Raw genomic sequence first — 230,686 nt, 5'->3', positions numbered from 1 at the left:
TACTGGAAAAAACCTTCGTCTACCGCGCCTTTTAGGATCGCCGTGCGCAACCATTCATCCAGCGCCGGGCTCAGCACTGCCGGTAAATATTTGGGGGTAAAACGACCATCGCCATCGACCATGCCGACCCGCAGGTCCATGTAGTCCTCCTGGCTATGGTCGAAATGCAGGCGAATCAGGAAATCCGCGGCGACCTTGCCTTCCTCGCCCAACACCTTGATATACGGCGCGATCAGGGTGAAGCCCTGCTTGTCCAACGTCCAGGTCAGGCGCGCATTGGCCTGAATGTATTGCCATGGCTTGGCGAAGATCGGGAACAGGTGCAGGGAGAAGTCCTTGCTGTCCATGCGCAATTCGCCATGGCCCAGGTCGCCGCTGATGCTGCCGGACACGTTGCGCGCAGCCGGCGCGCCGAAGTACGCGTCAAAACCGACACGCTCGAGGTTGGCGGCAAAACTGACTTTTTGATCGGTGGTGTCCTGGGGGCGAAAGTCCACCAGCACATTGCGCAACAAGCCGGTGGCTTTCAGGTGCTCGACAGCCTTAGCGAACCCTTCCGGCAGCGGCGCCAGGGCATTGAGTAATGGCGTAATGGGGGTCAGGTCGAGCCGATCGGCCTGAAGCTTCCACACTTCCTGGGCGTCATCGGTGGCCAGACTCTGCTGCAGTTGCATGCGCGATTCCCAACGGGTTTCGCCGATGTTCATCGCCAGCGAATCCAACAGCACCTTGAGGCCGCTGTCGCTGCGTTGCACATACGCGGTCAGGGCCAGGTTTTCGATATGCACCGGCTGGCGCTCGGCGTAGCTGCCCTTTACCTGCGGCGAATTGAGGCGCACCACCGCGCTTTGCACGGTGCCGTTGGCCCAGTTGAGCCAGAACTCACCGCCGGCCTTGAGCTGGGTGAGCTTCCATTGTTGGGTCAGCCGGGACGGAATCCACTTGGCCCAGTCGCTTTGAGGCAGGCTCAGGTAGGCCTCGACCTCGGCGTCTTTCCATTGGCTGGCGCGTACGCGGCTGCGCAGGCTCAGGGCGAGCGGTTGGCCGTCGGGTAACGTCAGGCGCGCGTCCAGGCGTTGCCGGGCCATACCGGTGTGCAGGCTCAGGCCCACATACGTCACGGTTACCGGCGCCCGGTCGAACGGTTGCAAGGTCACCTGGCTGTCGAGCACCGAGACGCGCTTGACCATTTGCATACGGGTGAGCAGTTGTTGCGGGTCCAGTGACGGGCTGTCCTGTAACGGCAAGCCCTGCAGCGTCCAGCGACCGTCCTGGTCTTCCTTGACGCTCAACTGCACGGCGCTGACTTGCAGATGGGCGATGCGCACTTCACGGGCCATCAGGCTGGCCCAGAGGTCGGGCACCACCTCGACCTGGTCCAGGCGCAACGCACTGCTGCCCTCGCCGACCATCACGTCGTGGGCCAGCAATACCGGCGCAAAGCCACTCCAACGGCCTTCGAGGCTACCGATATGTACCGGCATCTGCACCGCAGCCTGGGCCTTGGTTTCGACTTCAGCGCGGTATTCGGCCACCAGCGGGGTCAATTCACGCCCCAGGCTCACGTACACCGCAGCCAATACCAGCAGCAAGGCACACAGGCCCAGCCCCCAACGGGTCAAAGCGGCAAAAAAGCGTATCAGACGCTCCATGTCAGGCGACCCTCAAAGCGGTAGTCGGACGACAGATCATTGCCTGTCGGTCTCGGAAAAGAAAAACGAATGGGGATCAGAGCAGCACCACGTCGTATTGTTCCTGGGAATACATGGTTTCGACCTGAAAACGAATAGTGCGCCCGATAAACCCCTCCAGTTCGGCGACGTTGCCCGACTCTTCGTCGAGCAGGCGGTCGACCACTTTCTGGTTGGCGAGCACTCTATAACCTTCGGCCTGATAGGCGCGTGCCTCCCGTAGGATTTCACGGAAAATTTCGTAGCAGACCGTTTCCGGGGTTTTCAATTTACCCCGGCCCTGGCAACTGCTGCAGGGTTCGCACAGCACTTGCTCGAGGCTCTCGCGGGTGCGCTTGCGGGTCATCTGCACCAGGCCCAGCTCAGTGATGCCGATGATGTTGGTCTTGGCGTGGTCGCGTTCCAGCTGTTTTTCGAGGGTGCGCAGTACCTGGCGCTGGTGCTCTGCGTCTTCCATGTCGATGAAGTCGATGATGATGATGCCGCCCAGGTTACGCAGGCGCAGTTGGCGCGCAATCGCCGTGGCAGCTTCGAGGTTGGTCTTGAAGATGGTCTCTTCGAGGTTGCGGTGCCCCACGAACGCGCCCGTGTTGACGTCAATGGTGGTCATGGCTTCTGCCGGGTCCACCACCAGGTAGCCACCGGACTTGAGCGGGACCTTGCGCTCCAGGGCTTTCTGGATTTCGTCTTCGACGCCATACAGGTCGAAGATCGGCCGCTCGCCCGGATAGTGCTCGAGGCGGTCGGCAATTTCCGGCATCAGCTCGGCGACAAATTGCGTGGTGCGCTGGAAGGTTTCCCGCGAGTCGATGCGGATTTTCTCAATTTTCGGGCTGACCAGATCGCGCAAGGTACGCAACGCCAGGCCGAGGTCTTCATAGATGACGCTTGGCGCGCCAATGGTCTGAATCTGCGCCGCGATCTGGTCCCACAGACGCCGCAGGTAGCGGATATCCATCAGGATTTCATCGGCGCCCGCACCCTCGGCGGCGGTGCGCAGGATAAAACCACCGGCTTCCTTGATGCCCTCGGCGGCTACACAGTCGCTGACCACCTTCTTCAAGCGCTCGCGTTCGGCCTCATCCTCGATCTTGAGGGAAATACCGACATGGGCCGTGCGCGGCATATACACCAGGTACCGCGACGGAATCGACAGTTGGGTAGTCAGCCGGGCGCCCTTGGAACCGATGGGGTCCTTGGTGACCTGCACCACCAGGCTCTGCCCTTCGTGCACCAGAGCGCTGATGCTTTCCACCGCCGGGCCTTCACGCAGCGAGATTTCCGAAGCATGGATGAAGGCGGCGCGGTCCAGGCCGATGTCGACGAACGCCGCCTGCATGCCCGGCAATACGCGCACCACCTTGCCTTTATAGATGTTGCCGACGATCCCGCGCTTCTGGGTGCGCTCCACATGCACTTCTTGCAGAACACCGTTCTCTACCACCGCCACGCGCGATTCCATCGGCGTGATATTGATCAGAATCTCTTCACTCATGGCTGGGTCTCGTTCAGGCGTTTTCACAATAGTGACCGATCGCTTATGGCTTGGCGCGCAAGTAGAGGCGTTCAGCGCGCGGTAAGGTTTTGCCAACAGGGTATGCCGAATTGGCCGAGCAGTTGCGCGGTTTCGCACACCGGCAGGCCGACCACGGCGGAATAGCTGCCATTGAGTCCGCTCACGAACACCGAGCCCAGCCCCTGGATAGCATAGCCGCCGGCTTTGTCCTGGGGTTCGCCACTGTGCCAGTAGGTCGTAGCCTCCTGGGCGGAAATCTCACGAAACTCCACGCGGCTGCTTACACAGCGGGTTTCACAGCGCTGGCCGTCGGTAACGGCGATGGCCGTGAGGACTTCATGCTCACGCCCTGCCAACGCCATCAACATCGCCAAGGCATCGGCCTGATCCACCGGTTTGCCAAGAATCTTGCCATCCACGATCACAGCGGTATCGGCACCCAACACGCAGATGCCTGCGCTGTGCTCGAGCGCAGCCAGACCCGCCGCTGCCTTGCTTCGAGCCAGGCGCTCGACATAGGCGACGGGGGTTTCGTCAATAAGAGGCGTTTCATCGATGGCGGCGCTGACCACGGTGAAAGGCACACCGATCTGGGTCAACAACTCACGTCGCCGCGGGGAGCCCGAGGCCAGATAAAGCACATTCATTGCAGACTCTCCCTGTAGGGTTCGGTAACCAGGCAGAGCCTCGCAATCCGTCAATTGATTTTGTAGCGACGACGTAGCCCGCGCAGGCCAAAGCTGACCCAAGGCCACAGCAGTGCACTGACCAGGGCCGGCAATACCAGCGCGAGAGTAGGCTGGCGATTGCCGGTCAGGGCGCTCAGCCAGAGCTGAACCAACTGCGCCAGGCCGAAGATCACCAGGATCACCAGGCACTGCTGCCACATCGGGAACATGCGCAAGCGCTGCTGCAACGACAGCACCAGGAAGGTAATCAGGGTGAGGATCAACGCGTTCTGGCCGAGCAAGGTGCCATAGAGCACATCCTCCGCCAAGCCCAGGCACATCGCCGTGACCATGCCCACCTTGTGCGGCAGGTTCAACGACCAGAACGCCAGCAGCAGCGCCAGCCACAGCGGGCGCAGGATTTCCATGAATTGTGGCAGCGGTGAAACGCTGAGCAACAGGCCGATGGCGAAGGTCAGCCAGACAATCCAGCCGTTGCGCGAATGAGTACTGGCCATTATTCCTCCCTCTGCCGCGTGGTGGCCGGGGCGGTTGTCGCAGGCCTGGCGGCAGGCGCGGTGGTCGCCGCCGGTTTCGCCGGACGTGCGCTGTGTGCAGCCGGCTTGGCCGGTGTGGCAACAGGCGCTGCGGTTGCGGGTACGACCGCAGGCGCCGGTGGCCCCACGAACGCCGGTTTCGGCACGGTGGCGGGAATCACAGGCGCGGTGCCGTTCTGCTTGTCTTCCGCTTCCTGGGCCTGCGCGGCGTCATTGGCGCGCTCTTCCGGGGTGCGGTTATCGCTGAACACCAGCAGCAGATAGCGGCTGCGGTTCAGCGCGGCGGTCGGTACGGCACGCACAATGGCAAACGGCTGGCCGGAATCGTGGATGACCTCCTTGACCGTCGCCACCGGGTAGCCCGCCGGGAAACGCTGACCCAGGCCGGAGCTGACCAGCAGGTCGCCTTCCTTGATGTCGGCGGTATCGGCCACGTGCCGCAACTCCAGGCGTTCCGGGTTACCGGTGCCGCTGGCAATCGCGCGCAAACCGTTGCGATTGACCTGCACCGGAATGCTGTGAGTGGTGTCGGTCAGCAGCAAGACGCGCGAGGTGTAGGGCATCAATTCAACCACCTGGCCCATCAGGCCACGGGCATCGAGCACCGGCTGGCCGAGGACCACGCCGTCGCGCTCACCCTTGTTGATGATGATGCGATGGGTAAAGGGGTTGGGGTCCATGCCGATCAACTCGGCCACTTCGACCTTTTCGTTGACCAATGCCGAAGAGTTGAGCAACTCGCGCAGCCGCACGTTCTGCTCGGTAAGGGCCGCGAGCTTTTGCATGCGACCCTGCAACAGCAGGTTTTCGGTCTTGAGTTTTTCGTTCTCGGCAATCAGCTCGGTGCGACTGCCGAATTGGCTGGCCACGCCCTGGTAGAGACGTTGCGGCAGGTCGGTGATCCAGTAAGTCTGCATCAACACCAGCGACATCTGGCTACGCACAGGCTTGAGCAGCGCAAAACGGGCGTCGACCACCATCAGCGCGACCGAAAGCACGGTCAGCACCAACAAGCGCACGCCCAATGAGGGGCCTTTGGCGAAGAGCGGTTTAATAGGCCGCTCCTCCCAGGCAAATGTTCTCTTTATTCATACGGCATCAAACCGGCCTGGATGCAGATTGAAGAAGATAAACGCCAGCAGGCAGCACTGCAAAGTGCTGCCTGCCGGCCGAGCATGAACCATCCAGGCAAGCTTATTCGCTGGAGAGCAGGTCCATGGTGTGTTTATCCATCATTTCCAGTGCACGACCACCGCCACGCGCCACGCAGGTCAGCGGGTCTTCGGCGACGATCACCGGCAGGCCGGTTTCCTGGGCCAGCAACTTGTCGAGGTCGCGCAGCAAGGCGCCACCACCGGTCAGTACCAGGCCACGCTCGGCGATATCGGAAGCCAGCTCCGGCGGCGACTGCTCCAGGGCGCTCTTCACCGCCTGAACGATGGTGGCCAGGGACTCTTGCAGAGCCTCCAGCACTTCATTGGAGTTCAGGGTGAACGCACGTGGCACGCCTTCGGCCAGGTTGCGGCCGCGAACATCGACTTCGCGAACTTCGCCGCCCGGGTAAGCGGTGCCGATTTCCTGCTTGATGCGCTCGGCGGTGGATTCGCCGATCAGGCTGCCGTAGTTACGACGCACATAGGTGATGATCGCTTCGTCGAAGCGGTCGCCGCCGACACGCACGGATTCGGCATACACCACACCGTTCAGGGAAATCAGGGCGATCTCGGTGGTACCACCACCGATATCCACCACCATCGAACCGCGGGCTTCTTCAACCGGCAGGCCGGCGCCGATTGCGGCGGCCATCGGCTCTTCGATCAGGAACACCTCGCGGGCACCGGCACCCAGGGCCGATTCACGGATGGCACGACGCTCCACCTGGGTGGATTTGCACGGGACGCAGATCAGCACACGAGGGCTGGGCTGCAGGAAACTGTTTTCGTGAACCTTGTTGATGAAGTACTGCAGCATCTTCTCGCAGACACTGAAGTCGGCGATCACGCCGTCTTTCATCGGACGAATGGCAGCAATATTGCCTGGTGTTCGGCCGAGCATCCGCTTGGCCTCGGTGCCAACGGCAACGACACTTTTCTGATTACCATGGGTCCGAATGGCCACAACCGATGGCTCATTCAGGACGATACCGCGCTCGCGCACGTAAATAAGGGTGTTGGCAGTGCCCAGGTCAATGGAAAGATCGCTGGAAAACATGCCACGCAGTTTCTTGAACATGGGAAAGGGACCCTAGGCAACGCGTGGGTAAAAAAGTGCGGCAAACTCTAACAACGACAGGGATTTTGGGCAAGGCGCCAATGTGCTAAATTGGCCGACTTTCTGTGCACCAACCCCCACAATCGCGGCCTTATGACCGTAGAAATGCGGTAGTGTTCCGACAATCTAACACACGGACGCCTTCCGTTCTGTTTTCCACTGGAGAATCCCATGGCGCTTGAACGCTCCGACGTGGAAAAAATCGCGCATCTGGCCTCGCTTGGCCTCAATGACGCCGATCTTCCACAGACCACCGCAGCCCTGAACAGCATTCTCGGGCTGGTTGACCAAATGCAGGCCGTCGACACCGACGGCATCGAGCCCCTGGCTCACCCGCTGGAAGCCAGTCAGCGCCTGCGCGCAGACGTCGTGACCGAGCGCAATAACCGCGAGGCCTACCAGTCCATCGCGCCAGCGGTCGAAAACGGCCTGTACCTGGTTCCGAAAGTCATCGACTAAAGGGAAAGAGCCTTTCATGCATCACATGACTCTGGCCGAGATCGCCCGCGGTCTCGCCGACAAAACGTTTTCTTCCGAAGAGCTGACCAAGACCCTGCTGGCGCGCATCGCCGCGCTGGACCCCAAGGTCAACAGCTTCATCAGCCTCACCGAAGAGCTGGCCCTGAGCCAGGCCAAGGCCGCCGACGTGCGTCGCGCCAACGGTGAGAACGGCGCGCTGCTGGGCGCCCCGATCGCCCACAAGGACCTGTTCTGCACCCAGGGCATTCGCACCAGTTGCGGCTCGAAGATGCTCGACAACTTCAAGGCGCCCTACGACGCCACCGTAGTGTCCAAGCTGGCCGCCGCCGGGGCCGTGACCCTGGGCAAGACCAACATGGACGAATTCGCCATGGGTTCGGCCAACGAGTCGAGCTACTACGGCGCGGTGAAAAACCCGTGGAACCTGGACCACGTACCCGGCGGTTCGTCCGGTGGCTCGGCCGCCGCCGTTGCCGCGCGCTTCCTGCCGGCCGCCACGGCCACCGACACCGGCGGCTCGATCCGCCAACCGGCAGCCTTCACCAACCTCACCGGTTTGAAGCCGACGTACGGTCGCGTGTCCCGCTGGGGCATGATCGCCTACGCTTCAAGCCTGGATCAGGGCGGCCCTCTGGCCCGCACGGCTGAAGACTGCGCAATATTGTTACAAGGTATGGCCGGCTTCGATAAACAGGACTCCACCAGCATCGATGAGCCGGTGCCGGACTACAGCGCCAGCCTGAATACGTCGCTCAAGGGCCTGCGCATCGGCGTGCCGAAGGAATACTTCAGCGCCGGTCTCGACCCACGTATCGCCGACTTGGTGCACAACAGCATCAAGGAGCTGGAAAAGCTCGGCGCCGTGATCAAGGACATCAGCCTGCCGAACAACCAGCACGCGATTCCTGCCTACTACGTGATCGCCCCGGCTGAAGCGTCCTCCAACCTGTCGCGTTTCGACGGTGTGCGCTTCGGCTATCGCTGCGAAAACCCGAAAGACCTCACCGACCTGTACAAGCGCTCCCGTGGCGAAGGCTTCGGCGTGGAAGTACAACGCCGGATCATGGTCGGTGCCTACGCCCTGTCGGCTGGCTACTACGACGCGTACTACCTCAAGGCGCAGAAGATCCGCCGCCTGATCAAGAACGACTTCATGGCCGCCTTTGAAGAAGTCGACGTGATCCTCGGCCCAACCACGCCGAACCCGGCCTGGAAGATCGGCGCCAAGACCGGCGACCCGATCGCCGAGTACCTGGAAGACCTCTACACCATCACCGCCAACCTCGCGGGCTTGCCGGGCTTGTCCATGCCCGCCGGTTTCGTCGATGGCCTGCCGGTCGGCGTGCAATTGCTCGCCCCGTATTTCCAGGAAGGCCGCCTGCTCAATGTGGCGCACCAGTACCAGTTGAACACCGACTGGCACACCCGCACCCCTACCGGCTTCTGAGGAGAACACTATGCAATGGGAAGTTGTGATTGGGCTGGAGATTCATACCCAGCTCGCCACCCAATCGAAGATTTTCTCCGGTAGCGCCACCACGTTCGGCGCAGAGCCCAACACCCAGGCCAGCCTGGTCGACCTGGGCATGCCCGGCGTGCTGCCGGTGCTGAACCAGGAAGCGGTGCGCATGGCGGTGATGTTCGGCCTGGCGATTGACGCCGAGATCGGCCAGCACAACGTGTTCGCGCGCAAGAACTACTTCTACCCGGACCTGCCCAAGGGCTACCAGATCAGCCAGATGGAACTGCCGATCGTCGGCAAGGGCTACCTGGACATCCCGCTGGAAGACGGCACCATCAAACGTGTCGGCGTGACCCGTGCGCACCTTGAAGAAGACGCCGGCAAGAGCCTGCACGAAGAATTCCCCGGCGCCACCGGTATCGACCTGAACCGTGCCGGCACGCCGTTGCTGGAGATCGTCTCCGAGCCGGACATGCGCAGCGCCAAGGAAGCCGTGGCCTACGTCAAGACGATCCATGCGCTGGTGCGCTACCTGGGCATCTGCGACGGCAACATGGCTGAAGGTTCGCTGCGTTGCGACTGCAACGTGTCGATCCGCCCCAAGGGCCAGGTCGAGTTCGGCACCCGCTGCGAGATCAAGAACGTCAACTCGTTCCGCTTCATCGAGAAGGCGATCAACAGCGAAGTGCGTCGCCAGATCGAACTGATCGAGGACGGCGGCAAGGTGATCCAGCAAACGCGCCTGTACGACCCGAACAAAGACGAAACCCGCGCCATGCGCAGCAAGGAGGAAGCCAACGACTACCGTTACTTCCCCGATCCGGACCTGCTGCCGGTGGTGCTGGAGGACTCGTTCCTCAACGATATCCGCGCCACCCTGCCGGAACTGCCACAGCAAAAACGCGAACGTTTCCAGGCGCAGTTCGGCCTGTCGGTCTACGATGCCAGCGTCTTGGCGTCCAGCCGTGAGCAAGCCAACTACTTCGAAAAGGTCGTGAGCATTGCCGGCGACGCCAAGCTGGCGGCCAACTGGGTGATGGTCGAACTGGGCAGCCTGTTGAACAAACAGGGCCTGGAAATCGACGAAGCACCGGTGAGCGCCGAACAACTGGGCGGCATGCTGCTGCGCATCAAGGACAACACCATCTCCGGCAAAATCGCCAAGACCGTGTTCGAAGCGATGGCCGCCGGTGAAGGCAGCGCCGATGACATCATCGAGAAGCGTGGGCTCAAGCAAGTCACCGACAGCGGTGCCATTTCGGCCGTGCTCGATGAAATGCTCGCGGCGAACGCCGAGCAGGTCGAACAATATCGCGCGGCTGATGAAGCCAAGCGCGGCAAGATGTTCGGCTTCTTTGTTGGCCAGGCGATGAAAGCATCCAAAGGCAAAGCCAACCCGCAACAAGTCAACGAATTGCTCAAAAGCAAGCTTGAGGGCTGATAGCGGTGAAGGAGCCGAGTGAGTGTTCATGCTCGACTCGGACCTCCTGTGGGGGGGGCTTGCTCCCGATAGCGGTGATTCGGTCAACACACCAGTGACTGGCCCACCGCTATCGGGAGCGAGCCCCCTCCCACATTTGATACGGGAATACCTGGAATGAAGCGTCTACTCGGCCTCCTGGCTGTCTTTTCCCTGCTGACCGGTTGCGCCAGCGGCGTCATCGACCCCAACGGCTACGACGAGACCGGCACCGCGTCCTATTACGGCGCCAAGCACCATGGCAAACGCACCGCCAGCGGTGAAGCGTTCAACCAGAACGGCCTGACCGCCGCCCACCGGCGCTTGCCCTTCGGTACCCAGGTCAAGGTGACCAACCTCGACAACAACCGGTCTGTGGTGGTGCGTATCAATGATCGCGGCCCCCATACCCGTGGACGCCTGATCGACCTTTCACGCAAGGCCGCCGAGCAACTGCGTATGCTCGGCAGCGGCACCGCGCGGGTTCGCCTGCAAGCCCTGAACAACTGATCGAGGCAGCCTTGAGCATTTTTGGATTGAACGCCCTCTCACCCTGGAGCCTGCTCGAACTGGTCAGCGGCTTGCTGCTGTTGATCGTCGGTGCTGAAATCCTGGTGCGGGCCGCAGTGCGCCTGGCCGCCAGCCTCAAGGTGCGGCCGTTGATCATCGGCCTGAGCATCGTGGCCTTCGGCAGCAGCGCGCCACAGATGGCCATCAGCCTGCAGGCCACCCTGGCCGGCAACACCGATATTGCCGTGGGCAGCGTGATCGGCAGCAGCATCTTCAATATCCTCGTCACCCTGGGCCTGTCCGCGCTGATCATTCCGTTACGGGTGTCGCGCCATTTGGTGCGTCTGGATATTCCGGTGATGATCGTCGCCGGCCTGCTGGTGTTCGTCCTGGCCGCCAACGAGGCGCTGACGCCGTTCGACGGCCTGGTGCTGCTGGTTGCGCTGTTGGCCTACCTCGGCGTGCTGCACTACCAGACGCGCCACTCGCGTCGCCCACGCACGCTGGCCAGCATGACCAAGGCACCCTGGCTGAGCAGCGTGCTGTTGATGCTCGGCGGGTTGTTGGTGCTGGTGCTGGCCGGGCATTTGCTGCTGGGTGCGGCCGTGGAGGTGGCGGGCGATTTGGGCTTGTCGGAGCGCGTCATCGGCCTGACGCTGATCGGCGTTGGCACCTCATTGCCCTGCCTCGCCACCTCGTTGATTGCCGCCCTGCGTGGCGAGCGCGAGATTGCCGTGGGCAATGTGATCGGCAGCAACCTGTTCAACCTGCTGGGCGTGCTGGGCTTCACCGCCCTGGTGGCGCCTGCGCCGCTGTCGGTCTCGCCCAACGCGCTGGACTTCGACCTGCCGGTCATGCTCGGCGCCATCGTCCTGTGCCTGCCGGTGTTCTATACCGGCTACCGCGTCACGCGGGCAGAAGGCCTGGTGTTGCTGGGGCTGTACCTGGCGTATGGCCTGCATGTCATGGCGTTTACCACCGGCATGCCCTTGGCCACCAAGCTTGAACACTTGATGCTGTTTTACGTCTTGCCGGCGTTAGGGGTGGGGCTGTTGTTCACGTCGTTGCGCGCCTGGCACCGCCAACACAAGAGGGAATCGCAATAGCCGCTCAGAAAAGAGCTTAGATCCAGCCACCGGCCTGCAACACGAAGATCCCGATATTGGTGGTCACCGCCGCCATCAGCGTGGTGATCACGATAATCGCTGCCGCCAGTTCATGATTGCCCTCGGCCGCCCTGGCCATCACGAAGCTCGCGGCTGCCGTCGGCGCGCCAAAGTACAGGAACAAAATCCCCAGCTCCGGCCCCCGGAACCCCAGCAGCCACGCGCCGCCTGTGGCGATCACCGGCAGCCAGACCATCTTCATCAGGCTCGCGTTCAATGCCATCTTGCCGCTCTTGCGCAGCGCCGCCAGAGACAGGGTGCCGCCAATGCAGATCAACGCCAACGGCAAGGTGGTGTCGGCCAGGTACTGCAGGGATTTTTCCAGCCAGCCGGGCAGGCCGATCTGGAAATAGGCGAACGGCGCCGCGACGAACACGCTGATGATCAGCGGGTTGGCCACCACACTCTTGAAGATGCTCCATGGGTCGGACTTGATCACCGGGCTGTACACCGCCAGCACAATGGTCGACAGGGTGTTGTAGAACAGGATCACCAGTGCCGCGAGGATCGCCCCGAGGGAGATACCGTAGTCGCCGTACATGCTGGCAGCCAGCGCCAGGCCGATCACCCCGTTATTGCCACGAAACGCGCCCTGGGTGTAGATGCCCCGGTCTTCGCGCTTGCAGCGCAGAATCGCCCAGCCCCACGCCATGGCAAAGCTCACCAGCGTGGCCACGGCAAAGTAGATCAGCAAACCCGGCTTGAGCGCTGAATGCAGGTCGGCATGCAGGATGCCGAGAAACAACAGCGCCGGCATGGTGACGTTGAACACCAGGGACGAGGCGGTATGGATAAAGTTGTCGTTGATCCAGCGGATGCGCTTGAGCAGCACACCGAGGAAGAGCATGGCGAACACCGGCGCGGTGATGGTGAGCGTGGTGAGGAAGATTGCCAGCATGCCGGGGGAACCTTGGTGAGCGTCGTTAGTTGGCTAATGATAAGCCATACAGCTCGATGGTGCCTGGTAGACCGCTATCGGGGGCAAGCCCCTCCCACATTCGACCGCATTTCAACGTTAGAACGCGGTCAAGTGTGGGAGGGGCGGTGCGACGATTCGACTTGCCCCCGATGCAGGCGACCCGGTCTCAGGTTATTGGCGCCGGGTTGAACAACGTGATGTCGTTATGCAGCTTGTGCCGCTCCGCCCACGTCTGCTTCTTGCCGCTGGCCACATCCAGGTAGAAGTGAAACAACTCCCAGCCCAGCTCTTCGATGCTCGCACGCCCGGTGGCGATACGCCCGGCGTCGATATCGATCAGGTCTGGCCAGCGCTGCGCCAGCTCAGTGCGTGTCGACACCTTGACCACCGGCGCCATCGCCAGCCCGTAAGGCGTGCCACGCCCGGTGGTGAACACGTGCAGGTTCATGCCCGCCGCCAGTTGCAAGGTGCCGCACACAAAGTCACTGGCCGGGGTCGCGCAGAAAATCAGGCCCTTGCCCTTGACGCGCTCGCCAGGGCCAAGCACGCCGTTGATCGCGCTGCTGCCGGATTTGACGATGGAGCCCAACGACTTCTCGACGATATTCGACAGCCCGCCCTTCTTGTTGCCCGGCGTGGTATTGGCGCTGCGATCCGCCTCGCCCTTGGCCAGGTAACGGTCGTACCAGTCCATTTCCCTGACCAGCTCCTGGGCGACTTCCTTGCTCTGGGCCCGAGACGTCAGCAGGTAAATAGCGTCACGGACTTCCGTCACTTCGGAAAACATCACCGTGGCCCCGGCACGCAACAACAGGTCTGACGCATAACCCAGCGCCGGATTGGCGGTGATCCCGGAAAAGGCATCACTGCCGCCGCATTGCATGCCCAGGATCAGCTCGGACGCGGGCACCGTTTCGCGGCGGCGCTGGTCGAGCTTTTTCAAGCGCACTTCGGCCAGTGCCATGATCTGCTCGATCATCTCGGTAAAGCCGTGGCTGGAATCCTGCAACCGGTACAGCCAAGGCTCGCTCAGGTCGACGGAGCTGTCGTTGTCGTGCATCACTTGCCCGGCCTGCAATTTCTCGCAGCCCAGGCTGATCACCAGGGCTTCTCCGCCCAGGTTCGGGTTGCGCGCCAGGTTGCGCACGGTACGGATCGGGATGTAGGCATCCGTGGCCGTGATCGCCACGCCGCAGCCGTAGCTATGGGTCAGCGCCACGACGTCATCGACGTGCGGGTACTTGGGCAGCAATTCATCCTTGATGCGCTTGACGGCATGGTCCAGCACGCCGGTCACGCACTGCACCGTGGTGGTGATACCGAGGATATTGCGCGTGCCCACGGTGCCGTCGGCGTTGCGGTAGCCCTCGAAGGTAAAACCCTCCAGCGGTGCCTGGGTTTCAGGCACCTCGGTGGACAACGGCAGGCTGTCCAGCGGCGGCGCGGTGGGCATGCGCAACTGGTCTTCCTGCACCCAGCTGCCACGCGGGATCGGCGCCAGCGCGTAGCCAATGGTCTGGCCATAGCGAATGATCTGGCCGCCTTCGGGAATGTCTTCCAGGGTTACCTTGTGGCTCTGCGGGATGAACTCCACAGTGACCAGGCCGTCCGGAAACTCGGTGCCGGCCGGGACGCCCTGGTCGTTCACCACGATCACTACATTGTCGCGCTCGTGCAAACGAATCGAGCGCGGCGAGTCGGCATGTTCAATCAACTGCATCACACGAACCTCAGGAATGCGCTTCGGTTAGGTTGGTCAACTCAGGGCCCTTGGCTGGCGGCTCTTTGAGTACTACACGCTTGATCGGGCCGACGATGACCAGGTAGCTGAACACCGCCACCAGCGCGTTGGCGCCGACGAACACCAGCGCCCACTTGAACGAACCGGTGGTGGCGATGATGTAGCCGATGACAATCGGCGTGGTGATTGACGCCAGGTTACCGAAGGTGTTGAACAAGCCGCCACTGAGGCCGGCGATTTGTTTCGGCGAGGTGTCAGACACTACCGCCCAGCCCAGTGCGCCAACGCCCTTGCCGAAGAAGGCCAGTGCCATGAAGCCCACCACCATCCATTCAACGTCGACGTAGTTACACGCAATGATGCTGCTGGACACCAGCAGGCCGGCAATGATCGGCGCCTTGCGAGCGAAGGTCAGGGAATGGCCCTTGCGCAGCAGGTAGTCGGAAATCACCCCACCCAGTACGCCGCCGATAAACCCGCAGATGGCCGGAAGCGAGGCGATGAAACCCGCCTTGAGGATGGTCATGCCACGGTCTTGCACCAGGTACACGGGGAACCAGGTCAGGAAGAAGTAAGTGATGCCGTTGATGCAATACTGGCCCAGGTACACGCCAAGCATCATGCGGTTGGTCAGCAACTGGCGGATGTAATCCCACTTCGGGCCGTCGGTTTTCTTACCCTTGCCCTTGTCTTGGTCCATATCGACCATCGCGCCGTTGGCCGCGATGTAATCGAGCTCGGCTGTGTTGATCATCGGGTGCTGGCGCGGGCTGTGGATAACTTTCAGCCAGATCAGCGAGAACACAATGCCGATCACGCCCATCACGATAAACACGTGCTGCCAGCCGAAGCGGTAGACGATCCAGCCCATCAGCGGTGCAAACAACACCGTGGCGAAGTACTGCGCCGAGTTGAAGATCGCCGAGGCCGTACCGCGTTCGGCGGTCGGGAACCAGGCCGCCACAATCCGCGCGTTACCCGGGAAGGATGGCGCTTCGGCCAGGCCCACCATGAAGCGCAGCATGAACAGCGCAACCACGGCCGTGGAGATACCGAACTCACCGACGTAGCCTTGCAGCACGGTGAACAGTGACCAGGTGAAGATGCTCAGGGCATAGACTTTTTTCGAGCCGAACCGGTCGAGCAGCCAACCGCCGGGAATTTGCCCGGCGACATAGGCCCAACCGAATGCAGAGAAGATGAAACCGAGGGTGACCGCGTCGATGCCGAGGTCTTTTTGCAGGCTGGAGCCCGCGATGGCGATGGTGGCCCGGTCGGCGTAGTTGATCGTGGTCACCAGGAACAGCATGAGCAGGATCAAATAGCGGACGTGGGTCGGCTTGGTCGCTTGCATGTAGAAGTACTCCCACTAATTATTTTTTTTGCGGGTAATTGTCTTGTTGTGTGCCGCCCCCTGTAGGAGCGAGCTTGCTCGCGAAAAGCGTCAACGAATACGCGGGCATTCAGGATGCACGCGGTGCCCTTGAGTTTTTCGCGAGCAAGCTCGCTCCTACAGGGATGCGAGTCTGTGTTGCGTATTACGAACCGATGTAGCTGGTTTTCACCACGGTGTAGAACTCTTGCGCATAGCGACCCTGCTCACGCGAACCGTAGGACGAACCCTTACGGCCACCGAACGGAACATGGTAATCCACGCCAGCGGTGGGCAAATTGACCATGACCATGCCGGCCTGGGAATGACGCTTGAAGTGGTTGGCGTACTTCAACGACGTAGTGGCAATGCCCGCCGACAAACCGAACTCGGTGTCGTTGGCCATGGCCAGCGCCGCCTCGTAGTCGGCCACGCGCACCACGTTGGCCACTGGGCCGAAGATTTCTTCACGGCTGATGCGCATGGCGGCTTCGCTGTCGGCAAACAGCGTCGGCGCCAGGTAGTAGCCTTCGGTATCGCAGGTCACCAAACCGCCACCGCTGACCAGCCGCGCACCTTCGCTCTGGCCGATGTCGATGTACTTCATGTCCTGGTCCAACTGGGCCTGGGAGACCACCGGGCCAATGTCGGTACCGCTGCTGAGTGCGTGGCCGACCTTGATCGACTTCATGCGCTCGGCCATGGCCGCAACAAACTGGTCGTGGATGCCGGCGGTGACGATCAGGCGGCTGGATGCAGTGCAACGCTGGCCGGTGGAGTAGAACGCGCTCTGCACCGACAGCTCGACTGCCTGCTTGAGGTCGGCGTCGTCGAGAATGATCTGCGGATTCTTGCCGCCCATTTCCAACTGCACCTTGGCCTGGCGCGACACGCAACTGACGGCGATCTGACGGCCCACGCCCACCGAACCGGTGAAGCTGATGCCATCGACTTTCGGGCTGTTGACCAACACATCGCCCACTACGCGGCCGCTGCCCATCACCAGGTTGAACACCCCGGCAGGGAAACCGGCGCGGGAAATGATGTCGGCCAGGGCCCAGGCACAGCCGGGCACCAGTTCGGCCGGCTTGATCACCACACAGTTGCCATAGGCCAGGGCCGGGGCGATTTTCCACGCCGGGATGGCGATCGGGAAGTTCCAGGGGGTGATCAGGCCGACCACGCCAAGGGCTTCACGGGTAACTTCTACATTGACGCCCGGGCGCACCGACGGCACGTAGTCGCCAGACAGGCGCAGGCATTCACCGGCGAAGAATTTGAAGATGTTACCGGCGCGGGTCACCTCGCCGATGGCTTCGGGCAGGGTCTTGCCCTCTTCCCGGGCCAGCAGGGTGCCAAGCTCTTCACGGCGGGCGAGGATTTCGCTGCCGACTTTGTCCAGCGCATCATGGCGCGCCTGGATGCCGGAGGTGGACCAGGCCGGAAATGCGGCGCGAGCGGCCTCGATAGCGGCGTTGACTTGGGCGACATCGGCCTTGGCGTATTCGCCAATCACATCGGAAAGGTCCGACGGGTTGATATTGGTGCAGTAGTCGGTGCCGGTAACCCATTCACCGTTGATGTAGTTCTCGAAACGTTTTGCTTGGGACACGAATCTTCTCCTGACGCAAAAGGCCGCTGATTGCTCAGCGGCCTTGTTGATAAGTTATTGCGCGCCTTGCTTGTCGATCAGCGCGGCCAGGGCTTCGTATTCTTCCGGCAGCAGGTCGGTCAGCGGGGTGCGCACCGGGCCGGCGTCATAGCCGGCGATCTTCGCGCCCGCCTTGACGATGCTCACGGCGTAACCGGCCTTGCGGTTACGGATGTCCAGGTAGGGCAGGAAGAAATCGTCGATGATCCGGGAGACAGTGGTGTGATCATCCTTGGCAATCGCGTGGTAGAAATCCATCGCGGTTTTCGGGATGAAGTTGAACACCGCCGAGGAGTACACCGGCACGCCCAGGGCCTTGTAGGCAGCGGCATAAACCTCTGCGGTCGGCAGGCCGCCGAGGTAGCTGAAACGGTCGCCGAGACGACGGCGGATCGACACCATCAACTCGATGTCACCCAGGCCGTCCTTGTAGCCGATCAGGTTCGGGCAACGCTCGGCGAGGCGCTCGAGCAGCGGCGCGGTCAGGCGGCAGACATTGCGGTTGTACACCACCACGCCGATCTTGACCGATTTGCACACCGCTTCAACGTGGGCGGCAACCCCGTCCTGGCTGGCTTCAGTCAGGTAGTGCGGCAGCAGCAGCAAGCCCTTGGCACCCAGGCGCTCGGCCTCTTGAGCGTATTCGATGGCCTGGCGGGTCGCGCCCCCGACACCGGCAAGAATCGGCACGCTGGTGGCGCAGGTATCAACAGCGGTCTTCACCACTTGGGAATATTCGCTGGCGGCCAGGGAGAAAAACTCACCGGTGCCGCCCGCAGCGAACAGCGCGGTGGCGCCGTATGGGGCAAGCCATTCCAGACGCTTGATATAGCCCGCTTGGTGAAAGTCACCCTGGGCGTTGAAATCGGTCACCGGAAAAGACAGCAGACCGTGGGAGAGGATGGACTTCAGTTCTTGTGGATTCATTATTCGAACACCCTGGGTAAAGACTTTCTGTCGAAAGGTTATTGTTGGTTTTGGTGATGTCGTACGTCATCGTACAACTATAAAAAGATTCGTCAACTGCAAATCGTCAGTGTTCACTTAGGGAGGAGTTGAGTGGTGCCTGGTTGACGTGGGAAGTCAGTTGAGAGATCGAGCGGGCAATCCGTGACCTGTGAGCGCAGTACTCAAGGCAGCCCCAATTTTTTTTCAATGCCTCACACGGCATAAACCGTCTGTCGCCACTGTCAATTCTGACAGTAGTGCTCTACTCACTTTCAGTCATAACCTGGATTCGACTTCCCGATCGCCGTGTGAACGAGTCTAGAGACGGTGCGGTATTGGAGGCACGCTACTTCTCATAACGTTGGAGGTGACCCATGAGTAAGAATTTTAAAGTAAGCACCGCAGGTAAAACGCCACGCTCGCTGGATTACGAGCCCCAAATTGGCGACGAGGTCAACGATTCTATAGCTGGCTTACAAATTGTTACGCGCAAGGTTTTTGACGAGGTAAATAACCAAATTGTCATTTATCTGGAGCAGTCCCCTAATCCATTCCCGTAGCCCAACTTTACCCACGCTGCGCCTCTGCCTCTTCATGGGCATGGCGCAGCCGCTCCCGACTATTCGTCAAATGCAAGCGCATGGCCGCCCGCGCCGCATCCGAATCCTGGCGCGCGATAGCCTCATAAATCTCTTCGTGTTCGCGGCTCAAACGTCCCATGTAATGCTGCTGGTCATCATGGGCCAGACGCGCCGAATTCAGGCGGGTACGCGGAATGATGCTGGTGCCCAGGTGGGTCATGATGTCGGTGAAATAACGGTTGCCGGTGGACAGCGCTATTTCCAGGTGGAACGCAAAGTCTGATGCCACCGCATCACCCGCATGGGCCGCGCTTTCATTCAAGGCATCGAGGGCCGCACGCATCGCCGCCAGCTGCTCGTCACTGCGGCGCAAGGCAGCCAGGCCTGCCGATTCCACTTCCAGGCTGATACGCAACTCCAGAATCGCCAACACATCGCGCAACGTCACCACGGTGGCCGGATCGATCCGGAAACCGCTCGGGCTTGGCGTGTCCAATACAAACGTACCGATACCGTGACGCGTCTCCACCTGCCCCGCCGCCTGCAAGCGCGAGATGGCCTCGCGCACCACGGTACGACTCACACCATGGGCATCCATGATCGCCGACTCAGTGGGCAGCTTGTCGCCACGCTTGAGCTGGCCGTCGCGGATTTGTTCGGACAACACCGTGACCAATTCCTGGGCAAGGCTGCGGCGCTTGCGGGGCAGACGTGGGGCGGCGTTGGCGTTTTCCATGATGGATCATCTTTCTCGGCGAACTGAAGACGCATCATAGCCCATGGCGGTTGTACGATCACCGTTCCTGTCGAGACTTTCACTTCTGCGCGGCAGGCAAAAAAATGCCCCGGCAACCGCCGAGGCATTTTTCAGGCTCGCCCGAAGGCAACAGCCGCTTACTTCACCACTTTCAAGCTCGGCCGGCCCGTAGGGCGCGGTGGCTCGTTATCGGGTGGCGGCACATCATCGCCGCCTTCGCCTTCGATCGTTTCGTCATCCTCGAAAGGCGACTCCAGATCGAACACCATGCCTTGGCCATTCTCACGGGCATAAATCCCGAGGATGGCGCCAATCGGCACAAACAGCGTATGCGGCACGCCGCCGAAACGCCCTTCGAAGCTGACCGCTTCGTTGTCCATGTGCAGGTGGCGCACGGCACTGGGCGATACGTTCAATACAATCTGTCCGTCACTGGCAAAACCCTGCGGAACCTGCACCGCAGGAAATTCGGAATTGACCAGCATGTGCGGGGTGCAATCGTTGTCCACAATCCACTCATAGAGCGCGCGGACCAGGTAGGGTCGACTGGAGTTCATCAGCGGCTCCTTAAGCCTTAGCGCATATCGCGTTCGACACCAGACAGACTCGCCTGGAAAGCCTCACGCGCAAACTGGCGCTCCATGTAATCAAGCAGCGGCTTGGCAGGCCGCGGCAGTTCAATGCCCATAATCGGCAAGCGCCAGAGTATGGGTAATAGGCAGCAATCCACCAAGCTTTGTTCCTCACTGAGGAAAAAAGGCTTGTCGGCGAACAGCGGCGAAACGCCGGTCAGGCTTTCGCGCAATTCCTTGCGCGCCACGACACGGGCCGGCTCTTTGCTGCGTGAATCCAGAATCACATCCACCAGCCGGCACCAGTCACGCTGGATCCGATGGATCAGCAGGCGGCTGTTGGCGCGCGCCACCGGGTACACCGGCAGCAAGGGCGGATGCGGGTAACGCTCATCCAAGTATTCCATCACCACGGTTGACTCCCACAACGCCAGGTCACGATCGACCAGGGTGGGCAAGCTGCCGTAAGGGTTCACTTCGATCAGTTTCGGCGGCTGACGGCCCGCTTCCACACTGATGATCTCGGCGCTGACACCCTTCTCTGCGAGCACGATGCGTACTCGGTGGGAATAGTGGTCGGCGGGGTCGGAGTAACAGGCCAACCGGTTGGTCACGCCCATGGCGGTCCTCCTCGCTTGTTGAAATTATCGAAAGCTCAAAAACGAGCGCGCCCAGGGAGCATCTCTGTAACGTCCGGAACAACCGACGCTACGTGTTCAGAGATGCCGCTGGGCGCGCAAGATTAACAGCAATTGCTTACGGTTGGATCAATGCACATCCTTCCAGTACTCGCGTTTGAGCAGATAGGCGAATACGAAGAAGAAAGCCAGGTACAGCAAGACGTAGGTACCGATGCGCTGGTGCTGCAGTTTGACCGGGTTGGCCGAGTAGGCCAGGAAGGTCACCAGGTTCTTGACCTTCTCGTCGAACTGCTCTTCGTTCAGCGTACCGGTCTTGGGCACGATGGTCAGTTGATCGCACGCTTCATGGGTCAGCGGCGTGCCGGTCAACGGATCATATTGCTTCTTGCCGTCTTCAACGACCTGGACTTGCTTGCATCCTACCACTTGGCGCCCCTGCAGGCCGACCAGAACGTTAGGCATGCCGACGTTCGGGAACACTTTGTTGTTCACGCCCCAAGGGCGGGCGGGGTCTTCGTAGAAGGATTTAAGGTAGCCATAGAGCCAGTCGGTGCCACGCACGCGCGCCACCAGGGTCAGGTCGGGCGGTGCTGCGCCGAACCAGGCCTTGGCGTCTGCCGGTTTCATGCCGATGTTCATGTGGTCGCCGATCTTGGCTCCGGTGAACACCAGTTTCTCCAGCATCAACTCATGGGGGATGCCCAAGTCATCGGCAACCCGCTCGTAACGCTGGAACTTGGCGCTGTGGCAGCCCATGCAGTAGTTGGCAAAGGTACGTGCACCATCTTGCAAAGCGGCTTTATCGGCGACGTCGATGTCGACTTTTTCCAGTTCCGCGCCATGCTCGGCAGCCAAAGACAGAAGCGGCAGGGCCGCAAGCACTAATGCAACAAATAATTTTTTCATCAGCCAGTCACCCTTTCCGGAACCGGTTTGGTCTTCTCGAGCCGGGTGTAGAACGGCATCAGAATGAAGTAGGCGAAGTACAGGAAGGTGCAGACCTGCGACAGCAACGTGCGCTCAGGGGTCGGCGCCAATACGCCCAGCACGCCCAGGATCACGAATGCAATGCAGAACACCCACAGCCAGATCTTGCTCAGCCAGCCCTTGTAGCGCATGGACTTGACCGGGCTGCGATCCAGCCACGGCAGCACGAACAGCACCGCGATCGCCGCGCCCATGGCGATCACGCCCATGAGTTTGTCGGGGATCGCACGCAGGATTGCGTAGAACGGCGTGAAGTACCAGACCGGGGCAATGTGCTCGGGCGTCTTGAACGCGTTGGCTTGTTCGAAGTTAGGCTTCTCGAGGAAATAACCCCCCATCTCCGGGAAAAAGAACACGATCGAGCAGAACACGAACAGGAACACGACCACGCCGACAATGTCTTTCACGGTGTAATAAGGGTGGAATGGAATGCCATCGAGCGGGATGCCGTTCTCGTCCTTATGCTTCTTGATGTCCACGCCATCCGGGTTGTTGGAACCCACTTCATGCAGCGCCAGGATGTGCAGCACTACCAGGCCCAGGATCACGATCGGCAAGGCGACAACGTGCAAGGCAAAGAAGCGGTTCAGGGTAATACCGGAGATCAGGTAGTCACCACGGATCCACTGGGTCAGGTCGTTGCCGATCACCGGGATCGCCCCGAACAGAGAGATGATCACCTGGGCGCCCCAGTACGACATCTGGCCCCATGGCAGCAGATAGCCCATGAAAGCCTCGGCCATCAGCGCCAGGTAGATCAGCATGCCGAACACCCACACCAGTTCGCGCGGCTTCTGGTACGAGCCATAGAGCAAGCCACGGAACATGTGCAGGTAGACGACGATGAAGAACGCCGACGCGCCGGTGGAGTGCAGCAGGCGCAGGATCGAGCCGTACTCGACGTCACGCATGATGTATTCGACGGAGGCGAACGCCTCTTCCGCAGACGGCGTGTAGCTCATCGTCAACCACACACCGGTGACGATCTGGTTGACCAGCACCAGAAGTGCCAGGGAGCCGAAGAAGTAGAAGAAGTTGAAGTTTTTTGGCGCGTAATATTTGCTGAGATGGTCTTCCCACATTTTGGTGGCGGGGAAACGCGCATCCACCCAATCCATGAACTTGCTCATCACGCGTTCTCCTTATCGAGGCCAATGACAATGAGGTCGTCAGTTTCGTAGGTGTGCGGAGGAACCGGCAGGTTCAGGGGCGCGGGCTGAGACTTGTAGACACGGCCGGCAAGGTCGTAATGGGAACCGTGACACGGGCAGAAATAACCGCCGACCCAGTCCTTGCCCAAGTCGACAGGGGCGACTTCCGGGCGGAAGGTGGGTGAGCAACCCAGGTGGGTACACAGACCTACCAGCAACAGAATCTCTGGCTTGATCGAACGCACTTCGTTCTTGGCGTAGGCGGGCTGGTCGGAATTCTCGGATTTAGGGTCAGACAACTGGCCTTCGATCTTTTTCAGATTCCCTAGGATTTCCTCGGTACGACGAACAATGAATACCGGCTGGCCGCGCCATTCAGCAATCATCTGCTGCCCTGGCTCGATCTTGCTGACATTCACCTTCACCGGTGCACCTGCGGCTTTCGCCTTGGCACTGGGAAACCATGACCCCACGAACGGGACCGCAGCCCCCACCGCTCCTGCAGCACCCACCACGGATGTGGCTGCTACCAAGAAGCGACGCCGGCCTGCATTCACGCCGTCATTGCTCATTCAGTCCTCTCCCATCAGCTTTTTGGCCTGTTAAATCAGGCGTCTACTAAGTGTTGAATCTTTACTTATAAAAATTTTGACGGATGGTAATGAAAAGCCCCACGGATGACAAGGGAATTGCCCAGGCCACCACCCCCAGGCCTTGTAGTATAGGGGGTCTATGGATGTGGCAAGTTGTCACGGCGAAAAATGTGCATAAATCGCAGGCAATAAAAAACGCCCAGCTCCGTGAGGAGGCTGGGCGTTTTTGTGGAACGTAAAGCGAATTAACGCTTCGAGTACTGCGGACGCTTACGCGCTTTACGCAGACCGACTTTCTTACGTTCAACTTCACGAGCATCGCGAGTAACGAAGCCAGCTTTGCGCAGAGCGCCACGCAGGGTTTCGTCGTACTGCATCAGAGCGCGAGTGATACCGTGGCGGATTGCGCCAGCTTGACCACTTACACCGCCACCGATAACGGTGACGTAGATGTCGAACTTTTCAACTGTCTCGGTCAGTTCCAGCGGCTGACGAACTACCATGCGGGCAGTTTCGCGGCCGAAGAAGTTTTCCAGAGTGCGGTTGTTGATCGAGATGTTACCAGTGCCCGGACGCAGGAAAACGCGTGCGGTTGCGGTTTTGCGACGGCCAGTGCCGTAATTTTGAGTCGCCGACATAATGAACTATTCCGTTAAAACTTCAGTTCTTGGGGCTGCTGAGCAGCATGAGGGTGTACAGCGCCCGCATAGACTTTCAGCTTGCGAAACATATCGCGACCCAGTGGGCCCTTAGGCAGCATGCCTTTGACCGCGATTTCGATCGGGGCTTCAGGCTTCTTGGAGATCAGGCCTTCAAAGTTGGAAGACTTGATACCGCCTGGGAAACCGGAGTGACGGTAGTACATTTTGTCTTGCGCTTTGTTGCCGGTAACACGTACCTGCTCAGCGTTGATGATGACAATGTAGTCACCGGTATCAACGTGCGGGGTGTATTCAGGCTTGTGCTTGCCACGCAGACGGCTGGCGACTTCAGTGGCCAGACGACCCAGGGTCTGACCAGCGGCGTCGACGACAAACCAGTCGCGCTGAACTGTTTCCGGTTTTGCAGTAAAAGTTGTCATTCTTTAATAGCCTCAGGGGCCGCCCTGTAAATTAGACGGCGGATCTTACTGAATAGTGCGTACTTTGACAAGGTCAAAGGCAGCCGGATACAGACGCTATCGGGGGCTCGGGTCAGCGCGTCCGTTCAACGGCAAGATTCTTCGGCAGACGGCGCATCACTTCCACTGCAGAAAGAGGTGGGCAATTATGCAGATTGCGAAAAAAAATTCAACCTGCTTTTATGAATGTTTTCCCCTGAAGGAGTACCCGATGGATTATCGACAGCTGGGCCGGACCGATCTGAACGTGAGCGCGATTGCCTTGGGCACCATGACCTGGGGCGAGCAGAACAGCGAGCCAGAGGCCTTCGCACAGATCGAACGAGCCAAGGCCGCGGGCATCAACTTCCTCGACACGGCAGAAATGTACCCGGTACCGCCCAAGGCCGAGACCTACGCCACCACCGAGCGTTATATCGGTAATTACTTCAAGAGCCGTGGCGATCGCGCCGACTGGATCCTCGCCAGCAAGATCGCGGGCCCCGGCAACACCATCGACTATATCCGCGATGGCTACCTGCGCCACAACCGCAAGCATATCGTCGACGCCCTCGACGCCAGCCTCAAGCGCCTGCAGACCGACTGGATCGACCTCTACCAGCTGCACTGGCCGGAGCGCAGTACCAATTTCTTTGGCCAGTTGAGCTACAAACACAAGGACGAAGACGACCTCACCCCACTGGAGGAAACCCTTGAAGCGCTGGATGAGCAGGTCAAGGCCGGTAAGATCCGCCACATTGGCCTGTCCAACGAAACTCCGTGGGGCACCATGAAATTCCTGGCCCTTGCCGAAGCCCGTGGCTGGACCCGCGCGGTATCGATCCAGAACCCCTACAACCTGCTCAACCGCAGCTTTGAAGTGGGCCTGGCTGAAATTGCCATCCGCGAACAATGCGGTTTGCTGGCCTACTCGCCACTGGCATTCGGCATGCTCAGCGGCAAGTACGAAGGCGGTGCGCGCCCGGCCAAGGCGCGTCTGACGGAGTACAGCCGTTTCAGTCGTTATTTCAACCCACAGTCGGAAGCGGCGTGCAGCCGTTATGTGGCACTGGCGCGGGAGCATGGGCTGGACCCGGCGCAGATGGCGTTGGCGTTTGTGACGCAACAGCCGTTTGTGACCAGCAATATTATCGGGGCCACGAGCCTGGAGCAGTTGGACAGCAACATTGCCAGTGCCGACCTGAAGCTGTCCAAAGAGGTGCTGGAAGGGATTGAGGCGATTCAGAAGGATCATCCAAATCCGGCGCCTTGATTGATCGTTCCCACGCTCTGCGTGGGAATGCCGGCTTGGACGCTCCGCGTCCGCTGCAAGAGCCATGACGCGGAGCGTCATCTGAGGCATTCCCACGCGGAGCGTGGGAACGAGCATCACAGCGCCCGCGCAATGATCTCCTTCATGATCTCATTGGTCCCCGCATAAATCCGCTGCACCCGCGCGTCCGCCCAGGCCCGGGCAATCGGGTATTCCCACATGAAGCCGTAGCCGCCGTGCAGTTGCACGCACTCATCGAGCACCTTGCATTGCAGGTCCGTGGCCCAGTATTTGGCCATTGCAGCGGTGGGCACATCCAGCTTGCCTTCCAGGTGCAGCGCCAGGCATTTGTCCACGAACACGCGGCCGATCTGAATCTCGGTGGCCATTTCTGCCAGCTTGAAGCGGGTGTTTTGAAAGTCGGCTATCGCCTTGCCAAACGCCTTGCGCTCGCGGGTGTATTCCAGGGTCCATTGCAACGCCGCCTCGGCTGACGACAGTGCACCAATCGCCACCGTCAGCCGCTCCTGGGGCAACTCCTGCATCAAATATGCGAAGCCCATGCCGGCCTGGCCCAGCAGGTTTTCCTTGGGCACACGCACGTCCTGGAAGAAAAGCTCAGAGGTGTCCTGGGCCTTCATGCCGACCTTCTCCAGGCGCTTGCCCTTGTCGAAGCCCGGCGTGTCGGCCTCGACCAGGAACAGGCTGGTGCCCTTGGCGCCGGCCTTGGGGTCGGTCTTGGCCACCACAATGACCAGGTCGGCCAGGTAGCCGTTGGTGATGAACGTCTTGGAGCCGTTGATCACATAGTCATCACCGTCCAGCACCGCCGTGGTCTTGACCCCTTGCAGGTCGGAACCGGCCCCAGGCTCGGTCATGGCGATGGCCGTGACCATCTCGCCGGAGATCAACTTTGGCAGGTACTTGTGCTTCAACGCCTCACTGCCGTAATGCAGGATATACGGCGCAACAATGTCCGAATGCAGGGAAAAGCCAATGCCGGTCAGGCCCAGGCGGCTGATCTCTTCGATCACGACCGCGCTGTAAAGGAAATCCGCGCCCAGCCCACCGTATGCTTCCGGTACGTGCGAACACAGCATCCCCGCCTCCCCCGCCTTGTTCCAGAGGTTGCGGTCGATGTAACCCTGTTTCTCCCACTGCCCATGGAATGGCGCGGCGTCTTTGTCGAGGAAGGTACGCACGCTTTCGCGGAAGAGTTCGTGCTCCGGGCTGAACAAGGTTCTGGGAATCATGGGTCACCTGTGAGGATTGTCGGACAAGAACGAGCCCACAGAGCCTATGCCGCGAATGCGTCACGGGACACTGGACACATGCGACAAAAAATAAGACGATCCAGCCGTCTGGTGACCACTTTCCCCTATAAGAATAAATGAAATTATGTCTAACCAAATCTCCACGCCCTTGCGGCGCGTCAGCATCCTGGCCGTCGATCGGGTCTTCGCTTCAACCCTCATGCAAGCCAAGGATTTCTTCCATCTCGCCAGCCTGCGGTATGGCAAGCAACAGGGCCTGGGCCTGACGCCCGCATTCGAGACGCGCCTGGTCAGCCCCGACGGGCAATCGGTACGCAGCTTCAGCAATGTGATCATGCCGGTGGACGGCGGCCTGGAAGATGCCGACATCATCGTGCTGCCCGCCTTCTGGGACGACTTCGAGGCCTTGTGCACCCGCTATCCACAGGTACTGCCCTGGCTGCGCGAACAGCACGCACGCGGCGCCGTGCTGTGCGGGGAAGCCACCGGTGTGTTCTGGCTGGCCGAAGCCGGCCTGCTCGATGGCAAGGAAGCGACCACCTATTGGCGCTTCTTCACCGCCTTCAGCGAACGGTTCCCCAAGGTGCAGCTCAACCAGGACAAGCACCTGACCGACGCCGATAACCTGTATTGCGCCGGCGGCACCACCTCCGCCTGCGACCTCTACATTTATTTGATCGAACGCTTCTGCGGCGCCAACATCGCCCAGGCCGTGGCCCGCGACATCCTGTATGAAGTGCAGCGCAGCTACTCGCCAGGGCGTATCGGTTTTGGCGGGCAGAAGCTGCACCAGGATGTGATCATCCTGCAGATCCAGCATTGGCTCGAAGAACACTTTGCCGACAAGTTCCGCTTTGAAGACGTCGCCCGGGAGCACGGCATGAGCATCCGCAACTTCATGCGACGCTTCCAGACCGCCACCGGCGACAAGCCGCTGCATTATCTGCAACGCCTGCGCATCGAGACGGCCAAGGGCCTGCTGTCGGGCAGCCGCAAGAGCATCAAGACCATCAGCTATGAGGTGGGTTATGACGATGCGAGTTTCTTTGCGCGGTTGTTCAGGCAGCACACGGAGTTGTCGCCGAATCAGTATCGCCAGCAGTTTCAGCAGGCGGCATAAGCAGCGGCTTATACGGGACCAATGTGGGAGGGGGCTTGCCCCCGATAGCGGTCTGTCAGTAACAGATGTACTGACTGATCCACCGCAATCGGGGGCAAGCCCCCTCCCACACTTTGATCTACATCGGCCTTACGGTTTGTGGCCGCGCGAAAGGAATTCGTGGGACTGCATTTCCAGCAAACGACTCAAGGTGCGTTGGAATTCGAAGTTCAAGCGACCGCCCGTGTAGAGGTCCTTGAGCTCGACTTCCGCCGAGATGATCAGCTTGACGTTACGGTCATAGAACTCGTCGACCATGTTGATAAAACGCCGCGCGATGTCGTCGGTGGTCACGCCCATCTGTTCCACACCGCTCAAGATCACCGCATGGAAAATCTTGCCCAATTCGATGTAGTCATTCTGGCTACGCGGGCCGTCGCACAGCTGGCGGAATTCGAACCAGGCCACGTCATCGCAGGTACGTAAAGCGATGATTTCGCGGTTTTCGATCATCAACTTGTCGTTTTCCACGGCCTGGGTGCATTCCGGCGTCAACGCGCGGAAGCTTTTCTTCAGGCTGTCGTGGGCCGCCTCATTGAGCGGGAAGTGGAACAGCTCCGCTTGCTCGAGGTGACGCAAACGATAGTCGACGCCGCTGTCGACGTTGACGATATCGGTGTGCTGCTTGATCAACGCAATGGCCGGCAGGAAGCGTGCGCGCTGCAGGCCATCCTTGTAGAGACCATCGGGCACGATGTTCGAGGTGGCGACCAGGGTCACGCCGTTCTTGAACAGCTCCTCCATCAAGGTGCCGAGGATCATGGCATCGGTGATGTCGGAGACGAAGAACTCATCGAAGCAGATCACCCGCGCTTCGTCGGAGAAACGCTTGGCGATGATCGTCAGCGGGTTCTTCTCCCCCGGCAGGGTCTTCATCTCTTCGTGCACGCGCTTCATGAAGCGGTGGAAGTGGGTGCGGACCTTTTCCTTGAACGGCAGCGCTTCGAAGAAGGTGTCCACCAGGTAAGTCTTGCCCCGGCCGACGCCACCCCAGAAGTACAGGCCCTTGACCGGCGTGCGGTCTTTCTTGCCAAACAGCTTGCTGAGCATGCCCTGCTTGCTTTGCGAAGCCGCGACCAGGTCTTCGTACAGGCGCTGCAAATGACGCACCGCATTTTCCTGGGCCGCGTCATGGAAGAAGTCAGGGCGTTTCAGATCAGCTTGATATCGTTCTAGGGGCGTCATAATTTCGTTAGCAAGGCAACAAAAACGGGCCGTCACTGTAACGACGGCCCTGGATAATGGCAATCAACCCTTGGTCGGGTTAATCCTCGGAGGGGGTCAGCGCGACGCGCAAGGCGGCGATGGCGGCGTCACGGGACGCGCTGTCGGCGAACTCGGCGCTGTCGGCCACGGCCGCGTCGCCCAGCCATACGCTGAAGCCCAGGGCTTGGGTGCGTATGTCCAAGGTACCGCCGCTTTGCAATTGCTTGGTCACCGCGCCCGCCGCCTTGCCGTCGGCGAAGGTGCGCGACAGCAGCAGTTGCTCGCCGTCGGCGGCCAACAGGCGGAAGCGGAAGCTGCCGTCGTCTTCACGAAAGCTCAAGAAGCGCGCGGCCTTCGCCGCCTTTTTCTTGGTGGCAACCGGCGCCGCAGTCTGGTTGACGAACGAACGCAAGCCCACCGCTTCGCGCAGTTCGGCGAGGAACGGTGCCGCCACGGCACGGGCCTTCTTGGCGCCGACCAGCAGCAGATCTTCCATGTCTGACGGGCGCGACATCAGTTGGTGATAACGCTCGCGCGCTTCACCCAATTGACCGTCCAGCAACTGGAACAGACGATTCTTCGCCTCACCCCAGCCCAGGCCTTGCAGCAGTTCACTGCGCAGCTCTTGCTCCTGGGCCTTGCTCGCAAATGCCTGGTACAGCGTGAACAGGTGGGACGTGTCCGGGTCCTTCGCCTCGCCTGGCGCGCGCGAGTCGGTGACGATCCGCGAGATCGCCTCTTTCATGTCCTTGGCGCTGGTGAACAAGGGGATGGTGTTGTCATAGCTCTTGGACATCTTGCGGCCATCCAGGCCCGGCAAGGTGGCGACGCTTTCTTCGATCAACGCCTCGGGCATGGTGAAGAATTCTTTACCGTTGCCGAACAGATGGTTGAAACGCTGGCCGATATCACGGGCCATTTCCACGTGCTGGATCTGGTCACGGCCCACCGGCACCTTGTGCGCGTTGAACATCAGGATGTCCGCTGCCATCAGCACCGGGTAGCTGTACAAGCCCATGGTGATGCCCGCATCCGGGTCTTCGCCGCCCTCTACGTTCTTGTCCACCGAGGCCTTGTAGGCATGGGCACGGTTGAGCAGGCCCTTGGCGGCCACGCAGGTCAGCAGCCAGGTCAGCTCGGGAATCTCGGGGATGTCGGACTGGCGATAGAACGTCACCCGGTTCACATCCAGGCCACCGGCCAGCCAGGTCGCGGCGATTTCCATACGCGAGCGCTGGATGCGCTGCGGGTCATCGCATTTGATCAGGGCGTGGTAGTCGGCCAGGAAGTAGAAGGAATCGGCATTGGCGTCCTGGCTGGCAAGGATCGCCGGGCGGATCGCACCGGCGTAGTTGCCCAGGTGCGGCGTGCCGGTGGTGGTGATGCCGGTGAGGATACGGGTACGCGTCGTCATGGGTAATCGCTTATCAGACTGCTATCAATTCGAGAGGCGCGGCAGCACCAGATCCTTCAGATCGGTGAGCTTGCCGTGAAAAAAGTGTCCGCATTCTGCCACTTTCAGCAGCTCATGGGGGCGTTTCAGGGCGCCAGACCAGTCGTAGACGACTTGCGGGTCGACCACTTCGTCGGTTTCCGGCTGGATGAGCGTCAACGGACAATCATGTGGCAGCACATCCGTGTCACGCAGGCGCATCACTGCGGCAGCCACCATGAACAGGTGCGCCAGCTTCTCGCCCTTGGCTTCCAGGCGCCCGCCGAGGCTGGCGGCCACATAGCCACCGAAGGAAAAGCCCAGCAGGGTGAGCGGTAGATCAGGGTGTTTTTCCCGCAGCCAGGTGGCGGCCGCTTCGGCATCGTCAACTTCGCCGCTGGCCATGTCGTGGCTACCGGCACTCGCGCCGACGCCACGATAATTGAAACGCAACGTAATCAAGCCAGCATCACGGGCGGTGCGTTGCAGGGTCGATACCACTTTATTGAGCATGGTCCCGCCCTGCACCGGGTTAGGGTGGCAGATCAGCGCCAGGCCGCGTGGGGCGGGGTGATCCAGGTACAGGGCTTCCAATTGACCCACCGGGCCATCGATCAAAACGGGGGTTTCACGCATGAGCAAGGATGAACTCCGTGACCTCTCAAGGGGTCGACTCGTCTAGCTAAAAGTCTGTGCATGGCATCATTGCGAGCTTAATCGCGGTATACAGCGCAGGTTTGAGCCGTTAACGTAAAGCAAAGCCGTTTATAGAGGAAGGACTCGTGGAACACTCGCTCTTAGTTTGGTTGTTGCCGACTCTTGCCCTGGTTGCCGGTGTCGCCATTGGATTCCTGGTTGCTCGCCTGCTGCCGAATGCCGCGCCTAACCGCACGCAGCGTCAGCTGGATGACATTCAGGAACGTTTTGACAGTTATCAGAACGAGGTTGTTACCCACTTCAACAGCACCGCGACCCTGGTCAAGAAGCTCACCCAGAGCTACCAGGAAGTACAGGATCATCTCGCCGATGGCGCTAACCGTCTGGCCCTCGACGACATCACCCGCCAGCGCCTGCTGGCCGCGTTGCATTCCGATGCACCGCAGACCCCACGGGAACGCCTGACCCCGCCCCGGGAAAACCAGGAACCGCCACGGGACTACGCGCCAAAAACGCCGGACGCCCCAGGCATGCTGGATGAGCATTACGGCTTGAAGAAGTAAGTTAGCTTCCAGCAACACAAAGCCCGGCTGATCGATGATCAGCCGGGCTTTTTATTGGGCCGTTTCTGTTGCTCAGTGAAGATCCAATGTGGGAGCAAGCCCCCTCCCACACTTGAACCCACATGACCTTAGGCCGGTTGCTGTTCCTGCAACCGCCCACCCTCGATCCGCACATGCCGCCCATGGAAGCGCTTGAGGCTGCTGCGATGACCAACGCTGACGATGCTCAACCCCGGCAGTTCATCGATCAACGCCTGATACAGCGTCGCTTCATCCTCTTCATCCATGGCCGAGGTGGCTTCGTCCATGTACAGCCATTGCGGCGCGAACAACAAGGCGCGGGCGAAGGCCAGGCGCTGCTGCTCGCCCGGCGAGAGCATGCGCTGCCAGTGGTTGGCTTCATCCAGACGGCTGACCAGATGCGGCAGGCGGCAGGTTTCCAGTACCTGTGCATAACGTTGCGCAGGGTAGGCGCTGTCCTCTTGTGGATAACTCAACACTGCCTTCAACGTGCCAATCGGTAAATAAGGCTTCTGCGGCAAAAACAGATAACGCGTCGCCGGCAGGCGAATGCTGCCATGCCCTGCTGGCCACAAATGGCCCATTGCGCGCAGCAGCGTACTTTTACCGCTGCCGGAACGCCCACTGAGCATCACGCGCTGACCCGGTTCCACGGTCATGTCAGCGTCGGTAAGCAAGTGACGACCATCGGCCAGGTCCATGCCCAGATCCTTGATCACCAGGCGTTCGCCTTCAGGGCGCACATCAATGGCCGGGGCACGCTGCTCGTTGTCGCTCATGGCCTGCTGGAAACTCAGCAGACGGTCGCTGGTGGCGCGCCACGCCGCGAGTTCCGAGTAGGCGTTGATGAACCAACTGAAGTTTTCCTGCACATTGCCAAACGCCGAGTTGATTTGCATCAGCTCGCCCAGTTCGATCTTGCCGGTGAAGTAGCGCGGCGCGGCGACGATAAACGGGAAGATAATCGCTATCTGGCTGTAGCCGGCGGTGAAGAAGGTCAGGCGCTTGGACACTTTCATGATGTCCCAGAAGTTGTGCCAGACCTTGCCGAAGCGCGAGCTCAGGCGCTGCTTTTCATTCGGCTCGCCGTTATAGAGGGCGATGCTTTCAGCATTTTCACGCACCCGCACCATGGAGAAACGCAGGTCCGCTTCGAAGCGCTGTTGCTGGTTGTTCAAGCCGATCAAGCGTCGCCCGATCAGGTGCGTCAGCCAACTGCCCACGGCGGCATACAGCAGCGCACACCAGAACATGTAGCCGGGAATGGTGATGCCAAATACTTCGATGCTGCCCGACACGCCCCACAGGATGATCGAGAACGACACCAGGCTGACCACGTTGCGCAGCAGTCCCAGGCCCAGGCTCAAGGTGCTGGTGGTAAAGGTATTGAGGTCTTCGGAAATCCGCTGGTCCGGGTTATCGGTGTAGCCGCCCTGCTCCAGCTGGTAGTAGTTCTTGTGGGCAAGCCAGCGCGCGAAGTGCTTTTCGGTCAGCCAGGCACGCCAGCGGATGGTGAGCATCTGGGTCAGATACAAGCGATACACCGCGCCGAGGATCGCCACGGCCGCGATGCCGCCGAAGTAACCGATCAATTGCCAGAAGGCGGCCGTGTCCTTCTTTTCCAGGGCGTTGTAGAAATCCTTGTACCAGTGGTTGATCCACACCGAGATCGCCACGCTGAACAGCGACAAACCAATCACGGCAGCCAGCAGCAACCAGGCCCGGCCCTTCTCTTCACTGCGCCAATATGGCGTGATCATCGCCCAGGTTCGGCGGAAGAATTGCCCACGCACCGCATCATTGACCGCGGAGTATTCAGCGTTCTGATTCATCGTTCAGGCTCGGTAGGAAATTATGACAGGCGTTTGAACCGATCATAGGCGATCGGTTCACGGCTCCGTGCAGCCTGAGGCAGATTGTTCAGTCTTCGTTCAGCGCCGTACCGGGCGTTTCTGCAGTTTGCGCTGCAACGTACGCCGGTGCATGCCCAGGGCGCGGGCAGTGGCGGAGATGTTGCCTTCGTGCTCGGTCAGTACGCGCTGGATGTGTTCCCACTGCAGGCGGTCGACCGACATGGGGTTTTCCGGCACCAGGGTGTCGAGGTCGGCGTGCTCGGAAAGCAGCGCGGCGAGCACGTCATCGGCATCCGCCGGCTTGCACAGGTAATTGCACGCGCCACGCTTGATCGCTTCGACGGCGGTGGCGATGCTGGAATAACCGGTGAGGATCACCACGCGCATTTCCGGGTCGAGTTCGAGCAGCTTGGGCAACAGCACCAGGCCTGAGTCGCCGTCCATTTTCAGGTCGAGCGCGGCGTAGTCCGGCAGGTCGGCCTGGGCGATGGCCAGGCCTTCTTCGGCTGAGCCCGCAGTGCTGACGCGAAAACCGCGACGGCTCATGGCGCGGGCCATCACGCGGGTAAAGGTGGCGTCATCATCTACCAGCAACAGATGCGGCAGTTCTTCGCCTTCGACTTGGATCTCGTCACTCATCGATATCTCCTCGTGCGACACGGGGCAGGCGCAGCTCGGTGAGCGTGCCACCTTCCTCATGACTATAGAGCTTCACTGAGCCGCCCGCGCGGGTCACGCTGGCCTTGCTCAAAAACAGGCCGAGGCCGAAGCCTTTGCCCTTGGTGGTAAAGAACGGTTTGCCGATTTGCTCGGCAATGGCCAGCGGCACGCCCGCGCCGTGGTCACGAATGCTGATGGTGACGTTTTCCGCGTCCCAGTCCAACTGCACGCCCAGGCCTTCGGGGCAGGCGTCGGCCGCATTGTTCAGCAGGTTGAGCAAGGCCTGGGTGAGGTCCGGCGGCGGCGCCATGCGTGGCACGCTGCCCTGGCCCAACAGGCTGAACCGGTAACTGGCTTCGGGACGCATCAGGTGCCAACGGTTCAGCGCTTCGTCGAGCCACTGGGTGACATCCTGCATTTCTACCGCCAGGCGTCGATTGGCTTCGGCGGCGCGTACCAGCTGCTGCAGGGTCAATTTGCACTGCTTGACCTGTTCCTGCAGCACGCTGAGGTCATCCTGCAACGCCGGGTCGTGATGGTCCTGGGTCATCTCCTTGAGCAGCACGCTCATGGTCGCCAGCGGCGTCCCCAACTCGTGGGCGGCACCTGCGGCCTGCGTGGCGACGGCCAGCAATTGCTGGTCGCGCAGGCCTTCTTCACGGCGAATTGCGCGCAGTTCTTCCTGGCGGCGCAACTCTTCGGCCATGCGCGCGGCAAAAAAGGTGATCACGGCGGCAGACAGCGCAAAGCTCAGCCACATCCCGTAGATCTGCAGGTTTTCCCGGGCGATGGGAAACGTCTGCAAAGGATAGAACTGCGCCAGCAGCAAGGTGTACAACGTCAGCGCGATGCCCGACAGCACCACCGAATAGCGCCACGGCAACGTCACGGCGGCAATGGTCAGTGGCACCAGGTAATAAGAAACGAACGGGTTGGTGGAACCGCCGGAGAAATACAGCAACACACTGTGGATAAACAGGTCGCACGCCAATTGCAGGGCATATTCCAATTCGGTGACCGGCCATGTGGTGCGCAACCGAATCGCGGTAAACGCACACAACACGGTGGAGAAGCCGAGGGTCACCGCCAGTTGCAGCCAGGGCAGCGGCAACAGGTCGAACCAATAGGCGAGCCCGACGGAACCTGCCTGTGCGGCCAATACCAGGGTGCGAATGAACGTCAGGCGCCAGAGGTTCTGGCGGGTGGCGGAAGTCAGTTTTACGGCGGCGAGCATGAGCTCTCCCGATGAGCGCTGCAGGCGGATCGGCACGAGTATAAACGAAGCAGACCGCCTGGCACGGCGCGTGTGGCTCTTTGACGCAGGCGCGCAGATGACCGCTCGTCGGGGCTGCTGCAAGATGTAGGGAATGTGTAAACCCGAAGAACCCGATGCCACCGTCTACAGTCATACCGAACACGACAATCCCAAGGAGCTTTCATGTCTCGTTTCACTCGCAGTGCAGCGGTTCTCACCCTCGGCGCCAGCGCCCTGGCCAGCCTGCCGGCCATGGCCGCCGATGAACTGCATTACAACCAGATCTCCCTGCGCGCCGAGGTCAGCCAGGAAGTGGCGCGCGACAAGATGATCGTCACTCTTTACACCGAAGCGCAAAACGCCGACCCGGCCAAGCTGGCCGCTGAAATCACCACCACTATGAACCAGGCCCTGGGCCAGGCGCGTGAAGTCAAGGCCGTGACCCTGCGCCAAGGCAGCCGCAACAGCTACCCGATCTACGACAGCAAGAACCAAAAAATCACCGGCTGGCGCGAACGCGCCGAACTGCGCCTGGAAAGCGCGGACTTCCCGGCGCTGTCCAAACTCACCGGCGAGCTGTTGAACACCCTGAAAATGGACAACATGGACTTCGCCATCGCTGACAGCACGCGCAAGGCCAGCGAAGACGCGCTGCTCAAAGACGCGGTTGCCGCGTTCAAGGCTCGCGCGCAACTGGCCACCGATGCGCTGGGCGGCAAGGGCTACAAGATCGTCAACCTGAACTTCAACACCAATGGTTATCCACAGCCGTATGCGCGCGGCGGGATGATGATGAAAGCGGCCATGGCCGATTCAGCGCCCACGCCTGAAGTGGAGGCCGGCACCAGTCAGGTCAACATGAGCGCAGACGGTGTCATTGAAGTTTTGCAATAAGTTTTCGACATACCAACAAGGCGTAATCCTTTAAGGGTTACGCCTTTTTTATTGCCGCCTACGGAACACCAGGACCGTTACGACAAACTCAAAGGCTTTAGACTACAGTCACTTTCTCCAACTCCCCCGTTACACCCTAGAGACTTCTCGTTAAAAACCCTCGATATAAGCTCGGAACTTAAGCCGCCTAATTATCCACCCACTGTAGCGACCACAATTACTTTGAAACAGAGCATCGAACAACCATCCAACTAACACACATCCCACCCACAGGACATTGCGCATAACGATTCTTTTGTTTTTCGGTCAACGGCGATTATTAATCCAATCATTAATGTGAGTTGATTATGAATATAGCGGCGACTCTCGTTCCCACGCCTACCTCCTTCCCCACACCGCCCACGAACAATCGTCAGCAACGGGGAATAGATGACTCGCACACAATGCAAAAAAGGGCACTGGAAGAAAGGGTAGACCCACCCCCTGCTAAAAATTCGCTCGGACTGCATCCAGTTCCAGCACCGACACCCGAGCATGAGCTTGATACTTCCAAGACCGTCATCTACGGTTCAGTCAACGTTATTCCGCCAACGGCGAACTATACGCGGCACGAACGCGAGCAGCGTATCCAAGCCTACGCCGATCGTGTCGCCACACAAATCAAGCACATCGAAAGCGGCAGCGACGGTGAGCGCAATACTAAGTTCCAGCACACTCGCCCGTTCCTCGAACCTGCCGGTTACTTCAGCGGTGGGTTGTTGGCAGCTGGCTACGACCCCCACGAGAAAGTCACGGTCACCTTCTACTCCTATGTAGGAATGGGCACACCCCAGGAGGAAACCAATAGGGACGTACGCACCTACTTTGCCTGGGAAATTGCAGCCGGAGCATTTGCCCATGACAAGGTTCCAAGGGGTGGCCCGCTGAACTTCCAGGGTATGCAAATCAGTGCGCAAGACAAAAACAAAATCGACGAACTGGAAGTGCTGGGCAGCCATTTGCAAGATCATTGGGAACATGATGTCGCCGCCCCCCTGCGCGACGCTTCGGGAGCACTTGCAAAACGCTCGGGCGAAGCAGACGCCTATGTGTTGCAGGGAACATTGCAAAGTCTACGTAACGACAAACACAGTTATGAACGTTTGTCCCCTGCTGCTCAGGCTGCCATTACTCGCACACTGGAAATCCGTGGAAACGCCGTCATTCCAAACCTATACGGCTATCCATTGGCCGGGTATGCCTTTATTCCCTACATCAATTATCACGGTGATTACGACCACCGCCCCAACAAAGGCCTGATGATCGATTTGAAGAACGGCACCGTCAGTGAAATAGACGGAGATGACAATTTCGCAAACTGGGCTAAACATAACCATGCCCAATTACTCAACCGTTTCAACGCCCGCGATAGGCAAGGCGGTCACGACGCCCACTGGGTAAGCGCCGGCTACGTACTCACCGCTTTGATTCTAGACAAGCATTCCACGTTTCCGGGGAGAAAAGGGCCCCTCTCGGATAAGGCCGTGCCGGTCCGAGAATTATTCAATTACGCACAATCGCGCGACAGCGATTACTACCTGAAATTCGGTGACCTCAAAAACGGCATTGCCCCTCACTATCAGGCGATGAATGCGAAAAATGCATTGTGGGCAGACCAAACCGAGGTATTTGGCGCCTCTCAGCAACACTGGAAAGAGGCAAAAGAGTTTTGGGGCAACACCTTTGGTTACTTACCCATCGTTGGCAATGCAGGCAATATCGTTTTCGGCGTGCACGATGGCCTCTATGGCCAGACCGCAGAGGATCGGGTTGGCGGCAATGCCGCGGCAGTCATATCCGGCCTGCAACTGGCGCACGAACTTGCACCCATCGGAGTGCACGGGGCAGAAGAACCGCCGGTGAACTTCTCTAATGGCGCGTATTACAGGTGGCAGTCCGATGAGCAAACACATCAGTTGGAATTAGTGCGGGTGAGGCAGGCTTCAACCCAAACAGACCCCGTCGATGTCGGGCTAACGCCCTCGCCAGACAATGGCATCCCGCCCACACCCACGCTAACCGACGAAAAAATCGCCACCCTCAGACAACTGATTTCACGCCAGGGCTCGCCGAGCATTGATGAGTTATTCTCCGATAAAAACAATTTCAGCACGCTGGATGGAAAAATAAGCCAACTCAAGGAAATCGATGAGCAACTCTACACCTTTGTAGATAGCACCAAGCTGGGCAAGGACACTCGTTTGAACATACTGGTGCATGGCCTATCCGACCCCACCACAGGTATCGCTAAAGTTATATATGACGGGAAACTTAATACGCCACAAGATTTACTCGACACCTTACGTTTTCAAGGCATTAACCCAGAAGACTATGAGAAAATTCGCCTTCTATCATGTGGCTCTGCAGATGGCGGTACCGCATCCTTTGCCGCCGAGTTCCAGCGACTCATAGATCGCCCCGTAAAAGGTTATAAAGGCACGGTAACGGTGGGCGTGACGCCGGAAGCAATAAAGCGCTTCACCGACAGAATTGAAAACCACTATGTACACCAAGCCAAACAAAAAGACATCACGATGACGGACAGCCTCAGAAATGACATCAGACTTCTCGCCGAACGCGATGTTAATGAAGATGTAATGAAGCACTTCAGAACCTTGAAGAAAAACCCATACTGGAACCCCTGGAAGTGGTGGACCTTTGAATACAACCCCGTTCGCTTCGACCAACGTAGCGCATCACGATGAGGGTCGTGCCTCTTTCCATGTACACCCTTACATCGTCAAACTTTCGCTCTCCGTGCATTTTTTTATAAGCTGATCCTAAGCGCCCTGACCAAAACATGTGCGCTGCCTGAACCGTGCAGACGGCAATTTAACCTATCGTCACTCCCACACTGACGACAACCTCGGTTATCTTCGTTTGAGTTCGGGCAGCGCTTTATGTCTGTCATTTCAGGGGGCATCATGGAAAGAATCATCTTCAAACCGCTACTTCTCGCCGTCGGCATTCTGGCCTTCACGCCACTGGCCCAGGCGGCCACCACCCTGGTCTACTGCTCCGAAGCCAGCCCCGCCGGCTTCGACCCGAGCCAATACACCAGCGGCACCGAGTTCGACGCCTCCGCCGAAACTGTGTTCAACCGCCTTACCCAGTTCAAGCGCGGCGGTACCGAAGTCGAGCCCGGCCTCGCCACCCGCTGGGAGGTGTCCGAAGACGGTCTCACCTATACCTTCCACCTGCGGGACGGCGTCAAGTTCCACACCACCGATTTCTTCACCCCCACCCGCGACTTCAACGCCGATGACGTGGTGTTTACCTTCAACCGCCTGCTGGATGCCGAGAGCCCGTTTCGCAAGGCTTACCCCTCCGAATCGCCCTACTTCACCGACATGGGCTTGAACACCACGATCAAGAGTCTCGACAAACTCGACGAACACACCGTGCGCTTCAACCTGAACAACGTTGATGCATCGTTCGTGCAGAACCTGGCGATGAGTTTCGCTTCGGTGCAATCGGCCGAATATGCCGCCCAGCTCTTGGAACAGGGCAAGGCCGAGGACATCAATCAGAAACCGGTCGGCACCGGCCCGTTCGTGTTCAAGCGCTATCAGAAAGACTCCCAGATCCGCTACGTTGCCAATAAGCAGTACTGGAAACCCGAGGACGTGAAGCTCGACAACCTGGTATTCGCCATCACCCCTGACGCCGCCGCGCGCGTGCAGAAACTCAAGGCGGGTGAATGCCAGGTCAGCGGCTACCCGCGCCCGTCCGACATCGAGGTGATCAAGCAGGACCCAAACCTGCGCGTGCAGCAGCAGGCCGGCTTCAATTTGGGTTTCCTGGCGTATAACGTCACCCACCCGCCGCTGGACCAACTCAAGGTGCGCCAGGCGCTGGATATGGCCATCGACAAACCGGCCATCATCAAGGCCGTTTACCAAAGCGCCGGACAATTGGCGCAGAACGCTCTCCCTCCCGCGCAGTGGTCTTATGACCCGACGATCAAGGACGCCCCCTACGACCCGGCCAAGGCCCGGGCGCTACTAAAAGAAGCAGGGGTTGCACCAGGTACCACCATCAACCTGTGGGCAATGACCGTGCAACGCGCTTCCAACCCGAACGCGCGCATGTCGGCACAAATGATCCAGCAGGATTGGGCCAAGGTCGGCATCAAGGCCAACATCGTCAGCTATGAGTGGGGCGAATACATCAAGCGCGCCAAAAATGGCGAGCATGACGCCATGATCTACGGCTGGACCGGCGATAACGGCGACCCGGATAACTGGCTCGGCGTGCTCTACAGTTGTGCCGCGGTCAAAGGCAGCAATTACGCCAAATGGTGTAACCCGGCCTATGACAAGCTGGTGCAGCAGGCCAAGGTCAGCAACGACCGCGAGCAGCGCATCAAGTGGTATCAGCAGGCACAACAAATCCTTAAGGAACAAGTACCTATAACGCCTATTGCGAACTCGACGGTTTTCCAGCCGCTGCGCAAGGAAGTTCGCGATTTCAAGATCAGCCCCTTTGGGCTGACACCGTTCTATGGCGTGAGTCTAGATAAGTAACAACAACGCCCCAACCGAGTGCACTAGACACGTCGGTTGGGCCTTTTCGGTGCGCGCGGCGCACCGAAAAAACCCGCCAAATAGATGCATTTATGTCGAAACTTTCATAAATGCGACATTCTTGTACGCCCGTCCCACTGTTTGGCGCTTGCAACCGTTCAACATCTTGCAATGGGTATGGCGCCTGCATAAGTATCCGCAGGCCGACTCACGAGGTCGCCCTCACCACCAAAAATGACAACAAATCATGAGGCCAACATGCTTAAACACGCAGTCCTTCCGTTCTTAGTGAGCGCTGGCCTTATGGCCGCAGCCCCGTTTGCCCAAGCGGCAACTAACCTGGTGTTCTGCTCCGAAGGGAGCCCGGCCGGTTTTGACCCAGGCCAGTACACCACCGGAACAGACTTCGATGCCTCGGCCGAAACCATGTTCAACCGCCTGAGCCAGTTCGAACGTGGCGGCACCGCCGTGATTCCTGGCCTTGCTACCAGCTGGGACGTGTCCCCGGACGGCCTGACGTATACCTTCCACCTTCGGGAAGGCGTCAAGTTCCACACCACCCCGTATTTCAAGCCGACGCGTGAATTCAATGCCGATGACGTGCTCTTCACGTTCAACCGCATGATCAACAAGGACGACCCGTTCCGCAAAGCCTACCCCACTGAGTTCCCGTACTTCTCCGACATGGAGATGGACAAGAACATCAAGAACATCGAAAAAGTCGATGACCACACCGTCAAGTTCACCCTTGGCACCGTGGACGCCGCCTTCATCCAGAACCTGGCGATGAGCTTCGCCTCGATCCAGTCGGCCGAATACGCCGCCCAGCTGTTGAAGGAAGGCAAGGCCAGCGACATCAACCAGAAGCCAATCGGCACTGGCCCGTTCGTGTTCAAGAGCTACCAGAAAGACTCCAATATTCGCTTCACCGGCAACAAGGAATACTGGAAGCCTGAAGACGTCAAGATCGACAACCTGATCTTCGCAATCTCCACGGACCCATCGGTCCGCATCCAGAAACTGAAGAAAAACGAGTGCCAGATCACGGCCTATCCTCGCCCGGCGGACATCAAGCCACTGGAAGCGGACAAGGACATGAAGATGCCGCACCAGGCCGGTTTCAACCTGGGTTACATCGCCTACAACGTGATGCCTGTGCTTAAAGGCCAGACCACGCCGAACCCACTGGCTGACCTGCGGGTTCGCCAGGCGCTGGACATGGCGGTGAACAAGCAGCAGATCATCGACTCCGTGTACCAGGGCGCTGGCCAACTGGCCGTCAACGCCATGCCGCCAACCCAGTGGTCGTATGACACCACTATCAAGGATGCCAAGTACGACCCGGCAAAAGCCAGGGAACTGCTCAAGGAAGCCGGCATCAAGGAAGGCACCGAGATCACCCTGTGGGCCATGCCAGTACAGCGTCCGTACAACCCGAACGCCAAGCTGATGGCCGAGATGCTGCAGAGCGACTGGAAACAGATCGGTCTGAAGGTCAACATCGTCAGCTACGAGTGGGGCGAGTACATCAAGCGTTCCAAAGGTGGTGAGAACCAGGCCATGATCATTGGCTGGAGCGGTGACAACGGTGACCCGGACAACTGGCTGGGCACGCTGTTTTCATCCCCGGCATTGAACGGCAACAACTTCTCCAAATTCGTCAACAAAGACTACGACGCCCTGATCAGCCAGGCCAAGGCGACCACAGACGTTGCCAAGCGCACCGAACTGTACAAACAGGCGCAACAACTGCTTAAACGTGAACTGCCTTACACACCTATCGCGCACTCGACGGTGTATCAACCCATGCGCAACACCGTGCAGGACTTCAAGATCAGCCCGTTTGGCTTGAACTCCTTCTATGGCGTCAGCGTAAGCGGCAAGTAAGGATCGATAGCGGCGACGCTCATAACGTCGCCGTTATTACATCTGCCAGACCCGTAGGAAACAGACCACACCCGCAAGCGTTGCCGCCTTACAGCAATGAACTGCGCTTCGTGCCTCCGTTGCCTACAGGGTCAATCCAATTTGGCGCATTTACTGTGAAGTCCGCGACCCATAACGTCGTAGGACTACAGAGGTACCAATTTGGGAAAGGCACTTACCGCATGTGGGACCAGTGATGTCCCCTTGGCTACAGGCCTGAGGGATTGCTCGCTGTTGATAACTACACACAAGGATCGGAATCGTCATGCGCCATACCACCGTTCTATCCGCAATGTTTGCCGCCAGCCTGCTGGCTGTGGCCACCACGGCTCAGGCCGCCGAAAAGAAGAGCCTGGTGTTCTGCTCCGAGGGCAGCCCGGCGGGCTTTGACACGGCGCAATACACCACCGCCACCGACAACGATGCCGCTGAGCCGTTATACAACCGCCTGGTCGAATTCGAAAAAGGGGCGACTGACGTAGTGCCTGGGCTGGCAACCAAGTGGGATATTTCCGAAGACGGGCTGACCTACACCTTTCATCTGCGCGAAGGCGTGAAGTTCCACAGCAACAAGGAGTTCAAGCCGACGCGCGACTTCAATGCCGACGACGTGCTGTTCACGTTCAACCGCATGCTTGACCCCGACCACCCGTTCCGCAAGGCCTACCCTACCGAGTTTCCGTACTTCAACGGCATGAGCTTGAACAAGAACATTGCCAAGGTTGAAAAAATCGACCCGCACACCGTGGTGATCACCCTGAATACGGTGGATGCCGCGTTCGTGCAAAACATCGCCATGAGCTTCGCAGCAATCCTCTCGGCCGAGTATGCCGAGCAATTGCTCAAGGAAGGCAAACCCAGCGATATCAACCAGAAGCCCATCGGCACTGGCCCGTTCGTGTTCCAGCGTTACCAGAAAGACTCGCAGATTCGCTATGTGGCCAACAAACAGTATTGGGACCCCAGCAAGGTCAAGCTCGACCAGTTGATCTTCGCCATCAATACCGACGCCTCGGTGCGCGTGCAGAAGCTCAAGGCCGGCGAATGCCAGGTCACCCTGCACCCGCGTCCCGCCGACGTCGACGCGCTCAAGGCCGACCCGAACCTGCAACTGCTGACCAAGCCTGGCTTCAACCTTGGCTACATCGCCTACAACGTGCGCCACAAACCCTTCGACCAGCTCGAAGTGCGCCAGGCGCTGGACATGGCGGTGAACAAGCAGAGCATCCTCAATGCGGTGTACCAGGGCGCCGGGCAACTGGCGGTCAATGCCATGCCGCCGACCCAGTGGTCTTACGACGACAGCATCAAGGACGCCGCCTACAACCCGGAAAAAGCCAAGGAACTGCTCAAGGCCGCCGGCGTGAAGGAAGGCACTGAGATCACCCTGTGGGCGATGCCGGTGCAACGGCCGTACAACCCCAACGCCAAGCTGATGGCGGAAATGCTGCAGAACGATTGGGCCAAAATCGGCCTCAAAGTAAAAATCGTCAGCTACGAATGGGGCGAATACATCAAGCGCACCAAGAACGGCGAGCACGATGTCAGCCTGATCGGCTGGACCGGTGACAACGGTGACCCGGACAACTGGCTGGGCACCCTCTACAGTTGCGACGCCATCGGCGGGAACAACTACTCCATGTGGTGTGACCCGGCGTACGACAAGCTGATCAAGCAAGCCAAGGTCGTGACCGACCGCGAACAAAGGACTGTTCTGTACAAACAGGCGCAGCAACTGCTCAAGCAGCAGGTGCCGATCACGCCAGTCGCCCACTCGACGGTCAACCAGCCGTTGAGCGCCAAAGTCGAAGGTTTCAAGGTGAGCCCCTTCGGCCGCAACGTGTTCTCGGGCGTCAGTATCACCCCATAAGAAAAAATAACCGGATGGCGAAGGGCCAAGCGGCCCTTCGGCAAACGTGCAGCCTTTTGTTGGGATTTTTCCTACGCCAAACGTTTGCAATAGCTTGAACGAGTTACACACCCAATAGCCGGTTCACCTAAAAAGACCGGCATAAAAAGAGAACCAAAGGAGCTTCACCCATGAAACTGAGCAGCAAAGCGCTTCTGGCCTTGGCCATCAGCAGTATCACGGCCACCGCCTACGCTGAAACGCAGAGCCAGGACTTCGTTCCTACCACTCTGGCCGGCACCAGCGCGCAAAGCGAGGCCAAAGGCTTTATCGAAGATTTCAGCCTGGGCGGTACCACGCGTAACTGGTACTCCCATGAAAGCAAATACCGTGGGGGCACCTTCGCCTACCAGAAGCATGGCCAAACCCTGACCGACCGTAACCGTACCAACTGGGTACAGGGCACCATCCTCAACGCCAGCTCGGGTTTCACCCAGGGCACTGTTGGCGTCAAGACCGAAGTGGCGGTGTACAATGCGCTGGTGCTGGACCGCAGCAAGCGTGACATCAAAGGCGGCTCCAACCGCACCCTGGCCGATTCCAACGGCGACGCTGTAGATCAGTGGAGCAAACTGGGCCTGGCCAACGTGCAGTTCCGTGTGTCCAACACCACCTTGACCGCCGGTCGCCAGAACTTCAGCAGCGGCATCGTCGATACCATCGGCAACCGTGCGCTGCCTTCCAGCTTCCAGGGTGTGAGCTTCAACAGCGAAGAGTTCAGCAACCTGTCGTTCCAGGGCGGCGTTTTCGATCGCGTGTCACCGCGTAGCGAACAGAGCCTGTCGAAATTCCGCAGCGAATACGGCAATGGCGCAGAAACCGATAAAGTCTCCACCCTGGGTGTGAACTACCAGCCGTTGAAAAGCCTGAAGACCAGCTTCTTCGCCGCCAACGTGAAGGACTTCTGGAACCAGTACTACTTCGGTGCTACCCACGAATTGGGCGACGCCAAGCAACTGGGCCTGACCACCGGTTTCAACTACTACAAGACTGTCGATGAAGGCAAAAAAGAGATGGGGGAAATCGACAACGATACCTTCTCCCTGTCCCTGGGCCTGACTCACCAGGCACACAGCCTGACCTTCGGCTACCAGCAAGTGAACGGTAACGAGTACTTCGACTACCTGCACGAAACCAACGGCATTTACCTGGCCAACTCCCTGACCTCGGACTTCAACGGCCCGAACGAGAAGTCCTTCCAGATCGCCTACGCCATCAACATGGCCGAATACGGCGTGCCAGGCCTGAAGTTCAACGCCTACTCGGCGCGCGGCTGGGGCATCGACGGCACCCACTACACCGGCAACAACGGCCGGGCCAAGTTCGCCTACGACGGTATCCAGTCCCAGGACGGCGAGAAGCACCAGGAATACGGTGTAGGCGCTTCTTATGCCCTGCAGAGCGGCCCACTCAAAGCCACTACCGTGCGCGCAACCTATGTTGAGCACCGTGGCAGCGAGTTCCAGTCCGACGGCAGCATCAAGGAATTCCGTCTGGTCACCACCATTCCGTTCAACATTCTTTAATTAGCGCCAGGCAGGCGGCGGGCTCAGGACGAGCCCGCCGCCTACACGTTTCTGGCTCCATCGATTGCAGAGGGCTCTGAATGAAAATGCTCCCGTTACAAGCTGCCATGGCCGCTGCGCTGTTGAGCGTGGCGATCGGCGTATCGGCCAAACCGCTGGTGGTCTGCACCGAAGCCAGCCCGGAAGGTTTTGACCCGGTCCTGTACACCACCGCCGTGACCGCTGACGCCGCTGCGGAAACCATGTTCAACCGCCTGGTGGACTTCAAGCCCGGCACCACCGAAGTCGTTCCCGCGCTGGCCAAAGACCTGCCCGAGATCAGCGCCGATGGCCTGACCTACACCTTTCACCTGCGTGACGACATCAAGTTCCACACCACCGACTATTTCAAACCCACGCGCAACCTGAACGCCGACGACGTGCTTTGGAGTTTCCAGCGTCAGCTGGACCCGAATCACCCTTGGCATAAAAAGTCCCTCGTGGGCTATCCGTATTTCGAAAGTATGGGCTTCAAGGAACTGCTCAAGAGCGTAGAGAAGACCGACGACTACACCGTTGTCTTTACCCTGACGCGTCCTGAAGCCCCCTTCCTGGCCGACCTGGGCATGGCATTCTCTTCAATCCATTCGAAGGAATACGCCGACCAGTTGCTCAAATCCGGCAAGACCGAAGACCTCAACGCCAAGCCTATCGGCACGGGCCCGTTCATCTTCACCCGGTATCAGAAAGACGCCCAGGCGCGCTTCAAGGCCAACCCCGACTACTTCCGTGGCAAACCGGCAGTCGACCCGCTGATCCTGGCGATCAGCACCGATAACAACGTGCGCCTGCAGAAGCTCAAGGCCAACGAATGTCAGATCGCGCTGTTCCCCAAGCCGGATGACATTCCAAGCATCAAGAAAGACCCCAACCTGAAAGTCGATGAACTGGCGGCGATGACCACCAGTTACACCGCGTTGAACACGACCCACAAATACATGAGCGATGCGCGGGTGCGTCACGCGATCAACATCGCGTTCGACAAGGCCGGCTATACCGAAGCGCTGTTCGGCAAAGGCAATGCGGTGGTAGGCACCGGCCCTTATCCGCCGACCTTGCTGGGTTTCAGCGACAAACTGAAGAACCCGCCCCGTGACCTGGACAAGGCCCGCGCCCTGCTCAAGGAAGCCGGCGTGCCGGAAGGCACCGAATTCACCCTGTTCACGCGTAACGGCGGCGGCCCGACCAACCCCAACCCGATGCTCGGCGCCCAGCGCATGCAGGCGGATCTGGCGCAGATTGGCCTGAAGGTGAATATCAAAGTCATGGAATGGGGCGAGATGCTCAAGCGCGCTAAAAACGGCGAGCACGACATGGTTTCGGCCGGCTGGGTCGGTGACAACGGCGACCCTGACAACTTCCTGACGCCAAACCTGAGTTGCGATGCAGCGAAAAACGGCGAAAACTACGCGCGCTGGTGTAACAAAGAGTTTCAAGACTTGATCGACAAAGCGCGCGCCACCGCTGAACCCGCCCAGCGCGCTGCACTCTATGAACAAGCCCAGGACGTTTTCGACAAGGACCAACCATGGCTACCCATGGCTTATCCGAAACTGTTCACCGCCATGCGCAAGAACGTAGAAGGCTTCACCCAAAGCCCTCTGGGGACTAATAACTTCGCCACCACCCAGGTGAAGTAAATAAGAAAAACGCTCGGCGCCGTCGACCCTGACGGCGCCGAACCTGCCTAACCGGCTGATTGAGGTACACACCAAGATGTTTAGTTTTATTGCCCGCCGACTGGGGTTATTGATCCCCACGTTCTTCGGCATCACGTTGCTGACCTTTGCGTTGATTCGCATGATTCCAGGCGACCCCGTAGAAGTCATGATGGGCGAGCGGCGGGTTGACCCCGAAATGCATGCCCAGGCAATGGAGCGCCTTGGCCTTAACAAGCCGCTGTATGCGCAATACCTGGATTACGTCGGCAAGCTCGCCCAGGGCGATCTTGGCGAATCGCTGCGTACCCGCACCAGCGTGTGGACCGAGTTCACCGCACTCTTTCCGGCGACCTTGGAACTGTCCATCGCCGCCCTGTTGTTCGCCGGTATCCTGGGCCTGCTGGCCGGGGTGATCGCGGCCTTGAAACGAGGATCCCTGTTCGACCATGGGGTGATGGGCATCTCCCTGGCGGGATATTCGATGCCGATCTTCTGGTGGGGCCTGATCCTGATCATGTTCTTCTCGGTAAGCCTGGGCTGGACCCCGGTTTCCGGGCGTATCGACCTGCTCTACGACATCGAGCCGCGCACCGGCTTCATGCTCATCGACACCCTGCTGGCCGACGAGCCGGACGCGTTCTGGGACGCACTGCACCACCTGATCCTGCCGGCCATCGTGCTGGGCACCATCCCGCTGGCGGTGATTGCGCGGATGACCCGTTCGTCGATGCTCGAAGTGCTGCGCGAAGACTACATCCGTACCGCCAAGGCCAAGGGCCTGTCGCCGGCGCGCGTGGTGTTCGTACACGGTCTGCGCAACGCGCTGATCCCGGTATTGACCGTGGTCGGCCTGCAAGTCGGCACGTTGCTGGCCGGTGCGGTACTGACCGAAACCATCTTCTCGTGGCCCGGCATCGGCAAATGGCTGATCGAAGCCATTGGCGCGCGGGACTACCCGGTGGTGCAAAACGGCATTCTGTTGATCGCCTGCCTGGTGATCCTGGTGAACTTCGTGGTGGATATCCTCTACGGCTTCGCCAACCCACGCATCCGTCACCAGCGCTGAGATCATGACCATGACTACCTCTACTCCAGTGTCAGCAGTCGATCAGAGCCTGCTGTACCCGTCTCCGTACAAAGAATTCTGGCAAGCCTTCTCCAAGAACAAAGGCGCGGTTGCCGGCCTGCTGTTCATGTTGCTGATCGTGTTCTGCGCGATCTTCGCCCCTTGGGTTGCACCGCATAACCCGAGCGAGCAATACCGCGACTTCCTGCTCACTCCGCCGTCATGGCTGGAAGGCGGGCAGATCCAGTTCCTGCTGGGCACCGATGAACTCGGCCGGGATTTGCTCTCGCGCCTGATTCAGGGTTCGCGCCTGTCGCTGTTGATCGGCTTGTCCTCCGTGGTGATGTCGCTGATTCCGGGCATCCTGCTCGGCCTGTTCGCCGGGTTCTTCCCGCGCCTGCTGGGCCCGACCATCATGCGCTTGATGGATATCATGCTGGCCCTGCCGTCGCTGCTGCTGGCCGTGGCGATTGTCGCCATCCTCGGCCCTGGCCTGATCAACACCGTGATCGCCATCGCCATTGTGTCGCTGCCGTCCTACGTGCGTCTGACCCGCGCCGCGGTGATGGGCGAACTGAACCGCGACTACGTGACCGCCGCGCGCCTGGCCGGTGCCGGCCTGCCCCGCCTGATGTTCATCACCGTGCTGCCCAACTGCATGGCGCCGCTGATCGTGCAGGCCACGTTGAGTTTCTCGTCGGCGATCCTCGATGCCGCCGCCCTGGGCTTCCTCGGCCTTGGCGTACAACCGCCAACGCCGGAGTGGGGCACCATGCTGGCATCAGCCCGCGACTACATCGAACGCGCCTGGTGGGTCGTGAGCTTGCCGGGCTTGACCATTTTGCTCAGCGTGCTGGCAATCAACTTGATGGGTGACGGCCTGCGCGACGCGCTGGACCCGAAACTCAAGAACGCCGCCTGAGGAGATTCCCATGTCACTGTTAGAAATCAAGAATCTCAACGTTCGCTTCGGCGACGAGACCGCCGTGCCAGTGGTCGATGGCCTCGACATTACCGTCGACAAAGGCGAAGTCCTGGCAATCGTTGGCGAATCGGGCTCGGGTAAATCCGTGACCATGATGGCGCTGATGGGCCTGATCGAGCACCCCGGCATCGTCACCGCCGATGCCCTGAACTTCGACGGCAAGGACATGCTCAAGCTGAGCAACCGTCAGCGCCGCCAGATCGTCGGCAAAGACCTGGCGATGGTGTTCCAGGACCCGATGACCGCGCTGAACCCCAGCTACACCGTGGGTTTCCAGATTGAAGAAGTGCTGCGCCTGCACCTGAAAATGTCCGGCAAGCAAGCGCGCAAGCGGGCCATCGAACTGTTGGAAAAAGTCGAAATCCCTGGCGCTTCCAGCCGTATGGATGCCTACCCGCACCAGCTGTCCGGCGGTATGAGCCAGCGCGTGGCCATCGCCATGGCGATTGCCGGCGAGCCGAAACTGCTGATCGCCGACGAACCGACCACCGCGTTGGACGTCACGATTCAAGCGCAGATCATGGACCTGCTGCTGGCCCTGCAAAAAGAGCAGAACATGGGCCTGGTGCTGATCACTCACGACCTCGCGGTGGTGGCTGAAACCGCCCAGCGCGTGTGCGTGATGTATGCCGGCCAGGCCGTTGAAGTCGGCCAGGTCCCGCAACTGTTCGACATTCCAGCGCACCCTTACAGCGAAGCGCTGCTCAAGGCGATCCCCGAGCACAGCCTGGGCGCCACACGCCTGGCCACGCTGCCGGGTATCGTGCCCGGCCGTTACGACCGCCCGCAAGGTTGCCTGCTGTCGCCGCGCTGCCCGTATGTGCGTGAGAACTGCCGTACCGAGCGCCCTGCGCTTGACCCGAAAACCAACAGCCTTGCGCGCTGCTTCTACCCCTTGAACCAGGAGGTGGCGTAATGGCCGTCGTTCTTACCGCCCGCGACCTGACCCGTCACTACGAAGTGTCCCGTGGCCTGTTCAAGGGCCACGCTACGGTGCGTGCCCTCAATGGTGTGTCTTTCGAACTGGAAGCCGGCAAGACCCTTGCCGTCGTGGGCGAGTCGGGTTGCGGCAAGTCCACCCTGGCCCGCGCCCTCACGCTGATCGAAGAGCCGTCATCCGGCTCCCTTAAAATCGCCGGCCAGGAAGTGGCCGGCGCCGACAAGGCCCAGCGCAAGCAGTTGCGTAAAGACGTGCAGATGGTGTTCCAGAGCCCGTACGCCTCGTTGAACCCACGGCAGAAAGTCGGTGATCAGCTCGGCGAGCCGCTGCTGATCAACACCAACCTGTCCGCCGCCGAACGCCGCGAAAAAGTGCAGGCGATGATGAAGCAAGTGGGCCTGCGCCCTGAGCATTATCAGCGCTACCCGCACATGTTCTCCGGTGGCCAGCGCCAGCGTATCGCCCTGGCCCGGGCGATGATGCTGCAACCCAAAGTGCTGGTGGCGGATGAACCGACCTCGGCACTGGACGTGTCGATCCAGGCCCAGGTACTCAACCTGTTCATGGACCTGCAGCAGGAATTCAACACGGCCTACGTGTTCATCTCCCACAACCTGGCCGTGGTGCAGCACGTTGCCGATGACGTGATGGTGATGTACCTCGGCCGCCCGGTGGAAGTGGGCCCCAAGGAAGACATCTACGCCCGCCCCTTGCACCCGTACACCCAGGCGCTGCTGTCGGCCACGCCGACCATCCACCCAGACTCGAACAAGCCGAAGATCAAGATCGTCGGCGAGCTACCCAACCCGCTGAACCCGCCGTCGGGTTGCGCGTTCCACAAGCGTTGCCCGTACGCGACGGCGCGGTGCAGCACCGAGGAGCCGCTGTTGCGGCCGTTGGATAATCGCCAGGTGGCTTGCCACTATGCGGAGCAGTTCGTGGCCTGACGATCGTTCCCACGCTCCGCGTGGGAATGCCGCCTAGGACGCTCCGCGTCGCGCCGTTGAGGTGACGCGGAGCGTCAGGGATGCATTCCCACGCGGAGCGTGGGAACGATCAAAGTCTGAGTTCTACGGCCCTTCCCGCCAGGTTGCGCATCAGCCGAGCGGGAGGGGCTTCTTTTTGCTCACGATCTAAGTCTGGCTGTCGCCTTCATCGTCCGAATCGTCGCTGTCCGGCTCGTGGGTTGTGGCGTCATCGTCATCTTCGCTGCCGCCCTGGCCCTGATCGCCAGGCTCAGCTTCAGACTTGGCCAACTGCAAGTCCATGCTCTGGACGCCCTGCGCGACCGTTGCGCCCTGCACCGGGTTATGCGCCCAGGCTGTCGACATCCCCAAGGACAACAGCACCAGCACCTTGATCAACAACACCCCGCGTTGAAAAATACTCATGGTCGATCTCCGTCCAGTCAGTAGCGAAATCCCGCACGACAGCGGTTACCGTCGCCAGGATAAAAGCTAGCCCCAATGCCCGGTTCGTGCCAGGTATCAGGTTTCGCCGTCGTCGAAGGTCACACTGTCTTCCCCTTCGTTGATGGGGTTTTCCGGGTCTTTGACGTCTGTGGGCTGGGGCTGCGGTTTCCAACTGCCCGAGTTGACCTCGTTCTGCTTTTTCTTAGTGACCGGGCCGGTGTCTTTCCACTGGGGCGCCCCGGCGTCGGCCGATGCCGGAAGGCTCGTCAGACCCAGGGCGGCCAGCAATACCAGGGTGATGGCGCTTTGAGCATTTCGCACGGTCGTCTCCTTTGCAGTCGGTGGGTAAACGCTAGACCCGAAGCAGGATTCCCGCCAATTCATGGCGTTATGAAGATCAAATGCGGGAGGGGGCAAGCCCTCAATAATGTAGGAGCGAGCTTGCTCGCGAAGAACTCAGGGCCCCCGCGTTTATCCAGAATGAACGCGTTGCCTGGACGTTTTTCGCGAGCAAGCTCGCTCCTACAGTGAGCCCCCTCCCACATTTTGGCTTTGCAGCAGGCATAAAAAAGGGCGAAGCCATCACGGCTTCGCCCTGCTCTTTACCGCTCGCCCTTAATGGTGCTCGCGAGTCGCACGGAATTTCACATCCGGCCAGCGCTCTTCCATCAGCGCCAGGTTGACCCGGGTCGGCGCCAGGTAAGTCAGGTGACCACCGCCGTCGATGGCGAGGTTTTCAACGGCCTTGTTGGAGAATTCCTCCAGCTTCTTCTTGTCACTGCAATCGATCCAGCGCGCGGAGTACACGGTGATCGGCTCGTAGGAGCACTCGACCTTGTATTCCTCTTTCAGGCGGCTGGCGACCACGTCGAACTGCAGCACACCCACGGCGCCGAGGATGATGTCGTTGCTGCGCTCGGGGAAGAACACCTGGGTCGCGCCTTCTTCGGCGAGTTGCTGCAAACCTTGGCGCAGTTGCTTGGATTTCAGCGGATCGCGCAGGCGTACGCGGCGGAACAGTTCCGGGGCGAAGTGCGGGATGCCGGTGAAGCCCAGTGCTTCGCCCTCAGTGAAGGTGTCGCCGATCTGGATGGTGCCGTGGTTGTGCAGGCCGATGATGTCGCCGGCGTAGGCTTCTTCGAGCTGTTCACGCTCGGAGGAGAAGAACGTCAGGGCATCGCCGATGCGCACGTCCTTGCCGGTGCGCACGTGGCGCATCTTCATGCCTTTTTCGTAGCGGCCGGAGCAGATACGCATGAAGGCGATGCGGTCGCGGTGCTTGGGGTCCATGTTCGCCTGGATCTTGAACACGAAGCCGGTGAATTTCTCTTCGACCGGTTCCACGGTGCGCTCGTTGGCGACACGGGCAAGGGGCTTTGGCGCCCAGTTCACGACGGCGTCGAGTACGTGGTCGACGCCGAAGTTGCCCAAGGCCGTCCCGAAGAACACCGGGGTCAGTTGACCATCGAGGAACTCCTGCTGGTTGAACTCATGGCACGCGCCCTGTACCAGTTCGAGCTGGTCGACAAAGCGGTCGTACTCGTCGCCCAGGTGGGCGCGGGCTTCGTCGGAGTCGAGCTTTTCGATGATTTTCACATCGGTGCGCTCATGACCATGGCCGGCGGTGTAGACAATGATGTAGTCGTCGGCCAGGTGGTACACGCCCTTGAAGTCGCGGTAGCAACCGATCGGCCAGGTGATCGGCGCGGCCTTGATCTTCAGGACGGCTTCGATTTCATCCAGCAGCTCGATGGGGTCACGGATATCGCGGTCGAGTTTGTTGATGAAGCTGACAATCGGCGTGTCGCGCAAACGGCACACATCCATCAACGCGATGGTGCGTGGCTCGACGCCTTTACCGCCGTCGAGGACCATAAGCGCCGAGTCCACCGCAGTGAGGGTGCGGTAGGTGTCTTCGGAGAAGTCTTCGTGGCCCGGGGTGTCGAGCAGGTTGACCATGTGGTCGCGATACGGGAACTGCATGACCGACGTGGTAATGGAAATACCCCGTTGCTTCTCCATCTCCATCCAGTCGGATGTCGCATGGCGGTCGGATTTGCGGGATTTCACCGTGCCGGCCACCGCGATTGCCTTGCCCATCAGCAGGAGCTTTTCGGTGATGGTGGTTTTACCGGCATCGGGGTGGGAAATAATAGCGAAAGTGCGGCGTTTCGCGACTTCGGCGGCCTGGTGGGTCATGGGAAATCGCCTGGCAGGTGAGTCAAAAAAGGGCGGCGAGTATAGCGCAAACCCAGGGTTACAGACCACCGTTGAGCCCATTGGGGGTGGCTAAATGCTCCCAAGTGTGGAACCTTTTAAAAGGTAGAGACGTCCACTCCCCTGCTATCGCACTCGGAACAGGGGCTGAAAAATCAGCAAGTTAGCCTGACGAGGCTGCGCTCATGGCTCGATCGCATACTGCGTTGCCAGTATCGGCGAGCTGCTTTTCGCGAACTCATTCAGAGGCAGCCAGCCATGGCATTGCCACCGGAGAATGTGTTCGCCGACAAAAGAAAAAAAGGAGTCCGCCTGTGGCTATTCGCTATGGCAAAGGGCTGATAGGAGGCGCGGTTGTCGTCGCGCTCCTGGCCCTGCTGGTCCACTGGATCGGCATCAACACGATCGAACTGTACCGCGACGATTTGTTGTTTTACCTGCAAGCTCATCTGATTCTGGTTTTAGTTTCCATGCTGGCCGCCCTGATTGTGGGCCTCCCCGCCGGCATCCTGCTCAGCCGACCGAACATGGTCGGGCGTGCAGAGCGCTTCATGCAGATCTTCAACATCGGTAACACCGTCCCTCCCCTGGCCGTACTGGCCATCGCCCTCGGCGTCCTCGGCATCGGCAGCGGCCCGGCGATCTTCGCGCTGTTCCTCGCCTCCCTCCTGCCCATCGTGCGCAACACGTACGAAGGCCTCAAAAACGTTCAAGGCTCGCTGAAAGAAGCCGCCACCGGCATCGGCATGACGCCACGCCAGGTGCTGTTTCGCGTGGAGTTGCCCAACGCCGTGCCGATCATCATCGGTGGCGTGCGTGTGGCCCTGGCGATCAACGTCGGCACCGCACCGCTGGCGTTCCTGATCGGCGCCAACAGCCTGGGCAGTCTGATCTTCCCCGGCATCGCCCTGAACAACCAGCCGCAACTGCTGCTCGGTGCCGCATGCACCGCACTGCTGGCATTGCTGCTCGACGGCCTGGTGACCATGGCCAGCCGCCTCTGGCTGGAACGCGGGTTGCGTCCGTCTTAAGGCTTGGCAAAGGAAATCACATGAAAAAACTGACCTTGATATTGAGCTGCGCCCTGCTGTTTGCAGGTTTTGCGCAAGCCGCTGAAAAACCGGTAATCCGCATCGGCGCACGGGTGTTCACCGAACAGACCCTGCTCGCCGAAATCACCTCCCAGTACCTGCGCACCAAGGGCTACGACGCCCGCGTGACCGGTGGCCTGGGCAGTAACCTGGCGCGCAGCGCCCAGGAAAGCGGGCAACTGGACCTGATCTGGGAATACACCGGCGTGTCGCTGGTGGCGTACAACCACATCGACGAGAAACTCGACAGCGCGCAGTCCTACGCTCGCGTGAAGGAACTCGACGCGAAAAAAGGCCTGGTCTGGCTCTCGCCGTCGCGCTTCAGCAACACCTACGCCCTGGCGTTGCCGGAGAAAGTCGCCAAGGAACATCCTGAGATCAACAGCATCAGTGACCTCACCCACGCCATGGCTGCAGACACCAGGGAACACCGCCTGGTCGCCCTGGACACCGAGTTCGCCAACCGCTCCGACGGCCTGGCCGGCATGGTCAAGCTGTACGACATGAACCTCACGCGCAAAAACACCCGGCAGATGGACGCAGGCCTGGTCTACACCGCGCTACGCAATGGCCAGGTGTTTGCCGGCCTGGTCTACACCACCGACGGTCGCCTGAATGCCTTCAAACTCAAGCTGCTGGAAGACGACAAGCACTACTTCCCGGACTACACCGCCGCCCCGGTGATTCGCCAGGAATACCTCGACCAGCACCCGCAACTGGCGGCCGAGCTCAAGCCACTGGCCGCTCTGTTCGACGACGCAACCATGCGCCAGCTGAATGCGCGGGTCGACGTCGACCATGAAAGCCCGTCCGCTGTTGCCGCAGATTTCCTGCGCCAGCATCCGATCAATCAATAAGAGGAAAAGACATGGAGTTTCTCAACGCCTTTTCCCACCTTGATTGGGCCCAAGTCCTGCAACTGACCTGGCAGCACATCACCCTGGTCGGCGTCGCGGTTGTCCTCGCGATCTTGATCGGCGTGCCCCTGGGCATCCTGATGACGCGGTTCCCGACCCTGGCCGGCCCGCTGCAGGCCAGCGCCACGGTGCTGCTGACCGTACCGTCCATCGCGCTGTTCGGCCTGCTGCTGCCGTTCTACTCCAAGTTCGGCCAGGGCCTGGGGCCGATGCCGGCGATCACCGCCGTGTTTCTCTACTCCCTGTTGCCAATCATGCGTAACACCTACCTGGCGCTCACCGGTGTCGAACCGGGCATTCGCGAGGCCGCCAAAGGCATCGGCATGACCTTCGCCCAGCGCCTGCGCATGGTCGAGCTGCCGATTGCCGTGCCGGTGATCCTCGCCGGTGTGCGCACCGCCGTGGTGATGAACATCGGCGTGATGACCATCGCCGCCACCATCGGTGCCGGCGGCCTGGGTGTACTGATTCTGGCTTCCATCAGCCGCAGCGACATGTCGATGCTGATCGTCGGCGCCGTGCTGGTCAGTCTCCTGGCCATCTTCGCCGACCTGCTCTTGCAATGGCTGCAACGCTCGCTGACTCCAAAAGGATTGCTCAAATGATCGAACTTCAAAACCTGTCCAAGACTTTTCAAAGCAACGGCAAGACTGTCACCGCCGTCAACGATGTCAGCCTGACCGTCAACGAAGGCGAAATTTGTGTGTTCCTCGGCCCTTCGGGCTGTGGCAAGAGCACCACGCTGAAAATGATCAATCGCCTGATCAAGCCCACCTCGGGCAAGATCCTGATCAACGGCGAAGACACCACCGACCTCGATGAAGTGACCCTGCGGCGCAATATCGGCTATGTGATCCAGCAGATCGGCCTGTTCCCGAACATGACCATCGAAGAAAACATCGTGGTGGTGCCCAAGCTGCTCGGCTGGGACAAACAGAAATGCCACGACCGCGCCCGCGAGCTGATGAGCATGATCAAGCTGGAGCCCAAGCAGTACCTGCATCGCTATCCGCGTGAATTGTCGGGCGGGCAGCAACAGCGCATCGGCGTGATCCGCGCCCTGGCGGCGGATGCCCCGTTGCTGCTGATGGATGAACCGTTCGGCGCGGTCGACCCGATCAACCGGGAGATGATCCAGAACGAGTTCTTCGAGATGCAGCGTGCGCTGAACAAGACCGTGATCATGGTCAGCCACGACATCGACGAAGCCATCAAGCTGGGGGACAAGATTGCGATCTTCCGCGCCGGCAAGCTGCTGCAGATCGACCATCCCGATACGCTGCTGGCGCACCCGGCGGACGAGTTCGTGAGCAATTTCGTCGGCCAGGACAGTACCCTCAAGCGCCTGCTGCTGGTGAAGGCCGAAGATGCCGCGGACAACGCGCCGTCGGTGAGCCCGGAAACGCCGGTGGCCGATGCACTGGAGCTGATGGACGAGCACGACCGCCGCTATGTGGTGGTCACCTGCGCCGAGAATAAGGCGCTGGGCTATGTACGCCGTCGCGACTTGCACCGTCAGACCGGTACCTGCGGCCAGTACCTGCGCGAATTCAACGCCACCGCCGCGTATGACGAGCACTTGCGCATCCTGCTGTCGCGGATGTACGAGTTCAACCGTTCGTGGTTGCCGGTGATGGATGCGGAGCGGGTGTTTCTGGGCGAGGTGACGCAGGAGTCGATTGCCGAGTACCTGAGTTCCGGTAAGTCGCGTGGGGGCAAGACCAGCATTGTTTCCCCGGCCGAGACCGCACTGGCCTGACACAACGCGGTAAAAAATGTGGGAGGGGGCTTGCTCCCGATGAGGGTGGGTCAGTTGATAAATGTGTAACTGACACACCGCCATCGGGAGCAAGCCCCCTCCCACATTTGGCTCTGCAGGGTGTCAGGGAAATGCACTCAATTCGCCCATCCGGGGAACATCAATCCGTCACACCGGTCGGTTACATAGTAGCTGCACGGGGTCGCGCGACGAACGCGTGCAAAAACGCGACATTTTTAGTTGATCCCACGCCCATCAAGCCCTAAAGTTCGCGCCGAACGTCCATGCTGGAAACGATCCATCCGGCTCAAGTACTGACGACGAGACAGCAAGGCCAAGGGAAGCGTATCCCATGGCCTTTTTGCTTTCGGCGACATGCCTTGGGAAGTAGGCGAACCAAAGTGGGGATACGGAGGACGTTCAGTTGCACCCATTGATTACTACAGTTTGCCCTTAGGAGTTCCCAGCATGTCGATCAACGTCGAAGACTATTTCGCGCGCGCCACGTTTGACAAAATGAAGGCGTTCGCCGACAAGCAAGAAACCCCGTTCGTGGTGATCGACACCGCGATGATCAGCCAGGCCTACGATGACCTGCGCGCCGGTTTCGAATTCGCCAAGGTGTATTACGCGGTCAAGGCCAACCCGGCTGTCGAGATCATCGACCTGTTGAAAGACAAGGGTTCGAGCTTCGATATCGCGTCGATCTACGAGCTGGACAAGGTCATGGACCGCGGCGTCAGCGCCGACCGTATCAGCTACGGCAACACCATCAAGAAATCCAAGGACATTCGCTACTTCTATGAGAAAGGCGTGCGCCTGTTCTCCACCGACTCCGAAGCCGACCTGCGCAACATCGCCAAAGCCGCGCCGGGCTCGAAAGTCTATGTGCGTATCCTCACCGAAGGCTCCACCACGGCTGACTGGCCGTTGTCGCGCAAGTTCGGCTGCCAGACCGACATGGCCATGGACCTGCTGATCCTCGCCCGCGACCTGGGCCTGGTGCCTTACGGCATCTCGTTCCACGTCGGCTCGCAGCAGCGCGACATCAGCGTATGGGATGCGGCGATCGCCAAGGTCAAAGTGATCTTCGAACGCCTGAAGGAAGAAGACGGCATTCATCTGAAGCTGATCAACATGGGCGGCGGCTTCCCGGCCAACTACATCACCCGCACCAACAGCCTGGAAACCTACGCCGAGGAAATCATCCGTTTCCTCAAGGAAGACTTCGGTGATGAGCTGCCGGAAATCATCCTCGAGCCCGGCCGCTCGTTGATCGCCAACGCCGGCATCCTGGTCAGCGAAGTGGTGCTGGTGGCGCGTAAATCGCGCACCGCCGTCGAGCGTTGGGTGTACACGGACGTGGGCAAATTCTCCGGCCTGATCGAAACCATGGACGAAGCCATCAAGTTCCCGATCTGGACCGAGAAGAAAGACGAGATGGAAGAAGTGGTCATCGCCGGCCCGACCTGCGACAGCGCCGACATCATGTACGAAAACTACAAGTACGGCCTGCCGCTGAACCTGGCCATTGGTGACCGCATGTACTGGCTGTCGACCGGTGCCTATACCACCAGCTACAGCGCGGTTGAGTTCAATGGGTTTCCGCCGTTGAAGTCGTTTTACGTGTAAGAAAGCGCCAACTAAAAAGCCCATGACGTTTCATGGGCTTTTTTTTATGGCTGTCAGGTGCAATTTCGCGCATTTCGTCAGGCTGATAGCTCACGCAGCGCTGCCGTCGCCAGAAAACCGGCCCGCGAGGCATACCGATGATCCTTCAGCACCCGCTTTTTGTGCCCCGGTCTGGCTCAGATGAACTAAGAGAGATTGGCAGCGCGTTGTCGAAAGGCTTCAGCCATCGCGCGAATCTGCGGATGGTTGGCCACTGCCAGCGTCTGGTGTGCTATCCGTAAGAACTTGAGATTCCCGCCTGCCAGCGCCTTGTGCAACCACTCCAGTGCCGCTTCGATTTGGCCACCGTCTGCCAACACTGCCGCATAACTGAACTGCCCACGAAAATCCCCGGCTTCGGCTGAACGCCGGTACCACTCAACGGCCGCTTCAAAATCCCTCGGGCAATACTGTCCGTCTTCCAGATAACGCCCCACCAGGTTCATCGACTTGGCATGGCCCTGCTCTGCCGCCTGGCGATAAAGCGTCAGCGCTTGGGCCTGATCTTGCACAACGCCACGGCCGGTCGCCAATAGGTTGGCATAGTTGTACTGCCCCCAATCCAACCCGGCCTCTGCTGCCAACCGGTATTCACGCGCAGCCGCCGCCTCATCCACCGTGCAACCCCAACCATGCTCCAGACACCGCCCAATCATATTGCGCGCCATCAAATGCCCGCCCTGGGCGGCAATTCGGAACCAGCGCAACGCCAGTGCTTCATCGCGTGCGATGCCGCGTCCTTCCAGCAGGATCTGCCCGAGCAAGGCCTGGGCATCGACCACGCCTTCCCTGGCCGCGATCAGGATCGCCTGGGCCGCGCGCACCGGGGAATCATCGAGCATCGATTGCAACTGCTCGACGTTGAGCACTTCCTGGCGACGCAATAAAAAGCCCATCTCAGACCTCGACCCAGCGACGCAGCAGGTTGTGATAGGTGCCGGTGAGCTGGATCAGCGCCGGGTGATCGGGCACGTCGCGGCTCAGTTGCTGGATGGCGCCGTCCATTTCGAACAGCAGGGTGCGCTGGCTGTCTTCGCGCACCAGGCTCTGGGTCCAGAAAAACGAGGCGTAGCGCGCGCCGCGTGTCACCGCGTTGACCTTGTGCAGGCTGGAGCCGGGGTACAGCACCATATCGCCGGCGGGAAGCTTGACGCGCTGCAGGCCGAAGGTGTCCTGGATTTCCAGTTCGCCGCCGTCGTATTCGTCGGGGTCGCTGAAAAACAGCGTGGACGACAGATCGGTGCGCACGCGCTCGTGGCTGCCTTTGGGTTGGCGCACGGCGTTGTCGATATGAAAGTCGAAGCTGCCACCCGCGGTGTAACAGTTGAGCAACGGTGGAAACACCTTGTGCGGTAACGCCGCTGACATAAACAGCGGGTTGCTCCACAAGCGCTCCAGCATCGCCGCGCCGATTTCCTTGGTCAACGGGTGGCCTTCGGGCAATTGCAGGTTGTGCTTGGCCTTGGCCGATTGATGGCCGGCAGTGGCTTTGCCGTCGGCCCATTCGGCCGCTTCCAGGGCTTGGCGAATGCGCTGCACTTCCTCGCGCGAGAACAGGCCGGGAATATGCAGCAACATGGGGCAATACCTGCGATCAGAGGGGTGCCAATGATATTGATTCTTATCCTTTGTGTAAAACGTCGAGACGAACGAGACTGTAAAAACCGTAAGCAAAAAGTGTAAAGAATGTAAATTCGATGCGAATAGCAATGTATCGCAATTGATAGAAAGTCTTGTTAGCCCTATATTCCGCGACCTCACATCCTTGGGGAAAGGACACGTCATGTCGCGCATCACACCAACAACCACCGCCAGTTCACCACGCATGCTGGCTTCGGCCATCGGCGTTGCCCTCAGCGCCAGCTCTGCCGCCCACTTGGCGCAGGCGGCTGAGAACACCGAACAACAAGGCGAGCGCAACCCTATCTCCCTCGGCGCCACCAACATTACCGGTCAGGAGCAGGTCACCCCTTCCTATCAGGTAGAAAAAGCCGCTTCGCAGAAATACACCGCACCGCTGGTAGACACACCGCGCTCGGTCACCGTGGTCCCGCAGCAAGTGCTCAAAGACACCGCCGCCACCTCGCTGCAGGATGCCCTGCGCACCGTACCGGGGATTACCTTCGGCGCCGGTGAAGGCGGCAACCCCCAGGGCGACCGTCCGTTCATCCGTGGTTTCGACGCCCAAGGCGACACCTACCTGGACGGCGTGCGCGATACCGGCGGCCAGAGCCGGGAGATCTTCGACATTGAATCGATCGAAATCAGCAAAGGCCCCAACTCGTCCTTCGGCGGTCGCGGCTCAGCCGGGGGCAGCCTCAACCTGGTGAGCAAAACCCCACAAGCGCGGGACTTCACTAACGGCGGCTTCACCTACGGTTCCGACCAGACCCGCCGCTACGTGCTCGACGTGAACCGCCAGTTCCTCGACGACAGCGCGGCATTCCGCCTGAACCTGATGAGCCACGAACAAAACGTGGCCGGTCGCGACGCGATCAATTACGACCGCTGGGGTGTGGCGCCGTCGCTGACCTTTGGCCTGGGCACACCGACCCGCGTCACCCTCAGCTACTACCACATGGAAAGCGACGACCTGCCGGATTCGGGAATGCCGTATGGCTACGGCTCGTCGACCGCCACCGCCCACGGGCATGACAAACCCGACGACGGTGGCGACAGCAACAATTTCTATGGCTTGAAGAGCCGTGACTTCCGCAAGACCCGCGCCGACATCAGCACGTTCTCCATCGAGCATGACCTGAACGACAACATGACGCTGAAGAACACCCTGCGCCACGGCAGCACCGGCCAGGACTATGTGCTCACCCAGCCGGATGACAGCAAGCTCAACGTCAACAAGTTCGGCACTGTGTGGCGTCGGGCCAACAGCCGCGTGTCCACCACCACCACGACCACCAACCAGACCGACCTGTTCGGCAGCTTCCAGGCGCTGGGCTTCAAGAACACCTACTCCACCGGCCTGGAATTCACCGGTGAAGAAACCCGTGTCAGCGGCTACACCGTCAGCCCCAACGCCAACCCGGTGTGCACCGTGGCCAAGGGCAGCCTGGGCGGCCAGTGCACCTCGCTGAGCAATCCGAACCCGGACGATGCCTGGAACGGCAGCGTCGCGCGCAACTACAACGGCACCAACACCAAGGCCACCAGCCGCGCCGCCTACGTGTTCGACACCATCGAGCTGGATCCGAAATGGCTGCTGAACGTGGGCCTGCGCTACGACACCTTCGACACCGAAGCCAACACCAACGCCACCACCGGGCGCAGCAAGATCAAGGATGACAGCCAGTTCTTCAACTGGCAGGCGGGCCTGGTGTGGAAGCCGCTGGACAATGGCAGTATCTACGCCTCCTACGCGACGTCGGCCACGCCGGCCGGTGGCCTGGTGGGTGAAGGCGCCGATGGCAACCCGCTGTCAGCCGGTGCCGCCATCAGCGACCTGCAGCCGGAAGAGACGGTCAACTACGAGCTGGGCACCAAGTGGGACCTGTTCCACGACCGCCTGTCCCTGACCGCCGCCGTGTTCCGTACCGAGAAGAAAAACACCCGCGTGCTGGTTGATGCCCTCACCTACGAGAACGCCGGCGAATCCCGGGTCGACGGCGTCGAGTTGTCCGCCAGCGGCAAGCTGACCGAGCACTGGCAAGTGTTCGCCGGGTACACCTACCTGGACAGCGAACTGGTCAAATCCGGCCTCAACGGGCGTAACGGCGTGGTGAGCGCCGGTTCCAACACCGGCAACCAGATGCCCAACACGCCGAAGAACTCGTTCAGCCTGTGGACCACCTACGACATCACGCCCAAGCTGACCATCGGCGGCGGCGCCTTCTACGTCGACGAGGTTTACGGCGATGCGGGCAACACCGTGTACGTGCCGTCTTACACCCGCTACGACGCCATGGCCAGCTACAAGCTGACTAAAAACGTCGACCTGCAATTGAACGTGCAGAACCTGACCGACAAAACCTACTACGACAAGGCTTACGCCTCGCACTTCGCCAACCAGGCGGCCGGTCGTACGGCGTTGCTGACCACCAGCTTCCATTTCTAAGCGCAAGCACGCCAGCACTTGAGCCCCACGCATCGGATGCGCGGGGCTTTTGCATGCTAAACAGAATATTTCTCGATAAGCCACGGCATAATGCGCGCCGTGGCATTCATAACCAGTTGAGCGAGGCGGTCCGACGTGTTGAAGAAAACCCTGTTCCAGTTGCACTGGTTCTTCGGCATCACTGCCGGGCTGGTGCTGGCCTTGATGGGGATCACCGGGGCTGCGTACTCCTTCCAGGATGAAATACTGCGGGCGCTGAACCCGCACGTCTTGCATGTCGAAAAACGCGAAGCCGGGGTACTGCCGCCCGCCGAACTGGTGCGCAAACTGGAAGCCACCGAAGGTAACACCGTGGCGATGCTCTGGGTGGAACGCGACAGCGGCAATGCCGGGCGCGTGTCCTTCACCCCGCCGCCGGGCGAGCGCCGGGGCCCGCTACGCTACTTCGACCCATATACCGGCGACTACCTGGGCGACGCCGTCGGCCAGGATGTATTCGGCTTCATCCTGCAGTTGCACCGCTTCCTGGCGATGGGCGACACCGGGCGCACGATCACCGGCGCCTGCACCCTGATCCTGCTGTTCTTCTGCCTCTCCGGCCTGTACCTGCGCTGGCCGCGCCAGGTAAAGAACTGGCGCGTGTGGTTGACCCTGGACTGGCGTAAAAAGGGCCGCAGCTTCAATTGGGACCTGCACTCGGTGTTCGGCACCTGGTGCCTGCTGTTTTATCTGCTGGCGGCACTGACCGGGCTGTATTGGTCGTACGACTGGTACAACCGTGGCGTGACCCAACTGCTGTCCGATGCGCCGCAGAACGAGCGCACGCTCAAGCGCGGCCCGCCACCGGCTGGCCCTGCGCCCGTGGCCAACTACGTGACCAACTATGAGGCCATCTGGAGCAGCATCTACAGCAACGCGGGGCCTGGCTTGAGCGCCTACAACATCCGCCTGCCGGCCGTCGCCGGGCAACCGGCCACCGTGTATTACCTGCTGGAAGACTCACCCCATGACCGTGCACTGAACCAGATCAACCTGGACCCGGCCACCGGCGAGGTCAAATCCCATGAGCGCTACGCCAGCAAAAGTTATAAGTCGCAGTTGTTGACCAGCGTCTATGCCCTGCACACCGGCAGCTATTGGGGCCTGGCAGGACGGATCGTGCTCACCCTGAGCGCGTTATGCATGCCGCTGTTCTTCATTACCGGCTGGTTGCTGTACCTCGACCGGCGCCGCAAAAAACGCCAGGTAAGGAACGCACGCAAGGGTCTTGACGCCTACTCCAGCGATGCCCCGGCCTGGTTGATCGGCTTCGCCAGCCAGAGCGGTTTCGCCGAACAATTGGCCTGGCAGACGGCCGGGCAATTGCAGGCAGCAGGTCTGCCGGTCAAGGTGCAGCCCTTGGGCACGCTTAGCCAGCACGACCTGAGCCAGTCGGAAAATGCCTTGTTCGTGGTCAGCACGTTCGGCGACGGCGAAGCCCCCGACAGCGCCCGTGGCTTCGAACGCAGCGTGCTCGGCCAGGACGTGTCCCTCAAGGGCTTGAACTACTCGGTACTGGCCCTGGGTGACCGGCAGTACGAGCACTTTTGCGGCTTTGCCCGGCGCCTGCATTTCTGGCTGACCCACCAAGGCGGCAACCCGCTGTTTGCGCCGGTGGAAGTCGACAGCGGCGATACCGAGGCCTTGCTGACCTGGCAACAGCAGCTCGGCCAGCTCACCGGCCACACGCCGGCAGCGGCCTGGCAGACGGCCCAGTTCGAACACTGGACCCTGCGCCAACGCACCCTGCTCAACCCTGGCAGCGTCGGCGCGCCCGTGTACCTGCTCGGCCTCACACCGCCCTCGCCCCTCAGTTGGCAGGCCGGTGACCTGGTGGAAATCCTGCCGCGCAATGGCCCGCAAGCCGTCGAGCACTTCCTGGCAGGGCTGGGCCTGGCCGGCAGTGATGGCGTGCTGATTGAAGGCCTGGCGCAAACGCTCAACCAGGCCCTGGCCACGCGCCAATTGCCGGACAACCGCACCCACTTGGTCGGCCTGCATGCCCAGGCACTGGTCGATGCGCTGATACCGCTGGGCCTGCGTGAATATTCGATCGCCTCGATTGCCAGCGACGGTGTGCTGGAGCTGATCGTGCGCCAGGAACGCCACCCGGATGGCAGCCTGGGCCTGGGTTCCGGCTGGCTGACTGAACACGCCGCCCTCGGCGCGGGCATCAGCCTGCGCCTGCGCCGCAACAGCGGTTTCCATCTGCCCGCAGCAGCGGTGCCGCTGATCCTGCTGGGCAACGGCACGGGCCTGGCCGGCCTGCGCAGCTTGCTCAAGGCGCGCATTGCCGACGGTCAGCAGCGTAACTGGCTGCTGTTCGGCGAACGCCATATCGCGCATGACTACCTGTGCCAGGCAGAACTGCAAGGCTGGCTGGCCAGTGGTGACCTGGCTCTGCTGGACCTGGCGTTCTCGCGGGACCAGGAGGAGAAAATCTACGTGCAGGATCGCCTGCGTGAATCGGCGGACGTGTTGCGCAAATGGCTGGCCGAGGGCGCAGCGATTTATGTGTGCGGCAGCTTGCAGGGGATGGCGACGGGGGTGGATCAGGCGCTGGTGGATATCCTCGGCAGTGAAACGGTAGAGCGCTTGATCGAGCAAGGCCGCTATCGCCGGGATGTGTACTGATCCCTCACAGGCACTGAAGATCAAATGTGGGAGGGGGAAGGCTTTTTGTAGGAGCGAGCTTGCTCGCGAAAAACTCACAGGCACCGTGTTCATTCAGAAAACACGCGTTATCGTTGACGTTTTTCGCGAGCAAGCTCGCTCCTACAGATTGGCATTAAGGCAAGCCCCCTCCCACAGTTTTCAGACGGGTTGCAGCTTTTGCTCAAACACCGAGACGCCATCGAGATCGCGCAAAATCACCGTCAACTCCGCCGTCTGCCCATCAATCTGCACCTCGCCAAAAAACTGAAACCCGGCAAACGGCGAGGTGTTTTGCGCAGGCGGTGCCTTTTCGAACACCACCTCTGGCCCAAAGGTCTTATCCAACGGATTTGGCCCGAAGCTGCCTGCATTCAACGGCCCCGCGACAAACTCCCAGAACGGTTCAAAATCCTGGAACGCCGCCCGATCCGGGTGGTAGTGATGCGCGGCGCAATAGTGCACATCAGCGGTCAGCCACACGTGGTTGCGCACCTGGTGTGCGCGCAGGAAGCCCAGCAGCTCGGCAATTTCCAGCTCACGCCCCTGGGCCGGGCCGGGATCACCGTTGGCGATCGCTTCCCAGCGCGGCACGCCAGGGCTGACTTCACCATCCGGCACACCGAGGCCGATGGGCATGTCAGCCGCGACCACTTTCCACTGCGCCTGGGAGGCCTTGAGTTCGCGCTTGAGCCAGTCCAACTGTTCGCGCCCCAGGAAGGGTTTTGCGCCGCCCAGGTTGTCGTCGTTGGGGCCGCGATAGCTGCGCATGTCCAGCACGAACACATCCAGCAGCGGCCCATAGCTGAGCTTGCGATAAATCCGCCCGCCGCCGTCGGCGCTTTGCCGGCGCATGGGTGAATATTCCAGCCAGGCCTGGCGCGCACGGCCGACCAGGGTATTGATGTCGCGGGTCTGGTAGCGCTCGTCCAACTGTTTGCTCGATGACCAGTTGTTGATCACCTCGTGGTCGTCCCACTGCCAGATCTGCGGCACCTCGGCATTGAAGCGCCGCACGTTTTCATCCAGCAGGTTGTAGCGGTAATTGCCGCGATATTCTTCGAGGGTTTCGGCGACCTTGCTCTTGGCTTCGGTGGTGATATTGCGCCAGATGCGCCCGCCCTCAGTGGCCAGTTGCGCCGGCACCGGGCCGTCGGCGTAGATGGTGTCACCGCTGTGGATAAAGAAGTCCGGCAGGCGCAGGCGCATGGCTTCGTAGATGCGCATGCCGCCGATGTCCGGGTTGATACCGAAACCCTGGCCGACGGTGTCGCCGCTCCACACAAAGCGGATGTCGCGACGCTGTTGCGGCACGCTGCGCAAGTGGCCGAACCACGGCTCGCTGGCGATGCCGGTCTGGGCGTCTTCGAAATGCACGCGGTAGAAAATCGCCTGGTCGGCGGGCAGCCCGGTGAGTTCGACGCGGGCCGTAAAATCGCTGCGGTTATCGGCCAGGGGCGAGACGAACCGGCGTGGGTTGCTGAACACACTGCGGGTGTCCCACTCCACCACCATCCGCGCCGGGCGGTCGCTGCGGCTCCAGATCATCGCGCGGTCGCCCAGCAGGTCGCCGGACTGCACGCCATCGGTGAGCAGCGGACGGTCCTTTACCGACGCAATCACCGCCGGCGCCAGTCCCGGCAACAACAGGCCGGCGCCGACAGCTTGCATCACGCGGCGACGGCCGAGATCGAAGTGGCTCATGCAGTGCCCTCTTGAGTATCAAAAGGCCAACTTAAGCATGATGGGATGAAGCAGATATGACACCGCCCTCACAGACACTGAAGATCCAAATGTGGGAGGGGGCTTGCTCCCGATGGCGGCCTGACAGCCGACCGAGATGCTGGATCAGAGCGAGTACATATCCGTTGCTGCGGTAACGGCTGCTATGGGTTCCGCCCTTACGGCGTCTCACTTTTGAAAAGCGCAAAAGTAAGCAAAACGCTCTTGCCCCACCACTCGGCACCTCGCCTAGGCTCGGTGTGCCCGTAATCCGACATTGATTTGGGGGGCCGCCGCCACGCGCCATCCATGGCGCGGGGCGGCTAAACCGGCATCCCTGCCGGTTTACCCCCCAAATCACTATCGGATTACGGCCAGCGTGGTTTAACGGGGCGCCTAGATCAAGAGCAAGATCAAGAGCGGCTCGCTTCGCATCGTGGTTACCGTGGCGGCTACAAAGTTGTGTAGATACCTATGGCTATCGGGGGCAAGCCCTAATGCCAGTCAGTTAAGCGTACACCGCCGTCTGTAGGAGCGAGCTTGCTCGCGAAAAACGTCAACGATAACGCGTGCTTTCTGAATGAACGCGGTGCCTGTGAGTTTTTCGCGAGCAAGGGCTAGCCGCCCGCCTCGTTCCTACAAAAAGCCTTAACTGACTGGCATTAGGGCTTGCCCCCTCCCACATTTTTAGCCCGCCGCCAACTCCGCCGCTTCCGGCCGCTTGATCAGCGCATACACCAACCCGGTCAGCACACTGCCGGCCACAATCGCCAGCAGGTACAGCAGCGCATGATTCATCGCGTTCGGAATCACCAGCACAAACAAGCCGCCGTGGGGCGCGGCCAGTTTGCACCCGAAGTACATCGACAGCGCCCCCGTCAGCGCGCCGCCGGCAATGCTGGCCGGGATCACCCGCAACGGGTCTTTGGCCGCAAACGGGATGGCCCCTTCGGAGATAAAACACAGGCCGAGAATCATCGCAGCCTTGCCGGCTTCGCGTTCGGTCTGGGCGAACTTGCGCCGGGCCAGGAAGGTCGCGATGCCCATACCAATCGGTGGCACCATGCCGGCCGCCATGGTCGCGGCCATCGGCGCGCCGCTCGACGCCGCCAGCAGGCCGACGGAAAACGCATACGCCGCCTTGTTGATCGGCCCGCCCAGATCCACACACATCATGCCGCCCAACAGGATGCCCAACAGCACCGCGTTGGTGGTGCCCATGGTGCTGAGAAAATCCGTCAGCCCGGTCAGCAAGCGTGCCACCGGAGGGCCGACCAGATAGATCATCGCAAGGCCGGTGAACAAACTTGCCAGCAACGGGATGATCAGAATCGGCTTGAGGGCCTCCAGGCTTTGCGGCAAGCGCACCGCGCGTGAGATCAGCTTGACGCTGTAGCCGGCGAGGAAACCGGCGAAGATCCCGCCAATGAAACCAGCGCCCAGGGTGCCCGCGAGCAACCCGCCGATCATGCCCGGCGCCAGGCCGGGGCGATCGGCGATCGAGTAGGCGATGTAGCCCGCCAGCAACGGCACCATCAGCATGAATGCCTGGTCGCCGACGGTTTTCAGCGCCGCCGCCAGGGTGCCCTTCTCCTCAAAGGCATGAATGCCGAACACGAAGGACAAGGCGATCAACAGGCCGCCCGCCACCACCATAGGCAACATGAACGACACCCCGGTGAGCAGGTGTTTGTACACGCCGGTTTTTTCCGACTTGGCCACCGCACCGCTGGCCGCGCTTTCCACCGCGCCCTCGGCCAGCGCCTTGTTGAGCGTGGCTTCCGATTGCTTGAGGGCAATGCCGGTGCCACAGCGGTAGATCTTCTTGCCGGCGAAGCGCTCGGTGGCGACTTCGATATCCGCCGCCAGCAGCACCACGTCGGCGTTGGCGATGGCCTCAGGCGTCAATGGCGTGCGCGCACCGACCGAGCCCTGGGTCTCGACCTGCAAGTCGTAGCCCAGGCGCTTGGCGGTCTGCTGCAAGGCCTCGGCGGCCATGAACGTATGGGCCACGCCGGTGGGGCAAGCGGTAATCGCGACAATGCGCGGGACATTCCCGACCGGCGCCTCGGTCGCCACATACACCTGCGCCTCCTCGGCGCCCCGGCGCAGCACTGCGTCGACATCCGCCAACGCCTGGGCCGGCGTGCTCTGGAACACGCGCTTGCCGACAAAACGGTGCATATCCACGGGCGTGCTGCTGACCAGCAACACCCATTCGGCGTCATCAAGGGTCGCCTGGGACAGCTGGCTGTCCGGGCGTTGCACGTCCACCACTTCGACACTGGTGCTCCAGCCCTGGCGCTGTGCGGCGGCGTCCAGCAAGCGGGCGCACAGCACACTGGTAACCATGCCGTTCGGGCAGGCGGTAACAATGGCTAACTTCATCACAAACCCTCTTATTGTTCTGTCAGCGCGTGTACATCGACACCGCTTTCAAGGCGCGCCAACTGCGCGTCATCGCTGATGCCGAAACCGATTTGCGTCACCGCCATCGCGGCAATCGCCGTGGCGCGGCGCAGGGTCTGCTCAGGCGCTTCGTCGCGCAGCAGGCCGTGGAGCATGCCGGCCAGCAGCGAATCGCCGGCGCCTACGGTGCTGGCAACCGTCACCTTGGGCGGCGTGGCATGCAGGTTTGCGCCCGCGCTGTACCAGTTCACGCCGGCAGCACCGTCCGAGACCACCACATGCTCGACGCCCTGTTGATGCAGCTGGCTGATGGCATCGGTGGCGTTGTCCAGCGCTTCGGCGAGCTCTTCAGTATTGGGTTTGACCATCCACGGGCCCGCCCTCAAACCGGCGCGCAAGGCTTCGCCGCTGGTGTCCAAGGCGACTTTCAAACCGAGGCCTTTCAATTGCTCGAGCATGTGCTGAAACCATTGCGCGGTGACGCCACGCGGCAAGCTGCCGGCGACCACCACCGCGTCGAAGCCTGGCGCGATCCGCGCCAGTTTTTCGAGCAGCGCGTTCTGCGCCTGCACTGACACCTCAGGCCCCGGTGCGTTGATATCGGTGACGCGGCCATCGTGCTCGGCAATCTTGATGTTGCTGCGGGTGTCACCGGGCACGCGAACAAACGCGTCGGTAAAGCCACGTTGTGCAATCAGCGCCTCGAAGGCCTGCGGGTTGCCCTCACCCAGGAAGCCGCTCACGGTCAGCTCATGGCCCAGATCGGCCAGCACCTGCGCCACGTTCACGCCCTTGCCGGCGGCATGGGTGAGCAGGGTTTCACTGCGGTTGACTGCGCCGGGCGCCAGGTGCGCCAAGCGCACCGTCAGGTCCAACGCCGGGTTCAGCGTCAGGGTCAGAATCTTTGCCATCTACACGGCCTCCACAAGGGCACGCACTTCGGCGGGCGAACCCACCGCCAGTGCTTTTTGCGCCAGGCCCTGGGCCTCGCTCAAGCTGAATTCGCGCACGCGCGCCTTCACTTCGGGAATGCTGCGCGCCGACACGCTCAACTCATCCACCCCCAAGCCGACCAACACCGGCACCGCCAGCGGGTCGGCCGCCAACTCGCCGCACACGCCGACCCATTTGCCATGGGCATGGGCGGCGCGCACGGTGATGTCGATCAATTGCAGGACGGCCGGGTGCAAGCCGTCGGCCTGGGCCGACAAGGTCGGATGGCCACGGTCGATGGCCAGGGTGTATTGGGTCAGGTCGTTGGTGCCGACGCTGAAAAAGTCGACTTCCTTGGCGAGTACCGGTGCCAGCAGCGCGGCCGAAGGGACTTCGATCATGATCCCCAGTTGCAGGTCGGCCACCGGGATTTCCAGGCGCAGGCGCTCGGTCATATCCCGGGCGGCGCGCCATTCATCCACGCTGCCGACCATGGGAAACATGATGCGCAACGGCCGGTTGTCCGCCGAGCGTAACAACGCACGCAATTGCGCTTCCATGATCTGCGGGCGCTGCAAGGTCAGGCGAATACCGCGCACACCGAGGAAGGGATTTTCTTCTTCGGCGATCGGCCAGTACGGCAGCGGTTTATCGCCGCCCACGTCGAGGGTGCGCACCACCAGCGGACGCCCGTCGAGGCCGTCGAGCACGCGACGGTATTCGGCTTCCTGGGTGGCCTCGTCCGGCGCTTGCGGGTGGGCCATGAAAATCAGTTCAGTGCGCAACAGCCCGATGCCCTCGGCGCCCTGTTCCACCGCAGCGGCAACCCCGGCGCTTTCGCCGATATTGGCGAACACTTCCACCGCGTGGCCGTCGCGGGTCAGCGCCGGTTCATGGCGTTGCGCCGAGGCGGCTTGCAGGCGTTGTTCGCGGGTGTCGCGCTCCACCGTCGCGCGCTGCAGGGTGGCGGTGTCGGGGTCGACGTGCAGGCGGCCGCGCTGGCCGTCGAGCAATAAAGGCGTGCCGGCGTTGAGCAGCAACACCGCCGCCCCGGCGCCGACCAGCGCAGGAATGCCCAGGGCACGGGCGACGATGGCGCTGTGGGCCGTGGCGCCACCACGGGCAGTGAGGATGCCGGCGACACGGGTCGGGTCCAGGCGCGCGACGTCCGAAGGGCCGACTTCGTCCATTACCAGGATGTAGGGCTCATTAGGTTCCCGAGCGGTGTCGACGCCACACAGTTGCGCCAATACGCGGCGACCGATATCGCGCAGGTCAGCGGCGCGTTCGGCGAGCAAGGCGTCCTGCAACGATTCCTGCTGCTTGGCGGCGGCTTCGATCACGCTCATCCACGCGGCTTCGGCGCTTTCGCCTTGCTTGAGACGGGTGTCGACTTCGTCGGTGAGTTCCGGGTCGTCGAGCATTTCCTGATGGGTGATGAAGATCTCGCGGATGGCCTTGGATTGGCTGCGCTCGATCAGGCCTTCGATATCGCGACGCACATCACTCAGCGCGGTGTGCAGACGCTGGCGCTCAACGGCGCAGGTCTCACCGCGCAACGGGTAGTCGAACACCTGTTGCACCTGGATATGCGCGGGGCCGATGGCGATACCGGGCGCGGCGGCAATTGCCTGGATCTGGCTGCCGGGCAGCGGCGCGCTGATGACCGGTTCGATATCGGCAGTGACGGGCTGGGCGCTGACCGTCGGCAACGGCTCGACTTCTTCGCCCAGGCCTTCTTCAATGGCAGCCAACAGCGCCGGCAGCGCATCGCCCGCGATCGTCGGCTCGGCGACGAATTCCAGCACCTGGCCACGCCGCGCGCCGAGGCTCAGCAACTTGCTCAGGCTTTTGACTGATACGGCGCCGACCGGGCCGTCGACGATACGCACGCGAATATCGCCGTCAAACTGCTTGGCCAGTTGCGCGAGGATCTTCGCCGGGCGCGCATGCAGGCCGTGGGCGTTGGCCAGGGTGACACGGGCGCTGGGCCAGTCGGGCGGCAGCTCGCCACCCAGCACTTCAAGCACGGCACGACTGCTGGTGGCGCGGCCCAATTCCTGGCCGCGTCCTTCGATCAGCAAGGCACACAGGCGCTCAAGCAGCGCCTGATGCGCTTCGCCCAGGCTGGCCAGGCAGAACAGGCCATTAAGTGGCTGGCCCAGGTAGCGCATGGGTTTGTCCGGCGTGACGAACGCCAGGCCCGGACGCTTGACCGTCTGTTCGCTGTGCAGCCACCACAGGCCATCCCCCAGGGGTAGCGCATCGACTTGCTGCAACACGGCGGCAAAGCCGTTGCTCACGCAGTCGGCCTGGCGCAACAGGCGCGCGCCGCGCCACACCAATTCCTCGAAATCATCGGCCGATACGCCCAGGCTGATCATCTGTGCATCCAGCGCCAGTTCCTGCGGCGCGCCTTGCAACAATTTCAGCAAGGCCTCGGCGGAGCCGGCACGGCGTAACGCTTGGCCGAGGTCGGTTTCACCCAGGGCGCGGGTCAGCAGTTGCAGCAGGCGCAGGTGTTCATCGGATTTGGCGGCGATGCCGATGGCCAGATAGACGACCTGGCCATCGCCCCAGTCCACGCCTTCGGGAAACTGCAACAGGCGCACGCCGGTGGAAAACACCTGATCGCGGGTTTCCGGGGTGCCGTGGGGAATGGCAATGCCTTGGCCGAGAAAGGTCGAGCCTTGGGCTTCACGGGCTTGTAAGCCGCTGAGATAACCTTCGGCGACCAGGCCATCGGCCACCAGTTTTTCAGCGAGCAGGTGCAAGGCAGCAGATTTATCCACCGCCACCTGGCCCATGGATATCTGCTCTACAGTGAGCTCGAGCATGCCGTTCTCCTAGTTAGTGCGAGGTGCGCACTAGGTATTGTTTTGAATAAATCAGCTTAGCGGTGTTCGGAAACAACTGACTGAGCAGTCAATTGGCAGTAGCTACTCAGTGGCGAACATCGTAAAAATACGCTTGCTGAAACGTTTAATCTAGAATTTATGGCAGATTACGCGTTAATTGCGCAAGCTTGAAGGGCCACTCGGCGCCTGCTGTGGGACATTGGTCGCAGGCTGGAATCGGTTAGGATTGAACAAAATGTCGGGGCACGCTCTAAAAAACAAGGAAATCCCGGTTTGAAACTCAGTGATATCGCACGTCTGGCCGGTGTGTCCGTGACCACAGCCAGCTATGTCATCAATGGCAAGGCCGAACAACAGCGCATCAGTCACGCGACTGTCGAGCGAGTGCGGGCCGTGGTCCAGGCCCATGGTTTTACGCCTAACCCACAAGCCGCCGGATTGCGCAGCCGGCACACACGCACCTTGGGCTTTATCCTGCCGGATCTGGAAAACCCCAGTTACGCACGCATTGCCAAGTTGCTTGAACAGGGTGCGCGGGCGCGCGGCTATCAATTGCTGATCGCCAGCTCCGATGACGAGGCCGACAGCGAGCGCCAACTGCTGCAACTGTTCCGCGCGCGGCGTTGCGATGCCTTGTTCGTCGCCAGTTGCTTGCCGGCCAGCGATGACAGCTATCGCGAGCTGCAGGCCAAAGGCTTGCCGGTGATCGCCATCGACCGGGTCATGGAGCCCAGCGAGTTCTGCTCGGTGGTCAGCGATGACCGCCAAGCCTGCCAGCAACTCACCAGCAGCCTGCTGCAACCGTTGCCCAAGCAAATCGCGCTGATCGGCGCGCGCCCGGAGCTGAGCATCAGCCAGGAGCGCGCCGCAGGCTTCCGTGAAGCCCTGCACGGCTTTACCGGAGAGGTGATCATCGAACAGGGCGAAGCCTTCAGCCGAGACTGCGGGCGACAGCTGATGGAGCAATTACTGCAACGCCTGGGGCACTTGCCTGACGCTTTGGTGACCACGTCCTACGTGCTGCTGCAAGGCGTGTTTGACGCGCTGCACGACTTCCCACTCAAGTCGCGGCCATTGCGCCTGGGCACCTTCGGCGACACTCAGTTGCTGGACTTCCTGCCGCTGCCGGTCAACGCCATGGCCCAGCAGCATCAACTGATCGCCGACACCGCCCTGCGCCTGGCGCTGGCCGCCATTGAAGAAGAACACTACCAGCCCGGCGTGCACGGGATCAGCCGCACCTTCAAGCAGCGCATTCACGAGGCCTGAGCGTGGAGCTGATCGACACCCACACCCACCTGGATTTTGCGGACTTCGATGGCGATCGCCACGAAGTCCTCGCCCGCAGCCGCGATCAGGGTGTGAGGCGCATGGTGCTGCTCGGTGTTTATCAGAAAAATTGGCAAAGGTTGTGGGATCTGGTGCTGGAGGATGAAGGCTTGTTCGCCGCCTTCGGCCTGCACCCGGTGTATCTCGATGAGCATCGCCCCGCCGACCTGTTGGAGTTGGGCGACTGGCTGACGCGACTGCAGGGCCATCGGCAGCTATGCGCCGTGGGTGAAATCGGCCTGGATTACTTTCTGGAGCACTTGGACCGCGAGCGCCAGCAAGCGCTGTTTGAGGCCCAGCTGCAACTGGCGGTGGACGTTCAACTGCCGGCCTTGCTGCATGTACGCCGCAGTCACGCGGCAGTGATCGCCACGCTCAAGCGCATCCGCCTGCCGCGTGGCGGCATCATTCATGCGTTCGCCGGCAGCCAGGAAGAAGCCCGCGAGTACATCAAGCTCGGCTTCAAGCTCGGCTTGGGCGGCGCCGCCACCTGGCCGCAGGCCCTGCGCATGCACAAGGTGCTGGCCCAATTGCCCCTGGAAGCCGTGGTGCTGGAGACCGACGCCCCGGATATGGCCCCGGCCATGTACCCGGGCCAGCGCAACAGCCCCGCGCACTTGCCGGCTATCTGCCACGCCCTGGCCGAACGGATGGGTATCAGCGCTTCACGGCTGGCTGAGGCGAGCACACGCAACGCGTGCGAGGTGTTCAATTGGTAGCGGGCTGACGGCTTGCAGGTTCAAGGTCATCCTTTGTCGATGACGGGCGTAGCGCAGCACCAGGCAATGGATCAACAGCGTCGTCAGGGAAATATTGAACTGCCCGATCACCGTGAGTAACCCCAGCCATTCAGCAAACAGTGCCGCCAGCAAGGTCACGCATGTCAGCATGATCATGCTCGGCCGCACCCGCGCCCATTGGTCCAGGGCGCGGAATTGGCGCAGCTGTTTCTGGCAACACAGCTGCAGGCACGCGTGGCAATACGTACAGATAAAGGGTTCGTCGATGGCAATGGCGTTCAGTCACGCCAGACAGCATCAAATCCGAACGAAAATTCCTACACGCGAAACGCGCCAATCAATTGCTTCAATTGCGTCACCTGCAGCGACAACTCGCGGCTGGCCGCTTCGGTCTGGTCGGCACCCTGCGCCGCGTGTTCGCCCGCACGATGAATGGCGACGATATTCTGGTCGATCTCATGGGCGACGGCCGTTTGCTGCTCCACGGCGGCGGCGATCTGCTGGTTCTGATCGACGATCATTCCTACCGCACCAAGGATGTTTTCCAAAGCCTGCTGGACTTTTTCCGACTGCCCCACCGTGCCACTGGCTGTGTCATGGCTGGCGCCCATGGCCTTGACCGCTGCGCCGACGCCGCTGTGCAGGCGCCCGATCATCTGCTCGATTTCTTCGGTGGACTGCTGGGTACGCTGGGCCAGCGTACGCACCTCATCGGCCACCACCGCAAAACCACGCCCCTGCTCACCTGCGCGCGCGGCCTCGATAGCCGCGTTGAGCGCCAGCAAGTTGGTTTGCGCGGCGATGCTTTTGATGACTTCCAGGACGCTGCTGATGGCCTGGCTGTCGGCCGCCAACTGGTTAATCACCCGCACCGACTCATCGATCTCCGTGGCCAGGCGCGCGATGCTGCCTTGCTGGGATTGCACCAGCCCACGGCCGCTGACGGTTTCATCGTTGACACTGCGGGCGCTGCCGACGGCGGCTGCGGCGCTGCGCGCGACCTCCTGCGCAGTGGACGACATCTGGTTCATCGCGGTTGCCACTTGCTCGATCTGGCTGCGTTGGCCGGCCACTGCCTGGTTGCTCTGCGCCGACACCGTTTGTACCTGCCCGGCTTGCAGCTCGACCTGGGCGACCGTGTGCCCGACGCGTTCGATCAAGTCGTGGATCTTGGCCACGGTGCCATTGAATACCTGGCCCAGGTCCCCCAGCTCATCGCGACTGTCGGCAACGAAGGTGACTGTCATATCGCCCGCCGCCACCTTGTCCATCATCGCCCCGAGGCTGCGCAAGGTCATGCGCGTGGACGCATAGAAGCCCGCGTATAAATAGAAAATCAGCGCAAACACCGCCGCCAGCGCCGTGACCAGCAGCAGCATGTGCAGGCGCTTTTGTGCCAGGCGTTGCTCCAGTTGCTGCTTGAGGAATGCCAGGGTGGCGTCATCCAGTTGATAGGTCTTGGCCATCAGTTGGCTGACGCCGTCGTAAAAGCCCTGCCACGGTGTGTCGAGGGTTTCAGCCACCACCACCTGTTCTTCGAACAACTCCGCACCCTGCTTGAGGCTGGCCCGGCTGGCCTGCGCCGCAGTATCGAGTGCTGCCTGCGCGGCATGACTGGCGCCAAGCGCATCCTGCAGCTTCAAGGCATATTCGCCCTGGAGTTTTTCCAGCTGCTGCAGCAGTTCGTCGAAGCGTGTGCTGGAGGATGAATTGATAAAACCCTGTCCGAGGGAATACGCGCCCATCGCCCGGCCCTCCCCCAGCAGCTGAGTGACTTGTGGGGTGACGGCGGTGATCAGGTCGCTGAGCTGACGCAGATCGCTCTGGGGATCACGGCTCAAGCCGGATTGACTGGCGATGATCTGGCTGAGTATCTGGGCCTGGTTGAGCAATTTGCCGATCAACGCACTTTTGTTGAGCAGTGAGGTTTCCTGTTGCTGAGCTTTGAAAGCGGCAATCAGTTCGTCACGCTTGGTGTCGAAGGCCGCAACCTGCTCGGGCTGGGTAGCCATCGCGCTGAGCCCCTGCACACGGCTGAGCACGCTCTGCTCCACGGCAGCGATCCTGGCTTCCAGGTCGCCGGCCTTGCCGGACTGGCCGAGGGTCGTATTGATCTGTACCTGGTTATTGAGCGCCTCCAGCTCGCGACGCACTATCAGGCTGCTGCCGAGTAGATCGAGGCTTTGCAGTTCGATGCGGGTGCCCTGGAATTCAGCCCAGGCGTCACGCACCAGAAAGTAATTGGTCGCCAGCATCGGCAGCAGGAACAGCACGCTGATCAGACTGAATTTCATGCCGAAACTCAGGCGATTCATCAATGCGACGGCGGGATAGAGCAAGCGCTTCACGGGTGATCCCCCTTTCTTTTATTTTTATTGAGGCGCAGGGCGGCGGCAGATAGCCACTATTTGGCGCTCTGTCTGTATAGCTCAATTTGAAAGGGAGTTTTGTAACGTAAGGTTAACGGCAGGGGGTTAACCCCTGCCGAGTGGCTCAGGGCAACACGGTCCAGATGGCAAACCCGGCATACCAAAGCACCGCCGCACGCAGCAGCAGTTCCCACAGGCGATCAAGGCTGTTGATGCCCTCGGCGCCCACCACTGGCGGCGGTATTTCTGCGGCGGCCAGGCCGACTTTTTCCACCAACTGTGCTGCGCTGATATCCCAGTTCAGTAGTTCGTGGAGCATCACCCGACTGACCCCGACGAAATTGCCCACCAGGGCAAAGCTCGCCGCCAGCAGGCGCACCGGCAGCCAGTCGAAGGCATGACGCAATTGCGTGGCGCGCTCGGCCACCAGCGGGTTCCGGCTGTGCTCACTGGCCAGCGCCAGCAGGCGGTAGGCCAGAGCGGCCACCGGGCCCAGCAGGAAATACCAGAAAATCACCGCGAAAAAGCTCTGGTAGGCCTGCCACAGCAAATAGCCCTGAACCCGCTCGAGCAACTGCTCGCCGTTGTCGGCACCCAGCGTCAGGTCACGTTCGGCCACATGCTCGGCGGCTTGCAGATCGCCCCGCCGCCAGGCATCACGAAACGGCCCCAGCGCGGCCAGCAGATCGCCACGGCCCAGGCTGTAGATCACCACCAGGACGTGCACCGGCAACGCCAACAAGCCATAGGCCACGGGTTCCAGCACCAACAGCAGCAAGCCCAGCAAGGCCACGGGCAGCACCACCAGCACCAGCAGGATCAGCCACGGCCGCGTCCCTATGCGCGGGCTCGATTCAAGCTTGGCCAGCTCACGCAGCCAGCCGCCGTCGCGCTGCAACCGCTGGCGCAAGGCCGAGAACTTCTCGATCCACACCGCCAACACCAGCACCAGGAAACTCATTGTTTATGTCCTCCATCCTGCAGCGCGCCGCGAAAGCGCATCCAATCAAAAGCCGGGCCCGGGTCGGTTTTGCGGCCGGGGGCGATGTCGCTGTGACCGCAGATACGCTGGGCAGTGATCCCAGGGTAGGCTGCGAGCAACTGGCGCGTCAGGTCAATCAGCGCCGCGTATTGGGCATCGGTGAATGGCAGCTCGTCGGTGCCTTCCAGCTCGATCCCCAGGGAGAAGTCATTACACACCTCACGCCCATCAAAGCTGGACACGCCTGCATGCCAGGCCCGGTCGCGGCACGCGACAAATTGCGTGACCGTGCCGTCGCGCTCAATCAGAAAATGCGCAGACACCCGTAGGCTGGCAATGCCTTCAAAGTAGGGGTGTTCCGAGACATCCAGGCGGTTCTGGAAAAACTCCTGCACTTTGCCCGTGGCGAACTGAGCCGGGGGCAGGCTGATGTTATGTATCACCAACAGCGATATCTCGCCGGCCGGGCGCTCGTTGAAGTTGGGCGAAGGGCAATGGCGAATGCCCTCGAACCAACCGCTGACGGGGTCCAACTGCATACAGGCTCCTTGAATGAGACGAAGTGTTACCAGTATGCCGCGTTCCGCCCTGCCGTTGCGATCACTTGCCGCGATTGAGTTGACGCAGGTTGCCAACCACCGCATCCAGCGCGCGCTCGAACAGCAAACCCTCGTCCAGGCTGCGCAGGGCGCCCTGCTTGAACGCCATGGCCAATTGGCCGGCGGTTTGCTCCAGCACCTTGAGCCCCGCGCGACTGACGAAAATATAACGATTAGTTGGCGCCATGATCGCGGTGAGCTTGCACCGCAGCGCGGTGTCCGGGCCCTGCTGGAACTCTACCCAACCGCCGATCCGTAACTGGTGAACCTTGAGCAGGTCCGGGTCATCGTCGGGCGGGTCTTCCAAGGCGTCCGACAACTGGCTGCCGAGAACCAAGGGCTCGCGGACTTCAATCAGCCTGTCGTCGCCCTCGCCTTCGCAGGTTTGAACGTGAAAGGCCTGCAAGCGCAAAAAGAATTCACGCGTACTGAAAGGATCGAACGCCGCACTGGCCAACCCGTCGCGCAATGCCTTGAGCAACCCTGGCAATTGCTCGAGCAAATGCCGGCCGGCCTCGGTGTCTTCGCGCAGGCCGACGCTCCAGATCAAGTCGTCCATGGTGCGCAGTTCGGTCTGCCATTGCACCGATTGTTCGCCATGCTTGAGAGTGGCCAGCAACAGTACCTGGCTCCAGGTTTGTTGCAGGAATTGCACCACGAACGGCGGCAAGGCCTTGCCCAACAACCGCCGGTTGAGCGCCTGGGCCACACGCTGGCGGGCCACCTCGGTACGCAGGCGCCCTTGCTCGACGTCACGGGTGTGCTGTTCGAGCAACTCGCTGCGCTGACGCTCTTCTTCAATGAATGCGCTCAGTTGCGTCAACAACTGCGAAAAAATCGCCGGGTCTTCAACGAACTCAGTCAACAGGCGCTGGATGACCTGTTCGATACGCAGGTACAGGCTGTCGTTCTGATCGCCATTCTGCGGGCTGTAACCCAGGGCGGCACTGGCGATCTCGTTGAGCAAGCGGCGTGCCGGATGCCCGGGGCAACTGAACAGGCTCTTGTCCAGCACGGCGACTTTCAATATCGGGATCTGCAGGCGCGCGATCAGGGCCTTGAAAGCGTGGGGCAGACTGCGGTCATTGAGGATGAACTCAAACAGCAGGGCGACGAGGTTGATCACATCCTCGTCCGCCGTCTCCACCACCCGCGACTTGCCGCTCTTGACGCTGACCCGGGTCAGCAACTGTTCGAGCTGGTTGCGCAGGTCGAAGTCGTCCTCCGCCGCAGGCTCCGGTACATATTGTTGCAAATGCGAAAGCAGACGCAGCAGGTCTCGGGTGGCGATGGGTTGCGGTTGTGCAGTGGCTTCAAGCGTCGGCGCTACGCTACCGCGCACCGCGACCAGCAGGGCTTGCAACGCGGCAAAGGCTTGTTGGCCGCTTTCATCGCACGGCGGTTCGGCAGCTGGCGCACGGGCCTGGTATTGAAGCTCACGCGCCGCACGCCCACCGGCACGACGGGACGGCACGCTCTTGAGTTCAGGCAGCACCCCGGTAGCGACCAGCAGTTGATTGGCGTCGCCATAGAGCTGGTCGGCATCGCTGAGTACATATTTCTCGAACAGCTTGAGCATGATCAGCTTGACCCGGATCTCCACCCCAAGGCTGCGGCCCGCCTGCAGAAAAAACTGACAAAGCCGTGCCGGGCCCAGTGGGTTCTCCTGATCGCTCATGCACCTGCCCAACACCTCACTCAACCGCGCGCTCAATTGCCCGAGCGCCAAGCCGTCACGGTGTTGCACGCGACCGAGCATCGCCTCCAGCGCCACGGCCTTTTCCCGCGCATCCGCCCGCGTACCGCTGGTCACCTCGTAGGACACCACCGGCACCGGATGCAACCCGACGCTATCGGCCTGGCCCAGGTTGGCGAAGGCCGCAAACAGCTGCTCCATGAACACGCGCTCGAAGTTCTTGCGCTTGAGGCGCAGGTCGCGCATGGCCTCGAAGAAAATATGCTGGTCGACGGTGCTACGGGCCTTGTCGGCCATTTCGAACAACGTGTCGTCGGCGTTATCGAACAGTTCCTGCAACCCCTGCTGCAGGTGTTGCGCGGCTTTGTCACGCACCTGCAACACCACCACCGGCAGGCGTGCGAGCGGCGATGGCGTGGCTTGAGCCTGCTTGATCGGCACCACCTTCCCGTCATTGTGCATCCTGGCCTCCTGAAGCGGCGGGTGTTGAGATGGGCAAGGAACGCAGGCAAGCCCTCTGGGCGCTGCCAATACCTGGTCACCATCAGGACGTCAAAGCTATGACGCCAATTGCAAGGCGCGAGATTATCTGGCAAATGAGGGCGGTTGCGCCAGCAAACTCTGCCCCTGCGCGCTAAATGACTGACCAGCCTGGGTTCCAATCCACACAACCCCTATAATCGCGACACTTTGTTTGTGGAGCCTGTTATGCCGAATCTGCGTCTTGCTGACCTCACCGCCGAAATCGAAGCCAACGTGCGCCGCGCACTGCTGGAAGACATCGGCAGTGGCGATATCACCGCACAGCTGATCCCGGCCGAACGGCTGGCCAAGGCCACGATCATTACCCGCGATGCCGCCGTTATCGCCGGTACCGCCTGGGTGGATACGGTATTCCGCCAACTGGACCCGCGCGTCGCAGTGCATTGGCAGGTCGCCGATGGTGAGCGTGTCAGTCCCGACCAGCCGCTGTTTCACCTTGAAGGCCCGGCGCGTTCGCTGCTCACCGGTGAACGCAGTGCGCTGAATTTCCTGCAGATGCTGTCCGGCGTCGCCACCCGTGCCCAATACCTGGCGGATTTCGTCGCCAGCACCCAGGTCAAGCTGCTGGACACCCGCAAGACCCTGCCGGGCCTGCGCCTGGCACAGAAATACGCCGTCACCTGCGGCGGCTGCCACAATCATCGCATCGGGTTGTATGACGCTTTCCTGATCAAGGAAAACCATATCGCCGCCTGCGGAGGCATTGCCCAGGCAATTGGCGCCGCCCACACGATTGCGCCGGGCAAACCGGTGGAAATCGAAGTGGAGAGTCTTGAGGAGTTGCGCGAAGCCTTGGCGGCGGGCGCCGACATCATCATGCTGGATGAGCTGAGCCTGGACGACATGCGCGAAGCCGTGCGGCTGAATGCGGGCAAGGCCAAGCTGGAAGCCAGCGGCGGGATCAATGAAAGCACCCTGCTGCCCATCGCCGAGACCGGCGTGGACTACATCTCCATTGGCGCGATGACCAAGGATGTGAAGGCGGTGGATTTGTCGATGCGGTTGAGTATCTAAAGCGCCCTGACTGTAGGAGCGAGCTTGCTCGCGAAAAACTCAAAGGCACCGCGTGCATTCAGAGTTCACGCGGTATCGTTAACGTTTTTCGCGAGCAAGCTCGCTCCTACAGGCTGCCTTCAAACTACGAGGTTGTTCATCTCGCAGTACTCTTCCCATTCGACGCCCAGCACTTCGGCGGCCTCCTTGTGCAAGACAAGGCGTGTGGCTTCGAACTCTTCCGGTGTAGAGGTGTATTTGAGGGTCAGTTCCCAAGGCTGGAGGCCCTGGCTTTCTGCCTCGTCCTCGAATGCCCACTGGACCTGATCACGCTGGTCATCCGCGCTCAGGTCCTTGATCTCTTCTTTAAGCTGCGGCGTTGCCTCGAGGTATTTGTCGAGTGCTGCTTGGTGCCGAACTTCCTGGGTCATCTCAGTCGTGGTCATGTCGTTCTCTTAGATCGAGGAATGGGGATGCATCTGGGTCATCAAGGTTGCGCAGATACAAAAGAGTGGGCGCGAATACCCGCTCGTCTGGCCTTCAGAACCATTCTGGGATCATCTGAAAACATTGCCTTTGAAACAGGCCTTTGAAACAGGCCCTTGAAACAGTGCTGCCTTGGTGCCCGAGACAGGAATCGAACCTGCGACCTTCGCGTTACGAGTGCGCTGCTCTACCGGCTGAGCTACACGGGCGGTGGGCTAAAGCTAGCACCGCATTGAACATGCGGCAACCGGCTCGCTCACCGCCCGGTCGCCGTCATGCTCCGTTGGCGCCACAGCCCTTGGCGACGTATTGCGCATCGGCAGTGGTTACACAGGTCCAGCCGGTGTTGGCGCTGCGCGTCAAGGTGATGGTCTTGCCCAGCACGGGCGCAGGCGCATCAAGGATTTCACAGCTGATGGAGCCGCTACCCGTCGCAACATCGCCTGTCACGTCGATCTTGCAATTGGCGGTGGGACTGTTGCCGCCGATCAGATCAAGCTTGGGCACCGTGCCTTGGTTGATGACATCCTCGTAGCCGGCCTTCAACGCGCTGATTTCCGCCAACCCTGCCGTGAACTTGGCCTTGGCCTGGTGCTTGGTGTACATGGGCAAGCCAATCGTGGCCAAAATGCCGATGATCGCCACGACGATCAACAATTCGATCAAGGTAAAGCCTTTCTGACGCATCACTTTCACTCTCCAGAATAGAACCATGACAAGGCGCGTCCTGCGCCCCGTATTGTGCAGCGGCGCCAGTGTACTCATCCCTGCGTGGCCCATCGCGTACCAGACGCACAATCTGACATTTTATCGGCCAACGCCAGCCTGGCCTGCATCCGCCCTCTGACTAAGCTGTAAATTCTCAACCTGCATGTGCGAAGGCGACATGAACGACACCTCAACGATCTACACCTGGCAAGGCATCAACCGCAAAGGCCGCCGGGTGTGCGGGCAAACCACGGGGCATGACCTGGCGCTGATCAAGGCGCAACTGCGCCAGCAAGGCATCTGCCCCGAGCGTGTGCGCAGGAAATCGTCGGGCCTGCCAAGCCTGGCTCCGCCGATTCAGTCCGCCGACATCGCCCTGTTCACCCGCCAGCTGGCGACGCTGTTGAAGGCTGGCATCCCCTTGTTGCAAGCTTTCGACATCATCCGCGAGGGCGTCGAGAACCGAGCGCTGCGCGAGTTGGTCGAGGGTTTGAAACAACACGTCGCCGCCGGTAACAGCCTGGCCAGCACGCTGCGCCAATACCCCCGTTATTTCGATGAGCTGTACTGCCATTTGATTGCCGCCGGTGAACAGGCAGGTGCCCTGGAAACGCTGCTGGAGCGAGTGGCCATTCATCTGGAAAAAAGCCAACGGCTCAAGACCAGAATCAAGAAAGCCATGACCTATCCTCTCGCCGTATTGGTGGTGGCCAGCCTGGTCAGCGCAGTGTTGCTGATGCAGGTGGTGCCGCAATTCCAGAACCTGTTCGCCGGGGTCGACAGCCCATTGCCCGGTTTTACCCTGGGGGTCATCGCCCTCTCCGACTTTCTGCGACAGGCCTGGTGGATGCTGGCGCTGGGCCTGGGCGCGGCAATAGGCGCGCTGCGCCACGCCTACCGGCTTTCGCCGGGTTTTCGCCACGGGCTGGAGGCGGGTTTGTTGAAAGTCCCCCTGGCAGGCAAACTGTTGAACAAAGCGGCCGTCGCCCGCTACGCCCGCACGCTTTCAACCACCTTTGCGGCAGGTGTTCCCCTGGTGCAGGCACTGGGCTCAGTGGCCGGCGCCGTCGGTAACGGCCCTTTCAAACAGGCAATCGAACATATGCGCCACGATGTATCAACGGGTATGCAGTTGAATCAATCCATGGCCGCCAGCGGGCTGTTTCCCGGCATGGCGATCCAGATGACAGCAATCGGCGAAGAGTCCGGCACGCTGGACCGCATGCTGGACAAGGTCGCGAGCCATTACGAGGCCGACGTAGAAACCCTCGTCGATAACCTTACCAGCCTGATGGAACCGCTGATCATGGTCGTGCTGGGGAGCATTGTCGGTGCATTGGTGATTGCGATGTACCTGCCGGTGTTTCAATTAGGGTCGGCATTTTGAGTGCGTTGCTGGGCGAGCAGCCCTGGGTGTTTGTGGGCGTGGCGCTGCTGCTGGGCCTGATCGTTGGCAGTTTCCTCAATGTGCTGGTCTGGCGCCTGCCCAAAATGCTCGAGCGGGAATGGCGCGCCCAGGCCCATGAAATTCTCGGCCTGCCCGTCGTACCGGCGGGGCCGGTCTATAACCTCATGCACCCCGGCTCGTGCTGCCCGCGCTGCGACCAGCGGATTCGCCCCTGGGAAAACATCCCCGTGCTCAGCTACCTGATGCTCAAGGGGCGTTGCAGCCATTGCCATGCAACCATCGGCGCGCGTTACCCCCTCACCGAACTGGCATGCGCGCTGATCAGCGCGAATGTCGCTTGGCATTTCGGTTTCAGCTGGCAGGCGGGCGCGGTGCTGCTGCTGAGTTGGGGGCTGCTGGGCATGAGCCTGATCGATGTGGATCACCAGTTGCTGCCGGATGCATTGGTGCTGCCACTGCTATGGCTGGGGCTTATGGTCAACAGCGCGGGCCTGCTGGCGACATTGCCCGATGCGTTATGGGGCGCGGTGTTTGGCTACATGAGCCTGTGGAGCGTGTTCTGGCTGTTCAAGCTGGTCACCGGCAAGGATGGCATGGGCCATGGTGACTTCAAGCTACTCGCATTGTTGGGAGCCTGGGGTGGCTGGCAAATCCTGCCGATGACGCTGTTGATGGCGTCACTGCTCGGCGTGTTCGTCGGCGTGCTGCTGATGCGCTGGCGCAAGACCGGAGCGTCGGTGCCGATGCCATTTGGCCCCTGCCTGGCAATTGCCGGCTGGATTGCATTGCTCTGGGGTGGTCAAATAACCGACTTCTATTTGCAGTCTGTCGGTTTCAGATGACCACTCCTGTTGCAACACCCTGGATTCTCGGCCTTACGGGCGGGATCGGCAGCGGTAAAAGCGCTGCGGCCCAGCACTTCACCAAGTTGGGTGTCGACCTGATCGACGCCGATCATGCAGCCCGCTGGGTGGTAGAGCCCGGCCGGCCGGCACTGGCGCGCATTGCCGAACATTTCGGCAGCGGCGTGCTGCAACCGGACGGCCAGCTGGACCGCGCCGCGTTGCGAAAATTGATTTTTGACGTACCCGCCGAACGTCTCTGGCTGGAAGGCTTGTTGCATCCGCTGATCGCCGAAGAGATTCGCGACCATCTGGCGCGCGCCCGATCACCCTACGCGATTCTGGTGTCACCGCTGCTGATCGAATCCGGTCAATACAGCATGACCCAACGGATCCTGGTGATCGACGTGCCGCAATCACTGCAGATTCAGCGTACCCTGCAGCGCGACGGCATCAGCGAGCAACAGGTGCAGGCCATTCTCAAGGCCCAGTCGAGCCGCGAAGACCGCCTGAACCATGCCGATGACGTATTGGTCAATGACCAGGACCTTGCCTGGCTGCACGGCGAGGTCGAGCGACTGCACCACTTTTATCTCACTTTGCGTGGAGGCCGATCATGAGCCAACCCTTGACCGTCGATTGCCCAACCTGCGGCGCCCCCGTGGAATGGAAACCCGACAACCTCAACCGGCCGTTCTGCTCGGACCGTTGCAAACTCATCGACCTGGGCGCCTGGGCTGCTGAAGAACACAAGATCCCGGTGGCCCCTGACGCCGAAGACGAATTGTTTTCCGAAGACCTGCCGCCGCGCCACTAAGGCCGCATAAAGGCGTATTCCTGCTGGTCGTCGAGGTTTTCCGCAAGGTATTGCAACTCGTCGGCCAGGTCTTCAAAGCTGCGCACGCCCTTGCTCTGCTCCACCACCGCGCTGAGCATGGCGCGCAGGGTCAGGCCCGGATCAAACCCGATTTCCTGTGCGGCGTCCTGGCTCCTGCGCAACTCCTGCCGTGCCCATTCGTACACACTCATGATTCGTGCTCCTGAAATTTCGACGAGCATGGGCCCGTGCGGCCATCCGGTGTTTGATCTGGATCAATCCCGCGAATCGTCATCCTTCCACGGCGCCGAGAGATAGCGGGTGCGGTTGAACGTCTCCAGCCAGTCCGGACAGAACACCACCAGGGCACTGATCACCATGCCGTTGATAAACGCTTCGGGAAAGATGATCAGCCACAGGTAGCCTACAAAGTCTTCCAGCCATTCCGGCATCGCAAATCGTCCATCGAACCATAGCAGCCCCAGGCCGGCCAACAGGCACAGCAACGCCGACAAGGCGGCAGCCAAAAAGCCGGAACAGAAGATGTACACAAAAGGGTTTCGCGGTTGCGCCCGCTCTACCAGCGCCGCACAGGTTTCGGTCACCAGCACCGGTAGCCCAATCAACAGCAGGCCGTTCACACCGACTGCGGCGAAATCCTGACGCCCCAGCCAGACCAAACCCAACTGCGCGGCACACCCACCCACGATCGCCAACGGCCAGTCCAGCAGCAAGGTCACGGCGGTCATGCCGATAAAATGGTAAGACACCCCCGTATCGAAATCCCGCCGCACCAGCCATAACATGAACAGCGCGAACACCGTGCCGAACAGCAAATGCTGGCGCCGTCGGTCGGCAAACACCTCGACCCAAGGCGCACGCCAGATCGCCCAGACCACCAGCGGGGCATACAACAGCCAGCCGATGCCAAGGGTCTGCGGCATCAGTACCGCCGCGCCGATCACCGTTTCACCTGTCTAGCCGCCTCATAGCCCGTCATGGGCCTGGCCGCATTGATCCTGTACATGAACGCCTCGTTTCCAGAGTCGCTGCCGGATAGTCAGATTACATCGCCAGGTTACAGGGTAGCCAGCTGTAAGGCTGAGCAACGCTGGGCCCGCAACGAGTCTTCCTGCGGTCATCATTTGAACGCTAAGCTACGCCTATGGATGACTCAGATTATTTGCGCCTGCTCACCGTAGCAGCCGAACAAGCCAACGCGTTCCTGTCCAATGCCCGCAAATGGGAGCGTGAGCGTTGGGTCTGTCAGCGCCTGTTGCAAGGCTTGAACGTGCCCTATCGCGCCGAGGAGTTCCACGCCGCCGGCCAGGAGCCGCCGGACGTGCTGTTTCGCGACGCCAGTTTTGAGGTGTTCTTCGTATTGGACGAAGGCCGCCGGCTGAACGACGAATGGCGCGACGAATTGCTGCGCCGGCGCAGCGCCTTTTCCTTGAGCCAACTGGTGCGCCGCGAAGCCAAGCCAAGGCGCATCCCTGCCCACGAGTTCCTCCTGCGCCTGGCCCCGACCCTGCGCAAAAAAGCGCACAACTACAAAGAACGCGGAATGGACCTGGGGGAACTGGACCTCATTGCCTTCACCAGCCTCAAACGCGAAGTGCTGGACCTCAACAGCCACTTCCCACCGCCTACCGAATATCTGCGCCAGGGCTGGCGCTCGCTGTCGCTGGTGGGGCCAACCTTTGCGCGGGTACTGTTCGCGCATCCGGAAGCGCCGGATTTCTTGCGCAACAACCTGGGCCGCAGCATAGTGTTCGATGTGGGCATCAGCCTTTGATGCCCTGGCTGTAACGTGGCGCCCTTTTGCAACGTCTACCTGACGAGGCCTTTATGACCAGCCGCCTGAAACCCGATGACCAACAGCATGTCGAAGAGTACCTGCAACTCTCCCAGCACAGAGTCGAGCGCAAGCCTTTCAGGCCGTGGCTGCTCCTTGGTGTGGTGCTGGTGGTGGTGATCGGGCTCGGCTTGCTGAGCCGCCTTTTGAGTTACCTGACGCTATGAGCTGCCTGGCGCTCGCGGGGGTAACTGCTCCGATTTCTTTTAGCCTTGCGAGATATCCCCATGACCCATCGTATTATTGTCGTCGGCGGCGGTGCCGGCGGCCTGGAGCTAGCGACCCGCCTGGGTAAGACTCTGGGCAAACGCGGCAAAGCCAGCATCACGCTGGTGGACGCCAACCTGACGCATATCTGGAAACCGCTGCTGCATGAAGTCGCGGCCGGCTCGCTGAACTCTTCGGAAGACGAACTCAATTACGTCGCCCAGGCGAAATGGAACCACTTCGAGTTCCAGCTGGGGCGTATGAGCGGGCTTGACCGTGAACAGAAGAAAATCCAACTGGCCGCCACCCTCGACGAAGAGGGCCGGGAGCTGGTACCTGCGCGCGTACTGAGCTACGACAGCCTGGTGATTGCCGTGGGCAGCACCACCAACGATTTCGGCACCGAGGGCGCGGCGCAGCATTGCCTGTTCCTCGACACCCGCAAGCAGGCCGAGCGCTTCCATCAGCGGTTGCTCAACCATTACCTGCGCGCACACGCCGGGCAAACCGACACCATTGAACAGATCAGCGTCGCCATCGTCGGCGCCGGCGCCACCGGCGTCGAACTGGCCGCCGAACTGCATAACGCGGCCCATGAGCTGGCAGCGTACGGCCTGGACCGTATCAAGCCGGAAAACATGCACATCACCCTGATCGAAGCCGGCCCTCGGGTATTGCCCGCGCTGCCGGAGCGGATTGGCGGGCCTGTGCATAAAACCCTGGAAAAATTGGGGGTGACCGTGCTGACCAACTCGGCCGTCAGCGAAGTGACCGCCGACGCGCTGATCACCAGCAGCGGCCAGGTGATCCCGGCCAGCCTTAAAGTGTGGGCCGCCGGGATTCGCGCACCGGGTTTTCTCAAGGACCTCGATGGCCTGGAGACCAACCGCATCAACCAACTGCAGGTGCTGCCGACGCTGCAGACCACCCGCGACGAAAACATCTTCGCCTTTGGCGATTGCGCCGCCTGCCCGCAACCGGGCACCGACCGCAATGTTCCGCCACGCGCGCAAGCCGCTCACCAACAGGCTTCATTGCTCGCCAAATCGCTGAAGCTGCGGATTGAAGGCAAGGAGCTGCCGACCTACAAGTACACCGACTACGGCTCGCTGATCTCGCTGTCGCGATTCTCCGCCGTGGGCAACTTGATGGGCAACCTGACCGGCAGTGTGATGCTGGAGGGCTGGCTGGCGCGGATGTTCTACGTGTCGCTGTACCGTATGCACCAGATGGCGCTGTATGGCTTTTTCCGCACGGCGATGCTGATGCTGGGCAGCAAGATCGGTCGGGGGACTGAGCCGCGTCTGAAACTGCACTGAGACATGTGGGAGGGGGCTTGCTCCCGATAGCGGTGGGTCAGGTAAAAATACTTAACTGACCCACCGCTATCGGGAGCAAGCCCCCTCCCACATTGGTGCTGTGTTGAACTTGAGATAATTTTCAGACAAAAAAAATCCCCGTATCTTTCAATACGAGGATTTTTAATATGGTCGGGGTAGGGGGATTCGAACTCCCGACATCCTGCTCCCAAAGCAGGCGCGCTACCGGACTGCGCTATACCCCGGTAATAAAAAGGCGACCTTTCAGTCGCCTTCTTCGATCAGTGCTTTTGGCCTCTGATCTTAAGATCTGATTCCAGCGTTAACTGGTCTCAAAAATGGTGGGTCGTGTGGGATTCGAACCTACGACCAATTGGTTAAAAGCCAACTGCTCTACCAACTGAGCTAACGACCCAAATATGGTCGGGGTAGGGGGATTCGAACTCCCGACATCCTGCTCCCAAAGCAGGCGCGCTACCGGACTGCGCTATACCCCGGTTTGAAATTGGCTCCGTGACCAGGACTCGAACCTGGGACCCAATGATTAACAGTCATTTGCTCTACCGACTGAGCTATCACGGAACTACATATTTCAAAGTGCAACTTTTACTACGGTAAAACCTTCTCTTCGACCCTGTCCGTATCGCTACGTTAGCGTCTCTGAGGCGCGCTATTCTACAATCTTAAAAACCCCTGTCAACCCTTTAAATTGCTTTTAAGACAATGATTTGCGCTTCTTTCTGATTTCTTCTTGGGGAGAAGAAACCCGTGGGCTGACGTTGCTGCGGGGCGCACTTTACAAGCCTTTGCCTTACAGTTCAACGCCCTATCGAAAAAAAAGGCCCCGAATGCGGGGCCTCCTCTTACAGCACTGGCTGCCAGGCTTAATGGAAGACGATTTCGTCGTTCTCCACCGTCGCCTTGACGGGGGTGCCGGGCATAAAGCTGCCCGACAGGATCAGCTGTGCCAGCGGGTTTTCGATCCAGCGCTGGATCGCGCGCTTCAACGGCCGTGCGCCATACACCGGGTCGTAACCCACCGCGATCAGCTTGTCCAACGCCTCACTGCTCAGCTCCAGCGCCAGTTCGCGCTCGGCCAGGCGTGCCCGCAGGCGTCCCAACTGGATCTCGGTGATACCGGCAATCTGATCCCGGGCCAAAGGCTCGAAGATCACCACTTCATCCACCCGGTTGATAAATTCCGGGCGGAAGTGCGAGGTCAGCGCATCCATCACCGCTGCCCGCTGGGCCTCGCGATCGCCCACCAACTCCTGGATCTGCGCCGAGCCCAGGTTAGAGGTCATCACAATCACCGTGTTGCGGAAATCCACTGTACGGCCGTGGCTGTCGGTCAGGCGGCCGTCCTCGAGCACTTGCAACAGGATGTTGAACACATCCGGGTGCGCCTTCTCGACCTCGTCCAGCAAGATCACCGAGTAAGGCTTACGCCGCACGGCCTCGGTCAGGTAACCGCCCTCCTCGTAGCCCACATAGCCTGGTGGTGCGCCGATCAGGCGAGCCACCGAGTGTTTCTCCATGAACTCGGACATGTCGATGCGCACCATCGCCTCTTCAGTATCGAAGAGGAATTCGGCCAAGGCCTTGCACAGCTCGGTCTTACCCACTCCGGTCGGGCCGAGGAACATGAACGATCCACTCGGGCGATTCGGGTCGGACAACCCGGCGCGGGTACGCCGCACCGCATTGGACACCGCCACCACGGCCTCTTCCTGGCCAATGACGCGCTGGTGCAACAGGCTTTCCATCTTCAGCAGCTTGTCGCGTTCGCCCTCAAGCATTTTCGACACAGGAATGCCGGTCCACTTGGAGACCACCTCGGCTATTTCTTCCTCGGTCACCTTGCTGCGCAGTAACTGGTTCTCACTGTGCCCGTGCTGGTCGACCATCTGCAGGCTGCGTTCCAGGTCCGGGATCACCCCGTACTGCAACTCGGCCATGCGGTTCAGATCGCCCTTGCGGCGTGCGGCTTCCAGCTCCTGGCGCGACTGCTCGATTTTCTGCTGGATCTGCGCCGAACCCTGCACTTCGGCTTTTTCCGAGGTCCAGATTTCTTCGAGGTCCGAATACTCCCGCTCCAGGCGGACGATTTCTTCCTGGAGTTTTTCCAGACGTTTCTTCGCCGCCTCATCCTCTTCTTTCTTCAGCGCCTGGGATTCGACTTTCAGTTGAATCAGGCGGCGATCCAGGCGGTCGAGCACTTCCGGCTTGGAGTCGATCTCCATGCGAATCCGGCTGGCCGCTTCGTCGATCAAATCGATGGCCTTGTCGGGCAATTGACGATCGGTGATATAGCGATGGCTCAACTTGGCCGCCGCAATGATCGCGCCGTCAGTGATCGCGACTTTATGGTGGACCTCATAACGCTCTTTCAGGCCACGCAGGATGGCGATGGTGTCCTCTTCGCTGGGTTCTTCCACCAGCACTTTCTGGAAACGCCGCTCCAGAGCCGCGTCCTTTTCAATGTACTGACGGTATTCGTTGAGCGTGGTGGCACCGACGCAATGCAACTCGCCTCGCGCCAGGGCAGGCTTGAGCATATTGCCGGCATCCATGGAGCCCTCGCCTTTACCGGCACCGACCATGGTGTGCAGTTCGTCGATAAACAGAATGATCTGCCCTTCCTGCTTGGACAATTCATTGAGCAGGGATTTGAGGCGCTCTTCGAACTCGCCACGGAACTTGGCGCCGGCGATCAGCGAGCCCATGTCCAGGGACAGCAGGCGCTTGCCTTTAAGGCCGTCCGGCACTTCACCATTGATGATGCGCTGGGCCAAGCCCTCGGCGATGGCGGTTTTACCCACGCCAGGCTCACCGATCAGCACGGGGTTGTTCTTGGTACGGCGTTGCAGCACTTGGATGGTGCGACGAATTTCATCGTCACGGCCGATGACCGGGTCAAGCTTGCCCTCTTCGGCGCGCTTGGTCAGGTCAACGGTGTATTTATCCAGGGCTTGGCGCGACTCCTCGTGGTTGGGGTCATTCACCGCCTCGCCGCCGCGCAGATTGTTGATGGCGTTTTCCAGCGCTTTCTTGCTCACACCCTGGCCCAGCAACAATTTGCCGAGCTTGCTGTTGTCGTCCATGGCGGCGAGCAGCACGAGCTCGCTGGAGATGAACTGGTCACCTTTCTGTTGGGCCAGGCGGTCAGCCTGGTTCAGCAGGCGCGCCAGGTCCTGGGACATATTCACGTCGCCGGTAGGATTCTGGATTTTCGGCAGTTGGTCGAGCTCTTTGCTCAACTCCTTGCGCAGGCTGTTAATGTCAAAGCCCACCTGCATCAACAAGGGCTTGATAGAACCACCTTGTTGCTCCAGGAGCGCCTGCATCAAGTGCGCAGGTTCAATTGCCGGGTGGTCGAGACCGACCGCCAGGGATTGGGAGTCCGATAAGGCCAACTGCAATTTGCTGGTTAAACGATCAATACGCATAAGTCACCTTCCTTTTGAGCAGGCCGGAGCTGTAGAAACATCCTGAATGAAGAAACCTGCCAGATACCCCTATAGATGGGGTGGATTCTGGGGGATTCAAGCAGCGGATGGTTGATACAGATCAGGACAGTCTAGCGTTCGAGCCAGATAAGGGAGGCGAACCGGCCCGTGCGTGGGCTGCGGCGATAAGAAAAGAAGCGCGGGTCGGTTACGGTGCACAAACCGCCACCATACACAGCGCTAATGCCCCGCGCAGACAGGCGCAGACGGGCGAGCTGATAGATATCGGCCATGAACTTGCCGGGATTACAGCTGGGCACGAAGGCCTGGGCAGTCGCAGGTAGTTGTTGCATGAAGGCTTCACGCACCTCGGGTCCGACTTCAAAGGCCTGCGGACCAATGGCCGGGCCGAGCCAGACCAGCACGTCGGCGGGGTCGCACCCCAGGCTGTCGAAGGCTGCCTCCAGCACCCCGGCCGCGAGCCCACGCCAACCGGCATGAGCCGCCGCCACACGGGTGCCCGCTCGATTGCAGAACAATGCAGGCAGGCAATCAGCCGTCATCGCGGTGCAGGCGATACCAGGGGTGCTGGTCCAACTGCCATCCGCTTCGGCGATACGACCCGGGTCGGCCTCGACCACAGTGGTCCCGTGGACTTGGCGCAACCAGGCCGGCTGGATACCGAAGGCATCGGTAAGACGGCGACGATTTTCCAGGACCGCCTCAAGGCTGTCCTCGACGTGATCGCCCAGGTTGAGGCTGTCGAACGGCGCCACGCTGACGCCGCCCGCACGGGTGGTGACGCAGGCTTTGACCTGAGACGGCGCGGGCCAGTCAGGTATCAGCCAGTCACTCATCCGATAAACGCCTCGCGATCCTGCTTGAGCAGCGACAACAACCAGACCAGATCGTCTGGAAGCGGCGATTCCCAGCTCATGCGCTTACCGCTCGTCGGATGATCCAGTTCCAGGAAGCGTGCATGCAGCGCCTGGCGCGGGAACGTCTTGAGCGATTCAACCATGGTCTGGCTGGCCGCCGGCGGAATACGGAAGCGACCACCGTAGGCCGGATCGCCAACCAACGGGAAGTTGATGTGGGCCATGTGCACGCGGATCTGGTGGGTACGACCGGTTTCCAGCTTGACCCGCACGTGCGTGTGGGAACGGAAACGCTCCAGCACGCGATAGTGGCTGACGGCCTGCTTGCCGCCCTCCATCACCGCCATGCGCTGGCGCTGCTGGCCGTGGCGACCGATAGGGGCGTTGATCTTGCCCCCGGCCACCACGACGCCGATCACGATGCACTCGTAGATCCGGCTGACGCTGCGACTCTGCAATTGAGTAACCAGTTGCGTCTGCGCCTGAATGGTCTTGGCCACCACCATCAGGCCGGTGGTGTCCTTGTCCAGACGGTGCACGATGCCGCAGCGCGGCACATTGATGATGTCCGGCACGTGGTGCAACAGGGCATTGAGCAAGGTGCCATCAGCGTGCCCGGCAGCCGGGTGAACCACCAGGCCTGCGGGTTTGTTGATGACCAGGATGTCGTCGTCTTCATAGACGATATCCAGCTCGATGTCCTGGGCAACCCATTCTCCCTGGGCTTCCTGCTCGGCAGTCAGCTCAAGAATCGCACCGCCATGCACTATGTCTCGCGGGCGGATAACCGCTCCATCCACAGTCAGGCGGCCGTCTTTGATCCAGGCGGAAAGGCGCGAGCGCGAGTGCTCAGCGAATAATTGTGCGGCGACTTGATCGAGGCGTTGGCCGCCCAATTCGGACGGCACCTCTGCGCGAAGTTCAATTTTATCGGACATGCTCAGACTAGGCGTGGCACAGCCTTTGGTTTCGGCTGCGCGCTTGTGGTTAAATACGGCGTCTTTTGCCCCGAGGCTTTCAACGGGGCGCTCATCATAACAGGACGGCCCCGCCCAAGACAGCGGCCGTCATAGGGACGCAAGCCGCCATGCAAGTGAAACACCTGCTGCTGATCGCCATCCTCGCCATGACTGCTGCTTGCTCGTCAACCAAGGACGTCGTCGACGAAAACCTGAGCGAAGTCGAGCTATACCAGCAAGCTCAAACTGACTTGGACAATAATAGCTACACCAGCGCCACAGCGAAGCTGAAGGCCCTGGAGTCGCGCTATCCGTTCGGACGCTATGCCGACCAGGCCCAGCTTGAGCTGATCTACGCCAACTATAAAAACGCCGAACCGGAAGCTGCCAAGTCCGCTGCCGAGCGTTTTATCCGCCTGCACCCGCAGCATCCGAACGTGGACTACGCCTACTACATGAAGGGCCTGACCTCGTTCGACCAGGACGTCGGCCTGCTGGCGCGCTTCCTGCCGCTGGACATGACCAAGCGTGACCCGGGCGCTGCCCGCGACTCCTACAACGAGTTCGCCCAGCTGACCAGCCGCTACCCGAACAGCCGCTACGCGCCGGACGCCAAGCAGCGCATGATCTACCTGCGCAACCTGCTGGCTTCCTACGAGATCCACGTGGCCCACTACTACCTGACCCGTCAGGCGTACGTGGCCGCCGCCAACCGTGGCCGCTACGTGGTGGAGAACTTCCAGGAAACCCCTTCGGTGGGCGACGGCCTGGCCGTGATGACCGAGGCTTACCAGCGCCTGCACCTGGACGAACTGGCAAGCACCAGCCTGGAAACCCTGAAGCTCAACTATCCGGACCACCCAAGCCTGAAAGACGGCCAGTTCGTGCCTCAGGTTGACGAAGCCGACAACCGTTCGTGGCTGAGCAAATACACCCTGGGCCTGATCGAGTCCCGCCCACCGCTGCCGCCGGGCGAAACACGCGCCAACCAGGACGTGATCAAGCAGTACCAGGACGCCAAGGACGCGATTCCTTCGGATCTCAAGCCGCACGACGAGAACGGCGACGTGATCGAAGAGGAAGAGCCGCAAGCCCTGGGCAACAACCAGGACCGCTCGTGGTTCAGCTACATGACCTTCGGTGTGTTCGACTGACCGTTCGACGCAACGCAAAAGGGAGCTCTCAGGAGCTCCCTTTTTCATGGGCGAGTATTTATTGCGCTGTGCGCCCATGGCGACCTTGGCTAAACTGGCGCATTCCTCATCGAGAAACTGCCCATCATGCTTCGTCTATTGTTCTGGATCGCCGTCATTGCCGCTGCGGTATGGCTCTGGCGCAAATTTAAAAGCGCAGCGTCCGGCCAACCCCGTACCGGCGAACCCAATGCCGCACTGATGGTGCGTTGCGCCCATTGCGGCGTGCATGTGCCGCAGGATCGTGCCCTGAGCTCGGGCCAGCAATGGTATTGCACCCAGGCGCACCTGCAGCAAGGGCCGAAGTCTATCCAGCGTTAAGTCGACCGGCGGGCGCGTAAGGTGCCGGGTCGATGATCGGCGCATGCCCCAGCAACAAGTCGGCAAACAACTGGCAGGACGCCGGGGCAAGCACCAGGCCGTTGCGGTAGTGCCCGCAATTGAGCCACAGGCCTTTGAAGCCGGGCACCTCGCCGATATAAGGGATGCCTTCCGGCGAGCCGGGCCGCAACCCCGCCCAATGCCCCACCACCTCGGCGTCCGCCAGGGCGGGAAGCAGTTCCACCGCAGAAGCCTTGAGACTTTCCAGTGCGGTTTCGGTCGGCGTTTTATCGAACCCCTCATGCTCCAGGGTGCTGCCAATCAGAATGTGCCCATCCCGTCGCGGGATCGCATAGCGTCCTTTGGCCAGGACCATACTCGATAAAAAATCAGGCGCGCATTTGTAGAGGATCATCTGGCCCTTTACCGGCTCCACGGGCAGCGCCAAGCCCAGTTTTCCCAGCAACGCCCCGCTCCAGGCACCGGCCGCAAGCACCACCTGATCACCCGTGATGACGCCAGCAGACGTATTCACGCCCACCACAGTGCCGCCTTCCACAATAAATCCAGCGACCTCGCACTGCTCGTGAATCGTCACACCGGGCAGCGCCGACAACGCCGCCTTGAGTGATTTGACCAGGCGCGGATTGCGCACATTGGCCACGTCGGCCATGTAGATCGCCCGCGAATAACCGCCGCCCAGCACCGGGACCGCGTCATGGACGGCCGACACGTCCACTTTGCTCAAGGGCCGGCCTTCACGCGCAGCCCAGGCCAGAGCCTCGGCTTCGTCATCCAGATCGAGCCAATACAGGCCCGTGGTGTGAACCTCAGGATCAACCCCGGTCGCGGCGAACAGCCGTTGCGCCAGTTGCGGGTAGAAATCCTGGGACCAGTGGGCTAAAGCGGTCACCGCCGGACTATAGCGCCACGGATACAACGGCGAAACAATTCCGCCGCCGGCCCAGGATGATTCCTGCCCAAGCCCGGCGCGCTCCAGCAATATGACCGCCAGCCCCCGGTTCGCCAGGTTGTATGCCGTCAACAAGCCAATCACTCCGCCGCCGACAATCACTACTCGCTGTTGCTTAGCCATCATTTGATCCAGCCGATAAAAAGGTAAAAGCGCGCCCGGCGCCCATTCATCCAGCACTCTCATCACTGCCCCCAGCATGCCTTGAGCGGCATCTCTGGCGCCGCTCCCGGATTGCTCCGCATGCCGGTGCTGGTCAAGCTGAACCGGCCACAGGCGTCGTCCGCCATGACAGAGCCCGTGGCAGGCGTGGCCAGCAAGGCAAAGTCCTGAGGGTTCAAGACTGAGCTGATTCTATAGTGATCGTTGCCTGTACTGACGCCGCTTGCATCAATATAAGTGCCGTTGCGCGTGTAAAAACGCTCCAGGTACTGAGCTTGCTCGGCCAGCAGCGCGACGATCTGCACCCGGTGGACCTTTTTCACCTGGACGGTATATGCGGGGTAAGCGATTCCGCCCAGCAACGCAATGATCGCCACGGCGATCAATAATTCGATCAGGGTAAAGCCCTGGCTATCCATGCCCATTCGATTGCTCCTTATTGAAGTTGCCGCCATAAGACTCGCCGAAACCGTTCGCCGTCGCCCTCCTCCACCCGCGCATACACAGCCTCCAGCACGGTGCGCGATTGGCCACCCAGCCCGACGGCCGTCACGCGGAAGAGCGCGGCTGGGGCATACGGCGGCAAATGTGTCTGGCCCGAACCCACGCCCAGGGATTGAACGCCATACACCCCGTCCTTGAACGCCACCCACGTCACCGCCGAGACCGGATTGTGTCCGGCGCCCACCACCGATGAAGCTTCATCGGGCGGCGCGCAACTGATGATCGACTGGCAAACCGGCATCACCTGCCCGCCCCTGCGCACCGCCGACTCCCCCAGCCGCAGGCCACTTTCAGCCGTCTGGAACGATTGATTACGCTGCCACAGGCTATTAGCCGCCTTCTGCTGAGCGAGCGCGCCCTGCATCGACGACAACCCCACCAGTGACAACAACAGCAGAAATACCAGGCTGATCAGCAATACCATCCCCGCCTGCCGCACCTGGCTACACCGCATCATTGTCATCGCCCTAATCCAGCCGGTTGCGCAGTGCCGCCACGACGGCGTAGGCCTGGTCTTTCACCCGCCCGGTGGGGTCTTGCAGGGTCATGAGGATGCGCACGCTGCGTATCAACGATGCGTCGGCCGGGTGGCTGTCGTAACGCACCACGCCGGTCGATTCAGGCCTGGCCGCCACACCAAAACTGATCTCGAAGGCCCGTACGTTATCCATCAGTACGGCTTTGGCCGGAGCTGACGGGGTACTGATCTTCAACTGACCCGTCTCATAGGTGTAGGTGAGCTCGCGTATAGCGAAACGAATCTGCCCGGGCGCAATCCCAGACGGCGTCCCGGTATAGGCCTGGGCGGCCTCTTTGCAGTCGGATACCACCGTCCAGTCAGGCTTGCCTGTACTGTCGCTGGCATTGGCGGTCACCAGAGTCAGTGACTTTGCGCTTGTCGAAGTTTCCCAGCCAATCGGCCGATCAAAGGCCGCCGGGGCGTTGTCGATAAAAGCCGTGGCCAGACACCCCAGCATGCCCGTCTGGCGAATATCCTGAGTCATCTTGCTCAGGACGAACCGCGCATCGTCCTGCAGCACCATGGCGGCCTGCTGGCTGGCCTGGGTCAACCGCGAACCGATCAGCACCTGGCTCGCCCCGAGCACTACCACCAGCCCGACGGCCAGCGCCAGCAGCAACTCCACCAGCCCGAAACCTCGCGCAGGACGGATCATTGCAACCGCCCTTGCCCATTGGCGATCCGACTGGTCAGGGTGAAGGTTTGCCGCTCACCCAGTCTGCTCCTGACATCCTCCCAACTGATGCTGACAGTGACCTCATCGCCGCTGGCCGCTATCGCACCCTTGGCGTCCTTGCCGGCAAAACCAGTGATATTGGCCTCGAAGTCACGCAGGTCCAGGTCACGCACGCTGGTAGCCGAGGTGCTGCCGGTGCGAGCCTGGGAGTAATCGACAGCGGCGTTGGCGCGAATACGGTCGAGCATGTCGTAGGCAATAAAACTGGCTTGGCTGGTCATCCTTGCGCTGTCGGTGGTCTTGAGCGCGTTGAGCTGGATCGCTGCGGCCCCCAGCAGTCCGAGCGCCAGGACCAGCACCGCGACCAGCACCTCGATCAGCGTCATGCCGGATTGGTGCCGATAAAAAGCGCGTAGAGAAAATATATTCCGGCAGAAAGGCATACCGTCGTCATCCATGTCGAAGGCCTCAGGAAAACAGGAAAAACCTGCTGTGCGTCCCAAGACTAGCGTCGGTTTTCGACCGCTGCCGCTACCGGAACAAAGGGAAATACATTGGACGTAAAGGCCATCATTCAGCACCAGGGACCAAGCGCTATACCTATGCCTGCCACTTGACGATCACTCGCATCCACGGAGGGAGCACACATGACACAACGAGGTTTCACCCTGATCGAATTACTGCTGGGATTGATCTTGACGGGTGTTCTGGCGCAACTGGCCATACCCAACTTCAAAGGTTTGCTGGAATCGCAGCAGCGACAAAGCGTGGCCCAGGCACTGGCCGACGGGCTGCGTTACGCGCGCACCGAGGCGATTGCACGCAATCGTGCGGTGGTGATCCATGCGCGGGATGAGGACTGGAGCCAAGGATGGCGGGTGATACTGGATATCAGTGGGCGCGGCCACCTGGACGACGAGAATCCGGTGCTACTGGAGCGACAGGACAGCGGGCAAGTACCGGTTGCCGGCAACGGCCCGGTCAGCAGCCAGGTTCGTTTCAGCGGTTTGGGGGAGCCAGTGTTTGCGGGCGGGGGATTTCGTGCCGGCACCGTGCATGTGTGCGACACACAACCGGCCCAGAGTCTGTATCAGGTCGTGCTCGCTCCCAGCGGGCGTATCAGCCTGCGCAGTGACAAGACCGAGCAGGCGCTATGCCGAAGTTAAGGCAGCCTCCAGGGTTCAGAGCAGCGAGCGAACCCGTAACTCCTTGGGCATTGAAAACGTAATGTTTTCTTCCCGGCCCGCCAGCTCATCGGCGCCGGTGGCACCCCAGGCGTGCAATTGCTGGATCACGCCGCGCACCAAAACTTCCGGGGCCGAGGCGCCTGCCGTAATGCCGATGCGCTCTACGCCGTCGAACCAGCTACGCTGCATGTCCTCGGCACCGTCGATCAGGTACGCCGGCGTCGCCATGCGCTCAGCCAACTCACGCAAACGGTTGGAGTTGGAGCTGTTGGGGCTGCCGACCACCAGCACCACATCACACTCATCGGCCAGTTGCTTGACTGCATCCTGGCGGTTTTGCGTGGCGTAGCAGATGTCGTCCTTGCGCGGGCCGCCGATGGCCGGGAATCGCGTGCGCAGGGCGTCGATAACGCGGCTGGTATCGTCCATGGACAAGGTGGTCTGGGTGACGAAGGCCAAGCGTTCAGGGTTTTGCACCTGCAAGCTGGCAACGTCTTTTTCGTCTTCTACCAGGTAGATCGCGCCGCCATTACTGGAGTCATACTGGCCCATGGTGCCTTCGACCTCCGGATGGCCGGCGTGGCCGATCAGGATGCATTCGCGGCCATCACGGCTGTAGCGCGCCACTTCGATGTGCACCTTGGTCACCAGCGGGCACGTGGCGTCGAACACTTTCAGGCCACGGCCGGCCGCTTCGGTGCGTACGGCCTGGGACACACCATGGGCACTGAAGATAACGATGACATCATCGGGCACCTGGTCGAGCTCTTCGACGAAGATGGCTCCGCGAGCACGCAGGTCTTCGACCACGAACTTGTTGTGGACGACTTCATGCCGCACATAAATCGGCGGGCCGAAGACTTCCAGGGCGCGGTTGACGATTTCGATCGCCCGGTCCACGCCGGCGCAGAAGCCACGGGGGTTGGCGAGTTTGATTTGCATGCTGTGCCTCGTGTCTTGCAGCCACTTTGGGCCAGGTTTGTGCTGACCTAAAGGACAATGGGGATCAAAGGTGGGAGGGGGTAAGCCCTAATGCCAGTCAGTTAAGCGTACACCACCGTCTGTAGGAGCGAGCTTGCTCGCGAAAAACTCACAGGCACCGCGTTTATTCAGGAAGCACGCGTTATCGTTGACGTTTTTCGCGAGCAAGCTCGCTCCTACAAAAAGTCTTAACTGACTGGCATTAGGGCAAGCCCCCTCCCACATTTTAGACCAGCGCCTTGACGTTGATGATCTCGACGTCAAAGGTCAGTGTCTTGCCGGCCAGCGGGTGGTTGAAGTCGATGGTCACTTGCGCGTCATCGAAGGCTTTGACCACGCCGGGCAATTCCGTATTCGCCGCATCATTGAAGATCACCAGCAGGCCTTCCGACAGGTCCATGCCTTCGAACTGCGAACGCGGGATGATCTGCACGTTTTGCGGGTTGGGCTGGCCAAAGGCATTTTCCGGCGGGATCTGCAGGTTGCGCTTATCGCCAGCCTTGAATCCGAACAGCGCCGTTTCAAAACCCGGCAGCAGGTTGCCATCGCCGACTTTGAAGGTCGCCGGGGCTTTATCGAAAGTGCTGTCGACCGTGTCGCCATTCTCCAGGCGCAATGCAAAGTGCAAAGTGACTTCCGTGTTCTGGCCGATGCGTTGCTCAGCCAATACCTGATCAGTCATTGACGGTCTCTCCGGTTTTCTTGCTCTTGAACATATCCAGCGCCAGCATGATTGCACCAACGGTGATGGCGCTGTCGGCGAAGTTGAACGCCGGGAAATAGTGGCGGTTCTGCCAGTGCACCAGGATGAAGTCGATCACATGGCCCAGGGCAATGCGGTCGTACAGGTTGCCCAGCGCGCCGCCCAGCACCAGGGCGAGGGCAATGGCCAACCAGGTGTCATCACGGCCCAGACGCTTGAGCCAGACCACCAGCACCGCACTGACCACCACGGCGATCAGTGCGAACAGCCAGCGCTGCCAGCCGCCGCCATCGGCGAGGAAGCTGAAGGCCGCGCCAGTGTTGTAGGCCAGGGTCCAGCTGAAGTAATCCGGGATCACCACGATTTGCTGGAACATTTCCAGGGTGCCTTCGAAATGAGCCTTGCTGACCTGGTCGATGACCAGGACCAGCACGCTCAATACGAGCCAGCCAAGACGTCCGAAACGACTGGTTGCATCAGGCATAGTGGCGAACCTCGCCTTCACCGCTGATGTTATCCACGCAGCGACCGCAGATTTCCGGATGCTCCGGGTTCACGCCGACATCTTCACGGCAGTGCCAGCAACGGGCGCACTTAGGGAAGGCCGACTTGACCACTTTGAGCTTCAGGCCCGGCACTTCGGTCGCCACGGCGTCTGCCGGAGCCTGGGCGAATGGCGCCAGGCTGGCGGTGGAGGTGATCAACACAAAGCGCAGTTCGTTGCTCAGTTTGGCCAGGTCGGCGGTCAGGCCATCCTCGGCAAACAGGGTGACTTCGGCTTGCAGGTTGCCACCCACGGCCTTGGCCGCGCGCTGCACTTCCAGCTCCTTGTTCACCGCAACCTTCACGGCCATCACGCCTTCCCAGTACGCGCGCCCCAGTTCGAAGTCGGCCGGCAGTTCGGTCAGGCCTTCGTACCAGGTATTGAGCATGACGGACTCGTTACGCTCGCCCGGCAGGTACTCCCACAGCTCGTCGGCGGTGAACGCCAGGATCGGTGCGATCCAGCGCACCAGCGCTTCGCTGATGTGGTAGAGCGCGGTCTGCGCCGAACGGCGCGCCTTGCTGTTGGCGCCAGTGGTGTACTGGCGGTCCTTGATGATGTCGAGGTAGAACCCACCCAGCTCCTGCACGCAGAAGTTGTGGATCTTCGAATAGACGTTCCAGAAGCGGTACTCGCCATAGTGTTCCTGCAACTCGCGCTGCAACAACAGGGTACGGTCCACGGCCCAACGGTCGAGGGCGAGCATGTCCTCGGCCGGCAGCAGGTCGGTGGCCGGGTTGAAGCCGGTCAGGTTCGACAGCAGGAAGCGCGCGGTATTACGGATGCGACGGTAGGCATCGGCGCTGCGGGCCAGGATCTGGTCCGACACGGCGATTTCGCCCGAGTAATCGGTCGACGCTACCCACAAGCGCATGATGTCAGCGCCCAGGGTGTCGTTGATCTTTTTCGGCTCGATCACGTTCTTCAGCGACTTGGACATCTTGCGACCGTTTTCGTCGACGGTGAAACCGTGGGTCAGCAGTTCGCGGTACGGCGCATGGCCGTCGATGGCGCAGCCGGTCAGCAGCGAAGAGTGGAACCAGCCACGGTGCTGGTCGGAACCTTCCAGGTACAGGTCGGCACGCGGGCCGCTGTCGTGGCCCATCGGGTGCGAGCCGCGCAGTACGTGCCAGTGGGTGGTACCGGAGTCGAACCACACGTCGAGGGTGTCGCTGATCTTGTCGTACTGCGGCGCTTCATCGCCCAGCAGCTCGGCGGCGTCCAGCTTGAACCAAGCTTCGATGCCTTCCTGTTCAATGCGCTGGGCCACTTCTTCCATCAGTTCGACGGTGCGCGGGTGCAGTTCGCCGCTTTCCTTGTTAAGGAAGAACGGGATCGGCACGCCCCAGTTACGCTGGCGGGAGATGCACCAGTCCGGACGGTTGGCGATCATCGAGTGCAGGCGCGCCTGGCCCCAGGCCGGGACGAACTGAGTGTCTTCGATGGCTTTGAGCGAGCGTATGCGCAGGGTTTCGCCGCTGGCCGGCTCTTTGTCCATGCCGATAAACCACTGCGCGGTGGCGCGGTAGATCAACGGGGTCTTGTGGCGCCAGCAGTGCATGTAGCTGTGCTTGATGGTGTCGGCCTGCATCAGCGCGCCGACTTCACGCAGCTTGTCGATGATCGGCTGGTCGGCCTTGAAGACGAACTGCCCGCCGAAGAACTCCAGCGACGGCACATACACGCCGTTGCTTTGTACCGGGTTGATGATGTCGTCGTTGACCATGCCGTACTTCTTGCAGGTCACGAAGTCGTCCACGCCATAGGCAGGCGAGCAGTGAACGATGCCCGTGCCCGAACCCAGCTCGACGTAGTCAGCCATATATACCGGCGACAGGCGGTCATAGAACGGATGACGGAAGTTGATCAGTTCCAGCGCGGAGCCAGTGGTGGTGGCGATCACCGAACCTTGCAGCTCGTAGCGCGCCAGGCACGACTCAACCATTTCTTCGGCCAGCACCAACAGGCGATCGCCAACATCGACCAGCGCGTAGGTGAACTCCGGGTGCACATTCAGCGCCTGGTTGGCGGGGATGGTCCAGGGCGTGGTGGTCCAGATCACGATGGCAGCGGGCTTGGCCAGCGATGCCAGGCCAAAGGCCTCGGCCAGCTTGGCGTCGTCGGCGATCGGGAAGGCCACGTCGATGGTCGAAGATTTCTTTTCCTCGTACTCGACTTCCGCCTCGGCCAGGGCCGAGCCGCAGTCGAAGCACCAGTTCACGGGCTTGAGGCCCTTGAACACGAAACCGCCCTTGACGATTTCGGCCAAGGCGCGGATTTCACCGGCCTCGTTCTTGAAGTTCATGGTTTTGTACGGGTTGTCCCACTCGGCCAGCACACCCAGACGGATGAACTCGGACTTCTGCCCTTCGATCTGCTCGGTGGCGTAGGCACGGCACAGTTCGCGGGTTTTATCCGCGCCCAGGTTCTTGCCGTAGGTCACTTCGACTTTGTGTTCGATCGGCAGGCCGTGGCAGTCCCAACCCGGGACATACGGTGCGTCGAAGCCCGACAGGGTTTTCGAACGCAGGATCATGTCCTTGAGAATCTTGTTCAGCGCATGACCGATGTGAATCGTGCCGTTGGCATAAGGAGGGCCGTCGTGCAGGACGAATTTCGGACGATCCTTGCCAATTTCGCGCAACTTTCCGTACAGGCCAATACTGTCCCAGCGCTGCAGGATCTGCGGTTCGCGCTGTGGCAGGCCGGCCTTCATTGGGAAGGCGGTGTCCGGAAGGTTTAGCGTGGCTTTATAGTCGGTCATTTAAGGCTCTTCGGTTAGCGATGGGCGCTAGGTGCGGCTAGTGCACGGGCGGCGGCGACATCCGCATTGATCGCCGTTTTCAACGCCTCAAGGGAGGCGAAACGCTGCTCTTCACGCAGCTTCTGGTGGAAAACCACCGTTAAACGCCGGTCGTATAAATCACCGGCAAAATCCAGAAGGTGAACTTCCAGGTGGGCCTTGCCATCACCTGCAACCGTGGGCCTGACGCCTATGTTGGCGACTCCCGGCCACGATTGGCCATCGATGTCGACGCTCACCAGGTAAACCCCGGTCAGCGGCACACGACGGCGCTTGAGTTGCACGTTGGCGGTTGGCGTGCCCAGTTGGCGCGCCAGCTTCTGGCCGTGCAATACCCGCCCGGCGATGCGGAACGGGCGACCGAGCAAACGCTCGGCCAAGGCGAAGTCGGCAGCGGCCAGGGCGTTACGCACCTGGGTACTGCTCACGCGCAGGCCGTCCAGTTCGACGGTTTGCGCGGCTTCGACGGTAAACCCCTGGTTGACGCCGGCGTGTTGCAGGAAATCGAAATCTCCGACGCGGTCGCAACCAAAACGGAAGTCGTCGCCGACTTCCAAATGCTGCACGCCCAGGCCATCGACGAGGATGCGGTCGACGAACTCGGCGGCGCTCAGGCTTTGCAAGCGCTGGTTGAAGGCCAGGCAGAGCACGCGGTCGACGCCTTCTTCTGCCAGCAGTTGCAGCTTGTCGCGCAGGCGGGCCAGACGGGCCGGCGCGGTCTCGGGAGTGAAATATTCCCGCGGCTGCGGCTCGAAAATCACCACGCAGCTGGGCACGCCCAACTCGACCGCACGCTCGCGCAGCCTGGCCAGGATAGCCTGGTGGCCACGGTGAACACCGTCAAAGTTGCCAATAGTGGCGACGCAGCCCCGATGCTCGGGGCGCAGGTTGTGGAGACCTCGAACCAGCTGCATAACGCGCTTCTTGCTCATAAAGTGGTCGATTATAACCACACCCGGCCCCGGGCGACAGGCAACAGCACAGGCCAAATGGATCGATTCGATAAAACAGCCGTTTTATCGCGACAAACTCTCTACCCCAGGGACTTGCGATTGAAATCGCGCAGGCGGAAACCCTGCAGCAGCAACATCCCGAAGTACACCACCACGCCCGCCACCACCAGCACGCCAAGGCGCATGAAGCGCTCCAGCATATGGCCCTGGTCCCAGGCCGGCATGACATGCATCAGGCCCAGCAACACGGCGGACATCGCGGCGACCGCCACGAGCAGCTTGAGGGTGAACACCCCCCAGCCTAGCTGCGGCTGGTACATCTGTTGTTTGCGCAGTTGATAAAACAGCAGGCCGGCATTGATGCACGCACCGGCGCTGATTGCCAACGCCAGGCCGGCATGGGCCAGCGGGCCGATAAATACCAGGTTGAGCAGTTGCGTGACGATCAGCGTGAAAATCGCGATCTTTACCGGCGTGCGGATATTTTGCTGGGCATAGAAGCCCGGCGCCAGCACCTTGATCACGATAATGCCAAGCAAGCCGACGGAGTAAGCCACCAGCGCGTGCTGGGTCATCAACGCGTCATGGGCGTCGAACTGGCCGTATTGAAACAGCGAGACCGTCAAGGGCTCAGCCAGGATTCCCAAGGCCAAGGCGCATGGCAGCACCAGCAGGAAGCACAGGCGCAGGCCCCAGTCGAGAATGCGCGAGTACTCCTGGCGGTCCTTGCTTGCGTAGGTGCGCGCCAGCGTTGGCAGCAGAATTGTCCCCAAGGCCACCCCGAGCACGCCGGACGGCAATTCCATCAGGCGGTCGGCGTAGTACATCCACGACACCGAGCCGGATACCAGCAGCGAAGCGAACGCCGTATTGATGATCAGGGAAATCTGACTGACCGACACCCCGAGGATCGCTGGCAACATATTGCGCATCACACGCCAGACGCCGGTGTCCTTGAGGTTCAGGCGCGGCAGCACGAGCATGCCGATTTTTTTCAGATGCGGCAGTTGGTAGAGCAACTGCGCCAGGCCGCCGGCCAGGACTGCCCAGCCGAGGGCCATCACCGGTGGGTCGAAGTAAGGCGTGAGGAACAGCGCGAAGATAATCATGCTGACGTTGAGCAGCGTCGGCACGAAGGCCGGCACCGAGAAACGGTTCCAGGTATTGAGGATCGCCCCGGCGAGGGATGACAGCGAGATCAGCACTATATAAGGAAAGGTCACGCGCAGCAGGTCGGTGGTCAGCGCGAACTTTTCCGGGGTGTTGGCAAAGCCCGGCGCCGTGGCCCAGATCACCCAGGGCGCGGCGAGTATGCCGACCAGGGTCACCAGCATCAGCACCAGGGTCAGCAGGCCCGAAACGTAGGCAATGAACGTGCGGGTTGCCTCCTCGCCCTGCTGAGTCTTGTATTCGGCCAGGATCGGCACAAAGGCCTGGGAGAACGCGCCTTCGGCGAAGATTCTGCGCAGCAGGTTGGGCAATTTAAAGGCAATAAAGAAGGCATCCGTGGCCATACTGGCGCCAAAAATGCGCGCCAGCAGGGTGTCACGCACAAACCCCAAAACCCGGGAGATCATCGTGATAGAGCTGACGGCAGCCAACGATTTGAGCAGATTCATTGAAAGAGTTTGCGCCTATAGATAAAGAGCAGGCGAACAAAGCGCCTACTTATGCGATACTGCGCGCCTGCAACAGCACAGAGCCAAAGCTCGCGAGTTTACAGGTCAAGCGCCGGAAATAAATCACCCGCCTCTTCAGATCGACCACTCAGCAGCTCGCATCAGCCGCCCTTGACAACCCATCAAGTCATCGGCATGATTCGCGGCCTATTTTGTTTGCTATTTCCTAAAAAGTCTTTCGAGGAGCTCGACGGTGGCCAACACACCTTCCGCCAAAAAACGTGCAAAACAGGCTGAGAAGCGTCGCAGCCACAACGCCAGCCTGCGTTCCATGGTTCGTACCTACATCAAGAATGTAGTTAAGGCCATCGACACCAAAGACGCTGAAAAAGCTCAAGCTGCTTACGTTCTGGCCGTGCCAGTTATCGACCGTATGGCCGATAAAGGCATCATCCACAAGAACAAGGCCGCTCGTCATAAGAGCCGCCTGAATGGCCACATCAAGGCTCTGAGCGTTCCTGCTGCAGCCTAAGTGGTAACAACTGCTACGCAGCCCAGGTTGCGAATCAGTTAAGAAATGCCCCGTACCGAAAGGTGCGGGGCATTTTTGTTTTCTGGAGTGCATAAATCAAAATGTGGGAGGGGCTTGCTCCCGATGGCTGAGGGTCTGCCACTGCATCTAGTGACTGATCCACCGCTATCGGGAGCAAGCCCCCTCCCACATTTGAATAGTGGTGCATTTTCAACCGCGCAAAAAAAAACGCCCCGAACCAGTCGGGGCGTTTTTGCTACCGCTTGATCAAAACATCGATCAATGCTGATGACCGCCTTCACCGTGGACGTGACCGTGAGCCACTTCTTCCTGGGAAGCGTCGCGGATGGCAACGATCTTCACTTGGAAGTTCAGGCGCTGACCAGCCAGCGGGTGGTTGCCGTCAACGGTCACGTCGTCACCGTCCAGGTCGCGGATGGTCACGATCTGCATTTGGCCGTCCGGGGCGGAAGCGTGGAACTGCATACCCACTTCCAGCTCATCAACACCTTCGAACATGCTGCGGCTCAAGGTGCTGACCAGTTCGGCGGAGTATTCGCCGTAGGCCTCTTCAGGTTCTACGGCAACGGTCAGTTCATCACCAACTGCCTTGCCTTCCAGAGCCTTTTCCAGGCCTGGGATGATATTACCCGCGCCTTGCAGGTAGACCAGCGGCGCGCCGCCGGCGGAGCTGTCGATGACCTCACCAGCGTCGTTGGTCAGGGTATAGTCGATGGAGACAGCCTTGTTAGCGGCGATCGTCATGGGGCGAGACCTTTTGCATAAGAATGAAGAACGGACAAGTCTAAACAAGGATTTGCCCGAAAGCGAACAGAACCCGGACAGACGGGGCCGACCAACGGTCTCGACGATCAGCGGATTCCACCAGGACGACGACCTGCACTGGGTCGTCGAGCTGTCCTGCGGCCACACCCAGCATCTGCGCCACCAGCCGCCATGGCAGTCGCGCGCCTGGGTGCTCGACCCCGCGCAGCGCCTTGAAAAAATCGGCCAGCCCTTTGCGTGCGGCTGGTGTGCGCAACACCCCGAATAACGATAACCTTGGCGCCTGATTCGCGGTAGGCACTCACGCATAGAGTGCCACCCCAGCCATGCACCTCCAGAGAATTCGCATGCAGACTTTTTTTATCGCGCCCACCGATTTTGGTGTGGGTCTGACCTCCATCAGCCTTGGGCTGGTGCGTACCCTGGAACGGGCCGGGCTGAAAGTCGGTTTCTTCAAACCGATTGCCCAGCCACACCCTGGCGATACCGGCCCCGAGCGTTCTACCGAACTGGTGGCGCGCACCCACGGCCTGAAGCCGCCGCAACCCCTGGGCCTGGCCCATGTTGAGCGCATGCTCGGCGACGGCCAGCTCGATGAGTTGCTCGAAGAAATCATCACGCTGTACCAGCAAGCCGCGGTGGGCAAGGACGTGCTGATCGTCGAAGGCATGGTGCCGACCCGCAGCGCCAGCTATGCGGCACGGGTCAACCTGCACCTGGCCAAAAGCCTGGATGCCGAAGTGATCCTGGTCTCGGCCCCGGAAAATGAAGTGCTCACCGAACTGTCCGGCCGCGTGGAACTGCAGGCGCAACTGTTCGGCGGCCCGAAAGACCCGAAAGTGCTGGGCGTAATCCTCAACAAGGTGCGCACCGACGAAAGCATGGAGGCCTTCTCGGCGCGCCTCAAGGAGCACTCGCCGTTATTGCGCAGCGGTGATTTCCGCCTGCTCGGCTGCATTCCCTACCAGCCCGAACTCAACGCGCCGCGTACCCGCGACGTGGCCGACCTGATGGGCGCGCAGATCCTCAATGCCGGCGACTATGAAACCCGGCGCATGACCAAGATCATCATCTGCGCGCGCACCATGCGCAACACCGTGGAGCTGCTCAAGCCCGGCGTGCTGGTGGTGACGCCGGGCGATCGCGACGACATCATCCTCGCCGTCAGCCTGGCCGCGATCAACGGCGTACCGCTGGCCGGCCTGTTGCTGACCAGCGACACCCTGCCCGACCCGCGCATCATGGATTTGTGCCGTGGCGCGTTCCAGGCCGGGTTGCCGGTACTGTCGGTGAGCACCGGTTCCTACGACACCGCCAACCAGCTCAACAGCCTCAACAAGGAAATCCCCATCGATGACCGCGAGCGCGCGGAGATCATCACCGACTTCGTCGCCAGCCACCTCGATGCGCGCTGGCTGCACCAACGCTGCGGCACCCCACGGGAGATGCGCCTGTCACCGGCGGTCTTTCGCTACCAGTTGATCCAGCGCGCCCAGGCCGCCAACAAGCGCATCGTGCTGCCCGAAGGCAGCGAGCCGCTGACCGTGCAGGCCGCCGCAATCTGCCAGGCCCGCGGCATCGCCCGCTGTGTGCTGCTGGCCAAGCCGGCGGACGTGGAAGCGGTGGCGCGGGCCCAGGGTATCGAACTGCCGGAAGGCCTGGAGATACTTGACCCGGACCTGATCCGCCAGCGCTACGTCGAACCGATGGTCGCATTGCGCAAGAGCAAGAGCCTGAACGCGCCAATGGCCGAGCAGCAATTGGAAGACACCGTGGTGATCGCCACCATGATGCTCGCCCTCGACGAGGTGGACGGCCTGGTGTCCGGGGTGATCCACTCCACCGCCAACACCATCCGCCCGGCCCTGCAGCTGATCAAGACGGCGCCGGGCTGCACCTTGGTATCGTCGGTGTTCTTCATGCTGTTCCCCGAGCAGGTGCTGGTGTATGGCGACTGCGTGATGAACCCGCACCCAAGCGCTGCGGAGCTGGCGGAAATCGCTCTGCAGAGCGCCGACTCGGCCGCCGCGTTCGGCATCGTCCCGCGCGTGGCGATGATCAGCTATTCCAGCGGCGAGTCGGCCAGCGGTGAGGAAGTGGAAAAAGTCCGCGAAGCCACCCTGCTCGCCCACGAACAACAGAGCTCGTTGCTGATCGACGGCCCGCTGCAATACGACGCCGCCGCCAATGAAAGCGTGGCCCGGCAACTGGCGCCCAACAGCCAGGTCGCCGGCAAGGCCACGGTGTTCGTCTTCCCCGACCTGAATACCGGCAACACCACCTACAAAGCCGTGCAACGCAGCGCCGATTGCGTAAGCCTGGGGCCGATGCTCCAGGGCCTGCGCAAACCGGTCAACGACCTGCCGCGCGGCGCCCAGGTGGACGACATCGTGTACACCATCGCCCTGACCGCGATCCAAGCCGCCAACCGACCTATGGATATCTAAATGCTGGATTTTCTACCTGCCGCCGTACGCGGGGTGATCGCCTCGCTGCTGTTGGCGCTGAACACGATCCTGTTGTGCTCATTCCTGTTTATCGTGGCGCTGTTCAAAGCCCTGCCCTTCGCCAAGCGCTTGAGCGAAGGCTTGATGAACCACACGCACGAAGCCTGGGTCAGCAACAACAAGGGCTGGATGAACCTGGTACGGCGCACCCGCTGGCACTTGAGCGGCCTTGAAGGCCTGGACTATCAACACTCGTACCTGGTCACCAGCAACCACCAGAGCTGGGTGGACATCATGGTGCTGCAATACGTGCTCAATCGACGCATTCGCCCGCTGAAGTTCTTCCTCAAGCAGGAGCTGATCTGGGTGCCGGTGATTGGTTTGGCGTGGTGGGCGCTGGGCTTTCCGTTCATGAAGCGCTATAGCAAGGCGTACCTGGAAAAACATCCGGAAAAGAAAGGCAAGGACCTGGAAACCACCCGCAAGACCTGTGCGAAGTTTCGCGACAATCCGGTGGGGATTTTCAACTTTGCCGAGGGCACACGATTTACACCGGGCAAGCACGCACAGCAGAAGTCACCGTTTCGCTACTTGCTCAAACCCAAGGCCGGCGGGATTGCGTTTGTGCTGGATGCCATGGGTGAGCAGTTGAAGTCGCTGGTCAACGTGACCATTCACTACCCTGGCGGCCGTCCTGGTTATTGGGATTTGCTGTGCGGGAATGTGAAGGATGTGGTGGTGCAGTTTGAAGAGGTGCAGATTCCGGTCGAGTTTATCGGCAAGAATTATGAGCAGGACGGGGAATATCGGTTGGCGTTCCAGGGCTGGATCAACCGGTTGTGGGAAGAGAAGGATGTGTTGCTGGACAAGCTGCACACCGACTTCCCAGACAAGAGATGATCAAAATGTGGGAGGGGGCTTGCCCCCGATAGCGGTGGATCAGTGACAGATGTACTGACTGACACACCGCCATCGGGGGCAAGCCCCCTCCCACATTTGATTGCGGCGCGGTTTAGATCGCGCCACGCTGACGCAACAACTCAAGCACTTGCTTGACGCTGTCTTCCAGCGACAAAGTCTGGGTGTCGATCACCAAGTCGGCATTCAACGGCACGTCATACGGGAAGGATTCACCGGGGATGTTATCCCCGCCCGCCGCGTACAACCCTTGCGGATCACGCTCGGCACACACCTGCGGCGACGCCTGCACGTAGACCGTGAGCAAACGGTCGCTGCCGATCAGCACCTTGGCCTGTTCACGCCCTTCGGCATCCGGGGCGACGAACGCGGCCAGGGTCAGCAGGCCGGCTTCGTTGAACTGGCGCGCCACGTGAGCGGCACGGCGCCAGTTTTCGGTACGCCCGGCGCGGTCCTGCGGCAGACCTTTGTTGAGGTCGTGACGCAAGTTCTGGCCATCCAGCACAAACACCGCACGCCCCATGTCGAACAGCCTGCGCTCGACCGCATACGCCAAGGTGCTCTTGCCCGCGCCGGACAGGCCGCTGAACAGCACGGTGGCCGGTTGCTGGCCGAAACGCAGGGCGCGTTCTTCGGTGGCTACATGGGCCAACTTGCCATGCTGCGCCGCGCTGCCATGGGTGACTGGCGGGGCGATGATCATGCCCGCCGCGACGGTGCCATTGGTCAAGCGGTCGATGACGATAAACGCGCCAGTGGTGCGGTTGCTGTCGTAACCGTCCAACGCAATAGCCGCGTCAAGGCTGACCTTGACCCGGCCAATCTCGTTCAACTGCAGCGAACTCGCCGGGCCTTCGGCCAGGGTGTTAACGTCCACGCGGTGCACAATGCTGGTGATGGAGCCCGGCACATAGCTGGTGGCGCGCTTGATGTCGTACTTCTTGCCCGGCAGCATCGGTTCTTCGGCCATCCACACCAGCATGGCGTCGAAGGCGTCTGTCACTTGCGGCACGTTGTCGGCATGCACCAGCAGGTCGCCACGGGAGATGTCGATCTCGTCTTCCATGGTCAGGGTCACGGCCTGGCCCGGGCCCGCCTGTTCCAGCTCGCCCTCGAAGGTGACGATGGATTTGACGCGGCTGCTCTTGCCCGACGGCAGCACCACGACGTCGTCGCCCTTGTGCACGATGCCGCTGGCCAGGGTGCCGGCGAAACCACGGAAGTTCAGGTTCGGACGGTTGACGTACTGCACCGGAAAACGCAGGTCGGTGTAGTTGCGGTCGTTGGCGATCTCGACGGTCTCGAGAATCTCCATCAGCGACTGCCCGGTGTACCACGGCGAACGCTCGCTCTTGTTCACCACGTTGTCGCCCTTGAGCGCCGACATCGGCACGAAGGCCAGGGTGCTCGGCTTGAACGCGATACCGTCGGCAAACTTCAGGTAATCGGCCTTGATCGACTCGAATACGCTCTGGTCAAAGCCATTGATGTCCATCTTGTTGACGGCCACCACGATGTGTTTGATGCCCAGCAACGAGGCGATGAAGCTGTGGCGGCGGGTCTGGGTCTGCACGCCATAGCGCGCGTCGATCAGGATAATCGCCAGGTCACAGGTGGACGCACCGGTGGCCATGTTGCGAGTGTACTGCTCATGGCCTGGGGTATCGGCAATGATGAATTTACGCTTGGCGGTGGAGAAGTAGCGGTAGGCGACATCGATGGTGATGCCCTGCTCACGCTCGGCCTGCAGGCCGTCGACGAGCAGCGCCAGGTCGATGTCGTCACCGGTGGTGCCGGACTTCTTCGAATCGCGGGTTATGGCTTCCAAGTGATCTTCGTAGATCATCTTGGAGTCGTGCAGCAGTCGCCCGATCAGGGTGCTCTTGCCGTCATCGACGTTGCCGCAGGTCAGGAAGCGCAACATTTCCTTGCGCTCGTGCTGGCCCAGGTAGGCGAGGATGTCCTCGCTGATCAAATCAGATACGTGCGACATGACAACCCCTTAGAAATAACCCTGACGTTTTTTATCTTCCATGGAGCCGGCGCCATCATGGTCGATGACCCGGCCCTGGCGCTCGGAAGTTCGCGTCAGGAGCATTTCCTGAATGATGTCCGTCAGCGTTTCGGCTTCGGACTCCACCGCGCCCGTCAACGGGTAGCAGCCAAGGGTGCGGAAACGGACTTTCTTTTTGACGATACGGGCTTTGTCTTCGTCGGACAGGTGCTCGAGGATGCGGTCGTCGTCGATCATGATCAACGTGCCGTTCTTCTCGATCACGTCGCGCTCGGCGGCGAAGTACAGCGGCACGATCGGGATGCCTTCCAGGTAGATGTACTGCCAGATGTCCAGCTCGGTCCAGTTGGACAGCGGGAATACGCGGATCGATTCGCCCTTGTTGACGTTGCCGTTGTAGACGTTCCACAGCTCCGGGCGCTGGTTTTTCGGGTCCCAGCGGTGCTTGCTGTCGCGGAATGAGTACACGCGCTCTTTGGCGCGGGATTTCTCTTCATCGCGACGGGCGCCGCCGAAGGCTGCGTCGAAACCATGCTTGTCCAGGGCCTGCTTGAGGCCTTCGGTCTTCATGATGTCGGTGTGCTTGGCGCTACCGTGGGTAAACGGGTTGATGTTCTGCGCCACGCCATCGGGGTTGATGTGGGTGATCAGGTCCAGGCCCAGTTCCTCGACCATCTTGTCGCGGAACTTGTACATTTCCTGGAATTTCCAGCGGGTGTCGACGTGCATTACCGGAAACGGCAATTTGCCCGGGAAGAAGGCCTTGCGGGCCAGATGCAGCATCACGGCGGAGTCTTTACCGATCGAGTAGAGCATCACCGGGTTATCGAACTCGGCGGCGACCTCGCGGATAATGTGGATGCTTTCCGCCTCCAGCTGTTTCAGATGCGTCAGTTTGTCGACCATGGCTACTCACGGAAAAACGATCGTGTGGACGGCCAGCGGGCCGTGTTCGAGCGGGGCATGCTAGCACAGCACCTGCTTCTATTCAGGGCGCCAACTAGATCGAAACGGTATATGAATATACCGCTGAGTTTGGCCCCAAACGCGATCCAGTGTGACTCAGATCGGGTTCGGGCAATCGATGAAGATATGCTCCAAGGCAAAGCGTCGTGCCAGGTAATCCCCCAACGCCTGCACGCCATAGCGCTCGGTGGCGTGGTGGCCGGCGGCGATGAAACTGATGTCGTTTTCCCGCGCGCTGTGGAAGGTCTGCTCCGAGGCTTCGCCGCTCAGGTACAGGTCGACACCGGCAGCCACTGCCTGGTCGATATACCCCTGGCCGCCCCCGGTGCACCAGCCGACGCGGCGGATCATTTCACTGCCTTCGATCAGCAGCGGCTCTCGGCCCATCACGTCCTGCACGCGGCGGGCAAAGTCGCGCGGCGACAGCGGCTCGGCGAGCGAGCCGACCAGGCCGACGACCTTTGGGTTACCTGGGTCGAGCGGGCCTTCGACGGTGATGTCCAGTTGCTTGGCAAGCTGCACGTTGTTGCCGACATCGGGGTGCAGATCCAGTGGCAGGTGGTAGGCCAGCAGGCTGATGTCATGCTTGAGTAACGTTTTCAGGCGACGCTGCTTCATGCCGGTGATGCAGGGGTTTTCGCCCTTCCAGAAATACCCGTGGTGCACCAGGATCAGGTCGGCCCGCGCTTCGACGGCGGCGTCCAGCAGGGCTTGGCTGGCGGTGACGCCGCTGACGATGCGCATCACCTGCGGCCGGCCCTCCACTTGCAGGCCGTTGGGGCAATAATCGGCGATTTTCAAGCTGCCAAGGTAGCGGTCCGCTTCCTCGACGAGGGTGGTAAGGGGGACGGCCATAAAAGACTCCTAAATATCCCGTTCGCTGGCGTCGCAGCCTCGTATAATGCGCGTCATTATGGGCGCTCCCGCGCCCCCTGCAACCTGTCAGGACTTACTTGATGCTCAAGGCGCTGCGTTTTTTTGGATGGCCATTGCTGGCTGGCGTGCTGATCGCGATGCTGATCATTCAGCGTTATCCACAGTGGGTTGGCCTTCCCAGCCTTGATGTGAACCTGCAACAGGCCCCGCAAACCAGCACCGTGGTGCAAGGCCCGGTGACCTATGCGGACGCCGTGACCATCGCCGCCCCTGCGGTGGTCAACCTGTACACCACCAAGGTCATCAACAAGCCGGCGCATCCGTTGTTCGAAGACCCGCAGTTTCGCCGCTACTTCGGTGACAACGGGCCCAAGCAACGCCGCATGGAATCGAGCCTCGGTTCCGGGGTGATCATGAGCCCCGAAGGCTACATCCTCACCAACAATCACGTGACCACCGGCGCCGACCAGATCGTGGTGGCCCTGCGTGATGGCCGCGAGACCCTGGCCCGCGTGGTGGGCAGCGATCCGGAAACCGATCTTGCGGTACTGAAAATCGACCTGACGAACCTGCCCTCGATCACCCTCGGCCGCTCCGATGGCCTGCGCGTAGGCGACGTGGCGCTGGCCATCGGCAACCCGTTCGGCGTTGGCCAGACGGTGACCATGGGCATCATCAGCGCCACCGGGCGTAACCAGTTGGGCCTTAACAGCTACGAAGACTTCATCCAGACCGACGCGGCGATCAACCCCGGCAACTCCGGCGGCGCGCTGGTGGATGCCAATGGCAACCTCACGGGTATCAACACGGCGATTTTCTCCAAGTCCGGCGGCTCCCAGGGCATCGGTTTTGCGATCCCGGTGAAGCTGGCGATGGAGGTGATGAAGTCGATCATCGAGCACGGCCAGGTGATTCGCGGCTGGCTGGGCATTGAAGTGCAACCCTTGACCAAGGAACTGGCCGAGTCGTTCGGCCTGACCGGGCGCCCTGGCATCGTAGTCGCGGGGATCTTCCGCGACGGCCCGGCGCAGAAAGCCGGCCTGCAATTGGGCGATGTGATCCTCAGCATCGACGGCGCTCCGGCCGGTGATGGCCGCAAGTCGATGAACCAGGTAGCGCGGATCAAGCCGACCGATAAGGTGGCGATCCAGGTGATGCGCAACGGCAAAGAGATCAAGCTGTCGGCGGAAATCGGCCTGCGCCCACCGCCAGCCACAGCGCCGGTAAAAGAAGAGGAATAAGCGGCATTGCCCAGGTGCCTGCTTGAGGGCACCTGCAAGATGATATTACATAACAATTCATCTCATTAGACATGTTATATTGTTTCAATACCGACATTGGAACGCTCTATCATGCCGTCTCGAAAGTTTGCGCCCCTGGCCGGCCTGGCCCTGGGCTTGCTGCTCGACCCCGCCTACGCCGAAGAAAACACCCTGGAACTGGACACCATCAGCGTCACCACCGACGCTTATGAGTCGGCGACCAGCCCGGTGCAGGGCTACCGCGCGACCCGCTCCGCCAGTGCCACCAAGACCGACACCGCCCTGCGCGACATCCCGCAATCGATCAGCGTGATTCCCGCCACGGTGCTCAAGGACCTGGGCAGTACCAGCGTGGAACGCGCTTTAGAGTTTGCGGGCGGCGTCTCCAAACAGAACAACTTCGGCGGCCTGACCCTCTACGAATACAGCGTACGCGGCTTCACCACTTCTGAGTTCTATCAAGATGGCTTCAGTGCCAACCGGGGCTACCCGAGCACGCCGGATGCCGCGAATATCGAACGCATCGAAGTACTCAAGGGGCCTGCCGCCAGTTTGTATGGGCGTGGCGATCCGGGCGGCACGGTAAATATCGTCACCAAGAAGCCCCAGCCGGAAGCCTTCACGACCCTGCAAACCAGTGCTGGCAGTTGGGACCGCTATCGCACAGCCCTCGACGTCAACACACCGCTGGACGCCGAGGGCAATGTGCTGTCACGGGTCAATCTGGCAGTGGAAGACAACCACAGCTTCCGTGATCACGTCGAGAGTAAGCGCGTGTTCGTCGCGCCTTCGTTCAGCTGGCAGCTGAACCCGGACACCAGCCTGTTGGTGGAAAGCGAATTCGTGCGCCACAGCTCGACCTTCGATCGCGGCATCGTCGACGCCCCTGGGGTATCACGCTCCACCTTCCTCGGCGAACCCAACGACGGCGACATCGACAACCACAACAATCGCATCCAGGCCACCCTGGAACATCACCTCAACGACGCCTGGACACTGCGCCTGGCCAGCCACTACAAACAGGGCAGCCTGTGGGGCGACGCGTCGGAAAACCGTGCACTGAATGCAGACGGCCACACCCTCAACCGCCGCTATCGCGAACGCTCCACCGGCTGGCACGACAGCATCACCCAGCTGGAACTGCGCGGCCTGTTCGACGTGGGCAGTTGGCAGCATGAACTGCTGATCGGCACGGAATACGAGGACTACCGCAAGAAGGAGCGCGTGACGACCATCGGCGGCAGCACCTACCCCATCGACCTCTACAAGCCGGTCTACGGCCAACCAAAACCCAATGGCACGCGCTCCGGCACCGATATCTTCGAACAGACCCAAAGCCATGCGCTGAACCTGCAGGACCAGATCGTCTTCACCGACCGCCTGCGCGGCATGCTGGGCGCACGCTTCGAGCATTTCGAACAGAGCACCGACGATTTCGCCCGCAACCACGCCAAAAGCCGGCAGACCCACGACGCCCTTACCCAGCGTGCCGGCCTGCTCTATCAACTGACGCCGCAGGTGGGGGTATTCGCCAACGCCTCCACCTCGTTCAAGCCCAACAGCGGTGTGGATGCCGGCGGTCAGACCTTCAAACCCGAAGAAGGCGTGGGGTACGAAATGGGGATCAAGACCGAGCTGTTCGACGACCGCCTCAGCGCCACCCTCGCCGCCTTTCATATCGAAAAGGAAAACGTGCTGACCCTGGACCCGTCGACCAACACCAACCGCGCCATGGGCAAGGCGCGCAGCCAGGGGTTCGATCTGCAACTGACCGGGCAAGTCACCGACGCCATCCGCGTGATCGGCGCTTTCGCCTACATCGACGCCGAAGTGACCAAGGGTGATAACACCATTCCGGCAGGCAGCCGCATCCTCGGCGTGGCCAAGCGCAGCGGCAGTCTGTTGGGGGTGTATGAGTTCCAGGACGGCGCGTTACGTGGTTCGGACCTGGGGGCGGCGTTTACTTATGTCGGTGATCGCTCCGGTGAAGCGGGCACAGGCTTCGAACTGCCCGCCTACCACACCGTCGATCTGCTCGCGCATTACAAGGCAACGGAGAACGTCACCGTGGGCCTGAACCTCAATAACCTGTTTGATGAAAAGTATTACGAGCGCTCCTACAGCAGCTACTGGGTCAGCCCTGGTGAGCCACGCAACCTCACGCTCAGCCTGACCCTCAATCTCTAAGCAAACGCCATACTAAATGTGGGAGGGGGCTTGCTCTCGATAGCGGTGTATCAATCAGCAATACTGAGACTGACACCCTGCTATCGGGAGCAAGCCCCCTCCCACATTTGGTTATTCGCACGGCTTAATTACAGCGACACAGGCGCGCGTTCACACAAGGTATTAAGCGCCGCCGCCCACTGCGGGTCATCATTCAGGCAAGGCACCAACACCAACTCCTCGCCCCCCGCCTCACGGAACTGCTCCAGCCCGCGATCACCGATTTCCTCCAGGGTCTCGATGCAATCGGCGACAAACGCCGGGCACATCACCAGCAGTTTTTTCACGCCTTGTTGAGCCAACGCTTCGAGACGCGCCTCAGTGTAGGGTTCGATCCACTTGGCGCGGCCCAGGCGGGACTGGAACGCCACCGACCACTGGCCGTCCGGCAACCCCAGCCGCGCGGCCACATCCCGGGCGACGCTGAAACACTGCGCGCGGTAGCAGGTGGCAAGCACCTCCGGGGACGCGTTCCTGCAGCAATCAGCGTCTTTGAAGCAATGCTGGCCCGTGGGGTCGAGCTTGGTCAGGTGACGCTCAGGCAAACCGTGGAAACTCAACAGCAGGTGGTCGTAATCCTGTTCTACATACGGCCGCACACTCGCCGCCAAGGCATCGAGGTACTCAGGCTGATCGTAGAACGGCTGCAGGATCGAGAATTGCACCTTGAGTTTCTTGTCGCGCACCACGCGCCTGGCTTCCTCGATCACCGTGGTCACGGTGCTGTCGGCAAACTGCGGGTACAGCGGCGCCAGGGTCACTTTCTGGATGCCTTGGGCGGCCAGGCGTGTCAGCACCGTTTCAAGCGAAGGCTCGCCATAACGCATCGCCAGTTCCACCGGGCCCTGGGTCCATTGCGTGGTCATCTGCTGCTGCAGGCGACGGCTGAGGACCACCAGCGGCGAGCCCTCCTCCCACCAGATGGACGCATAGGCATGCGCCGACTGCTCGGGGCGCTTGATCAGGATCAGCGACACCAGCAGGCGGCGCACCGGCCACGGCAGGTCGATCACATAAGGGTCCATCAGGAACTGATTGAGGTAGCTGCGCACATCGGCCACCGAAGTGGAGGCCGGTGAGCCCAGGTTGACCAGTAACAACGCGTGATCCGTCATGCAACATCCTATCTCTAGAGGCGGCTGGACAAGTCGTCCAGGGCCGCACGCAACTCAGTGAACTGGAAAGTGAAACCCGTCGCCAGCAGCCGCTCAGGCAGGGCCTTTTGCCCGCCCAGCAACAAGCCGGACAATTCGCCCAAGCCGACCTTCAGCGCAAAGGCCGGCATCGGCATGAACGCCGGCCGATGCAGCACCTGGCCCAACGTCTGGGCAAATTCGCGGTTACGCACCGGGTGTGGCGCGCAGGCATTATAAGGACCGCTGGCGTCAGCCTTGTGCAGAAGAAAATCAATCAGGGCGATTTGATCCTGGATATGCACCCACGGCATCCATTGCCGACCATTGCCGATCGGCCCGCCCAGCGCCAGTTTGAACGGCAGCAGCAGGCGCGACAAAAAGCCGCCCTCGGCCGCCAGCACCAGGCCGGTACGCACCAGCACCACACGAATGCCCAGGGCCTCGGCCCGCACGGCGGTTTCTTCCCAGGCGATACACAACTGGCTGGGGAAATCGTCTTGCACCGGGCCGCACGCTTCAGTCAGTTCGCGCTCGCCGCCGTCGCCATACCAACCCACGGCAGACCCGGAGATCAGCACCGCCGGTTTTTGCTCGAGGCCTTCCAGCCATGCCAGCAGGCTTTCGGTCAGGCTGATGCGGCTGCTCCACAGCAAAGCCTTGCGTTTGTGGGTCCAGGGACGGTCGGCGATGGGCGCACCGGCGAGGTTGACTACCGCATCGACGCCGCCGATCACGTCCTGCAAGCGCCCGACACCCGCCACTTGCGCGCCGCAGACCCGCGCAACGGCATCGGGTTTGCGGCTCAACACGGTCAAGCGATGGCCCTGGGCAAGCCAGTGCCGGCACAGTTGACGGCCGATCAAACCGGTACCGCCGGTCAGCAAAATATGCATGGGACGCTCCTCATGTAACGTTCGCCGCCGCTCACTGGTCTATTTTATAAGCAGGGATCAATTTAATAATCGAGCGTGGCGGCCATTCAGCCCTTAGCTTAACCATAGGTCACGCCACACAATCAGGCACGCCAAAACTTATACCAAAAAACAATATTGTACAGCTATTGGTGTCGGCGTAGTCTGTACCCAACGGTAAAACGAGGCCTCCCATGACTGTCCCCATTGCGATCATCGGTACCGGCATTGCCGGTCTCTCCGCCGCCCGAGCGTTACGAGACGCGGGGCACGTTGTACAACTCTTCGATAAAAGCCGCGGCAGCGGCGGCCGTATGTCCAGCAAGCGCAGCGATGCCGGTGCCCTGGACATGGGCGCACAGTACTTCACCGCGCGCGATCGGCGCTTCGTCAACGAAGTGCAGCGCTGGCAAAGCCATGGCTGGGCGCAACAGTGGAAACCCCAGCTGTACAACTTCAAGTCCGGCCAACTGACGCCCTCCCCCGATGAACAGATCCGCTGGGTCGGTACACCGCGCATGAGCGCCATTACCCGCGCCCTGCTAGATGACCTGCCGGTGGAATTCGGTTGCCGCATCACCGAGGTGTTCCAGGGCACCCAGCACTGGAACCTGCTCGACGCCGATGGCGGCCATCACGGCCCGTTCAGCCATGTGATCATCGCCACGCCGGCGCCCCAGGCTACCACCCTGCTGGCCGCCGCACCGAAACTGGCGAGCGTCGTGGCCGGGGTGAAAATGGACCCCACCTGGGCCATCGCCCTGGCCTTCGACACGCCTCTGGATACACCGATGGAAGGCTGCTTCGTGCAAGACAGCGCCCTCGACTGGCTGGCGCGCAACCGCAGCAAACCGGGGCGTGACGTCACCGTCGACACCTGGGTGCTACATGCCACCAGCACCTGGAGCAAGGCGCACCTGGACCTGCCCAAAGAGGCCGTGATCGAACACTTGCACGGCGCCTTCGCCGAGTTGCTGCATTGCACCATGCCCGCGCCTTCATTCAGCCTGGCACACCGCTGGCTCTACGCCCGACCGTCCAGCAGTCATGAATTCGGCGTGCTGGCCGATGCCGACCTGGGCCTGTTCGTCTGCGGCGACTGGTGTTTGTCGGGGCGTGTCGAAGGTGCCTGGCTCAGCGGCCAGGAGGCGGCGCGACGGTTGATCGAGCACCTGCAATGAATCGCATCAACCCGGCCAAATTGCTATTGTCGAAATGGACAGCCACCTTGCCTAAAAACAAGGAAAAACACTTCCTCGTCACCGAACTGTTTCGTGACGAGGAAGGCACCGTGCTGGAGATCGAGCTGCAAGCGGTGATGACCCGACGAACCGAGCGCGTTGGCTGGCAAACATTGCAGAATACGGATAGCTGGAAAATGGGATGGCAGTAAGCCCTGCGAAAAAACCTGTACAAAATAATTGACTTGTACAAGATCAAATCTATGATGAGATTAGTTGTACAGTAATTCGCACCTGTACAGGAATTTCACAGAGGTTTGCCCATGCCCCATTCCGTGAAACCCAAGATCGGCATCAGTGCCTGCCTGCTGGGCGAGAACGTGCGTTTCAACGGCGGGCATAAACAATCCCTGTTGTGCAGCCAGACCCTGGCCGACTACTTCGACTACGTGCCGCTGTGCCCTGAAGTCGCAATCGGCCTGGGCATCCCCCGCGAAACCATTCGCCTGGTCGGCGACGCGAACAATCCCCAGGCCGTGGGCACCGTGCACCGCGAACTCAACGTGACCCAGCCGCTGGATGAATACGGGCAGGCGATGGCGCGTGAACATACCGACCTGTGCGGCTACATCTTTATGCAGAAATCGCCGTCCTGTGGCCTGGAGCGGGTCAAGGTTTACCGTGAAAATGGCGCACCGGTGGATGGCGGGGGGCGCGGTGTCTACGCCCAGGCATTCTGCGCGCGCCACCCCAACTTGCCGGTGGAAGAAGACGGCCGTCTGAATGACCCGGTATTGCGAGAAAATTTCCTCACCCGCGTGTTCGTCTACGCCAGTTGGCAGCAACTGCTCGCCGATGGCCTGACGCGTCATCGCCTGCTGGCCTTTCACTCGCGCTACAAATACTTGCTGATGGCCCACAGCCCGGCGCACTACAAAAGCCTCGGTCAGTTGCTCGGCACCATGGGCAAGGATGACAAACTCGACGAGTGGGCCACCTGCTACTTCTGCGAACTGATGACGGGCCTTAAGAGGTGCGCCACCCGCGGTACCCACACCAATGTGCTGCAACACATCAGCGGCTACCTCAAGGCGTCGATCAGCGCCGACGACAAGCAGGAAATGCAAACCGTCATCGGCCAATACCGCCAAGGCATCGTGCCTCTGGTGGTACCGCTTACCCTGCTCAAGCACCACTTTCGTCAACACCCGGACCGCTACATTGCGCAGCAGGCCTACCTGCAACCGCACCCGGAAAATCTCAGCCTGCGTAATGCGATCTAAGCCATGACCGTTGCCCTGCAAGACGAAACCGGCGAAGACATCGCCCAAGCCCTGAAAAATGGCTGGCTACCGATCCGCGAGGTGGCGCGCCAGACCGGCGTCAACGCCGTGACCCTGCGCGCCTGGGAGCGCCGTTATGGCCTGATCGTGCCCCAGCGCACGCCCAAAGGGCACCGGTTGTTCAGCGCCGAACATGTGCAACGCATCCACGCCATCCTCACCTGGCTCAATCGGGGCGTGCCGGTCAGCCAGGTAAAAGGCCTGATCGACTCCGCCCAGGCCAACCCCGAGCCGATGGAAAACGAATGGCACGCCCTGCGTCAAAACTTGGTCAATGCCATCGGCGAATTGGCCGAGCGCCGGGTCGACGATGCCTTCAACCAAGCCATGGCGCTCTACCCGCCACGCACCTTGTGCGAGCAGTTGATGCTGCCGCTGCTCAGCGAGCTTGAACAGAAATGGCAGGGTCAATTCGGCGCGCAGATGGAGCGGGTGTTTTTCCTGTCCTGGCTGCGCAGCAAGTTTGGCGCGCGGATTTACCACAACAATCGTCAACTCCACGGCGCCCCGTTGCTGCTGGTCAACCACTCCGACTTACCCCTGGAACCGCACTTGTGGCTCAGCGCCTGGCTGGCCAGCAGCGCCGACTGCCCGGTGGAAGTGTTCGATTGGCCGCTGCCCGCCGGCGAACTGGCCCTGGCGGTAGAACACCTGCAACCGCGCGCGGTGCTGCTGTATTCAAGCAAAGCGCTACAGGTAGCGGCACTCACCAAACTGCTGGCCGGCGTTGGTTGCCCGATACTGATTGCCGGCCCCACGGTGTGCATCCACCACGCCGAGTTGGCCGCACTCACCCATGACCTCCCCGACGTGTTCGTCGCCGAAGACCCGTTGTCGGCCCATCAGATATTGCTCCAGCGTGGAATTGTCTAAATGCACTTGATCTGGCTGCGCACCGACCTGCGCCTTCACGACAACACCGCCCTGGCTGCCGCAAGCCAGCGAGGCCCGGTCGCGGCGGTTTACCTGATCACGCCGCAACAATGGCTGGCCCACGATGACGCGCCCTGCAAGGTCGACTTCTGGCTGCGCAACCTGCAAGCGCTGAGCCAGGCGCTGGCAGCCCTGAACATCCCGCTGTTGATCCGGTACGCCGGCACCTGGGACCAGGCGCCCGGCGTATTGAGCCAGCTGTGTCGGGAACTCAAGGTGCAATCGGTGCATGTCAACGACGAATACGGTATCCACGAGAGCCGCCGCGACGCCGCCGTGGCCCAGGCGTTGGAAGCCCAGGGCGTGACCTTCCAGCGTTACCTGGACCAGCTGTTTTTCCAGCCGGGCAGCGTGTTGACCCAGTCCGGCACCTACTTCCAGGTATTCAGCCAGTTCCGCAAGGTGTGTTACACCCGCCTGCACAGTGCCTTGCCGCGCCTGGTGGTGAGCCCCAAGGCCCAGGCCAGGCTCGACGTGAAAAGCGACGTCATCCCCACCCGCGTTGAAGGGTTCGCGCCCCCCAGTGAAACCTTGCGCGCCCTGTGGCCCGCCGGTGAAGACGAAGCGCGCCGCCGCCTCGACGCCTTTGCAGACGAGCAGATCAGCTATTACAAAGACGAGCGCGACTTCCCCGCCAAGCCAGGCACCAGCCAGCTGTCCGCCTACCTGGCCGCCGGAGTCGTGTCGCCACGCCAGTGCCTGCACGCGGCGTTGCAGTCCAACCAGGGCGAGTTCGAAAGCGGCGACATCGGCACGATTACCTGGATCAACGAACTGCTGTGGCGTGAGTTCTACAAACACATCCTGGTGGGTTACCCACGGGTCTCGCGCCATCGCGCGTTCCGCCCCGAAACCGAAGCCGTGGCCTGGCGCAACGCGCCCGAGGACCTGGCCGCCTGGCAGCAAGCGCGCACCGGTTTGCCGATTATCGACGCGGCCATGCGCCAACTGCTGGAAACCGGCTGGATGCACAACCGCCTGCGCATGGTGGTGGCGATGTTCCTGACCAAGAACCTGCTGATCGACTGGCGCGAGGGTGAGCGCTTCTTCATGCGGCACTTGATCGACGGCGACTTGGCGGCCAACAACGGCGGCTGGCAGTGGAGTTCATCGACGGGCACCGATTCGGCGCCGTATTTCCGGATTTTCAGCCCGTTGAGCCAGTCGGAAAAATTCGACAGCGAAGGCCTGTTCATCAAGCACTGGCTGCCAGAACTGGCCGCGCTGAACAAGAAGGACGTGCACAACCCGCAAGCCGCCGGCGGTTTGTTCGGCATCGCCGATTACCCGCGCGCCATTGTCGACCTGAAACACTCCCGCGAGCGCGCCCTTGCCGCCTTTCGCAGCCTGCCCACGCGTCCAGAGAGGAGAATCGGATGAGCCTGACACCGCCCCGTCGTTATTGGTTGACCGGCGCCAGCAGTGGCATCGGCGCCGCGCTGGCCGTGGAGCTGCTCAACAGCGGCGCCCATGTGGCGCTCAGCTCGCGCACCAAAGGCCCATTGGCAGCACTCGCCCAGCGTTATCCGGGGCAGGTGCTGGTGGTGGCCGGTGACTTGACCAACAGCCAGACCGTACGCGAGATCGGTGAACGAATCGGCGAAGCCTGGGGCTCGCTGGATACGGTGATCCTCAACGCCGGCACCTGTGAGTACGTCGACGCCCGGCAGTTCGATGCGTCGATCATCGAACACGTGGTGCGCACCAACCTGCTGGCCAGCAGTTATTGCATCGAAGCCGCACTGCCGCTGTTGCGTGCCGGGCGTACGCCGCACCTGGTGGGCGTGGCCAGCGCCGTGACCTACCTGCCCATGCCACGTGCCGAAGCCTACGGTGCCTCGAAAGCGGGGCTGCGCTACTTGTTCGAATCCCTGCGCATCAGCCTGTCGCCCGAGAACATCGACGTCACGGTGATCAGCCCGGGGTTTGTCGACACGCCCCTGACCGAACGCAATGATTTCCCCATGCCGTTGAGCTGGTCGGCCAACAAGGCGGCGAAGCATATCTTCGCCAAACTGGAAAAGCGCCCGCTGGAGATCGCCTTTCCGGCCATGTTCATCGCCACCTTGTGGCCGCTGTCGAAGCTGCCTAACCGGGCCCAATTGATCATCGGCAAACGCATGTTGCGCAGCCCGCCGCCGCACAAGGACGACCTGTGAAGATCGCCATTATCGGCAGCGGTATCGCCGGGCTGACCAGCGCCTACCTGCTCAGCCGGCGCCACGACATCACGCTGTTCGAAGCAGGTGCGTGCCTTGGCGGGCATACCCATACGGCCGACGTGACGGTCGAGGGCCAACGCTATGCGGTGGACACCGGCTTTATTGTGTTCAACGACTGGACCTATCCCAATTTTATCCGCCTGCTGGGGCAGATCGGCGTCAGGTTCAAACCCACCGAGATGAGCTTCTCGGTGTGCGACCCGAGCGCGGGGTTCGAATACAACGGCAATAACCTCAACAGCCTGTTTGCCCAGCGTAGCAACATGCTGTCGCCAGGCTTCTGGGGCATGCTGCGCGATATTCTGCGCTTCAATCGCCAGGCGCCGCAGGACCTGCAAGCGCAGCGCATCAGCGCCGACATGACCCTGGGTGATTATCTCGACGCCGGCGGTTATGGCCCGCGCTTTATCCGCCACTACATCGTGCCGATGGGCGCGGCGATCTGGTCGATGTCTCTGGCCGACATGCTCAAGTTCCCCTTGCAGTTCTTCGTGCGTTTCTTCAAGAACCACGGTTTGCTGTCGGTGAGCAATCGCCCGCAGTGGTGCGTGATCGAAGGCGGCTCCAGCTGTTATATCGAACCGCTGGCCCGCAGTTTCCGCGATCACGTGCGCCTCAACTGCCCTGTGCAGAACGTGCAACGCACCGACGACGGTGTGGTTATCCACAGCGCGGCTGGCAGCGAGACGTTCGATCGCGTGGTCTTCGCCTGCCACAGCGACCAGGCCCTGGCATTGCTCGCCGACCCCAGCCTGGCCGAACAGCAAATCCTTGGCGCCCTGCCCTATGCCGACAATGACGTGGTGCTGCACACCGACACGCGACTGCTGCCCGACCGCAAGCTGGCCTGGGCCAGTTGGAACTACCGGCTGAGCGGCAGTCAGCAGCATCAGGCCGCTGTCACCTACGACATGAACATCCTGCAAGGCATCGACAGCGCCACCACCTTTTGCGTGAGCCTCAACCAGACGCCGATGATCGACCCGCTGAAGATCCTGGCGCGCTACACCTATGCCCATCCGCAATACAGCCTGGCAGCGGTGGCCGCGCAGGCGCGCTGGGAAGAATTGCATGGCGTGCGCTACACGTTCTACTGCGGCGCCTACTGGGCCAACGGTTTCCACGAAGATGGCGTGGTCAGCGCCCTGCGCGTGGCCCAGGCCTTTGGGGAAACCCTGTGAACAGCGCCCTGTACAGCGGCTGGATCGCCCATCGTCGGTTTACGCCCAAGGCCCATGCCTTTCGCTACCGCATCGGCCTGCTGTACCTGGACCTCAGCGAAGAGAACGCGGTGCTTGCGCTCTCCCCCCTGGCCGGCGTGAGCCGCCTGGCGCCGTTCGGCTTTCGCCAACAGGACTACCTGCGCCCATTCACGCGCCACGGTATGAGCTTGAGCGACGCGGTGCGCCAGGAAGTCGGCAAGGCCCTGGGGCGCACCCCGCAGGGCGCTATCTGCCTGCTGACCCAGGCCCGCAGTTGGGGCCTGGCGTTCAATCCGGTGAGTTTCTTCTATTGCTTCGAGGCCGACGGGCAGCTGGCGGCGATCCTGTGCGAAGTCACCAATACACCGTGGCGCGAGCGCTATCACTACGTGTTGCCGACTCAGGCAATGGGCGCCGATGAGCATCAGCACTTCGCCGTGGCCAAGGCGTTCCATGTATCGCCCTTCCTGCCGCGCGACCTGGAATACCGCATGAGCTTCAGCCCGCCGGCCGCCCGGCTCGGCGTGCACATGGCCGATTGGCAAGGCGCGCATAAAGTCTTCGACGCCACCTTGAGCCTGCAAAAAGAGACCTTGAACCGCGCCAGCCTGCATCGCTATCTATGGCGCTTTCCCTGGATGACCGCCAAAACTTGCCTCGCGATCTACTGGCAGGCCCTGCGCCTGCTGCTCAAACGCACACCGATTTTCCCCCACCGAGCCGCCGATGGCGTCTCCAGCACCGCAGTCGGGTATACCAAGGACCGCCGCCATGAAATCCCCTAGCTTATCGGTCAAGACCAATCGCCTGAACGTCAACGGCATCAGCGCTGCGCTATTGCGCAAAGGCGTGTTGCGCCAACTCAGCCAATTGCGCCATGGGCAATTGGTGATCGTCGAGGACGGCGAGCGACAAGTGTTCGGCGCACGGGAAGCGCACCTGCTGGGGGAAATCCAGATCCTGGATTCGGCGGCGTGGGGCCTGGTGGCCGCCAACGGCTCTATCGGCGCCGGCGAGGCATTCATCCACGGTTATTGGAGCAGCCCGGACCTGACCGCCGTGGTGCGGGTGATGGTCAGCAACCTCGACGTGCTTGATGCGATGGAAGGTGGCCTGGCCCGCCTGGCGCGGCCGTTCACCCAGGGCCTGCACTGGCTCAACCGCAACACGCGCAAGGGCTCGCAGAAAAACATCGCGGCCCATTACGACCTGGGCAACGACCTGTTCGAGGCGTTTCTCGACCCGACCATGATGTATTCGGCAGCGCAATTTCTCAGCGCCGACGACACCCTGGAACAAGCGCAACTGAACAAGCTGGAACGCATCTGCCAGAAACTGTCGCTCAAGCCCACTGACCACCTGCTGGAAATCGGCACCGGCTGGGGCAGCATGGCGCTGTACGCGGCGCAGCATTATGGTTGCAAGGTCACCACGACCACCTTGTCCAAAGAGCAGTTTGCCTACACCGCGCAGCGCATCGCGGCGGCGGGCCTGCACAGTCAGGTGACGGTGCTGCTGCAGGACTACCGCGACCTCACGGGTGAGTACGACAAGCTGGTGTCCATCGAAATGATCGAAGCGGTAGGCCATCGCTTCCTGCCCACGTATTTCAAGCAATGTGCGCATTTGCTCAAACCCGACGGCCTGATGCTGCTGCAAGCCATCACCATCCGCGAACAACGCTTTGAGCAGGCCAAGCACAGCGTCGATTTCATCCAACGCTACATCTTTCCCGGCGGCGCCCTGCCCAGTGTGCAGAACATGCTGCAGATCGTCTGCCGCGACACCGACATGAACCTGCTGCACATGGAAGATTTCGGCCTGCACTACGCACGAACCCTGCGCCTGTGGCATGAGAACTTTCGCCGCGCCCATGGCCGCCTCGCGGAGCTTGGCTACGACGAGTACTTCCTGCGCTTGTGGGAGTTCTACCTGTGCTACTGCGAGGGCGGCTTCATGGAGCGCACGATTGGCACCGCGCAGTTACTGCTGGCTAAGCCTGCGGCAATCAACCCGCCGTTGCTCGGGCGCTTCAGTGCTTAAATCCCTGGCGAATGCCGCGTTGTTCCAGTGCGGCTGGTTTGCCTGTGTGCTCGGCGGCGACAGCCTCTGGCTGCTGGTGGGGTTGGCGGTACTGGTGATCAACCTGCTGTGGATAAGTCCGCTGGCGGATGACGGGGTGCTGATCATCGGCGTGACGCTCGCCGGCACGCTGCTCGACACGCTGTTGCGCACACTTGGGGTTTTCCACTTCAGCGAACCAGGGCCGTTGATTCCGTTCTGGTTGATGCTGCTGTGGGCATTGCTGGCCACCACCCTGCGCCATTGCCTGGCCTGGAGCGCACGGCCCTGGTGGCGTGCCGCCCTGTTGGGCGCGGTGGGTGGGCCGTTGTCGTATTACGCCGGCAGCCAATTGGCTGGCGTGCAGTTTGGCTATGGACTGGGGCCGACGATGGCCGGCCTGGCGGTACTTTGGGCCGCAGTGTTTGTCGGCATGCAGCGGTTGGCTCACTGACGTCCGTCGCGCATTCCTACACCCATGGCCTGCTTGGCTTACACTGCGCGCCTATGACCAACATCCCTCACATTCAAATCACCGAACCCGCCGTCACCTGCTCGACGTGTGCGGCCTGCTGTTGCCAGTTGGAAGTCATGCTGATCACCGACACCGGCGTGCCGCAGCGCTATATCGATACCGACGACTGGGGCGGCGAAGTGATGCTGCGCCTGGATGACGGCTGGTGTGCGGCGCTGGACCGGAACACGATGATGTGCACGATCTATGAGCTTCGGCCGTTGATATGCCGGGAATTCGAGATGGGGGCGCCGGAGTGCCTGGAAGAGCGTGCAGGTATTGCTACGGTCTATCGCTGATACTGAAATGCGTAGGGATCCAAATGTGGGAGGGGGCTTGCTCCCGATAGCGGCCTGTCAGTCAAATTAAGAGTGACTGACATGACGCTATCGGGAGCAAGCCCCCTCCCACATGGATTTGCTGTGTCTTTACAACGGCATGGTGTAGTGCAGCGCGTAGCTCTCTACCCCATCGTTGTTGCTGCTGATCCCGGCGTTGGAATAGTGCGTGGCGCGAATGCCTACTTCATGCCCGCCGGCAAACCGCAGGCCGAAACCCAGGCGGTCTTCGAACTGGAAGGACTGGCCGATGTTGTTGTCTTCCAGTTTGGTGCGGGAGAACAACGCCACGCCGATCCCGGCTTCGATATAAGGTTTGACCGACTCGCCGGCAAACTCATACACAAACACCGGCGAGAACGACAGGCTGCTGGCGCCTGCACGGTCATCACCTTCCCAATACGTATAAGCGCCGCTCCAGTAGCCTGTCAGGCGACCGACATTGCTCTGCATCCAGCTTTTGTCCCAATCCGAGGTCAGGCCCAGACGGTAGGTCAGCGTTGAATCGCTGGTGCTGCCCAGCCCGAACTCCAGGCCGGCGGCCTGGGTGGTAATAGAGTGTCCCACCATCACAGCCGCAATAGCAGCCATACAGAACAAGCGCTTCATAGAAACTACCTTTGCGAACGAAGTTGTTGGTTATTTACAGGCCATCTCGCTATAGAAGCTGACGTAGAGCCAGAAGTTCAGCGAGATTTCACGAAATTTTCACGAGGCGAAGCTTCGCACAACTCCAGGATGTTTCCAAAGTGTCGGTAGGATATTTCTTAGGTGATACACATCGCCGCTGGTCCAGAACTGCGCAGGCAGCGGTGAAGAGGCCGATGCGCCGCTGGCCAGCAAGCCGCGTTCGCCCAGTAAGCGCTTGAGCTGGCGCGCGACGGCGGCGCCGGTGTCGATCAGGATGATGCTCGGGGGCAGCATCTGCGCCAGCAGTGGCTTGAGGAAAGGGTAGTGGGTACAGCCGAGGATGATGGTGTCGCAGCCAGCGCTGAGCAGCGGTTCGAGGTAGCCCTGCAATAACTGGCGCAGCGCCGGGCTGTTCAGATCGCCGGTTTCAATCAGCTCTACCAGGCCCGGACAGGGTTGGGTAATTACCCGCACGTCGGTGGCGAAGCGGTCGAGCAAGGCGGCGAACTTGGCGCTTTGCAGGGTGCCGGTGGTGGCCAGCACGCCGACCACCCCGCTGCGCGTCGCGGCAGCCGCCGGTTTTACCGCAGGCTCCATGCCGACCAGGGGCCAGTCGGGGTAGTCCTGGCGCAAATCGGCAACAGCGGCGACCGTCGCGGTGTTACAGGCAATCACAAACGCCTTGGCCCCCTGCCCGCGAAAAAACTCGGCGACCCGGCGCGAGCGTTCGCGGATGAAGGCCGGGGTTTTCTCGCCATAGGGGATGTGCCCGCAATCGGCCACGTACAACAGTGACTCCTGGGGTAACAACTGCTGGATTTCCTCCAGTACCGACAAGCCGCCGACCCCGGAATCGAACACACCGATGGGCGCGTCGTTAACCATGTTGCGTCCCGCACACGCTGCAACCAGGGTCGCGTTTGACGCGCAACTCACGAAAGCGCGTGGTCAACGCGTCGATCAGCAACAAGCGCCCCACCAACGGTTCGCCGAACCCGGCCAGCAGCTTCAGGGCTTCCAACGCTTGCAGGCTGCCGACCAGCCCCACCAGAGGGCCGACCACGCCGGCTTCACTGCAGGTCAGTTCGGTGTCGCTGCCATGCCCGTATAAGCAGTGGTAGCACGGGCTTTCGGGGCGACGTGGGTCGAAGACCGACAACTGCCCTTCAAGGCGAATCGCCGCGCCACTGATCAAGGGTTTGCCGGCCATCACACAGGCCGCGTTAACCGCCTCGCGAGTGGAAAAGTTGTCGCTGCAATCAAGCACCACGTCGACGGCAGCGACGGCTGCCGCCAACGAATCGGCATCCAGCGCGGAACGGTGGGCGAGCAGCGCGACCTCGGGGTTGAGGGCGCTCAGCCGCCCCATGGCCGAATCGACCTTGGCCTGCCCCACGCTGTCGGTATCGTGGATGATCTGGCGCTGCAGGTTGGTCAGGTCGACCGTGTCGAAATCCGCCAGATGCAACTCACCTACGCCAGCGGCGGCCAGGTACAGCGCGACCGGCGCACCCAGCCCGCCCAGGCCGACGATCAACGCGCGGCTGTTTTTCAAGCGCAACTGGCCGTCGATGTCCACATGCTGCAACAGAATCTGTCGGCTGTAGCGCAACAGCTCCTGGTCGCTCAGCACGGGCGGCGTCCCAAGGTGATGCGCTCATGGCCGCCAAGGTCGATGCGGCTGTGCACCTCTTCAAAGCCTTCACTGAGCAACAGCTCGCGCACGGCCGAAGCCTGGTCGTAACCATGCTCCAGCAACAGGCGGCCACCGGCATTCAAGTGAGCCGGGGCCTGTTTGATGATCAGGCGCAGGTCGTCCAGCCCGTCATCGCCGGCCACCAGCGCACTGGCCGGCTCGAAGCGCACATCGCCGGCTGCCAGGTGTGGATCGTTGGCGGCGATATACGGCGGGTTGCTGATGATCAGGTCATAGGTGTGGCCTTGCAACGCGCCGAACCAATGGCTAGTGAGCACCACGGCGTTATTGAGGTGCAACCGCTGGCGATTGCGCTCGGCCAAAGCCACCGCTTCAAGCACGCGGTCGACGGCGGTGACCTGCCACATCGGCCGTTCGCTGGCCAGGGCCAGGGCGATGGCGCCGCTGCCGGTGCCCAAATCCAGGACCTGCGCGGGCGTGGCCGGCAACAATTCCAGGGCGGTTTCCACCAGCAGTTCAGTATCCGGACGCGGAATCAGCGTGTGAGGGGCGACCTCCAGGTCCAGCTTCCAGAAGCCTTGCTGGCCGAGGATATAGGCCACCGGCTCACCGCCGCGACGGCGTTGCAGGTAGCCGGCAAAGGTCAGGGCGTGCTCGCTGCTGACGATCTTTTCCGGCCAAGTGTGCAGGTAGCCGCGGGACTTGCCCAACGCAGCGGCCAGCAGCAATTCGGCATCCAGGCGCGCGGTGGGCGAGTCGGGCAGGTCGGCGGCGCGCAACAGGCTGGCGATGATGGTCATTTATTCACCTATCGCCGCCAATTGATCGGCTTGGTATTCGGCGAGCAGCGGCTCGATCACGGCATCGACGCCACCGGCGAGAATTTCATCCAGGGAATACAGGGTGAGGTTGACCCGGTGGTCGGTGACCCGGCCCTGGGCAAAGTTGTAGGTGCGGATGCGCTCGGAACGGTCGCCCGACCCCACCAGCAACTTGCGCTCGCTGGCAATCGCGTTGGCGGCGGCGCTGGTCTGCTGGTCATTGAGCTTGGCCGACAGCCAGGACATCGCCCGCGCACGGTTCTTGTGCTGGGAACGTTCTTCCTGGCATTCCACCACAATGCCGGACGGCAAGTGAGTGATGCGGATCGCCGAGTCGGTCTTGTTGACGTGCTGGCCGCCCGCGCCCGACGAGCGGTAGGTGTCGACGCGCAAGTCCGCCGGGTTGATCTCGATCGCTTCCTGCTCGTCCGGCTCGGGCAACACGGCCACGGTGCACGCCGAGGTATGGATACGGCCCTGGGACTCGGTCGCCGGAACACGCTGCACACGGTGCACGCCGGATTCGAACTTCAACTTGCCGTAGACGTTATCGCCCTCGACCCGCGCGATGACTTCTTTATAGCCGCCGTGCTCACCTTCGTTCTCGGACAGGATTTCCACGCGCCAGCCGCGACGCTCGGCGTAACGCGAGTACATGCGGAAAAGGTCGCCGGAGAAGATCGCCGCCTCGTCACCACCGGTGCCGGCGCGGATTTCGAGGAACACGTTGCGCCCGTCGTTAGGGTCTTTGGGCAGCAACATGCGTTGCAGGTCGCCTTCCAGCTCGACGAGCTTTTCCTTGGCCTCGCGCACTTCTTCCACGGCCATTTCGCGCATGTCCGGGTCGCTGTCCTTGAGCAGCGCCTGGGCGCCCTCGAGGTCGGCCTGCACCTTGAGCAGGTTTTTGTAGGTGGCCACGATGGGCTCGACTTCGGCGTATTCCTTGGAATAGGCACGGAACTTGGTTTGATCGGCAATGATCTCGCCATCGCCGAGCAAGGCGGTCAGTTCTTCGAAACGGTCCTGGAGCACATCCAGTTTATTGAGCAGTGACGCTTTCATTGCGGTTTTTTATCCGAAGAGCTGTCTGACGCGCCCTCACCGAGGGCAAAGAGTTCCTGGGCCATGGCCAGCGCATCGAGGCGGCCTTCGGCAGTCAATTTTTTAAGCTGTACGCTGGGGGCGTGGAGCAGCTTGTTGGTCAGGCCACGGGCCAGCTGCATCAATACGTCTTCGGCGCTGCTGCCATTGGCCAACAAGCGCTGGGCCTTGATCAGCTCCTCGTCGCGCAGGCGTTCGCCCTGCTGACGATACGCCTTGAGCACATCCACCGCCGCCAGTTCACGCAGGCGCACCATGAAATCTTCAGCGCCGGTGCTGACCATTTCCTCAGCGGCCTGGGCGGCGCCCTGGCGACTCTTGAGGTTTTCGGCGACCACTTCGTGCAGATCATCGACGCTGTAGAGGTAAACGTCGTCCAACTCGCCGACTTCTGGTTCGATATCCCGGGGAACGGCGATATCCACCATAAAGATCGGTTTGTGCTTGCGCAGCTTCAACGCGCTCTCGACCGCACCCTTGCCCAGGATCGGCAACTGACTGGCGGTGGAGCTGATGACGATGTCACTGCGCACCAGCTCAGCCGGGATGTCCGACAGCAGCACGGCATGCGCACCGAACTGCTCGGCGAGGATGCTGGCGCGCTCAAGGGTACGGTTGGCCACCACAATGCGCTTCACACCCAGTTCGTGCAGGTGACGCGCGACCAGGGTAATGGTTTCGCCGGCACCGATCAGCAACGCCTGGCTGCGCTGCAAGTCGCTGAAAATCTGCTTGGCCAGGCTGACGGCGGCAAACGCCACGGAGACCGGGTTCTCGCCGATGGCGGTGTCGGTGCGCACCTGTTTGGCGGAATTGAAAGTGGCCTGGAACAGGCGGCCCAGCAGCGGGCCGACCGTGCCGGCCTCGCGGGCCACGGCATACGCTGACTTCATCTGGCCAAGAATCTGCGGTTCGCCCAACACCAGCGAATCGAGACCGGCCGCCACGCGCATCATGTGACGAACGGCCGCATCGTCTTCGTGCACGTAGGCACTGGCGCGCAGGTCATCGAGGCTCAAATGGTGGTAATCGGCCAGCCAGCGCAGCACAACATCGGCAGACAGGTGTTCCTGCTCTATATAAAGCTCACTGCGATTGCAGGTCGAAAGGATTGCAGCTTCGCGGCTGTCGGTAAGCCGGCAGAGCTGCTGCAAGGCCTCAACCAACTGCTCTGGCGTAAACGCTACGCGCTCGCGCACGTCTACCGAGGCAGTCTTGTGGTTAATACCGAGTGCGAGAAAGGCCATTCACTATCGCTGATGATGTCGGGAAGCCGACAATTGTCCTACTTCGAAAGATCCAGAACAACCACCGTCGTCTATTGTCCCTATACGTTGTGCCTATAAAGGCATCCATTGAGACTCGGTTATGTTTGGCCGAAGGCTTGTGTCATGATGATCCGACCGCAGGTTAGTCGTCCTCTTCCTATATGAATAGATCTTCCGCGTTGCTCCTTGCTTTTGTCTTCCTCAGCGGCTGCCAGGCCATGGCACCCGTGTCGCCGGACGCTACAGCGCCGGTGGAAGACAGCACCCCCGCCCCTGAAAAGCCCAAGGTTTATTCCTCGTTCAGCGAAGAAACGGTCTACAGCCTGTTGACCGCAGAACTGGCCGGCCAGCGTAATCGCTTCGATATTGCCCTGGATAACTACGTGACCCAGGCCATCAATACCCAGGACCCCGGTATCTCGGAACGCGCGTTTCGCATCGCCGAGTACCTGGGCGCCGACCAGGCTGCGCTGGACGCCTCGCTGATCTGGGCAAAAAACGCCCCGGACGACCTGGAAGCCCAACGGGCGGCAGCTGTGCAGCTGGCACGCGCCGGGCGCTATGACGATTCCATGGTCTACATGGAAAAAGTCTTGCAGGGCAAGGGCGACACGCATTTTGACTTTCTTGCGCTGTCAGCCGCCGATACCGATCAGGACACGCGCAATGGCCTGATGAAGAGCTTCGACCGCCTGCTGCAAAAACACCCGAAGAACAGCCAGCTGATTTTTGGCAAAGCCTTGCTGCTGCAGCAGGACGATGAAGCCGACGCCGCCCTCAAGCTGCTGGAGCAGAACCCGCCGGAAGACGGTGAGATTGCACCGATCCTGCTACGCGCCCGCCTGCTGCAGAACCTCAACCGCGGCAAGGAAGCGATTCCACTGCTGGAAAAAAGCATCAAGAAATATCCGGACGACAAGCGCCTGCGCCTGACTTACGCGCGGATGCTGGTTGAGCAGGACCGCATGGAAGACGCCAAGGTGCAGTTCGCCAATCTGGTCCAGCAATACCCGGACGATGACGAACTGCGTTATTCCCTCGCGCTGGTGTGCCTGGAAGCCAAGGCCTGGGATGAGGCCAAGGGTTATCTTGAAGAGCTGGTCGCGCGCGAAAGCCATGTGGACTCGGCGCACCTGAACCTGGGCCGCATCGCTGAAGAACGCAACGACCCGCAAGCGGCCTTGCTTGAGTACGCCCAGGTCGGCCCGGGCAATGATTACCTGCCGGCCCAGTTGCGCCAGGCCGATATTCTGATGAGCAACGGTCGTACCGACGAAGCGGAGAAACGCCTGGCCGCGGCTCGCGATGCCGAACCGGACTACGCGATCCAGTTGTATCTGATCCAAGCCGAGACTTTGTCGGCCAATAACCAGGGCGAACGCGCCTGGAAATTGTTGCAACAAGCGTTGCTGCAATATCCCGACGACCTCAACCTGCTCTACACCCGCGCCATGCAGGCAGAAAAACGCAACGACCTGGCGCAGATGGAGAAAGACCTGCGCCTGATCATCAAGCGCGACCCGGACAACGCCATGGCCCTCAACGCCCTGGGTTACACCTTGTCCGACCGCACAACGCGCTACGCCGAAGCCAAGGTGCTGATCGAACAGGCCCACAAGCTCAACCCGGAAGACCCGGCCGTGCTCGACAGCCTGGGCTGGGTCAACTATCGCCTGGGCAACCTCGACGAGGCCGAGCGCCTGCTGCGCCAGGCGCTGGAGCGCTTCCCCGACCAGGAGGTAGCCGCCCACCTGGGCGAAGTGCTGTGGGCCAACGGCAAGCAACGCGAAGCGCGACAAATCTGGGAAAAATTCCTCAAGGAACAACCCGAAAGCCCCATCCTGCGCGGCACCATCAAGCGCCTGACCGGATCCGAGACCCTATAAGCTTATGTTCTTGCGCCACGTTATCGTTTTCAGTTTCATCGCCCTGCTCGCCGGTTGCGCGGGCGTAGGCAACCGCGAATCCGTTGAAGGCCAGGGCAACCCGGCACAATGGCAACAGCACAAGGACCAGCTCAGCAGCATTGACGGCTGGCAGATCGAAGGCAAGGTCGGGGTGCGCGCACCGAAAGATTCCGGCAGCGGCACCTTGTTCTGGCTGCAACGCCAGGATTACTACGATATTCGTCTTTCAGGCCCGCTGGGTCGCGGTGCCGCGCGCCTGACCGGTCGACCGGGGCAAGTCAGCCTTGAAGTGGCCAACCAGGGCCGCTACGAAGCGACCTCGCCGGAAGAACTACTGGAGCAGCAGATCGGTTGGAAGCTGCCCGTTTCACACCTGGTCTGGTGGGTGCGCGGCCTGCCCGCGCCGGACAGCAAAAGCCGCTTGAGCCTCAATGGTGACAGTCGCCTGGCCTCCCTTGAGCAGGACGGTTGGCAGGTCGAGTACCTGAGCTACGTGCAACAGAACGGCTACTGGCTGCCCGAGCGCATCAAACTGCACGGCACCGACCTTGACGTCACGCTGGTGATCAAGGACTGGCAACCGCGTAAATTGGGGCAATAACGTGACTGTCGCAAAACTCACGCTGCCCTCTCCCGCCAAACTCAACCTGATGCTGCACATCCTGGGCCGTCGTGAAGACGGCTACCACGAGTTGCAGACGCTGTTTCAATTTCTCGACTACGGCGATGAGCTGACCTTCGCCGTGCGTGACGATGGCGTGATCAAGCTGCACACCGCGTTCGAAGGCGTACCCCACGACAGCAACCTGATCGTGAAGGCCGCGAAGAAACTTCAGCAGCAATCCGGCTGCCCGCTCGGCATTGATATCTGGATCGATAAGATCCTGCCCATGGGCGGCGGTATCGGTGGTGGCAGTTCAAATGCCGCGACCACCCTGCTCGGCCTCAACCACTTGTGGCAACTGGGCTGGGGCCTTGATCGCCTGGCCGTACTGGGCCTCACACTCGGCGCCGACGTCCCGGTTTTCGTGCATGGGCATGCCGCATTTGCCGAAGGCGTGGGGGAGAAACTGACCCCCGTGGAGCCCGAAGAGCCGTGGTATCTCGTGCTGGTGCCGCAAGTATCTGTAAGTACAGCAGAAATTTTTTCAGATCCGTTGTTGACACGTAACTCTTCTCCCATTAAAGTGCGCCCCGTTCCCAAGGGAAACAGTCGAAATGACTGCTTACCGGTTGTAGCAAGGCGTTATCCAGAGGTACGTAACGCTTTGAATTTGTTAGGTAAATTTACCGAAGCAAAATTAACCGGAACTGGAAGTTGTGTGTTTGGGGGCTTCCCAAGCAAAGCTGAAGCTGATAAAGTCTCGGCCCTTCTTACAGAGACCCTTACAGGGTTTGTAGCAAAAGGAAGCAACGTTTCGATGTTGCATCGCAAGCTGCAAAATCTGCTCTAAAAGGAATCGAGTGTTAGGCACTCGTTGCAACAGATACAGGGGCGTCGCCAAGCGGTAAGGCAGCAGGTTTTGATCCTGCCATGCGTTGGTTCGAATCCAGCCGCCCCTGCCATTTTCTAATACTCATCCAGGTTACCCTCAGCCTCTAGGTACTGCGCGTGTCCAAGATGATGGTCTTTACGGGGAATGCCAACCCCGATCTGGCTCGACGTGTCGTACGTCAGCTGCATATCCCTCTCGGTGACATCTCTGTCGGTAAATTCTCCGACGGCGAAATTACTGCCGAGATCAATGAAAACGTTCGCGGTAAAGACGTCTTCATTATTCAGCCGACCTGCGCTCCGACCAACGATAACCTGATGGAACTCGTCGTGATGGCTGATGCCTTCCGCCGCTCCTCAGCGACTCGAATCACAGCTGTAATCCCTTATTTTGGTTATGCCCGTCAGGATCGCCGTCCGCGCTCCGCACGTGTGGCCATCAGCGCGAAAGTCGTTGCTGACATGCTGACCGTGGTAGGTATCGACCGTGTTCTCACGGTTGACCTGCACGCTGACCAAATCCAGGGGTTCTTCGATATTCCAGTAGATAACATCTACGGCTCCCCCGTCCTGGTGGATGACATCGAAGACCAACGCTTTGAAAACCTGATGATCGTGTCCCCGGACATTGGTGGTGTCGTGCGTGCACGGGCTGTCGCCAAATCCCTGGGCGTGGACCTCGGTATCATCGACAAACGCCGCGAGAAAGCCAATCACTCTGAAGTGATGCATATCATCGGTGATGTCGAAGGGCGTACCTGTATTCTGGTTGATGACATGGTCGACACCGCCGGCACCCTGTGCCACGCGGCGAAAGCCTTGAAAGAGCACGGTGCCGCAAAAGTCTTCGCCTACTGCACACACCCTGTGCTGTCGGGCCGAGCGATCGAGAACATCGAGAACTCCATGCTGGACGAACTGGTGGTGACCAACACCATCCCGTTGTCCGCTGCAGCTCAAGCCTGTTCGCGTATCCGTCAACTGGATATCGCACCGGTAGTTGCCGAAGCGGTTCGCCGCATCAGCAACGAAGAATCGATCAGCGCGATGTTCCGCTAAGGGTCAAACCTGCGGACCATTTCACTGACGAAAAGCGCCCCGCCCCAGCATTCCGCTGGGGCGGGGCTTTTTTGCCCATATCGCCTTTAGCGCTGGTCGCAAACGCTGGGGCGAATGTGGTTATTTTGGAGATACAACATGAACGATTTTACTCTGAATGCTGAAGTGCGTTCCGACCTGGGGAAAGGTGCGAGCCGCCGCCTGCGTCGTCTCGCAAGCCTGGTTCCAGCTGTAGTTTACGGTGGCGACAAAGCCCCTGAATCCATCAGCATGCTGGCTAAAGAAGTTGCCAAACTGCTCGAAAACGATGCTGCCTACAGCCACGTTATCGAACTGAACGTTGGCGGCACCAAGCAGAACGTGATCATCAAAGCCCTGCAACGTCACCCGGCCAAAGGCCACGTGCTGCATGCTGACTTTGTACGCGTTATTGCCGGCCAGAAACTGACCGCCATCGTTCCAGTGCACTTTGTTGGTGAAGAAGCTCCGGTCAAGAAAGGTGGCGTTGTTTCCCACACTACTACCGAGCTGGAAGTAAGCTGCCTGCCGAAAGACCTGCCTGAGTTCATCGAAGTCGACCTGTCGGCTGCTGAAATCGGCACCATCATTCACCTGTCCGACCTCAAGGCCCCTAAAGGCGTTGAGTTCGTTGCACTGGCTCACAACGACGACAAGGCTGTTGCCAACGTCCACGCGCCACGTGTTGTAGCAGAAGATGAAGCAGGCGAAACCGCTGCCGAGTAATGCTCTGTGCAGCGTCGGAGCTTGAGGAAACATCGCGGACCGAAACGTAGCGAGAAAGCGGGCGATAACGCGAAGTTTATCTCTGGATAAGTGAGCTCCTGTCGTCCACTTTCGCCGCACGTTGGTTGCGGCGATGTTATCCACAACTCCAAAGGAAGGGCCCCTGTCGTGACCGCCATTAAACTGATCGTTGGCCTGGGAAATCCAGGCGCCGAATACGAACAGACCCGGCATAACGCGGGGGCCCTTTTTGTTGAGCGCATCGCCCACGCCCAAGGCATCAATCTTGTGGCCGATCGCAAATATTTTGGCCTGACCGGGCGCTTCTCGCATCAGGGTCAGGATGTTCGTCTGCTGATTCCCACCACCTACATGAACCGCAGCGGCCAGGCTGTCGCGGCGCTTGCGGGGTTCTTCCGGATCAAACCCGAGGAAATCCTGGTGGCCCATGACGAACTGGACCTGCCACCCGGCGTTGCCAAGCTCAAGCTGGGCGGCGGGCATGGCGGGCACAATGGCTTGCGCGACATCATCGCGCAGTTGGGGAATCAGAATAATTTCTACCGTCTGCGGCTCGGCATTGGCCACCCAGGCGTTGCCAGTATGGTTTCAAATTTCGTCCTGGGTCGTGCGCCACGCGCCGAACAGGAAAAACTCGATGCCAGCATCGACTTTGCCCTCGGCGTGCTGCCGGATATCTTCGCCGGTGAATGGAACCGTGCGATGAAAAACCTGCACAGCCAGAAGGCCTGACTTTTACCGAGGGGAAACACCATGGGATTCAATTGCGGCATCGTCGGCCTGCCCAACGTCGGCAAATCCACCCTGTTCAACGCCCTGACCAAGTCCGGTATTGCAGCGGAGAACTTCCCCTTCTGTACCATCGAGCCCAACAGCGGCATCGTGGCCATGCCCGACCCACGCCTGGCTGCACTGGCGGCCATCGTCAATCCCAAGCGCATCCTGCCGACTACCATGGAATTCGTCGACATCGCCGGCCTGGTAGCGGGCGCCTCGAAAGGTGAAGGCCTGGGCAACAAGTTCCTGGCCAACATCCGTGAGACCGATGCCATCGCCCACGTGGTCCGCTGCTTTGAAGACGAGAACGTGATTCACGTCTCCAACAGCGTTGACCCCAAGCGTGACATCGAGATCATTGACCTGGAACTGATCTTCGCCGACCTAGACAGCTGCGAGAAACAACTGCAGAAAGTCGCGCGCAACGCCAAGGGCGGTGACAAGGACGCAGTAGTCCAGAAAGGCCTGCTGGAGCAGTTGATCGCTCACTTCACCGAAGGCAAGCCGGCGCGCAGCCTCATGAAGAACATGAGCACCGACGAAAAAGCCGTGATCAAGGGTTTCCACCTGCTCACCACCAAGCCTGTGATGTACATCGCCAACGTCGCTGAAGACGGCTTTGAGAACAACCCGCTGCTGGACGTGGTCAAGGCCATCGCCGACGAAGAAGGCGCGATCGTGGTCCCCGTGTGCAACAAGATCGAAGCGGAAATCGCAGAGCTGGATGACGGCGAAGAAAAAGACATGTTCCTCGAGGCCCTGGGCCTGGAAGAGCCTGGTCTGAACCGCGTGATCCGCGCCGGCTACGAAATGCTGCACCTGCAGACCTACTTCACCGCCGGTGTCGAAGAAGTCCGCGCCTGGACCGTCAAGGTTGGCGCCACCGCGCCACAGGCCGCCGGCGTGATCCACACCGACTTCGAAAAAGGCTTTATCCGCGCTGAAGTGATCGCCTACAACGACTTCATCCAGTACAAGGGCGAAGCGGGTGCAAAGGAAGCCGGTAAATGGCGTCTTGAAGGTAAGGAATACATCGTCAAGGATGGTGATGTGATGCACTTCCGTTTCAACGTGTAAGAATTGCCTGCGGTTTTTGACGCCGCAAAAATGAGCCGATGCATTGCATCGGCTTTTTTGTGGGCGTTAGAGCGCCGCGCAAATAAAATACTTCCTATGAAGAAACAAACTTTGCAAGCATGACATCTGCTGATACGTTTTTAACTTCAAACGCTCGCCGCACATTAACCGTTATCCCTCGTTAAAAAACTCGCCATTTAAAATTAATCGCTATTAATTCAGGATTTCTCTTACACCCAACTTGCCTGACACTTCTAATCTTCACTTGAAATCCTTTATCGCTTGAGCATTCATACTTTTCATTTTGCCTGCTGCTTTAACAGGATCATGACAAGCCAAAAAAATCCTGTTTAACTAACGCTAATGGAGACAGCCCTTATCGAGTGGCTACCGCAATGGACCAAAGCATTTATGTCGACGCTCAGTCAGAATAAACCTATAACAGATATAACTTTTTCTGATTGCCCGAACATCGAAACGACTGTTAACAGCACAGCCGCTCTCGATATAGATATTCTGCTGATGGGAGAAACAGGTACCGGTAAAGATACACTGGCACAACGTATTCACCACCTGTCACGCCGCAAAGGAAACTTCGTTGCGGTCAACTGTGCGGCCATCCCGGAAAGCCTTGCCGAAAGCCAGTTGTTCGGCGTCAACAGCGGCGCCTACACGGGCGCCATGCAATCTCGAGCCGGATTCGTTGAAGCGGCCCACTTGGGCACCTTATACCTCGATGAAATCGACAGCATGCCACTGACGTTGCAAGCCAAGCTGCTACGGGTATTGGAGTCTCGCGGGGTTGAGCGTTTGGGCTCGACCCGATTCATACCAGTGGACATGCGAGTGATCGCCTCTGCTCAGCACGCGCTGCACGACATGGTCGAGCAAGGTACCTTCCGGCGAGACCTGTACTTTCGCTTGAATGTTGTCAGCATTCATCTTCCGGCTTTACGGGAGCGGCGAGAGCGAATTATACCGATGTTCCTCGACATGATTGAGCATGAGGCTGAGCACTTCAAACTCCCTGCTCCGCCCCGTCCCGGCAAGTGGTTGTTACAACAGTTGCTGTGTCATTCCTGGAAGGGCAATGTGCGCGAGTTACGTTCTACGGCGAAGCGTTTTGTACTGGGCCTGCCACCGCTCTCAGCAACGGTGATAACGCGCCAGGAACGGGAAATGAGCCTGAAGGCCCGCTTGCATCAGATGGAGAAATCGCTGATTGAGGAGTCTCTTCGTCAAAACGACCGCTGTGTCGACAGTGTGGCGATAGAACTAGGAGTAGCCAAAAGAACGCTCTACCACCGGATGAAGCATCTGGGCGTTTCGCTGAGCTGAGAATCTCCACGACCTATACCGCTATCAACTTACATTTTTTGAAACATTCCGCTCGGAACCCCATGGAACGCAAAAATCTCTTGAACCACTTAAATGATGGAAAGGCACTACGGTTATACAAACATTTTTTAGCGTATTGCTGACCCCAGTAAAAATAACGTTATCTACGGAGAAAATGATATGACTATTCCTAGTGGATCTTCCTATTCACCTTATGCGGGCGGTTTTGGCGGTGGCAGTGGCGGTATGTCTGCGCAGGATGCCGACGCTGGCTTGGAAGCCTCTGAACGAAAGAAACGCGCAGACGGTGTAAAAAACGCGTTCAAAGCGGCAGAGAACGCCAATACCAGTGGTATCAAATCGGCTGTCGACGCCCTGCGTTTGTAACCGCCTGAACGTATCTGGCCTTTCCGGCAGCCTCTGCCGGGAGGGCCATTTAAGTGCAGACTCCATTACCGACTATCAACACCGCATTGGCAACTACTCAACCACGGGGCTGCATGATGATAGAAGTTATAAAGCCTGCTGACGCCAGACTGCCGGGCGCCTACAGAACAGAAGAAGTGTTCGCCTCAAGCACAGATGTGAACTTTTTCAATTCGGCCATGACGCCATCTGCCTATACGAGCCCGACAGTTGATCAGCCAACGCCAAAAAACCTGTTGACCGACACCGCAGGCAAGCTAACCGGTGTAACTGAACGCATGTCCAAAAGTTTGCGTGCACTCGGCAGCACAGACAAACTTGACGAGGCCCGAAAATACCCAGGCCAACTCTCCGACGCATTATTGCTTCAGCTAATGTTGACGAAGTGTGTTGGTAAAACCGCGCAGTGCATTGATAAAATCAGCAACCTCCAGTAGGTCAACATGACGCGCACGTTGTTTACTGCATTAACCCTGTCTTTCACACTCATGCTAAGTGGCTGCAGTGAACGTGTCGAACTCCACCGGCAATTAACGGAACAAGAGGCCAACGAAGTTGTAGCAGAACTGGCGGACAAACATATTCGTGCGAGTAAGGTTCCCGCCAAAGACGGCGTTGTCGTAGTAGTCAATGCCATCGATATTGCAAGGGCCGTACGAACGCTGGAGGCCGTTGGACTACCTCGGGCAGCACGCGCTACGTTGGGCAACACTTTTCGTAAAGAAGGCGTCATCTCGACGCCGCTGGAAGAACGAGCACGCTACATCTACGCCCTGTCCCAGGAGTTGGAAACCACCTTATCGAACATTGATGGGGTCATCGTGGCCAGGGTCCATGTGGTACTGCCTGAGCGAGTGGCGCCGGGCGAGCCTGTCCAACCGGCCTCCGCGTCGGTGTTTATCAAACATGATCCGCGGCTTGACCCCGACAATATCAGGGCCCGTGTGCGCAGGCTGGTTGCCAGTAGCATACCCGGCATGGCCACGGCGCTCGATAATCCGCAGAAACTGACCGTGGTATTCGTGCCAGCGACAGCTTATACGGAACAACAAAGCCTGGTTTACTTCGGGCCGTTTCTGGTCCCAGGCGACGACCTTGGTTTTTGGCGAGCCAGCATGACGGTCTCGCTATTGGTCCTGGCGCTTATGGTGTCGGCCACCCTGTTCTGGCAGAAGCGAAAACAGCGAGCCACGCCCGAACCTGTCTTGCACGCTCAAACGCACGCGCGGTCCCCTGACATGCCCGCTCATTCAAACAATGAGTAACCTCGCATGGGCCCGATGGTGGGCAGCCCCCTGGTTGTATGCGCACGCAGACTGGAAAAGCACGCATACCCATGCGGCGCTTGTAGACATTCATCGCCGCGGGCTAGTCGCAACGGGTACACATTACGGTATTACTCCCTGCCTGCCGACAATGCCTGACCCCGCCTTACTCCAATTGGCAATTGCCTCATGCGAGCAACTTGAGCTGGGGCTGGCACTGATCGACGGTATCTGCCGGCCCAGCTACGCAGCAGCATTGGATGAGCACCATCTTCTGTGGTGTAACAGCCTGTCCAAGGCGCTATGCCTGGATATTGTGCAACCGGATAAGGATCCGTTGCAGTTGTTGCGCACTTGGATCCCACCTGCCGCCTGGCAACGGATAAGGCTACGCTTTGCACGCCGACGCGTGCTTGATCTGGAAGAAATGCCACTGGCGCTCAATGGATCGCACAGTCGGCTCGATACCCTCTGGCACGCCGTGGTGTGGCGTATAGGCACGCTGAACCTTAACAGCAGTGCTTGCGAGTCATGGCCGCAGCCGCAAGGAGATTAACGATGCTATGTCGACGTACGATCAACTCGCCTGGCGCTACGCCGCCTCTCCCGGGAAGCCTGATTTCCGGTGAAACCCTGGCCAGTTATACCCAGGCCAGTGATGTGATAGAGCAGGCAAAGGCTGGTGCCAGACAATTGCTGAGGGAAGCACACGAACAACGGGAACACTTGCTTGAACAAGCAGGGTTTGAAATATGGCAGCGTGCCGATGCCCAACTCAAACGCTGGGAAGCAGAGCGTCAGGTCCTCTGTGAAAACCTCGAACGATGCGCCACTTCAATTGCCAACCAGGCTATTCACCTTTTGCTTGAGCAAACGTCCCCACCTCAACGTATCGGAGCCCTGATCAAGCAGTTGCTGGCGTGCCAAATCCCTGCAATCAAGGCGACATTACTTTGTAATCCACATGACCTCGAGACGGTGAGGCGATGCCTAGACAGCAGCGGTAGTCATCACTGGTCGCTGCGCGCAGCAAACTCGATCGAGCCTCAAACGCTGTTATTGAATACCGATGAGGGAGATTTCCGGATTGACTGGATCTCTATGGTCAAGGCCGTCATGAGCAACGATGAAAGCCCTTCGACAACGGACGACGGGGACATATTTCTTAACATATAAGACGCAACACATGGAACCATTTCGAAATAAAAGCCATAAAGGGTTACACACCCAGAAAGGCACCTCACATGAACTTTTTCGACAGCCTTAGAGATAGACTTGTCAGAGACGCAAAACACGTTAAACGTGAGGTCGACTCTGCAGTAAACAATTACTCCGGGTCAGAGCAGGACGCGGACTTGTTTTATGACCTTGTGGTAAAACACCGCAAGTCTGAATACCTCATCAATGAACAGACCCGCGTAAAGTTCATGCTAATGAAGTCTGCTCTGGACAGCGCCCAGTAACATGAAAGAGCTACTTGCCGAGTGTTTGAGAAGTGGCGGCGCAGAGTTGAGGTTATTCGAAAACGACGACGAAATCGTCTTGCGTCACTGTCCGGACACTCTTCTGCTAAGTGTCCAACTGACCCAACAACTCCCGAATAAATCAGTGCTGATGACGTGGATGCGACTGGGCGCAATAAGCCTGCATCACTTCCAGGGTGCTCTCGCTCAGCACCCAACCAGCGGTGAACTCTGGCTGGTTCATTGCCTGCATAAGCCCTACGGCGAACAGCCTCTGCAACGCTGTATAGAGTCCCTGCTCAACCAACGCGATACCTGGCGGGCAACCTTTGCACGCCTGAACAAGCCGACCCATCCGCTCAGCCCCACCTCGCTACGTTCGTTGTCGCACTAATCAGGGAAACAGCTATGTATAAGAACCTCTTCAAGCGCAACAGCTTGCGCGTTAACCCGCCTGAGACTTCGTCCAGACGTGCCCACTTCAGGTGCCTGATCGCGCTCGCCGGTTTGCTCGCTCCGGTGCTCAGCGCCTTTGCTGCCATCCCTCCCGAGTGGAAAAACACCGCCTACGCCTATGAGGCCGAACACAAGCCTCTACGCGAAGTGCTCGAGGACTTCGCCCAGACCTTCGGCACGCAACTGCAAATCGAGGGCCTGCTGGAGGGCGACGTCAATGGCAAGATCCGAGCGAACACACCGCAGTCGCTGCTGGACAGACTGGGCGTCGAACACCGCTTCCAGTGGTACATGTACAACAACACACTGTTTATCAGCACACTGGACCAACAAGAGTCCGCGCGCCTGGAAGTCTCTTCCGAGACGGTTTCCGACCTCAAGCAGGCGCTAACTGATATCGGTCTGCTCGACAGTCGCTTCGGCTGGGGCGAGTTGCCGGAAGACGGCATCGTTCTGGTATCCGGCCCCAAAAGCTACATCGAACAGATCAAGCAATTCAGCAGCCAGCGTCGCTCTGCGGATGAAAAACAGAGCGTGCTGACGTTCCCGCTGAAATTCGCCAATGCCGCAGACCGCCAGATAGAGTATCGCAGCGAAAAAATCGTTATCCCTGGCGTTGCCAGCATGCTGCGCGGGCTATTGGAGCCGCGCTCTGGCACGACGCTTTCCGGGCTGGCCCAACGTTCCCCGTCCCAGTCCCAGCCCGCACCTGTCACGCCCAGCTTTGCGCGCCTGGGCAACCCGCTGCTGGGGCAAATGCTCAGTGCACCTGCTTCCCCGGATGCCGGCATGTCGATTACGCCTCGGGCGCCAGTGGGCACCAGCCGGATCCGCGTCGAGGCGGATGTGCGTAACAACGCCATCCTGATTTATGACTTGCCGGAGCGACAAGCGATGTATCGCGAGTTGATCAGCCAACTGGATGTCGCGCGCAAGCTGGTGGAAATCGATGCAATCATCCTCGACATCGAGCGCACGCAATTAAATGAATTCGGTATCAAGTGGGGCTTTCAGAACAGTCGCTTCCGTGGCGGCGTCAACATGGCGCCCGGTACCGCTTCCCAACTATCGATCGGACGCCTTGATCGCTTCTATGCCGATATCCGCGCGCTGGAATCCCGCGGGCTGGCAACCATGGTCTCCAATCCCTCGGTGCTGACCCTGGAAAACCAACCGGCGATCATTGACTTCAACCGTACTCAATACCTGACTGCCGGCACCAGAAACGCGACGATCCTGCCCATCACCGTGGGCACCAGCTTCCAGGTGGTTCCCCGGGTGATCACCAGCCGGGGCGGTCATCAGATCCATCTGGCAATAGACATCGAAGACGGTAACTTTGACGAGTCCAACCCCGAACGTATTGGCCCGGATGTACGCCGAGGCAAGGTCAGCACCCAAGCCGTGATGGCAGAAAAGCGCTCGTTGGTGGTGGGCGGGTTCCACGTTACCGAAAGCACCGATAAACAAAACAAGGTCCCCGTGCTGGGGAACATACCGTTACTGGGCAAGGCGCTGTTCTCCTCGACCGAACGGCAGAATAACCGGCGTGAGCGGCTGTTCATCCTGACCCCGCGAGTGATCGGCGATCAGTCTGACCCTTCGCGCTATTTGCCTCAGGACGATCAGGTCGAACTGCAAGCTGCGCTCAAGCCATTGGCGCGGCGCTACGCCCCCCATCAGCCGGTGATTAACCGCAGCGATATCACCAGCACCCTGGCGCATCTGGTCAGCGGCGAAGTGCCCAAGGCGTTCAAGGCCGAACCTATGCCGCTGGGGCTGAACACGTTGTGCAGCACCCGCGACTTGCTGGCGCTGAATACTGAGCGCAGCCAATGGTATGCAGGCCCGCACTACAACGTGGCGGTGGTGGTGCTGCGCAATCAGTTCAAACGCAATGTGCGCATCGATGAGAAGGAATGCAGCAATTCGCAAACGCTGGCGGTCACCGTCTGGCCGCGTGCCTGGCTCAGGCCTGGTGAAGAAGCCGAAGTGTTTATCGCCATACGCCCTGTCATCAAGGATGAACATCTGAGTGTGCCACGCCCTTCCCTGATCGCCCCACTCCCAACCCGGACACCTACACCATGAACCACAAACTGATGCATGCCGCGCTAATGGCTGCCGTACTGCTTGTTACCAGTTGCACACCGACCTGCAAAGGCGACTCCTGCTCACGTCCGCAATCGAGCAAAGACAAGATGGTGGTCTGGTGGCCCCCGCAGATGCGCGTCGAACCTGGCCCGGCCGGGGAGCGCTCGGACTATCAGACCGTGTCCTTGGAGCGATGAGCGTGGAGGCAGGCGCCCCTGTGAACCGCCAGAGGCTCATTGACGACCTGGTGAGCGGCCGTCCCGCTCATCAGCAGTTGTGCAGGGGGATTACATTGCGCTCGTGCGATGCGGGCACACGCAAGGGCGTAGCCTTACACATTGCAGGCATGGCCCTGCAAGCAGGGCAGTTGGAACAGGTATTGGAGCGTCGTTTCCAACAGGCGCTGGCGTTTGACGGCTGTTACCTCTATGTGGACAAACAGGGCGCGCTGGTTATCTGGCACGCCCTGCCCGCACAACCCCAGGCGCTGGACAAAATCCTCAGCCGGATGCTGTCTCTGGCCAACTTGCACGCTCTGGACCTTTCGGTCATACGCTGATCAGCGCTGCTCGAGCTCCGGCAATGTAAGGGTTTCACGCTTGGCCTCATCGTCAAGCTCACGCAAGGTACGGTAGATCAACGCCACGGCCTGCAACGTCTCTCGAGGAATCGGCGCTCCGAGCTTTTTCTCGTAAATCGTGCGGGCCAGCCATACGCATTGAATGACCGGAACATCAGCTGCCTTGGCGCGATCAATCAGTTTGCGCGCCTGCGCATCCGTGCCCTTGGCCACCAACTGCGGCAACGGCGTCTTGCCGCGACGGTAATACAGGGCGACGGCATAGTGGGTCGGGTTGACGACCAACATGTCCGACTCTTCCAGCTTGGGCAACTTGACCTTGGGTTCCTCCTGCGCCAACTGATACGCCAATGAGCGGCGCTGCCCCTTGACGTGCGGGTCACCCTCCATGTCCTTGTATTCCTTGACCACTTCGACCTGGGTCATGCGCATGCGCTTGGCGAAGAAGTACTTTTGCAGGGTCAGGTCGGTCAGTGCCAACACCAACAGCAATCCGAGACAGGCATGGAGCAGATAGCGGAACAGCGCAATCAGCGCCAGCAGGTAGCTTTGCAGATCGCTGTTGGCCAGATTAATCAGCGTGCCCAAAGAGGGCCAGACCACCAGATACACAATCAGGCCCAGGAGAAACGCTTTGGCCACGCTCATCAGCAGGTTCATTACCGACTGGGCGGAGAACATTTGCTTGAGTTGGCTCATGGGATTGACCCGATTGAAATCGAGCTTGAGTGCTTCCGGGGCGAACAGAAACCCGACTTGCAACCAACTGCTGATCAGCTTCGTGGCAATCGCCACCCCAACCATCAATAAGGCGAACGAGAGAAACACCACCACCCCATCGAACAGCACTTCTTCCAGCGCTCGCACGAAGGGCTGATTCATGCGTGAAATCGGTAGCACCATCAATTGTTCGAAACGTTGCAAACTGCTTTGGGCGGAATACAGCGCGATTTCGCTGATGGCGGTCAGCGCCAGCAACTTGCCTACATCCTGGCTCTGGGAGACTTGGCCTTTCTTGCGCTGGTCACGCAGCTTTTTAGCGGAGGCGGGGTGTTTTTTCTCTCCCGAGTCGCTCATGGCATCGCCACCTTGAACAGCAGCCCAAGGGAATGCTTGAGGTCACCCAGCAAACTCATACGCCCGACGATCAGATCCTGCAATAACGCAAAATACAGCAAGAGGATGCCGATACCCGCGAGGCTCTTGAGTGGCGGAGCCAGTGTGCTCACCTGCAACTGCTGACTGTAAACACCCAGCAGCGCGATGCCGAACTCCAGCAACAGCAGCACGGCGATAAAGGGCGCCGCGTAGAGCATCATATGGGTGAACGTATCCCCGAGCAGCGCGATGAATACGCTGAACCCATTGGGCCCCGGCAGCGGGAACCACACCGTCGGCGGCCAGATCAGGTAGCTGTCCCAGATTACCTGGGTCAGTGCGCCAAGCCCCAGGGTGACCATCAACAGAAAAATCGCCAACTGCTTGAGCATATGCCCGATGGGCGTTGCGTCCGGGCCCAGCGACGGGTTGAGCTGGCCCCCGGCCAACGCGCCTCGCTGGTTGTCCAGCAGCGCGCCCACCGACTCGAACATCCAGAACGGCATCGACAGCAACACGCCCAGCACTACCCCAAGGGCCAACTCCTTGAGCGCCAAGGCGGCGAGCATGAGGCCCGAGTAATCCAGCCCCTCCAGCGCTGCATGGATACCCGGCGCGGGGATCAATGCCATGACCATCACGATCGTGTGCCGGGGCATGCCACGAATATGTTGAAAACAGAATGCAGCGACCAGAAAGGCACAGGGATAAATGCGCGCCATGGCAATCACCAGGCTTGGCAGGTATTCAAGATACAGCAGCACAGAAGCAACCTCAGTGGAGGGCCGAACGGCCGATCATGTCGAACGTCAGGTTGATCAGTTGGATCAACTCCACGCCGATCCAGCGTCCGGTCATGATCAGGGTGACACCCACCGCCACCAGCTTGATGCCAAACGGCAGCGTCTGATCCTGCACCTGCATCAGCGCCTGAACCAGCGAGGTCAGCACGCCTACCACCACAGCCACGATCAGCGGCGGTGCGGTCAATACCACCACCAGTAACATGCCCTGCTTGAACAGTACGATCGGTTCCATATTCAGCTCAGAGATAAGAAAGGAACAGGCTGTCGAGCAGCCGCGACCAGCCGGACACCATTACAAACAGCAGCAATTTGAGCGGCAGGGAAATGGTCATGGGTGAAACCATTTGCATGCCCAGCGCCAACAAGAGGTTGGAGACAATCAGGTCAATCACGATAAAGGGGATGTAGATCAGAAACCCGATCTCGAACCCCGCCTGCAGTTGCGACAATACATAGGCGGGAATCAGCAGGATCAGGTCTTCACGCTGCACCTCCTGCGCCATCTGCGCGGGCCAGAGGCGGTGGGTATTCTCCAACAGGTGGGTGAGCACGTCGGGGTCGAGATTGCGCAGCATGAATGCACGCAACGGCTTGATGGCCTCTGCGCCTGTCTGCAGCACCCCCTGCACGCTGCTCGTGTCCAGCGGAGAAATCTTGAGGCTTTCTGCGATCTGGTAACCCACCGGCGCCATGATAAACAGCGTCGCGGCCAATGCGATGCCGTTGATAGCCATGCTCGGCGGCACTTGCTGCACGCCGATGGCATTGCGGGTAATCATCAGCACAATCACGATTTTCAAAAACGATGTGCAGATAATCAACAGCATCGGCATCAGCGTCAGCGTGGCAATAAACAGTGCGAGAACGAGGGGGTCCAGCCCCTGAACTGTCATCGACCGAAAAGCACGCGGGACAGCTGCAACCCCAAGCGGCCATCGACTTCCACCAGTTGGCCCTGCCCAATGGGACGGTCGCCGTAATACAGGCCTGCCAGGCCAGGCGCGTAACCGGTAATGCCCAGCACCGAGCCAGGCCCCAGATTGCGCAACTCGCCCAGCGTGAGGTTCAGCGTGCCGCAGCGAACATTCAGCGCCATGTCCAACTCATCGAATGGCTCGTGGCCAAAGATATCCACCACAGGTTCATCCTGCGCATCCTCGGAGTAGGCGTGCGCCGCAAAATTCTCGTCCACAGACGTGTCCTCGATAGAAGAAAGGGTCAGGCACAGAGTCCCGTTTTCATCGTCAATACTGCCCCGCAGCCGATGCCTGCCAACCTGCACATAACCGCTGCCCTGCGCCTGGAACAGCGCGAGCTCGGGGACCAGCACATCACCGGCGCGCAGGCCGCGTACCTGTGCAATGGTCAGGCGCATGCGTCCCAGGGTGACGGCAATCGCCAGTTGAAACTGCCCCGGCAGCGGTGCAGCGACAGAGCGCCATGGGGCGGCCTCGCACAACGCGAGGAAGCTTCCAGCGCTCAGCCACAGGTAGCCCATGACCCGTGAGGCGCCCAGGGACACGCTGAGCCGGCAACCGAACCCCTCGGGCCGATCCGTCTCCAGCAGCCGCATATAGCCGAACAGGTCACGTATCTGGGGGCTCAAGTAGTGCTGAAACAATGCCCAGAACCAGGAGTCCGGATCGTTGCCGGCCTGGGCCAACGTCACCGGGCACTCACCCATCAAGCTCAATTGCGGCCCCGGTTCGCTGAACGCCAATACCCCACTGGTGGTTTCAAAGCACAGCGACTGAGCGCCAACCGGCTCAGTGCCAGGCTCCAGGCGTAATTCACCGCGCTGTTCGGCCACCTGGAACGGCATGTGCAACCCACGCCCCAGCCGTCGCCGGGCAGCCACTGCATCAGCCCTCACAGTGCGCAAGGCCAGAGAGGGCAACATCATGCCGGCGCCGAATTCGCCACGCACAGCGCCACCGGTAACGCCAGGCTCGCGGCGAGCCTGTGCTCACATTGGTGCCGTACGCCGTAGAGCCAGCGCGCTGTTGCGTCCTGCTGCGCCTCAAGCTCGATATTCCACGCCGCCCCTTCTCGACGAATACGGGCATTGATCCGCCCCAGGCGTGGCAAGTACATGGCCACTGTCAGCGGCCACGTCGAGCCGCTTTGCAGCCGAGGTATCAACTGCTCCGACAACGCCTCGACCATGGCGACATCACCGCCGGCCCGGGTTCCGGGCTGAGACGCGCTACGGCCCGAATCCTGTTCGTCATCACCGAACAATTGGGTAAAGAGCTGCCGTTGCTCCCAAGGCACTGGGGCGCCCACCTCGTGGACACGGTCCTCGCGAGGGTCGCGTCGGCGTTGGCGTTCAGGCGTGTTGGCTGAAATAGCGTTCATAGCGGTTCCTGCGTGAGTAAATTGGCCAATTCCTGCAGTTTTTCTACTTGGCGAAGGCACTGGGAGACGTGCTTCTGCGCGATACCTACCTCCACCTCACGCTGTTCCTGCTGCCCTTGCAGCTGTTGCACCTGGCCTTCTTCACGCCGGGTACCGGCAGACAGGCTTTGTTCCTTGCGATTCCACGACTTCAGCGCCTGAACGCTCACAACCTGCCCCTGGTGCTCGCTCAACAGTTGTGCACATTGGCGTTCCTCTTCCTGACGGGTTTTCTCCAGCAGGTCTTGGGCCTGCTGGATGTGCGCCACCAATGCCTGCTGTGATCGTTTGGCCTCGCGCAGCGCACGTTCGGCACGATCGGCCCGGTACCGACGCAAGCGCCGCAGGGTTTCGATCTCACCGGGCAACGTTTCAGAATGGGACATAGGCAGTCAGCTCCGTCAGTTGGTCCATCGTCGTGTCGATCGCAGAAGGCTCACGCAAGTCTTGGCGCAGGAAGCTATCCACCGCCTGGCGGCTGCTTACCGCCATGTCGGTCAGGGCATCATTGCCTGCCTGGTACTCACCCAGCTTGAGCATCAGCTCGATCTGCTGGTAGGCCGACAACAGGCGTCGCAAAGCCGTACCGGCCTGGATATGCCTGGGCTCGCAGACATTGGTCAAAATCCGCGACAGGCTGGCCAGCACGTCCACGGCCGGATAATGGCCGCGCTCGGCCAACTTGCGTGACAGCACGATATGGCCGTCCAGCAGCGAGCGAACTTCGTCGGCCACCGGGTCATTCATCGAGTCCTGCTCGATCAACACCGTGTAGATGGCCGTGATCACGCCGTCACGCGTCAACCCCGCCCGTTCCACCAGGCGCGGCAACAGGCTGTACACCGAAGGCGGCAGACCGCCCCGCCCCAGCGGCTCGCCGGCAGCCAGGCCGATTTCACGCTGGGCTCGCGCAAAACGCGTCAAGGAATCGATCAACAAAAGCACCCGCTGGCCCTTGCGCCGGAAACCTTCGGCGAGCGCCGTCGCGGTGAAGGCGGCGCGGGCGCGCTCCATGCTGGAACGGTCAGAGGTGGAGCACACCAGCACCGCCTTGGCCCGCAGTTGGTCATCCAATTCATGGTCAAGAAACTCGCGCAACTCTCGGCCCCGTTCGCCGATCAAACCGAACACGATCACATCGCAGTCCACGTTACGGGCGATCTCGGCCAACAAGGTAGTCTTGCCACAGCCTGCCCCCGCGAACAGCCCGACGCGCTGGCCTTCTCCCAGCGTCATCAGGCCGTCGATCGATCGCACCCCCGTGGCCAATGCGCGGTTGATGCGCGGCCGCTCCGTGGGTAACGGCGCCTCGCACAACACCGGGGTTGCGTCGGGCGTATCCGCTTCGGCGAACGCACTGGGACCGTTGCCGGCAATCGGCCGGCCGAAACCGTCCAGCACCTGGCCCAGCAGGTCATCACCCACCCGTACCCTGTGCGGCACACCAAGACGCTCCACGCTGGCGCCCACACTCACGCCTTCCAGATTCCCCAGGGCACTGAGCACCGCATCCTGCTGATCGAAGCCAATGATCTCGGCGAGCATGTAATCGCCCGGTTGCTTTTCAACCTGGCACAGGTCGCCGATGCGCGCCTGGGGCAGCCGACACTGCATCAGCATGCCGTTGACGCGCTGTATGCGACCGCGCATCGTGACCGGCGCAAAGCTGTCCAACGCCGCCGACTGACTGCGTTGCCAAGCCTGGAGACGCTCTTGCCACGCGCCGCTCACCAACGCACCTCATAGCGCTGCGCACCGTCGAACACCACCTTGCTGTTATCGATCAGCACCAGGCGCAGGCCATTGACTTCGTCGCCCACAAACAACCGGGTGCCCTCTTCCAGCACAACGTGGCCGTTCGGTCCGCTGATGATCTGCACGATCTTGAACGGCAGTGCTCCGTCACGCGTGCGTACGCGGCTGATCACCGGCACAGCGGTTTCGAACTGCCCGGCAAAGCGGTCGAGCATGCGCGCGACCAAGTCCGCCTCTTCCTGGGAAACATCACCGCTCAGGGAAATCTGCCCATTGATGACTTGCAAGCTGACCCGTGAAGTCAGTTCCCGCTCGCTGAGCATCTTCAGCAATTGCTGGCGCACCTCAAAGGGCGAGCCCAGTTCGGGCTTCTGAACCACTACCGGCATCAGCGATGCCTGGGCCTTGCGCTCGCCGCTAAAGATGATGCCGGCTGCCGCAATGAGCACGGCGAACGCAAGTACCAGGCTAAGCAAACGCTTTTGTTGGGACGATGGAATTGATGACAGTTTCAACGCGAGCGGCGCCTGCTCCGCAGGCTCAGGCGCCGCAGGCGCGGGTGCCTGTGGCCAGGGCTGATCGGCAGGGCTGACGCACAAGCGAACGGGGCCGATCAAAAAGACCGTGTTCAGCGCAAGCTCGCCGATCTGCGCCAGCACTTGCCCATCGCTGTTTTTAAGCAGCCCCGCCTCGGCCTGCACCGACCACCGGCCATCGGCCAAGCGCAAACGTGCGTGATGCTTGGCAACCCCGGGATCGTTCAACAGAAGATCAGCGTCCGAATTGGCACCCACGCCCCACTGCTCACCAAACAACGGCAGCGCGGCGCCTTGATGCATACCATCCAGCACCCGCAGCTCGAACATCATGGGGCCACCCTCGATCCGGATAAAAATAACGCGCTCATGCCGCCGCCCCACGCATTGGTTCGTCCTGGCCCAGGTCGAAACGGCCCAATACCTTGACCTTGGAGTTGCTCCCCAGCTCGGCAAAAGACATCACCGGCACATGGTTGAACTCATCCAGCAAAAGCGCCCGTAACGGGCTGCGCAGATCCTGGGCAACCAACAGCACGCTCTTGGTTTTCGGCCTTAGCACAAAGGCCTGGTTGAGCAGCCCGACCAAGGCCGCACTGCTGTCGTTATCGAGGGCGAAAAACACCCCGCTCTGGGTTTGGCGCAACGCTTCGCGCAGGATGTTCTCGGTCTGTGGCGACAGGAGCCACGCATGCAGGCCATCGGCTTCGCTGTACTGGTGAAAAATCTGCGACTTGAGGGCGATCCGTGCGTAATCGGCCAGGGCATCCGGTTCACGCTCATGCTGGCCGTACTCGATCAATGACTCGACGATCAAACGTACGGCGCGCAATGGCACACCCTCACTCGCCAGGCGCTGCAGCACCGACGAAAAGCGCGAAAGCGGCATGATGCGCTGCAGCTCCTGCACCAGCTCCGGCTGGTTGTGTTCAAGCCAACTGAGGATTGACTTGCATTCCTGAATGCCGAGAAACCGCGGTCCGCTAAGCAACATCGCCCGCTTCATCCGTTCGATGATCAGGCTCTGGGCGCTGAAACGCTCAATCTGGGGGTCATCGAGCAATGGATCATCAGGGCCGAGCCACAACCAGTCCGCCTCGTCCCGCTCAGCCAGGCCTCTATCGCCCCTGTCCGGGGGCTGCGCCAAGGAGGCGTATTCAACCGCAACACGGTCGCTGAGGGTTGCCGTCACGGTCGGAACTTCATGCACGCAAAAGCGCATCTCGTCGACGGCCAGCGCCTCACTGAACTCGGCTTCGAACGGGGGGAGCGTCAGCCCGATATTGGCGACCAGCGCATTTCGGGCCTGACGAATTTTTTGCACGATGTCGATGACCTCGGGGGCCCCGTACATCTGGCTGTTGAATTGCAGCAGATACGGCCGTGACGGGTCGAAGCCACGCAGGTCTTCACTGCCGTTCTCTTCCGGACGGACCGCTTTTTCGTCTGACGCCGCCGGGGAGTCCTCGCGCTGACGCTGGCGCATGAGGTAGTACCCCAGGGAGCCGGTCATCAGCGAAATCAGAATGAACACCACGGTAGGCATGCCGGGAAGCGTGGCGAAGGCCAACATGCCCACCGACGCGATCATCCAGCTTTTGGGTTCGCTGGTCATCTGCCGGGCAATTTCGGCGCCCATGTTGGTGACGCCCTTGCGTCCGTCCGGCGCCACTCGGGTAATGATCATGCCGGCCGTCAGGGAGATCAACAACGCGGGAATCTGTGCGATCAGGCCGTCGCCGATCGTCAGTACCGAATACAGCGCCATCGACTCGCCCGCGCTCATCCCGTGCTGGAACATGCCGGTAGAAAAGCCTCCCAGCAGGTTAATGACCACGATGATCAGACCGGCAACGGCATCGCCCTTGACGAACTTCATGGCCCCGTCCATCGCCCCGAAAAGCTGGCTTTCGCGGGATAACTGCTCGCGTTTGTCACGAGCCTGCATACCATCGATCAACCCGGCGCGCAGGTCACTGTCGATCGACATCTGCTTGCCCGGCATCGCATCCAGACTGAAGCGGGCAGCCACTTCGGCGACCCGCTCCGAACCTTTGGTGATCACCAGGAAGTTGACGATGGTCAGGATCATGAAGATCACCAGCCCCACCGCCAGGTTGCCGCCCACCACGAAATTACCGAACGCTTCCACAATGTCGCCCGCGTCCTGCTCCAGCAGAATCAAGCGTGTGGTGGCAATCGACAGGGCCAGGCGAAACATGGTGGTCAACAGCAGGATCGATGGAAACGACGAGAACGCCAACGGCCCCGGCAAGTACAGCGCCAGTACGATCAACAAGCAGGAAATACAGATGTTCAACGCGATCAGGATGTCCACCAGCCAAGTGGGCAGCGGCACGATAAAGATAAACACGATGGCCAGGACCACCACCGCGCCGAGCACTTCGGCACGCCGCGCCACCTTGAGCAGCACGCCATTGACCGATGACAGCAGTGTCACCCGGACGTCCTCGTCTCGCCGGGAAATGTCTGATGACCGCGCTCTTCGCGCGCCCACTCAACCATGACGTCCTTGAACGCTTTCACGGCAGATGCCTGGGATTGCGCATCAAGCCACCAGTCCTTGGGCAGACTTTTTACTTCCGTGGCCAATTCATTAAGCGAGCGCAGACGAGCGGCAAGCAGCGTCCCCCCAAACTCAGTGGCCAGCCTTTGCACCTCGGCCGCATCGATACCGGTACTGGCATAACCCAGAAAACGCTGCAATAAATCCACCGCCTCCAGATCGACGTTCAGGCGCCGGATCAACGCATCACAGTTGCCCAGCACCGAGCGCAATTGACGACACTGCGCCAACCCCTTAAGCAGCAGGTGCAATTTTTCCGTGGGCACCGACTGGGTGTGCGCCGCGATATCGCTGTTCAGCGCCTGAGTCATCAGGTCGACGCCTTTGGGAAACGCCGTTAAGCCGTACATCTTCAACAGCGTCTGCAGCATCAACGCCAAGGATTGGCGAACGACCACGGAGGCGTAATAAAGCGCACGTACGTCCTGACGCTCCTGCGGGTCAGCGCTGGCCTCCTTCAATGCCAAGGCGATATTCAGGCCTGCCTGGATGTGCCCGCCGAAATCCTGCCTCAGCGCTTTCAAGGCCCCGCGCGCCAGGCCCTCTTCTACTGTCAGCCCATTGGTTTGCGCTTCGTTGGCGATGAATTGAAGCACCACGAAGGCACGCGCGGGGTCACCACCGGCATGGCTTACCAATTTTTCGACAGTGGGCTTGCGCAGCAACTCGAACCGAAGCCGACGAACAACGGTTTCCAGCGTGGCCAGGCCGGGGTGACCCAGTTGTTCATAGAGCTGCACGAACTCTGCGACAGGCGAAACTTTTGCGCCAATGGATCGCCGGCCCAGGGCCTGTGCGTTGAGTGCCACTTCTTCGCTGAAAATCTGCGCGATGTCATCTAAGCCCTGCGAACGGATTGGCACATCGACAGTGCTCACACTGGGCTTGTCCGCAGGTTGGATCTGCTGCACATCGTTGAAGGATTCGACTTTCATGGGCGGGCCAGAATGGGAAGTTTGTGTCCCTATGTGGCAAGCCGCTGCGGTTCAGTTCCATCAAAACATTTCACGGCGAGGGGTATGAAAATACCCGCACACCCAGATCGTCTTCTTTGCAAGTTACGGCACAAAAAACCCCTAACAAAAAATATATATCTATATAAATCAATAAGTTGTGTGTTTTTCCTATTTGGCACAGCCGGTGCAAAAGGGGTCCCTATCGAAACCATTTCGATCGAGCCTTCCCGGAGGAAAAACAACATGAAAATACCTATTGGCGATCTAGTTCACCTCGTCGGCAATTCGCCTCAGTTCATGGTCCAGCTGACGGACGACCAGCAAAAAAAACTGCGACGCTTCATTCATAAACGCGTGCTCAACCCTGAAGATGCTGACGATCTGCTGCAATTGACTTACCTGGAAGCATGGCGCAACAGAGAGCGTTTCAGCGGGCAGGCCACACTCAGCACCTGGATGTGCGGAATTGCGCAGAATTTGATCCGCAACCACTTCAGGCGCATGTATGCCAAACCGGTGCATTGCGAGTTCGATGAATCGTTGTGGCATGGCCAGGAAGAACACAACAGCCTGGACTGGGAGTTTGAAGTCAACCGACGGCTTGAAAAGACCCTGAACGCCATCGACCACCTGCCGATAGAAATGCGCAAAACGCTTTACGCTTCGCTCGAGACCGATGGTAGCTATCAGGACACCGCCGATGCGTTGGACATCCCCATCGGCACGGTACGCTCACGTTTGTCGCGAGCGCGCGAACAGCTCAAACGCGTGACGCGCAACCCGTTGCCGTAAGTCTCGCCACAGCAACACCGTTGGGCGAAAGGGATATCTGCCCAACACGATTGACGCTTGATGGGCGCGACCGCCCGAGAATCGCAGCCTGAAGAGCCCCCCGCCGCTCGTCGCCAATCAGCCTGTTTTTCGTTAAACAGTTGAAAGCGTAGAAAAAACTTAACAAAACCTCTTGACGCATTCCCGTTCTACGCGAATAATGCGCGCCACTTGGCTACATAGCTCAGTTGGTTAGAGCATAGCATTCATAATGCTGGGGTCCGGGGTTCAAGTCCCTGTGTAGCCACCAAGTACTAAAAACGGCTTACCGAAAGGTAGGCCGTTTTTTTATGCCCGCTGTTTACCTTTCAGGCGGTGGAAGCCGGCGTCCTTATGCGCAGGTCCCCCAGGTCAATCGTCAGGTCATGGCCAGGCAGGCTGCTCAGCGTATCGTTCAAGTTCATCCGCAGCGGTTTATCCGCATCCACCCCGTACTCGAAGTCGACGTTGACCTGTTTTTGCGTATAGCTGACGGCCGCGCTGCTGGAAAAACTCAGATTCATCATGGCTGGCACCGACATGCCATGGGACTGGCTCGCGGTGTAGCTCATGCTCATGCTTTTGACGCGCAGGTTGTTCGAATTTCCCAGTGCCTGCTTGATCAGCGGCTCGGTATCTGCGCCCGCAAGCAGGCTGCGCTCGATGGTGCGTAGCGCCTCTGGCTTGAGCTCCATGCCAAGCCTCACTGAAGTCCCTTCACCCCGCTGCAGTTGACCGATCACCTGGGCAAACTGCGGGTCATCCTTGAGCCACTGTTCGATGGCGGCCTTGTTGGCCGGCGCGACATCGTCCAACCAGTCATGCCGCCCATTATCGCGTAACCCCACGCGCGTGACGGAAGACTCGACCGATGCCAACTGCTGCAGCCCCTTGTTCGTCAAGTCTTGTTGGGTCATCAACGTGTCCAGCGACTGACTGATGGCGTAATAAGCGTCCGGTTTTGTCGCCAACGCCGGATGAGTGGAAAGAAACTGCTGCAACTTGGCCAGTTGTTGTTTTGGGGAGCCCTGCGCGCCCAACGGGTCGGCGGCGGCCAAGTCCCGTTTGAACTGGGGGGAATACAGTGACAGGCTGCTGTGAATATCATCGACCTGAGATTGAGTCACTGGCTGCGGCGGCTTGAAAGAAAAGCTGAAGGCCTGTGACTGCCCCCGGTCAAATTTCACCATGACCGATACGTCCGCCGAGGCAGCAACCATCGTCGCCGGCCCGCTGGCCCCGGCACTGCCCGCCAACGCCAACGTACTGATCGGCGCAAAGTTGGCCCCCACGCCGCCCTGCCTCAGCCACTGCGCGCTGCTTGCCTGGTCCCGGCTGGTGCCCGTCGCAGAGCGCGTGGTGGCTTGGCTTTTATCCGTGTGCGCAAGGTTAAGGTTACCCATCACTCCAATCCCGGCGCGTATCACTGAGTCCAACTCGGCGATGTCTTCCTGCGGGCTGTACATCAAACGCAGTTGCGCGAGCCCATCCAGGTTAACGTCAGCACTGAGTTTCGAGCTTTCGCCAACTGCGCCTTTTTCTCCCAGCGCCAATAAGTCGTGGAAGCCCCCGGACTGCCCCATAAGTATCGACATCATCTTGCCGAAGTCCGACTCCTTCACATCGAAACTGATGTTCGATCCAGTGTTCTTCACAACGGCGGCCGTCAGCTCACCGGCAACTCTCAGGCCGGGCCCCAGTGCACCGTCCCCGCGACCTAACGTCGCCCCCGTGGCCACGGAGCCGGCCAGGCGCCGCATATCGTCGCGGCTGATCTGGACCCTGGCTCCCTTGTCGGTACGGGTGATACTCACACCATGCGTATGAGACTTGGAGGCTCCCAGAAAAAACTCTACGGCTGGCGCAGGTTTTATACCGGTCACCATCAGTCCCAGGCTTTCGCCCTGGGTTCGGCTGGGGTTAAGGGTTTGACCACTTTCCATCTGCTGCACTTGCTGTGTCATTGCCTGCGTAATGGACGCATCGGCGGGCAACCCCAGCAGGCGCGAAAGGTGCCAATGCAAGGCAGACCCCGGCGTGCCAAGGTCCTTGGCCAATAGCTTGAAATTGTCATACAGGGATTCCGCCTGGCTATAACTGGCGACTTTCTGGCTGGCCAGTTTATGGACAGGGCTGTCATCAAACCCTTTCATCACAGTGCCCATGGACGCTTCGATTCTTTTCAAGGCACTGGGGCTGTGGCCAGTAATGCTGTCGAGTTCCTTGGCCAGGTCGTTTAGTTGCTTGAGCGTATTGGCATGGTGAATAAGGTCGCCCTCGACGATGGCCGCAGGGTGGTCGAGATCGCGTTTACGCTCAGGTTTCCACTTGGGCAACGTCAAGCCTTGACCTTCGAAGTTGGCCAGCAGGCCTGCCGTTGAAGGCTCCGATGAAGGCGCAACCCGTTTGAATGCCTCATGCAGTTGGTGCAGCGTCGACTCAGGGCTCGTCAGCGCTCGGCTCAGCGTGGGCCGTGGGTCAAACGCCAGCCCGTGTACGTCTCCTAACAGGCGGGCGCTCGATTGGCTGCTTTCTGTTACCTGCGTCAACGCCTGGCTGATCCGTATGGCCAATGCCTGACGCGGCCCGGGCTCGCACAGGGCGGCGAGACGCGCATTCAGGTCAGCGGCAACCGGCTTGCTCTTGGAAAGAGATGCGAGCTGCTGGTGCAGTTGCTTATCGTCAGCGTAAACGTGCTCCAGCCCCCGGCGCCCGTTTACGTGATGTTGAATGGATTTGCCTTTCTCACTGATGGCTTCCAGAGGATGAAAGTGCGCATTGAGTCCCTGGAAAAAATTGCGCTGGAGCGGCACGCCTTCACGGGTTTGGCCCACGACAGTGCTTGTGGCCGTCAGCGCGCCTCCTGCCATCGGCTTGCGCATCTGCGCGGCCGATAACGTATCGGTCAATGAGGGCCCCTGCACCGCCATTGCCAACGGCCCCCACGCCATTGCGCCCAAGGCCGCCTTATCGAGTCGATGGAACTGTTTATCCCATCCGCCAACCAGATGCTTATCAGCCCCCATCCGCAAGGAGTCCAGCGATTGGCCCTGCGGTAATTCAACCTGGGTCCAGCTTGGCGCGGCACCGTCGCGGCCCTGCCAGGCGTGGTAATCCGCCTTGAACAATTCGCCCGCCTGGGTGTGCGCATAAAGACTTGCTTCATGATCGAGCGCCAGGGTTTGTATGGCGAGCGCGGGGGAAAGCCGTAACGGGTTGACCACCCCATCCACGCAGGCTTGAAGCTGATGGTTTTTATCGACGGTTACAAAGTTGCGACCGTCAGCGATAGCGAATCCGGTGACAGGGCGCTGAGGATCCCCCGCCAGCACCTCGTCAAGTGACACTTGAGGACGCGGCTTGGGCAGTGCGCTCAATTCATGGCTGGCCCCCTCGAAGACGGGGTCACGCACCTTTTGCAGGGTCACCGCTTTGAGCTGCCCTTCCTGCAGCACATAGGCACGTCCGTCCAACCCTCGCTCCAGCTGTGTGACGCCCTGCAGCCCCGAGTGATCCCAACGTTGCGCAGCCGCGTCCCAGCTCAACAACGCGCCTGCGTCAAACGCAACCTTGCCGCGAGGGCCCAGGTCGACTGCGGTCGTCAGCGCCTGCTGGCTGGGCAACGGCAGACCTTTCTCGATGCCCTTGACCCACACATCGCTCAGGTTCCACTGAGGGCGCAGCACGCTTGCGTTATCCACGGGGACACTGTGCAGTTGCTGCCGGGCATCGCGAACCTGGGCATTGAGCTGCCCGGCATCATCATGAAAGAAACCTTCGACACGCACAGCGCCCTTTAGCGCCTGCTCCAATGATTCGAGCGATTGCGCAGCCATAGGCAACACGCCGTCCCGAGCCATGCGCACGTCCGCGCGCAGCAGTTCGCCGTCGACCGTGGCGCCATACAGCGTACTGCCGGCCAAACCGATTCGGATAAGTTGTACAGGCGCGCCGGTCTCATCAACCGGACGTACATCCGCCGCCCCGGCACCTTGAATCTGCACCACCGGCGCACCCTGACCCTGACTCAATACAACCGAGCTGCGCCCCTGTGCACTGCTGTCCAGCGCCCCCTGGGGTGTCTTCGACAAGTGCCCCTCACCGGTCAGCCCAATACGGCTGCAGGCCTGGTTGTCGGGGTCGGGCAACCACGCCAGGGTGAGAGGTTCGAAGCGATACAGGCGCTGTTCGTCCAGACGAAACTGCTTGCCGTCGACCGTCGTCTGTACACCGCTGACGCTTGCCAAATGCCCGCGACCAGGGCTGTCAAAAGACGAAACGCCCCCATCGCCGCCGACAGGATCGGGCACGCTGCTTTTGAATACCGCCGCGACAGCGGGCGTAGACTGAATATGAAACAGGTAATCTCGCCCATCCCTGACACGCAAGGTGCCTGCGGCGCTGGCGCCATCGGCGACAAAGTGTCTGGTTGGCGCGTTGAGATGAAGAGCGATATCGCGTGCCACCCTGGTCGTGTCAGGTTCCAGCTGTCCGTCCTTGAGGCGGATATCGAACAGCATTGAGGCGGGGATCAACGATTGATAGCGAGGTGACTGTTGGGCGGGCACCGCAGCCTTGTCGGGCGTGGAGGAGTGGTCGATAACACTGAGCTGCGCGTGGGGAAAATTGTCTAGTCTTCTGTGCATAACTGGCTCCAGAAATAGCTTAATACCAGTAATGCTGTGAGCGTTTACGTTGCTTTGGTTCCAGCGTCCCGGAATAAAACCAGGCCTCGACGGGCTCAGCCAGAAAAAACAGCCCGCTCGCCCCTCCCCGTCTTTCGTGCGTTAAAGTCTGCCGACAGGAAGACCAGATCATTCTCAAGATGAACGGAGTTCAGCGCGTGCTTTTTATTTCCCGCCGTCAACTGGCAATAGTTGCCACCACCCTCGCCCTGGCCGGCTGCCACACCGCAATCAATAAACCACCGCCCGCCCCGGAGCTGGGTTCGGGCTATCGCACCGACCTCACCCCCCGCCACGCCGAACGTCATATGGCCGCCGCCGCCAACCCGCTGGCCGCCCAAGCCGGGCGCGAGATGTTGCGCCAGGGCGGCTCGGCAATCGATGCGGCGATCGCCATGCAAGCGGTGCTGACGCTGGTGGAACCGCAGTCCTCCGGCATCGGCGGAGGCGCCTTTATCATGCTGTGGGACGGCGTAAACGTGCACGCCTATGATGGCCGTGAAACCGCCCCGGCCGGGGCGACAGAGCGGCTATTCCTGAACGCCGACGGTACGCCGATGGCGTTCACCGATGCGCAGATTGGCGGGCGCTCGGTGGGCACGCCAGGGGTATTGCGGGCACTGGAAATGGCGCACAAGCAGCACGGCCATCTGCAATGGGCCAAGCTGTTCGAACCGGCGATTCGTTTGTCCGAACAGGGTTTCGCGATTTCCCCGCGCTTGCACAGCTTGATCGCGGCCGACCGCTTTATCGCGCAATCACCGGACATGGCCGCTTACTTTCTGAATACCGATGGGTCGCCCAAAGCCACCGGCACACTGCTGAAGAACCCGGCGCTGGCGAAGGTGTTCAAACGCATCGCCAAGGAAGGGCCGGATGCGCTGTATCACGGCCCGATTGCCGATGAGATCGCGCGCAAGGTGCAAGGCAATCGCAATGCTGGCAGCCTGACTCAGGCCGACCTTACGGGCTACGCCGCCAAGGAGCGCACACCGCTGTGTACCGACTACAAACACTGGAAGGTGTGTGGCATGCCGCCGCCATCGTCGGGTGGTATCGCCGTTGCGCAAATCCTCGGGACGTTGCAAGCGTTGGAGACCCGCGATCCACGCCTGGCCATCGCGCCGATGACGCCGATCCGGAGCACCTCGCCCGCCGGGCTTGAACCAACGCCCGACGCCGTGCACCTGATCGCTGAAGCCGGGCGCCTGGCCTTCGCTGACCGTGCACTTTACGTGGCCGATGCGGACTTTACGCCGGTGCCGGTCGCAGGTCTCATCGCCCCCGATTACCTGGCCCGGCGCGCCGCACTGATCGGTGAACGCAGCATGGGCGTGGCCAAGCCAGGCCAACCGGCGGGCATCCGGGTAGCCTACGCGCCAGACCGTTCGCCGCTGCGCATCTCCACCTCACAAGTGGTGGCCGTGGATGACCAGGGCGGCGCTGTTTCGATGACCACCACAGTGGAAGCAGCGTTCGGCTCCCATGTGATGGTGCAGGGCTTTTTGCTCAATAACCAGATGACCGACTTCTCGTTCATTGCCCAAGAAAACGGCCAGCCCGTCGCCAACCGCGTGCAGCCCGGCAAGCGTCCGCGTTCGGCCATGGCACCGACGCTGGTGTTCGATCGTCAGAGCGGTGAATTGCTGGCCACGGTGGGTTCGCCGGGCGGCTCGCAGATCATCGAGTACGTGAGCAAATCACTGGTGGCCATGCTCGATTGGAAACTCGACCCGCAAGCTGCGATCAGCCTGCCCAATTTCGGTAGCCGCAACGGCGCCACCGAACTGGAAGCCGGGTTGTTCAGCCCGGGCGTGAAGCAGGCATTGAAGAGCAAGGGCCATGCGCTGAGCGAGATCGATATGACCAGCGGCGTCCAGGCGATCATTCGCACACGGGATGCTCAGGGCAAGGTGTCACTCAGCGGCGGTGCAGACCCACGGCGCGAAGGCGAAGCACTGGGCGATTGACCCGCCCTGTGTGGCGCGGCGAGTTGAAAGCAAGGCTTCCTGCCAAGGCTCGCCAGCCTCTGCACGATCGTACAAGACCTCGGCAGACAAGGCATACAGACTGGGTTAACGTGTTTCCACCTCCTTTTGTGACAAGTCACCATGGGCAACCCTACCCACACCCTCGACTGGCTGCACCGCGCCCCGCACGCCAGCGGCCTGGACCGTATCGAGGCGTACTTTGCCGGTTTTGCGTTCGACCCCCATCGCCATGACACCTACGCCATCGGCCGCACGTTGTTCGGCGTGCAGAGTTTTCATTATCGCGGCGGCATGACCCACAGCTTGCCCGGCACCACCATGGTCATTCACCCCGATGAAGTCCATGACGGCCGCGCTGGCAGCACGGAAGGCTTCAAGTACCGGATGATTTATGTGCAGCCGGCGCTGATCCAGCAGATCCTCGGCGGTAAGCCGTTGCCCTTCATACCCGGCGGTGTGTCCACCGACCCTCGGCTGCATCGCGCCAGCGAGGTGTTGCTGCAAAGCCTGGATTGCCCGATCGACCCGATGCAGGAGCAGGACGCGATGTTCGACCTGGCCCAGGCGCTGAGCGAGGCTTGCGGCGCAATCGCCAACCGCAAATCCTTTGACTACATCGCCGCTGAGCGCGCCCGGGAATTTATCCACAGCGCCCTGGGCCGCAGCATCACCCTGGATGAAATGGCCGAGCATGCCGAGCGCGACCGCTGGGCATTGTCGCGGGATTTCCGCTTGCTGTTCGGCACCAGCCCCTACCGCTACCTGACCATGCGTCGCTTGGACCTGGTGCGCCAATTGTTGGCCCAGGGCCTGCCACTGGTGGATGCGGCAATGACCGCCGGCTTCACCGACCAAAGCCACATGACCCGGCAATTTCGCAGCGCCTACGGCATGCCGCCGTCGCGGTGGGTGAAGATGCTAGGGCGCTGATTGATCGTTCCCGCGCTCCGCGTGGGAATGCCTCCTGGGACGCTCCGCGTCCCGCCAGCGCACAGGTGACGCGGAGCGTCACGGGCTGCATTCCCACGCAGGAGCGTGGGAACGATCTTGACTTGGAATGCATTCAAAAATGTGGGAGGGGGCTTGCTCCCGATGGCGGTGTATCAGCGCCAGTTAGGCTGGCTGACGCACCGCTATCGGGAGCAAGCCCCCTCCCACACTTTGGATAAGGTGGCGTTGCTGGCATTTGGTCATGGTTTGTAAAGGGCCAGCAAGCCGTGTCCCTTTAAATTGCAGGACGTTTCCGAGACAATCCCCGCCGCCTTGTGCCTGTTGGAATCGATGGCTAGTCTTCGGTCCGTCACTGAATTTCAGTGATCGGGTTTAGCAGCCTGAGTTCAATAGGCACACGTTCACACTGCATTATGGCGGCTGTGCGTGGGGCACCTTCGGGTGCGCTGGTTTCCTATTGACCGGTCTGCTAACCCGCGTACAGCTGCCACCCTACGTTTAGCAGCGTTGGTGGTCGCTCCCTTGTTCAATAGGAGCCACACCATGACCAAAGCACTTCCCGATCCACCCATGGATTGCCTCGTCGTCAATGAAGAGCTCAGCTTCGAAGACGCCCAACTTTATATTTCCCATCTGATCCATAGCGCATCGGCAACCGTATGGGACTGTTGCGACCATCTGCAACCCCACGACCGAGCCAAGATCCACGCCGTGTGGCATTTGCTGGAGATCGCCAAGACCGTGCTAAATCGCACCATCGACTGCATGCCGCGTACCTGAAAACACCACGAACCGAATGTGGAGCTGGAGCGTGCTTTTGAGGGAGAAACCCTAATCAGTCAGTTCGTCAGTTGGTTGGCAAATTGCCCGACGGCGCTCACCACTTTTTGCGCGCCATCCTGAATCTCCACGATCACCGTGCCCGCTTCCGCCGCCAGCGCCAGGCCTTGTTCGGCTTGCTGGCGGCCGCCGACCATCAAGGCTACTGCGTCGCGGGCCATGTCCTGGTTCTGACGCACGACACCGACAATTTCTTCGGTGGCTTTGCTGGTCCGAGAAGCCAATTGCCGCACCTCATCGGCCACCACCGCAAAGCCACGTCCCTGCTCACCGGCCCGCGCAGCTTCAATGGCCGCGTTGAGCGCCAGCAGGTTGGTCTGCTCGGCGATGCCGCTGATGGTCTTGACGATGCTGCCGATCACCTGGGACTGGGCGTTCAACGCCTCGATACCTTCGCCGGCCCGCTGCATATGCTCGGCCAGGTCACGCATTACCTCCACCGCCTGGGTCACCACGGTGGTGCCGCGCTGGGCGCTGTCATCGGTTTGCCGGGAGGTGCTGTAGGCAATGTTGGCGGCCTCGGCCACCGCAAGCTCGCGGTTGACCTGGTCGGTGATCACCGTGGCGAACTTGACCACTTTGTACAGCCGCTCATTGGCGTCAACCACCGGGTTATAGGTGGCTTCCAACCACACCAGGCGGCCATGACTGTCCACGCGTTTGAAGCGCGCCGCGACGAACTCGCCGGCGTTCAGGCGCTTCCAGAATTGTTGATACTCGGGGCTGTTGTATTCCTGCGGCTCACAGAACATACGGTGATGTTTACCTTGGATCTGCGCCAGGCTGTACCCCATGGCGTTGAGGAAGCGGTCGTTGGCGGTGAGCACCTGCCCGTCCAGGTCGAACTCGATCAACGCGGTGGAACGCATCAGCGCGGTGATCAGGTTTTCATGTTCACGCGAACTCTCGATGGTGCGCGTGAGGTCGCTGGAATACATCGCAAAATGCAGAAGGCGCCCGTCCGAACTGCGCACCGGCTGTAGGATCGAGCGTAGCCACGCCTCTTTGCCGCTACCGCGCATCAAGCGCACGGCACCCGCGAAGTGTTCGCCACGCGCCAGCGCATGCTTGAAGCGCAACTGGAATTCGTTCTGGCGGATGTGGGCCGGCGTCAGGTCTTCGATCGGCCGCCCCACAATCTCGCCCAACGGGTAGGCCAGTTCCCGCAGGAAGTTGGCATTCGCCCACTCCACCCGCCCATCAGGACCGAGCGTCAGACACAGCATTTCGTTTTCCAGGCTCTCTTTAACCTGGAGCAAGCTCGACAATTCTTCGCGAAGAGCCGACAGCTCCTGCTTCAGGCGGGTATTGAACATGGGGCACCGATGGCAAGTGAGGTGGGGTGTCTAACCTGCATCGGCGCAGCTGGCCTTTTCTGAAGAGGGCTTGCGGCATTGGCCTAACTATATTCCGCTCTCGATGATGGTCGGCACGTTGTTGCTCTGGCACTTTCTGACCTGAACCTCAGCCCGCCAAGGTGTGGCGCTTGCCGAATAGCGCCACGCTCCCCACTCCCACCGCCCCCATCACCACGCAATAGCCCACGCAAATCCACGGACTAGTGGGCATCAACGCAATCAGCAGCAGCGGCGTAGTACTCGCCCACAGCGCATAGGCGATGTTGTAGGTGAAGGAAATTCCCGATACGCGCACATGCGCCGGAAACAGTCCGACCATCACCGACGGCACCGCGCCCACCACCCCGCAGCTCAAGCCGGCCACGGCATACGCCGCGCCCAGCCAGACGCCGCCGTTGATCAGGCTGGCATACAGGATAAACACCCCCACCGGCAACAGCAGGCTGTAGACCAGCACCGCGCGCCAGGCGCCAATGCGGTCGACCAGCAGGCCAGCCAGCACGCAGCCGATGTTGAGGAACACAATCCCCAACGCGCTCAAGGCGAAGGTGTGGCTGGGGCTCATGCCGAAGGTTTTCTGCATCATGGTCGGGGTGATGACCACCAGGACCACCACCGCCGACGTGAGCACACAGGTGAGGATCATCGCCGGCAGCAACACGGCGCGGTGGTCGCGCAATACGGTGCGCAGCGGCAGTTCGGCAGCCGCCTGGCGGCGGGCCTGCATTTCGAGGAACACCGGGGTTTCGCTGAGCCAGCGGCGCAGCCATACGCCGATCACGCCGAATACGCCGCCGAGCAGGAACGGTAAGCGCCAGGCGTAGTCGAGAATCTCGGCCGGGGTGAAGACCTGTGCAAGCAGGGTGGCGGTGAGTGCGCCGAGCAAGTAGCCGAACGTCAGGCCGGCTTGCAGAAAACCCAGGGCATAACCGCGATGGCTGCGCGGGGCGTGTTCAGCGACGAAGGTCCAGGCGCTGGGCACTTCACCGCCCACCGCGGCGCCTTGTAATACACGCAGCGCCAGCAGGATCAGCGGTGCGAAATAGCCGATTTGCGCGTAGGTCGGCATGATGCCGATCAGCAGGCAGGGCAAGGCCATCATCAGGATGCTCAGACTGAACACGCGCTTGCGTCCCAGGTGATCGGCAAAGTGCGCCATCAGAATGCCACCCAGCGGGCGCGCGAGATAGCCGGTGACGAAGATGCCAAAGCTTTGCAGCAGGCGTAGCCACTCGGGCATTTCCGGGGGGAAAAACAGTTGGCTGAGGGTGAGCGCGAAGAACACGAAGATAATGAAGTCGTAGATTTCCAAGGCGCCACCGAGGGCGGCCAGGCCCAGGGTTTTGTAGTCGGAGCGGGAAAAACGCTGCGCCTGTGACGAAAAGGTGGCAGTCATGTACGGGCTCGGCAGACAAACAAAATGGCGTGCAGGTTATGAGTTGAACCGGATGATGGCAATCGCGACGGATATATTTGTTTTACTCATTGATCAATGAAGATAACTACATTCCCAAATCAATGACCTTGGAGGAACATGCCGAAAAACTGCCATCCCCATAATAAATACAAGAGGAAAGACTCGTGGCCGATGCTATCGAAGAAAGCCGCTATGCCCGATTTGCCTTGCGTTGCTCCAACTTCGCCGAGCGCTGGTTCCCCGACTCCTGGGTGTTCGCCGCCCTCGCCGTGATCATCGTTGCCGTGGCGACCCTGGGCATGGGCGCTGCGCCCAGCGAAGCCGCCAAAGCCTTTGGTGACGGGTTCTGGAGCCTGATCCCGTTCACCATGCAGATGGCCTTTGTGGTGATCGGTGGTTATGTGGTCGCCAGTTCGCCGCCTGCGGTAAAGCTGATTGACCGCCTGGCGCGCATCCCGAAGAACGGCCGCTCGGCAGTGGCCTGGGTCGCGTTGATTTCCATGGTGGCCTCCTTGCTCAACTGGGGCCTGTCCCTGGTGTTCGGCGGTTTGCTGGTACGTGCGCTGGCCCGTCGCACGGACTTGCGCATGGACTACCGCGCCGCTGGCGCTGCGGCCTACTTGGGCCTGGGTGCCGTGTGGGCGCTGGGGTTGTCGTCGTCGGCCGCGCAGTTGCAGGCCAACCCGGGAAGCTTGCCGCCGTCAATCCTGGCGATCACCGGGATGATCCCGTTTACCGAGACCATCTTCCTGTGGCAATCCGGCGTGCTGTTGCTGGCGCTGATCATTGTGTCGCTGATCATCGCCTACGCCACCGCGCCAGGCCCGAACAGTGCGCGGGATGCCAAGGCCTGCGGTGTCGACCCGGCATTCAACCTGCCCAAGCCGCAGGCGCCGACCCGACCCGGCGAATGGCTGGAGCACAGCCCGTTGCTGACTATTCTGCTGGCGCTGCTGGCGGCCGGCTGGTTGTTCCACGAGTTCTCGACCAAACCGGCGATCAGCGCCATCTCGGGGCTCAACACCTATAACTTCCTGTTCATCATGGTCGGTGCGCTCCTGCACTGGCGCCCGCGCAGCTTCCTCGATGCCGTGGCCCGCGCCGTGCCGACCACCACGGGCGTGCTGATCCAGTTCCCGCTGTACGGCTCGATCGCGGCGCTGATGACCGTGGTCAAAGGCGGCGACGGCCAGACCCTGGCGCACCATATCTCGCTGTTCTTCACCTCCATCGCGTCCCACGACACCTACGCCCTGCTGATGGGCGTGTACTCCGCAGTGCTGGGCTTCTTCATCCCCTCCGGCGGCGGCAAGTGGATCATCGAAGCGCCTTACGTGATGCAAGTGGCCAATGACTTGCAGTATCACCTGGGCTGGGCGGTACAGATCTACAACGCGGCCGAAGCGCTGCCGAACTTGATCAACCCGTTCTATATGCTGCCGTTGCTGGGCGTGTTGGGGCTGAAGGCGCGGGATTTGATCGGGTTTTCGTTCGTGCAATTGCTGGTGCACACGCCGTTGGTGTTGTTCTTGCTGTGGGCGTTGGGGACGACGTTGACGTATTTGCCGCCGGTGATGCCGTAAATAGCGGCAGACCGTACCTGCTATTACAGTAGGTACGGTCATTCAGTGGGGGGAAGGCGCTCCAGCAAATCGGGCAATGCGCTTTGTATCGTGTCCCAAACGACATCGAAGTTGATATCGAAGTAACCGTGAGCAATTCGATTGCGCATCGCGCGTATATTGCGCCAGGGAATGTATGAATGTTCTGTAGCGAAGTCGGGGTGCCGGTCCATGATTTTCGTCGACGCCTCACCAATGATGATCAGGCTCATGACCACTGCTTGTTGCGTTCGCCTGTCCTCCAAGAACTCTTCTTTGCTTAACCCCTCAACAAAGGTAATCGCGTCAGTGCAAGCTTGCTTGATGTGTTCCAGATAATCCCCAAGGCGATTTTCCGTCATACCGGACGAGCCTCAGCCAACACCTTCGCGCGAAACTTCAAAGGCAAATCACCAGGGGTCAGCAGATCCACATTGACGCCCAGCAAGCTTTCAAGCTCTACCTGCAACCCACCGAGGTCAAAAAGCGTCGTTCCCGGCGGCGCGTCGACAAGCAAGTCCAGGTCACTGCCTTCGTGATCGGTCCCCAGTAATACAGACCCAAACACTCTCGGATTTGATATACGAAAACGCCCGACCACTTCTCTAACAGCGGCTCGTTGTAGATCAAGTGCAATTGAAGGTTTCACGGTTCACCTCGCGGCCTGCATCAAGAGGCCAGTCTAGCAGCGCTTATGCGGTGTAGACACGGCCCACTCATCATAGGCCTGTCTTTGTTCCGTCACATTCCATTGCTACCGTCCTGCGAAACATCTTGCAACACCTCCCCAAGGACTCCCGCGCAATGAGTGACGAGCACGTAGACCGCCCCTCCACCGATTCCGTAAGCCAACCGCCGGTCGACACCAGTCGTCGGCGCTTCCTGGGGGGCGCGGCGGTACTGGGGGTGGGCGCGACCTTGAGTGCGTGCGGTAATACCGGCGAAGCACCGGGAAAACCGATGCCGCGCCCACTCGCCTCGCAGGAGCTGGATAAAGCCTTGCGCGACAATGTGAAAACCGTCGTGGTGATTTACGCCGAGAACCGCAGCTTCAACAATCTGTTTGCAGACTTCCCCGGGCTGGAGAAACCGCTCTCGGCGCTTTCGGTGGCTGACGTTCAACAACGCGACCGCGATGGCAGCGTATTGACCACCCTCCCCCCGACCTGGGGCGGCGTGTTGCAGGTGGGCCCGCAAAGCGTGGATGGCGTGACCTACCCGAGCGCCGTGCAATTCCAGGAGAACCTGCCCAACGCCCCGTTCGCCCTCAAGGGCCCGGATGTGCAGGACTTGCCGCTGAGCCTGGTGACCCGTGACTTGTGGCATGTGTTCTACCAGAACCAGATGCAGATCAACGGCGGCAAGAATGACGGTTTCGTTGCCTGGGGCGATTCCGGCGGCCTGGTGATGGGCCATTACGCCCAGAGCCGCTATTCCCTGCGCCTGTGGGACGTGGCCAAGGAGTTTGTGCTGTGCGATAACTTTTTCCAGGGTGCGTTTGGTGGCTCGTTCCTCAACCATCAGTACCTGATCAGCGCCACGGCACCGATCTATCCGAATGCCGCGCAATCGGTGGCCAAGGCGCAGATCGCCACGCTGCAAAGCGATGACCCCGCCGACACGCGCCTCAAGCCCTTGGACACCTCGCCGGCCAGCGCCATGACCGGTCCGCCGCAGTTCGGCCCCAGCGCCTTGACGCCGGACGGTTACGCCGTCAACACGCTGGCTCCGCCCTACTGGCCGACCTGGATCCGCGACCCGCAGAACCCGGACTACGCCAAACCGGACCTGCCCAATGTGCTGGTGCCGCAAACCCATGAACACATTGGCGACAAGCTCTCGAAAAAGAACATCGACTGGGCCTGGTACGCCGGCGCCTGGCAAGCCACCCTGGAGCAATTCAAGGACTCGGGCGGTATCCCCAAGATTCCGAACTTCCAGTACCACCATCAGCCGTTCAATTACTTCAAGCAGCAGGGCCCCGAGAACCGTGCCGAGCGCGACAAACGCCTGCGCGACGGCGGGTTGGGCGATGAGTCAAGCACCAACAGGTTCTTCGCCGACGCCCAAGCGGGCAAGCTGCCCGCCGTGACCTTCTACAAGCCCCAGGGCAACCTGAACATGCACGCCGGTTATGCCGATGTGGCCTCGGGCGACCGCCATATCGTCCGCGCCTTGAAGCTGCTGCAGGAAAGCCCGCAGTGGAACAACATGGTGGTGGTCGTGACCGTCGATGAGAACGGCGGCTGGTGGGACCACGTGGCACCGCCCAAGGGCGACCGCTGGGGTCCGGGCACACGGGTTCCGGCCCTGGTGGTGTCGCCGTTCGCACGCAAAGGCACGGTTGACCACACGCTCTACGACACCGCGTCGATCCTGCGCTTGATCACCCGCGTGTTTCAGCTGGAGACCCTGGACGGCCTCAAGCAAAGGGATGCCGCGATGATCGCGCGCGGCCAGAAACCCATGGGGGATTTGAGCAATACCTTGCAGTTCAGCGTGTAGGTTCACTTATCCAATCGCGACACACGCGGCGATTTAGCACGCGGTTTTCCCGGTCAGCCGCTACTGTGTGAAGGTGGGCTTTCATCCCGCGCAGACGGGCTTTCGCTGACAAGGAACCAATTATGTTCAAACCGACCAGGCTGTGCTTGACCCTGGCCGCACTGCTGACCAGTGCGGTCGTACAGGCCGACATCGAAGTGCCGTTGGGCAGTACACAGCGTGTCACCCAGTTGTTCGCGTTTCCCAATAACTGCAACGTGATCTGTTTTCGGCCCTGGACGCTGGAACAGACCGCCGAGCACTATTTGAACCAGAGCCTGCAACGTGACGGCTACAGCCGCGCCAAGGTCAGCGTCAAGGTGCATGACGGCCAGGTCGCGGCAACCTTCAGCGGCGTGCCGGACGGTTACGGCCAGCCCCTGACCACGCTGCTCGATACCGCAGACCTGGCTTACCAAGGTGCCAGCCAGCTCAACAGCGACGGCAAGTGGGTCTATAACTGGTACTTGTTCCTGCCGCTGGGCATGGCCCTGGAAAACCGCAAAAGCATCGAGCTGCTGCACTTTCCGCCGGATTATTCGCTGACCCAGGCCCAGGATTACCTGGAATCGGCTACCACCGACCGCTGGGCGACCTTGCTCACCAGCAATGGCATTCCTGCCAGCGAAACGCCGGCCTATCAGACCATCATCGATATCGCCCCCATCGCCGCGCCGTCCAATGCGGGTAAGGACCTGGAAGCCGTCTACGGCTACTTCACCGACTACCAGACCCGCATGGTCAAGGAACTGAGCCTGCGCCCCAGCGATTCGTTGCCGATGGTGGCCTTCGGCGCGCCGGTGCGCAGTTGGATCAAGCAACAATACGGGCAAACGGTGGCGGTGCTGGGCCTGGCGCAGATCAACCCGGAGCCGGGCAGGCCGGTCTCGGTGCTCGGCGCCAACCACCCAAGCTACATCTGGTACGCCGCCAGCCCGGACACGTATGACGGCAATGAGCAGAAGGCCGATGAGGCCGGCTTGAAAGTGATGGGCCAGGATCTGAGCGCAGCCTGCTGGCAAGCCGGCATGGGCCAGAAACCCGCCAGCGACGCGAATGTATTGCTCAAGGCATGCATGAACACCTGGCAGGTCACGCGCAAGGAGCAGACCTGCGAACTGTTTTACACCTCGGTGCGCAACCTGAGCCCGGAGCAGGCCAACGCCAAATGCGCCACGCCCACCATCAAGGCCCAGCTGAAGCAGCTGCGCAGTGCAGCCCCGGCCCCCACCCTCGCGCCGCCCGCGCTATGAGGAGCACCCAGGATTTCTACTGTCAGATTTGACAGTAGAAATCGGCTCTGACTTCGGTGAGTCTTGCGCGGCGCCCATTTGCGCGAGCGTAAACGGACTTAGACTTCGCCCAACGGCCGCAGACGGTACTGCGGCGGCAGTTGCTCGAAGCCACTGATGGTGGTGTTCAAGCTCTTCCAGCGGCCATCCTTGATGCCATAGATGCAGCCATGGATCGACAGGCTCTGCCCGCGGTGCCAGGCGTTTTGCACTATGCTGGTATGGCCGACGTTGGCCACCTGCTGAATCACGTTCAACTCGCACATGCGGTCGACGCGCTCTTCTTCGGTAGGCAACTGGGCCAACACGTCGCGGTTTTCGTAGTAGAGATCACGAATGGTGCGCAGCCAGCCGTCGATCAGGCCGAACTGACGGTCCTGCATCGCGGCGCGCACGCCGCCGCAGCCATAGTGGCCGGTGACGAGGATATGTTTGACTTTGAGCACATCGACCGCGTACTGGATCACCGACAGGCAATTGAGGTCGGTGTGCAGCACCACGTTGGCCACGTTGCGGTGCACGAACAGATCACCGGGCAACATGCCGACGATCTCGTTGGCCGGTACACGCGCATCGGAGCAGCCGATCCACAGGTATTCCGGGGTTTGCTGGCGGGCGAGCTTGGCGAAGAATTCGGGATCTTCCTGTTTGATCGCATCCGCCCAGCGTTCGTTGTTGTCTAGCAGGTCTTGTAGTTCGTTCATCAGGGAAAGCCTCAGGAATGATGCGCAGTTTTGTGACTGACAAGCCTTCGTCCAGGTCACGCCTTGCGCAAATTAGCTTGAATCTTTGCGGCGCAAAGCCTGTCCACACACTATAAGCCCCACAGTATGAGGATTGGCCATGACTGAATCACGACGTCCCTACGGCGCTACGCAGCCCGAACCCATTGATGATAACGAAGACCGCATGGGTTCGATGCGCGAGCTGGATTTTGATGAAGAAGACCAGACCGCGGAAATCGGCGATGAACTTCCACCTGGCGAACGCGAGCACCTGATGCCCGACGAACGGGTGCGCGAGGTCGGGCTGACCGGGGCTTCGACGGATGACCATGAGTCGACCGATGATGACATGAGCCCCGAAACGCTGATCCATGAGGATGGCGCGCGGGATGCGCGGGAGGAAGGTGAAGATAGCCCGGCGGATTATGACCTGAGTGTCGTCGATGAAGATGAGATAGGCGGTGGGAATGGGTTGGATGAGGCCGAGCTGGCCGATCTGGACCCGCTCGACGGCAAACGCTGACCCAACTCGGGTCAAAATGTGGGAGGGGGCTTGCCCCCGATAGCAGTGTGTCAGTCAACTCATGTATTGGCTGAACCACTGCCATCGGGGGCAAGCCCTAATGCCAGTCAGTTAAGGCGACACCGAACCTGTGGCGAGGGAGCTTGCTCCCGCTGGACTGCGCAGCAGTCCTATTGTTTGCGGCCGCTTCGCGCCCCAGCGGGAGCAAGCTCCCTCGCCACAAGTTATTTCTCGCTCCTGCTACTTCTTAACTGACTGGCATTAGGGCAAGCCCCCTCCCACATGGATTTCGGTGTTTAGTCGACCAGGGTGCAGGCCATCACGACTGCGTCTTCGCGGCCGCCCACGGCTGGGTAGTAATCGCGACGACGGCCAATCTCGTTGAAGCCATAGCGCTCATACAGGCGGAACGCACCGGTATTGCTGTCACGCACTTCCAGGAAACACTCACGAGCATTGGCCGCATACGCGCGGGACATCAGATGCTCGAGCAGTGCCAAGCCCAAACCTCGGCCCTGATTCTCCGGCTTCACGGTGATATTGAGCAGATGCGCCTCATCGAGGATGATCTGCACCACGCCATGGCCCACCTGCTGCTCACCTTCGAACATCAGCCAGATCTGGTACTTGCCCAGCCCGTCGAGAAAGATGCCCCGGGTCCAGGGGTGGCTGAACGCTGCGTATTCGATCTTCAGCACGGCATCGAGGTCAGCCTCGGTCATCGGGCGGAAGGATAAAGCCTCACTCATCGGTTGTTTTCCAGCGCGCCATCAGCCGGCGCATGGCTTGCCAGATATCAGCCTTACGCTGTGGCTCTTCCATTAATAATTCCAGGCCCGGCAGGGCCCATACCGAACCCAGGCCTTCAACCTGCAGTTCGCGGTACCAGGCTTCGGCGTCCGCCTCACCGGCAAAGCGCACGGCGGGCAAGCCGATCAGCCACAGGCAGACGCACGGTTCGTCTTCCAGGCGTGCCGCAACAAAACTCTGTACAAAATCCCGCGCGGCGTCCGGGCCCTGGTCCATGGTGCCGCGCACCAGCAGTGGCCAGCGGACCGGGTCGCCGACAATTTGCGGACTGTCGGGCAGGCCGGCGGCGCGCAGCATGTCCTTGAGCAGCAGGTAGGCCGGGTCGCGCGACTGGAAACGTTCGCCGGTGGGCAATTCCACCAGCAGCAGGCAACGCCCGGCGCGCAGCAGTTGCAGGGCAAAGCGTGGCGGCGGCACGACCGGGGCCTTGGCCACCGGGGCAGTGTCTTCGGCGACCACTGCCTTGACCACCGGTGACGGGCGCGGCACCTCGATCTTCGTGCGCGCAACCGTCGGCCGCGTTTCGGGCACAGGCTTGATGACCGCCACCGGCGCCGCGGCTTCCTCGCCTGACGGCGCGAACGCCTCATAGGGCTCCGGCTCCGGCGCCTGCAACAGCTCGGGCCGCGACGGCGCGGCAAACGGCAGTTCGGTGCGGGGCAGCCAGTTGACCACCTGCATGGCGCTCAAGTAAGCGCGACGTCGGGACTCGGTAAGCACAGCTCAGCCACTTGTGGATAACTAAAGAGCGGGGATTCTACCGCTGTTCGGCAACAATCGCCCACTGCACACTGACCGGCTGTGGATAAATCCCGCGCCCGATGCAGTACAATCGCGACTTTTAATCGCCAACCAGCCGGCCTTTCCCATGATCGAACCCAAGCGCGTCCTGCGCGCCCTCGCCGAACACTGGGCCTTACTTGAGCCACTGTGCGAACACTTCGACCAAGGCACCCTGAGCCTGGGCGAACTGCGCGCGCAACTGGCCGCCCAACAATTGGACAGCACGCCCCAGGACATCACCAGCCTGCTGGACGTGTGGATCCGCCTGGATATCCTGGTGCCTGTGGCCAAGAGCCCGAACCGCTTCGAGCTCAACGCGCAGATCCACGACTTCCTGGCGTATCTTCGCAAGGAGCACCGGCTTGGCCTGTGCCTGGAAATCGAAGCCTACCTGCGTCATCTTGAGCGCCTGGCCGGTTATATCCAGGACGCTTTCGATATCCGCGATGGCCACGACCTGGCTCGCCAACTGCGCCTGCTGGATATGCGCGTGCGCGACGTGCTGAAAAAACTCGCCAACGACGAACAGGCCCTCGCTGCCGTGGCCGACCGCGCCAAGACCAGCGACCGGCAGATCCCGTTGCGCCAGCGCTACGCCGAGGTGTTGGCCACCTGGGACGAATACGTCGAACCGATGATCCAACTGGTGAACGCCGACGGCGCGTTCGAGCAAGGCGTGCGCAAGGTGGAAAACGTGCTGCTGCGTATGCTCACCGAGCAGCAGCGTCTCGGCCACCTGGTGGACGACGACATGCTGCTGCGCACCCACGCGCGCATCCTCGAGATGCAGACCAGCGCCCAACTGACCCTGCGCCATGCGCGCGAGCTGCTGTTGCCGCTGCGCGAAGAGGCACGCCGGCACAACGCGGTGACCCGTGGCGCGGCGCTGGCCCTGTCGGCCATTCGCCGCAAAGGCCTGGACGCAGTGCCGCAGGCCGCCATGCCGATGTTCAGCCGGCCGCAAAGCACCTTCCTGGGCAGTGCCAGCCAGGTCGAGGCGTATGTGTATGCCCTGGCGAATTTCGAGCCGAAACCGGCGCGTTTCCCCAAGGCGCACAAAACCCACAAGGGCGAAGCCCCGCGCGCACCGCGAACGGTCAAGGAAATGCTCGAGCGCTGCGAAGACGCGCTGCCGATGCCGGACCTGATGACCTGGCTGCTGGAGCAGGAACCGGACGGTGCCACCGACGAGTTGCTGTACTGGTTCTCGCGGCTCTCGCGGGAAAAACGCTTCAAGCGCGAGCGTCTAGAGCGCCGCGACTACCACACCCATGAGCACCAGGTCAGCCTGCGCTCCTTCGCCCTGCTCCCGGCCAGCTCTGACGCGGCCGAGCACTCTGCGAGCATCCCAAATGCATCTTGATCTATCCGAACTGTCCCAGCTGGCGCCGATCTTTCGCGAGCTGTTCAAGGGCTACCACGTCAGCCGCCGCGACCCGGAGCTGTACGCGCAACTGTCGAACTTCCAGGACCAGTACCGCACGCTATTCAAGGCCCTGGGCTTTGAGCTGGTCTGCGATACCCGTGGCTTCTACTACTTCGTGCCGGACTCCGCGATTGCCAGCGCGCAGGTAAACAAGACCGCCCAGCGCCTGGCGTTGTTCACCTTCATTCTCGTCGAACACCTGGCCGACCAGGGCCGCGACCCGGTTGCCGTGCTCGATGGCGGCAGCCTGGGCCGCGATGAACTGCCGTCGTTGCTGGAGAAATACCGCGACCTGTTTATCCAGGCCGAAGTGCAGACCCAGGAAGAACTCGAAGAAAAAATCATGCGCCGCATGACTCAGCTGGGTTTCGCCAGCGAAGACAACGGCATCTATCGCTTCCTGCCGCCGATGCATCGTTTCCTTGATGTGTGCCTGTCGGTCCAGCAGGACCGCGACCTCGCCGCCAGTGTGCACAGCGTCTTGCCGTTGCCGGCGCCGGTGATCATCGACGAAGACAGCGATGAAAAACTGCTGAAGACCGATGACCCGCTGGACTTGAGTGACTTCGCCGAAGACAGCGAAGAAGACGCCCTCGCCCGCGCCATTGCCGAAGAACAGGAGACCGACGCATGAGTAAGGAACGCTACGGCATACGCCGCTTCGCCCTGTTGAATACCGCCGGCTACAGCCTGGGTTTGTTCCCGCTGGAAGAACCGTTGTCGGTGTATGGCGCGAACAACCTGGGTAAATCCGCGTCGATCAACGCCTTGCAGTTCCCGATCCTGGCGCGCATGTCGGACATGAGTTTCGGCAAGTACACCCTGGAGCAATCGCGGCGCTTCTACTTTGCCACCGACACCAGCTACATCCTCGTGGAAGTCTCGCTGCCCCACGGCCCGCATGTGATTGGCGTGGTCGGGCGCGGCCCGGGCGGTGGTTTCGGTCATCAGTTCTTCGCCTATGCCGGCAAGCTGGACCTGGCCCACTATCAGAAAAACGACACCTGCCTGCGCCAGAAAGAGCTGTTCACCAACCTTGAGCGCGAAGGCCTGAAGGCCTATGAACTCAAGCCCGACGAACTGCGGCGCCTGTTGGTGGGCGGCCACACCTCGATCCCGCTGGACCTGACGCTGATCCCACTGCGCTCCACCAGCGAACAGAGCCTGAAGACATTCCGTGCGTTGTTCATCAACCTGCTGCACATGCGCGAAATCACCGCCGCCAAGCTCAAGCAATTGTTCCTCGATGCGTTTGAACACAGCCTGCGCTCCGGCAGCGTCGATTACATCGCCGCGTGCGAAGAAGCCTTCCGCGATGTACGGCGCATGGAGCAGGACTACAACTCCCTGGTGGCGGCCGGGCCGTTGGTCGAAGCACTCGCCAATGGCGTGAAACAGCGCGACATTTTGCGCGGCAAATTGCATCGCCTGTCGCCGTTGCTCGATTCGCTGTTGGGCACCTGGTCGGATTACGCCAGTGCGCGCAAGGAAGAGCTGACGATCCAGGCCGAACACTATCGCAACGAGCAGGATGCGCTGCAGAACGACCAGCGTGGCGGCACCCAGGAGCTGATGCGCCTGGAGCGCGAGATCAGTGGCATCCAACGCTGGCTGGGCGAGTTGTCGGTGCTCAAGCATCGCTTCGCGCTGGTCGATGATGTGCGGGTGCTGGAGCAGCAACTGCTCGCGGCCAAGGACGCCCACGACGAATTGGCGGGTGCGCTGGCGCAGTCGCGTCAGTTCAGCGCCGAGGACCTGGACGAGCGTCTGCGCGACCTGGAAAAACGCTTGAAGTCGGTCAAGCAGCAGCTCGATCACGCGGACAACAACAGCTACGCCAAGCTGCGCGAAGAATTCTCGCAGCAGGACGTCGAGCGCCTGATGCGCCTGTTCAACAGCGCTTTGTTCAGCCTGCCCCTGGGTGAACATGGCATCACGCTGGATGAGCAAGGCCAGTGGGTCAAATCCCTGGAACAGATCCTCGAGGGTTTCAAGGGCGAGCGTTTCGAAGTGCCGGGGCTGTCCATCGACCTCTCGCACATCGAACCACCGGCTTTGCAGGCCCTGGCGGATCGCGCGGCGTTGCGCGACCAGAAAGAGCGCCTGGAAAAAGAACTCAAGCAACTGAAAACCCAACATGCGGTCGCTTCCGACCGAGCGGCGAGCAAGACCCAGACCGAAGCGCTGTACCAGCAGGTATTGGACGCGCAGAAGGCGCTGGAAGATTTCCGCCGCACCCAGACCCTGAGCGCGGAGGAAGGCGAGAAGCTGGAAACCCTCGCGCAGATGGAAGCGGCACAGGACGAGTTGAAGCGCTCCAGCGATGCGTTCACCGAGCGCGTCCAGCAGCTGTCGGCCAAGCTGCAACTGGTCGGCCGCCAGATCGGCGACATGGAAGCCAAGCAACGTACGCTGGACGACGCCTTGCGCCGGCGCCAGCTATTGCCGGCCGACCTGCCGTTCGGCACGCCGTTCATGGACCCGGTCGACGACTCCATGGACAACCTGCTGCCGCTGCTCAACGACTATCAGGACAGCTGGCAAGGCTTGCTGCGTGCCGATGGCCAGATCGAAGCGCTGTATGCGCAGGTGCGCCTCAAGGGTGTGGCCAAGTTCGACAGCGAGGACGACATGGAGCGGCGTCTGCAACTGCTGATCAACGCCTATGCGCACCGTACCGATGAGGCGTTGACCCTGGGCAAGGCGCGCCGCGCGGCCGTCACCGATATTGCGCGGACCTTGCGCAATATCCGTAGCGACTACGACAGCCTGGAACACCAACTGGCGTTGTTCAACCGCGAAATCAACAAGCGCCAGGTCTCCAACCTGCAGAGCTTTCGCATCGTGCTGGCGCCGAACAAAGAAGCCCTCAAGCATATCGACCAGATCATCCACAGCGCCGGTCAGTATGAAGAAGGCGAGACGTTGTCGGTGTTCGACCTCAGCCAGAGCGCCGAGCAGGACAACAAGAACGAAGAAGCCAAGGAATACCTGGCCCGCCTCGTGGCGGCCAACCATAACCAACTGGGCCTCAAGGACCTGTTCGAGCTGGCGTTCGAGATCACCAAGGTGAACGGCCAACCGGTGATTCATACCGACATCGACGGCGCCGCGTCCAACGGCACCACCATGACCATCAAGGCGCTGACCAACATGTACTTGTTGCTGCACCTGATGGACCGCGACCAGGCCGGTCGCGTGCGCTTGCCGTACTACCTCGACGAGGCGGCGGATATCGATGAGAAGAACCAGGCAGCGTTGCTGGAAACCAGCCTGCAGTTGGGCTTCGTGCCGATCCTGGCCAGCGTGAAGCCGCAAGTGTCTGCCCAGGTAGCGATCGACCTGGAAGGCGGCAGCGGGCCGAACGGGATCTACATTGATGAGGCCGACTGGAAATATATCCGTCGTCACGATGCGGTGAAGGCCACCCTGAACGTGCAGGCGGACGAGCCGGAGTTGGATGCCGTCTGACGTGTAGCGCTGAAAGGCAAAAGGCCGCGATCGTTTGGATCGCGGCCTTTTTTGTGGGTTTTGCAGCGAGTTTAAGGGCCTCATCGGGGGCAAGCCCCCTCCCACCTTCTGATGTGTGAATACAGTCAAATGTGGGAGGGGGCTTGCCCCCGATAGCGGCGCCTCGGTCTATTTGCCGAGTGGAATCTTGGGCGCCCAGGTCAGCCATTCATCCTCGAACTTGTCGAACAGCGCAAAGGTCTGCTGCGGCCGTGCCGGGTTGCCCATGCGCTCGCCTTCAGGCGTGGCAAAGGCGATACCGCCGGCAACCAACGTCTCCAGGGACTCGGTACGCACCGTCGCGCCCTTGAACAAGCCGAAGTCGAGCCCGAAGCCGCTGGTGTTCCAGAAGCGACTGCCACTGCGTACCAACGGCGCGTATTTGGGCTCGATCAGGATGTGCACCAGGACACGGTCGGCGGTCTGTCCCAACTCATAGCCGGTAACTTTGCCCACGGTGACTTCACGGTAGGTGACGGGCACGCCTTCCTTGAGCGAACCGCGGCGTGCGGCGCTGAGTGTCAGGCTCAGGCCGGCCTCCTGATGCGCGACTTCTGGCGGCTGCGCAAGGGCGACAAAGCTCTTCTGCGGGCCGGCGTTTTTCGCGGCCGGTTGCACTTCGATGTATTGACCGGTGACCAGGGTTTCCAGATTTGCCGTCTTCATCAGGCCCAATTCGGGCTTGACCACCCAGAACTGGCTGCCAACCCGGGCAATACGGTCCGCAACCTGGGTGATACGCGCCTTGAGCAGCACCGATTGCATGTCGGCACTCAGGTCCACGCTCTCGAGCTTGCCCACTTCCAGGCCTTTGAAGCGCACCGGCGTGCCCGGGCTCAAGCCGTCGGCGCGATCGACCTTGATGGTGACCAGGGTGCCATGCTGATTGGCAGCGTCCCGATCAGCAAACAAGCGGAAACGGGGGATGCGTCGTTTCAGCGGCACATTCGGTTCCGGCGTTTCGAAGGCGATACCGCCGGCCATCAGACTGGCCAGGGATTCACTTTTCACCTGGATACCGCCGGTAAGCCCACCGGTGAGGGTGACACCGCTGGCATTCCAGAAACGTGTCGAACCGTTGACCAGGCTTTCATACTCTTTCTCGATATGAACGCCGATCACTAATTGCTTTTTTTTGCGTGAAAACTGGTAGCTCTGTACCGAACCAACCTTGACCTGCTTGTACAGAATCGGGCTGCCGACATCCAGCGAGCCGAGGTTGTCGGTGAGCAACACCATGTGCAGGCCTGGGGAGCGCAGGTCCAAAGGTGGCGCCTTGGCGCGCGCCACGTATTCACGTTGTGGCGCAGTGCCTTTGTCGCCGGGGCGGATGGCGATGTAGTTCCCTTTAACCAGGGCCTCCAGGCCGGTAATGCCGGCCAGGGAGATGGATGGCTTGACCACCCAGAATTGCGTGTCCTGAACCAGGTAGTCTTCGGCCAATGGGTCGAGGGTCAATTCAGCGCTGGCGCTGGACAGGTCCGGGTCGATCTTCAGGGTCTTCAGGCTGCCGACCTGGATACCTTTGTACATCACGGGAGTGCGTCCAGCCTGCAGGCCTTCGAAATCGGTGAGCTTGACCTTGACCTTGATGCCCGCGGCGGCGGCGTCGAAATCCTCGTACAAGCGGAAAGGCAGGCTCGGGTCGGTTGGCGGGCTGTCCTTGCGGTTTTCCGGGGTGGCAAAGGCAATACCACCGGCGACGATACTGGAGAGGGATTCACTGCGCACCTTCACACCGGACAGATTGGCGTCGATGCTTATGCCGCTGGCGTTCCAGAAACGGGTATGTTTGCGCACCAGGTTGGCGTAGGTTGGTTCGATATAGACCTTGATCTCAACCGTACTCTGGTCTTCAGACAGCAAGTAACTTTTGACCTGCCCCACCTGGATCTGCTTGTAGAACACCGGGCTGCCACGGTTCAGCGAACCCAGACGATCAGCCTTGAGGGTCAGGTGCAGGCCGGGCTTGGCGTCGGATAACGGCGGCTCCTCGGAAAGCGCCTTGAATTTGCGGGTGGGCTCACCATCCCCGGGGCTTGCGGCGATGTAGTTGCCCGAGACCAGGGTTTCCAGGCCAGTGATGCCGGCGAGGCTGACGCTCGGTTTGACCAGCCAGAAGCGGGTGTTGGTCTTGAGGTATTGTTCGACGTCCTTGTTCATCTCGATGGTGGCAATCACCCCGCGATTGCTGCCTTCGTCATCCAGCGCCAAGGCCTTGACCTTGCCCACCGTCATCCCTTTGTAGACCACTTCGGTCTTGTTGACTTGAATGCCTTCGCCGCTTTCAAAGCGGACCTGAATCTCGATACCTTGCTGGGAGTAGGCACGCCACCCCAGCCAGCCACCGATGATCAGGGCGATCAGGGGCAACACCCAGATGGCCGACCAGTTGGACGCAGGGCGGGTTTTAGCTTTAGGCAAATCACTCATGGTCGTCATCCGACTCCGTGTTATCCCAAATCAGTCGGGGATCGAAGGTTACTGCGGCAAACATCGTCAAGATCACCACACTGGCGAACGCTGCAGCGCCAAGATTGGCCTCGACACTGGCAAGCCGCCCAAAGTTTACGACCGCCACCAGGATGGCGATCACGAAGATATCCAGCATGGACCAGCGACCGATGAATTCGATAAAGCGGTACATGATAATGCGTTGTTGCGCAGACAGCGGTTGTCGGCGCTGCACCGAAAATAGCAGCAGGCCGATGCCCACAAGCTTGAACGTCGGCACCAGGATACTGGCGATGAACACCACGGCGGCAATCGGAAACATGCCGTGCTGTACCAGTTGGATCACGCCGGACATGATGGTGCTCGGGTCGCCTTGGCCGAGAGAGTTGACGGTCATGATCGGCAGCAGGTTGGCCGGGATGTACAGGATCGCCGCAGTCACCAGCAGTGCCCAGGTGCGTATGAGGCTATTGGGACGACGCGGGTGGATCAGCGCACCGCAACGGGTGCAGAGTTGCTCGTCGGCATCGGCTTGCTGCTTGTTCAATTCATGGCATTCGGTACAAATCAGAATGCCTGCATCAATTGCCCGCATGGTCATTCTCTCCTGACAGCGCTTGCCAGATCTGGTGGGGTGACATCACCACCTCGAGCAGAATCTGAACCATTAACAGACTGACGAAGCAGACCAGACCCAAGCCAAGCGTAATGGAGGCCATGTCAGCCAGCTTCACAAGTGCCACCAGTACGCCCATCAAGTAGACCTCCAGCATTCCCCAATCTTTCATATGGTGGTAGATGCGGTAGAACAGCAGTCCATAACTGCGACCGATGTTCCAGCGGATGCTGAGCAGCACAGCCAGCTGGCACAACAACTTGAGCAGGGGGATGCCCATGCTGCACAGGAAAACCACGACGGCAACGCCTTGCATTCCGGTGTTGAACAGGCCGACTACGCCGGTCCACACGGTGTCCTCCGAGGACTGCCCGAGTAGATTGAGCTGCATGATGGGTAGAAAATTCGCGGGGATATACAGCAGCAGTGCTGCCAGCACCAAGGCGAGGCTGCGCTCGACGACGTTGTGACGATGAGCGTAGAGCTCGTAACCGCAACGTGCGCATTCAGCCTTCTCACCGAGGGCGAGCGAGGGTTTGCGCATCAGCAAGTCGCACTCATGGCATGCCACCAAGTCGTCCAGGGGTAAATCCGACACCTCAAGGGCATCAACCGGATCGGGCATAAATAGGGCTCGGGCTCTAAAAAAGGTTAGGTGCCTATTCTAGTGGTCTGGTTCAGAAATAACTGTGCAAATTTGTCGGAGGTGGTGAGGGAGTGTTGGCACTTTTCGACCGACCAAAACAAAACCCCATCTGCTTTCGCAAATGGGGTTTCGGAATTTAATCTTGACGATGACCTACTCTCACATGGGGAAACCCCACACTACCATCGGCGATGCATCGTTTCACTACTGAGTTCGGGATGGGATCAGGTGGTTCCAATGCTCTATGGTCGTCAAGAAATTCGGGTACTGAGTCGTGACCATGTGGCCTCGCTTCAGCAAATTGGGTATGGGATAGAAGTCGGTGTTTTGTGAGTATCGAACTTTCGGTTCATTGCGTCTTCACACACCGCAATCTGGCCTCTTTCGTCTTTCAACTAGGAGCAACAAATTGCTTGGGTGTTATATGGTCAAGCCTCACGGGCAATTAGTATTGGTTAGCTCAACGCCTCACAGCGCTTACACACCCAACCTATCAACGTCGTAGTCTTCGACGGCCCTTCAGGGGACTCAAGGTCCCAGTGAGATCTCATCTTGAGGCTAGTTTCCCGCTTAGATGCTTTCAGCGGTTATCTATTCCGAACATAGCTACCCGGCAATGCCACTGGCGTGACAACCGGAACACCAGAGGTTCGTCCACTCCGGTCCTCTCGTACTAGGAGCAGCCCCTCTCAAATCTCAAACGTCCACGGCAGATAGGGACCGAACTGTCTCACGACGTTCTAAACCCAGCTCGCGTACCACTTTAAATGGCGAACAGCCATACCCTTGGGACCGGCTTCAGCCCCAGGATGTGATGAGCCGACATCGAGGTGCCAAACACCGCCGTCGATATGAACTCTTGGGCGGTATCAGCCTGTTATCCCCGGAGTACCTTTTATCCGTTGAGCGATGGCCCTTCCATACAGAACCACCGGATCACTAAGACCTACTTTCGTACCTGCTCGACGTGTCTGTCTCGCAGTCAAGCGCGCTTTTGCCTTTATACTCTACGACCGATTTCCGACCGGTCTGAGCGCACCTTCGTACTCCTCCGTTACTCTTTAGGAGGAGACCGCCCCAGTCAAACTACCCACCATACACTGTCCTCGATCCGGATAACGGACCTGAGTTAGAACCTCAAAGTTGCCAGGGTGGTATTTCAAGGTTGGCTCCACGCGAACTGGCGTCCACGCTTCAAAGCCTCCCACCTATCCTACACAAGCAAATTCAAAGTCCAGTGCAAAGCTATAGTAAAGGTTCACGGGGTCTTTCCGTCTAGCCGCGGATACACTGCATCTTCACAGCGATTTCAATTTCACTGAGTCTCGGGTGGAGACAGCGCCGCCATCGTTACGCCATTCGTGCAGGTCGGAACTTACCCGACAAGGAATTTCGCTACCTTAGGACCGTTATAGTTACGGCCGCCGTTTACCGGGGCTTCGATCAAGAGCTTCGCGTTAGCTAACCCCATCAATTAACCTTCCGGCACCGGGCAGGCGTCACACCCTATACGTCCACTTTCGTGTTTGCAGAGTGCTGTGTTTTTAATAAACAGTCGCAGCGGCCTGGTATCTTCGACCGGCATGAGCTTACGGAGCAAGTCCTTCACCCTCACCGGCGCACCTTCTCCCGAAGTTACGGTGCCATTTTGCCTAGTTCCTTCACCCGAGTTCTCTCAAGCGCCTTGGTATTCTCTACCCAACCACCTGTGTCGGTTTGGGGTACGGTTCCTGGTTACCTGAAGCTTAGAAGCTTTTCTTGGAAGCATGGCATCAACCACTTCGTCGTCTAAAAGACAACTCGTCATCAGCTCTCGGCCTTAGAATCCCGGATTTACCTAAGATTCCAGCCTACCACCTTAAACTTGGACAACCAACGCCAAGCTGGCCTAGCCTTCTCCGTCCCTCCATCGCAATAACCAGAAGTACAGGAATATTAACCTGTTTTCCATCGACTACGCTTTTCAGCCTCGCCTTAGGGACCGACTAACCCTGCGTCGATTAACGTTGCGCAGGAAACCTTGGTCTTTCGGCGTGGGTGTTTTTCACACCCATTGTCGTTACTCATGTCAGCATTCGCACTTCTGATACCTCCAGCAAGCTTCTCAACTCACCTTCACAGGCTTACAGAACGCTCCTCTACCGCATCACTTGCGTGATACCCGTAGCTTCGGTGTATGGTTTGAGCCCCGTTACATCTTCCGCGCAGGCCGACTCGACTAGTGAGCTATTACGCTTTCTTTAAAGGGTGGCTGCTTCTAAGCCAACCTCCTAGCTGTCTAAGCCTTCCCACATCGTTTCCCACTTAACCATAACTTTGGGACCTTAGCTGACGGTCTGGGTTGTTTCCCTTTTCACGACGGACGTTAGCACCCGCCGTGTGTCTCCCATGCTCGGCACTTGTAGGTATTCGGAGTTTGCATCGGTTTGGTAAGTCGGGATGACCCCCTAGCCGAAACAGTGCTCTACCCCCTACAGTGATACATGAGGCGCTACCTAAATAGCTTTCGAGGAGAACCAGCTATCTCCGAGCTTGATTAGCCTTTCACTCCGATCCACAGGTCATCCGCTAACTTTTCAACGGTAGTCGGTTCGGTCCTCCAGTTAGTGTTACCCAACCTTCAACCTGCCCATGGATAGATCGCCCGGTTTCGGGTCTATTCCCAGCGACTAGACGCCCTATTAAGACTCGCTTTCGCTACGCCTCCCCTATTCGGTTAAGCTCGCCACTGAAAATAAGTCGCTGACCCATTATACAAAAGGTACGCAGTCACCTAACAAAGTAGGCTCCCACTGCTTGTACGCATACGGTTTCAGGATCTATTTCACTCCCCTCTCCGGGGTTCTTTTCGCCTTTCCCTCACGGTACTAGTTCACTATCGGTCAGTCAGTAGTATTTAGCCTTGGAGGATGGTCCCCCATATTCAGACAAAGTTTCTCGTGCTCCGTCCTACTCGATTTCATGACTAAGAGATTTTCGCGTACAGGGCTATCACCCACTATGGCCGCACTTTCCAGAGCGTTCCGCTAATCTCAAAGCCACTTAAGGGCTAGTCCCCGTTCGCTCGCCACTACTAAGGGAATCTCGGTTGATTTCTTTTCCTCAGGGTACTTAGATGTTTCAGTTCCCCTGGTTCGCTCCATACACCTATGTATTCAGTGTAAGGTAACCATCTTATGATGGCTGGGTTCCCCCATTCAGACATCTCCGGATCAAAGTCTGTTTGCCGACTCCCCGAAGCTTTTCGCAGGCTACCACGTCTTTCATCGCCTCTGACTGCCAAGGCATCCACCGTATGCGCTTCTTCACTTGACCATATAACCCCAAGCAATCTGGTTATACTGTGAAGACAACATTCGCCGAAAATTCGATCATACTCAATTAAGAGCGACTCACAAATTTTACCTTAGCCTGAGCCGTTACCAGTGAAAGTAACGTTCAGTCTATCTTTCTATCACATACCCAAATTTTTAAAGAACGATCTAATCAAAGACTAGAAATCAATATTCACAGCGGAATACTCATTTCTAAACTCTAACAGCAGAAACAGTTAATGGTGGAGCCAAACGGGATCGAACCGTTGACCTCCTGCGTGCAAGGCAGGCGCTCTCCCAGCTGAGCTATGGCCCCATAACAAAATTGGTGGGTCTGGGCAGATTCGAACTGCCGACCTCACCCTTATCAGGGGTGCGCTCTAACCAACTGAGCTACAGACCCAATTTCGAGCGCAACTGATTAGCTAAGAGCTATCAGCTTGGAGCTTAAAGCTGCTTCTATCGTCTTCTTCAATGAATCAAGCAATTCGTGTGGGAGCTCATGGAGCAGCTGATGTCGTCGATTAAGGAGGTGATCCAGCCGCAGGTTCCCCTACGGCTACCTTGTTACGACTTCACCCCAGTCATGAATCACACCGTGGTAACCGTCCTCCCGAAGGTTAGACTAGCTACTTCTGGTGCAACCCACTCCCATGGTGTGACGGGCGGTGTGTACAAGGCCCGGGAACGTATTCACCGCGACATTCTGATTCGCGATTACTAGCGATTCCGACTTCACGCAGTCGAGTTGCAGACTGCGATCCGGACTACGATCGGTTTTCTGGGATTAGCTCCACCTCGCGGCTTGGCAACCCTCTGTACCGACCATTGTAGCACGTGTGTAGCCCAGGCCGTAAGGGCCATGATGACTTGACGTCATCCCCACCTTCCTCCGGTTTGTCACCGGCAGTCTCCTTAGAGTGCCCACCATAACGTGCTGGTAACTAAGGACAAGGGTTGCGCTCGTTACGGGACTTAACCCAACATCTCACGACACGAGCTGACGACAGCCATGCAGCACCTGTCTCAATGTTCCCGAAGGCACCAATCCATCTCTGGAAAGTTCATTGGATGTCAAGGCCTGGTAAGGTTCTTCGCGTTGCTTCGAATTAAACCACATGCTCCACCGCTTGTGCGGGCCCCCGTCAATTCATTTGAGTTTTAACCTTGCGGCCGTACTCCCCAGGCGGTCAACTTAATGCGTTAGCTGCGCCACTAAGAGCTCAAGGCTCCCAACGGCTAGTTGACATCGTTTACGGCGTGGACTACCAGGGTATCTAATCCTGTTTGCTCCCCACGCTTTCGCACCTCAGTGTCAGTGTTGGTCCAGGTGGTCGCCTTCGCCACTGGTGTTCCTTCCTATATCTACGCATTTCACCGCTACACAGGAAATTCCACCACCCTCTACCACACTCTAGTCAGTCAGTTTTGAATGCAGTTCCCAGGTTGAGCCCGGGGATTTCACATCCAACTTAACAAACCACCTACGCGCGCTTTACGCCCAGTAATTCCGATTAACGCTTGCACCCTCTGTATTACCGCGGCTGCTGGCACAGAGTTAGCCGGTGCTTATTCTGTCGGTAACGTCAAAACAATCACGTATTAGGTAACTGCCCTTCCTCCCAACTTAAAGTGCTTTACAATCCGAAGACCTTCTTCACACACGCGGCATGGCTGGATCAGGCTTTCGCCCATTGTCCAATATTCCCCACTGCTGCCTCCCGTAGGAGTCTGGACCGTGTCTCAGTTCCAGTGTGACTGATCATCCTCTCAGACCAGTTACGGATCGTCGCCTTGGTGAGCCATTACCTCACCAACTAGCTAATCCGACCTAGGCTCATCTGATAGCGCAAGGCCCGAAGGTCCCCTGCTTTCTCCCGTAGGACGTATGCGGTATTAGCGTCCGTTTCCGAACGTTATCCCCCACTACCAGGCAGATTCCTAGGCATTACTCACCCGTCCGCCGCTCTCAAGAGAAGCAAGCTTCTCTCTACCGCTCGACTTGCATGTGTTAGGCCTGCCGCCAGCGTTCAATCTGAGCCATGATCAAACTCTTCAGTTCAAACATCTTTGGGTTTTTAAGAAACCCTAAACTTGGCTCAGCAATCGTTGGTTACATCTTTGATTTCTCGCGGAGTAACTTGTGATGCTGATAATCTTGTTGACTATCAGTCTGACTCCACAAGCACCCACACGAATTGCTTGATTCAGTTGTTAAAGAGCGGTTGGTTAAGAGCTATTCGTCTCAACCGAGGCGCGCATTCTACAGCAGCCTCATTTGCTGTCAAGCGGTTATTTTCAGAAGTTTTCGAAGATTTCTTCAACAACTTCAACCACTTGCGCTTGCGATCTCTCGTAAGCGGGAGGCGAATTCTACAGCGTTACACGCTGCTGTCAACACCTCTTTTTCAACTTCCTTTTGGCTTCGATGGACTGAAGCAACCTGCTATCGAAACCTACTTAACTCATTGTTTACCAAGGAGTTTTCCGTTTCGACTGCGCCGGAAGTGGGGCGAATTATAGGCGCACAGAATCTGCCGTCAACCTTCTTTTTCACATTTCTGTCATATAGGTCAAAAAGCCCAGAAAACGCAAAGGCCGGCCCCAAGGGGCCGGCCTTCTATTCACCCAACCTTACAGGCTCGGGAAAGCGAACTGCGATGCCTCATGGCTGGCTCGCTGCGGCCAACGCTGAGTGATCGCTTTGCGACGGGTATAGAACCGCACCCCATCCGGCCCATAGGCGTGCAGGTCGCCAAACAGCGAACGCTTCCAGCCGCCGAAGCTGTGATAAGCCACCGGCACCGGCAGCGGAACGTTGACCCCCACCATGCCCACTTCTATTTCATCGCAGAACAGACGCGCCGCCTCACCGTCACGGGTGAAAATGCAGGTGCCGTTGCCGTATTCATGATCGTTGATCAGTTGCATCGCCGCTTCCAGGCTGTCCACCCGCACCACGCACAACACTGGCCCGAAGATCTCTTCTTTATAGATACGCATCTCGGGGGTCACGCGATCAAACAGGCTGCCACCGAGGAAGAACCCATGTTCATGCCCGGCAACGCTCAAGCCGCGACCATCGACGACTAACTCGGCCCCCGCCGACACACCGTCTTCTATATAGCCACTGACCTTAGCCCGCGCCTGCCCCGTCACCAGCGGCCCCATGTCCAAGCCACAGGTGGTGCCCGCGCCGATCTTCAACGCCTTGACCTGCGGCACCAGCTTGGCGATCAACGCATCCGCCACCTGGTCACCCACGCACACCGCCACCGAGATCGCCATGCAACGCTCGCCGCAGGAACCATACGCCGCGCCCATCAAGGCACTGACGGCGTTATCCAGATCCGCATCGGGCATCAGCACCGCGTGGTTCTTCGCCCCGCCCAGTGCCTGCACGCGCTTACCGCGTTTGGTCGCTTCGGCATAAATGTATTCGGCAATCGGCGTCGATCCTACAAAGCTAAGCGCCTTTACCTCGGGCGCCTCGATCAAAGCGTCCACTGCACCCTTGTCACCGTGTACCACACTGAGCACGCCTTTAGGCAGACCCGCTTCCTGCAACAATTGCGCGATCAACAACGTTGAACTCGGGTCACGCTCCGACGGTTTGAGAATGAAACAGTTACCGCACACAATCGCCAGCGGATACATCCACAACGGCACCATCGCCGGGAAGTTGAATGGCGTAATCCCCGCCACCACGCCCAGCGGTTGAAAATCCGACCAGGCATCAATGTTCGGCCCCACGTTACGGCTGTATTCACCCTTGAGAATTTCCGGCGCCGAGCACGCGTACTCCACATTCTCGATGCCACGCTTCAACTCACCGGCGGCATCCTCCAACGTCTTGCCGTGCTCTTCGCTGATCAACTGCGAAATACGCGCTTCGTTCTGCTCCAGCAACTGCTTGAAACGAAACATCACCTGCGCCCGTTTGGCCGGCGGCGTATTACGCCAGGCCGGGAACGCCGCCTTGGCCGCGTCGATCGCCTGTTGAATGGTTTCGCGGCTGGCCAACGGCACTTGGTGAATCACCTGGCCAGTAGACGGGTTGTACACGTCGGCACTGCGACCGCTGTCGTTGACCAATTCACCGTTGATCAAATGCTGGATAAGGCTCATGCAGGGCTCCTGAAAAGTTGTTCTATATAGAAGGAGAAATCAGTCGATCTTGTTCAACACTTCACCGACCGCATCGAACAGGCGATCCAAGTCCTGCGGCTTGCTGTTGAAGGTTGGCCCGAACTGCAGGGTGTCACCGCCGAAGCGCACATAGAAACCGGCTTTCCACAGCGCCATGCCGGCCTCGAACGGACGCACGATCGCATCTCCGTCGCGCGGGGCAATCTGGATGGCTCCGGCGAGGCCGTAGTTACGGATATCAACCACATTCTTGCTGCCCTTCAAGCCATGCAGTGCATTCTCAAAATGCGGTGCGACTTCGGCTACGCTCTGCACGAGGTTTTCCTTCTGCAGCAGGTCGAGTGCCGCGAGGCCGGCCGCGCAGGCCACCGGGTGCGCCGAATAGGTATAGCCGTGGGGGAATTCCACCGCGTACTCGGGCGTCGCCTGGTTCATGAAGGTCTGGTAGATCTCACTGCTGGCAATCACCGCGCCCATGGGAATCGCGCCGTTGGTGACTTGCTTGGCGATGCACATCAGGTCCGGGGTCACGCCAAAGCTGTCGGCGCCGAACATCGAACCGGTGCGGCCGAAACCGGTGATCACTTCGTCGAACACCAGCAGGATGTTGTGCTGATCGCAGATTTCACGCAGGCGCTTGAGATAACCCTGTGGCGGCACCAGCACGCCTGCGGAACCGGCCATTGGTTCGACGAACACCGCAGCGATGTTCGAAGCATCATGCAACTCGATCAGTTTGAGCAACTCATCGGCCAACGCGATACCGCCCAGCTCCGGCATGCCACGGGAGAACGCATTGCTCGCCAGCAAGGTATGCGGCAGATGGTCAACGTCCATCATCGACTGACCAAACAGCTTACGGTTGCCGTTGACGCCGCCAAGGCTGGTGCCGGCAATGTTCACACCGTGGTACCCACGGGCGCGGCCGATCATCTTGGTCTTGGTGGCCTGGCCCTTCAGGCGCCAGTAGGCACGCACCATCTTCACGGCGGTATCGGCGCACTCGGAGCCGGAGTCGGTGAAGAACACATGGTTGAGGTTGCCAGGGGTCAGGTCGGTAATCTTTTCCGCCAGTTGAAAGGACAGCGGATGACCGTATTGGAAGCCCGGTGAGTAGTCCAGGGTGCCCAACTGTTTGGCCACCGCTTCCTGGATTTCCTTGCGCGTATGCCCGGCGCCGCACGTCCACAGACCCGACAGCGAGTCGTATACCTTGCGCCCCTTGTCATCGGTCAACCAACTGCCCTCGGCGGCCACGATCAGGCGCGGATCACGCTGAAAGTTGCGGTTGGCGGTATAGGGCATCCAGTGAGCATCCAGCTTGAGTTGGCTGGCCAGGGACGATGGGGCGTTTTCCGGCATGTTCATCAGCAAAACCTCGCAAGGCAAAAGGCAGCGTCGGGATTGAAAAAGCGTTGTTGCAGCTAAATTGACACGGGGATAAAGTCGGTGAAATTCAACTCTTCTAACCTTCAGTCAGGACTTCACTAAACTATGAGCCGTCGTCCCGACCCCCTGGCCCAGGTCAGCGACTTTGATATCCGTCTGCTGCGCATCTTTCGCAGCGTGGTGGAGTGCGGCGGGTTTTCCGCAGCGGAAACCGTACTGGGGATTGGGCGTTCGGCCATCAGCCAGCAAATGAGCGACCTGGAACAGCGCCTCGGGCTGAGGCTCTGTCAACGCGGCCGCGCCGGCTTCTCACTGACTGAAGAAGGCCGCGAGGTCTATCAGTCGGCGTTGCAACTGTTGAGTGCCCTGGAAAGTTTTCGCACCGAGGTCAATGGCCTGCACCAGCACTTGCGTGGAGAGCTGATCATCGGCCTCACCGATAACCTCGTTACCCTGCCCCATATGCGCATTACCCACGCCTTGGCGCAGTTGAAGGAGCGCGGCCCGGACGTGCAGATCCAGATCCGCATGATCGCCCCCAATGAAGTGGAGCAAGGTGTGCTCGACGGCCGTCTGCATGTCGGCGTGGTGCCCCAGGCCAGCGCATTGTCGGGCCTGGAGTACCAACCGCTGTACAGCGAGCGCTCGCTGCTTTATTGCGCGGTCGGTCATCCACTGTTTTATGCCGACGACAAGCAACTGGACGACGCGCGCCTCGACAGCCAGGACGCCATCGCTCCCACCTTCCGCTTGCCCGCCGAGATCCAGGCCCACTACCAGGCGCTCACGTGCACCGCCAGCGCCTCGGACCGTGAGGGCATGGCGTTCCTGATCCTCACCGGGCGCTATATCGGCTACCTGCCCGACCATTACGCTAGCCTTTGGGTACAACAAGGCCGACTCCGCGCGCTGAAATCGGCCACACGGTTTTACGATTTAAGCCTGGCATCGGTCACGCGCAAGGGCCGCCGCCCCCATTTGGTGCTGGAGAGTTTTCTGGAAAGCCTGGCAGCAACGCGCTAGTTCGGGCCTCGCACAAAAAGCTGAGCAGGTGGACAGTTTTTTGCAAGGCATAGGCACCTTGAACCGTCCGCCCCGAGTTGACCCGCCATGCCACCAGAATCCTCCAGCCCCAACGACCTGATCTACGGCCTCGATGACCGTCCGAAACCACTGCCCGCCCTGCTGGCTGCCCTGCAACATGTGCTGGCGGCGTTCGTCGGCATTATCACCCCGCCACTGATCATCGGTTCCACCCTGGGCCTCACCGCGCACCTGCCCTACTTGATCAGCATGGCGCTGATGGTCTCCGGCGTCGGCACGTTCATCCAGGCGCGCAGGCCGTTCGGTATCGGCGCAGGGATGATTTGCCTGCAAGGCACCAGCTTCGCCTTTCTGGGTGCGGTGTTGTCCGCCGGTTTTCTGGTCAAGCAACGCGGCGGCAGCCCTGAGGACATCCTGGCAATGATCTTCGGCGTGTGCTTTTTCGGCGCCTTGGTGCAAATCGTGCTGAGCCGCTGTATCGGCCAACTGCGCCGGGTCATCACGCCCCTGGTGACCGGGATCGTGATTACACTGATCGGTATCAGCCTGATAAAAGTCGGCATCACCGATCTCGGCGGCGGGTTCAACGCTCCCGACTTCGGCGCCCCCACCAACCTGGCCCTGGGCCTGTTCGTGGTATTGACGATCATCCTGCTCAACCGCTCGAACACGCCCTGGGTACGCCTCTCGGCCATTATCATCGGCCTGGCCCTCGGCAGCCTGGCGGCCTGGTTCAGCGGCAAGCTGGTGCCCCACGCCTTGCCCGACTTACCTCTGATCAGCCTGCCTACACCGTTTCGCTTTGGTTTCAACTTCGACTGGAGCGCCTTCCTGCCAATCGCGCTGATTTATCTGATCAGCAGTATCGAAACCGTTGGTGACCTTACCGCCAACTGCATGATCGCCCGCCAGCCCATCAGCGGTGCGTCTTATATAAGCCGACTCAAAGGCGGCGTGCTGGGTGATGGGGTCAGTTGCATGATCGCCGCGACGTTCAGCGCTTTTCCCAATACCACCTTTGCCCAAAACAACGGGGTGATCCAACTCACCGGCGTGGCCAGCCGTTACGTCGGCTTGTACATCGGCGCGGTGTTGGTTTGTCTCGGGTTGTTTCCCATGATCGGCGCGGTGTTGCAGCAAATCCCCAAGCCGGTGCTGGGCGGCGCGACCCTGGTGATGTTCGGCAGCGTCGCTGCGGCCGGTGTGCGCATTCTTGCGCAGGCGCCGCTGGATCGACGCAGCATGTTGATCATCGCCACCTCGTTCGGGGTCGGCTTGGGCATCGCCGCCCAACCCAACTTGCTGCACTTGATGCCGACCCTGGTGCAGAACCTGTTCGACTCCGCCATCACCAGCGGCGGCCTGACCGCCATTGTGTTGTGCCTGCTATTGCCCGAGGCCAAAACCACCGGTGCCGTTGCAAACCACACGCCCGAAAGTGACTCCCTGGAATCGCTTTGACGGTTTTATTGCATCAACACTTGTCTGAGGCTTGAGGGTGGGTTATCTGTGCACACGTCGCCTCTATCGATCAGCACGGAAACCTCCATGAGCCTCGAAGTTCCTGCCCACAGCAACCACGCCGGTAAACCCGCCAGCCGCATTCGGCAAAAGAACGAACAAGCGATTCTCCAGGCTGCTGAAGATGAGTTCGCGCGCCACGGCTACAAGGGCACCAGCATGAACACCATCGCTGCCAGTGCCGGGTTGCCCAAAGCCAACTTGCATTATTACTTCACCAACAAGCTTGGCCTTTACATTGCGGTGCTCAGCAATATTCTCGAATTGTGGGACAGCACGTTCAACGCGCTGACTGCCGAGGACGACCCGGCCGTGGCCCTTTCCCGTTACATCCGCACCAAGATGGAATTCTCACGACGCCAGCCACAGGCCTCGCGAATCTTCGCCATGGAGATCATCAGCGGCGGCGAATGCCTTACCGAATATTTCAGCCAGGACTACCGGGCCTGGTTCAGCGGCCGTGCGGCCGTGTTCCAGGCCTGGATCGATGCTGGCAAGATGGACCCCATCGACCCGGTACACTTGATCTTCCTGCTGTGGGGCAGCACCCAGCACTACGCCGACTTCGCCACCCAGATCTGCCGCGTCACGGGGCGCACCAAGCTGACCAAGCAGGATATGGAAGACGCCGGCACCAACCTGATCCACATCATTCTCAAAGGCTGTGGCATCAAGCCGGCCCAATAAACGAAGCGACTTATGCCATTCACGCTGACAGGCCTTTGCGAATTTCGTGAAGAAATCCGCAAAAGCCGCTTTATCACCCTGGCGGCGCCCATTACCAGCCCGCATGACGCCCAGGCGTTTTTCGAGCAGCACAGCGACCTCAACGCAACACACAACTGCTGGGCCTGGAAACTGGCCGACCAATACCGCAGCAACGACGACGGCGAACCCGGTGGCACCGCCGGGCGGCCAATCCTCGCGGCCATCGAAGCCCAGGGTTTCGATCAGGTCGCGGTGCTGGTGATTCGCTGGTACGGCGGCATTCAACTGGGCACCGGCGGGCTGGCCCGGGCCTATGGCGGCGGCGCCAACAAGTGCCTGCAGAATGCCGAGCGCATCGAGCTGATCAGCCGCATACCCTTGCGCTGCGCCTGCGCATTCGCCGAGCTGAACCTGGTAAAACTGCGTGTTGCCGACCTCGGCGGGTTGGTTGTCGAAGAAACCTTCACCGCCAACGGTGTCGAACTGCAACTGGCCTTGAGCGAAGAGCAGGTGGATACCCTGCAGGCCCAACTGGCCGACCTGAGCCGTGGACGTATCCTGCTGCAACGCTGAAAACTGTTACTGTTATTTGCTGAACTCCCTGAACCGCGACTCTAAAGGAAGCTTTTCATGCCTACGCCAAAAACCGCACTGATCATCGGCGCCTCACGCGGGCTGGGCCTTGGCCTGGTCAAGCAACTGCTCCAGGACGGCTGGGACGTGACCGCCACCGTGCGCGACCCGAACAAGGCTGACGCCCTGAAAGCCGTGGGCCCGGTGCAGATCGAGAAACTCGACATGGACGATCAGCAAGCCGTGATCGCCCTGGCCCAGCGCCTGAAAGACCGCACCTTCGACCTGCTGTTCGTCAACGCCGGCGTCAAGGGCCCGGCGAACCAGGAACCTGGCCACGCGACCCTGGCGGAAGTCGGCCAACTGTTTTTCACTAACGCCGTGGCCCCGATCAACCTGGCCCAGCGTTTTGTCGGGCAGATCCGCAAGGACACTGGCGTGCTGGCCTTCATGAGTTCGGTGCTGGGCAGCGTCACCATTCCCGACGGTTCGGATCTGGCGTTGTACAAAGCCAGCAAGGCGGCGCTCAACTCCATGACCAACAGCTTTGTCACCCAACTGGGCGAACACAAGCCGACGGTGTTATCGCTGCACCCAGGCTGGGTGAAAACCGACATGGGCGGCGAAAATGCGCACATCGACGTCGAAACCAGCGTGCGCGGCCTGGTGGACCAGGTAAATGCCTACACCGGCAAAGGCGGTCATCACTTCGTGGACTACAAGGGCGACACCATCGCCTGGTAATGGCATAACTGTAGGAGCGAGCTTGCTCGCGAAGAACGCCCAGGCACCGCGTTAAACCAGACTGCCCGCGTTATCGTTGACGATTTTCGCGAGCAAGCTCGCTCCTACAGCGTTAGACTGCCACCTCGCCCTCCCCGGCGACCCTGGATCAGCAGACAGGGCAACACTGAGCTGGCAAACCTGAACCCATCATTCAGAGGAGCCGGCCAATGCCTGCGACCCGTATCTGGTTAAAAAACCCGCTCGCTATTTTCACTGCCAATGGCCTCGATGCCCGTGGCGGCCTGGTGCTGCAAGACGGTGTCATCACTGAAGTGCTGGCCCAGGGGCAAGAACCCGCGCAACCTTGTGCGCAGGTGTTCGATGCCCGTGAGCACGTGGTTCTGCCCGGGCTGATCAACACCCACCATCACTTCTATCAAACCCTGACCCGCGCCTGGGCGCCGGTGGTCAACCAGCCGCTGTTTCCCTGGCTGAAAACCCTGTATCCGGTCTGGGCCCGACTGACGCCGGAAAAACTCGCCCTGGCGTCGAAGGTGGCACTCGCCGAATTGCTGCTCTCCGGCTGCACCACAGCGGCAGACCACCACTACCTGTTCCCCGACGGTTTGGAAAACGCCATCGATGTGCAGGTCGACAGCGTGCGTGAACTGGGCATGCGCGCCATGCTCACCCGCGGTTCCATGAGCCTGGGCGAAGCCGAGGGTGGCCTGCCGCCGCAGCAGACCGTGCAACAAGGCCAAGTGATCCTCGACGACAGCCAGCGCCTGATCCGCCAATACCACGAGCGCGGCGACGGTGCGCACATCCAGATTGCCCTCGCACCCTGCTCGCCGTTTTCCGTCACCCCGGAGATCATGCAAGCCAGCGCCGAACTGGCCACCTCGCTCGACGTGCGCCTGCACACGCACTTGGCGGAAACCCTCGACGAGGAAGACTTCTGCCTGCAGCGCTTCGGCCTGCGCACCGTGGACTATCTCGACAGCGTAGGCTGGCTTGGCCCGCGCACTTGGCTGGCCCATGGCATTCATTTCAATCCGGATGAAATCGCCCGCCTGGGCGCTGCCGGCACGGGCATCTGCCACTGCCCAAGCTCGAATATGCGCCTGGCCTCCGGTATCTGCCCGACCCTCGACCTGCTCGCCGCCGGTGCCCCCATCGGCCTGGGCGTGGACGGTTCCGCTTCCAACGACGCCTCGAACATGATCCTCGAAACCCGCCAGGCCCTGTACATCCAGCGTCTGCGTTACGGGGCAGAAAAAATCACGCCCGAAGGTGTATTGGGCTGGGCGACCAAAGGCTCGGCGCAGCTACTGGGGCGTGCGGATATCGGTGAGCTGGCCGTAGGCAAACAGGCTGACTTGGCGTTGTTCAAACTTGATGAGCTGCGCTTCTCCGGCAGCCATGATCCTATTTCCGCACTGCTGCTGTGCGGCGCAGATCGGGCGGACCGGGTGATGATCGGCGGCAAGTGGCGGGTCATTGATGGGCAGGTGGAAGGCCTGGACCTGAAAGGCCTGATCGCCGATCACAGCCAGGCGGCGCGCCAGCTGATCGCCGGAAACTAAGCAAACGAAGTTCAACATGTGGGAGGGGGCAAGCCCCCTCCCACATTTGGTTCTATGGTGGCCTTGAAGCCGGGTTACAGCCCCAACAGCGACAACATGATAAACGTCGCAAACAACACGAAATGCGTCATCCCTTCAATGGCATTGGTTTCACCATCATTGAGGTTGATCGCACTGACGATCAGCGTAATAAACACCATCACCGTCTGTACCGGCGTCATTGCCATCTGGAACGGCTGGCCGCTGTAGAGCGCCATCGCTTCCATGACCGGCACCGTCAGAATCACCGTCGACAAAGAGGCACCCAGTGCGATGTTCACTACCGACTGCATGCGGTTGGCCAAGGCGGCGCGCAAGGCGGTGAGGATTTCCGGCGCGGCGGAAATAGCCGCCACTACAATCGCGGTGATCACCGGCGGCGCGCCCGTGCCTTCCAGGCCCAGGTCGAGGGTCTTTGACATCACCTCGGCCAACGCGCCAATCACAATCACGCCAAACACCAGCGTGCCGATCGAGAACGCGAGGTTCACGGGCGGCGCTTGCTCGTCTTCCGGCAATTTCTTGCGGCGTTTTTCCGGGTAGCTGTAGCTGAAGAAATAACTGTGGGGGCCGACCTGCATTCTCAGGAACAAGGTGTAGAGCACCACCATCGCGCCGATGGTGAAGGCCGAGTAAATTTTCCAGTCGGCCTCGGGGATAAATTCCGGCACCACCATCGACACGCCCATGGCGGTGAGGATCATCACGCTGTAGGTGCGCGCAGAATCATCGTTGTAGGACTGCTCGCCATGCTTGATGCCGCCCATCAGCGCGGCCAGGCCGAGGATGCCGTTGATATCGAGCATCACCGCCGAATAGATGGTGTCGCGCACCAGTGTGGGTGAAGGCTCGTTGCTCATCATGATGGCCAGGATCACCACCTCCACCAGCACGGCCGCCAAGGTCAGGATCATGGTGCCATAGGGGTCGCCGACCTTTTCCGCCAGTTGCTCGGCATGATGGGCCACACGCATCGATGCCATCACGATAAACGCGATTAGCCCGAGGCCCGCGAGCAACGCCACAATCTGCCCGCTGTGGAGCATCCAGTGTTCCAGCGGGTAGGCGGCAATGGCGGCAATCAGCGCCAGCAGCATGAATTTTTCTTGCTTGAGGGAAGTGAGCATGGGAGGCCTTTATGTGCAGCAAATCAGTCATCGTTGGGGTACAGACTGCGCCCAGCCGCTAACGTTTCGTTACACCTTAGTTCACGCCGCTCTTGCGCGAAAAAATCAAATACTCTCCTGCTGGTCAGGTTTTGCCGATTATTTCGGCCATGGCCTGTAGAATGCCGCCATTGCACCTGATGAGATTTTTAGACATGTACGATTGGCTCAACGCCCTGCCCAAGGCTGAACTGCACCTGCACCTGGAGGGCTCGCTGGAGCCCGAGCTGCTGTTCGCCCTGGCCGAACGCAACAAGATTGCCCTGCCGTGGAACGACGTCGAAACCCTGCGCAAGGCTTACGCGTTCAATAACCTGCAAGAGTTTCTCGACCTGTACTACAAAGGCGCCGATGTGCTGCGCACGTCCCAGGATTTCTACGACCTGACCTGGGCCTACCTGCTGCGCTGCAAAGCCCAGAACGTGATCCACACCGAACCCTTCTTCGACCCGCAAACCCACACCGACCGTGGCGTGCCGTTCGAAGTGGTGCTCAACGGCATCGCTGCCGCCCTCAAAGACGGCGAGCAGCAACTGGGCATCACCAGCGGCTTGATCTTAAGCTTCCTGCGCCACCTGAGCGAAGCCGAAGCCGAGAAAACCCTCGACCAGGCGCTGCCGTTCCGTGACGCGTTCGTCGCCGTGGGCCTGGACAGTTCAGAAATGGGGCATCCGCCGAGCAAGTTCCAGCGTGTGTTCGACCGCGCCCGTCACGAAGGCTTCCTCACCGTGGCCCACGCCGGCGAAGAAGGCCCGCCCGAGTACATCTGGGAAGCCATCGACCTGCTGAAAATCCAGCGCATCGACCATGGCGTGCGCGCCATCGAAGACGAGCGCCTGATGCAGCGCATCATCGACGAGCAGATCCCGCTGACCGTTTGCCCACTGTCCAACACCAAGCTGTGCGTATTCGACGACATGGCCCAGCACAACATCCTCGACATGCTCGAGCGTGGCGTGAAGGTCACCGTGAACTCGGACGATCCGGCCTACTTCGGCGGTTATGTCACCGAGAACTTCCACGCGCTGCACACCTCCCTGGGCATGACCCAGGACCAGGCCAAACGCCTGGCGCAGAACAGCCTGGATGCGCGACTGGTAAAGCCTTGACCGTTATTCACTGAATGAGCGAAGGCTGAATGTGGGAAGGGGCAAACCCTAATGCCAGTCAGTTAAGGCTTTTTGTAGGAGCGAGCTTGCTCGCGAAGAACTCAGGCCCCCCGCGTTTATTCAGAATGAACGCGTTGCCTGGGCGTCTTTCGCGAGCAAGCTCGCTCCTACAGTGGACCACGTTCGCTTGACGGCTGCACTAGGGCCTTCCCCCACATCGACCCCACCAGTCTCAAGCCTGAGTGAGTTCTTCCAACGTCTTGCCCTTGGTCTCCATCCCGAACACCCACACCACCAGCGCCGCCACCGCAAAACACAGCGCGCCCAAGGCAAACACCCCGCCCTGTCCGGTAACCGGAAACACCAACCCGGTCACCAGTGGCCCCAGCAACGACCCCACCCGCCCAATCGCCGAAGCAAAGCCGGACCCGGTTGCGCGCGCCGAGGTGGGATATAGCTCGGGCGTATAGGTGTACAACACCGCCCACATGCCAAATAGAAAGAACTGCATCAACAAGCCGGACGTAATCAGCAGCCCGACGTTGCCGCCAAACACCGCACTCTGCCCATACAAAAATGCCATCACCCCGCCACCCAGCAATGTCACCACGCACACCGGTTTACGCCCCCAACGCTCGACCAGCCACGCGGCCATGAGGAAACCCGGTATTCCGCCCAGGGAAATGATCACCGTGTAATACACCGATTGCGTCACGGCAAAGCCTGACTGCTGCAACAACGCACTCAACCACGAGGTGAGCCCGTAGAAGCCGAGCAGGGCAAAGAACCACACACTCCAGATCATCAAAGTGCGTTGACGGTACTGCGCCGACCACAATTGCTGGAAGGCCGAGAAGAACGTGCCTGGGGTACTCGCCACTCGCGGCAAGGCCACCGGCTCCGGCAAGTCGGCGCGCCCCAGGGAGTCGCGCACCTTGTGTTCGATGCCAAGCAATACCTTGTCCGCCGCCTCGTGGCGCCCGGCCTGTTCCAGCCAACGCGGCGATTCCGGAATAAAGAACCGGATGGCCAGCACAAATACCGCCGGCACCGCCAACACCAGAAAGATGTCGCGCCAGCCCACCACCGGCAGCAGGAAATACGACAACACCCCGGCGGCGACAAACCCCAGCGGCCAGAAACCATCCATCAACGCGATATACCGCCCGCGTCGCTTTGCCGGAATCAGCTCCGACAACATCGACTGTGCAATGGGAAATTCCATGCCCATGCCAATGCCCAGCAAGATGCGAAACAGCGTCAGCGTCTCGACCGTCTGCGCCGTGGAGCAGAGGTAGCTGGCGACGCCCCACAACACGATGCTCCACTGAAACACCGGCTTGCGCCCGAAGCGGTCCGCGAGCATCCCCGAGAGCGACGCACCGATCACCATGCCGAAAAAGCTCGAACTGGCGAGTAAGCCGGCCTGGGCCGTACTCAGGCCGAACTCGGCTTTGATCGAGCCCAATAGAAACGTCATCATTGCCAGGTCCATGGAGTCGAAGAAAAACGCCAGGGCAATGATGATGAAAATGATTCGGTGGTAACCACTGATGGGCAACCGTTCCAGCCGCTCCGCTGCGCTATAGCCTTGCATACCCATGCCGCCGCCCCCTGTCTGAAAAGTCCCCCAAAGAGTGTGCGGCATCGTCTGCCCTGGCGTTTGCTGGATGCGACCTGACCGAAACCAGGAGCGACGCGCCTACGCTGTGGCCAGCCGGTTGATCTCCGCAAGCCCGGCGTCGCTGACCGACAAGGCCCGGGATTCATCGATCGCACTGACCCAGTTCGACTGCAGGAACAGTTGCAACAACCCCGCGCCGAGCGCACCGCCCACATGCGGTTGCTGTTGGCTCCAGTCGAAACAGTCACAGACCGACGGCGACGAGAAGGCCTGGACAAAAATACCCAGGCTCGCCAAATGCTGGGTGCCCTTGACCGTGACTTCGGTACGTTGTTCGTAGCGCTGGATCCACCCAGCCTCCATCATCCGCTGGTACAGGCCGGCCGCCAGTTCACCGCCGAGGTGGTCCTGGCACACACGGGCGCGACGCAACAGCGACGGTACCCGCAACGCCGGTGGCTGAGTATCCGGCGTGCTGCGCCCGACACTGGCCATGGTCGTCGTCGCCAGGGCATCGATGGCGGCGCTGACGTCCGCAGCCGCCACACGAAACAGCCGCTTGCCCCGTCGCGCTTCGACCCGCAGCAGGCCGCTGCCGGTCAACCGCGCCAAATGGGCATTGGCCGACGCTGCAGACAACCCGGCGCACGTCGCCAACTCCTCTGAAGATTTTGCCGAACCGTCCATCAATGCCCACAGCATTGCGGTGCGCTTGGGCTCGGCAAGCAAGCTGGCGATATGACTGATGCATGGTGCCTGTTCCATCTCTCGACTCCCTGTTGACGCGTTTTTCTGCTGCGGTTGACGCCAAAGTATAGGGGCCAAAACAGCCGGTTCCATGGCGTCTTACAGCCTGGACAGGGACAGCACTTGAGCGAAATTTCCTGCTTTTCTGCCGGCCATTACTTAGCCGCGAATCGCTCCGACCGTTGCGCCGTCAATGTCGCACAACGGGATACGAGCATCTCCCGCAGCAAGTTGACGGGTTTGCTCAACTGCGCACGATGCGCGCACAGCAGGTTAAGCGGCGTGCGCTCACCGCGCAGCTCCGGCAGGATCAAGCGCAAACGCCCAGCCACGACGTCGGTACTCACATCCAGCCAGGATTTATAGGCAATGCCCACACCCGCTACCGCCCAGCGGCGCACCACGTCGGCGTCGTCGCTGACCCGATCCCCCGAGACGGTCAGGCTGACCTCGCGCTTGCCATCAAAAAAACGCCAGTGGTCATGCACGCGACCGGCGAGCATATAGAGCAAGCAATTATGCAGGGCCAGTTGTTCAAGGTGTCGCGGCTCGCCATAACGGGCCAGATAACTGGGTGCTGCGCACAGCACCCGTACATTCTCCGGGGCGATGGGCAGCGCCACCAGGCTTGAATCCTCGGGCTCGCCATAGCGCAAAGCGATGTCTACCGGTTGCCGGAACAGGTCGGCTATGCGATCACCCAGCAACAGGCGCACGCTCAGTTGCGGGTATTCACGCTGGAAATCATCCAGCCAGGGCAACAGCTGATTGCGTCCGAAATCCGAAGGCGCCGACAGTTGCAGCAGGCCGCTCACGTGGTCCTGCCCACTGGCCAATAAGCGCCGCCCTTCATCCAGTGAACTTAACGCGGCGCGGGCGTAAGTGAGAAAACCTTCGCCCTCGGCGGTCAAGCGCAAACTGCGGGTGGAGCGTGCCAGCAAGCGCGCGCCCAGTTGCTGCTCTATACGCTTCAACGCGGCACTGGCCACTGCTGGGGATAGGTCCATCACCCGCGCGGCTGCGGACAAACTGCCCAGGTCCGCCGCCCGCACAAATAACTGCAAATCATCAAAGCGAAGCATGCATTCCCGCCAATTATCAATTTTTTGTTGAAACAGAACGCTGTTTTATCGGCTTTTATCTGCATTGGAAATAGCCAATCATCTGGCTACGCCGTTCCTTTTCGACCAGGAGTTGAGTATGTCCACTGCTTTTAACGTCATCGCCACGCTGATCGCCAAGCCTGGCCAACAAGCCACTCTGGAAACCCTGCTACGCGGCCTGCTCGAACCGACCCGCCTGGAACCTGGCTGTGAGCAGTACGACCTGCACCAGGATCTGCAACATCCCGAGACGTTCTACATGCTCGAGCGCTGGAGCGACGAGGCGGCCCTGGCTGACCACGATCAGAGCGCGCATATCCAGAGCTTCCGGGCCCAGGCCGCCGAGGTGATTGAACACTTCGACCTCAAGCGCCTGAAGTTTCTCGCCTGACCACCAACCCTTTACCCGGAGAAATCATGAAAGCCATCGCCTACTACAGCTGCCTGCCCATCAGCGACACGAACGCCCTGCAAGACATCGAACTGCCCGAGCCCGTGGCCGGGCCGCGCGACCTGTTGGTGGAAGTCAAAGCCATCTCGGTCAACCCGGTGGACACCAAGGTGCGCCAGAACGTCGCCCCGGAACACGGTGCGGCCAAGGTGCTCGGCTGGGACGTAGCCGGTGTGGTCAAGGCGGTCGGCAGCGAAGTCACGCTCTTCAAGGCCGGGGACAAGGTGTTCTACGCCGGCTCACTGGTGCGCCCTGGCGGTAACAGCCAATTGCACACTGTGGATGAACGCATCGTCGGTCATATGCCACAGACCCTGGGTTTTGCCGAAGCCGCCGCGCTGCCGTTGACCGCCATCACGGCCTGGGAGCTGCTGTTCGAACGCCTGCAAGTCCCCGAGGGCAAGGCGGACCTGGGCCAGAGCCTGCTGATCGTCGGCGCAGCGGGCGGCGTGGGGTCGATCCTGACCCAGTTGGCCAGCCAGCTCACTGCACTGAAGGTCATCGGCACCGCCTCGCGCCCGGAGACTCAAGAATGGGCCCAGGCCCTCGGCGCCGACCTGGTGATCGACCATAGCCAGCCGCTGAGCGAAGCGCTGAAACACGCCGGCCACCCGCAAGTGACCCACGTCGCCAGCCTGACCCAGACCGACCATCACCTGGATCAACTGGTGGAAGCCCTGCAGCCCCAAGGCAAGCTGGCGCTGATCGACGACCCCAAGGCGTTGGACGTCAGCAAGCTCAAGCGCAAGAGCCTGTCGCTGCATTGGGAGTTCATGTACACCCGCTCGATGTTCGAGACACCGGACATGATCGAGCAGCATCACCTGCTCAACCGCGTGGCCGCGCTGATCGACGCCGGCACCCTGAAAACCACGGTAGGCGAGCACTTCGGCGTGATCAATGCGGCGAACCTGCGACGTGCGCACGCGCTGCTGGAAAGCGGCAAGGCCAAGGGCAAGATCGTTTTAGAAGGGTTCTAGAAAACGGCTGTCAGTGTCGTCTGTCACTGATGTAGGTAATGGGCGACACCATTAGTCCGAGAGTTGACGTTTGTCATATTTGTGCGCGCATACGGGTTTATATTGGCCGCCTTTGCCACGATTCTTTTACGTGAGGAAGTCAGCAATGAAGATCCTGATAAAAGCGTTAGCAAAATCGCAGTGGGAGGTCCGCCTGGACCAGAAGTCGATTATTTTCCACACCGAAGCCGAGGCCCGTGCTTTCGCCGACACCTTGCAAGCCCGCATCCAGGCTCCCCACCGTTTCCCACTCAGCCAGCAAAGCGCCGCCGCTGGCTGATCGGTCCTTCAGATCAGACCTGCGCCTGCGCGGCCCTGGCCCGTTGCAGGCGCTGGGTCGACATCGCAATCGTCACCGCCAGTACACCGCACAGGCTGATGACCATCGCCATCGGCATCGCCGTGCCGTCATGCAACACGCCCACCAACGATGCCGCCCCCGCCGCCACGCCGAACTGAATGCAACCGAGCAACGCCGACGCGCTGCCGGCACGGGCGCCTTGCCCGTTCATGGCGCACGCCGAGGTGTTAGGCAAAATGCAGCCCAGGCTGGCGATGCAGATGAACAGCGGCACCAGCAACGGCCAAAGGGCTTCGGTGCGCAGCGCTGCAATGCCCAGCAGGGCCAACGCCGCCGCTACGTAAACCCACACCGTACGCGAGAGCAAAAACGCCGGGCCGCGCTTGGCCAGTAGCCGCGCATTCAACTGCGCCACCAGGATAAACCCGGCGGCGTTGGAGCCAAACAGCCAGCCGTAATGCTCGGCGGGTACGCCATACAGCTTGATGAACACGAACGGCGAACCGGCAATGTAGGCAAACATCCCGGCAATCGAGATGCCGCCGGTCAAGGCGTAGCCGAGATAAACCCGGTCTGACAACAGCGCGCCGTAGCGGCGCAGCGAGCCGGACAACGGCTGGCGCGGCTGATGCGCCGGAAAGGTTTCCGGCAAGCCCACCGCCACCGCAACGGCGGCCATCACGCTGAACAGCGACAGCGCCAGAAAAATCGACTGCCAGCCCCACACGCCTACCATTATCCCGCCCGCCAGCGGTGCGAGAATCGGCGCCAGGCCAGTCACCAGCATCAGTTGCGAATACACCTTGGCCGAGCCCACGGCATCGCATTTGTCACTCACCACCGCCCGTGAGATCACCATGCCCGCACAACCGCCGAGGGCCTGCACGAAGCGCGCGCCGATCAGCCATTCCAGGGTGGGCGCGTACGCACAGGCGAAGGACGCAAGGGTAAACAGCGTGACGCCGCTGAGCAGCGGCACGCGCCGGCCAAAGCGGTCGGCCAAGGGGCCGTAGATCAATTGACCGATGGCCAGCCCACCGAAATACACCGCCAGAGTCAGCTGGATGTGTTTTTCATCGGTTGCAAAAGCGGCTGCCATCGCCGGGAAACCCGGCAGGTAAAAATCGATCGCCAACGGCGCGAAGGCGCTCAAGGCGCCCAGGATCAGAATTATGCGAAGGTTCATCAGACACCCAAGTGAGTCGGCAGCCCGACAGTCTAGCCGCGCTTGGGCGTCTTGAACATTAAGATAGCTCGCTAACTATCGAGAATCAGACGACTGTGTAGCCTTCTTCCTTGATCAGGCCCGCGATCGCTTCACGGTCCAGTTTGCTTTGGACACTGACTTGCTTGGCCGCAAGGTCCACCGTGACCTCGGCATCTGCATCCTGGCTGCGCACCGCCTGGGTCACCGCACGAACGCAATGGCCGCAGGTCATTCCTTGCACCTTGAATACTTGCATGACATGTCTCCTTTAATGAGGTTGAACGCAGTCTCAACCTTGGCATGATGGCAAGGTCAAGTTTCAGAAACGTCGGCCGGGCTGGTATTCGGTGGCGACGTCGGCCAAGCTTCACCTTCAATAGAAGTGAACCACGGAGCATTCGCCATGCGCTGGTCGATTTTTGCCCTTGCCGGCCTGATGAGTTTTTCTGCCGTTGCGCCCGCCGCTGAAGACTATGCGGTGCTGATCATTTCCCGCGAGCGCCTGGAAGTGCCGACCAACTGTGAGATCGGCCTCTACATTCAGGACCAACTGGCCGGGCGCCTGTTCCAGGAACAAGCCACCTCCTTCAATTTGCCGCCGGGCGATGTGTCATTGCGCCTCAAGCTGCTGCCGGGCCAGACACCGGGCTGCTTGCCGGGCATGCTGGCACCGCCGGCACAGAACATCACACTCAAGGCCGGCGATGTACGCAAACTGCGTATCGCCCAAGGCCCGGACGGTATGTACCTCAAAGCCGCCACGCTGGAATACTGAAGCCGCCGATCGTCCCCACGCTCCGCGTGGGGACGCCTCATGGGGATGCATTCCCACGCAGAGCGTGGGAACGATCGCGCTTGACCTTCCCCACAGGTCAAGGTTGATCCTAGGAGCATCGTCTTCTGGAGGACTGCCCCATGAATGGACCCACCACGTTTGACCTGCCCATCAGCGGTATGACCTGCGCCAGTTGCGCCGGCCGTGTGGAGCGTGCGCTGGGCAAGGTGCCGGGGGTGCAACGCGTCAGCGTCAACCTGGCCAACGAACGTGCCCACGTTGAAGGACTCCACCAACTGGATCCCGGCGTATTGATCGCCGCTGTCGAAAAAGCCGGCTACACCGCCACCCTGCCCCAGAGCGAAACCGCCACCCAGGCCAATCAAGCCCAACGCCTGCACCACGAGCGCTGGGCGCTGATGCTCGCGATCGTGCTGGCGTTGCCCCTGATACTGCCTATGCTGGTGGAACCCTTCGGCGTGCACTGGATGCTCCCCGCCTGGGTCCAGTTCGCCCTGGCGACGCCGGTGCAATTGATCCTCGGTGCGCGGTTCTACAGTGCCGCGTGGAAAGCCGTGCGCGCCGGTGCGGGGAATATGGACCTGTTGGTGGCGATCGGCACCAGCGCCGGTTACGGCTTGAGCGTCTATCAATGGCTCACCCAACCCGCGCCGCACTTGTACTTCGAAGCCTCGGCCGTGGTGATCGCCCTGGTGCTGCTGGGCAAATACCTGGAGAGCCGCGCCAAGCGCCAAACCGCCAGCGCCATACGCGCCCTCGAAGCCTTGCGCCCTGAGCGGGCGGTCCGCGTGTTGGAGGGGCGCGAGGAAGAGGTCGCCATCAACACGCTTACGCTCGGTGACCTGGTGCTGGTCAAGCCAGGCGAACGTTTTCCGGTGGATGGCGAAGTGGTCGACGGCCAAAGCCATGCCGACGAAGCACTGATCAGCGGCGAAAGCCTGCCGGTGCCGAAGCGGCCCGGCGATACGGTTACTGGCGGCGCGATCAACGGTGAAGGCCGCCTGTTGGTGCGTACCCGGGCCCTGGGAGCGGAAAGCGTGCTGGCACGGATCATCCGCCTGGTCGAAGACGCCCAGGCCGCCAAGGCACCGATCCAGAAATTGGTGGATAAAGTCAGCCAGGTATTCGTCCCGACCGTGCTGGTACTGGCATTGCTCACCCTGGCGGGCTGGTGGCTGTACGGCGCGCCGCTGGAGAGCGCAATCATCAATGCGGTCGCGGTACTGGTGATCGCCTGCCCATGTGCCTTGGGCCTGGCGACGCCGACGGCGATCATGGCCGGCACCGGCGTTGCCGCGCGCCACGGCATTCTGATCAAGGATGCCGAGGTCCTGGAGCATGCCCATGGGGTGAGCGCCGTAGTCTTCGATAAAACCGGCACCCTCACTTCGGGCACGCCGAAAATCACCCATTTGGCGGCGCTGGATGGCAACGAATCGTTACTGCTGCAACAGGCGGGGGCCTTGCAGCGCGGCAGCGAGCACCCGCTGGCCAAGGCCGTGCTGGACGCCTGTGACGAACGCGGGCTGAGCGTGGCCGATGTCAGCGCCAGCCAGTCCCTGACTGGGCGCGGCATCGCCGGTACCCTTGATGGCCGGCCATTGGCCCTGGGCAATCGGCGTCTGCTGGAAGAGGCCGGCCTCAGCGCGGGCCAGTTGAGTCAGCGCGCGACGGCATGGGAAGCCGAGGGGCGTACCTTGTCCTGGCTGATCGAGCAAGGCGCAAGCCCGCGCGTGCTGGGGCTGTTCGCATTCGGCGACACGCTCAAGCCCGGCGCGCAGCAGGCCGTGCAGCAACTCAAGGCGCAGCACATCAGCAGCCACCTGCTTACCGGCGACAATCGCGGCAGCGCGCGGGTGGTTGCAGAGGCGCTGGGCATCGACGATGTACACGCCGAAGTGCTGCCCGCCGACAAAGCCGCTACCGTGACCGCACTGAAAAAAACCGGCGTGGTGGCCATGGTCGGCGACGGCATCAACGACGCACCGGCCCTGGCCGCCGCCGATATCGGCATCGCCATGGGCGGCGGCACCGACGTGGCCATGCACGCCGCCGGCATCACCCTGATGCGCGGCGACCCGCGCCTGGTGCCGGCGGCCCTGGAGATCAGCCGCAAGACCTACGCGAAAATCCGCCAGAACCTGTTCTGGGCCTTTGTGTATAACGTGATCGGCATTCCCCTGGCCGCCTTCGGCCTGCTCAACCCGGTGCTGGCAGGCGCGGCGATGGCGTTGTCCAGCGTCAGTGTGGTGAGCAATGCGTTGCTGTTGAAAACCTGGAAACCCAAGGACTTGGAGGATCAACGCCCATGAATATCGGCCAAGCCGCTCGCCAGAGCGGGCTGAGCGCGAAGATGATTCGCTACTACGAATCCATCGGTCTGCTCAAGGCAGCCCACCGTACCGACAGCGGTTATCGCATCTATGGCGCAGACGACCTGCACACCCTGGCGTTCATCAAGCGCTCGCGCGACCTGGGGTTTTCACTGGAAGAGGTCGGCAAACTGCTGACCTTGTGGCAGGACCGACAACGGGCCAGCGCCGACGTGAAAGCCTTGGCGCGCCAGCATATCGATGAGCTGAATCAAAAAATCCGCGAGTTGGCGCAACTGCGCGACACGTTGCAAGACCTGGTGGAGCACTGCCAGGGCGACCACCGACCGGATTGCCCGATCCTCAAGGAATTGGCCTCCGGCAGTTGCTGCACCTGATATTCCAACTGACTCACCAAAAAACTAAATGTGGGAGGGGGCTTGCTCCCGATGGCGGTGTATCAGTCACTGTAAATATTGACTGAACCACCGCTATCGGGAGCAAGCCCCCTCCCACACTTCGATCTCCATGTGCCGGGAAATCACTGCATCCAAGGCGGCGGCGGTTCTTCGGCGGTCTTGGTGGGTGGGGCATCATCTGCCGCGCGATTCGCTTGCTTGCGCTCTTCATCCAGCCGCGCCGCTTCGATCTCGCGGATCACACCGCCCACATCCGCCAGTTCTTCCGGCTCGTCGAACTCACCGGTCAAGATGCTGGCCGGGTGCAGGATACCGGCTTCATACAGCGCCCACATTTCCTTGGCGTACTTGGTCTTCTTCAGCTCCGGGGCAAAGCGCCCGAAGTAGGAAGCCATGTTGCCCACATCCCGCTCCAGCATGCTGAATGCGTGGTTGTTGCCCGCTGCATCCACTGCCTGGGGCAGGTCGATGATCACCGGGCCCGTTGGCGTGAGCAGTACGTTGAACTCGGACAGGTCACCGTGCACCAGCCCGGTACACAGCATCAGCACGATCTGGGAAATCAGGAAGGCGTGGTATTCACGCGCCTGGTCCGGCTCCAAGGTCACGTCGTTCAGGCGTGGCGCCGCATCGCCATACTCGTCGGCGACCAGTTCCATCAACAGCACGCCTTCAAGAAAGTCGTACGGCTTGGGCACGCGAACGCCCGCACCGGCCAGGCGGAACAACGCCGCTACTTCGGCGTTCTGCCAGGCATCTTCGGTTTCTTTCTTGCCGAACTTGGAGCCCTTGGCCATGGCCCGGGCCTGACGGCTGTTACGGACCTTACGGCCTTCCTGGTATTCGGACGCCTGACGAAAGCTTCTTTTATTCGCCTCCTTGTAAACCTTGGCGCAACGCAATTCGTTGCCGCAGCGCACCACATAAACAGCTGCTTCTTTACCACTCATCAGTGGGCGCAGCACTTCGTCGACCAGACCGTCTTCGATCAGGGGTTCAATGCGTTTAGGAGTCTTCATCAGCTTTTATTGTGGGTCCTGTATTACCAAACACGCGTGTGGCACTCGTTATACGGCAATCCACTCGTTGGAGGGAGAGGCTACCGCAATTTCCTGTAGGAGCGAGCTTGCTCGCGAAGAACTCAAAAGCGACGCGTTTATCCAGGATGCACGCGTTATCGTTGACATCTTTCGCGAGCAAGCTCGCTCCTACAAGGGGATTCGTCAAGCCTCGTTCATCGTTCAATGATCGCCGTAACGCCTTGGCCCCCCGCCGCACAGATCGAAATCAGCCCACGCCCTTTCCCTGCTGCATCCAGCAACTTGGCCAGGTTGGCGACGATGCGCCCACCAGTCGCGGCAAACGGGTGCCCGGCGGCCAGGGAGCTGCCCTTGACGTTCAGACGGCTGCGGTCGATGGCGCCCAGCGGCGCATCCAGGCCCAGGCGCGTGCGGCAATAGTCGGCATCTTCCCAGGCCTTGAGCGTGCACAACACCTGGGCGGCGAATGCTTCGTGGATCTCGTAGTAATCGAAGTCCTGCAGCGTCAGTCCGTTCCTGGCCAACAAACGCGGTACGGCGTACACCGGCGCCATCAGCAGGCCTTCGGCACCGTGGACGAAATCCACCGCCGCCGCTTCGCCATCGCGCAGGTACGCGAGGATCGGCAAGCCGCGCTCGTTGGCCCAGGCTTCACTGCCCAGCAGCACCAGCGAGGCGCCGTCCGTCAGCGGCGTCGAGTTGCCGGCGGTGAGCGTGCCCTTTTCACTGCGCTCGAAAGCAGGCTTGAGCGCGGCGAGTTTTTCCAGGGTCAGGTCAGGGCGCAGGTTGTTGTCGCGGGTCAGCCCCAGAAACGGCGTCAGCAAATCGTTGTGCCAGCCTTCGGCGTAGGCGGCGGCCATTTTCTGGTGGCTCTCCAGGGCAAGTTGGTCCTGCTCGGCGCGAGGAATCTGCCAGGTCTGCGCCATCAGCTCGCAGTGCTGGCCCATGGACAAGCCGGTGCGCGGCTCACCGTTGCGCGGCAGTTCCGGCTTGAGGTGCTGCGGACGAAGTTGTAACAAGACTTTAAGTTTATCCACCATGGACTTGCTGCGGTTGGCCTGCAGCAAAATCTTGCGCAGGCCTTCATTGACGCCGATCGGCGCATCGGAGGTGGTGTCCACCCCGCCGGCAATACCGCATTCGATCTGGCCCAGGGCAATCTTGTTGGCCACCAGCAACGCCGCCTCAAGCCCGGTGCCGCAGGCCTGCTGCACGTCGTAGGCCGGGGTTTGCGGTGACAGGCGCGAGCCGAGCACGCATTCGCGGGTGAGGTTGAAATCGCGGGAATGCTTGAGCACCGCGCCGGCGGCCACCTCGCCGAGGCGCAGGCCGTGCAGGTTAAAACGTTCGATCAGGCCTTCCAGGGCAGCGGTGAGCATCGCCTGGTTACTTGCCGTGGCGTAGGGGCCATTGGAGCGGGCGAAAGGAATGCGATTACCGCCAATGATCGCCACACGGCGCAATTGAGTCATGGAAAGCTCCCTCTGTCTGTTATGGGCGTGATCAGTGAGCCTAGTCGAACGACTGCTACCCTGGGATGGTCCACCTTTTGAACCCCAGTCTTCGGAGAGCGTTCCATGTCAGACCGTTATATCGACTTCGCCAACTCCAGCCTCGGCCATCGCCTGGTCGCCGCCCTTGGCCTGCCGTCGCCGGTACGCCTGGAACGCTGGCAAGCCGGGCGCATGCGCCCGGTGGAAGGTGCACTGCTGCTGGGCGGTGGCACGCTGGCAACTAAAGTGTTGCCGTTTGCCAACAAACTCACCGATGCCGTCTACAGCTACGGTGCCGAAGCGCTGGACGCGCCGGCGTGGATTCCAGGCCACGGTCCCAAGCTCAAGGCCGTGGTCTTCGACGCCAGCGCCTTGCAGCACACCGATCAACTCAAGCAGCTACGTGAATTTTTTCAGCCCTTGCTGAAAAACCTCGCTCACAGCGCCCACCTGGTGATCCTTGGCCGCACGCCGGAAAGCCTCAGTGACCCGTTCGCCGCCAGCGCCCAGCGCGCCCTGGAAGGGTTCAGCCGCTCGCTGGCCAAGGAACTGCGCAGCGGCGGTGTGCTGCAGTTGCTGCAGGTGGACGAGGGTGCCGAGGACCAATTGGAAGGCGCGCTACGGTTTTTCCTGTCGCCCAAAAGCGCCTATATCTCCGGGCAGGTGATTCGCCTGCAGGCCTGCGCCACGCCGGTCGAAGACTGGACACGCCCGTTGGCCGGGCGCAAAGCCCTGGTGACCGGCGCTGCGCGTGGTATTGGCGCCTCCATCGCCGAGACCCTGGCCCGCGATGGCGCCGAGGTGATCCTGCTGGATGTGCCCCAAGCAAAGGCCGACCTCGACGCCCTGGCCGCCCGCTTGAATGCGCGCACCCTCACGCTGGATATCTGCGCCGAAGATGCCGCCGGCCAGTTGATCGAACACTTGCCGGACGGCCTCGATATCCTGGTGCACAACGCCGGTATCACCCGCGACAAGACTCTGGCCAACATGACCCCGGAATACTGGGACGCGGTGCTGGCGGTCAATCTCAATGCGCCGCAGGTGCTGACCAAGGCGCTGCTCGACAGCGGCACCCTGCGCGACAATGCCCGCGTGGTGCTGCTGGCTTCCATCAGCGGCATTGCCGGCAATCGCGGGCAAACCAACTATGCGGCGAGCAAGGCCGGGCTGATCGGTTTGGCCCAGGCATGGGCACCGCTGCTGCAAACGCGCGGGATCAGCATCAATGCCGTCGCCCCCGGCTTTATCGAAACCCGGATGACCGCACATATTCCGTTCGCCCTGCGCGAGGCCGGGCGCCGCATGAGTTCCCTGGGCCAGGGCGGTGTGCCGCAGGACGTGGCCGAAGCCGTGGCCTGGCTGAGCCAGCCGGGTTCGGGCGCCGTCAGCGGCCAGGCGCTGCGGGTGTGTGGGCAAAGTCTTCTGGGAGCGTGAATATGCAATGGCAGACACTGGACAGCACGCCGTATCTACCGCCGCTGTACTGGCGTGCGGCGCTCAAGCGCAAGATCACCGGCAGCGCACTGCCCGAGCACGGCCTGCGCTGCCAGGTTCGCGTCGACCCCAGGGCTGTAGCGGCGTACCGCAAGGTTTGCGGCTTCGCTGACAGCCCGATGCTGCCGGCGACCTATCCGCATATCCTCGCGTTCGGCCTGCAGATGCAACTGCTGACCGACCAGGCATTCCCGTTTCCGTTGCTGGGGTTGATCCACCTGAGCAACCGCATCCGCCTGCATCGGCCCCTGGGCAGTGTGAGTGAGCTGACCGTCGGGGTGTACACATGCAACCTCAAGCCCCATGCCAAAGGCGCGACCTTCGATGTGGTGACCGTGGTCGAGGATGCCCTTGGGCTGCTCTGGGAAGCTGAAAGCACGATGTTGTGCCGGGGCGTAAAGCTTGAGGGCGAGGCCGAGGAACGCACGCTGGTAATTGACGCGGCCCTCACCGAGCTCACGCGGTGGAAAGCGCCTGCCGATATCGGTCGCCGTTATGCCCGCGTGTCCGGCGATTACAATCCGATTCATCTCAGCGCAATGACCGCCAAGCTCTTCGGCTTTCCCCAGGCCATTGCCCACGGGTTGTGGAACAAGGCCCGCACATTGGCGGCCATGGGCGCGCAACTGCCGGTGGCCAATGTCGAAATAGCCGTTGAATTCAAGAAACCCGTGCGCCTGCCCAGCGAAGTGATTCTGATGACCAGCGGCGCCGGTTCAACTGGCGAGTTGGTGTTGAACGGCGCGGGAGATATCCAGCATCTGCTCGGAAAGTGGCGGCCGATCGCCTGAAACACAGCACTGTCCGTCAACGCGGCGGGTAGTTAGCGAGGATCTTGCTCACGGTGTTGCGAATGGCCGCGCTGCGGTCCTGAGGGTTCGGCGAGCTGGCCATGATTTGTTCGTCACTGCCACGCCACACCAGCTTGCCGTCCTTGCCGTCGAGCAGGTCGATCTGCAGGGTCGCCACCTTGTAAGTGATGTTGCGCGTTTCGTTGTACATCGGCGCGCCCCAATAGCCGTTCCATGGCCCGCCCCAGGCACCGCCGTAGTTGGTGGAGACCTGCTGCTGGCGGTCTTCGACGATCAGGTAGGCCTGCACATTCAGGTCAGCCTTGGTGCCGGGCGCTGCTGGGCGCAGGCCGCGCTGGTCAAGCTGCTCGCCCACGGCCTGGCGGATACGTTGCTCGGTGAGGTCGCTCTTGATGCGCGGGTCATCCGGGCGGTATTGCAGCGCCGGCTCCTTCCAGGCCCAGTGACGGTAGGCGGCAAAGTCGCGGTTGGCGTCAAAATCGTGGTTGACCTGGTTGCTCTGGCAACCGCCCAGCAGCAGCACAACGGCAAGCGTAGCGATACGACGAAACATGATGGCTCTCCAACGTTCGGTCCAGGCTTTAAATGAGAATAGCGGTTAACGCGGAGGATACGCCGTTAGTGCCTTCTGCACCGCCTGGCGCAGCGCATCCGCACGCTCGCTGAGGCTGCCCTGGCTGCCCGTTTCCGCACTGGCGCTCCACACCGGCTGGCCGCTGCGGGCATCGAACAGGTTGACCCGCACCACCACGACCTGCACTTCATAGGTACGCACCATCGGCACCGAGTTGTACATGCCGTAACCATTGCCATAGCGGTTGTAGCCGCCATAGCCGTAGCCATAGTCATCCTGGACTTGCCGCAGGCGTTTCTCCAGGCGCACATCGGCGCTGACCAACAGGTCGGGCGCGCGATTGTCGTGCAACGGGCGCAGGCCGCGCTGGTCCAGTGCGCCGCTGACCGCTTCGGCCACCTGGGCTGAATCCGCCCACGCGGTGCCGGCCGGCAACTGGCCGTTACGCCAGGCCCAATTGCGGTAGGCACCATAGTCGCGCACCGGCGCCGGGTAGGCACTGGCATCGAAGGTCGTGGCCGCTTGCGCCGGGGCCGGCGGGATCGGCGCCGAAGCGGCCACATAAGGGTTAGGGCTGGAACAGGCGCCTAACCCGAGAGACAACAGGAGCAAACCGAGACGACGCATTTCGACCTCCGCAGACTGGGCCGCTTAAACCGGACGGCACACCCAGTGCAAATAACGCCCAAGTCCGGCAAAGCTTGGGTGACGACGGTGAGCGAGCTCCATCTCCAGCAAATCCTGCAGATCGGCACGCGCCTGGAATTCCACCGGCATATAGTCGTGGAACACGCGCACGCCACTTTGGCTTTCGACCTGCCAGAGCCCTTCGAGTTGCGCCGCCAATTCCCGCGGGTCCAGCGGCTGCTGCGGTGTGAGGCTCTGCTTTTCGCCGGCCATATCGTTCTTGCGCATCTTGCGAAAGTGGCCCTTGAGCAGGTTGCGGTAGATCAGCGCGTCGCGGTTGTAAAACGCCAGGGACAGCCAGCCGCCGGGCAGCGTCAACTGGTGCAGCACCGGCAGGATCGCATGGGGTTCGGCCAGCCATTCGAGCACCGCATGGCACAGCACCAGGTCGTAGGGCTCGGTGAGTTGGCCGAGCAAGTCTTGCCAGGGCGCGTGGATGAACGTGGCGTTCTGCCCGGCCTCGGCGAAGCGCTGGCGTGCGCCTTCGAGCATAGGCTCGGCGGGCTCGGCCAGGGTCACCTGATGGCCGCGTTCGGCCAACCACAGCGACATATGCCCCAACCCCGCGCCGATATCCAGTACGCGCAACGGGCGGTCCGGCAAGGCTTCGGTAAGATCGGCCTGCAACACCGCCAGGCGAATCGCGCCCTTGGCGCCGCCATAGATCTTCTCGGCAAAACGCGTGGCCAACTGGTCGAAATGCCGATCACTCATGGGCAAACCGCCGCTCGCTGTCGGCCAGTTTGGCGCGCACCACCTCGTTCATGTCCAGGCCCAGCTCACTGCACAGCAACAGCAAGTACAGCACGATGTCGCCGACTTCCTGGCCGGCGTGAGCCAGCTTATCGGCGGGCAATTGGCGCGACTGGTCTTCGCTCAGCCACTGGAAGATCTCCACCAGTTCGGCCATTTCCACACTGGCGGCCATGGCCAGGTTTTTCGGGCTGTGGAACTGCTTCCAATCGTTGGTATCGCGGATGCGGTGCAGGCGTTCGGTGAGGTGTTCGAGGTTCATTGGGGGCTCCTGAATGGGTATAGCTTCAGGGGGATGGAGATTGAAGGCAAGTGAATAGCGGTGGTGGGCTTGAGGACGCCATCGGGGGCAAGCCCCCTCCCACATTTGTTTTGTGAACACGGTCCAGTGTGGGAGGGGGCTTGCCCCCGATGAGGCCCTAATCAACCACACTGAACTCAAGCCTGGCAGTTTGCCCCGCCTCATCCAGAACACTCAGTTGATAACGGCCCAATCGCTCGAAACTGGCATTGATGAAATCCTGGTTGGCACTGTCACCCAAAGGCGCCCCGTTAAGAAACCACCACCGCCGCCCGCTCCCGCCCAGGGCGGAGATTTTCAGGCGTAGCGCCTGTTGACTGGCAGCGGGCAGACGCAGTTGATCGCCCTCGCGCACGCCCACAATGGACAACGGCGAAGCGGCGGCCAGGGCCGGCGGCGGGCAATCCGGGTCGGCTGCCGGAATGCGCGCTTCGCGGCGCTCCGCCCTGGGCAACCAAGGCTCCAGCGGCGCCGGCCACAGGGCGATATTTTTCGCTTCGGCGCCGGGGCAATGGGCATCCACGCGTAACCCCTTGGCGTTGACCCAAAGGTTTTCCGTCAACCCCACGCTCAGGGGTTGGTCCAGCGCCTGCAAGGTCGGCGGCGTGGTGTTGTCCAGGGTCCAGGCAAAGCGCTGGCGACGGCAATTGGGATCGCTGCGACTCATCGGCTGGCCCAGCGGCCAACAGATGGCCGCCACGCCGACATTGGCCGGCACCGGCTTGACGGGTGCGCTGATGCCGCGCTGGCTGTCGCGGTTGGCCAGCACGTCATGCACCTGCAACATCAATGGCGCCGCAGACGCCAGGCCAAACTGCCCTGGCACCGGCGTGCCGTCGGGTCGACCGATCCAGACGCCGATCAGGTAACGCGGGCCGACACCAATCGCCCAGGCATCGCGAAAGCCATAGCTGGTGCCGGTTTTCCAGGCCAGCGTCGGGCGTTGCACGAGTTCGGCCCGTGGGTCGCGGTCGGGGCGCGCCTGGCCGCTGAGGATACGCCGCACGATCCAGGCCGCTCCCGGCGACAATAATGGCCGCTCCCTCAGCGCGTCATCCGGCTGCAAGCGCAGGGTGGCGCTCTTGCCGTCGCGGGCGAACGCACTGTAGCCGCTGACCAGGTCTTCCAGGCGGCTGCCCGCGCCGCCCAGGATCAACGCCAGGTTCGGTTCGGCCAACGCCGGCAACGCCAGCGGCATGCCGCCGATCCGCATCTGCGCGGCAAAGCGTTTCGGCCCGTAGGCTTCCAGCAATTGCACCGCCGGCAGGTTCAGCGAACTGGACAGCGCCGTACTCGCCGGCACCGCCCCGGTAAAGCCCATGGAGAAATTGCCCGGCCGGTAATCGCCGTAGCGTCGCGGTACGTCCTGCAGCAGGGATTCGGAATGAATCAAGCCATCGTCCAGGGCCATGCCATAGAGGAAGGGCTTCAAGGTGGAACCGGGCGAGCGCAGCGCGCTGATCATGTCCACATGCCCGTAGCGCTTGGCATCATTGATATCCACCGAGCCGAGGTAGGCCCGCACGGCCATGGTCTCCTCCTCGACCACCAGGATCGCGGCGGAGGTGTGTTCGGGCAAACGCGCGCGCCAGCCCAACAGCAGGTCTTCCAGACGGCGCTGCAACGTGGCATCCACCGTGGTGCGGATCAGCGGCGGGCTGTCGGGACGGTTCAAGCGGCGCGCGAGCAACGGCGCCAGGCTCGGTTCCAGGCGCGGCGCGAGCAGCAGCGGTTCTTCCAGCGCCTCATCCACCGCCGATTGCGGCCATACCTGGAACTCGGCGAGGCGGCGCAGCACTTTATCGCGGGCCTGCTGGGCGCGCTGCGGGTGACGGTCCGGACGCAAGCGGCTCGGTGCCTGGGGCAATACCGCGAGCAGGGCCGCTTCGGCGTGGGTCAATTGCGCCGGGGATTTACCCAAATAAGCCCAGCTGGCCGCCGCCACGCCCTGCAACGTGCCGCCGAATGGCGCGCGGTTCAGGTACAGGTTGAGAATCTGCTCCTTGGACAGGTGCCACTCCAACTGCGCGGTACGCCACAACTGACGCAACTTGCCGAGGAAGGTGCGCGAATGCGGATCGAGCAATCGCGCCACCTGCATCGACAAGGTGCTGCCGCCCGACACCACCCGTGCGCCGGTCAGGTTTTGCCACGTCGCCCGCGCCAATGCCAACGGATTTACCCCGGGGTGCCGATAGAACCAACGATCTTCGTAGGTCAGCAACGCGTCCAGGTAATACGGTGAGACTTCGCTGGTTTGCACTGGATAGCGCCACACGCCATTTGCATCGGCAAAGCGCCACAACGGCGTGCCATCCTCGGCCAACACCACCCGCGCC

Annotated in this window: 206 protein-coding genes, 9 tRNA genes, 3 rRNA genes and 1 pseudogene (2 of these 219 cut by a window edge); 102 read left to right on the top strand and 117 right to left on the bottom strand. The window is 60.5% G+C overall.

Features of this window, described 5'->3' with window-relative positions; translation table 11 throughout:
* The 6 genes from C4J87_RS04285 to mreB all read right to left on the bottom strand — a co-directional run.
* Positions 1–1,652, bottom strand: partial view of a YhdP family protein gene (locus tag C4J87_RS04285; RefSeq protein WP_124365832.1) — the beginning only. The gene continues 2,164 nt to the left of window position 1, outside the view; the window shows 1,652 of its 3,816 coding nt (coding positions 1–1,652); its start codon is at positions 1,650–1,652; the stop codon falls past the left edge of the window.
* Positions 1,653–1,728: 76 nt separating this feature from the next.
* Complete coding sequence (gene rng / locus C4J87_RS04280) at positions 1,729–3,186, bottom strand: ribonuclease G (protein WP_124361301.1); 1,458 nt, start codon at positions 3,184–3,186, stop codon at positions 1,729–1,731.
* Positions 3,187–3,257: 71 nt separating this feature from the next.
* Complete coding sequence (locus C4J87_RS04275) at positions 3,258–3,854, bottom strand: nucleoside triphosphate pyrophosphatase (RefSeq protein WP_124365831.1); 597 nt, start codon at positions 3,852–3,854, stop codon at positions 3,258–3,260.
* Between the two features lie 50 nt (positions 3,855–3,904).
* On the bottom strand, positions 3,905–4,393 hold the full coding sequence (gene mreD, locus C4J87_RS04270; RefSeq protein WP_124361299.1) for a rod shape-determining protein MreD: 489 nt from the start codon (positions 4,391–4,393) through the stop codon (positions 3,905–3,907).
* Positions 4,393–5,487 (bottom strand): rod shape-determining protein MreC, encoded by a 1,095-nt coding sequence (gene mreC, locus C4J87_RS04265; protein ID WP_124365830.1) that lies wholly within the window; start codon positions 5,485–5,487, stop codon positions 4,393–4,395. Before mreC ends, mreD begins: the two co-directional genes overlap by 1 nt.
* A gap of 139 nt (positions 5,488–5,626) precedes the next feature.
* A complete protein-coding gene (gene mreB, locus C4J87_RS04260) occupies positions 5,627–6,664 on the bottom strand; it encodes a rod shape-determining protein MreB (RefSeq protein ID WP_002555108.1) in 1,038 nt (345 codons plus the stop codon).
* A gap of 210 nt (positions 6,665–6,874) precedes the next feature.
* Between mreB and gatC the strand changes: the two genes are divergently transcribed.
* The 5 genes from gatC to C4J87_RS04235 all read left to right on the top strand — a co-directional run bounded on the left by gatC (position 6,875) and on the right by C4J87_RS04235 (position 11,720).
* Positions 6,875–7,162, top strand: a complete 288-nt coding sequence (gatC, locus tag C4J87_RS04255; RefSeq protein ID WP_005784804.1) for an Asp-tRNA(Asn)/Glu-tRNA(Gln) amidotransferase subunit GatC — start codon at positions 6,875–6,877, stop codon at positions 7,160–7,162.
* A 16-nt stretch (positions 7,163–7,178) separates the two neighbouring features.
* Positions 7,179–8,630: an Asp-tRNA(Asn)/Glu-tRNA(Gln) amidotransferase subunit GatA gene (gene gatA / locus C4J87_RS04250; protein WP_124365829.1), complete on the top strand. Its 1,452-nt coding sequence runs from the start codon at positions 7,179–7,181 to the stop codon at positions 8,628–8,630.
* A 10-nt stretch (positions 8,631–8,640) separates the two neighbouring features.
* On the top strand, positions 8,641–10,086 hold the full coding sequence (gene gatB / locus C4J87_RS04245; RefSeq protein WP_124361296.1) for an Asp-tRNA(Asn)/Glu-tRNA(Gln) amidotransferase subunit GatB: 1,446 nt from the start codon (positions 8,641–8,643) through the stop codon (positions 10,084–10,086).
* A gap of 156 nt (positions 10,087–10,242) precedes the next feature.
* The gene (locus C4J87_RS04240) at positions 10,243–10,614 is read left to right on the top strand and encodes a septal ring lytic transglycosylase RlpA family protein (protein WP_124365828.1); all 372 of its coding nucleotides are present in this window, start codon (positions 10,243–10,245) and stop codon (positions 10,612–10,614) included.
* A 50-nt stretch (positions 10,615–10,664) separates the two neighbouring features.
* On the top strand, positions 10,665–11,720 hold the full coding sequence (locus C4J87_RS04235) for a calcium/sodium antiporter (protein ID WP_164487681.1): 1,056 nt from the start codon (positions 10,665–10,667) through the stop codon (positions 11,718–11,720).
* A gap of 16 nt (positions 11,721–11,736) precedes the next feature.
* Here the strand turns inward: C4J87_RS04235 and C4J87_RS04230 are convergent, their stop codons facing one another.
* The 5 genes from C4J87_RS04230 to kdgD form a co-directional block, all read right to left on the bottom strand.
* Entirely contained in the window at positions 11,737–12,678 is a 942-nt protein-coding gene (locus C4J87_RS04230) for an AEC family transporter (RefSeq protein ID WP_124365827.1), read from the bottom strand.
* Positions 12,679–12,865: 187 nt separating this feature from the next.
* Entirely contained in the window at positions 12,866–14,419 is a 1,554-nt protein-coding gene (gene garD, locus C4J87_RS04225) for a galactarate dehydratase (RefSeq protein ID WP_124365826.1), read from the bottom strand.
* Between the two features lie 10 nt (positions 14,420–14,429).
* Complete coding sequence (locus C4J87_RS04220; RefSeq protein ID WP_124365825.1) at positions 14,430–15,794, bottom strand: MFS transporter; 1,365 nt, start codon at positions 15,792–15,794, stop codon at positions 14,430–14,432.
* A 184-nt stretch (positions 15,795–15,978) separates the two neighbouring features.
* A complete protein-coding gene (locus C4J87_RS04215) occupies positions 15,979–17,424 on the bottom strand; it encodes an aldehyde dehydrogenase family protein (RefSeq protein WP_124361291.1) in 1,446 nt (481 codons plus the stop codon).
* Positions 17,425–17,478: 54 nt separating this feature from the next.
* Positions 17,479–18,390, bottom strand: a complete 912-nt coding sequence (kdgD, locus tag C4J87_RS04210; protein WP_124365824.1) for a 5-dehydro-4-deoxyglucarate dehydratase — start codon at positions 18,388–18,390, stop codon at positions 17,479–17,481.
* A gap of 395 nt (positions 18,391–18,785) precedes the next feature.
* Here kdgD and C4J87_RS04205 point away from each other — a divergent pair, with 395 nt between their 5' ends.
* On the top strand, positions 18,786–18,971 hold the full coding sequence (locus C4J87_RS04205; protein ID WP_124365823.1) for a hypothetical protein: 186 nt from the start codon (positions 18,786–18,788) through the stop codon (positions 18,969–18,971).
* A 7-nt stretch (positions 18,972–18,978) separates the two neighbouring features.
* On the opposite strand, the gene C4J87_RS04200 is transcribed toward C4J87_RS04205, so the two are convergent.
* The 8 genes from C4J87_RS04200 to rplM form a co-directional block, all read right to left on the bottom strand.
* Positions 18,979–19,728, bottom strand: a complete 750-nt coding sequence (locus C4J87_RS04200) for a FadR/GntR family transcriptional regulator (protein WP_016971564.1) — start codon at positions 19,726–19,728, stop codon at positions 18,979–18,981.
* Positions 19,729–19,886: 158 nt separating this feature from the next.
* Positions 19,887–20,306 carry a ClpXP protease specificity-enhancing factor gene (locus C4J87_RS04195; RefSeq protein ID WP_124361288.1) on the bottom strand — a complete coding sequence of 140 codons (420 nt, stop codon included), beginning with the start codon at positions 20,304–20,306 and terminating at the stop codon, positions 19,887–19,889.
* Positions 20,307–20,323: 17 nt separating this feature from the next.
* Positions 20,324–20,941 carry a glutathione S-transferase N-terminal domain-containing protein gene (locus tag C4J87_RS04190; RefSeq protein ID WP_124361287.1) on the bottom strand — a complete coding sequence of 206 codons (618 nt, stop codon included), beginning with the start codon at positions 20,939–20,941 and terminating at the stop codon, positions 20,324–20,326.
* Positions 20,942–21,088: 147 nt separating this feature from the next.
* A complete protein-coding gene (locus tag C4J87_RS04185) occupies positions 21,089–21,868 on the bottom strand; it encodes a cytochrome c1 (protein ID WP_057724540.1) in 780 nt (259 codons plus the stop codon).
* Complete coding sequence (locus C4J87_RS04180) at positions 21,868–23,079, bottom strand: cytochrome bc complex cytochrome b subunit (RefSeq protein ID WP_003171746.1); 1,212 nt, start codon at positions 23,077–23,079, stop codon at positions 21,868–21,870. Before C4J87_RS04180 ends, C4J87_RS04185 begins: the two co-directional genes overlap by 1 nt.
* Positions 23,079–23,672, bottom strand: a complete 594-nt coding sequence (gene petA / locus C4J87_RS04175; RefSeq protein ID WP_034118089.1) for a ubiquinol-cytochrome c reductase iron-sulfur subunit — start codon at positions 23,670–23,672, stop codon at positions 23,079–23,081. Before petA ends, C4J87_RS04180 begins: the two co-directional genes overlap by 1 nt.
* A gap of 266 nt (positions 23,673–23,938) precedes the next feature.
* Positions 23,939–24,331: a 30S ribosomal protein S9 gene (gene rpsI, locus C4J87_RS04170; protein ID WP_003216038.1), complete on the bottom strand. Its 393-nt coding sequence runs from the start codon at positions 24,329–24,331 to the stop codon at positions 23,939–23,941.
* Positions 24,332–24,345: 14 nt separating this feature from the next.
* A complete protein-coding gene (rplM, locus tag C4J87_RS04165) occupies positions 24,346–24,774 on the bottom strand; it encodes a 50S ribosomal protein L13 (RefSeq protein WP_003171742.1) in 429 nt (142 codons plus the stop codon).
* A gap of 250 nt (positions 24,775–25,024) precedes the next feature.
* On the opposite strand from rplM, the gene C4J87_RS04160 reads away from it, so the two are divergent.
* Positions 25,025–26,065 carry an NADP(H)-dependent aldo-keto reductase gene (locus tag C4J87_RS04160; RefSeq protein WP_124365822.1) on the top strand — a complete coding sequence of 347 codons (1,041 nt, stop codon included), beginning with the start codon at positions 25,025–25,027 and terminating at the stop codon, positions 26,063–26,065.
* Between the two features lie 116 nt (positions 26,066–26,181).
* Here the strand turns inward: C4J87_RS04160 and C4J87_RS04150 are convergent, their stop codons facing one another.
* On the bottom strand, positions 26,182–27,318 hold the full coding sequence (locus C4J87_RS04150) for an acyl-CoA dehydrogenase family protein (RefSeq protein ID WP_124365821.1): 1,137 nt from the start codon (positions 27,316–27,318) through the stop codon (positions 26,182–26,184).
* 220 nt (positions 27,319–27,538) lie between these two features.
* On the opposite strand from C4J87_RS04150, the gene C4J87_RS04145 reads away from it, so the two are divergent.
* Complete coding sequence (locus tag C4J87_RS04145) at positions 27,539–28,459, top strand: GlxA family transcriptional regulator (RefSeq protein WP_177412769.1); 921 nt, start codon at positions 27,539–27,541, stop codon at positions 28,457–28,459.
* 129 nt (positions 28,460–28,588) lie between these two features.
* On the opposite strand, the gene zapE is transcribed toward C4J87_RS04145, so the two are convergent.
* The 3 genes from zapE to C4J87_RS04130 all read right to left on the bottom strand — a co-directional run bounded on the left by zapE (position 28,589) and on the right by C4J87_RS04130 (position 31,772).
* On the bottom strand, positions 28,589–29,683 hold the full coding sequence (gene zapE, locus C4J87_RS04140) for a cell division protein ZapE (RefSeq protein WP_124365820.1): 1,095 nt from the start codon (positions 29,681–29,683) through the stop codon (positions 28,589–28,591).
* 79 nt (positions 29,684–29,762) lie between these two features.
* The gene (locus C4J87_RS04135; RefSeq protein ID WP_124365819.1) at positions 29,763–31,118 is read right to left on the bottom strand and encodes a tryptophan--tRNA ligase; all 1,356 of its coding nucleotides are present in this window, start codon (positions 31,116–31,118) and stop codon (positions 29,763–29,765) included.
* 24 nt (positions 31,119–31,142) lie between these two features.
* Complete coding sequence (locus C4J87_RS04130) at positions 31,143–31,772, bottom strand: alpha/beta hydrolase (protein WP_124361281.1); 630 nt, start codon at positions 31,770–31,772, stop codon at positions 31,143–31,145.
* Positions 31,773–31,918: 146 nt separating this feature from the next.
* Between C4J87_RS04130 and C4J87_RS04125 the strand changes: the two genes are divergently transcribed.
* A complete protein-coding gene (locus C4J87_RS04125) occupies positions 31,919–32,356 on the top strand; it encodes a YhcB family protein (protein ID WP_057724532.1) in 438 nt (145 codons plus the stop codon).
* 128 nt (positions 32,357–32,484) lie between these two features.
* On the opposite strand, the gene C4J87_RS04120 is transcribed toward C4J87_RS04125, so the two are convergent.
* From C4J87_RS04120 to C4J87_RS04110, 3 genes are all read right to left on the bottom strand, one after another.
* Positions 32,485–34,209, bottom strand: a complete 1,725-nt coding sequence (locus tag C4J87_RS04120; protein ID WP_124365818.1) for an ABC transporter ATP-binding protein/permease — start codon at positions 34,207–34,209, stop codon at positions 32,485–32,487.
* Between the two features lie 99 nt (positions 34,210–34,308).
* On the bottom strand, positions 34,309–34,869 hold the full coding sequence (locus tag C4J87_RS04115) for a response regulator transcription factor (RefSeq protein ID WP_010565532.1): 561 nt from the start codon (positions 34,867–34,869) through the stop codon (positions 34,309–34,311).
* Positions 34,862–36,124, bottom strand: coding sequence for an ATP-binding protein (locus tag C4J87_RS04110; protein WP_057724530.1), 1,263 nt, complete (start codon positions 36,122–36,124; stop codon positions 34,862–34,864). Before C4J87_RS04110 ends, C4J87_RS04115 begins: the two co-directional genes overlap by 8 nt.
* Positions 36,125–36,328: 204 nt before the next feature.
* Between C4J87_RS04110 and C4J87_RS04105 the strand changes: the two genes are divergently transcribed.
* The 11 genes from C4J87_RS04105 to C4J87_RS04055 all read left to right on the top strand — a co-directional run bounded on the left by C4J87_RS04105 (position 36,329) and on the right by C4J87_RS04055 (position 52,603).
* On the top strand, positions 36,329–37,039 hold the full coding sequence (locus C4J87_RS04105; RefSeq protein WP_124365817.1) for an SIMPL domain-containing protein: 711 nt from the start codon (positions 36,329–36,331) through the stop codon (positions 37,037–37,039).
* Positions 37,040–37,482: 443 nt separating this feature from the next.
* Positions 37,483–39,783, top strand: coding sequence for a hypothetical protein (locus C4J87_RS04100; RefSeq protein ID WP_372238432.1), 2,301 nt, complete (start codon positions 37,483–37,485; stop codon positions 39,781–39,783).
* 219 nt (positions 39,784–40,002) lie between these two features.
* Positions 40,003–41,604, top strand: coding sequence for an ABC transporter substrate-binding protein (locus C4J87_RS04095; RefSeq protein WP_124365815.1), 1,602 nt, complete (start codon positions 40,003–40,005; stop codon positions 41,602–41,604).
* 258 nt (positions 41,605–41,862) lie between these two features.
* Positions 41,863–43,491 carry an ABC transporter substrate-binding protein gene (locus C4J87_RS04090; RefSeq protein ID WP_124365814.1) on the top strand — a complete coding sequence of 543 codons (1,629 nt, stop codon included), beginning with the start codon at positions 41,863–41,865 and terminating at the stop codon, positions 43,489–43,491.
* 304 nt (positions 43,492–43,795) lie between these two features.
* Positions 43,796–45,400 carry an ABC transporter substrate-binding protein gene (locus C4J87_RS04085; protein ID WP_124365813.1) on the top strand — a complete coding sequence of 535 codons (1,605 nt, stop codon included), beginning with the start codon at positions 43,796–43,798 and terminating at the stop codon, positions 45,398–45,400.
* 170 nt (positions 45,401–45,570) lie between these two features.
* Complete coding sequence (locus C4J87_RS04080) at positions 45,571–46,965, top strand: OprD family outer membrane porin (protein WP_124365812.1); 1,395 nt, start codon at positions 45,571–45,573, stop codon at positions 46,963–46,965.
* An 80-nt stretch (positions 46,966–47,045) separates the two neighbouring features.
* Positions 47,046–48,644, top strand: a complete 1,599-nt coding sequence (locus C4J87_RS04075; protein ID WP_124365811.1) for an ABC transporter substrate-binding protein — start codon at positions 47,046–47,048, stop codon at positions 48,642–48,644.
* Between the two features lie 76 nt (positions 48,645–48,720).
* Positions 48,721–49,731, top strand: coding sequence for an ABC transporter permease subunit (locus C4J87_RS04070; protein ID WP_124361271.1), 1,011 nt, complete (start codon positions 48,721–48,723; stop codon positions 49,729–49,731).
* Positions 49,732–49,741: 10 nt separating this feature from the next.
* Positions 49,742–50,653 carry an ABC transporter permease subunit gene (locus C4J87_RS04065; protein WP_057724524.1) on the top strand — a complete coding sequence of 304 codons (912 nt, stop codon included), beginning with the start codon at positions 49,742–49,744 and terminating at the stop codon, positions 50,651–50,653.
* A 10-nt stretch (positions 50,654–50,663) separates the two neighbouring features.
* The gene (locus C4J87_RS04060; RefSeq protein ID WP_124361270.1) at positions 50,664–51,632 is read left to right on the top strand and encodes an ABC transporter ATP-binding protein; all 969 of its coding nucleotides are present in this window, start codon (positions 50,664–50,666) and stop codon (positions 51,630–51,632) included.
* The gene (locus C4J87_RS04055) at positions 51,632–52,603 is read left to right on the top strand and encodes a peptide ABC transporter ATP-binding protein (protein WP_124365810.1); all 972 of its coding nucleotides are present in this window, start codon (positions 51,632–51,634) and stop codon (positions 52,601–52,603) included. Before C4J87_RS04060 ends, C4J87_RS04055 begins: the two co-directional genes overlap by 1 nt.
* Positions 52,604–52,789: 186 nt before the next feature.
* On the opposite strand, the gene C4J87_RS04050 is transcribed toward C4J87_RS04055, so the two are convergent.
* The 3 genes from C4J87_RS04050 to C4J87_RS04040 all read right to left on the bottom strand — a co-directional run bounded on the left by C4J87_RS04050 (position 52,790) and on the right by C4J87_RS04040 (position 55,267).
* A complete protein-coding gene (locus C4J87_RS04050; RefSeq protein WP_124365809.1) occupies positions 52,790–53,047 on the bottom strand; it encodes a hypothetical protein in 258 nt (85 codons plus the stop codon).
* 96 nt (positions 53,048–53,143) lie between these two features.
* Positions 53,144–53,389, bottom strand: a complete 246-nt coding sequence (locus C4J87_RS04045) for a hypothetical protein (RefSeq protein ID WP_124365808.1) — start codon at positions 53,387–53,389, stop codon at positions 53,144–53,146.
* A gap of 294 nt (positions 53,390–53,683) precedes the next feature.
* Entirely contained in the window at positions 53,684–55,267 is a 1,584-nt protein-coding gene (locus tag C4J87_RS04040; protein WP_073524000.1) for a peptide chain release factor 3, read from the bottom strand.
* A gap of 332 nt (positions 55,268–55,599) precedes the next feature.
* On the opposite strand from C4J87_RS04040, the gene C4J87_RS04035 reads away from it, so the two are divergent.
* From C4J87_RS04035 to C4J87_RS04015, 5 genes are all read left to right on the top strand, one after another.
* Entirely contained in the window at positions 55,600–56,316 is a 717-nt protein-coding gene (locus C4J87_RS04035) for an ABC transporter permease (RefSeq protein WP_124365807.1), read from the top strand.
* 20 nt (positions 56,317–56,336) lie between these two features.
* The gene (locus C4J87_RS04030) at positions 56,337–57,233 is read left to right on the top strand and encodes a glycine betaine ABC transporter substrate-binding protein (protein WP_124365806.1); all 897 of its coding nucleotides are present in this window, start codon (positions 56,337–56,339) and stop codon (positions 57,231–57,233) included.
* A gap of 11 nt (positions 57,234–57,244) precedes the next feature.
* Positions 57,245–57,898, top strand: a complete 654-nt coding sequence (locus C4J87_RS04025; RefSeq protein ID WP_124361264.1) for an ABC transporter permease — start codon at positions 57,245–57,247, stop codon at positions 57,896–57,898.
* Positions 57,895–59,052 (top strand): betaine/proline/choline family ABC transporter ATP-binding protein, encoded by a 1,158-nt coding sequence (locus C4J87_RS04020; protein WP_003171711.1) that lies wholly within the window; start codon positions 57,895–57,897, stop codon positions 59,050–59,052. Before C4J87_RS04025 ends, C4J87_RS04020 begins: the two co-directional genes overlap by 4 nt.
* A 468-nt stretch (positions 59,053–59,520) precedes the next feature.
* Positions 59,521–60,684, top strand: a complete 1,164-nt coding sequence (locus tag C4J87_RS04015; protein ID WP_124365805.1) for a type III PLP-dependent enzyme — start codon at positions 59,521–59,523, stop codon at positions 60,682–60,684.
* Between the two features lie 185 nt (positions 60,685–60,869).
* Here the strand turns inward: C4J87_RS04015 and C4J87_RS04005 are convergent, their stop codons facing one another.
* Positions 60,870–61,619, bottom strand: a complete 750-nt coding sequence (locus C4J87_RS04005) for a tetratricopeptide repeat protein (RefSeq protein WP_124365804.1) — start codon at positions 61,617–61,619, stop codon at positions 60,870–60,872.
* A 1-nt stretch (position 61,620) separates the two neighbouring features.
* Positions 61,621–62,301: a Fe2+-dependent dioxygenase gene (locus tag C4J87_RS04000; RefSeq protein ID WP_124365803.1), complete on the bottom strand. Its 681-nt coding sequence runs from the start codon at positions 62,299–62,301 to the stop codon at positions 61,621–61,623.
* 205 nt (positions 62,302–62,506) lie between these two features.
* Here C4J87_RS04000 and C4J87_RS03995 point away from each other — a divergent pair, with 205 nt between their 5' ends.
* Both C4J87_RS03995 and C4J87_RS03990 read left to right on the top strand, forming a co-directional pair.
* On the top strand, positions 62,507–64,792 hold the full coding sequence (locus tag C4J87_RS03995) for a TonB-dependent siderophore receptor (RefSeq protein WP_124365802.1): 2,286 nt from the start codon (positions 62,507–62,509) through the stop codon (positions 64,790–64,792).
* 135 nt (positions 64,793–64,927) lie between these two features.
* A complete protein-coding gene (locus C4J87_RS03990) occupies positions 64,928–67,465 on the top strand; it encodes a sulfite reductase flavoprotein subunit alpha (RefSeq protein WP_124365801.1) in 2,538 nt (845 codons plus the stop codon).
* 180 nt (positions 67,466–67,645) lie between these two features.
* On the opposite strand, the gene C4J87_RS03985 is transcribed toward C4J87_RS03990, so the two are convergent.
* The 4 genes from C4J87_RS03985 to ptsP all read right to left on the bottom strand — a co-directional run bounded on the left by C4J87_RS03985 (position 67,646) and on the right by ptsP (position 75,384).
* Positions 67,646–69,187, bottom strand: coding sequence for an alkaline phosphatase (locus C4J87_RS03985; RefSeq protein WP_124365800.1), 1,542 nt, complete (start codon positions 69,185–69,187; stop codon positions 67,646–67,648).
* 705 nt (positions 69,188–69,892) lie between these two features.
* Entirely contained in the window at positions 69,893–71,593 is a 1,701-nt protein-coding gene (locus C4J87_RS03980; protein WP_124365799.1) for a PTS fructose-like transporter subunit IIB, read from the bottom strand.
* A gap of 11 nt (positions 71,594–71,604) precedes the next feature.
* Positions 71,605–72,525, bottom strand: coding sequence for a 1-phosphofructokinase (gene pfkB / locus C4J87_RS03975; protein ID WP_124365798.1), 921 nt, complete (start codon positions 72,523–72,525; stop codon positions 71,605–71,607).
* A complete protein-coding gene (ptsP, locus tag C4J87_RS03970; protein ID WP_124365797.1) occupies positions 72,526–75,384 on the bottom strand; it encodes a phosphoenolpyruvate--protein phosphotransferase in 2,859 nt (952 codons plus the stop codon). It abuts the gene before it with no gap.
* Positions 75,385–75,678: 294 nt separating this feature from the next.
* On the opposite strand from ptsP, the gene cra reads away from it, so the two are divergent.
* Positions 75,679–76,674, top strand: a complete 996-nt coding sequence (cra, locus tag C4J87_RS03965) for a catabolite repressor/activator (RefSeq protein ID WP_124365796.1) — start codon at positions 75,679–75,681, stop codon at positions 76,672–76,674.
* 2 nt (positions 76,675–76,676) lie between these two features.
* Entirely contained in the window at positions 76,677–77,453 is a 777-nt protein-coding gene (locus tag C4J87_RS03960; protein WP_124365795.1) for a TatD family hydrolase, read from the top strand.
* Here the strand turns inward: C4J87_RS03960 and C4J87_RS03955 are convergent.
* The 5 genes from C4J87_RS03955 to C4J87_RS03935 all read right to left on the bottom strand — a co-directional run bounded on the left by C4J87_RS03955 (position 77,400) and on the right by C4J87_RS03935 (position 83,582).
* Positions 77,400–77,756 (bottom strand): hypothetical protein, encoded by a 357-nt coding sequence (locus C4J87_RS03955; protein ID WP_124365794.1) that lies wholly within the window; start codon positions 77,754–77,756, stop codon positions 77,400–77,402. The two genes, C4J87_RS03960 and C4J87_RS03955, sit on opposite strands and share 54 nt — an antisense overlap.
* Positions 77,757–77,791: 35 nt before the next feature.
* Positions 77,792–79,822, bottom strand: a complete 2,031-nt coding sequence (locus C4J87_RS03950; protein ID WP_124365793.1) for a methyl-accepting chemotaxis protein — start codon at positions 79,820–79,822, stop codon at positions 77,792–77,794.
* Between the two features lie 145 nt (positions 79,823–79,967).
* Complete coding sequence (ampE, locus tag C4J87_RS03945; RefSeq protein ID WP_124365792.1) at positions 79,968–80,804, bottom strand: regulatory signaling modulator protein AmpE; 837 nt, start codon at positions 80,802–80,804, stop codon at positions 79,968–79,970.
* The gene (gene ampD / locus C4J87_RS03940) at positions 80,801–81,364 is read right to left on the bottom strand and encodes a 1,6-anhydro-N-acetylmuramyl-L-alanine amidase AmpD (protein WP_124365791.1); all 564 of its coding nucleotides are present in this window, start codon (positions 81,362–81,364) and stop codon (positions 80,801–80,803) included. Before ampD ends, ampE begins: the two co-directional genes overlap by 4 nt.
* 61 nt (positions 81,365–81,425) lie before the next feature.
* Positions 81,426–83,582, bottom strand: coding sequence for a DUF1631 domain-containing protein (locus tag C4J87_RS03935; RefSeq protein WP_124365790.1), 2,157 nt, complete (start codon positions 83,580–83,582; stop codon positions 81,426–81,428).
* Between the two features lie 246 nt (positions 83,583–83,828).
* Between C4J87_RS03935 and nadC the strand changes: the two genes are divergently transcribed.
* Positions 83,829–84,677: a carboxylating nicotinate-nucleotide diphosphorylase gene (gene nadC, locus C4J87_RS03930; RefSeq protein ID WP_124365789.1), complete on the top strand. Its 849-nt coding sequence runs from the start codon at positions 83,829–83,831 to the stop codon at positions 84,675–84,677.
* Positions 84,678–84,796: 119 nt separating this feature from the next.
* Here the strand turns inward: nadC and C4J87_RS03925 are convergent, their stop codons facing one another.
* The 3 genes from C4J87_RS03925 to C4J87_RS03915 all read right to left on the bottom strand — a co-directional run bounded on the left by C4J87_RS03925 (position 84,797) and on the right by C4J87_RS03915 (position 85,829).
* On the bottom strand, positions 84,797–85,102 hold the full coding sequence (locus C4J87_RS03925) for a DUF6388 family protein (protein ID WP_124361246.1): 306 nt from the start codon (positions 85,100–85,102) through the stop codon (positions 84,797–84,799).
* Positions 85,103–85,275: 173 nt separating this feature from the next.
* Positions 85,276–85,351, bottom strand: a tRNA-Thr gene (locus C4J87_RS03920).
* Positions 85,352–85,415: 64 nt separating this feature from the next.
* Positions 85,416–85,829 (bottom strand): pilin, encoded by a 414-nt coding sequence (locus C4J87_RS03915; RefSeq protein WP_124368933.1) that lies wholly within the window; start codon positions 85,827–85,829, stop codon positions 85,416–85,418.
* A gap of 199 nt (positions 85,830–86,028) precedes the next feature.
* Here C4J87_RS03915 and C4J87_RS03910 point away from each other — a divergent pair, with 199 nt between their 5' ends.
* Genes C4J87_RS03910 through yacG form a run of 4 tightly spaced genes read left to right on the top strand, consistent with a single transcriptional unit; the run spans position 86,029 to position 88,917 of the window.
* Positions 86,029–87,237, top strand: coding sequence for a type II secretion system F family protein (locus C4J87_RS03910; RefSeq protein ID WP_124365788.1), 1,209 nt, complete (start codon positions 86,029–86,031; stop codon positions 87,235–87,237).
* Complete coding sequence (locus tag C4J87_RS03905; protein WP_124365787.1) at positions 87,234–88,100, top strand: A24 family peptidase; 867 nt, start codon at positions 87,234–87,236, stop codon at positions 88,098–88,100. The genes C4J87_RS03910 and C4J87_RS03905 overlap by 4 nt, the downstream gene beginning before the upstream one ends.
* The gene (gene coaE / locus C4J87_RS03900; protein WP_124365786.1) at positions 88,097–88,720 is read left to right on the top strand and encodes a dephospho-CoA kinase; all 624 of its coding nucleotides are present in this window, start codon (positions 88,097–88,099) and stop codon (positions 88,718–88,720) included. The genes C4J87_RS03905 and coaE overlap by 4 nt, the downstream gene beginning before the upstream one ends.
* A complete protein-coding gene (yacG, locus tag C4J87_RS03895; protein WP_065887991.1) occupies positions 88,717–88,917 on the top strand; it encodes a DNA gyrase inhibitor YacG in 201 nt (66 codons plus the stop codon). Before coaE ends, yacG begins: the two co-directional genes overlap by 4 nt.
* On the opposite strand, the gene C4J87_RS03890 is transcribed toward yacG, so the two are convergent.
* Positions 88,914–89,129, bottom strand: coding sequence for a hypothetical protein (locus C4J87_RS03890; RefSeq protein ID WP_124361242.1), 216 nt, complete (start codon positions 89,127–89,129; stop codon positions 88,914–88,916). The genes yacG and C4J87_RS03890 overlap by 4 nt on opposite strands.
* Before the next feature lie 63 nt (positions 89,130–89,192).
* Positions 89,193–89,882: an energy-coupling factor ABC transporter permease gene (locus tag C4J87_RS03885; protein ID WP_124365785.1), complete on the bottom strand. Its 690-nt coding sequence runs from the start codon at positions 89,880–89,882 to the stop codon at positions 89,193–89,195.
* 200 nt (positions 89,883–90,082) lie between these two features.
* On the opposite strand from C4J87_RS03885, the gene C4J87_RS03880 reads away from it, so the two are divergent.
* Genes C4J87_RS03880 through C4J87_RS03870 form a run of 3 tightly spaced genes read left to right on the top strand, consistent with a single transcriptional unit; the run spans position 90,083 to position 92,298 of the window.
* Positions 90,083–90,712: a DUF1780 domain-containing protein gene (locus tag C4J87_RS03880; protein WP_124365784.1), complete on the top strand. Its 630-nt coding sequence runs from the start codon at positions 90,083–90,085 to the stop codon at positions 90,710–90,712.
* Between the two features lie 53 nt (positions 90,713–90,765).
* The gene (locus C4J87_RS03875) at positions 90,766–90,939 is read left to right on the top strand and encodes a DUF3094 family protein (protein ID WP_124361240.1); all 174 of its coding nucleotides are present in this window, start codon (positions 90,766–90,768) and stop codon (positions 90,937–90,939) included.
* 60 nt (positions 90,940–90,999) lie between these two features.
* Positions 91,000–92,298, top strand: coding sequence for an NAD(P)/FAD-dependent oxidoreductase (locus C4J87_RS03870; RefSeq protein ID WP_124361239.1), 1,299 nt, complete (start codon positions 91,000–91,002; stop codon positions 92,296–92,298).
* A 168-nt stretch (positions 92,299–92,466) separates the two neighbouring features.
* Here C4J87_RS03870 and C4J87_RS03865 read toward each other — a convergent pair.
* From C4J87_RS03865 to rluD, 7 genes are all read right to left on the bottom strand, one after another.
* Positions 92,467–92,543, bottom strand: a tRNA-Pro gene (locus C4J87_RS03865).
* 94 nt (positions 92,544–92,637) lie between these two features.
* A tRNA-Lys gene (locus C4J87_RS03860) sits at positions 92,638–92,713 on the bottom strand.
* A gap of 5 nt (positions 92,714–92,718) precedes the next feature.
* Positions 92,719–92,795: transfer RNA gene (locus C4J87_RS03855), tRNA-Pro, on the bottom strand.
* 9 nt (positions 92,796–92,804) lie between these two features.
* A tRNA-Asn gene (locus C4J87_RS03850) sits at positions 92,805–92,880 on the bottom strand.
* 302 nt (positions 92,881–93,182) lie between these two features.
* On the bottom strand, positions 93,183–95,747 hold the full coding sequence (gene clpB, locus C4J87_RS03845; protein WP_124361235.1) for an ATP-dependent chaperone ClpB: 2,565 nt from the start codon (positions 95,745–95,747) through the stop codon (positions 93,183–93,185).
* Between the two features lie 131 nt (positions 95,748–95,878).
* Entirely contained in the window at positions 95,879–96,604 is a 726-nt protein-coding gene (gene pgeF / locus C4J87_RS03840; RefSeq protein WP_124365783.1) for a peptidoglycan editing factor PgeF, read from the bottom strand.
* Positions 96,601–97,563: a 23S rRNA pseudouridine(1911/1915/1917) synthase RluD gene (gene rluD, locus C4J87_RS03835; RefSeq protein ID WP_016976299.1), complete on the bottom strand. Its 963-nt coding sequence runs from the start codon at positions 97,561–97,563 to the stop codon at positions 96,601–96,603. The genes pgeF and rluD overlap by 4 nt, the downstream gene beginning before the upstream one ends.
* A gap of 149 nt (positions 97,564–97,712) precedes the next feature.
* Between rluD and C4J87_RS03830 the strand changes: the two genes are divergently transcribed.
* Both C4J87_RS03830 and C4J87_RS03825 read left to right on the top strand, forming a co-directional pair.
* On the top strand, positions 97,713–98,738 hold the full coding sequence (locus tag C4J87_RS03830; RefSeq protein WP_124356980.1) for an outer membrane protein assembly factor BamD: 1,026 nt from the start codon (positions 97,713–97,715) through the stop codon (positions 98,736–98,738).
* A gap of 126 nt (positions 98,739–98,864) precedes the next feature.
* Positions 98,865–99,098 (top strand): PP0621 family protein, encoded by a 234-nt coding sequence (locus C4J87_RS03825; RefSeq protein WP_124365782.1) that lies wholly within the window; start codon positions 98,865–98,867, stop codon positions 99,096–99,098.
* Here C4J87_RS03825 and thiO read toward each other — a convergent pair.
* From thiO to pilV, 5 genes are all read right to left on the bottom strand, one after another.
* Positions 99,085–100,194 (bottom strand): glycine oxidase ThiO, encoded by a 1,110-nt coding sequence (gene thiO / locus C4J87_RS03820; protein WP_124365781.1) that lies wholly within the window; start codon positions 100,192–100,194, stop codon positions 99,085–99,087. The two genes, C4J87_RS03825 and thiO, sit on opposite strands and share 14 nt — an antisense overlap.
* Positions 100,195–100,256: 62 nt before the next feature.
* Positions 100,257–100,658, bottom strand: coding sequence for a type IV pilin protein (locus tag C4J87_RS03815; protein WP_124365780.1), 402 nt, complete (start codon positions 100,656–100,658; stop codon positions 100,257–100,259).
* Between the two features lie 11 nt (positions 100,659–100,669).
* Positions 100,670–101,200: a PilX N-terminal domain-containing pilus assembly protein gene (locus C4J87_RS03810; RefSeq protein ID WP_256657867.1), complete on the bottom strand. Its 531-nt coding sequence runs from the start codon at positions 101,198–101,200 to the stop codon at positions 100,670–100,672.
* Positions 101,201–101,204: 4 nt separating this feature from the next.
* Entirely contained in the window at positions 101,205–101,912 is a 708-nt protein-coding gene (locus C4J87_RS03805; RefSeq protein WP_124365779.1) for a prepilin-type N-terminal cleavage/methylation domain-containing protein, read from the bottom strand.
* Complete coding sequence (gene pilV / locus C4J87_RS03800) at positions 101,909–102,376, bottom strand: type IV pilus modification protein PilV (RefSeq protein ID WP_124368931.1); 468 nt, start codon at positions 102,374–102,376, stop codon at positions 101,909–101,911. The genes C4J87_RS03805 and pilV overlap by 4 nt, the downstream gene beginning before the upstream one ends.
* Positions 102,377–102,580: 204 nt before the next feature.
* On the opposite strand from pilV, the pseudogene C4J87_RS03795 reads away from it, so the two are divergent.
* Positions 102,581–103,161: pseudogene (locus tag C4J87_RS03795) on the top strand (GspH/FimT family pseudopilin).
* On the opposite strand, the gene ispH reads toward C4J87_RS03795, so the two are convergent.
* The 6 genes from ispH to murJ all read right to left on the bottom strand — a co-directional run bounded on the left by ispH (position 103,115) and on the right by murJ (position 110,723).
* Positions 103,115–104,062, bottom strand: coding sequence for a 4-hydroxy-3-methylbut-2-enyl diphosphate reductase (gene ispH, locus C4J87_RS03790; RefSeq protein ID WP_124365777.1), 948 nt, complete (start codon positions 104,060–104,062; stop codon positions 103,115–103,117). The pseudogene C4J87_RS03795 and the gene ispH sit on opposite strands and share 47 nt — an antisense overlap.
* 265 nt (positions 104,063–104,327) lie before the next feature.
* Complete coding sequence (locus tag C4J87_RS03785; protein WP_177412767.1) at positions 104,328–104,768, bottom strand: peptidylprolyl isomerase; 441 nt, start codon at positions 104,766–104,768, stop codon at positions 104,328–104,330.
* 7 nt (positions 104,769–104,775) lie between these two features.
* Complete coding sequence (gene lspA, locus C4J87_RS03780; RefSeq protein WP_124365775.1) at positions 104,776–105,288, bottom strand: signal peptidase II; 513 nt, start codon at positions 105,286–105,288, stop codon at positions 104,776–104,778.
* The gene (gene ileS, locus C4J87_RS03775) at positions 105,281–108,112 is read right to left on the bottom strand and encodes an isoleucine--tRNA ligase (RefSeq protein ID WP_124365774.1); all 2,832 of its coding nucleotides are present in this window, start codon (positions 108,110–108,112) and stop codon (positions 105,281–105,283) included. Before ileS ends, lspA begins: the two co-directional genes overlap by 8 nt.
* A gap of 14 nt (positions 108,113–108,126) precedes the next feature.
* A complete protein-coding gene (gene ribF / locus C4J87_RS03770) occupies positions 108,127–109,065 on the bottom strand; it encodes a bifunctional riboflavin kinase/FAD synthetase (protein WP_010213269.1) in 939 nt (312 codons plus the stop codon).
* 119 nt (positions 109,066–109,184) lie between these two features.
* Positions 109,185–110,723, bottom strand: a complete 1,539-nt coding sequence (murJ, locus tag C4J87_RS03765; RefSeq protein WP_124365773.1) for a murein biosynthesis integral membrane protein MurJ — start codon at positions 110,721–110,723, stop codon at positions 109,185–109,187.
* A 253-nt stretch (positions 110,724–110,976) separates the two neighbouring features.
* Here murJ and rpsT point away from each other — a divergent pair, with 253 nt between their 5' ends.
* Entirely contained in the window at positions 110,977–111,255 is a 279-nt protein-coding gene (gene rpsT, locus C4J87_RS03760; RefSeq protein ID WP_003188401.1) for a 30S ribosomal protein S20, read from the top strand.
* Between the two features lie 279 nt (positions 111,256–111,534).
* Here the strand turns inward: rpsT and C4J87_RS03755 are convergent, their stop codons facing one another.
* Positions 111,535–112,020: a peptidylprolyl isomerase gene (locus C4J87_RS03755; protein ID WP_124365772.1), complete on the bottom strand. Its 486-nt coding sequence runs from the start codon at positions 112,018–112,020 to the stop codon at positions 111,535–111,537.
* Between C4J87_RS03755 and C4J87_RS03750 the strand changes: the two genes are divergently transcribed.
* The 3 genes from C4J87_RS03750 to C4J87_RS03740 all read left to right on the top strand — a co-directional run bounded on the left by C4J87_RS03750 (position 112,019) and on the right by C4J87_RS03740 (position 115,388).
* Entirely contained in the window at positions 112,019–112,309 is a 291-nt protein-coding gene (locus C4J87_RS03750; RefSeq protein ID WP_164485281.1) for a DUF3565 domain-containing protein, read from the top strand. The genes C4J87_RS03755 and C4J87_RS03750 overlap by 2 nt on opposite strands.
* A gap of 79 nt (positions 112,310–112,388) precedes the next feature.
* The gene (pta, locus tag C4J87_RS03745; RefSeq protein WP_124365770.1) at positions 112,389–114,488 is read left to right on the top strand and encodes a phosphate acetyltransferase; all 2,100 of its coding nucleotides are present in this window, start codon (positions 112,389–112,391) and stop codon (positions 114,486–114,488) included.
* Complete coding sequence (locus tag C4J87_RS03740) at positions 114,489–115,388, top strand: acyltransferase (RefSeq protein WP_124365769.1); 900 nt, start codon at positions 114,489–114,491, stop codon at positions 115,386–115,388.
* Positions 115,389–115,500: 112 nt separating this feature from the next.
* Here C4J87_RS03740 and cysN read toward each other — a convergent pair whose 3' ends face one another.
* The 3 genes from cysN to C4J87_RS03725 form a co-directional block, all read right to left on the bottom strand.
* The gene (gene cysN, locus C4J87_RS03735; RefSeq protein ID WP_124365768.1) at positions 115,501–117,399 is read right to left on the bottom strand and encodes a sulfate adenylyltransferase subunit CysN; all 1,899 of its coding nucleotides are present in this window, start codon (positions 117,397–117,399) and stop codon (positions 115,501–115,503) included.
* Positions 117,400–117,408: 9 nt separating this feature from the next.
* Positions 117,409–118,326: a sulfate adenylyltransferase subunit CysD gene (gene cysD / locus C4J87_RS03730; RefSeq protein ID WP_003171640.1), complete on the bottom strand. Its 918-nt coding sequence runs from the start codon at positions 118,324–118,326 to the stop codon at positions 117,409–117,411.
* Between the two features lie 156 nt (positions 118,327–118,482).
* Complete coding sequence (locus C4J87_RS03725; RefSeq protein ID WP_124365767.1) at positions 118,483–119,241, bottom strand: Nif3-like dinuclear metal center hexameric protein; 759 nt, start codon at positions 119,239–119,241, stop codon at positions 118,483–118,485.
* Between the two features lie 101 nt (positions 119,242–119,342).
* Between C4J87_RS03725 and algW the strand changes: the two genes are divergently transcribed.
* Positions 119,343–120,503, top strand: a complete 1,161-nt coding sequence (gene algW / locus C4J87_RS03720) for a Do family serine endopeptidase AlgW (RefSeq protein WP_124361218.1) — start codon at positions 119,343–119,345, stop codon at positions 120,501–120,503.
* Between the two features lie 111 nt (positions 120,504–120,614).
* Positions 120,615–122,711: a TonB-dependent siderophore receptor gene (locus C4J87_RS03715; RefSeq protein ID WP_124365766.1), complete on the top strand. Its 2,097-nt coding sequence runs from the start codon at positions 120,615–120,617 to the stop codon at positions 122,709–122,711.
* A gap of 128 nt (positions 122,712–122,839) precedes the next feature.
* Here C4J87_RS03715 and hemH read toward each other — a convergent pair whose 3' ends face one another.
* Together hemH and C4J87_RS03705 are read right to left on the bottom strand one after the other, a co-directional pair.
* On the bottom strand, positions 122,840–123,865 hold the full coding sequence (gene hemH / locus C4J87_RS03710) for a ferrochelatase (protein ID WP_124365765.1): 1,026 nt from the start codon (positions 123,863–123,865) through the stop codon (positions 122,840–122,842).
* A gap of 14 nt (positions 123,866–123,879) precedes the next feature.
* Positions 123,880–124,779, bottom strand: coding sequence for a TIGR01777 family oxidoreductase (locus tag C4J87_RS03705; protein WP_124365764.1), 900 nt, complete (start codon positions 124,777–124,779; stop codon positions 123,880–123,882).
* A 212-nt stretch (positions 124,780–124,991) separates the two neighbouring features.
* Between C4J87_RS03705 and C4J87_RS03700 the strand changes: the two genes are divergently transcribed.
* The 11 genes from C4J87_RS03700 (at position 124,992) to C4J87_RS03650 (ending at position 134,552) form a co-directional block, all read left to right on the top strand.
* Complete coding sequence (locus C4J87_RS03700; RefSeq protein WP_124365763.1) at positions 124,992–125,978, top strand: NAD(P)/FAD-dependent oxidoreductase; 987 nt, start codon at positions 124,992–124,994, stop codon at positions 125,976–125,978.
* Entirely contained in the window at positions 125,975–126,190 is a 216-nt protein-coding gene (locus tag C4J87_RS03695) for a TIGR02450 family Trp-rich protein (protein WP_124365762.1), read from the top strand. Before C4J87_RS03700 ends, C4J87_RS03695 begins: the two co-directional genes overlap by 4 nt.
* 111 nt (positions 126,191–126,301) lie before the next feature.
* A complete protein-coding gene (locus tag C4J87_RS03690) occupies positions 126,302–127,261 on the top strand; it encodes a DUF523 and DUF1722 domain-containing protein (protein ID WP_124365761.1) in 960 nt (319 codons plus the stop codon).
* Positions 127,262–127,264: 3 nt separating this feature from the next.
* Positions 127,265–128,194 (top strand): MerR family transcriptional regulator, encoded by a 930-nt coding sequence (locus C4J87_RS03685; protein ID WP_124365760.1) that lies wholly within the window; start codon positions 127,265–127,267, stop codon positions 128,192–128,194.
* Positions 128,195–129,634: a deoxyribodipyrimidine photo-lyase gene (gene phrB, locus C4J87_RS03680; protein ID WP_124365759.1), complete on the top strand. Its 1,440-nt coding sequence runs from the start codon at positions 128,195–128,197 to the stop codon at positions 129,632–129,634.
* Positions 129,631–130,413, top strand: coding sequence for an SDR family oxidoreductase (locus C4J87_RS03675; protein WP_124365758.1), 783 nt, complete (start codon positions 129,631–129,633; stop codon positions 130,411–130,413). Before phrB ends, C4J87_RS03675 begins: the two co-directional genes overlap by 4 nt.
* Complete coding sequence (locus tag C4J87_RS03670) at positions 130,410–131,657, top strand: NAD(P)/FAD-dependent oxidoreductase (RefSeq protein WP_124365757.1); 1,248 nt, start codon at positions 130,410–130,412, stop codon at positions 131,655–131,657. The genes C4J87_RS03675 and C4J87_RS03670 overlap by 4 nt, the downstream gene beginning before the upstream one ends.
* Positions 131,654–132,463 carry a DUF1365 domain-containing protein gene (locus C4J87_RS03665; RefSeq protein WP_124365756.1) on the top strand — a complete coding sequence of 270 codons (810 nt, stop codon included), beginning with the start codon at positions 131,654–131,656 and terminating at the stop codon, positions 132,461–132,463. The genes C4J87_RS03670 and C4J87_RS03665 overlap by 4 nt, the downstream gene beginning before the upstream one ends.
* Complete coding sequence (locus C4J87_RS03660; protein WP_124365755.1) at positions 132,450–133,721, top strand: cyclopropane-fatty-acyl-phospholipid synthase family protein; 1,272 nt, start codon at positions 132,450–132,452, stop codon at positions 133,719–133,721. The genes C4J87_RS03665 and C4J87_RS03660 overlap by 14 nt, the downstream gene beginning before the upstream one ends.
* Positions 133,714–134,193, top strand: coding sequence for a DUF2878 domain-containing protein (locus C4J87_RS03655; RefSeq protein ID WP_124361205.1), 480 nt, complete (start codon positions 133,714–133,716; stop codon positions 134,191–134,193). Before C4J87_RS03660 ends, C4J87_RS03655 begins: the two co-directional genes overlap by 8 nt.
* A gap of 53 nt (positions 134,194–134,246) precedes the next feature.
* The gene (locus tag C4J87_RS03650) at positions 134,247–134,552 is read left to right on the top strand and encodes a YkgJ family cysteine cluster protein (RefSeq protein WP_124361204.1); all 306 of its coding nucleotides are present in this window, start codon (positions 134,247–134,249) and stop codon (positions 134,550–134,552) included.
* Positions 134,553–134,681: 129 nt separating this feature from the next.
* Here C4J87_RS03650 and C4J87_RS03645 read toward each other — a convergent pair whose 3' ends face one another.
* The 6 genes from C4J87_RS03645 to hemA all read right to left on the bottom strand — a co-directional run bounded on the left by C4J87_RS03645 (position 134,682) and on the right by hemA (position 140,047).
* Positions 134,682–135,200: an acyloxyacyl hydrolase gene (locus tag C4J87_RS03645; RefSeq protein WP_065888032.1), complete on the bottom strand. Its 519-nt coding sequence runs from the start codon at positions 135,198–135,200 to the stop codon at positions 134,682–134,684.
* Positions 135,201–135,299: 99 nt separating this feature from the next.
* Positions 135,300–136,106 carry a glutamate racemase gene (gene murI, locus C4J87_RS03640; protein ID WP_124365754.1) on the bottom strand — a complete coding sequence of 269 codons (807 nt, stop codon included), beginning with the start codon at positions 136,104–136,106 and terminating at the stop codon, positions 135,300–135,302.
* Positions 136,099–136,854 (bottom strand): molybdopterin-synthase adenylyltransferase MoeB, encoded by a 756-nt coding sequence (locus C4J87_RS03635; protein WP_124365753.1) that lies wholly within the window; start codon positions 136,852–136,854, stop codon positions 136,099–136,101. The genes murI and C4J87_RS03635 overlap by 8 nt, the downstream gene beginning before the upstream one ends.
* Entirely contained in the window at positions 136,848–137,678 is an 831-nt protein-coding gene (gene prmC, locus C4J87_RS03630) for a peptide chain release factor N(5)-glutamine methyltransferase (RefSeq protein WP_124365752.1), read from the bottom strand. Before prmC ends, C4J87_RS03635 begins: the two co-directional genes overlap by 7 nt.
* Entirely contained in the window at positions 137,679–138,761 is a 1,083-nt protein-coding gene (prfA, locus tag C4J87_RS03625; protein ID WP_124361199.1) for a peptide chain release factor 1, read from the bottom strand.
* Positions 138,758–140,047 carry a glutamyl-tRNA reductase gene (gene hemA, locus C4J87_RS03620; protein ID WP_124361198.1) on the bottom strand — a complete coding sequence of 430 codons (1,290 nt, stop codon included), beginning with the start codon at positions 140,045–140,047 and terminating at the stop codon, positions 138,758–138,760. The genes prfA and hemA overlap by 4 nt, the downstream gene beginning before the upstream one ends.
* 182 nt (positions 140,048–140,229) lie before the next feature.
* Here hemA and C4J87_RS03615 point away from each other — a divergent pair, with 182 nt between their 5' ends.
* From C4J87_RS03615 to C4J87_RS26515, 18 genes are all read left to right on the top strand, one after another.
* The gene (locus C4J87_RS03615; protein WP_124361197.1) at positions 140,230–141,954 is read left to right on the top strand and encodes a tetratricopeptide repeat protein; all 1,725 of its coding nucleotides are present in this window, start codon (positions 140,230–140,232) and stop codon (positions 141,952–141,954) included.
* Positions 141,955–141,958: 4 nt separating this feature from the next.
* Positions 141,959–142,576 (top strand): lipoprotein insertase outer membrane protein LolB, encoded by a 618-nt coding sequence (lolB, locus tag C4J87_RS03610; protein WP_124365751.1) that lies wholly within the window; start codon positions 141,959–141,961, stop codon positions 142,574–142,576.
* A gap of 49 nt (positions 142,577–142,625) precedes the next feature.
* Positions 142,626–143,429 carry a 4-(cytidine 5'-diphospho)-2-C-methyl-D-erythritol kinase gene (gene ispE, locus C4J87_RS03605; RefSeq protein ID WP_256660182.1) on the top strand — a complete coding sequence of 268 codons (804 nt, stop codon included), beginning with the start codon at positions 142,626–142,628 and terminating at the stop codon, positions 143,427–143,429.
* 37 nt (positions 143,430–143,466) lie between these two features.
* Positions 143,467–143,541, top strand: a tRNA-Gln gene (locus tag C4J87_RS03600).
* Positions 143,542–143,587: 46 nt separating this feature from the next.
* Complete coding sequence (locus tag C4J87_RS03595) at positions 143,588–144,529, top strand: ribose-phosphate pyrophosphokinase (protein ID WP_003208392.1); 942 nt, start codon at positions 143,588–143,590, stop codon at positions 144,527–144,529.
* Positions 144,530–144,667: 138 nt separating this feature from the next.
* Positions 144,668–145,273, top strand: a complete 606-nt coding sequence (locus C4J87_RS03590) for a 50S ribosomal protein L25/general stress protein Ctc (RefSeq protein WP_124361194.1) — start codon at positions 144,668–144,670, stop codon at positions 145,271–145,273.
* A gap of 168 nt (positions 145,274–145,441) precedes the next feature.
* Positions 145,442–146,026: an aminoacyl-tRNA hydrolase gene (gene pth, locus C4J87_RS03585; protein WP_003188350.1), complete on the top strand. Its 585-nt coding sequence runs from the start codon at positions 145,442–145,444 to the stop codon at positions 146,024–146,026.
* 21 nt (positions 146,027–146,047) lie between these two features.
* Entirely contained in the window at positions 146,048–147,148 is a 1,101-nt protein-coding gene (ychF, locus tag C4J87_RS03580; RefSeq protein WP_057725888.1) for a redox-regulated ATPase YchF, read from the top strand.
* Between the two features lie 411 nt (positions 147,149–147,559).
* The gene (locus C4J87_RS03575; protein WP_124365749.1) at positions 147,560–148,486 is read left to right on the top strand and encodes a sigma 54-interacting transcriptional regulator; all 927 of its coding nucleotides are present in this window, start codon (positions 147,560–147,562) and stop codon (positions 148,484–148,486) included.
* Between the two features lie 180 nt (positions 148,487–148,666).
* On the top strand, positions 148,667–148,873 hold the full coding sequence (locus C4J87_RS03570) for a hypothetical protein (protein WP_124365748.1): 207 nt from the start codon (positions 148,667–148,669) through the stop codon (positions 148,871–148,873).
* 53 nt (positions 148,874–148,926) lie between these two features.
* A complete protein-coding gene (locus tag C4J87_RS26285; protein ID WP_256657452.1) occupies positions 148,927–149,349 on the top strand; it encodes an EscI/YscI/HrpB family type III secretion system inner rod protein in 423 nt (140 codons plus the stop codon).
* A 6-nt stretch (positions 149,350–149,355) separates the two neighbouring features.
* Positions 149,356–150,177, top strand: coding sequence for a type III secretion system inner membrane ring lipoprotein SctJ (gene sctJ / locus C4J87_RS03560; protein ID WP_124365747.1), 822 nt, complete (start codon positions 149,356–149,358; stop codon positions 150,175–150,177).
* A gap of 151 nt (positions 150,178–150,328) precedes the next feature.
* Positions 150,329–150,733 carry a type III secretion protein gene (locus C4J87_RS03555; protein WP_256679965.1) on the top strand — a complete coding sequence of 135 codons (405 nt, stop codon included), beginning with the start codon at positions 150,329–150,331 and terminating at the stop codon, positions 150,731–150,733.
* Positions 150,734–150,735: 2 nt separating this feature from the next.
* The gene (sctL, locus tag C4J87_RS03550; protein WP_124365745.1) at positions 150,736–151,353 is read left to right on the top strand and encodes a type III secretion system stator protein SctL; all 618 of its coding nucleotides are present in this window, start codon (positions 150,736–150,738) and stop codon (positions 151,351–151,353) included.
* A gap of 438 nt (positions 151,354–151,791) precedes the next feature.
* On the top strand, positions 151,792–152,034 hold the full coding sequence (locus C4J87_RS26280) for a hypothetical protein (protein ID WP_256679964.1): 243 nt from the start codon (positions 151,792–151,794) through the stop codon (positions 152,032–152,034).
* 14 nt (positions 152,035–152,048) lie between these two features.
* Complete coding sequence (gene sctC, locus C4J87_RS03540) at positions 152,049–154,187, top strand: type III secretion system outer membrane ring subunit SctC (protein WP_124365743.1); 2,139 nt, start codon at positions 152,049–152,051, stop codon at positions 154,185–154,187.
* Complete coding sequence (gene hrpT / locus C4J87_RS03535) at positions 154,184–154,387, top strand: HrpT family type III secretion system protein (RefSeq protein WP_124365742.1); 204 nt, start codon at positions 154,184–154,186, stop codon at positions 154,385–154,387. Before sctC ends, hrpT begins: the two co-directional genes overlap by 4 nt.
* 149 nt (positions 154,388–154,536) lie before the next feature.
* On the top strand, positions 154,537–154,749 hold the full coding sequence (locus tag C4J87_RS26515) for a hypothetical protein (RefSeq protein WP_305955282.1): 213 nt from the start codon (positions 154,537–154,539) through the stop codon (positions 154,747–154,749).
* Here C4J87_RS26515 and sctU read toward each other — a convergent pair whose 3' ends face one another.
* The 11 genes from sctU to C4J87_RS03475 are packed head-to-tail and all read right to left on the bottom strand — an operon-like array spanning position 154,750 to position 164,884.
* Positions 154,750–155,847, bottom strand: a complete 1,098-nt coding sequence (sctU, locus tag C4J87_RS03525) for a type III secretion system export apparatus subunit SctU (protein WP_124365740.1) — start codon at positions 155,845–155,847, stop codon at positions 154,750–154,752.
* Positions 155,844–156,632 (bottom strand): type III secretion system export apparatus subunit SctT, encoded by a 789-nt coding sequence (gene sctT, locus C4J87_RS03520; protein ID WP_124365739.1) that lies wholly within the window; start codon positions 156,630–156,632, stop codon positions 155,844–155,846. Before sctT ends, sctU begins: the two co-directional genes overlap by 4 nt.
* A gap of 10 nt (positions 156,633–156,642) precedes the next feature.
* Positions 156,643–156,906, bottom strand: coding sequence for a type III secretion system export apparatus subunit SctS (sctS, locus tag C4J87_RS03515; RefSeq protein WP_104501569.1), 264 nt, complete (start codon positions 156,904–156,906; stop codon positions 156,643–156,645).
* Positions 156,907–156,913: 7 nt separating this feature from the next.
* Positions 156,914–157,567 carry a type III secretion system export apparatus subunit SctR gene (gene sctR / locus C4J87_RS03510; protein ID WP_124365738.1) on the bottom strand — a complete coding sequence of 218 codons (654 nt, stop codon included), beginning with the start codon at positions 157,565–157,567 and terminating at the stop codon, positions 156,914–156,916.
* Positions 157,564–158,577 carry a FliM/FliN family flagellar motor switch protein gene (locus C4J87_RS03505; protein ID WP_124365737.1) on the bottom strand — a complete coding sequence of 338 codons (1,014 nt, stop codon included), beginning with the start codon at positions 158,575–158,577 and terminating at the stop codon, positions 157,564–157,566. The genes sctR and C4J87_RS03505 overlap by 4 nt, the downstream gene beginning before the upstream one ends.
* Positions 158,574–159,032, bottom strand: coding sequence for a type III secretion system HrpP C-terminal domain-containing protein (locus tag C4J87_RS03500; RefSeq protein WP_124365736.1), 459 nt, complete (start codon positions 159,030–159,032; stop codon positions 158,574–158,576). The genes C4J87_RS03505 and C4J87_RS03500 overlap by 4 nt, the downstream gene beginning before the upstream one ends.
* Positions 159,029–159,457: a YscO family type III secretion system apparatus protein gene (locus C4J87_RS03495; RefSeq protein WP_124365735.1), complete on the bottom strand. Its 429-nt coding sequence runs from the start codon at positions 159,455–159,457 to the stop codon at positions 159,029–159,031. Before C4J87_RS03495 ends, C4J87_RS03500 begins: the two co-directional genes overlap by 4 nt.
* On the bottom strand, positions 159,444–160,802 hold the full coding sequence (locus C4J87_RS03490; protein WP_124365734.1) for a FliI/YscN family ATPase: 1,359 nt from the start codon (positions 160,800–160,802) through the stop codon (positions 159,444–159,446). Before C4J87_RS03490 ends, C4J87_RS03495 begins: the two co-directional genes overlap by 14 nt.
* Positions 160,799–161,692 (bottom strand): FHA domain-containing protein, encoded by an 894-nt coding sequence (locus tag C4J87_RS03485; protein ID WP_164487680.1) that lies wholly within the window; start codon positions 161,690–161,692, stop codon positions 160,799–160,801. The genes C4J87_RS03490 and C4J87_RS03485 overlap by 4 nt, the downstream gene beginning before the upstream one ends.
* 37 nt (positions 161,693–161,729) lie before the next feature.
* A complete protein-coding gene (sctV, locus tag C4J87_RS03480; protein ID WP_124365732.1) occupies positions 161,730–163,823 on the bottom strand; it encodes a type III secretion system export apparatus subunit SctV in 2,094 nt (697 codons plus the stop codon).
* Complete coding sequence (locus tag C4J87_RS03475) at positions 163,820–164,884, bottom strand: HrpJ domain-containing protein (protein WP_124365731.1); 1,065 nt, start codon at positions 164,882–164,884, stop codon at positions 163,820–163,822. Before C4J87_RS03475 ends, sctV begins: the two co-directional genes overlap by 4 nt.
* A 264-nt stretch (positions 164,885–165,148) precedes the next feature.
* Here C4J87_RS03475 and C4J87_RS03470 point away from each other — a divergent pair, with 264 nt between their 5' ends.
* Together C4J87_RS03470 and C4J87_RS03465 are read left to right on the top strand one after the other, a co-directional pair.
* Positions 165,149–165,697: an RNA polymerase sigma factor gene (locus C4J87_RS03470; RefSeq protein WP_124361172.1), complete on the top strand. Its 549-nt coding sequence runs from the start codon at positions 165,149–165,151 to the stop codon at positions 165,695–165,697.
* Positions 165,698–165,909: 212 nt separating this feature from the next.
* Positions 165,910–165,986: transfer RNA gene (locus C4J87_RS03465), tRNA-Met, on the top strand.
* Positions 165,987–166,044: 58 nt separating this feature from the next.
* On the opposite strand, the gene C4J87_RS03460 is transcribed toward C4J87_RS03465, so the two are convergent.
* Positions 166,045–170,361 carry an AvrE-family type 3 secretion system effector gene (locus C4J87_RS03460; protein WP_124365730.1) on the bottom strand — a complete coding sequence of 1,439 codons (4,317 nt, stop codon included), beginning with the start codon at positions 170,359–170,361 and terminating at the stop codon, positions 166,045–166,047.
* Between the two features lie 197 nt (positions 170,362–170,558).
* On the opposite strand from C4J87_RS03460, the gene ggt reads away from it, so the two are divergent.
* The 3 genes from ggt (at position 170,559) to C4J87_RS03445 (ending at position 174,122) form a co-directional block, all read left to right on the top strand.
* Positions 170,559–172,370 (top strand): gamma-glutamyltransferase, encoded by a 1,812-nt coding sequence (gene ggt, locus C4J87_RS03455; protein WP_372238431.1) that lies wholly within the window; start codon positions 170,559–170,561, stop codon positions 172,368–172,370.
* A gap of 141 nt (positions 172,371–172,511) precedes the next feature.
* On the top strand, positions 172,512–173,321 hold the full coding sequence (locus tag C4J87_RS03450) for an AraC family transcriptional regulator (protein WP_124365728.1): 810 nt from the start codon (positions 172,512–172,514) through the stop codon (positions 173,319–173,321).
* Between the two features lie 564 nt (positions 173,322–173,885).
* Positions 173,886–174,122, top strand: a complete 237-nt coding sequence (locus tag C4J87_RS03445) for a hypothetical protein (protein WP_124365727.1) — start codon at positions 173,886–173,888, stop codon at positions 174,120–174,122.
* Positions 174,123–174,181: 59 nt separating this feature from the next.
* Here the strand turns inward: C4J87_RS03445 and C4J87_RS03440 are convergent, their stop codons facing one another.
* Both C4J87_RS03440 and C4J87_RS03435 read right to left on the bottom strand, forming a co-directional pair.
* Positions 174,182–175,498, bottom strand: coding sequence for a PAS domain-containing methyl-accepting chemotaxis protein (locus tag C4J87_RS03440; protein WP_124365726.1), 1,317 nt, complete (start codon positions 175,496–175,498; stop codon positions 174,182–174,184).
* A gap of 148 nt (positions 175,499–175,646) precedes the next feature.
* Positions 175,647–176,936: an MFS transporter gene (locus C4J87_RS03435; protein ID WP_124365725.1), complete on the bottom strand. Its 1,290-nt coding sequence runs from the start codon at positions 176,934–176,936 to the stop codon at positions 175,647–175,649.
* Between the two features lie 185 nt (positions 176,937–177,121).
* On the opposite strand from C4J87_RS03435, the gene C4J87_RS03430 reads away from it, so the two are divergent.
* A complete protein-coding gene (locus C4J87_RS03430; RefSeq protein WP_124365724.1) occupies positions 177,122–178,540 on the top strand; it encodes a short-chain fatty acid transporter in 1,419 nt (472 codons plus the stop codon).
* Between the two features lie 38 nt (positions 178,541–178,578).
* On the opposite strand, the gene C4J87_RS03425 is transcribed toward C4J87_RS03430, so the two are convergent.
* On the bottom strand, positions 178,579–178,920 hold the full coding sequence (locus C4J87_RS03425; protein ID WP_124365723.1) for a DUF86 domain-containing protein: 342 nt from the start codon (positions 178,918–178,920) through the stop codon (positions 178,579–178,581).
* On the bottom strand, positions 178,917–179,207 hold the full coding sequence (locus C4J87_RS03420; RefSeq protein ID WP_124361163.1) for a nucleotidyltransferase family protein: 291 nt from the start codon (positions 179,205–179,207) through the stop codon (positions 178,917–178,919). The genes C4J87_RS03425 and C4J87_RS03420 overlap by 4 nt, the downstream gene beginning before the upstream one ends.
* A gap of 155 nt (positions 179,208–179,362) precedes the next feature.
* Here C4J87_RS03420 and acpA point away from each other — a divergent pair, with 155 nt between their 5' ends.
* A complete protein-coding gene (gene acpA, locus C4J87_RS03415) occupies positions 179,363–181,063 on the top strand; it encodes an acid phosphatase (protein WP_124365722.1) in 1,701 nt (566 codons plus the stop codon).
* A gap of 122 nt (positions 181,064–181,185) precedes the next feature.
* Entirely contained in the window at positions 181,186–182,355 is a 1,170-nt protein-coding gene (locus C4J87_RS03410; RefSeq protein WP_124365721.1) for a hypothetical protein, read from the top strand.
* 98 nt (positions 182,356–182,453) lie between these two features.
* Here C4J87_RS03410 and can read toward each other — a convergent pair whose 3' ends face one another.
* On the bottom strand, positions 182,454–183,098 hold the full coding sequence (gene can, locus C4J87_RS03405; protein ID WP_124361159.1) for a carbonate dehydratase: 645 nt from the start codon (positions 183,096–183,098) through the stop codon (positions 182,454–182,456).
* A 139-nt stretch (positions 183,099–183,237) separates the two neighbouring features.
* Here can and C4J87_RS03400 point away from each other — a divergent pair, with 139 nt between their 5' ends.
* Complete coding sequence (locus C4J87_RS03400) at positions 183,238–183,642, top strand: serine kinase/phosphatase (RefSeq protein ID WP_124365720.1); 405 nt, start codon at positions 183,238–183,240, stop codon at positions 183,640–183,642.
* A 296-nt stretch (positions 183,643–183,938) separates the two neighbouring features.
* Here C4J87_RS03400 and rimI read toward each other — a convergent pair whose 3' ends face one another.
* Complete coding sequence (gene rimI / locus C4J87_RS03395) at positions 183,939–184,391, bottom strand: ribosomal protein S18-alanine N-acetyltransferase (protein WP_003188286.1); 453 nt, start codon at positions 184,389–184,391, stop codon at positions 183,939–183,941.
* Positions 184,384–185,133: an energy transducer TonB gene (locus C4J87_RS03390; RefSeq protein ID WP_124368929.1), complete on the bottom strand. Its 750-nt coding sequence runs from the start codon at positions 185,131–185,133 to the stop codon at positions 184,384–184,386. Before C4J87_RS03390 ends, rimI begins: the two co-directional genes overlap by 8 nt.
* Positions 185,134–185,320: 187 nt before the next feature.
* Between C4J87_RS03390 and mksB the strand changes: the two genes are divergently transcribed.
* Genes mksB through mksF form a run of 3 tightly spaced genes read left to right on the top strand, consistent with a single transcriptional unit; the run spans position 185,321 to position 190,132 of the window.
* Positions 185,321–186,598: an Mks condensin complex protein MksB gene (gene mksB / locus C4J87_RS03385; RefSeq protein WP_124361157.1), complete on the top strand. Its 1,278-nt coding sequence runs from the start codon at positions 185,321–185,323 to the stop codon at positions 186,596–186,598.
* Positions 186,588–187,295 (top strand): Mks condensin complex protein MksE, encoded by a 708-nt coding sequence (gene mksE / locus C4J87_RS03380; protein ID WP_124365719.1) that lies wholly within the window; start codon positions 186,588–186,590, stop codon positions 187,293–187,295. The genes mksB and mksE overlap by 11 nt, the downstream gene beginning before the upstream one ends.
* Complete coding sequence (mksF, locus tag C4J87_RS03375) at positions 187,292–190,132, top strand: Mks condensin complex protein MksF (protein ID WP_124365718.1); 2,841 nt, start codon at positions 187,292–187,294, stop codon at positions 190,130–190,132. Before mksE ends, mksF begins: the two co-directional genes overlap by 4 nt.
* 168 nt (positions 190,133–190,300) lie before the next feature.
* Here mksF and C4J87_RS03370 read toward each other — a convergent pair whose 3' ends face one another.
* The 10 genes from C4J87_RS03370 to C4J87_RS03320 all read right to left on the bottom strand — a co-directional run bounded on the left by C4J87_RS03370 (position 190,301) and on the right by C4J87_RS03320 (position 202,718).
* Positions 190,301–192,604: a PqiB family protein gene (locus C4J87_RS03370; RefSeq protein ID WP_124365717.1), complete on the bottom strand. Its 2,304-nt coding sequence runs from the start codon at positions 192,602–192,604 to the stop codon at positions 190,301–190,303.
* Positions 192,597–193,220, bottom strand: a complete 624-nt coding sequence (locus C4J87_RS03365) for a paraquat-inducible protein A (RefSeq protein ID WP_124361153.1) — start codon at positions 193,218–193,220, stop codon at positions 192,597–192,599. The genes C4J87_RS03370 and C4J87_RS03365 overlap by 8 nt, the downstream gene beginning before the upstream one ends.
* On the bottom strand, positions 193,207–193,866 hold the full coding sequence (locus C4J87_RS03360; protein ID WP_124365716.1) for a paraquat-inducible protein A: 660 nt from the start codon (positions 193,864–193,866) through the stop codon (positions 193,207–193,209). The genes C4J87_RS03365 and C4J87_RS03360 overlap by 14 nt, the downstream gene beginning before the upstream one ends.
* 161 nt (positions 193,867–194,027) lie before the next feature.
* A 5S ribosomal RNA gene (rrf, locus tag C4J87_RS03355) occupies positions 194,028–194,143 on the bottom strand.
* A gap of 168 nt (positions 194,144–194,311) precedes the next feature.
* Positions 194,312–197,202 (bottom strand): 23S ribosomal RNA (locus tag C4J87_RS03350).
* 239 nt (positions 197,203–197,441) lie between these two features.
* Positions 197,442–197,517: transfer RNA gene (locus C4J87_RS03345), tRNA-Ala, on the bottom strand.
* A gap of 10 nt (positions 197,518–197,527) precedes the next feature.
* Positions 197,528–197,604 (bottom strand) — tRNA-Ile (locus C4J87_RS03340).
* A gap of 122 nt (positions 197,605–197,726) precedes the next feature.
* Positions 197,727–199,263, bottom strand: a 16S ribosomal RNA gene (locus C4J87_RS03335).
* Together the 16S, 23S and 5S rRNA genes with 2 tRNA genes alongside form the textbook arrangement of a ribosomal RNA operon.
* Before the next feature lie 572 nt (positions 199,264–199,835).
* Positions 199,836–201,329, bottom strand: a complete 1,494-nt coding sequence (locus tag C4J87_RS03325; protein ID WP_124365715.1) for a CoA-acylating methylmalonate-semialdehyde dehydrogenase — start codon at positions 201,327–201,329, stop codon at positions 199,836–199,838.
* Between the two features lie 39 nt (positions 201,330–201,368).
* On the bottom strand, positions 201,369–202,718 hold the full coding sequence (locus C4J87_RS03320) for an aspartate aminotransferase family protein (RefSeq protein WP_124365714.1): 1,350 nt from the start codon (positions 202,716–202,718) through the stop codon (positions 201,369–201,371).
* 126 nt (positions 202,719–202,844) lie between these two features.
* Here C4J87_RS03320 and C4J87_RS03315 point away from each other — a divergent pair, with 126 nt between their 5' ends.
* From C4J87_RS03315 to C4J87_RS03290, 6 genes are all read left to right on the top strand, one after another.
* Positions 202,845–203,762 (top strand): LysR family transcriptional regulator, encoded by a 918-nt coding sequence (locus tag C4J87_RS03315; RefSeq protein ID WP_124365713.1) that lies wholly within the window; start codon positions 202,845–202,847, stop codon positions 203,760–203,762.
* Between the two features lie 87 nt (positions 203,763–203,849).
* Positions 203,850–205,244 (top strand): uracil-xanthine permease family protein, encoded by a 1,395-nt coding sequence (locus C4J87_RS03310; RefSeq protein ID WP_124365712.1) that lies wholly within the window; start codon positions 203,850–203,852, stop codon positions 205,242–205,244.
* A gap of 87 nt (positions 205,245–205,331) precedes the next feature.
* On the top strand, positions 205,332–205,991 hold the full coding sequence (locus C4J87_RS03305; RefSeq protein ID WP_124361147.1) for a TetR/AcrR family transcriptional regulator: 660 nt from the start codon (positions 205,332–205,334) through the stop codon (positions 205,989–205,991).
* Between the two features lie 12 nt (positions 205,992–206,003).
* Entirely contained in the window at positions 206,004–206,585 is a 582-nt protein-coding gene (locus C4J87_RS03300; protein ID WP_124365711.1) for a YigZ family protein, read from the top strand.
* Positions 206,586–206,642: 57 nt separating this feature from the next.
* Positions 206,643–207,329, top strand: coding sequence for an SDR family oxidoreductase (locus C4J87_RS03295; protein ID WP_124365710.1), 687 nt, complete (start codon positions 206,643–206,645; stop codon positions 207,327–207,329).
* Between the two features lie 209 nt (positions 207,330–207,538).
* Positions 207,539–208,897, top strand: coding sequence for an 8-oxoguanine deaminase (locus C4J87_RS03290; RefSeq protein WP_124365709.1), 1,359 nt, complete (start codon positions 207,539–207,541; stop codon positions 208,895–208,897).
* A 74-nt stretch (positions 208,898–208,971) separates the two neighbouring features.
* On the opposite strand, the gene C4J87_RS03285 is transcribed toward C4J87_RS03290, so the two are convergent.
* Positions 208,972–210,063 (bottom strand): calcium:proton antiporter, encoded by a 1,092-nt coding sequence (locus tag C4J87_RS03285; protein WP_124361142.1) that lies wholly within the window; start codon positions 210,061–210,063, stop codon positions 208,972–208,974.
* A 194-nt stretch (positions 210,064–210,257) separates the two neighbouring features.
* Here C4J87_RS03285 and C4J87_RS03280 point away from each other — a divergent pair, with 194 nt between their 5' ends.
* Positions 210,258–211,211 carry an adenosine deaminase gene (locus C4J87_RS03280; RefSeq protein ID WP_124365708.1) on the top strand — a complete coding sequence of 318 codons (954 nt, stop codon included), beginning with the start codon at positions 210,258–210,260 and terminating at the stop codon, positions 211,209–211,211.
* A 232-nt stretch (positions 211,212–211,443) separates the two neighbouring features.
* Here C4J87_RS03280 and C4J87_RS03275 read toward each other — a convergent pair whose 3' ends face one another.
* From C4J87_RS03275 to C4J87_RS03265, 3 genes are all read right to left on the bottom strand, one after another.
* The gene (locus C4J87_RS03275) at positions 211,444–212,814 is read right to left on the bottom strand and encodes an MFS transporter (protein WP_124365707.1); all 1,371 of its coding nucleotides are present in this window, start codon (positions 212,812–212,814) and stop codon (positions 211,444–211,446) included.
* Between the two features lie 99 nt (positions 212,815–212,913).
* Complete coding sequence (locus C4J87_RS03270; protein WP_124365706.1) at positions 212,914–213,600, bottom strand: helix-turn-helix transcriptional regulator; 687 nt, start codon at positions 213,598–213,600, stop codon at positions 212,914–212,916.
* Positions 213,601–213,737: 137 nt separating this feature from the next.
* Entirely contained in the window at positions 213,738–214,664 is a 927-nt protein-coding gene (locus C4J87_RS03265) for a LysR family transcriptional regulator (RefSeq protein WP_124365705.1), read from the bottom strand.
* A 118-nt stretch (positions 214,665–214,782) separates the two neighbouring features.
* Between C4J87_RS03265 and C4J87_RS03260 the strand changes: the two genes are divergently transcribed.
* From C4J87_RS03260 to C4J87_RS26065, 3 genes are all read left to right on the top strand, one after another.
* Entirely contained in the window at positions 214,783–215,076 is a 294-nt protein-coding gene (locus C4J87_RS03260; RefSeq protein ID WP_124365704.1) for a putative quinol monooxygenase, read from the top strand.
* Positions 215,077–215,102: 26 nt separating this feature from the next.
* A complete protein-coding gene (locus tag C4J87_RS03255) occupies positions 215,103–216,116 on the top strand; it encodes a zinc-binding alcohol dehydrogenase family protein (protein ID WP_124365703.1) in 1,014 nt (337 codons plus the stop codon).
* A 145-nt stretch (positions 216,117–216,261) separates the two neighbouring features.
* Positions 216,262–216,435 (top strand): hypothetical protein, encoded by a 174-nt coding sequence (locus C4J87_RS26065; RefSeq protein WP_164487644.1) that lies wholly within the window; start codon positions 216,262–216,264, stop codon positions 216,433–216,435.
* A gap of 13 nt (positions 216,436–216,448) precedes the next feature.
* Here C4J87_RS26065 and C4J87_RS03250 read toward each other — a convergent pair whose 3' ends face one another.
* On the bottom strand, positions 216,449–217,642 hold the full coding sequence (locus C4J87_RS03250; protein WP_124365702.1) for a multidrug effflux MFS transporter: 1,194 nt from the start codon (positions 217,640–217,642) through the stop codon (positions 216,449–216,451).
* Between the two features lie 85 nt (positions 217,643–217,727).
* Positions 217,728–217,919, bottom strand: a complete 192-nt coding sequence (locus C4J87_RS03245; RefSeq protein ID WP_124361135.1) for a heavy-metal-associated domain-containing protein — start codon at positions 217,917–217,919, stop codon at positions 217,728–217,730.
* Between the two features lie 147 nt (positions 217,920–218,066).
* On the opposite strand from C4J87_RS03245, the gene C4J87_RS03240 reads away from it, so the two are divergent.
* The 3 genes from C4J87_RS03240 to cueR all read left to right on the top strand — a co-directional run bounded on the left by C4J87_RS03240 (position 218,067) and on the right by cueR (position 221,169).
* Positions 218,067–218,438, top strand: coding sequence for a hypothetical protein (locus tag C4J87_RS03240; protein ID WP_124361134.1), 372 nt, complete (start codon positions 218,067–218,069; stop codon positions 218,436–218,438).
* Positions 218,439–218,578: 140 nt separating this feature from the next.
* Positions 218,579–220,771, top strand: a complete 2,193-nt coding sequence (locus C4J87_RS03235; RefSeq protein WP_124365701.1) for a cation-translocating P-type ATPase — start codon at positions 218,579–218,581, stop codon at positions 220,769–220,771.
* Positions 220,768–221,169 carry a Cu(I)-responsive transcriptional regulator gene (cueR, locus tag C4J87_RS03230; RefSeq protein WP_124361131.1) on the top strand — a complete coding sequence of 134 codons (402 nt, stop codon included), beginning with the start codon at positions 220,768–220,770 and terminating at the stop codon, positions 221,167–221,169. Before C4J87_RS03235 ends, cueR begins: the two co-directional genes overlap by 4 nt.
* A gap of 143 nt (positions 221,170–221,312) precedes the next feature.
* On the opposite strand, the gene C4J87_RS03225 is transcribed toward cueR, so the two are convergent.
* Entirely contained in the window at positions 221,313–222,209 is an 897-nt protein-coding gene (locus tag C4J87_RS03225) for a PA4780 family RIO1-like protein kinase (protein ID WP_124361130.1), read from the bottom strand.
* 215 nt (positions 222,210–222,424) lie between these two features.
* The gene (locus C4J87_RS03215; protein ID WP_124365699.1) at positions 222,425–223,702 is read right to left on the bottom strand and encodes an acetyl-CoA C-acetyltransferase; all 1,278 of its coding nucleotides are present in this window, start codon (positions 223,700–223,702) and stop codon (positions 222,425–222,427) included.
* A 105-nt stretch (positions 223,703–223,807) separates the two neighbouring features.
* Here C4J87_RS03215 and C4J87_RS03210 point away from each other — a divergent pair, with 105 nt between their 5' ends.
* The gene (locus C4J87_RS03210) at positions 223,808–225,160 is read left to right on the top strand and encodes a 3-oxoacyl-ACP reductase (protein ID WP_124365698.1); all 1,353 of its coding nucleotides are present in this window, start codon (positions 223,808–223,810) and stop codon (positions 225,158–225,160) included.
* 2 nt (positions 225,161–225,162) lie between these two features.
* Positions 225,163–226,011 (top strand): MaoC/PaaZ C-terminal domain-containing protein, encoded by an 849-nt coding sequence (locus C4J87_RS03205; RefSeq protein ID WP_124365697.1) that lies wholly within the window; start codon positions 225,163–225,165, stop codon positions 226,009–226,011.
* A gap of 16 nt (positions 226,012–226,027) precedes the next feature.
* Here C4J87_RS03205 and C4J87_RS03200 read toward each other — a convergent pair whose 3' ends face one another.
* The 5 genes from C4J87_RS03200 to pbpC all read right to left on the bottom strand — a co-directional run.
* Positions 226,028–226,585 (bottom strand): DUF4136 domain-containing protein, encoded by a 558-nt coding sequence (locus tag C4J87_RS03200; protein ID WP_124365696.1) that lies wholly within the window; start codon positions 226,583–226,585, stop codon positions 226,028–226,030.
* A 45-nt stretch (positions 226,586–226,630) separates the two neighbouring features.
* Entirely contained in the window at positions 226,631–227,233 is a 603-nt protein-coding gene (locus C4J87_RS03195; protein WP_124361108.1) for a DUF4136 domain-containing protein, read from the bottom strand.
* A 24-nt stretch (positions 227,234–227,257) separates the two neighbouring features.
* Positions 227,258–228,007, bottom strand: a complete 750-nt coding sequence (locus C4J87_RS03190) for a methyltransferase (RefSeq protein ID WP_124365695.1) — start codon at positions 228,005–228,007, stop codon at positions 227,258–227,260.
* Complete coding sequence (locus C4J87_RS03185; protein WP_048723087.1) at positions 228,000–228,308, bottom strand: MazG-like family protein; 309 nt, start codon at positions 228,306–228,308, stop codon at positions 228,000–228,002. Before C4J87_RS03185 ends, C4J87_RS03190 begins: the two co-directional genes overlap by 8 nt.
* Before the next feature lie 157 nt (positions 228,309–228,465).
* Positions 228,466–230,686, bottom strand: the 3' portion of a protein-coding gene (gene pbpC, locus C4J87_RS03180) for a peptidoglycan glycosyltransferase PbpC (protein ID WP_124365694.1). The gene runs 110 nt beyond the window's last position; 2,221 of the gene's 2,331 nt are visible here — the last part of the coding sequence; its start codon lies beyond the right edge, outside the window; it ends in the stop codon at positions 228,466–228,468.

It is taken from the genome of Pseudomonas sp. R1-43-08 (assembly GCF_003852255.1).
Lineage (GTDB): Bacteria > Pseudomonadota > Gammaproteobacteria > Pseudomonadales > Pseudomonadaceae > Aquipseudomonas.
The sequence above is the reverse complement of the archived record's forward strand: the minus strand, read 5'-3'. Positions and strand labels throughout refer to the sequence as shown.

What these genes read in the sequence shown, in the direction of transcription:
- C4J87_RS04005 (WP_124365804.1), bottom strand. Translation starts at nt 61,619, where the DNA reads ATGGGCTTTTTATTGCGTCGCCAGGAAGTGCTCAACGTCGAGCAGTTG.
- C4J87_RS03805 (WP_124365779.1), bottom strand. Translation starts at nt 101,912, where the DNA reads ATGATCCGTCCTGCGCGAGGTTTCGGGCTGGTGGAGTTGCTGCTGGCG.
- rimI (WP_003188286.1), bottom strand. Translation starts at nt 184,391, where the DNA reads ATGAGTGAGGCTTTATCCTTCCGCCCGATGACCGAGGCTGACCTCGAT.
- C4J87_RS03495 (WP_124365735.1), bottom strand. Translation starts at nt 159,457, where the DNA reads ATGTCCCATTCTGAAACGTTGCCCGGTGAGATCGAAACCCTGCGGCGC.
- C4J87_RS03705 (WP_124365764.1), bottom strand. Translation starts at nt 124,779, where the DNA reads ATGCATATTTTGCTGACCGGCGGTACCGGTTTGATCGGCCGTCAACTG.
- C4J87_RS03255 (WP_124365703.1), top strand. Translation starts at nt 215,103, where the DNA reads ATGAAAGCCATCGCCTACTACAGCTGCCTGCCCATCAGCGACACGAAC.
- C4J87_RS03830 (WP_124356980.1), top strand. Translation starts at nt 97,713, where the DNA reads ATGCAAGTGAAACACCTGCTGCTGATCGCCATCCTCGCCATGACTGCT.
- C4J87_RS03410 (WP_124365721.1), top strand. Translation starts at nt 181,186, where the DNA reads ATGTTCAAACCGACCAGGCTGTGCTTGACCCTGGCCGCACTGCTGACC.
- C4J87_RS04150 (WP_124365821.1), bottom strand. Translation starts at nt 27,318, where the DNA reads ATGATTCCCAGAACCTTGTTCAGCCCGGAGCACGAACTCTTCCGCGAA.
- cysN (WP_124365768.1), bottom strand. Translation starts at nt 117,399, where the DNA reads ATGTCGCACGTATCTGATTTGATCAGCGAGGACATCCTCGCCTACCTG.
- C4J87_RS03475 (WP_124365731.1), bottom strand. Translation starts at nt 164,884, where the DNA reads ATGAAAGTCGAATCCTTCAACGATGTGCAGCAGATCCAACCTGCGGAC.
- C4J87_RS03880 (WP_124365784.1), top strand. Translation starts at nt 90,083, where the DNA reads ATGGATGACTCAGATTATTTGCGCCTGCTCACCGTAGCAGCCGAACAA.
- murJ (WP_124365773.1), bottom strand. Translation starts at nt 110,723, where the DNA reads ATGAATCTGCTCAAATCGTTGGCTGCCGTCAGCTCTATCACGATGATC.
- C4J87_RS04065 (WP_057724524.1), top strand. Translation starts at nt 49,742, where the DNA reads ATGACTACCTCTACTCCAGTGTCAGCAGTCGATCAGAGCCTGCTGTAC.
- cueR (WP_124361131.1), top strand. Translation starts at nt 220,768, where the DNA reads ATGAATATCGGCCAAGCCGCTCGCCAGAGCGGGCTGAGCGCGAAGATG.
- C4J87_RS03285 (WP_124361142.1), bottom strand. Translation starts at nt 210,063, where the DNA reads ATGCTCACTTCCCTCAAGCAAGAAAAATTCATGCTGCTGGCGCTGATT.
- C4J87_RS03660 (WP_124365755.1), top strand. Translation starts at nt 132,450, where the DNA reads ATGAAATCCCCTAGCTTATCGGTCAAGACCAATCGCCTGAACGTCAAC.
- C4J87_RS03225 (WP_124361130.1), bottom strand. Translation starts at nt 222,209, where the DNA reads ATGAAGACTCCTAAACGCATTGAACCCCTGATCGAAGACGGTCTGGTC.
- sctR (WP_124365738.1), bottom strand. Translation starts at nt 157,567, where the DNA reads ATGACAGTTCAGGGGCTGGACCCCCTCGTTCTCGCACTGTTTATTGCC.
- C4J87_RS04055 (WP_124365810.1), top strand. Translation starts at nt 51,632, where the DNA reads ATGGCCGTCGTTCTTACCGCCCGCGACCTGACCCGTCACTACGAAGTG.
- zapE (WP_124365820.1), bottom strand. Translation starts at nt 29,683, where the DNA reads ATGACGCCCCTAGAACGATATCAAGCTGATCTGAAACGCCCTGACTTC.
- ileS (WP_124365774.1), bottom strand. Translation starts at nt 108,112, where the DNA reads ATGACCGACTATAAAGCCACGCTAAACCTTCCGGACACCGCCTTCCCA.
- C4J87_RS03435 (WP_124365725.1), bottom strand. Translation starts at nt 176,936, where the DNA reads ATGACTGCCACCTTTTCGTCACAGGCGCAGCGTTTTTCCCGCTCCGAC.
- C4J87_RS26515 (WP_305955282.1), top strand. Translation starts at nt 154,537, where the DNA reads ATGGCCCTGCAAGCAGGGCAGTTGGAACAGGTATTGGAGCGTCGTTTC.
- mksE (WP_124365719.1), top strand. Translation starts at nt 186,588, where the DNA reads ATGCATCTTGATCTATCCGAACTGTCCCAGCTGGCGCCGATCTTTCGC.
- thiO (WP_124365781.1), bottom strand. Translation starts at nt 100,194, where the DNA reads ATGGCTAAGCAACAGCGAGTAGTGATTGTCGGCGGCGGAGTGATTGGC.
- C4J87_RS03815 (WP_124365780.1), bottom strand. Translation starts at nt 100,658, where the DNA reads ATGGGCATGGATAGCCAGGGCTTTACCCTGATCGAATTATTGATCGCC.
- C4J87_RS03260 (WP_124365704.1), top strand. Translation starts at nt 214,783, where the DNA reads ATGTCCACTGCTTTTAACGTCATCGCCACGCTGATCGCCAAGCCTGGC.
- C4J87_RS03270 (WP_124365706.1), bottom strand. Translation starts at nt 213,600, where the DNA reads ATGGAACAGGCACCATGCATCAGTCATATCGCCAGCTTGCTTGCCGAG.
- C4J87_RS03320 (WP_124365714.1), bottom strand. Translation starts at nt 202,718, where the DNA reads ATGAACATGCCGGAAAACGCCCCATCGTCCCTGGCCAGCCAACTCAAG.
- C4J87_RS03325 (WP_124365715.1), bottom strand. Translation starts at nt 201,329, where the DNA reads ATGAGCCTTATCCAGCATTTGATCAACGGTGAATTGGTCAACGACAGC.
- C4J87_RS03305 (WP_124361147.1), top strand. Translation starts at nt 205,332, where the DNA reads ATGAGCCTCGAAGTTCCTGCCCACAGCAACCACGCCGGTAAACCCGCC.
- C4J87_RS03740 (WP_124365769.1), top strand. Translation starts at nt 114,489, where the DNA reads ATGCTGGATTTTCTACCTGCCGCCGTACGCGGGGTGATCGCCTCGCTG.
- C4J87_RS03215 (WP_124365699.1), bottom strand. Translation starts at nt 223,702, where the DNA reads ATGACTCAATTGCGCCGTGTGGCGATCATTGGCGGTAATCGCATTCCT.
- C4J87_RS03235 (WP_124365701.1), top strand. Translation starts at nt 218,579, where the DNA reads ATGAATGGACCCACCACGTTTGACCTGCCCATCAGCGGTATGACCTGC.
- C4J87_RS04020 (WP_003171711.1), top strand. Translation starts at nt 57,895, where the DNA reads ATGATCGAACTTCAAAACCTGTCCAAGACTTTTCAAAGCAACGGCAAG.
- C4J87_RS04030 (WP_124365806.1), top strand. Translation starts at nt 56,337, where the DNA reads ATGAAAAAACTGACCTTGATATTGAGCTGCGCCCTGCTGTTTGCAGGT.
- sctC (WP_124365743.1), top strand. Translation starts at nt 152,049, where the DNA reads ATGTATAAGAACCTCTTCAAGCGCAACAGCTTGCGCGTTAACCCGCCT.
- lspA (WP_124365775.1), bottom strand. Translation starts at nt 105,288, where the DNA reads ATGCCTGATGCAACCAGTCGTTTCGGACGTCTTGGCTGGCTCGTATTG.
- mreD (WP_124361299.1), bottom strand. Translation starts at nt 4,393, where the DNA reads ATGGCCAGTACTCATTCGCGCAACGGCTGGATTGTCTGGCTGACCTTC.
- C4J87_RS04070 (WP_124361271.1), top strand. Translation starts at nt 48,721, where the DNA reads ATGTTTAGTTTTATTGCCCGCCGACTGGGGTTATTGATCCCCACGTTC.
- C4J87_RS04085 (WP_124365813.1), top strand. Translation starts at nt 43,796, where the DNA reads ATGCGCCATACCACCGTTCTATCCGCAATGTTTGCCGCCAGCCTGCTG.
- petA (WP_034118089.1), bottom strand. Translation starts at nt 23,672, where the DNA reads ATGAGCAATGACGGCGTGAATGCAGGCCGGCGTCGCTTCTTGGTAGCA.
- C4J87_RS03400 (WP_124365720.1), top strand. Translation starts at nt 183,238, where the DNA reads ATGACTGAATCACGACGTCCCTACGGCGCTACGCAGCCCGAACCCATT.
- C4J87_RS03985 (WP_124365800.1), bottom strand. Translation starts at nt 69,187, where the DNA reads ATGAGCCACTTCGATCTCGGCCGTCGCCGCGTGATGCAAGCTGTCGGC.
- clpB (WP_124361235.1), bottom strand. Translation starts at nt 95,747, where the DNA reads ATGCGTATTGATCGTTTAACCAGCAAATTGCAGTTGGCCTTATCGGAC.
- C4J87_RS03485 (WP_164487680.1), bottom strand. Translation starts at nt 161,692, where the DNA reads ATGTTCGAGCTGCGGGTGCTGGATGGTATGCATCAAGGCGCCGCGCTG.
- can (WP_124361159.1), bottom strand. Translation starts at nt 183,098, where the DNA reads ATGAACGAACTACAAGACCTGCTAGACAACAACGAACGCTGGGCGGAT.
- pta (WP_124365770.1), top strand. Translation starts at nt 112,389, where the DNA reads ATGCAGACTTTTTTTATCGCGCCCACCGATTTTGGTGTGGGTCTGACC.
- gatB (WP_124361296.1), top strand. Translation starts at nt 8,641, where the DNA reads ATGCAATGGGAAGTTGTGATTGGGCTGGAGATTCATACCCAGCTCGCC.
- C4J87_RS03715 (WP_124365766.1), top strand. Translation starts at nt 120,615, where the DNA reads ATGCCGTCTCGAAAGTTTGCGCCCCTGGCCGGCCTGGCCCTGGGCTTG.
- hemH (WP_124365765.1), bottom strand. Translation starts at nt 123,865, where the DNA reads ATGACGGATCACGCGTTGTTACTGGTCAACCTGGGCTCACCGGCCTCC.
- sctS (WP_104501569.1), bottom strand. Translation starts at nt 156,906, where the DNA reads ATGGAACCGATCGTACTGTTCAAGCAGGGCATGTTACTGGTGGTGGTA.
- C4J87_RS04060 (WP_124361270.1), top strand. Translation starts at nt 50,664, where the DNA reads ATGTCACTGTTAGAAATCAAGAATCTCAACGTTCGCTTCGGCGACGAG.
- yacG (WP_065887991.1), top strand. Translation starts at nt 88,717, where the DNA reads ATGAGCCAACCCTTGACCGTCGATTGCCCAACCTGCGGCGCCCCCGTG.
- mreB (WP_002555108.1), bottom strand. Translation starts at nt 6,664, where the DNA reads ATGTTCAAGAAACTGCGTGGCATGTTTTCCAGCGATCTTTCCATTGAC.
- C4J87_RS03370 (WP_124365717.1), bottom strand. Translation starts at nt 192,604, where the DNA reads ATGAGTGATTTGCCTAAAGCTAAAACCCGCCCTGCGTCCAACTGGTCG.
- C4J87_RS03280 (WP_124365708.1), top strand. Translation starts at nt 210,258, where the DNA reads ATGTACGATTGGCTCAACGCCCTGCCCAAGGCTGAACTGCACCTGCAC.
- pfkB (WP_124365798.1), bottom strand. Translation starts at nt 72,525, where the DNA reads ATGGCAAAGATTCTGACCCTGACGCTGAACCCGGCGTTGGACCTGACG.
- C4J87_RS04000 (WP_124365803.1), bottom strand. Translation starts at nt 62,301, where the DNA reads ATGTTGCTGCATATTCCCGGCCTGTTCTCGCGCGAGGAAGTGCAGCGC.
- C4J87_RS03890 (WP_124361242.1), bottom strand. Translation starts at nt 89,129, where the DNA reads ATGAGTGTGTACGAATGGGCACGGCAGGAGTTGCGCAGGAGCCAGGAC.
- C4J87_RS03925 (WP_124361246.1), bottom strand. Translation starts at nt 85,102, where the DNA reads ATGACCACGACTGAGATGACCCAGGAAGTTCGGCACCAAGCAGCACTC.
- hemA (WP_124361198.1), bottom strand. Translation starts at nt 140,047, where the DNA reads ATGGCCTTTCTCGCACTCGGTATTAACCACAAGACTGCCTCGGTAGAC.
- gatC (WP_005784804.1), top strand. Translation starts at nt 6,875, where the DNA reads ATGGCGCTTGAACGCTCCGACGTGGAAAAAATCGCGCATCTGGCCTCG.
- C4J87_RS03205 (WP_124365697.1), top strand. Translation starts at nt 225,163, where the DNA reads ATGCAATGGCAGACACTGGACAGCACGCCGTATCTACCGCCGCTGTAC.
- C4J87_RS03750 (WP_164485281.1), top strand. Translation starts at nt 112,019, where the DNA reads ATGGGGCGAGACCTTTTGCATAAGAATGAAGAACGGACAAGTCTAAAC.
- C4J87_RS03910 (WP_124365788.1), top strand. Translation starts at nt 86,029, where the DNA reads ATGAACGACACCTCAACGATCTACACCTGGCAAGGCATCAACCGCAAA.
- sctJ (WP_124365747.1), top strand. Translation starts at nt 149,356, where the DNA reads ATGACGCGCACGTTGTTTACTGCATTAACCCTGTCTTTCACACTCATG.
- C4J87_RS03690 (WP_124365761.1), top strand. Translation starts at nt 126,302, where the DNA reads ATGCCCCATTCCGTGAAACCCAAGATCGGCATCAGTGCCTGCCTGCTG.
- C4J87_RS03390 (WP_124368929.1), bottom strand. Translation starts at nt 185,133, where the DNA reads ATGCAGGTGGTCAACTGGCTGCCCCGCACCGAACTGCCGTTTGCCGCG.
- C4J87_RS04160 (WP_124365822.1), top strand. Translation starts at nt 25,025, where the DNA reads ATGGATTATCGACAGCTGGGCCGGACCGATCTGAACGTGAGCGCGATT.
- C4J87_RS04240 (WP_124365828.1), top strand. Translation starts at nt 10,243, where the DNA reads ATGAAGCGTCTACTCGGCCTCCTGGCTGTCTTTTCCCTGCTGACCGGT.
- C4J87_RS03210 (WP_124365698.1), top strand. Translation starts at nt 223,808, where the DNA reads ATGTCAGACCGTTATATCGACTTCGCCAACTCCAGCCTCGGCCATCGC.
- C4J87_RS03250 (WP_124365702.1), bottom strand. Translation starts at nt 217,642, where the DNA reads ATGAACCTTCGCATAATTCTGATCCTGGGCGCCTTGAGCGCCTTCGCG.
- C4J87_RS03240 (WP_124361134.1), top strand. Translation starts at nt 218,067, where the DNA reads ATGCGCTGGTCGATTTTTGCCCTTGCCGGCCTGATGAGTTTTTCTGCC.
- C4J87_RS03440 (WP_124365726.1), bottom strand. Translation starts at nt 175,498, where the DNA reads ATGTTCAATACCCGCCTGAAGCAGGAGCTGTCGGCTCTTCGCGAAGAA.
- C4J87_RS04115 (WP_010565532.1), bottom strand. Translation starts at nt 34,869, where the DNA reads ATGAGTGACGAGATCCAAGTCGAAGGCGAAGAACTGCCGCATCTGTTG.
- C4J87_RS03505 (WP_124365737.1), bottom strand. Translation starts at nt 158,577, where the DNA reads ATGATGTTGCCCTCTCTGGCCTTGCGCACTGTGAGGGCTGATGCAGTG.
- C4J87_RS04195 (WP_124361288.1), bottom strand. Translation starts at nt 20,306, where the DNA reads ATGAACTCCAGTCGACCCTACCTGGTCCGCGCGCTCTATGAGTGGATT.
- C4J87_RS03310 (WP_124365712.1), top strand. Translation starts at nt 203,850, where the DNA reads ATGCCACCAGAATCCTCCAGCCCCAACGACCTGATCTACGGCCTCGAT.
- C4J87_RS03300 (WP_124365711.1), top strand. Translation starts at nt 206,004, where the DNA reads ATGCCATTCACGCTGACAGGCCTTTGCGAATTTCGTGAAGAAATCCGC.
- C4J87_RS04040 (WP_073524000.1), bottom strand. Translation starts at nt 55,267, where the DNA reads ATGACCCACCAGGCCGCCGAAGTCGCGAAACGCCGCACTTTCGCTATT.
- C4J87_RS03555 (WP_256679965.1), top strand. Translation starts at nt 150,329, where the DNA reads ATGCCTGACCCCGCCTTACTCCAATTGGCAATTGCCTCATGCGAGCAA.
- pgeF (WP_124365783.1), bottom strand. Translation starts at nt 96,604, where the DNA reads ATGAGTGACTGGCTGATACCTGACTGGCCCGCGCCGTCTCAGGTCAAA.
- C4J87_RS03445 (WP_124365727.1), top strand. Translation starts at nt 173,886, where the DNA reads ATGACCAAAGCACTTCCCGATCCACCCATGGATTGCCTCGTCGTCAAT.
- C4J87_RS04220 (WP_124365825.1), bottom strand. Translation starts at nt 15,794, where the DNA reads ATGCAAGCGACCAAGCCGACCCACGTCCGCTATTTGATCCTGCTCATG.
- pilV (WP_124368931.1), bottom strand. Translation starts at nt 102,376, where the DNA reads ATGCCTTTCTGCCGGAATATATTTTCTCTACGCGCTTTTTATCGGCAC.
- acpA (WP_124365722.1), top strand. Translation starts at nt 179,363, where the DNA reads ATGAGTGACGAGCACGTAGACCGCCCCTCCACCGATTCCGTAAGCCAA.
- algW (WP_124361218.1), top strand. Translation starts at nt 119,343, where the DNA reads ATGCTCAAGGCGCTGCGTTTTTTTGGATGGCCATTGCTGGCTGGCGTG.
- cysD (WP_003171640.1), bottom strand. Translation starts at nt 118,326, where the DNA reads ATGGTCGACAAACTGACGCATCTGAAACAGCTGGAGGCGGAAAGCATC.
- C4J87_RS03365 (WP_124361153.1), bottom strand. Translation starts at nt 193,220, where the DNA reads ATGCGGGCAATTGATGCAGGCATTCTGATTTGTACCGAATGCCATGAA.
- C4J87_RS04025 (WP_124361264.1), top strand. Translation starts at nt 57,245, where the DNA reads ATGGAGTTTCTCAACGCCTTTTCCCACCTTGATTGGGCCCAAGTCCTG.
- coaE (WP_124365786.1), top strand. Translation starts at nt 88,097, where the DNA reads ATGACCACTCCTGTTGCAACACCCTGGATTCTCGGCCTTACGGGCGGG.
- C4J87_RS03315 (WP_124365713.1), top strand. Translation starts at nt 202,845, where the DNA reads ATGAGCCGTCGTCCCGACCCCCTGGCCCAGGTCAGCGACTTTGATATC.
- C4J87_RS03995 (WP_124365802.1), top strand. Translation starts at nt 62,507, where the DNA reads ATGTCGCGCATCACACCAACAACCACCGCCAGTTCACCACGCATGCTG.
- C4J87_RS03185 (WP_048723087.1), bottom strand. Translation starts at nt 228,308, where the DNA reads ATGAACCTCGAACACCTCACCGAACGCCTGCACCGCATCCGCGATACC.
- C4J87_RS03935 (WP_124365790.1), bottom strand. Translation starts at nt 83,582, where the DNA reads ATGCACAATGACGGGAAGGTGGTGCCGATCAAGCAGGCTCAAGCCACG.
- C4J87_RS03275 (WP_124365707.1), bottom strand. Translation starts at nt 212,814, where the DNA reads ATGGGTATGCAAGGCTATAGCGCAGCGGAGCGGCTGGAACGGTTGCCC.
- C4J87_RS04095 (WP_124365815.1), top strand. Translation starts at nt 40,003, where the DNA reads ATGGAAAGAATCATCTTCAAACCGCTACTTCTCGCCGTCGGCATTCTG.
- C4J87_RS03470 (WP_124361172.1), top strand. Translation starts at nt 165,149, where the DNA reads ATGAAAATACCTATTGGCGATCTAGTTCACCTCGTCGGCAATTCGCCT.
- C4J87_RS03190 (WP_124365695.1), bottom strand. Translation starts at nt 228,007, where the DNA reads ATGAGTGATCGGCATTTCGACCAGTTGGCCACGCGTTTTGCCGAGAAG.
- C4J87_RS03675 (WP_124365758.1), top strand. Translation starts at nt 129,631, where the DNA reads ATGAGCCTGACACCGCCCCGTCGTTATTGGTTGACCGGCGCCAGCAGT.
- garD (WP_124365826.1), bottom strand. Translation starts at nt 14,419, where the DNA reads ATGCAGTTGATTGAACATGCCGACTCGCCGCGCTCGATTCGTTTGCAC.
- C4J87_RS03570 (WP_124365748.1), top strand. Translation starts at nt 148,667, where the DNA reads ATGACTATTCCTAGTGGATCTTCCTATTCACCTTATGCGGGCGGTTTT.
- C4J87_RS03980 (WP_124365799.1), bottom strand. Translation starts at nt 71,593, where the DNA reads ATGAAGTTAGCCATTGTTACCGCCTGCCCGAACGGCATGGTTACCAGT.
- C4J87_RS03195 (WP_124361108.1), bottom strand. Translation starts at nt 227,233, where the DNA reads ATGCGTCGTCTCGGTTTGCTCCTGTTGTCTCTCGGGTTAGGCGCCTGT.
- C4J87_RS26280 (WP_256679964.1), top strand. Translation starts at nt 151,792, where the DNA reads ATGACGTGGATGCGACTGGGCGCAATAAGCCTGCATCACTTCCAGGGT.
- C4J87_RS04015 (WP_124365805.1), top strand. Translation starts at nt 59,521, where the DNA reads ATGTCGATCAACGTCGAAGACTATTTCGCGCGCGCCACGTTTGACAAA.
- C4J87_RS03645 (WP_065888032.1), bottom strand. Translation starts at nt 135,200, where the DNA reads ATGAAGCGCTTGTTCTGTATGGCTGCTATTGCGGCTGTGATGGTGGGA.
- C4J87_RS04120 (WP_124365818.1), bottom strand. Translation starts at nt 34,209, where the DNA reads ATGAATCAGAACGCTGAATACTCCGCGGTCAATGATGCGGTGCGTGGG.
- C4J87_RS04075 (WP_124365811.1), top strand. Translation starts at nt 47,046, where the DNA reads ATGAAAATGCTCCCGTTACAAGCTGCCATGGCCGCTGCGCTGTTGAGC.
- C4J87_RS03460 (WP_124365730.1), bottom strand. Translation starts at nt 170,361, where the DNA reads ATGCACAGAAGACTAGACAATTTTCCCCACGCGCAGCTCAGTGTTATC.
- C4J87_RS04050 (WP_124365809.1), bottom strand. Translation starts at nt 53,047, where the DNA reads ATGAGTATTTTTCAACGCGGGGTGTTGTTGATCAAGGTGCTGGTGCTG.
- sctL (WP_124365745.1), top strand. Translation starts at nt 150,736, where the DNA reads ATGCTATGTCGACGTACGATCAACTCGCCTGGCGCTACGCCGCCTCTC.
- C4J87_RS03695 (WP_124365762.1), top strand. Translation starts at nt 125,975, where the DNA reads ATGAATCGCATCAACCCGGCCAAATTGCTATTGTCGAAATGGACAGCC.
- C4J87_RS03290 (WP_124365709.1), top strand. Translation starts at nt 207,539, where the DNA reads ATGCCTGCGACCCGTATCTGGTTAAAAAACCCGCTCGCTATTTTCACT.
- ribF (WP_010213269.1), bottom strand. Translation starts at nt 109,065, where the DNA reads ATGCAGCTGGTTCGAGGTCTCCACAACCTGCGCCCCGAGCATCGGGGC.
- C4J87_RS04230 (WP_124365827.1), bottom strand. Translation starts at nt 12,678, where the DNA reads ATGCTGGCAATCTTCCTCACCACGCTCACCATCACCGCGCCGGTGTTC.
- C4J87_RS03825 (WP_124365782.1), top strand. Translation starts at nt 98,865, where the DNA reads ATGCTTCGTCTATTGTTCTGGATCGCCGTCATTGCCGCTGCGGTATGG.
- hrpT (WP_124365742.1), top strand. Translation starts at nt 154,184, where the DNA reads ATGAACCACAAACTGATGCATGCCGCGCTAATGGCTGCCGTACTGCTT.
- C4J87_RS03650 (WP_124361204.1), top strand. Translation starts at nt 134,247, where the DNA reads ATGACCAACATCCCTCACATTCAAATCACCGAACCCGCCGTCACCTGC.
- C4J87_RS03295 (WP_124365710.1), top strand. Translation starts at nt 206,643, where the DNA reads ATGCCTACGCCAAAAACCGCACTGATCATCGGCGCCTCACGCGGGCTG.
- C4J87_RS04180 (WP_003171746.1), bottom strand. Translation starts at nt 23,079, where the DNA reads ATGAGCAAGTTCATGGATTGGGTGGATGCGCGTTTCCCCGCCACCAAA.
- C4J87_RS03575 (WP_124365749.1), top strand. Translation starts at nt 147,560, where the DNA reads ATGTCGACGCTCAGTCAGAATAAACCTATAACAGATATAACTTTTTCT.
- C4J87_RS03915 (WP_124368933.1), bottom strand. Translation starts at nt 85,829, where the DNA reads ATGCGTCAGAAAGGCTTTACCTTGATCGAATTGTTGATCGTCGTGGCG.
- rng (WP_124361301.1), bottom strand. Translation starts at nt 3,186, where the DNA reads ATGAGTGAAGAGATTCTGATCAATATCACGCCGATGGAATCGCGCGTG.
- ptsP (WP_124365797.1), bottom strand. Translation starts at nt 75,384, where the DNA reads ATGCTCGAGCTCACTGTAGAGCAGATATCCATGGGCCAGGTGGCGGTG.
- C4J87_RS03615 (WP_124361197.1), top strand. Translation starts at nt 140,230, where the DNA reads ATGAATAGATCTTCCGCGTTGCTCCTTGCTTTTGTCTTCCTCAGCGGC.
- ychF (WP_057725888.1), top strand. Translation starts at nt 146,048, where the DNA reads ATGGGATTCAATTGCGGCATCGTCGGCCTGCCCAACGTCGGCAAATCC.
- C4J87_RS04080 (WP_124365812.1), top strand. Translation starts at nt 45,571, where the DNA reads ATGAAACTGAGCAGCAAAGCGCTTCTGGCCTTGGCCATCAGCAGTATC.
- mksF (WP_124365718.1), top strand. Translation starts at nt 187,292, where the DNA reads ATGAGTAAGGAACGCTACGGCATACGCCGCTTCGCCCTGTTGAATACC.
- phrB (WP_124365759.1), top strand. Translation starts at nt 128,195, where the DNA reads ATGCACTTGATCTGGCTGCGCACCGACCTGCGCCTTCACGACAACACC.
- C4J87_RS04135 (WP_124365819.1), bottom strand. Translation starts at nt 31,118, where the DNA reads ATGACGACGCGTACCCGTATCCTCACCGGCATCACCACCACCGGCACG.
- C4J87_RS04275 (WP_124365831.1), bottom strand. Translation starts at nt 3,854, where the DNA reads ATGAATGTGCTTTATCTGGCCTCGGGCTCCCCGCGGCGACGTGAGTTG.
- C4J87_RS04110 (WP_057724530.1), bottom strand. Translation starts at nt 36,124, where the DNA reads ATGCTCGCCGCCGTAAAACTGACTTCCGCCACCCGCCAGAACCTCTGG.
- kdgD (WP_124365824.1), bottom strand. Translation starts at nt 18,390, where the DNA reads ATGAATCCACAAGAACTGAAGTCCATCCTCTCCCACGGTCTGCTGTCT.
- C4J87_RS03450 (WP_124365728.1), top strand. Translation starts at nt 172,512, where the DNA reads ATGGGCAACCCTACCCACACCCTCGACTGGCTGCACCGCGCCCCGCAC.
- prfA (WP_124361199.1), bottom strand. Translation starts at nt 138,761, where the DNA reads ATGAAAGCGTCACTGCTCAATAAACTGGATGTGCTCCAGGACCGTTTC.
- C4J87_RS03810 (WP_256657867.1), bottom strand. Translation starts at nt 101,200, where the DNA reads ATGACAATGATGCGGTGTAGCCAGGTGCGGCAGGCGGGGATGGTATTG.
- C4J87_RS03725 (WP_124365767.1), bottom strand. Translation starts at nt 119,241, where the DNA reads ATGGCCGTCCCCCTTACCACCCTCGTCGAGGAAGCGGACCGCTACCTT.
- C4J87_RS04130 (WP_124361281.1), bottom strand. Translation starts at nt 31,772, where the DNA reads ATGCGTGAAACCCCCGTTTTGATCGATGGCCCGGTGGGTCAATTGGAA.
- C4J87_RS03755 (WP_124365772.1), bottom strand. Translation starts at nt 112,020, where the DNA reads ATGACGATCGCCGCTAACAAGGCTGTCTCCATCGACTATACCCTGACC.
- nadC (WP_124365789.1), top strand. Translation starts at nt 83,829, where the DNA reads ATGCCGAATCTGCGTCTTGCTGACCTCACCGCCGAAATCGAAGCCAAC.
- murI (WP_124365754.1), bottom strand. Translation starts at nt 136,106, where the DNA reads ATGGTTAACGACGCGCCCATCGGTGTGTTCGATTCCGGGGTCGGCGGC.
- rpsI (WP_003216038.1), bottom strand. Translation starts at nt 24,331, where the DNA reads ATGTCGGCGACTCAAAATTACGGCACTGGCCGTCGCAAAACCGCAACC.
- lolB (WP_124365751.1), top strand. Translation starts at nt 141,959, where the DNA reads ATGTTCTTGCGCCACGTTATCGTTTTCAGTTTCATCGCCCTGCTCGCC.
- C4J87_RS03870 (WP_124361239.1), top strand. Translation starts at nt 91,000, where the DNA reads ATGACCCATCGTATTATTGTCGTCGGCGGCGGTGCCGGCGGCCTGGAG.
- C4J87_RS03360 (WP_124365716.1), bottom strand. Translation starts at nt 193,866, where the DNA reads ATGCCCGATCCGGTTGATGCCCTTGAGGTGTCGGATTTACCCCTGGAC.
- C4J87_RS04105 (WP_124365817.1), top strand. Translation starts at nt 36,329, where the DNA reads ATGTCTCGTTTCACTCGCAGTGCAGCGGTTCTCACCCTCGGCGCCAGC.
- rluD (WP_016976299.1), bottom strand. Translation starts at nt 97,563, where the DNA reads ATGTCCGATAAAATTGAACTTCGCGCAGAGGTGCCGTCCGAATTGGGC.
- C4J87_RS03200 (WP_124365696.1), bottom strand. Translation starts at nt 226,585, where the DNA reads ATGTTTCGTCGTATCGCTACGCTTGCCGTTGTGCTGCTGCTGGGCGGT.
- C4J87_RS03500 (WP_124365736.1), bottom strand. Translation starts at nt 159,032, where the DNA reads ATGAACGCTATTTCAGCCAACACGCCTGAACGCCAACGCCGACGCGAC.
- C4J87_RS04145 (WP_177412769.1), top strand. Translation starts at nt 27,539, where the DNA reads ATGCAAGCCAAGGATTTCTTCCATCTCGCCAGCCTGCGGTATGGCAAG.
- C4J87_RS03590 (WP_124361194.1), top strand. Translation starts at nt 144,668, where the DNA reads ATGAACGATTTTACTCTGAATGCTGAAGTGCGTTCCGACCTGGGGAAA.
- C4J87_RS04090 (WP_124365814.1), top strand. Translation starts at nt 41,863, where the DNA reads ATGCTTAAACACGCAGTCCTTCCGTTCTTAGTGAGCGCTGGCCTTATG.
- C4J87_RS03685 (WP_124365760.1), top strand. Translation starts at nt 127,265, where the DNA reads ATGACCGTTGCCCTGCAAGACGAAACCGGCGAAGACATCGCCCAAGCC.
- C4J87_RS04185 (WP_057724540.1), bottom strand. Translation starts at nt 21,868, where the DNA reads ATGAAAAAATTATTTGTTGCATTAGTGCTTGCGGCCCTGCCGCTTCTG.
- C4J87_RS04205 (WP_124365823.1), top strand. Translation starts at nt 18,786, where the DNA reads ATGAGTAAGAATTTTAAAGTAAGCACCGCAGGTAAAACGCCACGCTCG.
- rplM (WP_003171742.1), bottom strand. Translation starts at nt 24,774, where the DNA reads ATGACAACTTTTACTGCAAAACCGGAAACAGTTCAGCGCGACTGGTTT.
- C4J87_RS03700 (WP_124365763.1), top strand. Translation starts at nt 124,992, where the DNA reads ATGACTGTCCCCATTGCGATCATCGGTACCGGCATTGCCGGTCTCTCC.
- prmC (WP_124365752.1), bottom strand. Translation starts at nt 137,678, where the DNA reads ATGACCATCATCGCCAGCCTGTTGCGCGCCGCCGACCTGCCCGACTCG.
- C4J87_RS03265 (WP_124365705.1), bottom strand. Translation starts at nt 214,664, where the DNA reads ATGCTTCGCTTTGATGATTTGCAGTTATTTGTGCGGGCGGCGGACCTG.
- ampD (WP_124365791.1), bottom strand. Translation starts at nt 81,364, where the DNA reads ATGCAGTTGGACCCCGTCAGCGGTTGGTTCGAGGGCATTCGCCATTGC.
- ispE (WP_256660182.1), top strand. Translation starts at nt 142,626, where the DNA reads ATGCTGCACATCCTGGGCCGTCGTGAAGACGGCTACCACGAGTTGCAG.
- gatA (WP_124365829.1), top strand. Translation starts at nt 7,179, where the DNA reads ATGCATCACATGACTCTGGCCGAGATCGCCCGCGGTCTCGCCGACAAA.
- C4J87_RS03245 (WP_124361135.1), bottom strand. Translation starts at nt 217,919, where the DNA reads ATGCAAGTATTCAAGGTGCAAGGAATGACCTGCGGCCATTGCGTTCGT.
- ampE (WP_124365792.1), bottom strand. Translation starts at nt 80,804, where the DNA reads ATGAGTTTCCTGGTGCTGGTGTTGGCGGTGTGGATCGAGAAGTTCTCG.
- C4J87_RS04200 (WP_016971564.1), bottom strand. Translation starts at nt 19,728, where the DNA reads ATGGAAAACGCCAACGCCGCCCCACGTCTGCCCCGCAAGCGCCGCAGC.
- ispH (WP_124365777.1), bottom strand. Translation starts at nt 104,062, where the DNA reads ATGCAAATCAAACTCGCCAACCCCCGTGGCTTCTGCGCCGGCGTGGAC.
- C4J87_RS03425 (WP_124365723.1), bottom strand. Translation starts at nt 178,920, where the DNA reads ATGACGGAAAATCGCCTTGGGGATTATCTGGAACACATCAAGCAAGCT.
- C4J87_RS26065 (WP_164487644.1), top strand. Translation starts at nt 216,262, where the DNA reads ATGAAGATCCTGATAAAAGCGTTAGCAAAATCGCAGTGGGAGGTCCGC.
- C4J87_RS04190 (WP_124361287.1), bottom strand. Translation starts at nt 20,941, where the DNA reads ATGGGCGTGACCAACCGGTTGGCCTGTTACTCCGACCCCGCCGACCAC.
- C4J87_RS03875 (WP_124361240.1), top strand. Translation starts at nt 90,766, where the DNA reads ATGACCAGCCGCCTGAAACCCGATGACCAACAGCATGTCGAAGAGTAC.
- C4J87_RS04100 (WP_372238432.1), top strand. Translation starts at nt 37,483, where the DNA reads ATGCAAAAAAGGGCACTGGAAGAAAGGGTAGACCCACCCCCTGCTAAA.
- sctU (WP_124365740.1), bottom strand. Translation starts at nt 155,847, where the DNA reads ATGAGCGACTCGGGAGAGAAAAAACACCCCGCCTCCGCTAAAAAGCTG.
- mksB (WP_124361157.1), top strand. Translation starts at nt 185,321, where the DNA reads ATGATCGAACCCAAGCGCGTCCTGCGCGCCCTCGCCGAACACTGGGCC.